Source organism: Achromobacter sp. FW305-C-13 (assembly GCF_058783475.1).
In genome coordinates, this window is the sequence record NZ_JBYSYN010000001.1 from 1,203,910 (window position 1) to 1,429,629 (window position 225,720).

Genomic DNA, 225,720 nt, shown 5'->3' on the forward strand with positions numbered 1-225,720 from the left:
AACGATGCCAGGGGGTGATGCGCCGCGACGCAGAATCCAAACTGCGTGGCGCCGATCGCCTGCGACCGGTAGGGCCCCGTCGGCTCGGCATTTGCGCCGGCGCCGATCACCAGGTCGGCACGTCCGCTCGTCAATGCATCCCAGTTGCCGCTCAGCACTTCGCTGGAAAAGCGCAGCGTGGTCGCGCTTTCCAGCGTCTGGAATTCGTCGATCAGGTCGTACAAGGGCCGCCACGGCAGTACGGCGCTGACGGCGATGCGCAGCTCCACTTCCCAGCCGGTGGCGATGCGCTTCACGCGGCAGGCCAGATCGTCCAGCGATTGCAGCACGTGGCGCCCATCCTTCAGCAGGGCTTCGCCCGCGGGCGTCAGCAGCGCCCGGTGTCCTGAGCGGTCGAACAGCAGCACGTCCAGGCCGTCTTCCAGCTTGCGGATCGAATAGGTCACGGCGGACGGCACTTTGCCCAGTTCGCGCGCGGCCTTGGCAAAGCTGCCATGGCGGGCGATGGCGTCAACCAGGATCAACAATTCAGGCGTAATGGGCTGCATGGTGGGGCTCGATCAGATGCATTCAAATAATTTGAACGAAGTCATCAAAATATAACGCCAAAGCGACCCTGCTGCACGCGCAGAATATCACTCATGCCAGGGGTTAAGCGGAAAAGGCGAAGCGAAATGCCGGCACCGCACCCTACAGACCATTCATATTATTGAAACAGGAGTCCACAATGCTTACGATTCGCCGCGCTGCCGAACGGGGTCACGCCAACCATGGGTGGCTCGATTCGTTTCACACCTTTTCCTTCGCCAATTACTACGACCCGGCTCACATGGGCTTCGGCGCACTGCGCGTGATCAATGACGACCGTATTGCTGCCGGCCGCGGCTTCGGCACGCACGGCCATCGGGACATGGAGATCATCACCTATGTGCTGGACGGCGCCATTGCGCACAAGGACAGCATGGGCAGCGGTTCGACCATCCAGCCCGGTAACGTGCAGCGGATGAGCGCTGGCCGCGGTGTGATGCACTCCGAGTTCAACCCGCTGCCGGACACCGAAACGCACATGCTGCAGATCTGGATCGAGCCCGACGTGACCGGCATTGCCCCGGAGTACGAAGAGCGCGCTTTCAGCGACGCGCAAAAGCGTGGCCGGCTGCAAGCCCTGGTGTCGCCGGATGGTGAAGACGGCTCGATGAAGATCCATCAGGACGCACGCTTGTATGGCGGCCTGTTCGACGGGGCCGAGTCCGCCACCCTGGCACTGGCCGCCGGCCGCCGCGCCTGGGTGCACGTGGCGCGGGGCAACGTGACGGTCAACGGCGCCGAGCTCTCGGCGGGTGACGCGGTCGCTATTACTGACGACACCCGTGTCGAGCTGTCGGCCGGCAAGAACGCCGAAGTGCTGGTGTTTGACCTGGCGTAATGCCCGAGGCCGGGCGGAAGGGTTTCCGCCCGGTCTTGTTTTTGAACGGGCCGTTGGGCCTTAACATGGCCATTGGCCTATAGAAGCGGAGCGCTACACCATGTCTACGTTGTCCGATGCAGGCGAAAACCAGATTGAAACCGTCGTGGTGCCGCGCACCAGCGACCTGGGCGGCTTTTCCGTCCGCCGTGCGATCCCGTCGGCGCAGCGCCGAACCGTCGGGCCGTTCGTGTTCCTTGACCACATGGGTCCGGTGGAATTCGATGCCGGCTCGGGCATCGACGTGCGCCCGCACCCGCACATCGGCCTGTCCACCGTCACCTACCTGTATGAAGGGTCGATGGTGCACCGTGACGGCGCGGGCAACACCCAGACGATTCTGCCTGGCGAAGTGAACTGGATGACGGCCGGCCGCGGCATCGTCCATTCGGAACGTTCGTCGCCGGAAAGCCGCCAGGCGCCGCAGCGCCTCTGTGGCCTGCAGATCTGGGTGGGCCTGCCCAAGCAGCACGAGGAAACGGCCCCGGGCTTTACACACTATGGCCTGGATGCGCAGCCGGTAGTCGAAGGCGAAGGCGTGCGCGCCCAGGTTGTGGCGGGTTCACTGTTCGGCAAGACCTCGTCGGTCAAGACGCTGTCGCCCCTGTTCTACGGCGACCTGCAACTGAAGGCGGGCGCCACGACGGTGCTGCCGGCGGAGTATGAAGAGCGCGCCGCCTATCTGGCCGAAGGCTCGGTCGAGGTGGATGGGCAAGTGTTCGAAAGCGGCCGGCTGGTGGTGTTCGCCCCGGGCCGGCCGGTGCAGATCCGCGCTGTCACCGCCGCGCGGTTTGCGGTGCTGGGTGGCGAACCCCTGGACGGTCCGCGCTTTGTCTGGTGGAACTTCGTCTCCAGCAGCAAGGATCGCATCGAGCAGGCCAAGCAGGACTGGCAGCGCACGCGCTTCGACCAGATCGTGCCTGGCGACGAGACCGAATACATCCCGCTGCCCGAACCACGCGCCTGATTGCGGCCGACGCGTTTTCCCCTGCCGCGCGAGGCTTGCGCGGCAGTATGATGCGCCTCCAAACCTTCATAACAACAGGATGGAGACTCATGCATCGCTACACCCTCAACCTTGCGCGCGGCCTGGCCGCGTTGGCGCTGGTCAACGGCGCGTCCGCGGCGTTCGCTGCCGGCTATCCGGCCAAGCCCATCACCTTCATCGTTCCCTACACGGCGGGCGGCACCACCGATCTGGTGGCCCGCACCGCGGGACAAAAGGTGGCCGAAAAACTCGGCCAGCCGGTCATTGTTGAAAACCGGCCCGGTGCCGGCGGCAACATCGGTATGGATGCCGTGGCCAAGGCCGCACCGGACGGCTACACGATCGGTTTCGGCGCCATCTCCACGAACGCGCTGAATCCCTTCGTCTACCCGTCGATGCCGTTCGATCCCACCAAGGATTTCACCGGCGTCAGCATGCTGGGCGCATCCACCGTGGTGCTTGAAGTCGGCCCCGCGTTGAAGGTGGCGAGCGTCAAGGATCTGGTCGCGTACGCCAAGCAGCACCCGGGCACCGCCTTCGGTACGCCGGGCACCGGGACGTCCATGCATCTGGCCGGCGTGATGTTCGACCAATTGACGGGCGTCGGCATGCAGCACATTCCGTACAAGGGCAGCGCGCAAGGGCTGAACGATTTGCTGGGCGGACACCTGCCCGTGATGTTCGACAACCTGCCTGCCTCGCTGCCGCACATCAAGGCAGGCAAGGTGCATGCGCTGGCCGTCACGGGCAGCAAGCGGGCGCCCGCGCTGCCGGACGTGCCGACGCTGGCCGAACTGGGTTATGCGGGGGCGGTGGTTGACCCGTGGTTCGCGGTGTACGGCCCGGCCAAGATGTCGCCGGAAGTCACCCAGGCGCTGAGCGAGGCGTTCCAGTGGGCGTTGGCCCTGCCGGAAGTGAAGGACAAGCTGGAGCAAGCCGGTTTCATGCCGTACGGATCGACCCCGCAAGAGGTCGAGCGCCTGACCCAAAGCCAGCACGAGGCCTTCAAGGCCCTGTCGCAAAAGGTCAAGCTGTCGGCGGATTGATGGCCGGCTCAGCGCCCGCGGGCGAAAGCCTGCTCGCGCTGCGCCTCCAGCGCTTCGCGCCGGATGAAGTCCCGCACGAAATCGTTGCGCGGATGGTGATGCAGGTTATAGGGCGTATCCCACTGCGCGATGGATCCCTTGCTCATCACGCCGATGCGGTCGGCGATGGCGAAGGCTTCGGCCTGGTTGTGCGTGACCAGGATGGCCGTGTGGCCCGTGGTCTTGAGAATGTCCCGCACTTCGAACGCCAGGCGTTCGCGCGTGTCCACATCCAGGTTCGAAAACGGTTCGTCCAACAACAGCAGATCGGGTGAGGGCGCAAGGGCCCGGGCCAGCGCCACGCGCTGTTGCTGGCCACCCGAGATCTCGTGCGGGTAGCTGTTGGCGGCATGCGCCAAACCCACCAGTTCCAGCATTTCTTCAACGCGGCGAGCGCGATCCGCGCGCGCCAGCTTGCGCAGGCCGAACGCTACATTCAAGGCCACGGTCAGGTGTGGGAACAGGGCGTAGTCCTGGAACATCATGCCGACGCGGCGCAGTTCCGGCGCCACTTGCTCGGTGGCCGAGGAAATGACGGTGCCGTCCAGCAGGATGCGGCCATCACGCACCGGTTCGAAGCCGGCGATGGCGCGCAGCACCGTGGTCTTGCCGCAGCCGGACTCACCCAACAGGCAGCCAATGTGTCCGGTCGGCAGACCCAGGGTCAGGTCTTGCACCACCGGCTTCAATCCGGCGGGCGTGTCGTAAGCGAGCGAAAGATGATCGATTTCTAACAGATCGGGCACGATGATCAATGTCCCATTTTCAGATTGGTGCGCGCCAGCAGAATGACGGGCAAAAGGCCGGCCAGGACGATCGCCAGCGCCGCGACGGCGCCTTCCTCGTACGTGCCGCGCGCGGCTTCGGCGTAGAGCCAGGTGGCGAGCGTATCGAAATTCATCGGCCGCAGCAGCAAGGTCGCCGGCAGTTCCTTCATGGCGTCCACGAAGACCAGCAGGGCGCTTGCGGCCAGCGCGGGGCGCAGCAGCGGCAGATGGACCCGGCGCAAGGTGCCCGCCGAGCTTTCGCCCAGCAGGCGCGATGCCTGTTCCAGCGAAGGCGGGATGCGGGCCAGGCCGGCTTCCAGCGCGCCCGTGGAAATCGCCAGGAAGCGGATCACGTAGGCGATGACCAGCGCGCCCATCGAGCCCATCAGGAACAGGCCCGAGCCGCCGAATACCGTGGCGACCGCATGGTCGATCCAGACGAAAGGCGTCAACAGGCCGATGGCCAGCACCGTGCCCGGCACCGCGTAGCCCAGGCTGGCGATGCGCGCGCAGGCGCGGCCCGGATTGAAATTGGCGCTTTCGCGCATGGTGCGGCCGGCCCAGGCCACGATCAGTCCGCACAGCAGGGTCACAATGGTGGCGCTGAACGCGACGATCAGCGTGTTGCCCAAGCCGTTGATCAACTGGTTCGATACGCCACCCACCAAATGCAGGCGCTTGTAGGTTTCATAAATCAGATAGGCGGCCGGCGCAATGAACCCCATCACGACGGGGATCCAGCCCAGCAGGGCGGCGACGGCGGCGGGCAGACCGCGCAGGCGGCGCGGTTGCATCGGGCGCATACGCTGCGTATTGGCGTAGCGCTGGCGCTTGCGGCCGTGGCGCTCCAGCATGATCAACCCGATCACGATGGCCAGCATCGTCAGCGCGATCTGCGCAGCGCCGGCCAGGTCAGACCTCGTTACCCAGGTCGTATAGACCGACACCGTCAGCGTCTGCACGCCCAGGAACTCGGAGGCGCCGATATCGTTCAGCGTTTCCAGCAGTGCCAGGCTGACGCCCACGACGATGGCCGGCCGCGCCAGGGGCAGGGCGACGCGAAAGAACACTGCAACGCGTCCGGCGCCCAGTGTGCGCGCGGCTTCCAGCAGGCTGGCCGCCTGCGTCATGAACATCACGCGGGTGCTCAGATAGACATATGGGTATAGGACGAAGCCCAACACGAATATTGCGCCGTAGATGGAGCGCAGGTCGGGCAGGCGGAATTGCCGCGGACTGTCATAGCCCAGCAGCGCGCGGATCGCCGTCTGGACCGGCCCGATCGGGTGCAGCAAGTCCAGGTAAGAGAACGCGATGATGTAGGTGGGTACGGCCAGCGGCAGCAGCAGCGCCCAGGTCAGGATGCGGCGCGTGGGGAAGTCGTAGGCGGTCACCAGCCAGGCGGCGCCCGTGCCCAGCAGCGTCACCATCACGCCCACGCCCGCCAGCAGCATGGCCGTGTTGGCCAGGGCTTGCGGCAGCACATAGCTTGCCAGGTGCTGCCAGTGTGAAAGTTCGCCGCCCAACGCCCACCACAGCAGCGTCAGCACGGGCGCAAGCACGGCCAGGGCGATCAGGCCCGCGCCCGCAAGCCAGCCGGCGCCGCGTTCAGTCCAGCGCAAACGCAACGGCCGGGGCAAAGATTCTGTGTGCATGCTTCAAAGTCGATTGCATCAAAGGCAAGGCCTGTTCCCTCCGGAAAGAAGGGAACAGGCCCAATACTGCCGCAGGGCTGCGCCACGCCGGGGGCGTGGCGACCTGGGGCTTATCAGTTGTCGAAGCCGACCTTGTCCACCAGTTCGCTGGCTTGCTTGCGGTGCTTGGCGATTTCGGTCAGGGGCAGCGGATCCACCTTCAGTTCGCCAAAGCTGGCGATCACGGGATCCAGCTTCACGCCCTTGCGGACGGGGTATTCATAGTTGGCCTGGGCATACAGCGCCTGGGCCGGTTCGGATACCAGGAAGTCCAGCAGCTTGATCGCGTTGGTCTTGTTCGGCGCGTGGGCGGCAACGGCGGCGCCGCTGACGTTCACGTGCGTGCCGCCGCTCTTCTCGTTGGCGAACGTCGGGCGGATGACCTTGATGGCGTCGCCCCACTTGCGGCCGTCGGTGCCGGGTTCGGAATTCTTCATGTGGCCGACGTAGTACGCATTGGCCAGGCCGATGTCGCAGATGCCGCCCAGGATGTCGCGCGCCACGTCACGGTCGCCGCCGGCCGCCTTGCGGGCCAGGTTGGCCTTGACGCCGCGCAGCCACTTCTCGGTGGCTTCCGCGCCGTCATGCGCAATCATCGAAGCGACCATGGCGGTGTTATAGGGGTGCTGGCCCGAACGGATGCAGACCTTACCCTTCCACTTCGGGTCGGCCAGGTCTTCGTAGCGGAAGGATTCCAGCTTCAGGTCCTTTTCCACGTACAGCACGCGGTCGCGCAGCGACAGGGCGTACCACTTGCCGTCGGCGCCGCGCAGGTTGGCGGGAATCACCGATTCCAGGGTCTGGGACTTGATCGATTGCGTTACGCCGCCGTCCACCAGATCCAGCAGGTTGCCGATGTCCACGGTCATCAGCACGTCGGCGGGCGACTTCGCGCCTTCCGCCTTGACGCGTTCCAGCAGGCCGTCCTTGACGAAGACGGTGTTGACCTTGATGCCGCTTTCCTTGGTGAAGGCATCCAGCAGCGGTTGGATCAGCTTGGGTTCCCGGGTGGTGTACAGGCTGACTTCTTCCGCGGCGTTGGCCGAGACGGTGAAGGCGGCGGCGCCGGCCAGCGCGAGGGCGCGAAGCAGCGAATTCAATTGGGGACGCTTGGTCATGTCGGGAACTCCGGCTAGGGCAGCAACGAGGAAGCCGTGAAGGGCTTTCCGTTGCTTAAAACGGTCTGCTAACGAAAACGATTATCAACTGAGACCCGGACGATAACAGGAAGCGAAACAGCATTCAACTATTCGTAAGGCATGGGTTCCAACCCTTGATCCCCATCAATACGGCATAAGGGTATTACGGAATAATGAGAGCAATTCCTATCAAGACCCTGTAGAATAGGGTCAACCCTAATATTACCTACTACGACATGGCTGCTTTCAACACTGAGCGCGTACTGAGCGTGCACCACTGGAACGACACCCTGTTTTCCTTTACCACGACGCGTGATGCGGCCTTGCGGTTCCACAACGGCCACTTCGTCATGATCGGGTTGGAAGTTGAAGGCAAGCCGCTACTGCGGGCCTACAGCATCGCCAGTGCGAACTACGAAGAAAACCTCGAATTCCTCAGCATCAAGGTGCAGAACGGTCCGCTTACGTCGCGACTGCAGCATCTGAAAGAAGGCGACACCATCCTGGTCAGCCGTAAGCCCGTGGGCACGCTGGTCGTCGACGACCTGAAGCCGGGCAAGCACCTGTTCCTGTTCGGCACCGGCACGGGCCTGGCGCCTTTCATGAGCATCATCAAAGACCCGGACATCTACGAACGCTTCGACAAGGTCATCCTGGTTCATGGCGTGCGCTGGGTCAGCGAACTGGCTTATGCTGACTTCATCGAAAAGGAACTGCCGAACAACGAGTTCTTCGGCGACGTCGTCCGCGACAAGCTCGTCTACTACCCGACCGTGACGCGTGAGCCGTTCCGCAACCAGGGCCGCATCACTGAACTGATGGAAAACGGCAAGCTCTGCGAAGACATCGGCATTCCCCAGATCAACCCCGAAACTGATCGCGCCATGATCTGCGGCAGCCCGCATATGCTGGCCGACATCAGCGCCATGCTGGACAAGCGCGGTTTCGTCGTGTCGCCGGGCGTGGGCCAGCCGGGCGATTACGTGGTGGAACGCGCTTTCGTCGACAAATAAGCCTCCGCGCTTTGTGCCGATAAAAAAACCCATCGCCCAGGCGATGGGTTTTTTGCATTCCAAGGCAGGCCCAGCTTACTCCGGCTGGATTCCGGCCTTCTTGATGATGTCGCCCCACTTCCTGGATTCGGCCTGCTGGAACGCGGCCAATTCGTCGGGCGTGGAGGTGGCCGGGTCAGTGCCGGTCTGCCCATAGAACTGCTGGGCGGGCTTGGTCTTGGTAGCGTTCACCAGCAGCCCATTCAAGCGCTTGATTACGTCGGGCGGCGTGCCGGCAGGCGCATAGGCCGCGAACCAATAACCCATCTCGTAATTCGGCACGCCGGCTTCGGCGATCGTCGGCACGTCAGGCGCCAGCGGCGAACGCGCCAGCCCGGTCACTCCCAACGCACGCAGCTTGCCGGACTTGACCTGGGGCAGGCCGGTCGCCGTGTCGGTGATCATCATGTCGATCTGGCCGCCCAGCAGGTCGGTCACGGCCAGCGGATTGCTCTTGTAGGGCACGTGCAGCAGCTGCACGCCCGCCATCTGTTGCAGCAATTCGCCCGCGATGCGGCTGCTGGAGCTGCCGCTGCCAAAACTCAGCTTGCCCGGCGACTGCTTGGCCTGGGCCAGGAAGTCGCCCACGGTCTTGGCGGACGAATTCGGATTGACCACCATGATCTGGCCGCCTTTGCCCAACAGCGAGATCGGCGCGAAGTCTTTGACGGGCTGGTACGTCAGCGACTTGTACAGGTGTTCGTTGGCGGCGTGCGTGGTGTTGGTGGTGATCAGGACCGTGTAGCCATCGGGCGCGGCGCGCGCGCCGGCGGCGGCGCCGATCATGGCGCTGGCGCCGGGCTTGTTCTCGATCACGACGGCCTGGCCGGTCTGTTCCGTGACGCCCTGGCCGATGGCGCGGCCGATCTGGTCCGTGGCGCTACCGGCTGCGAAGGGCACGATGAACGTGATGGGTTTGGCCGGAAAGCTTTGGGCCAGCGCGGTCAGGGGGAGGGCGGCCGCCAGCAGCAGGGCCAGCCGGCCCTTGGATGAAATGCGCATGTGTGTGTCTCCTGTGGTGTTTTTTTATAGGGTGGTGATGGCAGTGATCAGGCGGCCGCGGGACGGTCGCCGGGTATGTCTGGCAGCCGGCGGGCCAGGTCGGGGCTGACCTCCACCGTCAAGTCCAGCAATCGGAAAGACAGGCTCTTGCCGTGCGTGTCCAGGTTCAGCGCGTCGTTCACGCCGCCGTCCAGCACGCCTTCCAGCACGAAGTTCATGGCATGCAGGGTGGGCAGCAGATAGCGGGTGACACGGGCAGGGTGCCGGTACGCAAACCACGCGGCAACACGTGCCTCGGTGACTTGCGCCGCCAGTACCGCATAGCATTCCGGGTCCCAGGCAATCAGGCTCAGGTTGGAGATATCGCCTTTGTCGCCGGAGCGGCTGTGGCCCAGCCGGTACAACGGCACGACTTGCGTGTCGGGGTTGCGGGTCATGGGGCGATGTCCTCCAGGAAACTCCAGCCGCTGGGCACGGCTTCGCGGGAAATGGTGCAGGACACCATGTTCAGGCGCGGGCGCAACGCGGTGCGGACGCCGCCGCCGCCGGCCGGCCCGCAGGTATAAAGCGCAGTCACTTCGCGCAGGATGCGTTCAGCCTGGGCGCGGTCGGCATGTTCACCGGCAAGTCGCAGGCGCACGTCGCGCGCCTGGCCATCGGGCCGCGCGCGGCGCATTTCACCGGCGTCATCGCCCAGGATGCTGATCGCGCCGATGAGATCGGCGCGCAGCCTGAAGGCAGCGCCCAGCCGTTTCTGGACGATGTCCGCAGCAAGGCGCGCGCGGGCTTCGGCCTGCACGCCCGCGTACGAGATCTCGGCTTCGGCGAGCCAGCCGCCGCGATAGCATACGTTGACCTTGAGTTCGGACGGACGGGCGTGGCCGGTGATGCCGTGCACGGCGACGCGGTCGCCGCCCAATTCGACGACCCGGGCCTGGCTCAGGTCGGCCACGACGTCGGGCGTCAGATAGCGGGCGGGGTCATGCACTTCGTACAGCAATTGCTCTTTGACGGTGCGGGCGTCCACCGCGCCGCCGGTGCCGGCGGCCTTGCCGATAATGAATTCGCCGTCCGCATGGATTTCGGCGATGGGGAATCCCGCCGCGTGCACGTCGGGCACCTCTTTCAGGCCAGGCACGCAGAAATAGCCGCCCGTGACCTGCAATCCGCATTCCAGCATGTGGCCCGCCATGGTGGCGCGGCCCAGGCGGGGCCAGTCAGCCGCATCCCAGCCAAAGTGCGCCATTGCCGGTCCCAGTGTCAGGGAGGGGTCCGCCACGCGGCCTGCCACGACGATCTGCGCGCCGGCGGCCAGGGCCTGCGCGATTTCCGTCGCACCCAGATAGGCCGTGGCGCTAACCACCTCTTGTCCTTCCAGCGCCGCGCCCAGGCGTTCCTGCAGCAAGGCGCGTTGCGCCGCCGTATTCAATGCGTCGCCATGCACCACCGCGATCTTCGGCACGGGCAGCCCCTGCTCGCGCGCGATTGCGGCAATGCGCCGGGCTGCCGCGGCCGGGTTTGCGGCGCCGAAATTGCTGACGATGTTGATGCCATGGCGTAGGCAATCTGCCAGCACCGGCGATACCAGTTCGTCCAGCAGCGGCTCGTAGCCGCGGCTGGGATCGTCATTGCGGGCCAATTGGGCCAACGCCAGCGTGCGCTCGGCCAGGGTTTCGAAAATCAGCGTGCCGCCGCCCTGGGCGGCCAGCGTGCGCACCACCGCGGCGGCGCCGTCGCTGCGGTCGCCGGAGAAGCCGGAGGCGCAGCCGATAAGCAGGGGAGATTGAGGCATAAAGGGTCCAGTCGGCCTTGAGGGCTGTCCGGGCCACTATAGGCATACGAGGTTCATCAGTAAAATAGAAAGATCGGATGAATTGATAGAAGAAACCCATGAATCTATCTGCCCGGCAATTGCGCGCCTTCGTGGCCCTGGCCGACGAGCGGCACTTCACCCGCGCCGCCCAGCGCTGCCACCTGACGCAGCCGGCTTTCAGCGCATTGATCCGTTCACTGGAAGACGCAGCCGGCCTGCGGCTCTTCGACCGCAACACGCGGCACGTGGAGTTGACGGCTGAGGGCAGGGTGCTGGATGCCTCGGCGCGCCGCCTGCTGGCGGACATGGATCTGGTCATGGACGACCTGCGCGACCACGCCGCGCGCCGCCGCGGCCACGTGGCGCTGGCAGCGCTGCCCTCATTGGCCGCCGGCTGGCTGCCAGGCTTGCTGGCGCGCTTCAGCCAGGCGCACCCGGGCATCGTGCTGGACTTGCGCGATGCGCTGCTGGACCCCTGCCTGGACATGGTGCAAAGCGGTCAGGTCGACTTTGCCGTGGCGTCCCGCCGGCCGGACATGACGGACCTGGACAGCGAATTCCTGCACGCCGACCGCTATTTCCTGGTGTGCCGGGCAGATCATCCTTTGGCAGCGCAAAGCCCAGTCCGCCTGCGCGACATCGTGCGTTATCCCGTCATTCAACTTGCGCGGGGCAGCAGTGTGCGCAAACATCTGGACGAGGCGCTTGGCGCCGACGCGCCGCTGCCCGTGTTCGAAGTTGAGCACCTGGCCACCGTGACCGGGCTGGTCCGGGCCGGCTTGGGCGTGTCGGTCGTGCCCGCCATGACGCTTTTTCATTTCCGCAGCGATGACCTGCGTGTGGTGCCGCTTGCCGGACGCGCCCTGACGCGGCCGCTCTACCTGGTGCAACGCAAAGGCCGCAGCCTCTCGGTAGCGGCCCAGGCGCTATACGAACTGCTGATCGCGCATCGGGGCGATATCGGCGGCGCAGGGCATCAGGCAGACTCGTAGCACCCGGGAAGTGACATCCCTGCGTCATCCGGGCACTTTCGCAAAAGTCTATTGCTGTTTAAACTCCGATAGTTGTAGCTTCTATCCGTCACCTGAAGGATTCCGCCCATGAGCAAGCAAATCATCCATACCGACGCCGCGCCCGCCGCCGTTGGCCCTTACTCGCAAGCGGTTGCCGTTAGCGGCACCAAGACTGTCTACCTCTCGGGCCAGATCGGCCTGGAGCCGGGCACCGGCGATCTGGTCTCCGAAAACTTCGACGCCCAGGTGCGCCAGGCGTTCGCCAACATGCAAGCCGTGATCACCGCCGCCGGCGGCACGCTGGACAACGTCGTCAAACTCACCCTGTTCCTGACCGACCTGGGCAAGTTCACCGCCGCCAACTCCATCATGGCCGAACTCATTCCGCAGCCGTTCCCGGCGCGTTCGACCATCGGCGTGGCCAGCCTGCCCAAGGGCGCGCAGTTCGAAGTCGAAGCCATCCTCGTCCTGTAAGGCATACCCGGACTTTTTGACACCAGGGGTTCGTTCCTTCATGCCGGCCGCGGCCGTGGCTTCCAAGCGACCCGGCGCCGATAACAAAGGCGCCGGGAAACCGTTGACGGATACAGAGCGCAAGCTCCGTAACCTGGGTTTGGTGCTGCCCGAGGACTTCGTGCTGCACCTGCCGTTGCGCTACGAGGACGAAACCCGCGTCATTCCAATCAGTTCCTTGCGCCCCGGCTTTTCCGGCCAGGTCGAAGGCGAGATCACCAAATCCGAGGTGCTGTACCGGCCTCGGCGCCAACTCACCGCCACGCTGGTGGATGAAACCGGCGAACTCCAATTGCGTTGGCTGAATTTCTATCCCAGCCAGCAGAAGCAGATCACCGTGGGCAAGCGCTTGCGCGCCCGCGGCGAAGTCCGTACCAACATGTTCGGCCGCCAGATGGTGCACCCCCGCATGACCAATGCGGATGCCCCATTGCCCACGGCGCTGACCCCTGTCTATCCAACGACAGAGGGGCTGCCCCAGCTGACCCTGCGTCGCGCCATCGCGCAAGCGCTGGACCGCGCCGACCTGTCCGATACCTTGCCGGACGAAGCGCGCCAGCGCTATGACCTGCCGCCCTTCGAACCCGCCATTCGCGCATTGCACACGCCCGCCCAGGGCGAGTCCGAGCAGGCGCTGCTGGACCGCGTGCATCCAGCCTGGCGTCGGATCAAGTTCGATGAGTTGCTGGCCCAGCAGTTGTCACTGGCGGCCGCCCGTGCGGCGCGCCGTGTGAAAGAAGCTGAATCGCTGCCTGCGCGTAACGAGCCGGGTGGCCTGGTGGCCAAGCTCTACGCCAAGCTGCCATTCAAACTGACCGCCGCGCAGGAACGCGTGGTGCAGGAAATCTCGGCGGATCTGGCCAAGCCCTATCCCATGCACCGCCTGCTGCAAGGGGATGTGGGCAGCGGCAAGACCGTCGTCGCGGCTATCGCGGCAGCGCAAGCGATCGCCAGTGGCGCGCAGGTGGCGTTGATGGCGCCCACTGAAATCCTGGCGGAACAGCACTTCCAGAAGCTGGTGTCTTGGTTACAGCCGCTAGGCGTGAACGTCGCTTGGTTAAGCGGCAGCCTCACCGCCAAAGCCCGCCGCGAGGCCGCCGCGGCCGCCGCCGACGGCAGCGTGCAACTGGTCGTCGGTACGCAGGCGCTGATCCAGGATCACGTCGAGTTCCATCGCCTGGGCCTGTCGATCGTTGACGAGCAACACCGTTTCGGCGTCGGCCAACGCCTGGCGCTGACCAAAAAGGGCGAAACCGTCCGCGGCAGCATCGTGCCGCATCAGCTGAACATGAGCGCCACGCCCATTCCGCGCACGCTTGCCATGACATTCTTCGCCGACCTGGACGTGTCCGTCATCGACGAACTGCCGCCTGGCCGCACGCCGGTGCTGACCAAGCTGGTTTCCGACGCGCGGCGCGAAGAAGTCATCGCCCACGTGGCCCAGGCCGCGCGGGGTGGTCAGCAGGTTTATTGGGTCTGTCCGCTGGTCGAAGAAAGCGAAGCGCTGGAGTTGCAGACGGCGGTGGACACCTACGAAGCCATGCGGGTTGATCTGCCCGACTTGCGAATCGGCATGGTTCATGGCCGCTTGCCGCAAGCCGAAAAAGCCGCCGTCATGCAGGCATTCCGCGAAGGCGAGGTAGACCTGCTGGTGGCCACCACCGTCATCGAAGTCGGCGTTGACGTGCCCAACGCATCGTTGATGGTCATCGAACACGCCGAACGCTTCGGTCTGGCTCAGCTGCATCAGTTGCGCGGCCGGGTAGGGCGCGGCACCGCCGAATCGGTCTGCGTGCTGCTCTATCAAACGCCCCTGTCCCAGATCGCGCGCGAACGCCTGCGCGCCATGTTCGAGACGTCGGACGGCTTTGAAATTGCCCGTCGCGACCTGGAACAACGCGGCCCGGGCGAATTCCTGGGCACGCGCCAGTCGGGCATGGCGCTGCTGCGCTTTGCCGACCTGGAAACCGATGCCGCCATCGCCGAAGATGCGCGCGATGCCGCGGTATGGCTGCGCGCCGAGCATCCCGATGCCGTCGAAGCGCACCTGGCGCGCTGGATGCGCGGCCGCGAAGACTTCCTGCGGACGTGACGCCATGCGGCCCGTTCCTAACCTGAATCTTTCAAGCGCCGGCCGCAAGGCCCGCGCGCAACCCCCGGGGGCGTAGTCCACCATGACTCTCACCGAACTCAAGTACATCGTCGCCGTCGCGCGCGAACGGCATTTCGGCCGGGCGGCCGAGGCCTGTTTCGTCAGCCAGCCGACGCTGTCCGTCGCGATACGCAAGCTGGAAGACGAACTGGGCGTGACGCTGTTCGAACGCGGCGGCGCCGAGGTCGGCGTGACGCCGATCGGCCAGCGCATCGTCGCGCAGGCGCAGAAAGTGCTTGAAGAAAGCGCCAGCATCAAGGAAATCGCACGGCAGGGGCACGACCCGCTGGCCGGCCCCTTGCGCGTGGGTGTGATCCACACCATTGGCCCCTATCTGCTGCCCAAGCTGGTGCCGGTGCAGATCGGCCGCACGCCGCAGATGCCGCTGCTGCTGCAGGAAAACTTCACGGTGCGCCTCGTGGAGCTGCTGCGCCAGGGCGAGATAGATTGCGCCATCATGGCGTTGCCGCTGCCCGAAGCCGGCCTCGTCATGCAGCCCCTCTATGACGAGCCCTTCATCGTCGCAGTGCCCAACGACCACGAACTGGCCCAGCGCAAATCCATCGATGCCCAGGACCTGAAGCAGCAGACCATGCTGCTCTTGGGCAGCGGACACTGTTTCCGCGATCAGGTACTGGAAGTCTGCCCCGAACTTTCCCGGTTCTCGGCCGCCAGCGACGGCATCCAGCGCACCTTCGAAGGTTCATCGCTGGAAACCATCCGCCATATGGTCGCAGCCGGCATCGGCGTCACCGTACTGCCGATCACGGCCGTGCCCGAACATCCGCCCAGCAACAGCCTGCTGCGCTACCTGCCATTCGACGGCCACGTGCCCGAGCGCCGCGTGGTGCTGGCCTGGCGCCGCAGCTTCCCCCGCCTGGCCGCGATCGAAGCCTTGGCGCAGGCCGTCTATGAATGCGAGCTGCCTGGCGTGAAGATGCTGACCGACGAGGCAGCCGCGATCCAGGACTGATATTGCAAGGGCTGGCGCGACGCGACGGAAAGGTCTTTTGAGCCGCGTCAAACCGGCGTCGCGCAACCCCTTGCTTCGTGCTTGTCTTGAGTCAATCCGTAGTGTTTGCAGTGGTATCCTTAATTCGTACTTATCCCATAGGAGCTAGCAATGGCCAAGTCCACCAAGAAGACCCCGAGCGTTCCGCGCATCAACATCGGCATTTCGGACAAGGACCGCGCCGCCGTCGCCGGTGAATTGTCCAAGCTGCTGGCCGACTCGTACACGCTGTACCTGATGACGCACAACTTCCACTGGAACGTCACGGGGCCGATGTTCAATACGCTGCACCTGATGTTCATGACGCAGTACACGGAAGAGTGGAACGCGCTGGACAGCATCGCCGAACGCATCCGCGCGCTGGGCCATTACGCGCCGGGCACTTACCGCGAATACTCCAAGCTGTCGTCGATTGCCGAGCCCGAGTCGGTGCCGGAAGCGCTGGAAATGGTCCGACTTTTGGTCAGCGCCAACGAATCCGTCGCCAAGACCGCCCGCGCCGCCTTCGAAAAGGCCGACGCCGCCAACGACCAGCCCACGGCCGACCTGCTGACGCAGCGCCTGGACGTGCATGAGAAGAACGCCTGGATGCTGCGCAGCTTGCTGCAGTAACGACTGATCTATCCAGCGCCGTCGCGGCGTTGGCTTACAATGCCCGGTCGTCCCCATCCGGGGGGCGCAATCGGATCATTGTGAAATCGGACAATGGCCGCCTCAGGGCGGCCTTGTCCGTTATGCACCGTGCCAAAAACCACGCCACAGACAAAACCTTCTGCGACCCTCTCTACATACGCCGCCCGAGTGCTGCGTTGGCTGTGCGCGCCGATCTGGTTGCTGGCGCTTGCGACCGAGGCCAAATCGTTCAAGGACAATCCCATCATCGGCAGTGCATTCCTCAATAAGAGGGGGCTGCATGTTGTCCGCGTGAGGCTGGCCCACCGCCTGGCGGCGTTCCGCCGTCGGCGTCTGGCGTGCGGAATAAGCCATCAAGATCGCGCAGATTTTGATCGCGACGGGTATATCCTCAAGCAGGATTTTTTAGCTCCATCTGTATTCGAAGCTGTTGCGCAGGAGATCTTCAACCTGAATGGCGACAGCAGGGAGATGATGCAGGGCGACTCGATCACCCGCCGCGTCTCTCTGGACGCGGATACGCTTAGGCACATGCCGGCGACCCGAGCGGTCCTTGGGGGCGAACAGTGGCTGGGGTTGCTCAGCTATGCCAGTTCGTTCCGCTGCCATCCCATGAACTACTTGCAGACGATCATGACTCGAGTCCGCAAGGCGTCGGACGATCCGCAGATGCAGCTGCATTCCGACACGTTTCATCCCACCGTGAAGGCCTGGTTGTTTCTGACCGATGTGGAGCAGGGCGACGGCCCGTTCGTCTATGTGCCGGGGTCGCATCGTGTCAATCGCCGCCGTCTGGCCTGGTTGCGCCGTCAGTCCATGCACGCGCAGTCGCTGGACCGCCTGAGCGCCCGCGGGTCGCTGCGGGTTTCGCAAGATGCGCTACGGCGGATGGGCTACGCGGAGCCGCGCACCTTTTCAGTCAAGCGGAACACACTGGTGGTCGCCGACACGTCAGGCTTTCACTCCCGAGGCCCAAGCAATCATCCCGCTACGCGAATCGAAATCTGGGGCTATGGCCGTCGCAATCCCTTTTTGCCTTGGACCGGCTGGGATATCCAGGGATTGCCGGGCTTGAAGGGTAGATTCGTGCCCTTGTATTGGCGCGTTCGGGATTTGGGAGAGGCTCTTGGTTTACGGCGAAACCCGTGGCGGCGTGTCCCGAAAAATAAGGTAGAACCATGAACAGCACTAAAAGCATGCAGCCCGGTTTGCCCCGCTGCGTGCTCATTACCGGCGCAACGGGTGGCATCGGCGGAGCGCTGGCGCTGGAGTATGCGGCTGCAGGAACAAAGACTTTGATTCTGCAAGGCCGAAAATCGACGCGTTTGCAGGAGTTGGACGAGGCATGCACAGCGCTCGGAGCGCGCGTCGTTACGCAAGAACTTGATGTCCGCGAGCATGACGCGCTGGTCGGCTGGCTGACTTCCGTAAGTGATCTGGAAATGCCCGAGCTCGTGATCGCCAATGCAGGCGTCAACATCAACACCGGCCCCCAGCATCAGGGCGAAGACTGGCAAGACGTGCAACGGCTGCTGGACGTCAACATCAAGGCTGTCTTCGCGACAGTGGAAGGCGTATTGCCAGGGATGCGCAAGCGCGGGTATGGGCAGATCGCGTTGATCAGTTCGTTAGCGGCGTGGCGTGGCCTACCGGAGACCCCAAGCTACAGCGCCAGCAAGGCGGCCGTGAAGGTGTACGGCGAGGCCATGCGGGATGCCATGGCCGACCAGGGAATCAAGTTCAACGTAGTGATGCCGGGCTATGTCGAGTCGCAAATGTGTGCGGCTATGCCTGGCCCCAAACCTTTTCTGTGGAAGTCCGAAAAAGCCGCGCGTGTTATCCGCCGTGGCCTGGCGGCCAATCGGGCGCGCATCAGCTTCCCGTTTCCGCTGAATCTTGGATGCTTCCTGTTGTCTGTGATTCATCCTGCAGTGTCGGGGTGGATCCTGAAGAGGCTTGGCTACGGTGATTGAGGCGTTTTGGATTCCTCTGCTGCCGCCGTATTTGATCGGCTTGGCGTTGTCATTTGTGGTCGAAGCCTTGCTCACGCCGCGGCCAGTGGCGCCTTGGCGGCGGCCGGTTGCTGCGGTGACGGTGCATCTGGGGGTTTGGACGCTTGCATTTGCGCTGGAGCTGGCGCTGTTCAGGCGGCCGTATTTTGGCATCGTAAATGTGTTGGCCGTTCAATTGTTGCTCGTGTTGGTGAATAACGCGAAATACCACGCGTTGCGGGAACCTTTTGTCTATCCGGATTTTGAGTACTTTTTGGATGCGCTCCGGCATCCCCGCTTGTACCTGCCATTCTTTGGGATTGGCCGCGCGTTTGCCGCTGGAGGCGGGTACGGCGTCGCGCTGGCAGCAGGTCTGATGCTGGAAGATTCCGTGACGGCAGGAGCCGGGGTGTGGCTTGTGTCGTTCGCGGAACTACCGCAGGAGCACATGTTTGATCCGACTGCGCCGGCGGCACTGTTCTTTGCGCACACCTTCGGATTGGCACTGGCGGGATTGGCGATCGCAGTCTTGGCGGGCCGGGGTGTTCGTATCACCTTCCAAACGGTCCCAGAACTGCGCTCGTTGGGAATAATCGCTTTTCTATGGGCCTACGGTCGCAGCGAAAAGCAGGCTTGTGCATTCCAGCGCGACTTCGCTCCATTTAGCAGGGTCGAACCTCCCAATGTCCTGCCCGCGACACTGCCTAATCTGGTCGCCATTCAAAGCGAGTCGTTCTTCGACGCAAGGCGCATTTACCCAGGGCTAGTGAAACAGGACGTTCTTGCGAACTTTGATGTGCTGAAGGCGGAGGCGCTTGAGCACGGCCAGCTAAAAGTGCCAGCTTGGGGGGCCAATACGGTACGGACGGAATTCGCATTCCTTTCGGGTATGAATGCCGACACCTTAGGTGTGCATCAGTACAACCCCTACCGCAAGTTGGCTATGGAAGGCTTCGCTACGATTGCCTCCTATCTGAGATCGCTTGGATACCGCACAATTTGCGTCCATCCCTATCATCGGACTTTCTATCAGCGCGATAAGGTCTTACCGCAATTGGGATTCGACGAATTCGTTGGCATCGAGGATTTCGAAGGTGCACCGCGCAGTGGCCCCTATGTTGGAGACATCGCACTGGGTGAGAAGGTGATCCAGCTCCTGCGGCAAGCTTCCTCTACGGGGCCCTTATACGTGCACGTGATCACGATGGAAAATCACGGGCCCTTGCATTGGGAATCAGTTGTCAGTACGGATGCCTTAGGCGTCTTGAAGGGTGCATTGCCTGAAGGTTGCGAAGACTTGGTGGCGTATGCCAGACATCTACGCAATGCAGATGCAATGTTTGGGGCTTTGCGGCAGGAACTGAAAGGCGCAGAGCGTCCTGCTTCGCTATGCGTCTTCGGGGACCATGTGCCGATCATGCCGAGTGTGTACCAGCGGCTTGGAGAGTCGGATGGGGCCACAGACTATGTGATATGGAGATCTGATAGCCCTTGCCGCAGCGTGCCGAAGAACAAGGACGTCGAATCACTCGCTGAGGCCTTCCTCAAGGGAGCCGGACTAGTGCCATGACACTATTAGCGGATGTGTGACAGATTCCGCTTAGATTGCGCAATGATAGATACATAAAGACATAAAATGAATGATTTTATGCATTCCTAGGCTGGCTGTGCAACAGACGCTTGTCTATTTGCAAGTACAATCTTGGCGCTCAGCAGAAAGGACCACCGAAGCGGGCAAGTCGCTACAAAATTAGTGCAGTTTATGCATTTATTTGTATGGTTTAAAAATATTAGATGACAAATTTACAAAAAATGAAGTCGAAGCGCTTGATGGTTTGGCTTGTTGGCGTTCCGATGATTTTGGCCCTGGTCTATTACAGCCTATTAGCGTTGGACAGATACGTCAGTACTGCTCAAGTCGCCGTGCGGCAGGTGGGCAATAACGAGACGCCGCAAATGCCCGGGTTGGCCGTCATGTTGAGCGGACTTAACCCGACTTCCCGCGAGGAGACTTTGTATCTTCGCGAGTTTTTAACTTCTCAGGACATGCTGAATGTTTTGCAGCAGAAGCTGGATTGGTCCACGCATTACGCGGGCAGGTGGCAGGATCCCTTCTACTGGCTGTCCAACAATGCCCAGCGGGAAGATCTGCTTGAGTACTACAGACGCATCGTCTCCGCGCATTTCGACGAACAGACAGGCCTCTTGAGCGTGAGCGTTCAAGCGTTCGATCCCCGGTTCGCCGAAGAAGTGCTGAAAATCATGCTGGGCGAGAGCGAGCGCTTCGTTAACGAGTTGTCGCACCGCATGGCGCGCGAGCAGATGGCATTTGCGCAAAGCGAGCTTGCCAAAGCGCGGACCGTTTACGAGGATCGCCGCGAAGACATGCTGAAATTCCAAAGCACGAATAACCTACTTGATGCCGAAGCGACCGCGAAAGCCCGTGCTGAAATCATTGCTGAACTCGAGGCCAATTTGACCAAAGAGCGGACCACGCTTAAGGGCCTGTCCGGTACATTGAACGCCGATACCCCGCAAATCCGCCAACAGCGTAATCGCATTAGTGCGCTTGAGCAGCAATTGGCTTCTGAGATTCAAAGGCTCGTATCCCAAAAGGGAGGAGACAAGCTGAATGTCGTCGCTTCTCGATACCGGAATTTGACGATTGACGCCGCCATTGCGGAAGAGGCATATAAGTTCGCCGTTAGTTCGGTAGAGTCGGCTCGCATCGAAGCGAGCAAGAAGCTCCGGAGTCTTGTAACGGTTGTCTCGCCTAATCTTCCTGATCGGGCTACATATCCAGATCGCATATACAACTTGGTCACACTGCTCATTGCATTGATGCTGTTCTATGGCATCGCTCGGTTTGTGATTGCCACGATCGAAGATCATCGAGACTAATTGGGCGCCGTATCATTATGAAAGTCGTGTCTTACAGATTTTTCTTGCGCACATCTGCGCTTTGTCTGCCGCTGTTGTTGGCCGGGTGTGGGAGTTTGCTTTCATCGGCCGGTCCGTCGCGCTTCGCTGTGATGAATAACCAAGATTCGCAGAACTATATGCTGATCGACCTTAGCGCCCAGACGATCGCGCCATATATGCGTCCGCCTGAAGTTGAGCCGGACGTGTCTGTGGCGCTGCCTACTGTGCCTGAGGTGCGGTTGGTGCCTGGTGACGTTATACGAGTGATGATTTCGGACAGCGCCGCTGAAGGGGCGATGTTCGCGTCTTTGGCGGTAGGTGGAACTACTTTCGACAACATCCGGATCGATAGTCAAGGCACGATCTCGCTTCCCTATGTTGGAAGAGAGCGTGTGGCGGGCAAGAGCCCAGCAGAAGTCGAAACCTTGATTCGAAAAAAGCTCAAGGGCATCACTAGCGACCCCCAGGTACAGGTATCTTTGACCGGCGATCTGTCGGGATCAGTGCTCGTTGCGGGGGCTGTAAAGGCACCGGGGCGTTTCTCCGCCTTGCAAGGACCATTAACATTGCTTGATGCGATCAATAGAGCAGGAGGACCGCTGCTTGAACCACATCTGATTCGCGTCGTAGTGCGTACTGGCGACAAGTCATACCAATTCAACTATCAGGATTTGTTGTCTGGTAAGAATCAAGTCGTACCACCCGGTGCGGAAGTGGTGCTTGAGCGTGCACGCAAGCGGTTTGTAGCCATGGGGGCCGTCGGCGACCCGGGCCTACACGACCTTCCCTCAAATAGTCCCAGTTTGCTGGAAGTGCTGGGAAGCGTAAAAGGCTTGAGCGAGGCGAAAGCCGATGCCGCGGGAGTTTTTGTCTTTCGACTGATTGACGATAAAGATCCTGACACAGGAGAAGTCAAGCCTAAAGCGCAGGTTTTCCGCTTGAATCTAAAGGAGCCGGCGTCGATGTTTTTGGCTCGTCAATTCCTGGTGCAACCCGAAGATGCTATCTATGTGACGAATGCTGCGGTGTATGAATGGCAAAAAATTATTTCGCCAATCGTACAGGTCCTAGTGCTGGGTCGCACCATAGAAAATCTTTGAGTTCTTAGTATGCAAGCCAAGAGATCTGCCCTGGTCATCGTCAGAGCTGTACTGTTTGCGCTGATGCTCCGCGAAATTCGCGGAAAATTTGGTGCCAACCGACTCGGAGCGTTTTGGTTTCTTTTTGAGCCGTTAGGGCAACTTGTACTGATGTTGGCTATTTTCAGTCTCATCAGGGCGCCGATTATACACGGAGTACCGCTTTTACTCTTTCTTGTGAATGGCATAGTGCCGTTTGTCTTATTTAAAAATATCTCGCTTACTGGGATGCAAGCCGTCAACGCAAATCGCGGGCTGTTCGCGTACCGCCAGATCCAAGCGATCGACATGATTTCTGCTAGGGCACTGGTTGAATTCACTTTAATCGCCGTGGTGTACTGCTTGATTATTTTTTCGTTAAGCATGTGGACAGATCTTTCGGTGGGATTTTCCCATCCTTTGCGTTGGGTATTGGCCCTGCTGATCGGAATATCGCTGTCTTATTCTCTGGCTATTTTGTTTTGCATATTTATCGCCTATTTTCCTGAGTTGGCAAATCTCATCAGGATGGCCTATTTGCCGCTGTATTTGATTTCTGGGATCATATTTCCCGTAGCTGCATTGCCCGACCGGTTTATTTCCCATTTGCTATGGAATCCCTATTTGCATTTAATTGAAATAATGCGCGGAACAAGCATCCCGTATTACGAGGTCCTGCGGCAGGTGAGTTTGGCTTACCCCGCGGCAGTTGCGCTTGTCGCGTTGTTTCTTGCCTTGGCCGCATATCGCGTGTCGAAGGAACGATTGGTGGCCGTATGATTATCGTGGATAGGCTCACTAAATCTTTCCGAACGACAAAGGATCGACTCTACGCCTTTCGCAACCTTAGCTTTGCGATTCCCTCCGGAAGAAATGTCGCCATTTTGGGGAAGAACGGAGCGGGAAAGTCGACTCTTTTACGGTTACTTGCAGGTCAAGATACTCCGGATAGTGGGAAGATCATGACAAGTAAACGGATATCGTTTCCGGTTGGATTGTCAGGAGGTTTTCAGGGTTCACTGACGGGCAGGGAAAATGCGAAGTTTGTTGCAAGAGTAATGGGTGCCGAAGGAGAGCATTTTCAGAATGTGGTTAAGTACGTTGAGGATTTTGCCGAAATTGGTATCTATTTTGACCGGCCAGTCAATACCTATTCCTCCGGCATGCGAGGGCGGCTTGCATTTGGAATGAGTTTCGCATTCGATTTTGACTATTATTTGGTAGATGAGGCGCTATCGGTTGGTGATAGCAGTTTCAAGAGAAAAGCGGAAGAAGAATTCAAAAGAAAAATCGGCGCTGCTTCCATGATCATGGTCACGCATAGTGCAAGTCAGGCACGTAGCTTTTGTGATATGGCCATTGTTCTAAAAGATGGTGTGGCTCATAGTTTTGATGATATGCAAGAAGGCTTGGACTTTTATCAGAAGTTGTAAGTCCAAATTATTTAATTGGCAGGCAAGTTTTAAAATTTAATAGGACCAGAAATGGCTAACGATATTATTCCGGTCGTTTTATGTGGCGGGGCGGGGACAAGGCTCTGGCCGCTTTCTCGTACCGGTTTTCCGAAGCAGTTCCTGGTTTTTGACGGTACGACAAGCTTGTTTCAGAATGCCGTTCAACGTATAAATGATGCGTTGGGTGATAAGGAAAATATTGCTCGAACGCTTGTCGTTACGAACGAAGAGCACCGCTTCCTGATGCTCGATCAACTTAGAGAACTGCCGCTCCGACGTGTGGATGTGATCCTCGAGCCGGTCGGAAAAAATACTGCGCCGGCCATGACGCTCGCCGCACTTGAAGCCGTTTGTGGGGGAGGGGATCCCGTCCTGGTAGTAACTCCTGCAGATCAGTCGATTACTGATGAGGCCGCCTATGGAGAGGCCCTGCGTATGGCAGTGGCCACGGCCGAAAAGGGGGGCTTCGTCGTCTTGGGTATTGAGCCTACACATGCAGAAACTGGCTATGGCTACATCAGGCATGACACTTCCATCAATGAAGATGGCGTAAGCAAGGTGCTCGCGTTTGCCGAGAAGCCCGATTCTTGCACTGCAACGGAGTATTTGAAGTCAGGCGACTATCTCTGGAATGCAGGAATGTTTGTCGTACGCGCCAGTGTATGGTTGGAGGCGCTGAAGACTTTCAGAAACGACATTTTTATGACGACTGCTGCGGCGTGGGAAAAAAAGCAATGCGAAGGTAGTTTTCTTCGCCCTCATCGCGAGCTTTTCACGAGTGTGCCAGCGGAGTCCATTGACTATGCTGTCGTCGAAAATTGTGCCGGATCAGAATTCGAGATCTCGGTCGTGAAGTTGAGCGCAGGTTGGAGCGATCTAGGTGCTTGGGACGCGGTATGGGATGTCGCTGCAAAGGATGATAATGAGAATGTTATTAAAGGCAATGCAATTGTCTTGGCTTCGAGAAATAGTTATGTGCATGCCAGCTCGCGTTTGATTGCGCTTTTAGGGGTCGACGACGTAGTCGTTGTCGATACGCCTGATGCATTGCTCGTCGCGAGTCGTGACCGGGCTCAGGAAGTAAAGGAAATCGTCGCGCAGTTGAAAGCCAAGGGCAGTGCCGCACACGAAGTTCATAGAAAAGTGCATAGGCCCTGGGGTTGGTACGATGAAATTGAACAGGGCGATCGATTTAAGGTGAAGCGAATCATGGTCAAGTCCGGCGCAAGTTTAAGTTTGCAAATGCACCATCATCGAGCTGAGCATTGGGTCATCGTCAAAGGTACTGCCGAGATTACATGTGGCGAGCGCATTTTTCTTCTTACCGAGAACCAGTCCACCTTCATCCCTCTCGGCGAAAAGCATCGATTGCACAATCCGGGAGCAATTCCTCTGGAAATGATTGAAGTTCAATCTGGCACTTATCTGGGTGAGGACGACATCGTTCGCTATTCAGATAATTACGGCCGTGGATGAATGCTAAAGTATTTGCTAGATATCCGCCAGTTTTATACATAGTCTTGCGAATTTATTAATAGATAAAATGAAGAATTTTAGACTTGAAGTCTTGGCTATCGGTGACAGATTTTCGGCAGCCTTTACCAGCCTTGAGCATGCTTTGAACGAACTCGGCGACGTTACGTATTTGCACGAGAAAACTTTCGAGAAGGCAGAGGATTCCGTCGAACATGTCAGAAATAGTAGTTTCGACGTTGCAGTCATGCCGAATCCGTACGGAAACGAGAAACGCCTTTGGGTCTATCGCCATTTGGTTAAAGCGGGATTCCCTGTCGTCGTATTTGATAGGGGTGCTCTCCCTGATAGCTGGTTTTTTGACGTGGGCTTTAACGCCGACAGCCCAACTTACAAAATATCGACATGGGATAAGCCACTTCAGCCTGAGCAGGCGATTAAAGTCAATGACTATGTAGCCAAGTTCTTGGATACGAAACCTCTGGAAAATCAGGGGGAGTACAACGACCCTCTCGCCTTGAAGACGGCATTAGGGATTCAAGGGAAGCGCGTGCTCTTCGTGGCGTACCAGCGACCTGCAGACACCACGATAAAGAATTTTGCAGGCAGAATCCAGACCTATGCCAACTTCTGCAGACTTGTTGATGAAGTAAACGCGGAACTGTCTCGCCAAAAAAGCGACTGGGTAATAATAGCTAAAAAGCACCCGCTGGAGACGGCCAGGCCCGGATCGTCGGTCCGTTTTGCACCCGACAATACAAACATAAATTCCCTGATTCAAATGGCGGATATGGTGTTTGTAGTAAATTCTGGCGTGGGCGTGATAGCTAGCCTATTCGACAAACCAGTGTTGATTGCGGGTGATGCCTTCTATGCCCACAATGGAATGAATAGATCCGTAGGGACTGTCCACGAGATTTTGTATTACCTGGAGAAAGGGTTTGAATTTGATCCAGAGACCCGGGATCGCTTTATCTATCATCTGATCGATAGGGTTTATTCGTTCGCTTCTTTTGAAACCGAGAAAGTTAAACAGAAAGACGGCAGCTTTCGGAACATTACTCGGAAGATTAATTTTCGAAATATCGTCTGGCCCCCAGTTGTTAAAAAAAAAAGTTGCTTATTCGTAAGCTCAGTACTGCCGATTCCGGTAAATCGAGGTAATGCCCAGCGAACTGATCAGTTCATCTCCGCTTTTTTGGAGCTTGGGTATCGCGTTCGCCTAGTGCTTCTGAATCAGAGTGAAGCATCTGCTCGCTCGACGGATATTGCTCGACGGACGCTCGCACACTACAACTCCGCATTTCTTTCAGTACAGGTGCGTAAGCATCCGATGTTCGCCTTGAACGCACGTAGGAAATCGAAAGGGTTAGAGAAGGTCATAGCCGCCGCGGAGCACTACGTGAGGAGTAAGATCTCCACCATTACCGGAGATTATGCAAAAATTAACTCTAGTGAGAGTTTTCCCCGAAGATTCCGCCAATTAGTTGCGCTTGAATCGCAGAAAAAGCACGATGTTTCCTGGGTTAATTACGCAAAGCTCTATGACGCTAGTTGTTATTCTGGACGAGTGATCGTCGACTTGCACGACGTGCAGGTGAACCGCATCAAGGCGGACGTACTGCCTAAGATTCCCGAGGCGCAGAGAGATCGATATCTCAAAATTGCATCGGAGTCTGAACGTGGGATAATGGCATCGGCAGGTATGTGTGTTTCCATATCACCGGTTGAGACTGAACACATCAAGTTGGATTATTGTCCTACGGCAAATGTAAAGACGATCAAGGCCACGGATTTTGGTCATAAGCTGACGACATTGGGTTCGAAGTTTGATCTGCTATTTATTGGTTCCAATTCCGATCCAAATGTCGCAGGTCTTCTTTGGTTCCTGGAGGAAGTTTGGCCAATTCTGAATTTGGAAGCGGGTGTTAATCTGAAAATTCAAGGGAACATTACTCGCAACCCAAAAATACAGCGTGCAATTACAGCGGCTGTACGATCTTCTGCAATACATGCAGGTGGGTTTGTAAAAGATCTCGGTGATGTATATAAGTCTGCCAGCGTGGTGATTTGTCCGATAAGATATGGTACAGGCATGAAGATTAAAGTAGTCGAGGCAATGTCATACGGAATGCCTATTGTCGCGACTACTGCTGCTCTTGAAGGAATATCGGATGCTTACGGAATCAATGCAGTCGATTCGCCAGAAGAATTTGCTGCGGAGATTCAAGCAATGCTGGGATCGGATATAAACAGAATGCGCGCGAGCGAACGGTCGTGGGCCACTTTCGAAGCAGACCATTCGCGAGAGTATCTGCTTGTTGAGCTTGATAGTTTGCTTGCGGAGGCAAATGCGTAGGCGGATGTTTTTCTTATTGCCGCCGAATGGCTTGATTTATGATAAATAGTTTATTTATTGGCTTACGCTATGGGGACTCTTAACGTGCGGCGAATCGCTGTGTGCCTTTCCGGGCAATTGCGCCAACTTGAAGGCGATAATAGTGTCTTGGCCCTCATACGAAGGCTGAACGCAGATGTTTTTGTCAGCACTTGGGAGGACTTGGGAGCAACCTCCGCCTACGATAGGTTCTTTCCATGTCAATCTATAGCGAATATGCTGATAGATAGAAGTGCCGATGGAAAGTACATCTATGATCGCAATGGTTTCATGCGGTCTTATCCGAATATCCACAATCTTTTCTATCAATCAGTTTTGGTGGATGAGGACTACATCCGGGAAAACATTCCAAACGTCAAGGCCGTGCGGGTCGAGAAATTTCCCGCCGACTTTGGGATAACTCGATCCTTGAATGGAATCCAGTATCCCCAAGAACTGTTAACGTTGATGCCAGAGCGATATATGTTCTCGCTTCCAATGTTCTATAAGATACACGACTGCTATGAATTGGCTATGGCGTGGGCTCATACCAACCGCGTCGACTATGACATCGTAGTTCGGGTTCGATGCGACTTGGAATTTAATGACTTGGACAAGTTGGAACAACTGATCCAAGGCGAGTTGAGTGAGGATGTTGTTTATACAAGCATGCCTCCGCCTGGCACGGTGTATCGCGACATTTTTGTCAATGACACGTTCGCGTTTGGTAGCCCAGAGATTATGGGTAAGTACGCATCATTATATAAATGTTTATCCAGTTATTGGAATCTCGACTCTTTTCCTGATTTTCCCCGCGCTCTTCGTGCCGCCGAATGTTTGCTTGGCTACCATCTGTTAAAAAACGAGGGAGTCCGTCACAAGGCCGTCGATGTTTTTTCTCCGGTGAAAGTGAAATTGGGAAGGAAGAATTACACTGAGGTTCTAGAAGCTTTTCGTCGAGATTTGAAGCTGGCGGGGCATTTGACAGTCAATGAGAGCCGCGCAATGTGCGTTCTACTGGCCAGCGCTTTTGTGGAAAGCGGCGGGCTAAAGGATAGAGAAAGCACATTAGAGAAATTTGCTGCCGACCTCATTGCTTTTCCGGACGACACCGTCAATATTTACTCGCAATCGTGGCTGTTGGGCGCCATATACAAACGCTTGAATCGATGGGATCTGTCATTAAAATACTATTCCGTCGCCGCCGAGTTCTTGAAAGATTTTGATTCACGGCCTGCATTGGAGTTTGCGACCGTCCTTCTGTGGCAAGAGAGGTATGCTGAGTCGCTCGGCGTGCTGACACCGTTGTTGGTTAAAGCTCCACGCGATTATTTTGTGATGCGAGAGTTGGGTCGGGTGCACTTAAAGTTGTTTGAAATTTCGCGAAACCCGGTAGCGAGCATGCATCTTGAGATGAGTCGTGCGTTGCTGAAGGGTTCGCTGGCGCTTGCGAAAAGTAATCGAATTACCAAAGAGCTTTTTGACAGAGCAATGTCTGCTTCTTCCGGCAACTAGGCATAGTTGTTGATGTGATTTTAGAATGATATTGTTTAGTTAATTTGACGCAGTGGGGGAGTAAATGCTCAATATTGTTATACCAATGGCTGGTGCGGGAAGCCGATTTTCGAAAGCTGGATATGCCGATCCGAAACCACTGATTCGGATTTCTGGCGTTGAGATGATAAAGGTCGTCATAGGCAATCTGCGTCCAAAATGTGCACATCGCTTTATTTTTATTTGCCAAAATGTACATTTGGTAGAGTACGAGCTGGTAGAGAAGTTGAACCTGTGGGCGCCTGGTTGTGAAATCATCAGCCTCGATGGTTTAACGGAAGGGGCTGCGTGCACAGTATTGATGGCAAAAAAGTTCATTGATAATGATGATCCATTGATGATTGCAAATAGCGATCAGTACATTGATGCTGACATTAATAGTTATCTCAATGAAATTGCTTTGCGAAAGCTTGACGGGCTGATCATGACGATGAAGGCATCAGATCCTAAATGGAGTTTTGTAGGGTTGGATGCAGATGGCTTGGTGAATACAGTAGTCGAGAAAAAAGTGATCTCGGACGAAGCCACAGTGGGAATTTATAATTTTGCCCGTGGGCGGGATTTTGTCGCGGCAGCGGAATCGATGATCGCGCTGGAAGAGCGCGTCAATGGCGAATATTATGTTGCTCCCGCATATAACCATCTCACGACGGCGGGTAAGGCAGTGGGGATTTTCAATGTCGGTAGCGAAGCTGAGGGCATGTACGGCCTGGGTACCCCGGCTGATCTAGAACTGTTTCTGACTTTGCCGGTCCACGTCCAAGCGACGGAGGGCCTGTGAAGATAATTTCTCATCGAGGTTATTGGAAGACCGCGGAGGAAAAGAACTCCGCGTTAGCGTTCAAACGGTCTTTTGAACTAGGCTTTGGAACGGAGACGGATGTCAGAGATGCGGTCGGGAAGCTAGTTATTTCTCACGACATGCCTAATGGAAAAGAGATGGCAGTCGCTGACTTTCTTGCGTTGGCAAGCTCCGAGGCACGTGGGCAGCGCTTGCTAGTGGCGTTAAATATCAAGGCGGATGGCCTAGCCCATCATTTGAACGAAGAAGTCAAGAACTATCCAGACCTTGACTGCTTTGTCTTTGATATGTCCGTTCCCGACATGCGAGGTTTCTTTTCTACCGACATTCCTGTTTTCACTCGCATGAGCGAAGTGGAACGGGAGCCTGCCTGGTTGGAGCGGGCGGCCGGCGTATGGTTGGATTCATTTGACGGCGAGTGGTATCAACGTGAGGACATCCAGCGGCTACTGGACACGGGGCTGCGGGTGTGTGTTGTATCTTCGGAGCTTCATGGACGAAGCAATGACGCTTTATGGAATATGTTGCTTTCGTTAAAGAATGAGGAAAGTTTGGTCCTTTGCACGGATTTTCCAGAAAAGGCCGCGATTTTTTTCAGTGTTGAGAGGGACGAGACATGAAGATCGATACTATTCTCTTCGACATGGATGGAGTGCTTATCGAAGCGAAAGAATGGCACTACGAAGCGTTAAATAGGGCTCTCGACCTTTTTGGAATGCCGATCTCCCGTTTCGACCACCTCACGACATTTGATGGTTTGCCGACTCGAAAAAAGCTTGAAATGCTGAGCCTGGAGCGGGGGCTACCCTCCGAGTTGCATGAGTTCATCAATGAGATGAAACAACAGTACACGATGGAGTTGGTTCAAACGCAGTGCAAGCCCCGCTTTGTGCATGAATACGCCCTTTCTTCCTTGAAGGCGCGCGGATATCGCATGGCTGTATGTTCTAACTCTGTTCGTCAGACAGTCACGACGATGATGGAAAAGGCGAATCTAAGCCCATACTTAAGTTTCATGATTTCGAACGAGGATGTTCGCGTAGGGAAGCCTAACCCAGAAATGTACCTGACCGCGATGCAACGCTTCGGAGTTGATCCGAAGCAATGCTTGATTGTCGAGGATAACGAAAATGGAATTAAGGCTGCGAGAGCCTCGGGTGCCCATGTCATGATCGTGCGGGACGTCGGCGACACGAACTTGGACAATATTGTTCGTGCTATTGCGGGTAGCGATATGGCTAACGCTGAGGGAGTCCGGGCGTGAGTACAAACATTTTAATTCTCGCGGCGGGGCAGGTTCCTGCGCACGGCATAGATGCCGGTTATCCTACATGTTTGACCGAATTCGAAGGGGTATCGATTCTTGAAAGAATAGTCGCGAATACTCGGAATATTCAGGATGCGACCTACGCATTCGCGTTGCTCAATCGTGATGCGGAGCGCTTCCATCTGGACAAGGTGGCAGACTTGCTTGTACCTGGAGCAAGTGTGACCCGTATTCCGGAGCGGACAAGGGGGTCTGCGTGCACCTCATTGCTCGCCGCTTGTCATTTGCCACAAGATTCTTCATTGTTGATAATTAGCGCCAATGAGCTGGTTGATTTGGATTTAGCGCCTGTAATCTCGGAGTTCGAGCTCCGAGAACTGGATGGAGGTACCTTGACGTTCAGGTCTATTCATCCTAGGTATTCCTACGTCAAACTGAATGAGCAAGGGTTCGTGACCGAAGCCGCGCAGCAGAACCCTATTAGCAATCATGCAACCACAGGAATATTCTGGTTCAAGAAAACTGGCGATTTTGTGGAGGCGGTAAAAGCGAGCATCCGGAAGAATGCCGTAGTGGGCGATAGTTTTTTTGTTGCTCCGACCTTTAATGAATTGATCTTGATGCAGAAGAAGGTTGGCGTTTTCGAGCTGGATGTATCGAAGTACCGGCCATTGAAAACAGATCGGCAAGTCCAGCAATTTGAATCGGGATCGTCCCTATGAATACCGAAAAGCTCGAAAACATGGTCAAGGGCTGGTTTGTGGGAAATTTCTCTCCGACCGCTCATCAAACGGACGCTTGTGAGGTGGCAGTAAAATCTTATAAAGCAGGTGACTATGAAGGGCGGCACTTTCACAAAGTGGCTACCGAAATAACGCTGATCCTTAGCGGGAGAGTGCGTATGATGGGGCGAGAATGGGGGCCTGGTGATATTGTTGTTCTGGCTCCTGGAGAGATTACAGATTTTGAGGCCTTGGAAGATGCGACAAATGTCGTGGTCAAAGTCCCGGGTGCCAGCAACGACAAGTACGTTGTAGAAACGTAGGATCTATCCGCTGAGACAAGCTTATGCAATGCCTGGATTCGTTCTTTTGATAAGCTGCTTTCAGTTAATCAATAGAACGATACTTCGTCTTTGCGTAGGCGGATCTCCGAGTGATTCTGGCGAGGGGGTAGCAGTAGCTTGGGCAGGCTATTTTGGACGGCTAGCGCAATACCTCTGCGGGAATAAAATCCACCATTAACTTGGCTGTGAGCAATGACCACGTTGCGGAATTTTCGATAAAAATTTGAATCGGGTTTTTGACCTTGCGTCCAAAAGCGATCCAGGCCATTTTGGAAAGTCAATCCCGGCATATTGTATAGGGCAGTGCCCAGTGCGATGGTTGGGCGACTGTGTATGAGAGATGAGCCGCCGACCGTGCTGTTGACAGTTACGACACCGGCGGTCGCCGTCAACAGCGCTGGTAAATTTCCGCTTTCCAGGTAGAGGGTACGATCCGCGATGCCAAGCTCGCTTGACTTCTTTTTTAGGAGGGAGCGATAGTTGACCAGACCCGGGTCCAGCGGATGAATCTTGACAGCAAAACGGGTATTCCCGGGCGCGGACTTGGCAAATGACTCGAGCGCCATATGCATTGCCTCAGCCATGTTTTCAAAAGGCGAATGATGGACGATTTGTGCGTCATTCGCCAGTTGCAATGGCATAAGGAAGAACGGGTTAGTTTGCGCGTCGGCGATTAATTTTGCCTCCACGCGTCTAGATTCGCCTTGATAGCATTTGACGCGGATTCCACGACGCAAGTATCCCAGGTACTCGGTCAAAGGCGAGTAGGGCACATGACTCTGGACTCCTTTATGCAGGAGTGGATTCATGCCTGCCCAAAAATTGTATCCCACATCATAAGCTGCACGTTTCCAAAATGGGGCATCAAACGATTCTCCATTGCCAAACTGCGGGGTGGTTCTGGCTTGCGCCTTGTACCATTCTGGATTGCGGGGCAATCTGGAGTGGCCGTTTACTCCACCCTGTTCAAGCGTAATCCAAAAGGGCCGAAAATACCCTTCTTCGTAAACGTGCACGCGCAGGTTGCACACGCGCGCAATTTCAATGGCCGCGCGATGGACCGGCCGACAATCCCCGAATAGGACTATATCGGTAGTACCGTGGCGGTGAAACTGTTGAGCATAGAACTCCGGAAGTCCTTCCATCGGGCCGCGGTAAGATGCCGCTTCGCCGCGTCGCCAATAGACTCGGTCGCCCACCGTGAAGTTGATCTTGCGCACTCCGTGCCCAAGTTCGCGCAGTGCATCTGCCAGTCGGGAAAAAAAGGGCGAGCACACTCCTTGCAAAAACATAAAACGTTGTTGCAGGAGCGAGGATGGGAGGGTTGAGTGCATGCCTGTCACTGGGGGAATTTTTGACGTTGATGTTCGAGTTGCAAAGTCATCGAGTGACCAAAAAGCCGGCTCTCGCCCAAAGGCGCAATTTGTGGAGTTGCCGTTGCAGGTAGGTTTTTCGCACGGAGCCCAAGCGGCCTTCGGTAATCAGTCGTTCGCGCATGGAGATGATCTGTCGGATTGCTCCTTCAGCTGTCGTGAAACCATTCAGCGTCCAATCCCAATAGACCGGATAATGCAGCACCGCGCCGGCCACGAGTTCGTCTAATGTGAGCGGGCGATCCCGTCTCGCGACGGTTTGTCGGTCTTCGGTCAAACCCCATCCGGCATAGAAAGGGCTTCCGTAGACCACGACATGCTTGCCGCGCAACAACGCGTCGAAGCCGCTTAACGATGTCATGGTGTGGACTTCGTCCGCCGCGTCGATGCAGCTCACGATCGATACGTCCGTTTCGATGGCGTCTGCGTATTGCATCGCGTCCGTTCTGTGAACGCTTCCTGCCCGATTGCGAACCATGACATCCGGATGGGGCTTGTAGACGACGAACGCGTCAGGGCTGGCTTGCCGAGCTGCCTTGAGCAACGAGAGGTTGTCGCGGATGCCGGTGCAGCCGTACTTGATCGACGCGTCGTCTTCGACTTGACCAGGTACCAGCACGACGCGGCGCCCGGACCTGCGCCATGCAGGTTGTGCCGTGGGCTCGATGTTGTACTTTGTCAGCGAGTTGCTCACGATCAATTCGCGAACGACGCTAGCGCGTTGACGATCATCATCCGTGAATGCACGGGTGTTCAGTGTCTGCTCGAGGTCGCTTGGTTGCCTGGCATCGAAGTACAGGCCAAGCTTGTCGACAACCAGGGAGTGGGGCGGCACGAAGTCGGAACCCAGCCCCACAGATCGGATGAATCCATCTTCCATGCGCAGGAGGGGGGCGCCGGATTTTTGCGCCAGGGACGTTACGGCATCAGCGGGCGTTGCACCCCAAAAGACCAGGCGGTCGTTCGGCACTGGATTCAACTTTGCCGCCGCTTCCGCGTGCGGGACGAAAAGCACAGGCCGATTGGGATGCCCCAAAAAGGGCTTTACGTTTTCGGCCTTCCATCGGCGGTAGCCGATTGCGATCGTTCTGCCTGCGCAGCGTTGATGCACTCGGCGCTGATGGCTGAGCCAATTGATCACATCGAAAATCGTGCCGCGTTCGTATGTTTCCGGATTCAGGTATCGCGTGTAGTGCAAGTACGCGGCCGCAAAAAGCTCGTCGACAGAACGGGCGCGCGTGCGCCGTGGACATTTCACGCGGTCGTCGGTGCATCCCCACCCGGCATACCAAGGCATCCCAAAACAGGTGACCGGAACCCCGTGGAGCAGGGCCTCGAAACCCATGTGCGATGTCACGACATACACCCGGTCCATGTGGCGCAGGACGCTTGCCGGGCTTGCAGGATCGCGGAGCATGACTGTCCGCTCATCGCCGATGACGCTGGACAGATAGCCGCGCTTTGCGCCGCGGCTAACCTCAGGATGGGTCTTTATGTAGAGTGTCGCAGCGGGGTTCTCCTGGCGGGCAGTTGCCAACATGGCAGCAAAGGAGTCGGCGCTAGCCATGCCATACTCCACGCTGGCATCTCCGACGGTTTGGTCGACGATCAATACGCGCGGACCTTCCCTTAAGAACGAGGCAGGCTCCAGATCGGGAGCCAGGTTGTACTTGCTCAGGCCTTCCGAAACGATGCGTTGGCGTGCTTGCGCATACGGGGCACCGACGCCCGCGAGTACGTTCTTGTCAGAGGCTAGAAGCGTCTCAAGCGCGGACGGTTGGCCGGCGGCGTAGTAAATACCTTCCGAGTCGACCACGATAGAAAGGGAGGGATGATCCCGCCCGGTTCCGTACGAGCGCAGGAAGCCGTCCTCCAGGCCGATGAACGGCAGGCCGTGCTTTGCGGCCAGCGCGCGCGGCCCGCGCGTAGAGGGCCGGAAGCCCCAACCTGCGAGCGTCAGCACTGACCTTTTGGCGACCTGATGGGCTGAACGTACGGGCAGGACCGGTTCGCCCATCAAGGCTGTTATCCCGGGCAGTTCAGAAATGGGGCGGGAGAAAGTTCCGATCGACACAGTGGCTGTTGACGCTGATTACTGATCGGATTCGGCCTGGTCTACGTCGAAAATCTGGAGGACGCCGGTCACTTGCTGATTGTCATTCACAACGATCAACTCCTTGATCTTCTCTTCATGCATCAATTCTTCCGCGACAACCAGACGTTCCGACTGATTGATCGTCTTGGGCGTCTTCGTCATGATCACCGAAGCCGTTAACGAAGAACTGGCGCTTTCCTTTTCGAAGGCGCGGCGGATATCGCCGTCCGTGATGACGCCGCATAATTTCCCGTTCTCCATGACGATGGCAAGCCCGAGCCGTCCACGCGTAATGGTTTGAATGACTTCACGGAAACTGGCGTCGTGCGCGCAAAACGGCAGCGCTCGAGAATGCATTACGTCGGATATTCGCGTCAGCAACTTGCGTCCCAGACTGCCTCCGGGGTGAAAGCGAGCAAAGTCCTCAGGCTGAAAGCCCCGCGCCGTGGAGAGCACAACAGCAAGGGCGTCACCCATCGCGATCGTCGCGGTGGTGGAACTGGTGGGCGCGAGGTTGTTGTTGCACGCTTCATGAGGCACCGAAATATCGAGGGTGACGTCAGCATTTCGCGCTAGCGTTGACTCCGAATTCCCGGTCATCGCGATCACGAGATTCTTTTGATACTGCATGAACGGCAGCAGGCGAATAAGTTCTTCGGTTTCGCCGCTGTTGGAGATCATCAGCGCTACGTCGATTGGCCGGATCATTCCAAGGTCACCGTGAAAGGCCTCTCCAGGGTGTACAGAAAATGACGGCGTGCCTGTTGATGCCAACGTGGCAGCGATCTTTTTTCCAACAATGCCCGACTTCCCCATCCCGACTACCACCACGCGGCCCTGCATAGTGAGGATGCTGTCGATTGCCTTCTTGAAATCGCCATTAAGCCGATTGCTCATCTGTTGGAGCGCTTCAATCTCGGTGGCGATCACGCCTCGTGCGGTATCAAGATAATCCATGGTCCATTCATTCCATTCAGTATTCGGTATGTCGGAGATTGCGCAGCCTACTGGCGCATTTTTGCCATGACGGCTTGGTATCCCGCGGTTTCGCGAAACACCGAACCGTTGCCTTGAGCGTCCAGAATGCGGTCCGCAAGTTCACGAAAGGCGCCATGGCCACCTGCCGTTTTCAGGGTTTCACTAGCACGTGCCTTGATGTATTCCGGCGCGTCTGCAACGGCAAACGACAAGCCGCAAGCGGCAAAGGCTGGCAGATCGATGCTGTCGTCCCCGATGCACACGGTCTGCGCTGCAGTCGTGCCGGCCTGTTCCATTAACTGGAGGCAGGCGGCATGCTTGTCCTTGACCCCAAAGGCGCTGAGCGCAATTCCAAGGTCTTGCACCCGCTTCGTCAGGGCGCCGGAGCTTCTGCCAGAGAGGACAGCGACGCGTACGCCAGACTCTTCCAGCAAACGCATGCCCAGGCCGTCACGCACATGGAAAGTCTTAAGCGCCTCACCCTGGGCGTCGTAATGCAATTGACCGGTAGTAAGCACGCCATCCACGTCGGTGATGACCAGGCGAACGTCAGCCAGCGACGGTGGTGCGTCGACAGGCTTGCCGCTGATCAGGGCGCGAACTCGCTCCAGACATTCCGGGGTGTCTACGCCAGGCCCAGTCGGCTCGACGCGAAACGCGCGTATTCGCATGCCTGCGGCTAGCAGTCGCAGTTGTTCAAGTTTCTCGGCGCGCTCCATCATCGGCTGAGGCAGGGCGCCATACTGCGACACCACTTCGCGGCGGTAAGCGTAGACCCCTACATGTTTGAGGTAATACGCACTTTCGTCTTCATCGCGCGGGTAGGGGATGGGCGCGCGGCTGAAATACAGCGCGTCGCCGTTGTCGGCCAAGACAGCCTTGACCGTATTGGGGTCTAGGGCCTCGCGGGTGTCGATGTCGTGGCAAAGCGTTCCAACATGGACCGAAGGGTCTGCGAGCATGCCCTGAATGAGCAGATCAATGTCAGCTGGGCGAACGAGCGGTTCGTCACCTTGCAGGTTTACATAGATGTCCGCATGCACCGACTGCATGACTTCGCCAAGCCGATCCGTTCCGGATGGGTGGCTGGGGGAAGTCATAATGACTGTGCCGCCGAAAGCGCGTACGGCGTTGGCCACGCGTTCGTCGTCCGTGGCCACTACGACGAAATGTGCAGAGGCAACTTCGCTGGCGCGTTCATGGACGTGCTGGACCATGGGCTTGCCAGCGATGTCGGCCAACGGTTTGCCCGGCAATCGGCTGGACGCGTAGCGTGATGGGATGACAATCGCGACGCGAGTGCCTTGAGTCGACATAACCATGCCGATCACGCAATGACAAGCGCAGGGAACGACTTCACCAAATCATCCACCGCCTTGACCTGAGTCAGGTAAGCCTCGAGGTGTTCTAAAGGCAGTGCGCTCGGACCATCACATTTTGCCTGGTCGGGGTTCGGATGGGCTTCGAGAAACAACCCGGCCAGATTCAGTGCCATCGCCGAGCGGGCGAGTTCCGCACTCTGGGCTCGACGGCCGCCCGAAGCCGCACCGCCAGGATCCCGCTGCTGCAGTGCGTGGGTTACGTCAAAAATGATGGGGAGATTGCCACTGGTCTGCTTCATGACGCCGAAGCCCAGCATGTCCACGACAAGGTTGTCATAGCCGAAGCAGGAACCGCGGTCGCAAAGAATGAGCTTGTCATTGCCGGCTTCGCGGAACTTCTCCACGATATGGCTCATCTGCGACGGGCTCAGGAATTGGGGCTTCTTGATGTTGATGATCTTGCCGGTCTTGGCCAAGGCTACGACAAGGTCCGTCTGCCGTGCGAGGAACGCAGGCAGCTGCAGTACATCAGCAACTTCTGCGACCGCGGTCGCTTGCCAGGGCTCGTGTACGTCCGTGATCACGGGTACGTCAAACTCAGCTTTCACCGCCTCGAAGATCCGCATGCCTTCTTCCAGGCCTGGTCCGCGATACGAGTGAATCGACGAACGGTTGGCCTTGTCGAAGCTGGCTTTGAAGACGTACGGAATTTTCAGCTTTTGCGTAACGCGCACATACTCAGCGCAGGCCCGCAGAGCGAGGTCCTTGGATTCCAGGACGTTGATGCCGCCGAAGAGCACAAAGGGCGAATCGTTGCTGACCTGGATGTTGTCGCGAATAGTGATGACGTGCGCACTCATTGGATACTCCGTAGTTATTCTGTCGATGCGGGCCGCCTTGAAATTTATTTCGATGTGGCATCAGCCCGCGTGGGCAGGTGCTAAGCCGATTCGCCCAGGATTTTCACCGTGGCTCGGATCTGCTCTTCTGTATGCATGCAAGAAATAAAGAACCGCAACCTGGCCGACTTCTCCGGCACTGCCGGATAAAGAATCGGCTGCACGTTGATCCCTTGTTTGAACAACGCTGCCGATAGGCGCGTCGCCTTCAACGAACTTCCGGTAATTGCCGGCACGACTGCAAATCCAGTGCTCGTCCCGGTATCAATCCCCGCCGCCTTCGCCTGCTCCAGGAAGTATTTCCCGCGCGCCTGCAAGGTCGCCACGCGATCCGGCAGATCCTTCATTCGTCGCAGCGCCGCCAGCGACGCGGCGGCGACACTCGGCGGCATGCCGACGCTGTAAAGAAAGCCCGGCGCGAGGAACTTCAAATGTTCCACCAGCGCGGTTTCTCCCGCGATATACCCCCCGCAGCCCGCCAGCGTCTTGCTCAGCGTTCCCATCCAGATGTCGACGTCTTTGCCATCCAAGCCAAAGTGTTCGCGGATGCCATACCCGCGCGCGCCCATGACGCCGAGGGAATGCGCTTCGTCGACCATCAGAAACGCGCGATGGCGTTGCTTTATTTCAATGAAGCGCGGCAGGTCGGGATAGTCGCCGTCCATGCTGTAGATGCCTTCCAGCACGATCAGCACGCGTTCGAACTGGTGGCGTTGTTCGTTCAGGATGGTGTCTAGCGCTTCCCAGTCATTGTGGGGGAAGGGCAGGCGGCGGGCGCCTGACAATTGGATGCCTTGCAGGACGCTGTTGTGGATCAGTTCGTCATGCAGGACCAGGTCGCGCGGGCCGAACAGATAGCCGATGGTCGATACATTGGTGGCATGGCCACTGACGAACGTAATGGCGTCATCCACGCCGTACAGCGCGGCGATTTCATCTTCTAGTTCGCGGTGCACGGGACGTTCGCCCGAGACCAGGCGGCTGGCGGATACCGACGTGCCGTAGCGGTCGATAGCGGCTTTCGCCGCGGCGGTGACCGTCGGGTCGCCCGACATGTTCAGGTAGTTGTAGCTGGCGTAGTTGATGAACTCGCGTCCGCCGATGTGCGTGTCTGCGCCGGCAGTGCCTTCGTGCAGCTTGAAGAAGGGGTTTTTGACACCCAGGCGTTGTGCGCCATCGTTGATGATGCGCAGTTGCTGATAGCCGGGATGCAGGTGGAACCGGTAGTGTTCCTCGGGGATCTCGGCTTTTTTCTCTGCGGGGCGTGCAGGCGCGTGGCCGCCGGGTGAGGCGGCTTGGCGCAGTTTGCGTTCCAAGGCCTGTTGGATCAGCTTGTCTTTGATGCCGGCCGCAAGGCCCGGCAGCTTCTTCATGGTGCTCAATTAATTCTGACCTACTGGATCATGCGTTGCATGGGAAGGCTGCCGTTCATCTTGATTTCGTCGACGAAATCGGACACGGAGCTGGAGCCGACTTCCGCTGCGTGGCTGGCGACCACCTGTTGAACGCTGGCGGTCACGGCATCGGTCTGCTCGTCGTGTTCGTCACGCAACAGCAGCACGAGCCTTTCGGCCAGCTTGGCCGGGGTGGGGCTTTCGTTGAGCGCCATCACCGGCAGGCGGATGCCGAAGCGGTTCTCCAGCGCCACCACCAGTTCCACCCCCATCAGCGAGTCCAGTCCCATGTCGTAGACCGAGCGGGTCGCTTCAATCTTGTCGGGAGACACGCGCAGGATTTCGCCGATCTCGGCCTTGAGCATCTCGGTGAAGCGTTCGTGCAGGGCGGCATCGTCCAGCGTGGCGATCAGGTGCGCGATGTCGTTGGCGCCGCTGTCGTCGTCGCCGGTGTCACCGGCCTGGCGGGCGATCTCCGAGAACTTGGGCAGATTCGCGGACGGCAGGAAGCGGCTGAGCGCGCGCCAATCCAGTTCCAGGACACCCAGTCCTGAAACGTCGGCAACCAGCATGTCTTCCAGGGCGTCCAGGGCGACTTGCGAAGCCAGCGCGCCGCCGCCCATGCGGCCTTGCAGCGCGTCCTTGATTTTCTGGTTGCGGGCCAGAAACCCGACGTCGTCAATCGCGCCCCAGCGCACGCACGTGGCGGGCAGGCCTTCAGCGCGGCGCTGCGCGGCCAGGCGCTCCAGCCAGGCATTGGCGGCCACGTAGTTGCTTTGGCCGGGGTTGCCGAACAAGGTCGTAGCCGATGAATAGAAGATGAACAGGTCGAGCGGCTGGGTGCGGGTCAACTCGTGCAGATGCTGGGCGCCCAATACCTTGGCTGCGAGCGTCCGTTCGATCTGCCCCGGGGTCGCGCTACGCGCCAGGCCGTCGTCGATGACGACGGCTGCATGGACGACGCCCTTGAGGGGCGGCATGGTGCGCGCGGTTTCATCCAGCAGACGGGCCAACGCCGCGCGGTCCGTGACGTCGCAGGCAGCAGCGTGCACGCGCACGCCTTGCGCTTCGAATGCCGCGAGCGCCGCCTGCGCGGCGTCGCTGGAGGGGCCGCTTCGGCTGATCAGGATCAGGTTGCGGGCGCCCTTGTCGGCCAGCCACTGGGCCGTGCGCAGACCGAAGCCGCCTAATCCGCCGGTGACGAGATAGGTCGCGTCGGCGGGCAGCGTCAGGCCGGGTGCCATGTGAGCAGCCGGCGTCTGCACGCCGCTGATGCCGTTGCGGTACGTGACGACGATCTTGCCGATCTGGCGGGCCTGCTGCATGTAGCGGAAGGCGTCGACGATGTCGTTCGCGTCGAAGACGGAATAGGGCAGCGGATGAAGCGCACCTTGGCGGAACAGCGCCATCATCTGGCCGAACAGCCGCTGGGTCAGGTCTGGGCGCTCGTTCATCAACTGATCGGCGTCGATGCCGAAGTAGCTGATGTTGTTGCGGAACGGGCGCAGGCCAATGCGGGTGTTTTCGTAGAAGTCGCGCTTGCCCAATTCCAGGAAGCGGCCGAACGGTTTCAACACGCGCAGGTTGCGGTTGATGGCTTCGCCGGCCAGCGAGTTCAGCACGACGTCGACACCCCGGCCGCCCGTGTCTGCCAGGATTTCGTCGGCGTATGACAGCGAGCGCGAATCATAGATATGGCGCACGCCTAGCAGGCGCAGCAGGTCGCGCTTTTCGTCGGAACCTGCGGTCGCGTAGATTTCAGCGCCCAGCCATTGCGCAAACTGGATGGCGGCGATGCCGACGCCGCCAGCGGCGCCGTGGATCAGGATTTTTTCGCCTTCTTCCAGGCGTGCCAGATGGTGCAGCGCGTAGTAGACCGTGAAGAAGGTGCTGGGAATGGTTGCGGCGGCTTCGAACGAGAAGCCTTCGGGGATGTGCGAGATGGCGCTGGGCTTGGTCAGCACGCGGTCGCCGAAGCTTGCTGGTCCGAAGCCCACGACGGCATCGCCCACGGCGTAGCCATCCACGTCCGACCCGACTCGGGTCACCGTGCCCGAGAATTCCAGGCCGAGCGTCGGGCCGGCAAATCCGTTCTCAATGGCCTCGTCGGACAGCAGGCCCAATGCGTACATGACGTCGCGGAAGTTCAGGCCGGTGGCTTCGATGCGGACTTCCAGTTCGTCGTCGGCCGGTGTCGGCGCCGGGCACGACTCCCAACGCAGGTTGCGCAGCTGGCCGGGGAACTCAAAGCCCAGGCGCACGGCTTGCGACGTGTTGGCGTCAGCGGCAGTCGGCGCAGGGCGCGGAGCGTGGCGCAGGCGCGGCGCATAGCGTGCGCCGCTTTCGTCGAGAATGATTTCGTCTTCGTTGTCCGCGCAGCTCAATTCGCGGATCAGCGCGTCGGCCAGATTGCTGGCGTGAGCCAGCGGCAGGTCGACCATACGGATGCGGAAATTGGATGCTTCGTTGGCCAGCGTACGACCGTAGCCCCACAGCGCAGCGTCGTTCAACGCGTGCATGGCGGCGGGGGCTTGGGGCCCCAGGCGCAGATACTGTACGGCGTCGGCGGTGACCAGCCAGACGGTGGCGCCAGTCTGCGTGCGTTCGCAAGCCTGGATGACTGCTGCGGCGGTGGCGCAGCGGCGGGTTTGCAGGGCGAGCAGTTCTTCAGGCGTCTGGTGCGCATCAGCCCACGCCAGGCCGTCCAGATGGATGACGTGGTTGACCGGGCCGGTGGCGCCATTGCGCAGCAAGCCGTCCAGCGCTTCCGGATCCGCCTGGACTGCCAGGCGAACGGGGTGGCCGGCGGCTTTCAGCTTGGCTTCCAACGCTTGTGCCAAGCCGGCGCCGTGCTCAGGGTTGCGGTCCGTCAGAATCAGCCAGTTTGTAGGTGCATTGGAGGCATCCGGGCTGGGCAGAGCTGCCAAGGCTTGCACACCGTCCAGCCGGGCGGTGAGCAGATAGGCGCCGCTGGCAAACGATGCGGAAAATTCAAGCGGGCTGTCGCACAGGAATCCAAGCGATTGGAGCTCTTCCTGCCAGAAACCGACGGGTTGTTGCGTGGAGAGCTGTTCGCCGCCCTCGCTGGTTTGCCACCAGTTCTGCCGGCCTCCAAAGACGAAGTCGCCCCAGGCAGCGGGGTGGGCACCGCAGACCAGCAATACGCCGTCCGCCCTCAGGCTGGCACGCGCATGGCGCAAGGCCGCGCGTGCGCTTTCCAGCGTGTCGAACTCGCAGTGGAAGATTGCCAGGTCGCATAGGGCGGTAGGCGCGACCCCCCCTTCGCCGATGAGTTCGGTGTGGGCGTTCGGAGAACGTTCGGCCTGTTGATGAATGACGTGATCCAGCACATCAGGGTCGTTGGATGCGTAGCAGTAGTCGGCCACGTTGAAGTCCAACGCGTCGCAGCAGCTGAATGCGAACAGCGGCGCAGCTTGGCCGACTTCGATGATCGCCAGGCGTTGGCCGGGAAGGCGATTGGCTTGTGCTTGCGCCAGCACCGCCCGCAAGGCGGTGCCCAGGCGCTGGCCGCTGGCGGCGCCCAGGGCGCTGCGGCCGATCGCGGCTGGCGTGCTGGCACGCGGGCAGACGGCGTCCAGCGTGGCTTCGCCGCGCAGCAAAGCGGGCAGGTGCAGGCCTACGCGGCCTACCGCATGGACGATCTGGGCGTAGTCCGGATACTCGCGCAGCAGCGTGTTCCAGATGTCTGTCGTGCCGCTTTCGTTGCCGTCCGGGGCGGGTAAATGGACGCCCGCGGCGCCGGTTTCAACGAAACCGGCCGCCGTCAGGCGCGAGATGGTGTGTTGAAGCAGCAACGCGGATTCCGGTGCGTAGCGGCAGAGTTCGGTCACCAGCGCCTGCGGCACCACTTGTCCGTCGGGTGCGATCTGGCGCAGTGCGTCCAGCGAAAAACCGTCACACAGGCTTTCCAGCAGCGGGTCGACCTCTTCTGCATAGCGCGCGTGTGCGCCATCTTCGATGCATTCCGCGATGGCTTCAGCCAGGGCAGCACGCAACGTGGCGAGGTCGAGGGGGGAGGGGCCAAACGGCGCGTGCGGACGCGGCGTTGCGGCGACATCCAGGAAATTGAGGTGGTCGGCGGCCGGTTTGCGCAGCCGGATGCTGCGGAACCGCGCATGTTCGACGGCGGCGATCTGCTCGCCGGCGGCGTTATAGAGTTCGAAACTGGCGGTCAGCGAATGCGGGGCGCGGCGTTCCAGGCGCACACGCGCGGCGGCGGGCTGGCCCGCATGGGCCCGCAGGCTCAAGCGCCCGATCTTGGCAGGCACGAAAGCGATACCCTGGCCCATGGCCGGGTCATTGCGCAGCAGTTGGATGATCAGCTGGAAGGCGCAATCCAGCAGGGCGGGATGCAGGTGAGTGGCGCCAAGTTCGCTTTCAATGACGGGGTCGGCTTGCAGGACGGCAAGGACGCTGGTGTCCGATTCCATCCAGCCGTGCGACACAGCGCGGAAGGCGGTGCCGTAATCCAGGCCGACGGCGCGCGTCAGGGCCTCATGGGTGTCGCCGGTAAAGTCGGGCGCGCGGGTCGGCAGGAGCAGCTTGGCCTGCGTGAGGCGCGCCGAGCTGGCTTCGCGCAGCAGGCGGCCGCTGGCGTGCTTGACCCACGGTTCCGTGCTGTTGCTGTCCTTGGCGTTGATGCGGAACCGGCCGTCGGCGTCGTCCAGCAGGAAACGCGTCAATTTGCTGGGCGAGGCGTTCAGCAGCAACGGGGCGTGGATTTCCAGTTCTTCCAGCTCGGCATAGTCGCCATCCTGCCATTGCAGCGCGGCCGCCAGGGCGATCTCGGCGAAGCCGGTGCCAGGAAAGACCACCGCGTCACCGACGACGTGGTCAGCCAGCGTCGGATGGGACTGGGTGTCCAGCTGGTTTTGCCAGGTGTTCTCATGCTGCTGCAAGGCATAGCCCAGCAACGGATGCACGTGACGGCGCGACAGCAGGCCAAGCGATTCCGGCGTGGTGGGATGCCAATGGCGCTCGCGCTGCCAGGGATACGTCGGCAGGTCGACCGCCGTTCCTTCCCACGGGAAGAGCGATTGCAGATCGATTTGCCCGCCGCTGGCAATGACCTGTCCGGCCGCGGTCCAGATCTTTTCGGGATCATCGCCGCCGCGCGTCGCGGTACTGAGCACGCGGCCCTGCATGTCCGCGGTCTTGAGCGTGTCGTTCAAGTACGAGCGCAGCAGCGGGTGCGGGCCCACTTCGACAAAAATATTGTTGCCCGCGGCCGCCAATCGGTTGGCGGCTTGCTCGAAGCGCACCGGCTCGCGCACGTTGTGCCACCAGTAATCGGCGGTCAGGGCGGTGCCGTCCAGCGGAGTACCGGTGACGGTGGAGTAGAAAGGGACGTCGGTCGCGCGTGGCTGAATGTCGGCAAGCGCTTCACGGATACCTGCTTCGATGGAATCCATCGCAGGGCTGTGGAAGGCGTAGTCCAGGTCCAGGCGCCGGAAGAACAGCGCTTGCTCGGCCAGTGCCGCCTCCAGCACGCTCAAGGCGTCCGGTGAGCCGGCCACGGTGGCGCCGCGGCTGCTGTTGAAGCCGGCCACGCAAACACGGTCGCCCAGATTGTGTTGGGCGATCAGCGCCAGCGCTTCTTCGCCGTTGATGCCGACGGCCGTCATCCGCCCTTGGCCCTTGGTTTCGCCTTGCAGGCGGCTGCGCTGGAAGATGACGCAGACCGCGTCCGGCAGGCTCAGGGCGCCGCAGGCCCAGGCGGCCGCCACTTCCCCGACGCTATGCCCGATCACCGCCGACGGCACGACGCCGCGTTGCGCCAGCATGCGGGTGATGCCGACTTGCAGCGCGAATAGCGCGGGCTGACCAACTTCGGTGCGTTCGTAGCGGTCGTCGCCGTTTTCACCCGCCAATTCTTTGTGCAGCGAGAAATCGGCGTACTGCGAAAACAGGGCGTCGACTTCGTCGATGGCGGTGGCGAACACCGGATCCGCCAACAGGCGGCGGCCCATATTGGCCCATTGCGAACCGTTGCCCGAATAGACCATGACGGGGCCGCGTGCGTGGTTCAGCGCCGTGCCTACGGTCACTTCCGGGCGGGATTCGGCCTCGTCAGCAAACTGCTGAAGCTGGTCGGCAATGGTATTGCAATGGGTGCCGAAGACGACGGCGCGTTCCGTGTGCCAGTCGCGCCGCATCGCGGCATGATAGGCCGCGTTGTACAGAAACTTGGCAGGCTGATCACGCAGGGCCGCCGCCATCTGGCGTGCTGCGGCTTTCAGGGCCTGGGGGGTCTTGCCCGATACCACAACCGGAATCGGTGCGGTCTTGGCCATCTTGCCTTCAGCGGCCGGGCCGCGGGGCGGGGCGCTTTCCAGGATCACGTGGGCATTGGCGCCGCCGAAACCGAACGAGTTCACGCCGACGACAAGCTTGCCCGTCTGGCGCAGTTTGCGGTTCTGGGTGACGACGTCCAGGTTCCAGTTCTGGAATTCGATCTTGGGATTGAGCGTCTTGATGCCGATGGTGGCGGGCACCACACGATGGCGCAGTACGTACATCGCCTTGACCAGGCCAGCAACGCCGGATGCGGCTTCCAGGTGGCCCAGGTTGCTCTTGACCGATCCGATCGGCAGCGGCGCGTCTTTGCTACGCTGCTGCGCCAGAGCGGCTCCGATGGCGCGCGTCTCGATGGGGTCGCCGACCGCGGTGCCGGTGCCGTGCGCTTCCAGGTAATCGATGTCCGCGGGCGAAATGCCTGCCTGTTCATAGGCTTGGCGCATCAGCGTGGCCTGCGCGTCGGCGCTGGGCACGGTCAGGCCGGATTTGCGGCCATCGGTATTGACGGCCGATCCGGCCACCACGGCCAGGATGTTGTCGCCGTCCGCGACGGCCTGGTCATAATCCTTCAGCAGGAAGATGCCACCGCCTTCCGAGCGGACGTAGCCGTCACCCGCTGCGTCAAAGACATTGCATCGGCCGCGGGGCGACAGCATCGATGCCTTCGAAAATGTAATGAAACCGTAAGGGTGCAGGTGCAGACTCACGCCTCCTGCGAGGGCTTGGCTGCACTCGCCGGAGATGATGCTGCGGCAGGCCTGGTGGAATGCGACCAGCGATGACGAGCACGCAGTATCCATGGCGATGCTCGGCCCACGCAGGTCGAAGAAGTACGACAAACGGTTCGCGGCAATGCTGGCGGTATTGCCCGTCGCCATCGATGCATCGACGGCGTTCAGGTCTTCGGCCAGGCGATAGGCGTAGTCGGAGCTGGCGATACCTATATAGACGCCGCAATTGGTGCCGCGCAGGGCAGAGGGGCGCACGCCCGCCTGCTCCATGGCTTCCCAGCTCATTTCCAGCAGTAGGCGTTGCTGCGGGTCCATGAGGGCGGCTTCGCGCGGGGAAATGCCGAAGAAGCCCGCGTCGAAACCGGCAATGTCGCCGATGGATCCAGCGGCGAAGGTATACGCAGTGCCGGGGTGGTCCTTGGCCGGATGCAGGTAGGTATCGGCGGACCAGCGGTCTTCGGCGACGCGGGAGACAAGATCGCGGCCTTCCAGCAGCGCTGGCCAGTAGCTGTCTACAGTGGTGCTGGGGAATCGGAACGATAGTCCGATGACGGCAACGCGCTTAGCCATGCAGTGTCCTTCTAGCCCCGTCGAGTCGCGACGCGGTGTATGAGAATGCGGTCAAACCGCAGGGGGAATGGGGCCTGTAACGGCCTTGTGCCGGTAAGTCCGGACGCCTTGAGACCCGATCAGGGCGAACTGCGCCTGACGATCAAGTGCGGCCGATACGGCCCGATGTGGCGGTTCTCCCTGTTGCTGCCATCGCTGGGATGGCCCCCTTGACCTGTACTCTGCATTGGCGCTGCTGCCGGCGCGCCGTGTAAATTTTTGTTATGCCCATTACTTGATTGTTCTGTTCTCTGGTGCACCGACGCGTTCTCGGCTTCATCCGCGGATAAAGGGGCGTCTTTGGGTGCGTTTGCAGAAACAAATTGATTTAAAACTTGCCGATTTTACCGTAACCGTACTGTCAGCCAGATTGACCCCAAAAGCACACACCCCGCGAAACACCGGAAACCATGCTTTCAAAATGCTGTCTTAAGCTTCTGGGGCCGTAGGATATCAACCATTTGTAACTAGTATTGGGCAAGATTAATCAAAACGATTCAGGAGTGACGAAAATCTCGATCTTTCGTGTTGTGACCTGCAAAACTTGCAAGAATCGAACAACAAAAAGACCAAAGCTGGCTGATCCTGGGTCAACTGCCTGCAGATTTGTGGCAAAAAAAACGCACCGGGAAGGTGCGCTTGGGCGGGTGACGCAATGAGCGGATGGATTACGACAGACCGCACACCGGAACCGGCGGTATCCGCTTGGCGGGAGTGGGAATGCGCCACGAGGCACGACGGCGCAATGCGCCGAATATCTTCAGCCCCTGTGGCCAGTCGGCCAAGCCGCTTTCGGCGTTGATGTGTCCGGCGCCGGGCAGCACGACGACCCGGCTGCCCCAGTCCTGCGCGAAGGCTCGCGCACGTTCGAGGCGGCAGTAGGGATCGTTGTCGCTGGCGATGACCACACTTTGGAACGGCAAGGGTTGGCGCGGAATGGGCGCAAACCCTCGCAAGCAATCGGGCGCGTCGGGGCGTTCGACATCGGCGGGCGCGACCAACAATGCCCCCGCGACCTTGGCCCGTAGCGGGACGGGCAGGGCGGCGCTGATCAGGCAGCCCAGGCTGTGGGCGATCAGCAGCACCGGGCTGCGGGCCTGGTCGACTTCGGTGGCCAGCGTGGAAATCCATTCAGGCGCGGCCGGGTTCTCCCAGTCGCGCTGCTGGATGCGCACGGCGTGGGGCAGCAGGGTCGCCCAGCGTGATTGCCAGTGGTCCGGTCCGGAGTTTTTCCATCCGGGGACGATGATCGGTTGGAGTCTCATGGCGGCCATGATGCCGCGACCCCCTAGTAACTCAAACGAATAAATCGTCCTTTGCATAGATGGTGCCGGGTATAAGACGGCGCCTGCCCGCGATGCGGCACCCAGGTGCGTCAAGGGCACCGGAAGTCGGGCCGGATGGGCTCCAAAAGCGGGGTTTTTTCAGTGTATGCTTGCCGTGCACATGCACAGTAACGGGGCGTGACCACATCGGTTTGAAGCGTCCGCCCGGTTCAAAAACCAACGATTACAAGCGATTAGAGGAGTCCACTCATGAAGCCAGTATTTCGTCTGACCCCGGTCATCGCGGCGCTGGGAGTCGCCGCTGGCCTGACGTTTGCGGCGGGAGCGCAAGCGCAAACCATCAAGATTGGCGTTGTCGGCCCCACTACCGGCGCCGTCACCCAGTATGGCGACATGGTCCGTGAAGGCGTCGACACGGCTGTCGAACGCATCAACGCCGCTGGCGGCGTGAACGGCAAGAAGCTCGAAACCGTGGTCATCGACGACGGCTGCGAACCCAAGCAGGGTCCGGTGGCCGCCAACCGCGTCGTCAACAGCAAGATCGGATTCGTCGTGGGCCACGTGTGCTCGGGCGCCACCATCGCCGCTGCGGACATCTATAACAATGAAGGCGTCGTCATGGTGACGCCGTCGGCCACGGCCCCGGCGCTGACGGATGGCAAGAACTACGAGTTCATCTTCCGCACGATCGGCCGCGACGACCAGCAAGGCCCCGCCGCTGCCAAGTTCGTGCTCGAGAAGATCAAGCCGAAGAAGGCTGCCGTGCTGCACGACAAGCAGTCGTATGGCCAGGGCATCGCCACGGCCGTCAAGAACGACCTGGAAAAGGGCGGCGTGCCGGTCGCGGTGTTCGAGGGCATCAATGCCGGTGACAGCGACTACTCGGCTGTGATCACCAAGCTGAAGAGCCAAGGCGTCGATTTCGTCTACTACGGCGGCTACCACCCTGAAATGGGCTTGCTGCTGCGCCAGGCGGCCGAGCAAGGCGTGAAGGCCAAGTGGATGGGTCCGGAAGGCGCGGGCAACCCGGACATCAACGCCATCGCCGGCGACGCCGTCGAAGGCATGTTGCTGACGCTGCCGGCCGACTTCACCCAGAACGCCGCCAACGCCGATATCGTCAAGGCTTTCGAAGCCAAGAAGCGCAATGCCGGCGGTGCCTTCCAGATGACGGCCTACACGGCCACCCAGGTCATCGCGGACGGCATCAAGGGCGCGGGTTCGGACGACCCGACCAAGGTCGCCAAGTATCTGCACGCCAATTCCTTCGATACGCCGATCGGCAAGGTGTCGTGGAACAAGCAGGGCGACCTGACGAACTTCTCGTTCGACGTGTTCACCTGGCACAAGGATGGTTCCAAGACCGTCTATAAGTGATACAACAGCGGGCCTAGGCCCGCGGCATCGGATGCGGACCCGCAAGCGTCCGCATGACCACCGGGCCGGAAGCCATAGACTTCCGGCCCGGTTTTTGCATTTGAGCGCCACCTGCCGGGAACCGCATCGCCACTGCGATGTCGAACGGCCGGACCACCGCCCGCGAAAGCGCAGCGGCCCCTAGACCTACTCTTGTCCGCACATTATGACCAAGGCCCTACTAGTTGAAGACGATCCCAAGCTCTCGCGCCTGATCGCGCAGTTCCTGGAGCAACACGGGTTCAACGTCGCCCAGGCCTACCGCGGCGACCACGCCGTGGAAGCGTTCCGCCGCCACGAGCCGGCGATCACCATCCTGGATCTGATGCTGCCGGGACGGGATGGCCTGCAGGTGTGCCGCGATCTGCGCGCGTTCTCGTCCGCGCCCATCCTGATGCTGACCGCGCGCGAGGACGACCTGGACCAGATCCTGGGGCTGGAGTCCGGCGCCGACGATTACGTCATCAAACCCGTGGAGCCGCGCGTGCTGCTGGCCCGGATACGCGCGCTGATGCGCCGGCACAATCAGCTGGACGAGCCGCCGGAGCATCTGGAGTTCGGGCCGCTGACCATCGACCGGCGCACGCGCGCCGTCGTGCATGCCGGCGTGGAAGTCGATCTGACGACGATGGAATTCGAAATGCTCTGGGCGCTGGCCAGCCAGGCCGGCCAGGTATTGACCCGCGACGACTTGCTTAATGCCGTGCGGGGCATTGAATTCAATGGGCTGGATCGCAGCGTGGATGTCTGCGTGAGCAAGCTGCGGCGCAAGCTGGACGACGACCCGCGCGATCCGGCGCGCATCAAGACCGTGTGGGGCAAGGGCTATCTGTTCTCGCCCAAGGCGCACGAGGGCAGCGATGCTTAAGTTTGTCCTGCGGCTCTTCGTGGTGATGGCGATCGGTTTCGTCATTTCCAACGAAGTGGTGGATCGGACCGCGAATTACTTTTTCGAGCCGGTCAATGCGGCGTATGCGCGCGAAGCTGTTCGGGGGCAACTCCACAGCCTGACCCAGGAAGTGGGGCGGGTCGCACCAGAAGCGCGCGCGAGTTATGTGCGCGATGCGCTGGCTCCGCATTACGGCCTGGGGCTGAAAGTGCTGGATCCCGCGGACTACGAGGCCGCAAGCTATCAACTGACAGAAGAAGAACGCAAGACGATCGCCGACGGCGGCTTTTTCCTGCGTGACAAGCTGATGACGTTCGTCACCGCCATTCCAGGGCCGGGGGCGCAGTGGATCGAAGTGAAGCTGCCTCCGGAGCCGCCGATCGGCCCGTGGGTGATCGCCGGCATCTATTCCGCGCTGGGGTTGCTGTTGTGCGCGTTCATGCTGGTGTGGGCACTGCCCATCTGGCGTGACCTGGAAGCGCTGAAGACCGCGGCCCAGCGGATGGGGCAGGGCGATTTGCAGGCGCGGGCGCGGCTGTCGCGCCATTCCAGCATCCGTAACCTGGGCGATACCTTTAACCAGATGTCCGACCGCATTGGGGCGCTGATCAGCAATCAGCGCGACCTCACCAACGCCGTGTCGCACGAACTGCGCACTCCGATCGCCCGCCTGTCTTTTGAACTGGACATGATCGATCGCGAAGCCGACCCCGAAGCGCGCAAGCGGTTGGTCGAGGAAATGAAGAGCGACGTGGCGGAACTGGACAGCATGGCGTCCGAGTTGCTGATGTACGCCCGCCTGGAACATAAGAGCGACGACGTTGCGCTGCGGGCGCAGGACGCGCGCGGGTGGCTGGATTCCGTCGTCCAGCACGCGGCTTACGAGGCCGGCGTCTCGGGCGTGCATTGCGCCGTGTCGCAGTGCGACGTGGCCGAAGTGCGGCTGCACCAGCGCTACATGACGCGCGCGCTGCTGAATCTGCTGCAGAACGCCATCCGCCATGCCGGCGGCCGGGTGCAGGTCAGCCTGACCAGCCCGGCGCCGCAGGAATACGTACTGACGGTGGATGACGACGGGCCGGGCGTGCCGCCCGCTGACCGCGAACGCATCTTCGAGCCCTTCATCCGCCTGGACGAAAGCCGCGACCGCGGCACGGGCGGCACGGGTTTGGGGCTGGCCATCGTGAGCCGGGTCGCGCGGTGGCATAACGGCATGGCGCTGGCCACCGACAGCCCCTTGGGCGGCGCGCGTTTCGTGGTCAGTTGGAAGGCGGGCTGACGCCCGCTGCGCGCAGGCGTAAAGAAACTTCACAAAACACGCTCCGAATCTTCACAAACTCCATACAAAGCGGGAAAGATCCGGCTCGGGCGCGTGGATAGCATGACGGCATTCTTCTTGAAGAGGGTTTGCCGCCAACCATGTTTTCCCTTAGCCGCCTCGTCGCCATCGGGTCGTTGCTGGTCGCCGCCGGCGGCTGTCAGCATCTGCCGCCGGCGGCGCCGCCCACCGTCGCAAAAGGCGACTACGCAGCGGTTCTGGGATATCTGGAAGCACGCATTCCTTATGACATGGGCAAGCACAAGGTGCCTGGCCTGTCGATCGCCATCGTCGACGACCAGCGCGTGGTCTGGAGCACGGGTTTTGGCTACGCGGACCCTGTCCGACATCGCACCGCGACCAGCGACACCCTGTACCGGGTAGGCGCCATCAGCAAGATCGTCACGGCGGCAGGCGTCCTGCGCGCCGCGGATGACGGCAGCCTGCCGCTGGATGCGCCGGCCGGACAGTCTCTGCCCGATTGGCATGTCGAACCGCGCCGCAACGCCCTGCAGTGGATGGGGGCAGATCCCTACACCGCGCGCAACCTGCTGACCCTGCATCCGTCCACGCTGGAAGATACGATGGGCCGCGCCCGCGCCGACATGGCCTACGCCTTGTTGGGCGACATGGTGGCGCATGTGGCCCGCGAACCGCTTGACGACTATGTGCGGCGCACGATCTTGCAGCCGTTGAACATGCCGCGCGCGGGCTATCGGGCAGACGCCCGCATGCTTGAGTTGCGCGCGGCGGGCTATCGCCGTGGCGTTCCCTGGACCGAAGGCCCGCAGCCCAACGAGGCGGCCGACGGCCTGTGGATGAGCACCTCCGAAATGGCGCGGTTTTCCAGCATGTTGTTCGCCGGCGGCGTGTACCGGGGCGCGCGCGTGTTGAAGGATGAATCCGCCACCGCCGTCCTGAACCTGGAAACGGTATCCGGCGCCAGTCTGGACCTGAGTTGCCGCCTGGCGCTCTCCTGGCTGGCCGCCCCCTGCGGCGAGGACATCGTGGGCAGTGCGCCGCTGCATGAGCACAGCGGCGCTACCGAAGCCTTTCACGCCAGATACCTGTTGGCCCCGCAAGACAAGCTTGCCGTGCTGGTCATGAGCAATGCCGATACGGGCGAGCCCCTGGTGGCGTCTGTATCCACGCTGGCCATGCATCTGATGCGGCAGGCCAAGCAAGGCGCTGGCGTCGACTAGCCGCCCAGGCCGACAGCAAATATTTCGCGCCCCGCAGGCGCGCTGAGCCTGCACCGTTCATCAACCTCGTTTCCCGGATGCATTTATGAAGCGATTTTCCCCTTTGTCGTTCGTCCCACGTCGCGCCGCCGCGGCAGCATTGCTGGCTGCTGTTCCAGGCCTGTCCGCCGTCGCCGCCGATCTGTCGGTCACGGACGCCAGTTCAGTCTATGGACAGCGGGGCGCGAGCTCTCGGGGTTTGACGGTGGCGACCGGGGACGAGCGCCCGGAAGGCCAATGGACCTTTTACGGCACGGCCGGCGTGGGCTATGCGCCGCGGTATAGCGGCAGCGACGAGAGTTCCGTCGTGCCGATCGTAGGCTTGGGTGTGCGCAGCCCCAACGGGTTTTTCCTGGGCACCGATCACGGCCTGGGCTGGGAGACGCAGGCGCTGGACAGCACGTTCCGCTTCTATGTATCGCCCAGCGCCTCGCGCAAGGACCACAAGAAAGGCTTCCAGGGATCGGACAAGCTGCGCGGCATGGGCGACATCAAAAGCCGCGCCCAGATCGGCATGGATGCCGAAACGGCGCTGGGGCCTGTCGTACTGTCGGCGACCGTGGCGCACGCGTTCAAGAAGGGCGATGACAGCGACGTGGGGAGCGCCTATACGATGTTCAACCTGGGCGCCAGCACGACGGTGTATGAAGGTTCGGCGGGCTCGGTGTCCCTGGCGCTGAGCGGCACGTTGGGCGACGGCAATTACATGCGCACCTGGTACGGCGTCAGCGACCGGCAATCGGCCAAATCGGGCTATCGCCGCTACAACCCCAAGGGCGGCCTGGAGAGCATGGGCTTGGGCGCGACCTGGACGCTGCCGGTCAGCCAGTCCTGGTCCTGGACGGTCGCGGCCGAGGCACGGCGGCTGTTCGGCGATGCGGCAGACAGCCCGATCGTGAAAGACCGGAACCAGTACACCATCGGAACGATGGTGACCTACACGTATTGAGGCGGGAAGGGGACTCGCCGCCGGCCGGCGGCGAGTTTGGGAAAGGAACCGGGCTAGCGCTTGGCCGCCGGTTCTTTCGAGGATGCGCAGAAAGGTTTACAGGCCTTGGACGCGGCGGCCCGTGTCGGCTTCGAACCAGTGCAGGGGATGGCGGCCGTCCGGGCCCACGTTGACGCGGTCCGTCACCTTGGCGGACGACTCGGACAACTGGCGGGTGGTGCAGCGCACGACCAGCGTGGTCTTGCCGCAGCGGCAGTGGACCAGCTGTTCCGAACCCAGGGTTTCCACCATTTCGACTTCCGCCGGCACGCCTTGCGTGTTCAGCAGCATGTGTTCCGGACGCATGCCCATGATGACCTTGCGGCCACGAACCTGCGCCGGCACCTGCAGCGGCGAGATCTCCAGCGCCATGCCGTCGGTGGTCTGTACCGTGCCGTCGCCGGACACTTGCACTTCCATCAGGTTCATCGGGGGCGAGCCGATAAAGCCGGCGACAAACGTCGACGCAGGCTTTTCGAACACTTCCATCGGGGTGCCGATCTGCTCGGGCACGCCCTGATACATGACGATCATGCGGTGGGCCAGGGTCATGGCTTCGACCTGATCGTGCGTCACGTACAGGCTGGTGGTGCCCAGGCGACGATGCAGCTTCATGATTTCCAGACGCATCGCCACGCGCAGCTTGGCGTCCAGGTTGGACAGCGGCTCGTCGAACAGGAAGACCTTGGGTTCGCGCACGATGGCGCGGCCCATGGCGACGCGCTGGCGCTGGCCGCCGGACAGCGCGCGGGGGCGGCGGTCCAGCAGGTGGCTCAGTTCCAGGATCTGCGCGGCAACGTCGACACGCTTCTTGATCTCTTCCTTGGAGAACTTGCGGATCTTCAAGCCGTAGGCCATGTTCTCGAACACGGTCATGTGCGGGTAGAGCGCGTAGTTCTGGAACACCATTGCGATATCGCGTTCGGCGGGTTCCAGCGTGTTGACGACCTTGTCGTCGATCACGATGTCGCCGCTGGTGACGGATTCCAGGCCGGCGACCATGCGCATCAGCGTGGATTTGCCGCAGCCCGACGGGCCGACGATGACGATGAATTCACCGTCTTTGACATCCATGTCGATGCCATGGATGACCGGCACGTTGCCGGCGTAGGTTTTCTTGACGTTACGGAAGCTGAGAGTAGCCATGTTTATTCGTGTTCGGAGTCGTGTTCGGGTGGGTGCGGATGGGCAAGCGTCACTTTTCAGTGTCGACCAGACCCTTGACGAACCATTTCTGCATCAGGATGACGACGAGCGCCGGCGGAATCATGGCCAGCATGGCGGTGGCCATGGTGATGTTCCATTCGGTGACGCTGTCGCCGCCGCTGATCATCCGCTTGATGCCGATGACGACGGGGTACATGTCTTCCTGGGTGGTGACGAGCAGCGGCCACAGGTATTGGTTCCAGCCATAGATGAACTGGATCACGAACAGGGCGGCGATGCTGGTCTTGGACAGGGGCAGCAGCACGTCGAAGAAGAAACGTACCGGGCCTGCGCCGTCGATGCGCGCGGCTTCGATCAGCTCGTCCGGCACCGTCAGGAAGAACTGGCGGAACAGGAAGGTGGCCGTGGCCGACGCAATCAGCGGAAGCGTCAGGCCGGCATAGCTGTTGAGCAGGCCCAGGTCAGCCACCACCTTGTAGGTGGGCGCGATCCGGACTTCGACGGGCAGCATCAGGGTGACGAAGATCATCCAGAAGAAGAACATGCGGCCGGGAAAGCGGAAGTACACGACCGCGAAAGCCGACAGCAGCGAGATCGCGATCTTGCCGATGGAAATCGACAGGGCCATGATCAGGCTGACATACATCATGCGGCCCACGGGCGCGCCCGACGAACCGCCGGACGAGCCGCCGAACAGCGCCTGCATGTAGTTATCGACAAAGTGCGGACCGGGAATCAGCGACATCGGCGCTTGTGCCACTTCCTGAGCGGTCTGGGTAGACGCGACGAAAGTGATGTAAAGCGGAAATGCCACCATCGCCACCCCGCAGAGCAGAATGACGTGGGCCAGAATATCCAGCCAGGGACGGCGTTCAACCATTGTTATTAGCCTCGAACAAAATCAATACTGCACTTTGCGGTCGACGTACCGGAACTGTACGACCGTCAAGGCAACCACAATGAACATCAGCACAACCGACTGGGCTGCGGACGAACCCAGGTCCAGGCCGCGGAAGCCGTCGCTATACACCTTGTAGACCAGGATCGAGGTCGACGTGCCGGGACCGCCTTGCGTGGTGGTATCCACGACCGCGAAGGTGTCGAAGAAGGCATAGATGATGTTGACCACGAGCAGGAAGAACGTGGTGGGCGACAGCAGCGGGAACACGATGCTCCAGAAGCGGCGAGCCGGGCTTGCGCCGTCGATCGCGGCGGCTTCGATGAGCGAACGCGGGATCGATTGCAGGCCTGCCAGGAAGAACAGGAAGTTGTACGAGATCTGCTTCCACACGGCAGCCACCAGCACCAGCATCATTGCCTGGTTGCCGTCCAGCCGGGGGTTCCAGTCCACGCCGGACTTGCGCAACGCGACCGCCAGGATGCCGACGGAAGGGGAGAACATGAACAGCCACAGCACGCCGACGACGGCGGGCGCCACGGCGTAGGGCCAGATCAGCAGCGTCTTGTAGAGTCCTGCGCCGCGGATCACGCGGTCGGCCATGACGGCCAGCAGCAAGGACACGCCAAGACCCACCACCGCCACCAGCACCGAAAACACGGCGGTGACGCGGAAGGAATCGAGGTAGGCCTGTTGCGAGAACAGTTCCATGAAGTTGTCGAGCCCGACGAACTCGGACGACAGACCGAAGGCATCTTCCAGCCGCATGGACTGCCACATGGCTTGTCCGGCGGGCAGGAAAAAGAAGACCACGGTAATGATCAGCTGCGGCAGAAGCAGCAGATAGGGCAAGGTCTTGTGCCCGAATACAACGCGTTTTTCCATAGGGGGAACCCAAGGTACAGAAAAGCGGCGGTTGGATTAACCGCCGCTTGAAACCGCTTTCATAAAAATACGATAGGCTTAAAGCCCTAAAAAAACCAGGGCTTTAAGCCTTGCGCTTGCATCCGGTCTGGCCGCTAAGTGCTTGTCATTGCATGGAAAATGCTAGTTGACAAACACCGGGCGGCGTCCCGGAAAGGGCGTTACTTTACACTCTTCTCGAACTTCTCCAGCAACTCGTTGCCGCGCTTGACGATGTTCTCGGCGCCGTCCTTGGCCGCAACCTTGCCGGACACGATGCGTTCGATTTCAGCGTCTTCGATTTCACGGATCTGCGGCAGGAAGCCCAGGCGCAGGCCACGCGACTGCGCGGTCGTTTCCACGTTCAGCTGCTTCACGCCGACTTCGGTGCCCGGGTTCTTGTCGTAGAAACCGTCTTTCTTCGTCAGTTCGTAGGCAGCCTTGGTGACCGGAACATAGCCCGTCTGCTGGTGCCAGCGAGCGGCGATTTCCGGGCTGGCCAGGAACTTGAAGAACGCGGTCACGCCCTTGTAGGTTTCCGGCTTCTTGTTGGCGAAGACCCACAGCGAAGCGCCGCCGATGATGGTGTTCTGCGGGGCGCCTTGCACGTCGGCGTAGTAGGGCACGGTCGAGGTGCCGAATTCGAACTTGGCGTTCTTGGCGATGTTGGCGCGCAGGCCGGACGAACCGGTGATCATGGCGCACTTGCCGCTGATGAACAGCGAGTTCGGCTCGTCGCCGCGGCCGCCGTACATGAAGATGCCTTCCTTGCCCAGCTTGGCCAGGTTTTCCAGATGGCGCACGTGCAGCGGAGTGTTGATGGCGATGCGAGCGTCCAGGCCGCCGAAACCGTTGTCCTTGGTGGCGTACGGCACGTTATGCCAGGCCGAGAACGTTTCCAGCTGGACCCACGACGGCCAGGAGGTCGTGTAGCCGCATTCCTGGCCGGCTGCCTTCAGCTTCTGGCCGGCGGCTGCCAGCTCTTCCCAGGTCTTGGGGGGATTGTCGGCGTCCAGGCCAGCCTTCTTGAAGGCGTCCTTGTTGTAGTAGAACACCACGGTCGAGCTGTTGAAGGGCATCGACACCAGCTTGCCGTCGGCCGACGAGTAGTAGCCCGCGACCGCGCCGATGAATTCTTTCGGGTCGATCGGGTTGCCGACTTCTTCGGACATCTGCTGCACCGGCTTGATGGCGCCCTTGGCGTACATCATGGTGGCGGTGCCGACTTCGAACACCTGGAGGATGTCCGGGGCATTGCCGGCGCGGAACGCGGCGATGCCGGCGTTCATGGACTCACCGTAGTTGCCCTTGTAGATTGCCTTGACCTGGTAGTCAGGGTTCTTCTTGTTGAATTCGTCCACCAGACCGTTCACGCGGTCGCCCAGGGCGCCTTCCATCGAGTGCCAGAACTGGATCTCGGTGGCGGCATGCGCGGAGGCGCCTGCGAAAGCCGTCATGATGGCGGCGAAGGTTAAAGCAATACGATGGGATCGCATGGTGAGGTTTCCTCCAGTTGGGCGTGTTGCGACCGGGTTGTCCGGGCACAGAAAACACGACACCTTATGAATTGTTTGTGACAAAACCGTGACTTTCACATCACTCTAAACGCCTGTCAAATTGCGCGTTTTAGGCGCGAACGAACATTTTCTTTTTTTTCCCCAACGAAGCTGACCGTTTACAATGCTTGGCTATGAAAAACGAACTTTCGATTGCGTTCATTGGCGGCGGCAATATGGCGGCCGCTTTGGCCTCCGGACTGGCTGGCAAAGTATGCCCCGCCGGGAACATCCATGTCATTGACATAAACCAGGATGGGCATGCCGCTTGGCAGGCCCGCGGCATGACCACCGCGACGGCCCCCGACGAGGCCCTGGCGCGGTGCCGCGTATGGGTGTTCGCAGTCAAACCACAGAACATGAAAGATGTTGTGGCTTCCACACGTCAGTGGTTGCAGGACGACACCTTGGTGGTAAGCGTTGCGGCCGGAATCCGGGCCGACACCCTGGCCGGCTGGCTGGGTTCGCCTGACGCGCCGTTCAAGCGCCTGGTGCGCTGCATGCCGAACACGCCCGCGCTGGTGGGCGCGGGCATCACGGGTCTTGCCGCGCTGGACGGCGTGAGCGAAGCCGACCGCGAATTGGCCGCCACCTTGCTGGCAAGCGTCGGGCAAGTGGTCTGGGTGGCCGACGATGCCGCGCTGGATGGCGTGACGGCGTTGTCGGGCAGTGGTCCGGCGTATGTGTTCCTGTTCCTCGAAGCGCTGGTGGCGGGCGGCCTGAAGGTCGGGCTGACCGAAGCCCAGGCCAAGCAGTTGGCGCTGGGCACGCTGGCGGGCGCGACCAAGCTGGCCTCCGAGTCTACCGAGCCCCTGGCGGTGCTGCGCGAACGCGTCACCTCCAAGGGCGGCACCACGGCTGCTGCCTTGGCGGCGTTCGGCGATGCCGGCTTCACGGGCATCGTGGAAGACGCGATGGCCGCCGCGGCCCGTCGCTCGCGCGAGCTGGCCGAGGAGTTCGGGAAATGAGCGTGGCAAGCCGGGGCTTTCCGCCCATGAGCCGCTTGCAGTTCGGTGTTGCCGTGCTGTGCATGCTGCTGGTGGTGGTGGGCTCGAACATCTTGGTCCAGGTGCCGCTGAATGACTGGCTGACCTGGGGCGGGCTGTCTTATCCGGTGGCCTTCCTGGTGACCGACGTATTGAACCGCCGCTTTGGCCCGGGCGCCGCGCGCCGCGTGGTCTGGTTCGGCTTTGCCGCTGCGCTGGTGGTGTCGTTCTGGGTAGCGTCGCCGCGCATCGCGCTGGCTTCGGGCCTGGCCTACATCTGCGCCCAACTGGTCGACATCCAGGTCTTTGACCGCTTGCGCGACCAGCGCTGGTGGCGCGCGCCGCTGGTATCGGGCGTGCTGGGCGCGATCCTGGACACGGCGGTGTTCTTCAGCGTGGCGTTTGCCGCCACCGGCGCGCCCTGGACGACGTGGATGATGGGCGACCTGGCGATCAAGCTGGTGGTCAATATCAGCATGCTGGCGCCGTTCCGTGCGCTGATGTGGAACCTGGCCAAACCCGCCAACGCCTGATCGCAATCATCGGGTAGGCAAGGCGCCCAAAGAAAAGCGTGCATCGCGGCGGCTCAAGGCCCGCCGGATGTGCGCTTTTTTATTAACGCGATAATCATTATTCGTAAGTCCCGCGTAAGTACTGTATTTAAATGCATTTTCGAACGGCGTATTAATGATTTTTCATATATTGCGCCAAGCACAAAATCTTGTTGTTTGCCAATCCATTAATAAGGCAAATTTGCGATTTATCCAGTGAATTCATGGGCTTGTCTCGCTGATCCGTCACGATTAAAGGTTGGGCTGCAAATATTGGGGATTACACGCAGTGACAGTATGGCGGCTTGCTTCCAGAATACCGGCCACACCGTGTTTTTGCCCAAGAAGCCGGCGACGCGCGATACGGATTGCGGGGTACCCACCCGATAACCCGTTTCGATCAGAGCCGCTCAAAACCTCGCTGGAGAACTCCGCATGAAGTTTCTGAATCGCCTTACCCCGGTAGCCATGGCGCTTGGGGCACTTGCCTTGGCTGGCGCCGCGCACGCCGCCGACACGATCAAGATCGGCATTCCCCAGCCCATGACCGGCCCCAACACCCAATATGGCGACCAGATCCAGGCCGGCGCCTTGACCGCCATCGAGACCATCAACGCCAAGGGCGGCGTGAAGGGCAAGAAGCTCGAACCGATCCTGATCGACGACGGCTGCGAACCCAAGCAGGCCGTGCCGGCCGCCAACCGCGTGGTCAACTCCGGCGCCAAGTTCGCCGTCGCCCATGCATGCTCGGGCGTGACGGTCGCCGCCGTGAAGGTCTACGAGGAAGAGGGCATTGTCGGTATCACCCCGGGCGCCACGTCGCCGCTGGTGACGGACACCATCAAGCCGCATTACTTCTTCCGCACGATCGGCCGCGATGACCAGCAAGGCCCGTACGCCGCCAGCTACATCGCCAAGACGCTGAAGCCGCAGAAGGTCGCTGTGCTGCACGACAAGCAGACCTACGGCTCGGGCGTGGCCACCCAGGTCAAGGATTCGCTGGGCAAGGAAGGCGTGAACGTCGCCATGTTCGAAGGCATCAACGTCGGCGACAGCGATTACTCGGCCATCATCACCAAGCTGAAGTCCGCGGGCGTGGACCTGGTCTATTTCGGTGGTTACCACCCCGAACTCGGCCTGCTGCTGCGCCAGGCGCGCGAACAGGGCTTGAAGGTCCAGTTCATGGGTCCGGAAGGCACGGCCAACCAGGATCTGGTGGCCATCGCCGGCCCGGCCATCGACGGCCTGCTCGTCACGCTGCCGGCCGACTTCACCAAGCTGCCCGGCAACGAAAGCATCGTGAAGGCCTTCAAGGACGCCAAGCGCGATCCGGACGGCGCCTTCCAGATGCCGGCGTACGCCGCCGTGCAGATCCTGGCCGACAGCATCAACGCCGTGGGCGAAGATCCCGCCAAGGTCGCGGACTACATGCACAAGACTACCTTCAACACCGGCATCGGCAAGGTCGAATACGATGCCAAGGGTGATTTGAAGAACTTCGAGTTTGCTGTTTACAAATGGGACAAGAACGGAAAGAAGACCCAGCTGTAAACTCGCGATCCCGCCGGCACGGTGCCGGCGTGTAGGGCCTGTCGTCCTCGTTGTGCCGTAATCCGCGTAGCGATGCGCCAAAAGCGCTGTGCGGCCGGCATCAGTTGACGGCAGGCCCTTATAAAATACGCCCAGGTTTCCGGCTCCGGGTCTCTCTACCGGGGCCGGAACCATTTGGAGCAAGAGAAATAATGTCTGACCTCATACCCCAACTTACCCAGCAATTCTTCAATGGATTGTCTCTGGGCGCGATCTATGCGTTGATTGCCATCGGCTACACAATGGTCTACGGCATCATCGGTATGATCAACTTCGCCCACGGCGAAATCTATATGATCGGCGCCTATGTCGGCCTGGTCACCTTGACGTCCATCGGCACCAACAGCGGCTTGCCGGTGCCATTCATCATCGCCGCCATGCTGCTTGTCGCGATCACCGTGACCGGTATCTACGGCTTTTCCGTCGAACGCGTGGCCTACCGGCCCGTACGAGGCAGCCCCCGACTGGTGGCGCTGATCTCGGCGATCGGCATGTCGATCTTCCTGCAGAACTGGGTGGCTCTTGGCCAAGGCGCGCGCGACATGGCCGTGCCTTCGCTGGTGTCGGGCGCCGTGCAGTTCCACATGGGATCGGACTTTGACGTGACGGTGCCGTATTCGCGCATCATGATCATTGTCGTGACGGTCGTGCTGATGGTCGGGCTGACGCTCTTCATCAAGTATTCCCGCATGGGCCGCGCCTCGCGCGCCTGCTCGCAGGACATGCACATGGCCAACCTGCTGGGCATCGACACCAACCGCGTGATTTCCTTCACGTTCGTGATGGGCGCGATCCTGGCGGCGGTGGGCGGCGTGCTGATCGCCATCACCATCGGCAAACTGAATCCCTTCATCGGCTTTTTGGCCGGCATCAAGGCCTTCACGGCAGCGGTGCTGGGCGGTATCGGCAGTATCCCCGGCGCCATGCTGGGCGGCGTGCTGCTGGGCCTGGCCGAAACGTTCGCGGCTGCGTATATCTCGTCACAGTACAAGGACATCGTGGCGTTCTCGCTGCTGGTCTTGATTCTGCTGTTCCGTCCCACCGGGCTGCTGGGCAAACCTGAGGTGGAAAAAGTCTGATGTCGAAAAATAATCTTAAAAACGCCACGATGGCGGCCGTGCTGACGGCGGTCATCGTTACGCCAGTATTCGGCCTGCAACTGATCCGTCAGGGGGCTCGCACCTCGATGGAATCCCACTGGGGCCTGGTGGCGCTTGCCGCGGCCGTGGTGTTTGTGTTCCAGATGCTGCGCCCCTGGATCGCCATCCCGTTCAAGAAGCTGAAGACGTCGCTTCCGACGTTGCCGTCGGCGCCCGCCAAGAGCCACAAGGGGCTTGCGCTATTGCTGCTGGCGATTGCCGTTGTCTGGCCGTTCTTCGCGGGACGCAGCTCGGTCGACATCGCCACGCTGGTGCTGATCTACGTGATGCTGGGCCTGGGCCTGAACATCGTGGTGGGGTTTGCCGGCCTGCTTGATCTGGGCTTTGTCGGCTTCTATGCCGTGGGCGCCTACACCTATGCCTTGCTGTATCACTGGGGCGGCTGGAGCTTCTGGGAAGCGCTGCCGTTCTCGGGCGCGATGGCGGCCCTGTTCGGCTTCGTGCTGGGTTTCCCAGTGCTGCGCCTGCGGGGCGACTACCTGGCCATCGTGACGCTGGGGTTCGGTGAAATGATCCGCCTGCTGCTGATCAACCTGAATACGCTGACCGGTGGCCCGGACGGCATTTCGGGGATTCCGAAGCCCACCGTCTTCGGCCTGGAGATGACGCGCCGCGCCAGCACGGAAGGGGGCACGACGTTCCACGAGTTCTTCGGCCTGACGTTCCAGAACCAGGACATGGTGATCTATCTGTACATGATGGCGCTGTTGCTGGCGCTGGTCACGCTGTTCGTGTCGACGCGCCTGATCCGCATGCCGGTCGGCCGTGCCTGGGAAGCGTTGCGCGAAGACGAGATTGCTTGCCGTTCACTGGGCTTGAACCCCACGCGCATCAAGCTGTCCGCGTTCACGCTGGGCGCCACGTTTGCCGGCTTCGGCGGCGCGTTCTTCGCGGCGCGCCAAGGCATGGTGAACCCGGAATCCTTCACCTTCATCGAATCTGCGCTGATCCTGGCCATTGTGGTGCTGGGCGGCATGGGCTCGCAGGTGGGCGTGATCCTGGCGGCCGTGCTGCTGACGGTCCTGCCTGAACTGGCGCGCGAATTCGCCGAGTACCGGATGCTGATGTTCGGTCTGGTGATGGTGTTGATGATGATGTGGCGTCCGCAGGGGTTGTTGCCCATGAAGCGTCCCCACGTGGAGCTGTCTAAATGAGCGAGGCATTGCTTAAAGTATCCGGACTGACCATGCGGTTCGGCGGCCTGCTGGCCGTCGACAGCGTGGCGTTCGAAGTCAAATCCGACGAGGTTTTCGCCATCATCGGCCCCAACGGGGCCGGCAAGACCACCGTGTTCAACTGCGTGGGCGGCTTCTATGCGCCGACGGCGGGCGACATCATCATGGACGGCAAGCCGATCACCGGCCTGCCCAGCCATAAGGTCGCGCGCCACGGGCTGGTGCGCACGTTCCAGAACGTGCGCCTGTTCAAACAACTGACCGTGCTGGAAAACCTGCTGGTCGCCCAGCACACGCAGGTGGAATCGCGGCTGTTGCCGGGCCTGTTGAAGCTCAAGGGCTATCGCCAGTCCGAAACCGACGCGCTGTCGCGCGCGGCGCAATGGCTGGACTTCATGGGCTTGCGCGAGTTCGCCAACCGCGAAGCGGGCAACCTGGCGTACGGCCATCAGCGCCGGCTGGAGATCGCGCGCTGCATGATCACCAAGCCGCGCCTCTTGATGCTGGACGAACCGGCGGCTGGCCTGAACCCTCAGGAAAAGCGGGATCTGCAATCGCTGATCGACCAACTGCGGCGCGAGTTCGGCGTCGCGGTGCTGCTGATCGAGCACGACATGAGCCTGATCATGGGCATTTCCGACCGTATCCTCGTCATGGAGCACGGCAAGCCCATCACTACCGGCACCCCCGAGCAGGTGCGCAACGACGAGCGCGTCATCAAAGCGTACCTGGGGGAGGAATGATGCTTAAGCTGGAAAACATACACACCTATTACGGCGCCATCCAGGCGTTGAACGGCGTGTCCGTGGACGTCAACAAAGGCGAAATCGTGACCTTGATCGGGGCCAACGGCGCCGGCAAGACGACGCTGCTGATGACGGTCTGCGGCAACCCCCGGGCGCGTGAAGGCAAGATCACGTTCGAAGGCGAGGACATCACCAACAAGGACACGCACCACATCATGCGCAATGGCATCGCCATTTCGCCGGAAGGTCGCCGGGTCTTCAAGGACCTGACCGTTGCCGAAAACCTGATGATGGGCGGCTTCTTTTCGAAGCGGTCGGAAATCGAGGCGGGCATCGAGCACGTCTACGGTTTGTTCCCGCGCTTGAAAGAGCGTTCCAGCCAGCGTGCCGGCCTGATGTCGGGCGGCGAACAGCAGATGCTGGCCATCGGCCGCGCATTGATGACGCGTCCGCGCCTGCTGTTGCTGGACGAACCTACGTTGGGCCTGGCCCCGCTGGTGATCGCGCAGATCTTCGACATCATCCGCGAGATCCGCGAACAAGGCGTGACGGTGTTCCTGGTGGAGCAGAACGCGAACAAGGCGCTGGGCGTGGCCGACCGCGGTTATGTGCTGGAGAACGGCCGTGTCGTGCTGCAGGACACGGGCGCCAATCTGCTGGTCAACGATCAGGTCCGCAAGGCTTACCTGGGCGGCTGACGTTTCGCGCGTTATTCCCCGCGAAGGGAAATTGGGGCGCATCGAAAGATGCGCTTTTTTTTCGGGTGGCGCGCAAGGCGGGGCAGCCAAAGGGCTTGACCGTCAGCGCGCGTCACCCTTCACGCCGCTATCAGTTGCTTGGCCTGGTCGGCTTCATAGTGCGCGATGGCGGCGCGGGCCAGCGCGTCGATCGAATCCGTCAGCGTCACGCCCAGGCTCGGGCGCAGCGCGTGCGGTACGGCCAGCGGCAGTTCGGTGCAGCCCAGCACCACGGCGTCGGCGCCGCGTGCTTTCAGGCGAGCGATGCACTCGGCGGCCGGCGCGAAGGCGGCTTCCAGCTGGTTGCCTTTGACGGCGCGGATCGAACCCATGCAATAGCGCTCGACTTCGTCGTCGTCGGGCACGATGCATTCGTAGCCCTGGGCCTCAAGATGCTTCTGATACAGGCCCAGCTTCAAGGTGGCCGCGGTGCCCATCAGGCCGATGCGGCCGCGCGGCAGGCCCAGCCGGCGCAGGTCGTCGATGACGGCCTGGATGATGTGCAGCACGGGCAGGCCGGTGGACGCGGCGATCTCGTCGTACCAGAGGTGGGCCGTGTTGCACGGGATGGCGATCAATTGCGCGCCGGCCTGCTCCAGGAAGCGCACGCCGTCGACCATATGGGGAAGGGGGCTTTCGCCGCCCGCCATATAGGCGCTGGATCGGTCGGGGATTCGGGGGTCGTTGCGCAGCAGCGTGGGGATGTGTTGCTGGTCGATCGCGGCGGGCGTCAGCGCCGCCAGGCGAAGGGCGAAAGCCGCACCGGCCATGGGGCCCATGCCGCCCAATACACCCAGGTAGCAGCCCTGGGAAAACGTCTTCACTTTATAAACTCCGAGGTAATGCGTCGCCGGGCGTCAGGACCTGGCCCGGGCGTTCAGCGCTGGTCCGTTCCCCGTCCCACACCGGTTTGCCGTTGACCCACACCGCGTGGATGCCCTGGCTTGCCTGAATGGGAGCTGAAAAAGTGGCCACATCTGTCACCGTGGCGGGATCGAACAGCACCAGGTCAGCATGATACCCCTCGCGCAGTAACCCGCGCTCGGCGACGCCATACTGTCCAGCCGCCAAGCCCGTCATTTTGTGGATGGCGGCCTCCAGCGACAGCAGCTGCTGTTCACGCACCATCGTGCGCAGCACATTGGTGAACGTACCCCATTGGCGGGGGTGCGGATGCGGGTCGAAGGGCAGGCCGTCTGACCCGACCATGGTCAGCGGATGCGCGAAGATCCGGTTGACGTCCGCCGGGTCCATCAGGAAGTAGATCGCGCCGGCCGGGGCCAGCCGCGCGACCGCGGCTTCATCGTCCAGGCCAAGTTCCTGCATGACCTCACTGAAGTCGCGGCCTGTGGCCTCGGGGTAGCCCTTGGACCAGGTGATCATCGTGCGGCTGGCCAGCCGCGCGCGGTCCAGGCGCAGCATGGTGGAGGTGGCGGGGTAGGGGTGGCAGTCCAGGCAGACCTGCTGGCTGGCGGCCGCGCGGCTGATCAGGTCCAGGGTTTCGCGCGTGCGGCCATGGTTGCGTTCGCCCGCCAGCTTGTGGTGCGAGAACACCACGCGGCAGTCCAGCTCGCGGCCGATCAGCAGCGCTTCTTCCATGGCCGGCACGATGTGGTCGGCTTCGTCGCGCAGGTGGGTGGCGTACAGCCCGTGCCGGCCCGAATCCCGCAAGTGCTTGAGCGGGCGGCAGACGTCGATGATTTCATCGGTGGGCGCGGCGCTGGCCGGCGGGTAGAACGTGCCGGTGGAAACGCCGAACGCGCCGGCGTCCAGCGCTTCCTGCATCAGATTGCGCATGGCGGCGCGTTCGCCCTCGTCGGCGGCGCGTGACGTGTCGTCCATGACGGCGACGCGCAGCGTCGTATGGCCCACCAGCGGGATGACGTTCACGGCGGCGGGCGTGGCGCGCAGCGCATCCATCCAGGCGCGGAAGGTGCCGAAGCGGAACAGCTCCGGCGGACCCAGCAGGTCCAGCGGCTGCGGGATGGCGTCGCGTTGAAGCGGAGCAAGGCTGATCCCGCAATTGCCGGTGACGACCGTGGTGATGCCTTGCGACACCTTGGGCAGCATGTCCGGATGCGCCAGCAGGTAGCCGTCATCGTGGGTGTGCGAATCGATGAAGCCGGGGGCCAGGACCTGGCCGCGGCCGTCGATCACAGGCACGCCCTCGGGGTGGGCGAAGCTGCCCACGGCCACGATGCGTTCGCCCAGCACGGCCAGGTCGCCCTGACGGGCGGGCCCGCCCGAGCCGTCGATAAGCGTGGCGCCCGCCACGATGAAGTCTGCCTGCAAGATGCGGTCCGTCATGGGGTACTTAGTCCAGTTTTTCGATGCCAGCGGTTTCGATGATCTTCTGCCATTTGGCGGTTTCACGATCGATCAGCTGCTTGAACTCCTCGGGCGAGCCCGTGGCGGGCTCGGCGCCCAGCGTGGCCAGGCCGGTACGCACTTCGGGCGCCTGCAGAGCCTTCTGGATGGCAGCGTTCAGCGTGGCCACTACGTCGGCGGGCGTACCCTTGGGGGCGACCACGCCGCCCCAGGCGACCGTTTCATAGCCCTTCAAGCCGGATTCGTCCAGCGTGGGCACATCGGGCATCAGCGACAGGCGTTTCAGGCTGCTGACGCCGATGGCGCGCACTTTGCCGCTCTTGACCAGCGGCGTAGCTTCGGAGGTGTTGACGAACAGGTAGTCCAGTCGGCCGCCCAGCAGGTCCTGGATGGCGGCAGGGCCGCCGTTGTAGGGGATGAACATCACATCGAGCTTGGCCATGCTCTTGAAGAGTTCGCCGCCCATGTGGCCCGTGGTGCCGACGCCCGAGGCGCCGTAAGACAGGCGGCCGGGCTGTTTGCGGGCCAGGTCGATCAGATCCTGCACGCTCTTGACGGGGGAGTCGGCCGGCACGATCAGCGCGTTGTACAGGTCGAACATGTGGGCCACAGGCGTCAGGTCCTGGTCCACGTCGTAAGGCAGGCGCTTGAACAGCGAACGGTTCACGGCTAGCGTGTTGATGTTGCCGTAGCCCACGGTGTAGCCGTCGGCGGCGGCGCGCTTGACCAGCGCGATGCCGATGTTGCCGGCAGCGCCCGGACGGTTTTCGACGACCATCGTCGCGCCCGTGTCGCGGGCCAGCTGCGTCGTGATCAGGCGCGACAGCACGTCGGGCGATCCACCGGCGGCCGACGGCACGACGAAGGTGATGGGCTTGTCGGGATAAGGGCCGGCGACGGCGGTGCCGATCAATGCGGCGCTGATGGCCAGCGCGGACAAACTGCGGAAAAAGTTGCGGTGCATGGTGGTATTCCCCTTGTTTTGTTGTGTTGAGGGGCGCAGATTACACCCGCATTGCGGCGCTGCATCATCGAAAAATGTGGCACTCCTATAATCCGCCGTTATCGATCAAGGGGAACAAATTGGATGCGGATGCCTATGCCGACGAGGTCGGGCCCAGTGCCGGACGGCCGTTGAACCTGCGCCAGATCGAGGTATTCCGGGCGATCATGATGTCCGGCTCGATCAGCGGGGCGGGGCGCATGCTGCACGTGTCGCAGCCTGCCGTCAGCCGGGTGCTGGCGTTGACGGAAAGCCGCTTGGGGTATCGTCTGTTCGAACGCGTCAAGAGCCGGCTGTCGCCCACGGCCGAGGCGCGCCGGCTTTATGCCGAGGTAGAGCAGGTCTACGGCGGCATCCAGCGGGTGAACGATCTGGCGGCCAGCCTGGGGCAGTCCGGTGCGGGCATGCTGAAGATCGTGGCTAGCGCCAGTTTCGGCCAGCGCCTGATTCCCATGGCATTGGAGCGCTTTCGCGGGCGCAACGCGGATGCCCGGGTCGACTACCGCAGTGTCACGTTTGATGAACTGGCGGCGTACTTTCTGTCGGGGCAAGCGGACATCGGCATTTCCATGCAGCCGCCTGACCATCCGAATCTGACCTCGATCCGGCTAGCCCAGGTGCCGGTGGTCTGCGTGATGCCCAAGTCCCATCCCCTGGCCACCCATGAGGTGGTGCGTCCCGAAGACTTCGCGTCGGCGGCATGGATCGGTTATCCGCGGGACACGCCGCTGGGCCGGGCGTTGCAGCCGTTCTTCGGCGATGGGCCCCGATGCGCTGCGGCGGTCGAGGTGCATTCGCCCGTCACGGCCTGTTCGTTCGTGCAGCAGGGCCTGGGGCCGGCGCTGGTGGACGCGTGGTGCGTCACGCCAGACCAGGCGGCGCACATGGTGCTGCGGCCGATCGAGCCCCAGGCCTGTGTGGAGATCTGGGCCACGCACTCGAACCTGAGCGCCCCGCCCTTGCTGGCACGGCGTTTTTTGGCGGCGGTGAAGAAAACGCTGGAAGGGGTGGCGCAACCCGCGCTGGCCGGTGCGCCGGATGAGGACTGAGTCGGTCAAGCCGCCCGGCGAGCGCGGGCGGTAGCGGCTGGCTGCCGCCGCCCGCTGCGAGCTTACAGTCCTTCGGTCTTACAGTCCTTCGGCCTTCAGTGCGGCCTGGACGCCCTTGTCGGCTTCCATCCGCTTGAAGAAAGCCGCCAGATTGTCCTGGCCGGACAGGTCGACTTCCTTGGCATGCGCCCAGCGCAGCACGACGTACAGGTAGGCGTCGGCGATGGAGGGCGCGTCGCCCGTCAGGTACGCCTTGCCGGCCAGTTGCGCATCCAGTTGCGAGAACAGCTTCGTCAACAGCTTGGAGGCCGAGCCCGCCAATTCCTTCTGCGCCCCTTCGTCGCCCAGGAAGCGGGACGCGCCGAAGATCATCGAGAAGGTCTTGTGGATGTCGGAATTGATGAAGCCGAGCCAGCGGCGCACGTCCGCGCGCGAGCGGGCGCTGCCGTCGCCCAGCAGCTTGCTCTGCGGAGCCTGTTCGGCGATGTATTCCAGGATCGATGCGTTCTGCGTCACGGCCCAATCGCCGTCGACGAGCGCGGGCACGGCGCCCAGCGGATTCACTTTCAGAAAGTCGGGGCCCTTGAGCTCTTCGCGGCTGAGCTTGTGCGTCTCGTAAGGCTTGCCGACCCACTCCAGGACAATGTGGGAAGCGAGCGAGCACGCGCCGGGCATGTAGTACAGTTTCATCTGATGGAGTCTCCTGAGAGGAAGGACGGGAGACACCCGTCCCTGGGCGCTATGGTACGCCACACGCGGTGCAGTCCGCGCCATCTTGTCATGCCATCCGTGCCCGCATTCAACCCAGTTGCCGCCGGAGATGTCCATGCAGTCACGCACCGCCGCGAGCACGCGCGCGATTCCCCTGTTTGTTTCCTCGTTGCTGGTGGTCGCGGGCGCCCTGTACGCGGCTACGCCTGCGCGCGCCGCCCAGGAACCGCCATCGGTCGCCGCTCGCGTCACGCCTGTCGTGGGCGGATTGGACCACCCCTGGGCGATGGCCTTTCTGCCTGACGGCGGAGTGCTGATCACCGAACGGCCCGGTAACCTGCGCTTGCTGCGCACGCCGGGTGGCCTGTCCAAGCCGCTGGCAGGCGTGCCCAAGGTGGCCGCGTCCGGCCAGGGCGGCTTGCTGGACGTGGCGCTGTCGCCGGACTTCACGACCGACCGTTACGTGTATTTGTCTTATGCGGAATCCGATGGGGACAAGAGCGGCACGGCTGTCGGCCGGGGACGCCTGTCGGACGACGCGACGAGCTTGCAGGATTTCAAAGTGCTGTTTCGCCAGGCGCCCAAGCTGTCTTCCGGCCTGCACTTCGGGTCGCGCTTGGTGTTTGACGGCAAGGGGTATCTGTTCATCTCGCTGGGCGAGAACAACCAGCGCCCGACCGCGCAGGACCTGGACAAGCTGCAGGGCAAGGTCGTGCGATTGAAGGTCGACGGCAGCGTGCCTCCCGACAATCCCTTTGTCGGCAAGGCCGGCGCGCGGCCCGAGATCTGGTCGTACGGGCATCGCAACCCGCAAGGCATGGCGCTGAACCCGTGGTCGGGCGACTTGTGGGAAAACGAGCACGGGCCGCGCGGGGGCGACGAGATCAACCTGGTGCAGCCGGGCAAGAACTATGGCTGGCCGCTGGCGACCTACGGCATCAACTATTCGGGCCAACCCATTCCCGAGGCCAAGGGCGAAACCGCGCCGGGCACCGAACAGCCGCTTTTCTGGTGGGCCAAGTCCCCCGCGATCAGCGGCATGGCGTTCTACAACGCAGACCGGTTTCCGGCATGGCAGAAATCCGTGTTCATCGGCGCGCTGGCCAATCAGAACCTGATTCGGCTGACGCTCGACGGCAATCGGGTGGTGGGGCAGGAGTGGTTGCTGGTTGACCGCAAGAGCCGGATACGCGACGTGCGGCAAGGGCCGGACGGGTATGTGTATGTGCTGACCGACGCATCGCCCGGCCAATTGCTCCGGATCGCGCCGGCCGAATCGGGAGGGTGAGCGATGAAAACCTATGAACTGATCGGTTCCGCGGGCTGCGGTTCGGCCGTTGTGGAGATGGCGCTAGTGCTGGCCAACGTGCCGCACACGTTGACCGATGTGCCGTATCTGAAACCCGGCCCCGAGCGCGACCGGCTGCTGCATCTGAACCCGTTGGGGCAGGTGCCGACGCTGGTCACGCCGGACGGCGAGGTCATGACGGAAAGCGCGGCGATGATCCTGCACCTGCACGACGTGGCGCCGCAAGCGGGCCTGGCGCCGGGGCCCGACAAGCCCGAGCGTGCGCGTTTCCTGAATCTGCTGCTGCGGCTGGTCGCGGCCATCTACCCGACGTTCACCTACGGCGACAATCCGCCCCAATGGACCAGCGAAGGCGCGGCCGCGGACCTGTTGCGCGAGCGCGTGCATACGCGGCGGGCGGAATTGTGGCAGGAACTGGAGCGTCAGGCGGGGGCGCCCCACATGCTGGGCCGCCGGTTTTCCGCGCTGGATCTGTATGTGACGGTCATGACGCATTGGCGGCCAGGGCAAGCCTGGTTCGCCTCGGTCTGCCCGGCGTTGACGGCCGTGGCGCGCGAAGCCGCGCTGGAGCCGAACGTGGCGCGGGTGCTGCGACGGAATTTCCCGCCGCCGACCGAATAGGCGCGGCGGCGGGTTCGGTGGCGCGGCGCTATGCCTTACCGCGCCGCTTGCCCTTGGCGCGCGCTTCGCGCACGGCGATGTACACGCCGCTGCCCGCGATGAACAGCGCGCCCAGATACGCAAAGGCATCCGGCGCTTCGCGCCAGAAGATCCAGCCCAGGATCGTGGCCCAGATCAGGCCGGTGTAGTCGAAGGGAGCGACGACGGACGCCGGGCCAATCCGAAAACCCTGCGTGATCAACGCCAAGCCCAAGGTGCTAAAGAGCGCAATGCCGAAGAAGTAGGGCAGATGCTCCGTGGCGGGCCTCTGCCAGATCCACGGCAGGGCGACCGCGCTGCACACCAATTGGCCCAGCACGATGTAGAACGTCGTCGTCAGCATGCCTTCGCCGCGGTTGATGCCGCGCGCGGTGATCATCATCACGGCATACAGCAGGGCGGTCGTCAGCGGGTACAGCGTTGCCGCCTGGAACGTGGCCGAGCCGGGGCGCACCACGATGAGCACGCCCGCAAAGCCGGCCAATACCGCCAGCCAGCGCTTGCCGTCCACGCGTTCCTTCAGGATCAGCACCGACAGCGCGGTGACGAACAGCGGCGCGGCGAACGCGATGGCGGTCGCCTCAGCCAGCGGCAGCGCGCGCAAGCCCAGATAGAAGCAACAGGCGGACACCACGTTGATCGCGCCGCGGGTCAGGTGCAGGCCCGGATGGGTGGTGCGCAGCACGCGGCGGCCGCCCAGCCACAAGGCCAGCGCGGTCACGAAGGGCAGCGCGATCAAGGCGCGCAGGAACAGGATCTGCAGCGGGTTGTAGTGGGCGCCCAGCCATTTTGCGTTGGCGTCGCTGAGCGTCAGGAAAAAGATGCCGCCCACCACGCAGGCGATGCCTGCAGCGGCGGAATGGTCCCGGGCGGCGGGTAATACGGTTGAGGAAGACATCTGAAACCTGCAAGGGCGGCGGTTCCTGCCGCCATGGGGAAAAGGGGACGTGCGGGCGGGTATCAGCCCTGGGCGCGGTAGGCGGCCAGCGCCACCATGGCCCAGGCCGCCAGGAAGGCGGCGCCGCCGATAGGCGTGACGGCGCCAAGCCAATGGGTGCCTGTCAGGGACAGGATGTACAGGCTGCCCGAAAACAGCACGATGCCCGCGAACATAACGAGGCCGGCCGCCGACAGCAGCGGCGAGCCGAACCGGGCGCCCAGCAGCGCAATGATGAACAGGCCCAGGGCGTGGATCAGGTGGTACATCACGCCCGTCTGCCAGACGGACAGCAGCTCCGGGGTCAGCATGCGCTTGAGTCCATGCGCGCCGAAGGCGCCGGCACCTACCGCTACCATGAGGTTCAACGCCGCGAGTATCGTGAGCTGCCGGTCCGTCATTGCCTGTCCTTGTCTGTGATCGTGTGTAACGCCGCCTATGATATGCCCAAATCCGGTGCATATCGGAGGAGCGCGCATCGACCGGAAGTCGCCTTGAAATCGATGTTCCAAATGGGATATTATAAATTCTGTTTGGAACCATCTGGGGGCATCATGACTATCGCCATCGTTGGAAAGGCGGCCGACAAGCGCGGCGCTTCTGCCAAGCGTCCTCCGCGGCACGCGGCGGCCCGGGCCAAGCAGTTGTTCCTTGAACTGGTGGACAGCCCGCTGAGCGACATTGCGCGCGACGTGCGCCGGGGCCTGCCCGCGCAGATGGTGGACGACGCCGCCGACTTCCTGCAAGTGCCCAAATCGGAAATCATGGCCATCACCGAGGTCAAGGCGGCGTCGTTGTCGCGCTGGACTCGCGAAGGCCAGACGCTGCCGCTGGGTGAATCGGACCGTCTGGCCCGGGTGGCCCGTGTGGCACGTGTAGCCCGCCAGGTGCTGGGCAGCGACGAAGAGGCGGTGCTGTGGTTGAACACGCCGGTGCCGGCCCTGGGCAACGTCAAGCCCTTGTCGCTGCTGACGTCTGACGCCAGCAGCCGGATTGTGGAAGACACCCTGGCGCGCGCCGCGGCCGGCGTCTACGCATGACGGAGTTCGTCTCGCTGTGGCGCATCGGCACGACGGCCGGCAAGTACCGCGCCGACGATTTGAGCGGAGCCGGCGCGGCCGCTGTGGGCGGTCGCTACAACAGCCCGGGCACGGCGGTGGTTTATGCCTCGTCCAGCGTGGCGTTGGCCGTGCTGGAAACGGTGGTGCATTTCGCGGCCCGCGCGTCCGAACAGGCCAACCGGTATCTGATCGAACTGGCGGTGCCGCGCGCCATTCATGAGGCCCGGCAGGTCCTGACGTTAGGCCAACTGCAAGAGGACTATCCCTTCTGGGAGGCGGTGCCGTTCGCGGAGGCCTCGCAGGCCGTGGGCGACAACTGGGTGGCCTCCGGCGTATCAGCGCTGCTGGAACTGCCCAGCGCCATCGTGCCGTACCGCGGCGTGCCCGACTGCAATCTGTTGATCAACCCCGCGCATCCGGATGCGGAACACATCGTGGTGGTGCGGCGCGAACGGTTCATCTACGACCCGCGCTTGCGGCCCGGCTGATCCAGCCCGGCCGCCCAGCGCGGTTTGTCTGCGGCCTTGGCGCGTCAATCCACCGTCAGCACGGCGCGGCCCACCACCTTGCCGGCCCGCAGCGCGGACAGCACGCTGTCGGCTTCGGCCAGCGCGTGGCGGTGCACCGGCATCGGCGGCACCTTGCCGGCGCGCACCAGTTCCATCAGTTCTTGCAGTTCGGTCAGGTTGCCCACGTAGCTGCCGATGATGGACATGGCCTTCATGGGGATCAGCGCGATCGGCCACGACGAGGCGCCGCCGAACAGCCCCACGATGATCAGCTTGCCGCCCTTGGTCAGGAAGTCGAATGCCAGGGAGGTGGTGGCGGGCGCACCGACCAGGTCTATCGCCGCCTGGACGGGCTTGCCGCCAGCCGCCTTGATGATCTGCTGTGCGGCGTCGGGCGCGGCGCCGTCGATGGCAGCCAGTGCGCCCGCGTCCAGCGCGGCCTGACGCTTGGCGGGATCGATGTCGACCACGATGGCGCCCGCGCCGCCCAGCGCCTTGATCAGGGTCAGGCTCATCAGGCCCAAGCCGCCAGCGCCGAAGATCACGACCGGATGTTCGCGGTAGATGTTGGCGCCGATCTTCTTGAGCGCCGAATAGGTGGTCAGGCCCGAGCACGCGTAAGGCGCGATTTGCGCCGGGTCCAGGTCGCCGATATCGATCAGGTACTTGGGATGCGGCACCACGATGTGGTCAGCGTAGCCGCCGGCGCGGTGCACGCCCAGGCAGGCCGGCGCGGAGCAGTGGTTTTCCATGCCCGATACGCAGGACGGGCACTTGCCGCAGCCGATCCACGGATAGACGAGGTAATTGCGGTCGCCGGACAGGCCCGAGGCGTCGGGGCCTGCTGCAACGACGGCGCCCACGGTTTCATGGCCCATCGTCAGCGGCAGCGACACGCCGCGGTCTTTCAAGGACAGCGTGCGGCCCTGGCCCAGGTCATAACCGCCTTCCCACAAGTGGATATCGCTGTGGCACACCCCCGCCGCACGGACCTTCAGCAGCACCTGCGTCCCTTGCGGGGTGGGCGTGGGCTGATTCATTTCCTGCAAGGGTTCGCGGAAGTTGACGACGCAATAGCACTTCATGGGATGTCTCCTTTAGTGATTCTTATGGCCGGGGCACTGCGAGGGGGCGCTACTTCTTTACCAGGGGGCATTCGCTGTCGGCCAGCGACACGAACACTTTTTCGCCAGGCACGGTAGACAGGATACGGTAGAAGTCGCCGGGATATTTGGACTCGGCGGGCTTCTTCACTTCGACCAGATACAGGTCCATGATGACGCGGCCGTCTTCCGGACGGATCCGGGCATTCTTGATCAGTTTGGTTGTGATGGGCAACTCGCGCATCTTCTGATTGACCGCGGCGCCCTCGAACGTGCCGGCGGCCTGGGCCGCTTGCAGGTAGTGCGTAGTGGCGACGTAGCTGAGTGCCTGCACGATGGAAGGCGGGCGCGTGACGCCCATCTTCTTCTGCCAGCGTTGCGTCCACGCGCGGGTGTCTTCGTCGGCGTCCCAGTAGAAGCCGGTGGGGAAGGTCAGCCCTTGGGCGACGGGCAGGCCCATCGCCTGCACGTCGTTGATGAAGGTCAGGAAGGTCAGCATGCGTTGCTTGCCGCCGGTCAGACCGAATTCCTGCGCCTGCTTGATCAGGTTGACCAGGTCGCCGCCTGCGCTGGCCAGACCCACCACGTCGGCCTTGGAGGACTGCGCCTGCACCAGGAAGGAGGCGAAGTCCATGGCGCCCAAGGGGTGGCGCGTGCTGCTCACCACCTTGCCGCCCGCGTTCTGCACGAAACGCGTGGCATTGCTTTCCAGCGATTTGCCGAAGACGTAGTCGGTGGTGATGAAGTACCAGGACTTGCCGCCGCTTTCCACCACGCTCTTGACGACCGCGTTGGCCAGCGCATAGGTGTCGGGCGCCCATTGCGTGCTGAGGTTGCTGCATTGCTTGCCGCTGAAGTCGCCGGCAAAGCCGCCGCTGATCAGCGCGGTGCCGCCTTTTTCCTTGGCGACGCCTTGGGCGGCGAGGCCGGCGGAGCTGGCGCCGCCGTCAACCACGGCGACCAGGCCTTGCATATCGAACCAGCGGCGGACCAGCGCCGAGGCCACGTCCGCCTTGTTTTGGTTATCGGCCCCGATCACTTCCACGGTCTTGCCGGCCACTTTGCCGCCGAAATCCTCGACCGCCATGCGCACTGACATTTCGGAGCCCAGGCCGCCCAGGTCGGAATAGATGCCTGAACGGTCATTGGACACGCCCAGGCGCACAACATCCGATTGGGCTTGGGCCGCGGACGCGGCCATCACGGCGGCAAGGGCCGCCAGCAGGGGTTTGATACGCATCTGTCTGTCTCCCCGGCCCGGGTCGGGGCCGATTATTGGAATTGTGGTGATGACGCGGTACCGCTATCCGAGGCGCCAGTTCTCCAGCCGGCTGAAATTCATTTCTTATTGGTGAATATAAATTCCTGTGCAAGAATTTAGGTTCGGCTATATGAAAAGTCAACTTAGTGGATGACCTAGCAGATTTACGAATTTTCTAAAAGGCAAATCCGAACAGGGGTCGACCCATGGAAGTGAAACTAGTCGTGCGGACGCTGGAACTGATCGAGCTGTTCGCACAGACGCGGCGACCGATGCCGCTGACGGAATTGGCGCAGGGTCTGGGCGCCCCGATGTCGAGTTGCCTGGCGCTGGTGCGCACGATGGTCGCGCGCGGCTATCTGTACGAAGTGCGCCGCCGCGGCGGGTATTACCCGACCGCCAAGCTGCATGCCTTGAGCGGGCAGATCCAGGCAGGCGATCCCTGGCTGGAGGCCGTGCGGCCGCATCTGGTTGCCTTGCGCGACGCGGCCAATGAAACCGTGATGCTGGGCAAGATCCAGGATGGCGCCGTGGTGTTCCTGGACGTGGTGGAATCGACCCACCCGGTGCATTACGCGGCGCGCCCGGGCGAACGCCGTCCGATGCACACCAGTTCGGTCGCCAAAGCCATCCTGGCGCGGCTGGCACCCGCTGATCGGGATGGCCTGCTGGCGGCGCCGGACTACACGCGCTACACCGAACGCACGCTGGTTACCCGCGACGGCTTGCGGGCCGAGGTGGAACAGGTTCAGGCGCAAGGGTGGGCGGCCAACGTGGGCGAAAGCGTGGCCGACCTGACCGGACTGGCGGTCGCGTTGGATCTGGGCGGGGAATGGTACGCGCTGTGCATGGCCGGACCCACGCCGCGGGTGTGGGAGCAGCGCGACCAGAACCTGCTTCATCTGCACGCGGCGGCGGAAGCGATCCGCCGGGCGCGCGCAGTTTAGCCCCGGAGGGCCATCCAGCCCAGATTCAAGGGCCGCGACGCATCAGCGTCGATTTGCCGAACAGGCTTTCGATCAGATCCACCGCCAGTTCCGCCGTCTTGTTGCGGACGTCGAAGGCGGGGTTCAGTTCCACCACGTCCAACGAGCGCATCAGGCCGGTGTCGGCGATCATTTCCATGCACAACTGCGCTTCGCGGTAGGTCGGGCCGCCGGGCACCGTCGTGCCCACGCCGGGGGCGATCTCGGGGTCCAGGAAATCCACATCGAAGCTCACGTGCAGGTGGGTGTCGGCGTCCAGCCCGGCCAAGGCGGCTTCCATCGTGGCGCGCATGCCCATTTCATCCAGATAGCGCATGTCGAACACTTCCAGCCCGGCTTCATGCACCAACCGCTTTTCGCCCTGGTCCACGCTGCGGATGCCGATCTGGCGGACCCAGCCCGGTTCGATGTCTGGCGTCTGGCCGGACATGCCCGTGATCTGCTCGGGACCGTAGCCGCACAGGCAGGCCACGGGCATGCCGTGGACATTGCCGGTGGGGGTCAACGCGTTGGTATTGAAATCGGCATGGGCGTCGAGCCACAGCACTCGCAGCTTCTTGCCCGCTTCGCGGCAGTGGCGCGCCACGGCGCTGATCGAGCCGATGCCCAGGCAGTGGTCGCCGCCCAGCAGCACGGGCAGACGGCCTTCGGCCAGCTCGGCGTACACGGCATCGTGCACCGCCCGGTTCCATGCCGCGACTTCTTCCAGATGGCGGTAGCCGTCCACAGGCGGCAGCCAGGGGTTGGCGGGGCCGTACAGGTTGCCGCGGTCGGTCACCTGGAAACCTTGGGCCTCGATCGTGGGACCCAGGTCGGCCACGCGCAAGGCTTCCGGGCCCATGGATGCGCCGCGCGCACCGGCGCCGATGTCCGTCGGTGCGCCGATGAGGGTGATTTGGGTGGGCAAGGTGGCGGTGTTCTGCACGTGGGCGGGCTCCGGTGGGTTCTTCAAGAGGCGGATAGTACCGCGGCCAATTGGTCGCATGCCCAGTCGACCTGTTCCCGCGTGACGATGAGCGGTGGCGACAGGCGCAGCGTGTGGCCGTGGGTATCCTTGACCAGCATGCCGCGTGCCTGCAAGCGTTCGCTGAAGCGGCGCGCGCCGCCCGCATCGGGCTCGAGCTCCACTGCCAGCATCAGGCCGCGTCCACGGACCTCGCGCACGGGGCCGGGCAGGGTGCGCAGCCGTTCCAGAAAATAGGCGCCGACTGCCGCCGCGTTCTCGATCATGCCTTCGTCGGTCAGCACTTGCAGCGCGGCGCGGGCCACGGCGCAGGCCAGCGGATTGCCGCCGAAGGTGCTGCCATGCTGGCCCGGCTGGAACACGCCCAGCACGTCGGCGTTGGACAGCACGGCGGACACCGGATAGAAGCCGCCCGACAGCGCCTTGCCGATCAGCGTGACATCGGCTTCGATGCCTTCGTGCTCTTCGGCCAGCAGTTTGCCCGTGCGGCCCAGCCCGGTCTGGATCTCGTCAAGGATCAGCGTGATGCCACGCTCGGTGCAGCGCTGGCGTACCCGCGTGAAGTAGCCGGCGGGGGGCATCACCACGCCGGCCTCGCCTTGTATGGGCTCGACCAGGAGGGCGACGGTGTTGGGAGTGATGGCGGCATCGAAGGCGTCGAAGTCGCCAAAGGGCACGACCTTGAAGCCGGGCGCGAAGGGGCCGTAGCTCCCGTAGGCGTCGGGGTCGGTCGAAAAGCCCACGATGCCCAATGTGCGGCCATGGAAGTTGTTGGCGCAGACGATGATCTCGGCCTGGTCCTGCGGCACCCCACGCACCTCATAACCCCATTTGCGTACCGCCTTGATGGCGGTTTCGACAGCTTCCGCGCCGCTGTTCATGGGCAGGATCTTGTGCGCGCCGGTAAGCCGGGCCAGATCTTCGTAGAACGGCGCCATCTGGTCGTGGCGGAAGGCGCGGGAGGTCAGCGTAAGGGTTTGCGCCTGTTCGACCATGGCGGCCAGAATGCGGGGATGGCAGTGCCCCTGGTTGACGGCGGAATACGCCGACAGGCAATCCAGGTACTTGCGGCCATCCACGTCATAGACCCAGACGCCACTGCCGCGGGCGATGACGACATCCAGGGGATGGTAGTTGTGGGCGCCCAGCTGGTCTTCGATCTGGTCGCGGCGGCGGGCGGCGGCTCGGGCGCCGGGCAGGGTGGTCAGCACGGAATTCATGAGGCCTCCCGGAAGGGACGGATTGCGACCATCTTAGCGCTAGTCCCGGCGTCCAGACATTGCCATTGCGTGACAAAGGCCTTTCGGGGATCGGCGCGCTAGCTGCTGCACAATATCGCCAGCGCCGGCGCGGGGCCGGCTTTCCAAGACTTCTGGACACTCTTCATGCTTCTCAAGCACCTGCTTTTCAAACTGACGCGCGGCGCAGCCGTTGCGGCCCTGGGCCTGGCGGCGTCCGCCACCGCGATTGCGCAGGACAAGCCCTTGCGCATTGGCGTGATTCCCAGTGTGGCGAACGAAGCGACCGAGTTGGCCATTGCGCAGGCAAAGAAAGAAGGCCTGGACGTCAAACTGGTGGAATTCAACGACTGGGTGCTGCCCAACATCGCCGTGGCGGACGGTTCGGTCGACGCGAATTTCTTCCAGCACGAACCCTTTCTGCAATTGTTCAACCAGCGGCGCGGCGCGAACCTGACGCCTATCGCCTACGGTTACTCCACTACGATCGGCTTGTTTTCCAAGAAGCTGAAAAAGGGCGACACGGTGCCGGACGGGGCCACGATCGCCGTGCCCAACGATCCCGTGAACACCGGGCGCGCCTTGCTGTTGCTGGAGTCGATCGGCTTGATCAAGCTGAAGCCAGGCGTGGCGCATGAGGCCGCGCTGGAAGACGTGGTGTCCAATCCCAAGAAGTTGAAGTTCGTGCAGATTGAAGGCTCGCAGTCCGCGCGTACGTTCGACGATGTGACGGCTTCGGTGACCTATACGACGTTCGCCAAGCAGGCCGGCCTGAATGAAAAGGACGGACTGGCCTTCGACAACACCGACCCCGTCAGCATCCGGCGCTACGCGATCCGGTGGGTCACGACACCGGCCAAGGCGCAGGATCCCCGGCTGCTGAAATTCATTGCGATCTACCAGAACTCGCCGGAAGTCAAAAGCACCCTGAAGCGCTTGTACGGCGACTTGATCAGCTTCCCCTGGTAAGGCGGCGCGCCGGTCAGGCGGCGGCTTCGCCGCGCGCGGCCCGGCGCCCGTTCAACCGCCAATGCAGGCCGATGGCGGCCATGCCAACGGCCGCCGAGGCGCATAGCCCCAAGGTTTCGAACCCCGCGTGCGTATACAGCGTGCCGGCGATCGCCGTGCCGACGCTTGCGCCCAGATAGGTGGTGCAGGTGTTCAGGCCCAGCACTGCGCCCCGCTCATCGGGGCGTGCGCGCGAGAGCAGCAGCACCAGCAGGTTCAGGCTCAGTTGCGACGCGGCGCCCCAGAACGCCGCGAGGGCCAGTACGGCGGCCAGGGCATGGGCGGCGGGCAACAGCGCCAGATAGACCAGCGCGATCGCACCCAGGGCCAGCGGCAAGGCGCGGCGCGGTCCCAGCCGTTCGATCAACGGCGCGCCTGCAATGCCGGCCAGCAGAAAGCCGGCGCCGTAGGCAAAGGCGATGAAGCCGACCTGCCCGGCAGACAGCGCCAGCAATGTGCGGACGTGGTCCGCCAGGAAGGCATATACGCCGTAGAACGCCGACGAAAACGCCAGGCAAGCCAGCAGCAGCACCGGCACGTCGCGATAGGACAAGGGCGCCAGCAGCCGCGACAGGCGCAACGGCGCGGGGCTTTCGGCGCGGCGCTCAGGCAGCTTGCGCAGCCCCAGCAGGGCAATCGCGGCGCACAGGGCAAGAACGCCATAGGTGGCGCGCCAGCCCACGGCGTCCGAGATCAGGGCCGACAGCGGCACACCGGCCACCAACGACACCGACCAGCCGGCAATGACGCGGCCGAGCGTGCGGGCCTCCTGGCCGGGTGGCGCGACCAGCGATGCCGAACCGTAGGCCGCGGGCAGGATGACGCCAGCGGCGCCGCCGGCCAGGGCTTGCGCCAGGGTCAGCACGATCCAGTGCGGCGCGGCGGCCGACAGGATCAGGGCGGCAATCAGCGCCACCATCGCGCCCAGCAAGGCCCGGCGGATGCCGATGCGGTCGATGCGCGCTGCCAGGAAGAAGGCGCTGGCCGCCGTGGCGGCGCCATAGGCGGAAATGGCGGTGCTGATGGTCAGCGCGGACGTCGAGAACGAACGCGCCACATCGCTCAAGATGGGGCTGAGCGCCAGCCCGTTGGAGCCCACGACACTGACGGCGAACATCAATGCGGGGACGGAAGAGGGTGTGCGGGTATTGCGATTGCTACGATTCTGCATGCCGCGAATTTTATTGGAATAAAATAAGGGTTAACGCTGATATTTCCTTATTCCATAAAAGTTCGAATGCCGTAAGGCAGAACCTGATTCCGATGCCAGACCTGGACGACCGCGACCGAAAACTATTAACGCTGCTGGCGGACGACGCCACGCCAAGCTACGCCGAATTGGGCAAAATGCTGAACCTTTCGGCGCCCGCGGTGCACGAACGGGTCAAGCGTCTGAAGCGCGACGGCTTGATCAAGGGCATCGCCGCCAAGCTGGACGGCGCGCGCATTGGCCGCCCCTTGCTGGCTTTTGTGCACGTGGACACCAACAACTGGAGCATCACGCAACAGGTGCTGGGTCTGGCGGAATTGACCGAAGTGGAAGAGATCCACACCATCACCGGCAAAAGCGCCATGCTGCTGAAGGTGCGGGTGCGCGATACCCAGGCGCTGGAACTGCTGCTGGCGCGCATTCACAAGATCGACGGCATCACCAACACCACCAGCGATATCGCGCTGACCAGCTACCTGGAACGCGGGCCGCTGCCGGACACGACGCCGGACGCGGGGGCCTGAGGGCGCTAGCTGCGCAGAGGCGCCGTGCGCAGACGCAAGCGCGTGATTTCCGACGGGGCGCCCAGGCGCTTTGGCGGGCCCCAATAGCCGGTGCCGCGGCTGGTGTACACCCACATCTTGCCAAGGCGGTGCAGGCCCGCCGTAAATGGCTGCTGGAAGCGCACGAAAAAGCCCCACGGAAAGAACTGCCCGCCATGGGTGTGGCCGGACAGCTGCAGGTGGTAGCCCAGCGGTTCGGCCGCGGCGGCGCTGCGAGGCTGGTGGGCCAGCAGGATTTTGGCGCAGGCGTCCGCGGGCGCACCCGCCAGTGCGGCCTTCGGATTGCTGCGTTGCTGCGGGTCGAACGCGCCGGCGCTGTAATCCGTCACGCCCGCCACCACCACGGGCAGGCCCGAAGGATGGATCACGGCGTGTTCGTTCATCAGCACGCGCAGCCCCATGCGGCGGAACTCCGCCACCCAGGGCGCGGCGCCTGAATAATATTCGTGGTTACCGGTGACCAGATACACGCCGAATGGTGCGCGCAGCGTGCCCAGCGGGCTGGCCTGCGCGGCCAGATGTTCGACGCTGCCGTCGACCACGTCGCCCGTGACGGCGATCACGTCGGGCAGCAGTCCGTTCACGGCGTCGACAATCGCCTGCACGTAGTGCTTCTTGATGGTCGGGCCGACATGGATATCACTGATCTGCACGATGGTGAAGCCGTCCAGGTCCTGCGGCAAGCCAGGAATCGGTACGTCCACGTCGATGACGCGCGCCCGGCGGCGCGCGTTGTAGAAGCCGATCAACGTGCCGACGGCCGCCAGCCCCGCCACGGTCCACGCGCTGATGCTGCGCAGCCGGATCCAGGGCAGGTCGGCACCCGCCGCCAGGCTGATGAGCCAGGTCACCAGCAGCACGGCATCGCGGATCACGGTCAGCACGAACAGCGACGAGAACAGCCCCATCGCGATCAGGCCGACCCATGCGATACGGTCGCCCCAAGGGGGATGCACGGACGAACGTCCCAGCATCCCCAGCGGGATCAGGATGCATGACAGGATCAGGGCAATGGTAGCGGCGGCGGCGCCCGCGTTGCTGAGCAGCGCATCTGGAATCAGCCGTGCGCCCACGTAGACGTGGGCTAGCGCGCCGAGGGTCAGGAAGCGCAGGAAAAACGAGGATTGGCGTAGGGACACGGCGGGCACAGGGCGCGCCGGTTTCGGGGCCGGCGCACGGGTAGCAAGGGAAACGCCATTCTATGCCGGGTGCACGCGGCGCTTCGTGCCCGTTTGCGTCAAGGGCCGACCGGGCCGTCCCGCCATAGCAGGCTGGCGTCCATCTCACGGACGTTGTTGATGCCCAGCATCGCCATGTTGCGGTCGACCTCGGCGCGCAGCAGGTCGATCGCATGACTGACGCCTGCTTGGCCGCCCACGGCCGCCGCGTAGTTGAACGGCCGCCCGACGAAGACGAAGCGTGCGCCCAGGGCCAGCGCCTTGAGCACGTCGCCACCCCGGCGCACGCCGCTGTCCATCATGACCGTCATGCCGCCGGCGGCCGCGACCACGCCGGGCAGTGCGCGCAGCGGCGAGATCGCGCCGTCCAATTGGCGGCCGCCGTGGTTGGACACGATGACGCCGTCGGCGCCGTGTTGGCGGGCCAGCGCTGCGTCCCGCGGATGCAGGATGCCCTTGATGATCAGGGTGCCGGGCCATTGCTTACGGATGCGCGCCACGTGTTCCCAGCTGAGGTGGTCGCGGGCGGTGAAGTCGCGCAGCACCGACGCCGACACGATGGGGGCGCCGCGCGTTGCAAATGAGTTCTCGAAGTGCGGCATGCCATGCGCCATGAGCGTGCGCAGGAAGGTGCCGGCCAGCCAGCGCGGCCGCGTCAGGCCATCCCAGGCCAGGCGCAGGCTGGGCTTGAGCGGGGTGGAGAACCCCGTGCGCACGTTGTTCTCGCGATTGGCCGAAACCGGTATGTCCACGGTCAGCACCAGGGTTTCGTAACCCGCGCGGCGGGCGCGCTCGACCAGTGCATCGATCTTCGCGGGGTCGCCGGGCAGGTAGGCCTGGAACCAGGTGCCGGGCGCTTCGCGGATGACGTCTTCCAGGGCAATGAGCGAGGTGCCGCTGAGGATGGCGGGGATGTTCTGCTCGCGCGCGGCGCGCGCCAGCACGACGTCGCCGCGGTATGCGGACAAGGCGCTGATGCCCATCGGGGCAATGCCGAAGGGCGATGCGTATTGGCGTCCGAACAATTCAGTCTGCTGCGTGCGCCGGGACACGTCGACCAGCACGCGCGGCATGAACGCGTACTGTGCGAATGCGTGGCGGTTGTCTTGCAAGGATTGATTGTCTTCGGCGGCGCCGGCGACATAGCCGAAGATGGGCCGGGGCAGGCGCCGCTGCGCCGCCGCTTCGAAGTCGTCCAGGGACAGCATGCGGGCAAGCGCGGGCGGCAGAGGCTGGCGGGCGGCGGCGCCATTGGGCGCGGCGGGCAGGGCGGTGGATGTCATGGCGGGCCGGTAAAAGCCCGTAATCTAACAACGCCAATTCATCGCTGAAAGCGAATAAATAAGGAAAGCGCTATTCGCTTAAAGCGAAATTGCTGGTGCGGCGGCCGAGCAGGCTCGCCGCACTGGGATCCGCGTTCAGCCCTGAGCCGGCAATGCCAGCAGTTCACCCATGCGCACGGGGCCCAGTACCGACGGCGTGTCGGCCCAGCGGACCTTGTTCGGTCCGAACAGCACGATCGCCGTCGAGCCAAGCTTGAAGCGGCCCATTTCGGCGCCTTTGGCCAGATGGATCGGCGCGCGCGCCAGGTCGTCGTAGCGCACGGATTTGACGCGGCGCTTGTAGGGGGTGACAAGACCTGCCCACACGGTTTCGATGGACGCGACGATCATCGCGCCAACCAGGATGAGGGCCATCGGGCCGTGCTCGGTGTCGAACAGACAGACGACGCGTTCGTTGCGGGCGAACAGGCGCGGCACGTTGCGGGCCGTCAGCGGGTTGACCGAGAACAGGCGGCCCGGCACGTGCACCATTTCGCGCAGCGTGCCGGCAACCGGCATGTGCACGCGGTGGTAGTCCTTGGGCGACAAATACACGGTGGCGAATTGGCCACCCTGGAAGGGCGCGGCGCGCTCGGTGTCGCCGCCCAGCAGATCGACCAGCCCGTAGCTATGGCCCTTCGCCTGGAAGATGCGGCCTTGTTCGATCGCGCCCATCTGGCTGATCGCGCCGTCGGCGGGGCACAGCACCGAGCCGGGCTCGTCGTCCAGGGGACGCGCATCGTCTTTGAGCGCGCGGGTGAAGAAGTCGTTGAAGCACTCGTAGGCCAGCGGATCTTCTTGCACGGCTTCGCGCATGTCCACGCCGTACTTGCGGACAAAGCGCGAGATCATCCAATTCTTGACCGCGGGTTCCCGGCAGTCTGAGGCGTATCCGAAAAAGCGCGACACCAGGTGGTGGGGCGCAAGATACTGGCTGGCGAGGAATACTTGGTCTTTGATCGTCATCTACGAGCGCTGAAAAAACGCGTCCCGCGAACAGCGGGACGTGGTTGAAGGTTGCCCGTACCAGTTCGATTGAAGACCGGTGCGGGCAATTCGCGGGATTGTAACGCGATCAGGCGGCTTTGGCGGCCAATTTGGTCTTGTACAGCCAGTCTTTGTAGTCGTCCAGGTCACCGTCGAAGGGGCTGACGGCGCCATCGGCCACGATGATGAACTCATCGGTGGTCGCGCGCAGCAGGTGGCGATCGTGCGAGACGAGCATCAGCGTGCCTTCGAATTGCGCCAGCGCGGTAGTCAGCGCTTCGCGCGTTTCCAGGTCCAGGTGGTTGGTGGGCTCATCCAGCAGCAGCAGGTTGGGGCGTTGCCAGACGATCAGCGCCAGCGCCAGCCGGGCCTTTTCGCCTCCGGAGAACGGGGCGATGGAACTGGTGGCCATGTTGCCGTTGAAGTTGAAGCTGCCCAGGAAGTTGCGCAGTTCCTGTTCGCGCACGGTGGGCGCGATCTTCATCATGTGCCACAGCGGGGATTCGTCGTGGCGCAGCATTTCGACCTGGTGCTGGGCAAAGTAGCCGATGGACAGGCCCTTGTTGAACTGCGTGTCGCCCGCCAGTGATTCGAGGTCGCCGGCGATGGTCTTGATGAAGGTGGACTTGCCCGCGCCGTTGATGCCCAGCAGCCCGATGCGCTGGCCTGCCTGCAATGAGAAATTGATGCCCGACACGATGATCTTGTCGGACACGGCTTGCGTGTCTTCGTCTTCGACACGATAGCCCGCGCTGACCTTGTCCATCGTCAAGAGCGGGTTCGGCGCGCGCAGGGGTTCGCGGAATTCGAACGAGAATTCCGCGGCCGCGCGCAGCGGCGCCACTTCTTCCATGCGGGCCAGCGCCTTGATGCGGCTCTGCGCTTGGCGGGCCTTGCTGGCCTGGGCCTTGAAGCGGTCGATGAAGGACTGCAGGTGCGAGCGTTGGCGCATCTGTTTTTCCATCATGCCCTGGGCCAATTCCAGCTGGGCGGCACGTTGGCGCTCGAACGACGAGTAGTTGCCCGAGTAGCGCTTGAGCTTGCGTTCGTCGATGTGCACGATGACGTTCACCACGCCATCCAGGAAATCGCGATCGTGCGAAATGACGATGAGCGTGCCCGGATAGCGCTTGAGCCAGTCTTCCAGCCAGATGATCGCGTCCAGGTCCAAGTGGTTGGTGGGCTCGTCCAGCAGCAGCAGGTCGGACGGGCACATCAGCGCTTGCGCCAGGTTCAGGCGCATGCGCCAGCCGCCCGAGAAGCTCGTCAACGGCAGATGCATCTGCGCTTGCGTGAAGCCCAGGCCGGTCAGGAGCTGTTCGGCGCGCGAGTGCACCGTGTAGGCGTCCGCGTCGGCCAGCGCGGCGTAGATGTCGCCCATGCGCAGGCCGTTCTCGGCGCTTTCCGGTTCGGCTTCCAGCGCCGCCAGTTCCGCTTCCAGTTTGCGCAGCGTGACGTCGCCGTCGATCGCATATTCGATGGCGGGGCGGTCCAGCGCGGGGGTTTCCTGGGCCACGTAGGCCATGCGCCAACTGGACGGGTAGTCCAGGTCGCCCTGGTCGGCGTGCAGCGTGCCGCGCAGCAGGCCGAACAGGCTCGACTTGCCGGCGCCGTTGGCGCCGATCAGGCCGATCTTATCGCCGGGGTTCAGCAGCAGGTCGACCTTGTCTAGCAAGGGCTTGACGCCGCGCATGAGTGAAACTTGTTGGAAGCGGATCATGAATCGTGTGGCTGGGGATGGCGCGTCAGGCGCGCGGCAAGGCTCCCGCCACAAGGCGCGGCGCAAAAAAGGGAACCGGGGCGGGATCGCGCGCGAGGCTGGCGAACTGATGGGTGCAGTCGGGCGCGAAAGGCGAAATAGAAGGGCGGCCAATCAAAGCCGCCGTCCAGTCGTGGGCGCTATTGTACCGTGATGGCGGCGGCCAGCGCCAACAGGCGTTCGGCTTCCTGCGCGTGCAGGTTTTCCACCAGCGCGCCATCGACCACGGCAACGCCCTGGCCTGCGGCTTGTGCGGCGCGCCAGGCATCCAGGCGCTTGCGGGCGGTGGCCAGCTCCGCTTCGGTGGGCGCGAACGCGTCATTCGCGGCGGCAATCTGTTTGGGGTGAATCAGCGTCTTGCCGTCAAAGCCCTGATCGCGTCCTTGGCGGCAGGCGGCGGCAAGGCCCGCGTCGTCCTGCAAATCGAGATGCACGCCGTCCAGCACCGCCAGGCCGTGCGCACGGGCAGCCATCACGGCCATTGAACGCGCCAGCAGCGTTTCTTCGCGCGCCGGCGTGTGGCGCGCGTGCAGGTCCTTGACCAGGTCGGAGGTGCCGACCACGATGGCGGCCAGCCGCGGATGCCCGCCCGCGATCGCATCCAGGCGCAGGAAGCCCAGCGGGGTTTCCGCCATGGCCCACAAGGGCAGATCGGGTGGCGCGCCGGCGGCGTCCAACGCCTGCGCCAGCGCGGCAAGTTGGCCGGCGGATTGCACCTTGGGCAGCAACACGGCGTGGGCGCCGGCTTGCGCGATGGCGTCGACGTCGTCCTGGCCCCATGGTGTGTCCAGCGCATTGATGCGCACGATGCATTCGCGACGGCCGTAGCCGCCTTCGCGCAACGCGCGCGCGACTTGTTCGCGGGCCGCAGCCTTGGCGTCGGGCGCCACCGCGTCCTCCAGGTCCAGGATCAGCGCATCGGCGTCCAGGCTGCGCGCTTTATCCAGCGCGCGCGCATTGGCGCCGGGCATGTAGAGGACGGAGCGGCGAGGGCGGATAGGTAGCGTCATAAGAGGCGTGTCAGGGCTTGAGGTTGCCGACGATCTGTACGGGCGTGGTGCAGACGTAGCCTACGCCATACACGGTGCGAATGCCCATGTCGCCGCCAGCTTGCGCGCGCAGCTTGCGGCGCAGTCGGTGCATGTGCGCATCCAGGCGGTGGGTGTCGTAAGCGTCGGCGCTGGCGCCGAGCGCTTCAACCAGCCGGCCGCGCGACAGGGGCAGTGGCGCGGCCTGGATCAGCGCGCCGATCAGCCGGCTTTCGGTATCGGTAATGTCGACGCAGACCTGGTTGGGGGACATCAGCGTCCGGCGCGAAGGATCGAAACGCCAGGCATCGGACTGCGCGTCGTTGGCATCGGCGGGCCGCACGACGCGCAGTCGGCGCGACAGCGACACCAGGGTAGCGCCCAACTCGGCCAGGTTGACGGGCTTGGTCAGATAGTGGTCGGCGCCCAGGCTCAAGCCCGACACCTTGTCTTCGCTGAGCAGCCGGCCGGTCAGCATGATGATGCCCATTGACGGATAGGTCGTGCGCAGATGCGACACCCGGGTCAGCGCGTCGCCGTCGGGAAGCATGGCGTCCAGCACCAGGATGCCGGGCGTGACGGTCAGCAATAGCTGATCCAGCTCTGCCAGCGAGCCCGCGGTGAGGATGGCTTTGTCCAGGCCCAGGTCCTGGATGTATTCGGCGATGGTGTCGCGCCAGTCTCCATGGTCGTCGACGATGATGATCGTCACGGCGTGGAAGGCCCCCGCGCTTGCACGCGAGGCGCTCCAACGGCAAGCACGCTTTTTGCTGTTGTCATGCTACGGCTTCTTGTTTGGGGGAGTCCGCTGCGGGCGGGTGCGCCGGCCAAGGGGCGCGATACGTTTTGTATCGTCGGCGCTTGCGGAGAATATCACTTCCTCGTTTGTGGCGGTGCGGCACGTGTGCGGGATGTCATCCGCTCGCAAAGAACTTTGGATTGATCAAAAAATGCGCAGCCCCGTGCGCGGTCGCTTGAACGGCCGGTCATCATGCAGACGGGCGTGTCTTATCCACAGAAATTGTGGATAAGACACGCCCGTCTGGCGCCATCCTATTTATGTAGGCAGGTATTCCACAGGAACGCCCTGTGGCACCTTGCGCATGCGGTCTCGCTCGATGCGCACGGCAGAGAAGCGCGTCTTGCGGGCGGCGGCATTTTGCAGCAATACCGACAGCACGGCCCCTTTGTCCTGGATCCACTGAGTTTTGCCGCGCAGCAGCTTCATGGCATTTTCGACGGTGCCCAGGCGGTACGACATCGCATTGATCTGCACCGAGGTCTTGCCGTTGAACGAGGCAGGGTCTTGCTCGGTGATGGCGGCGGCATCCAGGTTGCTGCTTTCGTGGTCGACGCGATAGATGAACTTCAGGCCGCTGTGCGGGTCCTGCACCACTACCAGCTTGTCGGAGCCCGATACATCGGACAGCATGCCGATGACCGGCGACTCGACCAACTGGTTGCCCCGCTGTTCTTCCGTGTAGAGGAATATGGTGTGGCGCGCCTGGGAGCCTGCGGCCGGGAGGAGGGGAGAAGAGTCCATACCTGACTTGAAAATGGCGGCGCGGGCATTGGGCGCCCGCGACTCACCGGTCCTGCGATAACGGCCCCGGTTCTAATGAACGCGGAAACCGGCTGCGAAAAGAGCGTAATGCGCGCGGCGCTATTGTGGCCGGTGCAAGCGCGCCTTCAGGCGTGCCTTCACCGATGGCCAATCCTCGTCGAGGATGGCGTAATAGACCATGTCGCGGGTGCGTCCCGACTGCGCGATCAGGTGTTTGCGGAACACGCCCTCTTCGACGCCGCCGATCCGGAGAATGGCTTGACGCGACTGCGCGTTGCTTAGCTCCGTCTTGAAGACGACGCGTATGATACCAATTGTTTCAAAGGCGTGCTGCAACAATAGGAATTTGGCTTCGGTATTGGCGCCAGAGCGCTGGACGGCCGGCGTGAGCCACGTTGCCCCGATTTCCAGCCGTTTGTGCGCCAGCGCGAGGTCCATGTAGCGCGTGGTGCCGATGATCTGCCCGGAGCTTTGCTGCACGATGACAAAAGGCAGACAGGCGCCGTCGCGTTGCCCGGCCAGCGCGCGCTCGACGTAACGCCGCATGTCGTCGGCGCTGGAGATGGGTTCGGGCTGCAAGCGCCAAAGTTCGGGATGCAGGCCGACTTCGGCCAGGGCGTCGGCGTGTTCGATCGCCAGCGGTTCCAGGCGGACGACGTCGCCTTCAAGCGTGACGGGTTGCAGCAAGGGAAGGGGCATGTCGAAGTCCGGAAGCGAGCGTGTGCAGCGTTGGATTCTACGCTTGCCGCAGGCTTGCCGAACCCGGGCGCCTGGCGCAGAATCCGGCGCATGAAAACAGACGTCGTGGTTCTTGGGGCGGGCATCATCGGGGTCAGCACCGCGCTGCATCTGGTGGCGCGCGGGCGATCCGTGGTGCTCTTGGACCGGCGCGGTCCGGGCGAGGAAACCAGTTATGGCAATGCCGGACTGATCGAACGCGCCAGCGTCATACCCTATGCGTTTCCGCGCGATTGGCGCAGCCTGTGGCGCTATGCGCGGAACAACACGCCGGACGTCAGCTATCACCCGCGCTTCTTGCCGCGCGTGGCGCCTTGGCTGTTGCGCTACTGGTGGCATTCGTCGCCGGCGCGGCTAGCCCGCGCGGCCGACATGATGTTGCCGTTGATCGAGCGCAGCGTGGCCGAGCATGATGCCTTGAAAGACGACGCGCAGATCTCGCACCTGTTCCGCCGCAACGGCTGGATCGACGGTGTGCGCACCGAAGCCGGCTTGGCGCGTGCCATCGCCGAGGCCGACGCCCTGGCTCCCTATGGTTTGAATTACCGAGTATTGGACCGGCAGGCGCTGGCGGCGCTGGAGCCCTCGCTGTCTGCGCGGATGGTGGGCGCGGTCCATTGGCTGGACCCCGTCAACGTGTCGGATCCCGGCGCCGTGACTCGGGGCTACGCCGCCTTGTTCCAGCAGCGTGGGGGGCAGCTTGCCAGGGGCGACGCGCGCAGCCTGAAGCCGGCCCCGGGCAAGGGCTGGCAGGTGCAGGGCGAGGAAGGGGTGATCGAAGCGCGCGACGTGGTCGTGGCGCTGGGGCCATGGTCGCCCGATGTCTTGCGGCCATTGGGCTATCGCATTCCAATGGCGGTCAAACGGGGCTACCACCAGCACTTCGCGCTGGAAGACGGGGCGACCTTATCGCACCCGGTGGCGGATATCGATTGCGGATTCGTCGTGACGCCGATGACGCTGGGCGTGCGGCTGACGACGGGGGCGGAGTTCGCGGCGCGCGACGCGCCGCCGTCGCCCATCCAGGTCCAGCGGACGCGGGTGTTGGCCGGGCAGTTGCTGCCCTTGGGCGCGGCGGTCGAGCACGAACCGTGGATGGGTTGCCGCCCCTGCATGCCAGACATGCGTCCGGTGATCGGGCCCGCGCTCCGGCACCCCGGGCTGTGGATGGCATTCGGCCATGCGCATCACGGCTTTACGCTTGGCCCGGTGACCGGCAAGCTGCTGGCCAGCCTGATCACGGGGCAGGCGCCGGATATGGATCCGGCGCCTTACGGCTTGCGCCGCTGACGCAGGATCAGGCCGAGGCCTTTTCGCGGCGTTTGCGCACGGCGAGCGCCAGGGTGTCCAGCACCGGTTCGGTCTGGGACCAGCCCAGGCAGGCATCGGTGATCGATACGCCGCGGCGCAGCGGCTGGCCAGGCTTCAAGTCCTGGCGACCCTCTTCAAGGTGGCTTTCGATCATGACGCCGGTGATGCGGGCATCGCCTTGGGCAAGCTGCGCGGCGATGTCGTTGGCCACGTCGATCTGGCGCAGGTGCGACTTGTTCGAGTTGGCGTGCGAGCAGTCGATCATGACCTGTTCGCGCTGGCCGGCGGCGCGCAGGGCGGCGCAACAGGCGTCCACGCTGGCGGCGTCGTAATTGGGTCCTTGCTTGCCGCCGCGCAGAATCACATGGGTGTCCTGGTTGCCGCGGGTTTCGAAGATGGCGGCCATGCCCATTTTGGTCATGCCCATGAAGGCGTGCTTGGCGCTGGCGGCCACCATGGCGTCCGCAGCGATCTGCACGCCGCCGTCGGTGCCGTTCTTGAAGCCCAGCGGGCAGCTCAGGCCCGAGCTCAACTGGCGATGGCTGGGGCTTTCAGTGGTGCGCGCGCCGATGGCGCCCCAGGCGATCAGATCAGCGATGTATTGCGGGCTGAGCAGGTCCAGGAATTCGGTGGCGATCGGCAGGCCCAGGCCGCTGATGTCCAGCAGCAGTTCGCGGGCGCGGCGCAGGCCTTCATTGATGCGGAAGCTGCCGTCCAGGCGCGGGTCGTTGATATAGCCCTTCCAGCCGACGGTGGTACGGGGCTTTTCAAAATAGACGCGCATGACGATCAGCAGGTCTTTCTTGTGCTGGTCCACGGCGGCGCGCAACTGGCGGGCGTATTCCATCGCCTGCCCATGGTCGTGGATCGAGCAGGGGCCGACCACGATCAGAAGGCGGTCATCGCGGCCATGCAGCACGTCGGCGATCTGCGTGCGGCTGTCTTCGACCAGCGTCTGGATGGCGGGGGAAACGGGCAGTTCGTCCTGGAGCAGCGCGGGCGAAATCAGCGGACGCACTGCACTGATGCGCGTGTCGTCGGTGCGCGTGTTGTCCTGGGTCGAGTCGGCCGTACCGACCTCGCGGTCGTGCTGGGGGTCGTCAATGCGGGTCAAGGGATGCTCCGTGCCGTAGATGCGTAAAGACTGCCATTATCGCACCGGCGCCGCCGCGGTGCGCCGGGCGGTGGGGGCCGTCTGGCCGAGTCCGGGCGTGGCGGGCGTCCGAACGGAGGCGGGCCTATCGGCGGAAGATGCTCCAAAACCTAAGCCTATCGGCATGGAAATGGCACTAAACCGTTCTCGATAACGACAGATCGGTTGCAGATGCCGTAGGATGGAGTCCACGGATTTCAAGCGGTCGCCTGCAAAGGCCCGCCCTATAAGCTAGGACGGAACGTAATGCCTAAAACCGACGCCGGAGCGGCTCGACGGATTCTTCTGGTTGAAGACCACCCGGTCGAGCGCGCTTACCTGCAGAACATGCTGTTAGCGTTGGGATATCGCCGGGTCGCCGGCGTGGGAAGCAGCACCGAAGCCGTCGGCGCGCTGGGCCGACAGTTCTACGACCTGGTCATCAGCGACATCGTCATGGGCGATGGCGACGGCACGCATCTGCCCAACGAACTGCGCCGGCTTGTCGACGTCGGGCGGCTCAAAGCCATGCCTCCCATCATCTGGATCAGCAGCCTGAGCGACGAGCTGCTGCAGTCCCATGTGCGGCTGGCGCTGCAAGCGGGCTGTCCGTCGGCGCAGGCCCTGTCCAAGCCCGTATCGCGCACGTCCATGCAGCAGGCGATCAAGACGGCGCTGCTGTCCGCCGATGACGTAATATCGCCACGCCAGCCCTCCGTGCGGCGCGACGTGATCGAGGCGGAACTCGGGCGCGCCCTGATCACCGGCCAGGGTATGAGCGTGGTGCTGCAACCGCAGATGAGCCTGGTGACGGGCCAAGTACTGGCGGCCGAAGCGCTCTCGCGTTGGGATCACCCCGAACTGGGCCCGATTTCCGCGGCCGACTTCGTGCCGGCCGCGCATCGCCTGGGTATGGACCGGATGCTGTTCCTGCGGGTTGTAGACCGGGTTATCGAGGTATTGCAGCGCATGCATGCCGAGGACATCGCCGTGCCAATCGCCATCAATGCGTCGTCGTCCACGCTGTGCTCCCGCGACTTGCCCACGCTGCTGGAAAAGCGCGTGGCGCAGGCGGGGCTGCCGGCCCGGCTGGTGAAGATCGAACTGACCGAGGACGAACCCGTCAATGACTGGTTGGCACTGTCGTCGGTGCTGAACCTGTTGCGGGTGCGGGGCTTTGAACTGGCGATGGATGATTTCGGCGCAGGCATCGCGTCGATGCGGCTGTTTTCCGCCATGCCGTTCACCGAATTGAAGATCGACCGCGACTTCATCGTGCACATGCATCGCGAAGCGGCCTCGCGGGCGGTAGTGGCCGCGGCCATCGAAATGGGCCGCGTGCTGGGGCGGCGCGTGGTGGCAGAAGGCGTTGAGCAAGACCGCGACGTGCAGTTGTTGCGGGAGCTGGGCTGCGACGTCGCGCAGGGCTACGGGCTGTCCGTGCCGCTGGATGCCGAGGCGTTCATCGATTTTTGCCGCCGGCACTGAGGCCGGGCGGCAGCGGCCGCCGCCCGTCAGCATGGATAGCTGGCCGTATTGACCGGGATCAAAGTGGGCGGGTCGCGCAGGGGCTAGGTGGTCCGCGAGCTACTACCATGGAAGCTGTTTGAGGGTTTCCCTGGAGTGGTGAATCGATGCGACGCATACTTGCCGCCGTCCTGCTGTTGTCCCTGCTGGCCTGGACCGGCACGGTCTGGACGAATCCACCGGCTGAATTCAATATCTGGACCCTGCGCGACCAGCTCATCCTGTTGACGGGCCTGGGCGCCTACGCCCTGATGGCCCTGATCATGCTACTGGCGGTGCGGCCGCAGTGGATCGAATCCAGGCTGGGTGGCCTGGACAAAATGTACCGCTTGCATAAGTGGAGCGGCATCCTGGCGACGGCCCTTGCCGCCGCACACTACCTGGTCAAGATAGGCAAACCGCTGCTGCTTGCGCTGTTCGAGCCCGTGCCCAAGACGCCACGCGCGACGGCTTGGTTGGACATGTTCCGCGGGTCCGCCAAGGACATCGGGGAATGGGCGGTCTGGATTTTGGTGGCATTGGTCGTGCTGACGCTTTGGCGGCGGTTTCCCTATCATCTGTGGCGGCAGGTGCACCGCATCGCGGCTGTCGTGTTCCTGGTGGTCGCGTTTCATGGGGTAGTGCTGACGCCCGCTGCCTGGTGGTGGCAACCTGCGGGATGGCTGGTGGCGGCAGCGACTGCCGTGGGCAGTGTCTGTGCCGTCATGGCGTTGACCGGCTTGATCGGGAGAGCCAGGCGGCATAAGGGGTTGGTGCTATCGGTCGACCCGCTGTCCGACGACATTCTGTCGCTGACCTGCAGGGTCGAGGGGGATTGGCACCACCGCGCCGGCCAGTTCGCCTTCCTGACGGCCGATCGCCGCGAAGGCGCGCATCCCTTCACGGTATCGGGTGCAGATGACGGCACGGGGCGTGTGCAGTTCTCCATCAAGGCGCTGGGAGACTACACTCGGCGGCTCCAGACCAGTCTGAAGCCGGGACAGGCGGTGATGGTGGAGGGGCCGTATGGCTGCTTCGACTTGCAGCAAGATGACGGCCGTCCGCAAATATGGGTGGCCGCGGGCATCGGTGTGACGCCATTCATATCTTGGCTGGAGTCGTTGCAGGCCGAGCCGGAACGTGCTCCGCAGGCGGCGCTGTACTACTGTGCGCGCAACGAGGCCGAGGCGCCGTTCGCACGGAAGCTGGAGACACTTTGTGCACAGGTCCCCCGGGTGGCGCTGCGTGTGTGGTACAGCGAGGGGCAACGGCCGTTGACGGCCGCCGATCTACTGAAGGGCCATATCGCCGGGGCGCCTTGGCCGAGTGTGTGGTTTTGCGGGCCCAACGGCTTCGCCGATGCGCTGAAAGATGGGCTGCACCGGCGGGGAATGCCGGTGCGCCGCTTGTTTCACCAGGAAGCGTTCCAGATGCGCTAAGACCCGTCCTAGGAATTCAGATACCGGATACGTCGACGTCGCCCGGGTAATCCACCGAGAACTTCAGCACGGTCTCGCGCGATTTGCCGGGTTCCAGTTCCCATTCCCAAGCGAGCTTGCCGTCTTCTTCACGCTTGACGTCGCGGTCGGCGGGCGACAGCAGCTTGACCACGATCTTCTCGTTGCGCGAGACCGGCAGGCGGTCCTTGAACACGAGCTGTTCCTTCGTAGCCTTGTTGTTCTTGACCGTGATCTTGTACTCATAGGTCACGCGTTTTCCGCTGCCAGAAAACCCCGTGCTTTCGGTAAAGCGGTTCACCAACTGGCGTTTGATGGAAATGCCATCGTCCGCGCCCATGGCCAGTTCGACCTTTTCGCCGGGCATGACCGCCTTGATGCGGCTTGATGCCACGAAAGCGTCATCCAGGAAGGTATTGAGCGGGCCGGCCAGGAACGGGAAGTCCGTATTGTTGCTGGCTTGCGCGGTCAGGAAGACGGCCTCGCGCAGTGCGGGCGTGGACTGGTATTGCAGCGTGGCCGGCAGCTTGGCGGTTGCGATGGCGACACGTTGCGAGGAGTTGTCCGAGGGCAGGGTGGCCGGATTCTTGATCTGGAACGAGGCACTGGTCGCCTCGTTCTGCATCTGGGCGGTGGACACCTCCACGGCTTCGGGCGCCGGTTCGGGCATGGCGGCGTCGGCATAGGCTTCGGCGGCTGAGCTCGGGCGCGAGCGCTTCATCGACATCTCGCTCGTGACGGGAGCGGGCGCGGCGACGGGGCGGGGCGGCCGAGGCGGCGGAGGCGGGGGCGCCACATCGATGATCCACGGTTGCAGGGGCGGCGCGCCGCCGCCCAGCGAGGGCCGAGCGGTGGACAAGGTCAGCTTGACGTTCTTCCAGTCTTCGCCGGTGTTCTGGCTGATGACGCCGAAGTAGCCCAGGTCCACGCTGCGGTCCGCCGGGCGCAACCGGGCGTCGTAGGCGGGCGTCCAGCGGGCGCCGCCCACGGCATACGACACCGCCAGGTCCACCTTGCCCGCACGCGCCAGGTTCACACGCAGCGTGACCGTCTTGGTGCGGCGGCTTAACTGCCCTTGCAGGACGTTCAATTGGTCGTGCAGCGCTTCTATTTCGCGTTCCAGCACGGTCTTGCGTTCGGCGACCTGACGCAGGCTGGCCAGCGTCTTGCCCAGGCTGTCGGCGCTAAGCGTCTGGAGCGCCTTCAATTCGTCCAGGGTCAGGCGGGCGCCTTCCTTGGCGGGTTCAGTCGCGCCGCGCTGCATCATCAAGACCAGTTCGCGCTGGTTGTCCAGCACGGCGGCTTCGTCGTCCAGTTCGGCTTGCTGGGCCTCGAGCTTGCGCAATTGCTCCTGCAGCGTGCGGACTCGTTCATTGGCGGTGTCGGCCTGGTAGGCGTCACGCACCTTGACGTCCAGCAGCGAGGCTTGGCCGGTGCTCTTGGCCGACACTTGCAGCGAACTCTCCTGCAACGTGACCGGCAGGTTCTCCAGCACCAGTTCGTGTTCGCCGGCGGCAAGCTCGCTGCTGGCCGACCGGGTCACCACCGCGCGGTCTTGATAGACCGTCACTGCGCCGATCGAGGAAGCCAGCCCGGCGGCTGCGCCCAAGCCGGGAATCGTTGCGATGGCCAAGGCCAGAAGGGTACGTCGCACTAAGTCACCTGTAGGAAGGTTGAGGTCGGCAAGGCTGCGGCCCGGTTCAGGGACGGATCGCCGATAGCGCGACAATTTACTCCGCGTCTTTCCGGCTGGCTTTACAGAAGATGACAAAAGCGACAGGGCGATACCGCCCCATTTTTGCGCCGTCGCTCAAGCCCGTTCGGGATGGGCCAGGCGACGCAACATGTCGACGGCGTTGACGGCCGCGATCGAACGGTCGTGCCGCCGGTAGGCCATGTCCAGCAAGGCGTGCGGGGCGTCGCCGGCGATGGGCCGGTACTCGATGCCTTCGGCGCCCATGTGGCGCATCGCCGCGGGCACGACCGAGATCCCGACGCCGGCGGCGACCAGGCTGACGATGGATGCCATCTGCGGCGCCTCCTGGATCACACGCGGGGCGAATCCCGCCCGCTGGCAGGCGGATTGGATGGCGTCGTACAGCCCTGCGCCGATGGGGCGCGGATACAGCACGAAATCCTGGTCGGCCAGCGCTGCGATGGGCACGCTGGTCAGGCGGCTCAAGGGATGGTCGGGCGGCAGGGCGACCAGCATCGGCTCGTCCAGCACCCGCTCGGATTCGAATTCGGCGTCCAACAGGTAGGGCGGACGCACGAAGGCGACGTCCACCTCGCCCAGCCGCAGACCACGCAGCAGCGAAATGGTGTTGCTTTCCGTGAGCGTGACGCGCACATCGGGATAGCGGTCGCGGAAGGCGCGGATGGCGCGCGGCAGGTAAGGGTGGAACACGGCCGATGCGGTGAACCCCACGGTGAGGGCGCCGCGTTCGCCGCGGCCAAGCCGGCGGGCGGTGTCGATGGCACGGTCGGCGCTTGCCAGGATGGCGCGGGCGTCTTCCAGGAACTGGACGCCGGCCTCGGTCATTTCCACCCCTCGCGGCAGACGCAGGAACAGCGGCGTGCCGATTTCGCGTTCCAGTTGTTGGATCTGCTGGCTGAGCGGCGGTTGCCCGATGCCCAGACGGGCGGCCGCGCGGGTGAAGTGCAGTTCTTCAGCGACGGCGGTGAAGTAACGCAAGTGGCGGAGTTCCATCGGTTTAAAGTATGGGCTCTGTGAGTTTCATATATTGGACATATGCAGGGGAAAAGTCTACTTTGATGGGGCGGGCTCTACGCCCGATGCCTTTCGAGAATCCTGATGTCTACCCCCTCCGCCAACTCTTCCTCCCCGGCCCCCACCGACTATCTTGCCCGGGGCACGCCCGGGTTGCGCCGTGCGCAATGGGCGCTGTTCGCTGCCGGCTTTTCCACCTTTTCCCTGCTGTATTGCGTACAGCCGCTGATGCCGCTGTTCACGCAGGCGTTCGGCGTGTCACCCGCGCAAAGCAGCTTGGTCCTGTCGCTGTGCACGGGGCTCCTGGCTGTGGCGATTTTCTTTGTGGGGCTGTTCTCGCAATCGCTGCCGCGCAAGCGGGTGATGGCGTTGTCCTTGGTTGCGTCGGCCGTGCTGGGCACGATCGCGGCGGTGGCACCGGATTGGCACAGCCTGTTGGCGCTGCGCGCCTTGCAAGGCGTGGCGATGGGCGGCGTGCCCGCGGTGGCGATGGCCTATCTGGCCGAAGAGGTCGAACCGGACACGCTGGGCTTCGTCATGGGCCTGTACATCAGCGGCAGCGCCTTTGGCGGCCTGTCAGGCCGCGTCATCACGGGCTTGGTGTCCGACCACTTCGGCTGGCGGGCGGCGATGGGCACGCTGGGCTTGCTGGGCATTGTGGCTGCCGTGTTGTTCGTCTGGCTGCTGCCGCCTTCGCGCCGCTTTGCGCCGCAACGCGGCCGGGGCTGGGCGGGCGTGGCGGGCGACGTGCGCGCCGGCGTCAGCGCCCATCTGAAGAACGGCCCGCTGTGCGCGTTGTTCGCGATGGGCGGCTTGCTGATGGGCGCATTCGTCACGCTCTATAACTATGTGGGCTTCCGCCTGCTGCTGCCGCCGTTCTCGCTGAGCCAGACCTTCATTGGCTTCATCTTCGTCGTGTATCTGGTGGGAATTTTCGCGTCGACGTTCTTCGGCCGGCTTGCCGACCGCCATGGCCGGGGCGCGATGCTGTCCGCGGCCACGGGCCTGGCGCTGGCCGGCCTGCTGCTGACGCTGTCTGATTCATTGCCCGTGCTGATCGCCGGCATCGTCCTCTTTACGTTCGGGTTTTTCGCGGCGCATGCGGTGGCCAGCGGGTGGGTCGGGCAGATGGCGCGCGGCTACAAGGCGCTGGCCGCGTCGCTGTACCTGCTGGTGTACTACGTGGGGTCCAGCGTGCTGGGCGCCTGGGGCGGGCATTTCTGGGCCTCCAGCCAATGGCCGGGCGTGGCGGCGATGGCCGGCGGCCTGCTCACGCTGGCGCTCGTGATCAGCGCCGGGCTGGCCTGGCGCACGGGCGGCAGCGCCAAGCGCGCCACGGCCATCGTCGGCGAGTCTTCCTGAGGGTGCTAGGGTAGTCGAGCTGCCTGCGGTTCTAGGGGCGCCGCGGCGACCGTTCGCGCTGCAAGGGTGGCGTCGATGCCCTGGCTTAGCGCCGACAGCAGCAGGTGCGGCGCCAAGTCCAGCTGTGCCAGCAGCACGCTGCATCGCGACATCTTGGCCAGATCGTCATGGGACAGGGCGGCCAACCATTGGCAGGCATGCGCCGATATCTGCAGGCCGGCCATCGCCGGCGCGTTGCCGGTGCGGGCCAGCCGCTGCAACAGCAGCAGATACATCAGGTTGGTTTCGTGGATATCGCGCAGAAGTTCGGTGGATTTCGGCATCGGGCATCCCTGACTTCGAAATTTCCGCCGGTCGGCCGCGGCCGGAGCGGAAGGGCGCGTGGCGTCCTCGTGGGAACGCCTATTCCAAGCCCGGGGCGGGCTTGCGAGCCGGTAGAGTCTGTCGATCATATTTAAGCGATTCGGGCGCGTCAGTTATGGATTTCCCTGTGCGCGCTTCGGACATAAGGCCATTTTATAAAAACGACGCATTCTCATTTATAATTGCCCGCATGCCAAGTGGCGCGTTGCGGGGTTCTCCTGCACGCAGCGCCCTGGTGGCTGTTTCAACCGAGGCCTGCGATGACTTCCTCCTCCCTAGACCGCCAGACGCTGCAGCGTGAACATGCGGCGCTGCTTGCCGCTTACGGCCAGGCGCAATCGCATTGCAGCCAGTTACTTAGTGCGCAGGCGGCGCGAATCCTGCACCTGGAAGGCGAAGCGATGCGCCTGCGCGCCGCAGTGATTCAGCGGGATACCGCGCTGGCCTGGGCGCGCGAAGACCATCGCGCGTTGGAAGGATCCATACCGGGCCTGCCCAAGCGGGTGGCGCTGGCGCGGCGGGTCACGCAACTGATGGAACGCATCCAGTGCCTCATGCGCGAGCGGCTGGCCTGGCAGGACCGCGCCAGCCAGGCGCGGGCGCGACCCGTCGAACGGTTGGCAGAAGCCGTGGCGTCGCCACCGGCCGTGACGGCGGTGGCCCTGCGCCAGAAATCCGTGCTCTGCGTGGGCGAAGACGCCATGGCCTTGATGTTGACGCGCAAGGTCGTTGAACTTGCCGGCGGTCGTTACCTGGGCCACAGTGGCGAAGGCGACGCGGACGGCGCCACGCTGGAGGCCAGCCTGGTCGCCGCCGACCTGGTTATCTGCCAGACGGGGTGCGTCAGCCACGGCGCCTATTGGCGCGTCAAGGACCACTGCACCCGCACCGGCAAGCAGTGCGTGCTGGTCGACAAGCCCGAAGCGCTGAATGCCTTGCGCCTGGACGGGGAACCTGCGTTCGAGCAGGAACGGTAGCGTCGCGTTACCGAGCGTTTCCGCACGGTGACGCCGCCCCGCAATACAGTAGGCGTTGGCAAAGGGGCAAACATGCTGAAAAAACAAGATCGCGTAGCCCTCCCTTGGACGGATACGCTTGCCCGTCTGGAAGACGAACGCATCATGCTGCAGCGGATTGCCGCGGGCATGCCGCTGGCGCACGTGCTGGAACACGTGCTGCACGCTATCGAGGCGCAATCCAGCGTCGAATTACGCGCGGCGATCGCCTTGATCGACGATACCGGGACCTTCCTGTTGCATGCGGCGGCGCCCAGCTTGCCGGCGGCATTCAATGTGGCCGTGCAACGCACGCCGATCGGGCCCCACATGGCCTCCTGGGGCTCTGCGGCGTATGCCGGCAGCGCGGTCTATGTGGAGGACATCGCCTCGCATCCCGATTGGGAGCGCTGGCGTGACCTGGCCTTGGCCCACGGATTGCGGGCGTGCTGGTCCACGCCAATCAAGGCGCCGGACGGACGCTTGCTTGGGGTGTTCTCGAACTACTACAGCGCCGTGCGTTCCCCGTCGGCCGACGATATCGACGCCATTGCGCTGGTGACGCGCAGCGCCGCGCTGGCCATCGAGCGCCACCTGACCGATACCGCGCTGCGCGCGAGCGGCCAGCGCTGGCGCGCCATGTTTGACGGCATGCAGGAAGCTTTCTTCCTGAGCGAGGCGCTGCGCGACGACAGCGGGCGCATCGTGGACTTTCGCTTCCTGGAGGTGAACCCGGCCTTCGAGCGCCAAAGCGGCATGCGTGAAGGCGACACGCTGGGCCACACGCTGCGCGAAATGATCCCGGGAGTGCCCGGCCAGATCATGGACGCGTTCGCCCAGGTGGTGGAAACGGGTGAGCCCACCCAGTTCGAGTTCGCCGTGCCGGCGCCCAAGGAGGCCTGGTACGAGGCCCGCGCACGCAAGGACGGCGATGACCGCATGATGGCGTTGTTCCTGGACGTTACCGCACGCAAGGCGGCCGAGACGGAACTGTGGGAGGGGCAGCACCGGAAGAATTTCCTGCTGTCGTTGGGCGACCGCATGCGTGAACTGCATCACCAGTCGGAAATCGAACGGGCCGCCTGCGAAGGTTTGGGTCAGCATCTGTCGTTGGGCCTGGTGGCCGTGGTGGACTGGCCCGGCGACGATGCGGCGGCGGTGTCGCCGTCCACGTGCTGGCGGTCCGAGGGGGACCGGGCCACGCAGCCGGCGCTTGGGCCCGGGCAGTTCGGGCAAGAGTTCAAGGTGGCGCTGCGTAAGGGACGCACCGCCTATGTGGAACCGCTGTTGGCCGATCCAGGCGGCGAAGTCCGGCCCTCTGCGATCGTGGTGCCCATGCGCCGCTGGGGGCGGCAGGGGGCCGCGCTGGTAGTGCGTCCGCAGTCCACGAGTCGGCTCAAAGCCGGCGATCTTACCTTTATTGAAGAAGTGACGGAACGCATGTGCGACGCCGTCGAGCGGTCTCAATACGCCCGGACGCTGGAGCAACGGGTCGAGCATGCCATTGCCGAGCGCGACCGCATCTGGCGCCTGTCACCGGAGTTGCTTGCGGTGGTCGACGCGCAAGAACGTTTCGTCAGCGTCAATCCGGCCGTGCGCCCCATCCTGGGCTGGAGTCCGGAGCAGTTCATCTCCATGGGGCTGGCCGAGCTGGTGCATCCGGACGACCAGGCGGCCACGCGCGCCGCCATTGCGCAGGCCGCGCATGCGGACCCCGCGCAAGCGGTGCGGCATATGGAAAACCGATTGCTGACTCGCGGCGGCGCCTATCGCTGGATCACCTGGAGCATGTCTTGGTCGCAAGACAGCCTGTACATGACGGGCCGGGACGATACGGATCTGAAGGCGCAGGCGGAAATGCTGCGGGATACTGAGCAGGCGTTGCGGCAGTCGCAGAAGATGGAAGCGGTAGGGCGCCTGACCGGAGGGATTGCGCACGACTTCAACAACATGCTCCAGGGCATCACCGGCGCCTTATATCTGATCAAGCGCAAGCTGGACGCCGACACGCCCGAGCAGGCCGGGCGCTTCATCAACGTGGCGATGGACTCCGCGAACCGGGCCGCGCACTTGACGCAGCGGTTGCTGACCTTTTCGCGGCGACAGCCCATCGATCCGAAACCGTTCAGCGTGGCATCGACACTGCAGTCGATGGCGGACCTGTTCCATCGCTACACGGGCGAGCGTGTGCGCTTGCTCTTCGACCTGGATCCGGCACTGTGGACGGTGCGGTGCGACAAGAACCAGTTCGAGAACGCCTTGCTGAACCTGGTGATCAACGCCTGTGATGCCATGCCCAATGGCGGCGCACTGACCATCGCCGGGTCGAACCAGTCCATGGATGCGATGCGCTTGCGCCAGTTTCCGGGCTTGAAAGCCGGCGACTTCGTGGAAGTCTCGGTGTCGGACGTTGGCTGCGGCATGCCGCCAGACGTGTTGGCCCATGCCTTTGATCCGTTCTTCACCACCAAGCCGTTGGGGGAAGGCACGGGCTTGGGACTATCGATGATCTATGGTTTTGCCAAACAGGCCGGCGGCATGGCCACGCTGGAAAGCGCAGTCAGCCAGGGGACGACGGTCAGGCTGTTTCTGCCTCGGTATGACGGCGCGCCGGATGCCGCGGCGCGGCAGGAACCTTCGGCCCAGCAGGTGCCGGGCGTCGGACAGCCTTCCGTGGTGGTCCTGGTGGAAGACGACGACAACGTGCGCGACATGGTGCATGAATGCCTGGCCGAATTGGGTATGCGCGTGCTGACCGCAGCCGATGGTGAAGCTGGGCTGGAGCTGGTGCTGGGCACCTCAGGCATCGATCTGCTGGTGACGGACGTGGGGCTTCCGGCGCTGAACGGGCGGCAATTGGCGGATGCCGCGCGGGCGGCGCACCCCGGGCTGAAGGTGCTGTTGATGACTGGGTACGCGGAAAGCGCGGCGCATGACCGGGGATTCCTGGAACAGGGGATGGAACTGATCGTGAAGCCGTTCTCGCTGGATGCGTTGGGCCAAAGGGTGCAACACATGTTGGCCGAGTCCCGCGACGCGGTGCCGGGCGGCGCAGGCCAGGGGTAGCGCGGGCGGTGGGATGCCAGGGTTGCAAAGGCAGGTAAAAAATACCCGTCCGGACGCGCCGGACGGGGTGTTTCACAGGCAGGTGGGCAGCGGGAGGGCCATCCAAGGACGGGAACGGGGCTTGCGAATAAGTCCACGCATTCCAACCAAGGAGTCTGACTATGAAAACCCGTGCCATGACTTGCGCTTTTGTACTGCTGACGGGCCTGACGTCCGCCGGCGCCGCGCTGGCCCAGTCGGCCAGCCCGACTACGCCGTCTTCCACGCCGAACGACGCCACCGGCGCCCAGCCGAACCGCCCCTTGCCGGCGGGGCAGATGGCGCCCGCGCCCAATGCGACGCCCTCTACGGGGACCACCGCGCCCGCGATGCAACATAGCGGCACCATGTCTTCGGGCAAGAAGCACTCCGATGAAACGCCCAAGCGTCCGCGCGAAGCCAACGACAACGTGCCGCGCACGCCAGCCGCTGGCGCCGCACCCCCTCCGGGGTACCCGAACACGGGCGGTTCGAAGTAAGAGCGCCCAAAGCTTGGCTGCCCGTAAGGGGCAGCCATAAAAAGAAGGCTTCCGCAGGGAAGCCTTCTTTGCGTGCGGGTCCGCTCAGTAACTGCTAGTGCTGGCGGCGCAGCTCCGCCGGCGGCACCCGCAGTTGCCCGCGATATTTGGAGACGGTGCGGCGTGCCAGCAGGATGCCGCTGGCCGCCAGTTGCTGGGTCAGGGCCACATCGGACAAGGGCATGGTGGGGTCTTCGGCGTCTACCATTTCCTTGATCAGCGCCCGTACCGCGGCGGCCGAGCACGAGCCGCCCGATTCGGTGGCCAGTTCTCGGGAAAAGAAGTGGCGGAACTCAAATACGCCGCGAGGCGTCACCATGTACTTGCCGACGGTTGCTCGCGATACCGTGGACTCGTGCATGTCGAGATCGTCGGCCACTTCCCGGAGCATCAGCGGGCGCAACGCCACCTCGCCATATTCGAAAAACGTCTGCTGCCGCTTGACGATGGCCTCCGCGACACGCTGGATGGTGGTGTAGCGCTGTTCCACATTGCGCACCAGCCAGCGCGCCTCCTGCAACTCTTGAGCCATCGGGCTGCGGTCGTCCAGGCGGGCGCGGCGGAACAGGTCGGCATAGGTGCGGTGCAGGCGCGCTTGCGGCATCGCATTGCGGTTGGGCAGCACGCGCCAGCGGGCATGCCATTTATCCACGAATACATCCGGCACGACGTACACCGGCGCTTCGGCGCTGTAGCGGGCGCCCGGTTTGGGATCCAGGCTTCGGATCAGCGCGCACGCCTCGCGCAGCGCCTCGTCGGAACATTCCAGCAGGCGGCGCAGTCCGACGCAGTCGTTCTTGCCCAAGCGGTCCAGGTGCTCGCGCACGATCCGCAGCGCCAGATCGCGGGTTGCCCCGTCGACAGCCCGCGCTGCCAGGAGTTGCAGGGTCAGGCATTCCGTGAGGTCTCGTGCGCCCAGCCCGGGCGCATCCAGTTGCTGCACCAGGCGCAGCGCGGCGGTCCATTCCCCCTCATCGGGCGGCGGACTGAATTCGGGCCGGTCCGCACTGCAAAGGCTGCCCAGGGGAACGCGCAGATAGCCGTCGTCATCCAGGGCATCGATGATGAATTCCGCCAACAACCGATCACGGGGCTCCAGGTGATAGTTGCCGAGATCCTGCGACAGGCGCTCCCGCATCGATAGGGATGCGCTGGCCCATTGGCCCAGGTCCTTGCCTTCGCCGGTGCCGGACGACGGCATGGGGTAGTCGCCGGAATAGGCCGGGGCGTCGGGGGGCGCTTCTTCGTTTTCAGCGCTTGGGGTGGTCGTGTGCTCCGCCGGCGCATCAGCGTGCTCGCCGTGGCCGACGGGCCGGGTGTCCGGCCCGTTGTCGGCGGTCTCGCTATCCTGCTCGTCGCCATCTTCAAGAAAGGGATTGGTGGCCAGCGCATGCTCCACCGCGGTCGTGAATTCAAGCGCCGACATTTGCAGCAGCTTGACGGACTGCTGAAGCCGGGGCGCCAGCGTCATCTGCTGTCGCAGGCGCAATTCTTGCGTAGGGTGGCCCAATCGAGTCTCCTTGCCGGGAGCCGCCGGAAGGCGGCGCATCCCTGATACTCAAGCAAACTCCATGCCAGGTGGGTTTGCGGGTGAGCATCGGGGGGATGGCGGCTGCGGGCGGAGACGCTATTACAAGCCGGCGGTAAGAACTGCTCAGCGGTCTGCCAAGCCTTCCTTGTCGTAGACGTCCAGCCGGTTGTAGAGGGTCTTCAGGCTGACGCCCAACGTGTCAGCGGCCAGGCGCTTATCGCCGTCATGATGCGCGAGGGTTGCCAGGATGAATTCACGCTGGGCCCGGCCCAGGGGCATGCCGACGGGAAAACTGAGGGCGCCATCGCGAACCTCCGTTCGCTGACGGGCAGGGGCGCGCGCCAGCAGATCGGTGTCCAGTTGGGTATCAGACAGGATGAAAGCGCGCTGCACGACGTTGCGCAGTTCGCGGACGTTGCCGGGCCAGTCGTGCTGCTGGATCGCATCGAGCATCTGCTTGGAAAACGTCTTCTGCGTGCGGTGCTGCGCATTCAGAGTTTCCAAGAACCGGTGCGCCAGAATCACCGCGTCGTCGCCGCGTTCGCGCAGCGGCGGCACGCGCAGGGGAATGACCAGTAAGCGATGGAGGAAGTCCTGTCGCAGCCGGCCTTCAGCGACCGATGCCGCTGGGTCGCGGTTACTGGCGCAGATAATGCGCACATTGGCCCGGAGCAGGTCGGACCCGCCCACGCGCTGATACGTCCCGGCCTCCAGCACGCGCAGGAAATGCACTTGCATGTCGGGAGGCATCTCGGTGACCTCGTCCAGAAACAGGGTGCCGCCGCTGGCATATTCAAAGTAGCCCGCATTCTGGGCCAACGCCCCGGTAAAACTTCCCTTCTCGTGCCCGAACAGTTCAGCGTGGGCAAGCGTGCCACTGATGGCGCCGCAGTTCACGGCGACAAAAGGCTGGCTGCGCCGTTCGCTGGCGTCATGGATCGCGCGCGCAACAATCTCTTTGCCAGCGCCGCTCTCTCCCACGATGAAGACGCTGGCATCGGTGGACGCCGCCAGTTGCAACTGGGTGCCCAGTTTTTGCATGACCGGGGACAGGCCGGTTACGTCCATTGGAGAGGCCGGGGACACGACCGCGTCCTCGCGACCAGTGGTGATGCGATTTGCCATGCTTATACCTCGGCCCGCCCGGAGCCTATCGCGATTTGATAATCGTAGTGGCGGGGTGGGCGCAGGAATGCGACCAGTTGCAAGTATTCGAAAACTTTAGTGGACAGTATCGAATATTTACGCCTGTCGCCGCCAGAGTGACTATTCTCATTGAAACAAGAATGCGCGGCGCGGACATCGCGTCGCCTATCGCCCTATGGAGAAGTAGATGCCTCACTTGCTGGTCGTGGACGATGACGACGCGATTCGAGAGACCTTGGCCGAGCTGGGCCGCGACAGCGGTTTCTCGGTTGCCGTGGCGGCCAGCGTCAAGGACGCGTTCATACAGCTGGAGCGGCAGGCGCCAGATCTGGTGCTGACCGACGTGCGGCTGCCGGGCGGCAATGGCATGGACATTTTCAAGAGTGTTGCCGCGGCCAGCGCAGAAGTCGTTGTGATGACGGGGCATGGCACGGTGGACTATGCCGTCCAGGCCTTGCGCCTGGGAGCTACCGACTTTTTGGTCAAGCCAATCTGCATGGAACGGTTGAACGCCATCCTGACACGCGTCGTCGCCAATGCCGGCGGCGACCTGCCTGGAATGCCGTTCGAGGAAGCCGGACGCTTCGGCAAGCTGTATGGCGCGTCGGACTGCATGACCGCGCTGTATCGCCAGATCGGGCGCGTCGCGCCCACCAACGTTACCACCTTGCTGATCGGCGAAAGCGGCACCGGCAAAGAGTTGGCGGCTCATGCGATCCACGAACTGAGTTCGCGCCGCCAGCGTCCGTTCATTGCCGTTAACTGCGGCGCGATTTCCCCGAACCTGATCGAAAGCGAAATGTTCGGACACGAGCGCGGCAGCTTTACGGGGGCCGACCGCCAGCACAAGGGCTATTTCGAGCGCGCCGACGGCGGCACCCTGTTCCTTGACGAAGTCACGGAGATGCCGCTGGACCTGCAGGTCAAGTTATTGCGGGTGCTGGAAACCGGGCAGTTCATGCGGGTTGGGACAAACCGAGAGATTGCTTGCGACATCCGGATCATCGCGGCCACGAACCGAAATCCCGAACAGGCTGTGCAGGACGGCAAGTTGCGTGAGGACTTGTACTACCGGCTGAGTGTCTTTCCCATTGAGTTGCCTCCGCTGCGTGAGCGTGGCGACGACATTTTGTTTTTGGCACAACGATTTCTCCAGGCCCAGAACCAGGAAACCGGAAAGAACAAGGCGTTCGCTCCGGAAGCTGCTCAAGCGCTGGCGCAATACGATTGGCCCGGCAATGTGCGCGAACTGAAGAACTTTGTACGGCGAGCGTTCATCATGGCGGAGGGCGACGTCCTGAATGCGGATATGTTGGCACCTCACGTCTCGCCAAGCGGGGATGCCGCGGTTGGGCAGGTCAGCGTGCCGGTGGGCGAAACGTTGGCGGAAGCCGACCGTCGCCTGATTTTGGCAACGCTTGCACGCTGCAATGGCGTGAAGAAGCAGACTGCCGCAATGCTGGGCATCAGTCCGAAAACGCTTTACAACCGGCTGGAAGAATATGCGGCTGCCGGCTACGTCTTGCCAGGAGAGGGCGGCTCGGACGAGGCGCGCAGCTAAAGCTAGATTTTGCCGCGCTCTGCTGCCGCCCCGCCAGAGCGGGGCGGCCATCGCGCCGGCCGGTCTTACTTGCCGTAGCGCGTCTTCAGGTCAGCCATGCAGGCGTCCTTGGCGTTGCCGGACATCGCATCGCACTTTTCTTTGCCTACTTTGTAATCGGCATCGTTGCGCGTTTTCGCGGCGTCATGATTGGCTTCGGCCTTTTCCTTGCCGGCCTTGGCATCGGCCTTCGCTTTGTCGCGGTTAGCTTCTGCCTGCTGCTGGCAGACGTCCTTCTGGTTGCCCTTCATACCGTCGCATTGCTTTTTATCCATCTTGTACTGATTGTCGATCTGGTCGCTGCTGCGTACCGGCGTGGTTTGCGCGGAGGCCTGGAACGCCAGGGCGGACAGGCACAGGGCGATAGCGGGGCAAACGGTTTTGGACAGATTCATGACTGACTCCTTTGGGTAAGGGCCCGGTGTGAGGCGGGCCTGCACACCACTAAGCAAGCGGCGTTCCCGGGCCCCCGGGCACGCCGCTTGCGCCGTCCGCCCGTGCATCATTGGCAACATGGAGAGCAAGATGACACAGCCCACTGCACAGAAGCCGGCCAAGCCCGAGGCGAACACACCGAACGACAAGACGGACGCCGCCCATCGCAGCGGCCAGTTCGGTGCGGACGAGCCCGAGGTCGCCGAAAATCCGCCGGCCAAGCGGCCGGCAGACAAGACGCCCAACACCAAGGGGCCGCAATTCGAAGAGGGAGGGGAGTATCCCGGCAAGCGCCCGGGCGGAAAGTAGGGCGGCAGGCCCCGATCAATCCGGGGCTTCCGCCAGGCGGAAGAGCAGCACCACGCAATGCAGGGCGGCCAGGCCGATCAGGCCCTGCACAGCGCGGGTCGCCACCGTGTACGGCAGGATTTTCGCAAACACGTCGAGGTTCACGGCGGCGATCAGGCCGCAGTTCAACCCGCCCGCGACGACCGCCATCAGCGCCAGCCAATCCAGTCGCGACAGTTCACGCCCGCGAGGATCACCGCTTGCGGCAGTTTCTGCTTCAGGGTTGGAAAAAACTTCACTGTCCCCAGGAATGTCCACGGTTTCCTCACGAGTCGTGCCGGCCGTGCCGGCCGTGCCGGCCGTGCCGGCCGTGCCGGCGTTGAATGCGAGGGGCGACGGCGACGGTGCGGACTCAGCGGACAGGGAATCAGCCGCCATTGCGCACCGGATTAGGCGCCGAACGGGAAATGCCGGCCTCGTCAGCGTCGGTGACGCGGTCCGGCGCGATATCGCTGCCATCGTCGTCGCGCACATCCGGCTCAACGCTTTCGCGTTCACCGGTTGCCTGCGAATCGCTGTCGGAATGCGCCAGGCCGGGCGGCAGGTCACTGGCCGAATCGGACGAATCGCTGGGGCCCAGATCGGGGTGGCCATTGTCGTTCGGGTTCGGCAAGCCATCTGGAAAATCGGGAGCGGGGGTACGGGGCATGGCGGTCTCCGGGTAGGGGTGAAGCGCAGCACCCGGGCAGGTGTGCGCACGCCTGACAGCAAGCGCCGTGCCTTCGCGTGACGGGCATGCGAGTTGCTGCGACCGATGACACATGCAACCGGGAGAACGTCATGTCCTTGATTGTCGCCGCACGTTTCCAGACTTTCGACCAAGCCACCGTGGCCGCGCAGAAGCTTTTTGCCGAAGGTTTCACCGAGGACGACGTGCATACGTTCTATATCAATTCCGCGGGTGAGCACGGTCGGTATCCGTTGGGCGGCGACCGGGTCGCAGATCCGGACGCCAAAGGCGGCCACCTCGGTGCCGTGGCGGGCGCAGCGGCGCTGGGATTGCTGTTTGCGCTGCTGGGCGGCCTGATCGCGGCACAGATGGCGGCATCGATCTTCATCGTCATCGCTGCAGCGGGCGTAGGCGCCTACCTGGGGGCGTTGGCGGGCGCGCTATGGATCGTCGGACGGGACAAGCGCAAGGGTAAGTCCACCCTCCACCCGCAAGCAATGCATCCTGCGATTCGCCCGGCGGGCGTGATGCTGGCGCTGCATGTGCCGGTGGGCAAAGAGGCGCTTGCGCGGCAGGTATTGCGCGAATCCGGTGGCCGCGATATCGAACGTGCACAGGGGCGCTGGTTGAACGGCAAGTGGGAGGATTTCGATCCTTTGACGCCGCCCCAGCACGTCGAGGCCCCCAGCTCCGTCACCTGACGGGTCAGTCGCCGGCGCTGCCCGTAATGGGCAGCACGATGCCGGTGATGTAGCTGGCGCACACGGGAGATGCCAGGAACACATAGGCGGGAGAAATCTCTTCGGGTTGCGCCGGCCGGCCCAGGTCGGTGTGCTTGCCGAATTCCTTGATGGCCTTAGGGCTTTGGTCCGCCGGGTTCAGGGGCGTCCAGACCGGGCCGGGCGCCACGGCGTTCACGCGGATCCCCTGGTCGGCCAGGTTCGCCGCCAGCGAACGGGTGAAGGCATGGATGGCGCCTTTCGTGGACGAATAGTCCAGCAGCTTGGCGCTACCGCGAAGTCCGGTCACCGAGCCCGTATTGATGATGGATGCGCCCGCCTTCAGATGGGGTAGCGCCGCCCGGGCCATGTAGAAATAAGCGGTGATGTTGGTGCGCAGCGTCTTGTCCCATTTGTCGTCGTCGATCTCTGTCAGCGTATCGGTATGCTGCTGGTAAGCCGCGTTGTTCACCAGGACATCCAGTTTGCCGAAGGCGCTCACCACTTGTGCCACGGCGTCCTTGCAGAAGGCCGCATCCTGCACGTCGCCCGGAATCAGCAGGCAGCGCCGGCCTTCGGCCTCGACCGCACGCCGGGTGTCCTCGGCATCTTCGTGTTCATTCAGATAAATGACCGCGACGTCCGCGCCTTCACGCGCGAACAGCACACTGACCGCGCGGCCGATACCCGAATCCCCGCCGGTGACAAGGGTGGCCATGTCCTGCAGTTTGGCGCTGCCCGAATAGCCGGGGGCCTGATATTGCGGCTTGAGCGCCATGTCGGCTTCGCTGCCGGGCTTCGCAAGATGCTGGTCCGGCATGGGCGGTGTGGGGTGGGGACGGTCGCCGGTACCGGCGCTGCGGGTTTTGCTCATGCGAGGCTCCTTGAAGCTGGCGCGCGACGCGCGCGTTACGGATCAAGGTCGCAATTGCTGTTCCTGGCCGATGCCATTTATCAACGGCGCGTGGCTTTGGGCACGCGGCTTGCGAGGCCTGCCGTGGGCGTCGTCCCAGGCGCCGTTATTCCAACCACGCGATGAAAAGTGAGAGAGCCATGAACAAGGACCAGGTGAAGGGCAAAGTCAACGAAGCCGTCGGCAAGGCGAAGGAAGTTGCCGGCAAGGCGACCGGCAGCACGTCCACCGAACTGAAGGGGACGGCGCAGAAGGTGGCTGGCAAGACGCAGGCCGCTTACGGCGATGCCAAAGAAAAGGCGCAAAAGCCGGGCTGACGCCCGGCGTGGTCCGGCTGGCGCAGCTATTGGCGTCCGACGATGACGCCGAACAGAAACGCTGCGCCGGCCACCAGCCCGACCGCTTGCCACGGCCGGGCATGAATGTATTCCTCGGTGCAGTCGATCGTTTCCCGCATCAGGTCACCCGCATTCTCCGAGGCGTCACGCAGGCTGCGCCGCGTGGCGTTCAACTGGTCCGACAGCCGGGCCTTCAGCGCGTCCAGATCCGTCGGGTCGGCGTCGCGTAACGTCGCCTCGATTTCATCGATCCAACTTTCCGGATGACGCGCGCGCCTGCGCGACCCACGATTGTCCGGGCCGTTCTCGGGAAAGTCGGAAGGCAGAGGGGTATTCGTAGAGGCCATCAGAAAGCTCCTGGCAATCGGGCGGGAATTCCACCAGCGCGAACCGGCCCGTGCGGCCGCGTGGCGTGTCGGGGCGCTAGGCCTCGAGCATGTCTTGGCAGGCCAGGGTGCAGGCCAGGCAAGCCCCGGCGCAGATCTGGCAATGCTCCATGTCCTGATGCGGCGTGCATGCCCGCGCGCAGGCATCGCAAACCAAGGCGCACAAAGTACATAACGCGGTAGAAAACTCCCCATTGCGCGCCAGCATCGCGGCACACAGGCGGCACACGCTGGCGCAGTCCGTGGCCAGACTGATGCAGCGCTTCATGCGCGTGGCATTGATTTCCAGGCTGGTCGCGGCGCACTGGTCGCAAGCCACCGCGCATTCATAGCAGGCTTGCACACATTGCTCGAAGTTTGGGTCTCGCATTGCATCTCCTTGTGAGTTCCCATGGCTGTCGGCAAAGGTATGCCCGGCCGGCACGGGCACATCCGCTTGCAATTTGAAGGTACTGCGAGTGTTTTATCGAGGCCGCTGGCCGTAGGATGGAAAATCGAAACCAGGCAGGAGATACCAATGAAAAACCGCTCCCCGTCGACGCCCGCCGCCTCTGTTCGTGCGGACCGGTCCGCGCAGGCCGGCGCGCAAGACAACGCTAAGATACTGCCGCCGAGCGGCCCCGTCGATGTGCCGAAACAACCAGTCAAACCAGACGCCTCCACCCCGGATGAGGCGGCGCGCGACAAACGCGCGGTGGTCGACAATCAAACCGAATCGAACTGGGCAGACGGCGCCGCGCCGCAGCCGCGCGCGAAGAACGCCCGCTCATCCCTTTTTTGATTCGCCGGCCGGGCCGGTGCCGTCTACGCCGCCTGGCAGGCCGCGTAGGAATGCCAGCAGACGCCGTTCGTCAGCGTCCAGGCCGCGCGGGGCCTCCGGCGCCCGCGACTTCGGCGGCAGCGTGCCCGCCAGATAGGCCTCGAGCAGGGCGGGGTGCACATAGCAGGCGCGGCATACGGCGGGCGTGTTGGCCAAGCGCTGCGACACCTGCTTGATAACCTCTACCACGGTCTGTTTGGCCTGCGCTTCGTTTTCGAAGGGGCGAGCCTGCAACGCAGCATATGCCAGCACGGAACCCGCCCAAGTGCGGTAATGCTTGGCCGTGAAGTCGCCCGAACCGGCGGCGCGCAGATAGGCATTGACTGCCCCGGAATCCACGGGATGCTTGCCGCCGTCTTCATCCAGGTATTGGAAGAGCTGCTGGCCCGGGATTTCCAGGCAGCGGCGGATGATGCGGGCCACGCGCCGATCCTTCACCGTTACATCGTGCGGCACGCCGCTCTTGCCCTGGAAGCGGAACCGGAAGCTGCTGCCCGCAACGGTCGTATGCCGACGCTTGAGCGTCGTCAGGCCGTACGACTTGTTGGCCCGGGCATACTCGCGCGCGCCGATCCGGATCAGCGTGGTCTCCAGTAATTTCACCAGCGTCGCGATTACCTTTTCTTGCGCCAACCCGGCTGCGCGCATGTGGCGGTCCACTTGGCGCCGAATGCGCGGCAGGGCCTGCCCGAAAGCCAGCAGGTTCTGATACTTGTCCGCATCGCGCAATGCCGCCCAGCCCGGGTGGTACCGGTATTGCTTGCGGCCCCGCGCGTCGCGGCCGGTGGCCTGGAGGTGCCCATGGGGCAGGGGACAGATCCAGACGTCTTCATAGGCGGGAGGAATCACCAGCGCGTGGATGCGGGCGATCTCCGTGTCATCTTTGATGCGTTTTCCCTGCGCGTCCACGTAATGGAATTTGCTGCCGTTCACGCGCACCCGGCGATAGCCCGGTTGCGTGTCGTCAACGTAGACCAGCGCTACGGGCTCGGGGGGCGATATGCGGGCGTCCATGCTGATCTCCAACGGCGTCGGCGCGCCTGCAGCAAGCAACGTGCCCGACGGCGACGTTACGCGGGAATCAGCAGGGTCAGGCACGGCGCTTGCTGAGGCAATCGGCAGCAACAACATCAGCGAACCGATCGTTGCGGGCCGGGGCCAACCTCCCGTCCCGGCAAGGATCCCTACAGGAGAGTGCCATGCAACCCACCTTACAGCTACACGTGCCGCCCAAGCCCGATCCGATCCCGCCTGGATCGCCGCCTGGGGATCTGCCGGTAGAACCCGATACGGACGAACCGGAAGTCGATCTGCCGCCGCTTTCGCCGCCGATCAGGGAAATCGACCCTCCCAAACGCTGATGCCCGCATGCCGCTGAACAATTCGAATCAATAACGACGAGGAGTCATCATGTCGACCATTCTGCTGATCATTCTGATCCTGCTGCTTATCGGTGCCGTGCCCGCGTGGCCGCACAGTAAGGGCTGGGGCTATTACCCCAGCGGCTTGCTGGGCATTGTCGTGATCGTGCTGATCGTGATGTTGCTGATGGGACGGATATAACGCCGAGGGCCGGCTGAGCGCCCCGCGGCGCCGGCCGGCCCTCGGTTTTTCCGGGAATGGCCGTCCCTTGGACGGCTGGTAGCGCGGGTACGTGGCAAGGCGTAAGATTTCCCCGCCTTTTCGCAGCCATCCGCCTATCCGGCAACGCTTCCATGACCATTCCCTTATTGATTTTGATCGACAGCGTGCAGGGTTTCCTGCCCGCGATTGAAGGCCACGGCTTTCAAGCCATCTATGCGCCGACGGCGCAAGCCCGCGCGCAAGCCATCCAGGACCATGCCCAGGACATCCGCATCGTGCTGACGCGCGGCGCGACCGGGTTGCGGGCCGATGAAATGGCGGCCTTGCCGAAACTTGAACTGGTCTGTTCGCTGGGAGTGGGCTTCGAGAACATTGATCTGGCCGCCGCTGCGTCGCGCGGCATCATCGTCACCAACGGCCCGGGCGCCAACGCGGTGTCCGTGGCCGACCACGCGATGGCGCTATTGTTGGGCGTCGCGCGCCATCTGCCTCAAGCGGACGCCTGGGTGCGGCAAGGGCACTGGAGCGGCTTCATGGGCCCGCAAGTGTCGGGCAAGCGCCTGGGCATTCTTGGCCTGGGTACCATCGGGCTTGAAATCGCCAAGCGTGGCGCCAACGGATTCGGCATGAGCGTCGGTTACTACAATCGTCGCGCGCGGCCCGAAACCGGGTATACCTATTTCGACACACCGCGCGCCCTGGCCGCGGCTTCCGACTTCCTGGTGGTGGCCACTCCTGGGGGAGCGGGCACCCGCCATCTGGTGAACGCCGAGGTACTCGACGCATTGGGCCCCGACGGCTATCTGGTGAACATTGCGCGCGGCAGCGTGGTGGATACCGCTGCGCTTATCGCCGCGCTGGCTGAAAAGCGCATCGCAGGCGCCGGGCTGGATGTGGTGGATGGTGAACCGCTAGTGCCGGATGCCTTGAAGCAACTGGGCAATGTGGTGCTGACGCCGCATAGCGCAGGCCGTTCACCCGAGGCGGTGGCGGCGACCGTGGCGCTGTTCCTACGGAACGCCACGGCGCATTTCAGCGGCAAGCCCGTGTTGACGCCGGTGGTGGAGGCGCAAGCCGAAGCGGCCTAGCCGCGTACCTAGTGCGAGAACATGATCGGGACGGTCATGCTTTTCAGGATGGACGCGGTGGCGCCGCCCATCGCCCATTGGCGCAGCTTGCTGTGGCCATAGGCGCCCATCACGATCATGTCCGCGCTATGGTCGGCGGCGGCATTCAGGATGGTGCTGCCCACGCCAACGCCCTTGATGTCGCGGCACACGTGGTCCGGGGCGGGCATGCCATGGGCGACGCAATACGTGGCCAGGTCTTCAAACGGCGTGGCTTCGTCTTTCTGCGAGGATCCGCCTTCGTCCATGGTCAGCGCGATCAGGTGCGACGACAGGCGCAGCGCCGGCGTCGCGTCGCCCAGGGCGCGCGCGGCTTCGCGGCTACCGTCCCAGCAGAAGAGCACGCGGTCGCCCACGGTGGGGAAATCGCCGCTGGAGGGCAGCACCAGTACAGGGCGACCGGCCGTCAGCAACATCTGCTCGACGAATTCGGATTCATGCGCGGCTTCGACATCGTCGCGGTTGAACTGGCTGACGATGACGAGATCACTGGTGCGGGCATGCAGCGCCACGCAGACGCTGGGCGCGGTGTCTCCGGCGCGCACGACCGCCGGAACATCGGCGGCGGCGGCCGATTCCAGGAATGCGTTCTGCACCGCGGCGCGGTTCTGCGCCTGCAGTTCCTTCATGACATTCAGCGTACGGGACATCAACACGGATTCGCCGTAGTAATACTGGGGCGGCGCCGCGCTGGCGTAGATGCCGACCAGTTCGGCCTTGTGGCGTTTGGCTAGCGACAGCGCCAGCCGGGTGCGGCGTTCGCAGTCGAATCCGTGGTCCAGGTGTACGGCAATGCGGCGATACATGCGGGTCTCCTCAGTAAGCGTCCCATAGCGACATGGTTACGCTTTCCGAGGGGCCGGCCCTTGATGCGCATCAAGCGGCGTTCAGATACCCGGATTCGGCGCAAAGACGGCCCGTGGACCGGTTGCGGCGGCCTATTGGGGTGGATCTTTTTCAATGCGGTCGCGCAATTGGCGTACTTGGCGTGCCTGCTGGGCGATGCGGTCCAGCGGCTCGGCCAAGGCCGGGTCGGCGGCGACGACGGCGGCCGGCACGGCCCATTGGCGGGGAGGCAGGTCCGCCCCGTGATCCTGCGGATGCAGCGCGTGGGCCAGCACCAGGCCGTAGTCGCGCAGGGCAGCCGCCGCAGGCGTTTCGGCAGGCAGGGCGGGCTGGATCTCCAGCACCGTGCCGGCTGCCGTGATACGCCGCATGGCGTTCAGCAGGTTCACCGCGGTGTCGACGTTGCGCTCGCGGTGCACGGGATTCTGTTGCAGGCGCTGCAGTGAGGCCTCGGCATTATCGGCCGACAGGCAGGCTTGGCGGCGCAAGGCGACGATGCTGCTTTCGCCCGGCAGCGAGGCCTCGCCGCTTTTTTGCCGTGTCAGCGCCAGTGCATACGCGGCGTGCCGGTCCAGTGCCCGTGTTAGGGCGCCGGCCAATTGCCGCGGCTCTTTTTCCGGCCACACCAGAAAGCCCACCAGCAGCGCCAGGATGCCGCCCAGCAAGCTGTTGAAGGCCCGCAAAGCTGCCAGCGTGGGCTCATAGATTTCCGGTTGCTGGATATGGCTGACCAGCACGAACTGCGACGTCAGGAAAAAGGTGAACAGCGCGTAATGAATGGTGCGCGCGGCGAAGGTGCCCAGCGCAATGGGCAGCACGGCGAGCGCCACCGACAGCGGCGTACTCAACAGCAGGCCCAGCAGCGATGCGCCGATGGCGCCGGCGACGCTGCCGGTGACGCGTTCGAGGGTACGTTGCCACGTGGTGGCGAAATAGGGCTGCAGGATGAAGACCAGCGTCAGCGACATCCAATAACCATGGTTGACGGCGAATGTCTTGGACAAGGCCACGGCGATGGTGGCGCCGACGCCCACGCGCAAGGCGTGGCGGAAGGCATCGGATTCCACCCCCAGGTTCTGGCGCAGTGTGCGCCACGCCTGCCGTGCGCGAGACGTGCCCCGGCCTTGTTGGGCGGGCGCGGCAGGCGCACCGCCCTGGTCGAACAGCGCTTGCGTGACGGCTTGTGCGGTGTGCAGCAGGCGGTCCAGCACGGGCACCATCGTGGCCAGATCGGGCGCATAGGCCATGGCGCCGCCGCGCAGGTCATGCAGGCCGGCGCCATAGTGGGCCAGACGCTCGCGCAGGCATTGCGCCTGTTTGGGGTCGCTGACGTCCGAGGTGCTGGCAATCGCGTTGCACACGCTGGCGTAGCGGTGCAGCGCGTGCGACAGGTGCGCGCCGGCGCTGCGGCCAAGCCATTGCGGCGCGTGGGATTCCAGCAGGTCGGCGCAGGCGACCAGCGCAATGAAACTGTCTTCGGCGCTGTCCAGCAAGTAGGTCAGCTGATTGGCGCGCGCGCGGCGCGAAGGGCGCGAGTCCTGCACTTCGCGGATACGGATGCGGGCGGCTTCCAAGGCGGCGCGCTGGGCGCTGCGCTGCGGCTTGGTGACGGCAGTCCAGGCTTGGGGGCCGGCTGCCGGGGTCAGGCCCGAATACATGCGTGCCAGCGCATCGGCAAAGTCCGCCAGCCCGCGGTAGCAATGCGCGACCGCGTGCGTGGCGTCCTTCCAGGGCCGGCGGCGCCATACCAGCGCGGTCATCAGAATGGCCCAGACGGCACCCGCCAGGAAGAAAAGGGTGTACGACAGGCTTTCGGTCAGCGTGGGCGCCGGCAATTCGGCGGCGACGACGAAGCCGGCAGACAGCAAGGTGCCGACGATGGCCGCCGCCGGCCCCAGCACGCGCAGCAAGCCGCCGAACGTGCAGCAGATAAACGTCAGCGGCAGCAGCAGCCACAGATGGCTGGCGCTAGCGCTGGCAAGGAAACAGAAGAGGCCGCCGATTACGCCCAGCGCCAGCATGGAGCCGGCACGTTGTCGCAAGGGGCCGCCAGGATCGCCGAAGCAGGCCCAGAATGCAGCGATCGCGGTCCAGCCCAGGCGGGGTTCGTGCACGAGCACGGCCAGGATCACGGGTGCCGCGCTGATGGCGGCGGCTTGCAGCGCATCCAGCCACAAGACATTGCGCAAGGAAGCACGCCAGCGGGTAAGCAAATTCGTCTCGCTATTCATCAAGCTGCAGTAGGACCCGAAGGCCGAAAGACGCAAACCCTACCATGTCGACAAGGCGGTTTTATCGGCCTCGCCATCGTCGTCCACGGGATGTCAGGTGCATGAATCCGGATGGGTCCACACAAATGGTTTCATTTGTGCGACTTTACTGCCTCTTGAACGCAAATTTGCCTGGAACAATTGCTCGAAATCGCATAAAAAAACATTTGGCAGTTCAATGCGCCGGAAATTACGGCCGGCGCATCGCGGTAAGCCGATAGTGAATACTCATGTCCCAATGTGCCTCTTTCTGCGCCCGGACAGCGCAGGCCTTACCCAGTGGCACGCGAGGAGCGTAGACATGACGCCCAATCACGAGGCTTCCACAAGCTCGGTGGTCAGCGACGAAGAAATCGCGGCCATGGTGGCAGGAAAGGATGGCCTGCGGGTGCTGTTGCAGCCGCAGGTGGACCTGATGACAGGCAGGATCGTATCCGCCGAAGCACTGGCGCGATGGCAGCATCCTCGCCTGGGTGTCGTCATGCCTGCCGAATTCATTCCTGCGATCAACCGCATGGGGTTGGACAAGCTGCTGTTCGAGCGAGTCTGCCTGCGCGTGATCGATATATTGCTGACGATGCGGCGCGCGGGCATTGCGGTGCCGGTCGCCATCAACGCGCCCGCGTCGACGCTATCCGACGAAAGCGCCGTGGATTTCCTGCTGGATCTCATCTACGCCGCCGAGCTGCCGGCTTCGCTGGTCCGGGTGGAGCTGACCGAAGACCAGCCCATCCGCGAGCTGGATGTCTTGCGCGCGTCGTTGATGAAACTGGAGGACGCGGGGTGCGAGGTCAGCCTGGACGATTTCGGCACGGGCCATGCCTCGCTGAAGTTGCTATCGGCCATTCCCTTGTCCGAAGTGAAGATCGACCAGTATTTCGTGACGCGCATGCGGCGCAGTGCTGTGGCGTTTGAAGTGTTGCGCACTGCCGCGGAACTGGCCACGCGATTGGGCTGGCGCGTCGTGGCCGAAGGGGTGGAAAACGTGGCCGACATCCCCGCCTTGCGGGCGGCCGGCTGCCGCTATGGGCAAGGTTTCGCCCTTGGGCGTCCGATGCCCTTGGACGCCTTGATGGTACGGCTGCGCACCCAGCGTGACGGGGGCGAACCCCTGGCCGCGCCTGCCAATTACGCATCGTCCTGGATCGAGGCCTTCGATGGCGGCGCCAAAGAGACCGAACCGGCTTTCCCGGCCCGCGTCATCACGCAGTAGCGCTCGCAGGCGCGTTGCCGCTTGCGCAATTTCTTCCAGCAGGGCCAGGACTTACCGGTCAAAAAAATGGGGACTACGATCTGCTTTCCCCCGAATCTTGTCGCTACGACCGTTGGGCACGCCAGTTGCTACTACTGATGTAGCGGAGCCTTTTCCGCCTATCAGGAGACTTGTAATGTCCAATCAGAATCAGCCCGACCAGCAAAAGCAGCCGCAAAAGCAACAGGCCCAGGAAAACCCCAAGGACCGCAATCAGTCGCCCGGCCAGCAGCCTGGCCAATCTGGCCAGAATGCCGATCGAGGCCAGGGCCAGCAGGGCGGCCAGCAACCCGGGCAGCCCGGCAAGCCGCAGCGCTGACCCCCTGATCGCGCATTGAGTCCGCAAGCCGGCAGCGCGAATTCCAACGGCCCCGTCCGCGCTTTCAATGGCGTGGACGGGGCCGTTTGCGCGAAGGGGACATAAGCTGCATCATCCATTTCGTCCATTGAATAATGGCGCCGGATCGCTGACCATCCCGGGTGAGGCCCGCAGTCTGGCGCTGCGCAACGCGCAGTCTGCGTCTACCCCGGCATTACGAAACAGGAACCGCAATGAGCTTGAACGCCGCCGCGCCGCGCCGGAGATCGGCCCTTGGCACCACTCTTGCCGTGCTGCTTGTCCTTGCCGCATTGGCCGGGGTGCTGGCGTTTGCCGCCACCCGTATCGCCGAACAACGGATATCAAGCATGCTGGGGCCCCGGGGCCAGGTGGGCAACGTGCAGGTCGGTTGGCGGCAGGTCGTGCTGACCGACGTGAAGGTGTCCGGCGCCCCGGGCCAAGCGGGTGCAAGCGCCAAACGCGTTGTGCTGGAACCGCAATGGTCGGCCTTTTTGCGCCATGAGGCCGTATTCGACGCCGTCGTGGTCGAAGGCTTCGATTTTGCGGTCGTGCGCAGCGCCGATGGCGAAATGCACATTGCCCCCGCCTTGCAGGCGGCGCTGCACGCAGGCGCCGGCGGCGATGGCAAACCGCGGGCAGATCGCACGATCCGCGTCGCGGAGTTGACCCTGCGTGACGGCCGGCTGGATTTTGAGGACGCCGCCGTGTCCAAGCCACCGCATCGCATTCCATTCAAGAACGTGCAGGCTCGGTTGAGCCCGTTGTCGGTCCCGGGGGATGGCACGCACAGCGATATGGAGTTCAGCGGCACGTTGGAAGAGAACCGCAATGGGGAGTCGACCGTGCGCGCGCAGGGCTGGTTGCAAGTGGGCGGAACGGACGCCGACATGAAGGTGGCCGTGCGCAATATGGACATCCGGCATGCCGCGCCTTACCTCTCGGAAAAAGATGCGGGATCGCTGACCGGCGGCGCGATGGACCTGGATATGAACACCACCATCGCCAAGCGCGAATTGCAGGCCTCGGGCACCGTCGCGCTGCGCGACCTGAAGTTCAGCGGCGACGGCACCCTGTTTTCGTTGCCGCGCAAGGCGGTGCTGGCCGCCATGAAAGACAAGACCGGCGCCTTGCGCTTCCAGTTCAAACTTCAGGGCAGCCTGGACAATCCCAAGTTCTCGGTCCGACGGGGCTTTGCCGCACAGGTGGCGCAAGGCTTTGGCCGCGCCGTCGGCGTGGGGGCGGAAGGCGCGGCCGAAGGCGTGACCGGCGCCGTCAAGGAGTTGGGCAACGCCTTGTCGGACTTGCTCAGCCCTTAGTGCGCCCCTGCATCAGAACCGGTAGTTGGCGCTGAGCTCCACGCGCCGGCCTTCGCCTACCAGCCACTGCGTCTGGTTGTAGTAGGCGGTTTCGGCGTACTGTCGGTCGAACACGTTGAAGGCGCGAAGCGCCAGGCTCAGGTCGCGCCGCGGTTCCCATTGCAGCGCAAGGTTGGTCGTGGTGTAGCCCGCCATTTCCAGCCGGTTGGCGGCGTCTGCATAGCGCTTGCCCACGTAGCGCACGCCGGCGCTGGCCGTCCATTGCGGGGCGAACTTCCAGCTGACCCACGCGTTGGCCACGCGTTCCGGCACGTCGGTCGGCACATTGCCGTTACGCGACACTGCCACGCCGCCGACCGATTCATTGAAGTCGTCGTAGCGCGCGCGCAGCGCCACGGCGTTCAGGTCCACTCGCCATGCGGGAGACAGTTCCACGCCCAGCGTGGCCTCCAGGCCGCGCGACGATTGCTCGCCCACCTGGATGCGCAGCGCGGGGTCGTTGGGGTCGCGCGTGACCAGGTTGTTCTTGGTGATGTGATATGCGGCCAGCGTCCATTGGCCCTTGTTGTCCCAGAACGTCTGTTTCACGCCGATCTCGATCTGCTTGCCCTGCGACAGCTCGTAGTCCTTATTGGCGGGCGACAGCAACAGCAGGCTGCCGATCGGGTCGGCGGCCTGCGCGTACTGGCCATAGACCGACAAGGTGGGCAGCACGTCGTAGACCGTGCCCACGCGCCATCCGACGTTGGTGTAGGTGCTGCGGAAGGCCGTCTCATCAGCGACCAGATCACGCCGTTTCAGGTCGATATGGTCGTAGCGCAAGCCCCCCAGCACCGACCAGCGAGATGTCAACATCAGCCGGTCTTCGGCGAACAGCGCGTACTGGCTGGCCGTATTGCGATAGCGCGGCGTCGTGCCGGCCACATTGATGAAGCGTCCGTGATCGACGTCGTACGGATCCACCAGCGACGTGCCGGAATAGGGCGAATTGTTGGTGTGCTTGAGCGAGGCGCGGTTCAGCTCGACCCCCACCGCCACTTTGTTCGCCAGTCCGAACAGATGGCCGTCGAACGAGGCGTCGGTGACCATGCCGGTCTGCTCCTGGTCATGGCCAATTTCGGTATAGCCGCTGCGCAGGATCTGGCCGGCCGGCGTCCACGCGTAGTTTTCGGCATCGCGATAGTCGCGGTTGCTGCCGATGTAGTACAGCCGGCTGCGCACGGTGGTGGCGGCGTTGGGCGACCACTCGGCCTTCAATTCCGTGCGGCTGTCGCGGTAGATGATCTTGCTGTCGGCCACGTTGTAGTTCTGCTTGGCCAGCCCATAGTCCATCCTGCCGTCGACGAGCGGCGTGCCGAAGTAGCGGGTGGGTTCCTGCCAGGCGTAGGATTGGGTCAGCGTGAAGTTCAGTTCCGGCGACACGTCCAGCCGCAGGGCAGCGGTGACAGCAGCATCGCGTGAATCGCCCAGGCTGATCCCGGAATTCGTGTGGTTGCCGCTGACGTCCAGCCGGTACGACCACTTATCATCCAGCGCGCCGCCGCTGCCGAAACCAAAGCGCTGGGTGTCGTGCGTGCCCAGCGTCGTCATCAGTTCGTTTTCGATGGGGCCGCGCGTGGGCTTCTTGGGGATGACGTTGACGACGCCGCCAATGGCGCCTTCCCCGTACAGCACCGAGGCGGGGCCGCGCAGCACTTCGATGCGATCCACCGCCCAGGGGTCGTAGATGAAGGTCTGTCCCACGCCGCCGTATTGGCGCACACCGTCATACAGTTGCGCGACGGAGTTTGAATCAGTGAATCCGCGGGAAGACAGGGATGAGCCGCCGTTGCCCGGATGACGCATGGCGCTGATGCCTGCCGCCTGGGTGATGGCGTCGGTAACCGTGGTGGCGCCGCGTGCTCGCAGCTGTTCGTTGCTGATGATGTCGATGCTGGCAGGCGTTTCGAACGGGGTCAGGCCCAGCAAGGTGCCGGTCGCGGCATGTTCGAGCAAGGTCGGCGCGACCGTGTCGCCGGATACGGAAATGGCCGGCAGCGTGGCGACCGGGGCGGTTTGCGCGTGCAGCGCGGGCGTGAAGGCGAGCGCGGTCCAAATGGCCACGCGCCGCTTCAGGACGCGATGCGTCCTGGCGGAAGAAAAAGGCATGAGTGCTCTCGGTAAGCTAAAAATTGCCGCGCAGGGGCGGCGCAGGATCAGCGGGATACCGAGGCAGTGGGTGGGGCGCGGGCGCCTAGCGGCGCGCCGGTGACGGAGGCGAGAACCGGGCCGGGCGGGGCGCGCGCGGCCAGCGGATGGGCCATGACGGCCAACTTCGCCGGCAGCACGACGGGCGACGACGGCAGGGCCACCGCGGCAAGCGCCATGCCCATGGGGCAGGTGGCGGCTTGCGCCGCGTGCCGTTCGTCAGGCGCGTTGTCCTGTTTGGACGGCCCGGCCACCCAGATGGGGCCCGCGGCCGAGCACAGCTGGATCAGCGTGCCGGTTTGGTGCGTGGCCGGCATGAAACCCTGCGGCACCATCGCCTTCAGCACGAACAGCATCAGCACCAGCCAAAGGCCGGCGTTGCCGCGGTGGAAAGTAGGCAGAGGGGTACGCATGGTCGGCGCCCATTCTAGAGCGTTTCGCCGCAGCCGTCCCCAGGTTCACACTGTGCGTGCAGCCCAGAACGCCGTGCGCACGGCGGGCGATGCGGCGATGCTCGCGGTCACCCGGTCCAGATCCAGCTCGTCGACCGACGCCTCGCTGAGCGCGGCTTCGATCTCGACCTCGTTCTCGCCGAACTGGTCGATCTTCAGTTCCGACAGCGGCAGCTGTTCGGCCTCCAGCACATCCTCCAGCACGGTCATCGCGGCCTGGCGATGTTCCACGTTCGCGATGACGTGGATCACGTTTGTGACTTCGGAAGTCTGCGAGTCGAGCGGTTGGCGGTTCACGTAGCTGACGACGGGGCGCAGCAAGGTGTTGGCCGCCAGCACGAAGGCCGTGGCCGCCACCGCCTCCAGCATCAGCGACGCGCCCGCGCAGGCGCCGATGGCGGCCGAGCCCCACAAGGTGGCTGCGGTGTTCAGGCCGCGGATACTGCCGCCTTCGCGCATGATCGCGCCGGCGCCCAGGAATCCCACGCCCGACACCACGTAGGAGATCACACGCGCGCCGCCGTCCGCGCCGCCCACGCGGAACGCCATGTCGACGAAGATGGCGGCCCCCACCGCCACCAGCACGTTCGTGCGCAGGCCGGCCGTGCGTTGCCGGAACTGGCGTTCGAACCCGACGATCGAGCCCAGCACGAAGGCAGTCAGCAGGCTGACCAGCGTGTTGGCCAGGGTAAGGAATTGGATGTTTTCGAAGTTCTTCATAGTCTTGCCCCTTTTTCAGCTTATGGGTGTTCGACGGGGCCGGGCGGGCCCCCTGGCGCGCTCAGGGCAGGCGCCAGACCGAGGCCAGCACGAGGCCCGCGCCGACCAGCCAGATCAGCACCAGGGCCAGCACGCGGGCCAGCAACAGGACTTTGTACGGGTCTTTCATGACAATCTCCTTGCCAGGAAAGCCGGGTTTCAGGCCGGCAGCACGGCGATGGACGCGCCGGTTTCGTTTTCCCAGTGCACGCGGCGCACATCCGGGCTTTGTCCCAGCCGCAGCGCCACGGCGCTGAGCAGGCTGCGCAGGTGCGGCGGGCAATGCAGCGTGACGACCGTGGACGCCAACTGGTCGGATTCGCCGCGCGAAATGCGCACGGCGATCACCCGCAGGTCCAGGGCTTGCAGCTCGTAGTACAGCTGCTTTCTCAGGGTGTTGAGGGTGGCGCTCAGGCTGACGATGGTGAATTGATAGACCGGCGTGACGGGCGCGTGCGCCGGCAGGGCGCCGAACGACACCGGGCCTTCGGCGCGGGCGTCATGGGCCCGGTCCAGGAAGGGGAAGAATTTCTTGATGCGCATGGTCGTCTCCTTGACAGGGGAGTACGGTGGAAGGTCCACAGGCATGCGCCGCCTGACCGGCAAGGCACGCGCGCAACTAGGCCCGCGTATCGCGTCGGTAAGCTTTAGGGGGAGAGGGGCTGAAAGCCCAAGTCCTGGCTGATCGCAGGACTCACGCGGAAGGGAGATTCCGCGGATCCTGCGTCAAGCGGCGCGAGCAGTCGGTTTTCGACTACATCCGTCGTTGTCCACAGTGATCTCTAGGTGGTTGAAAGTGCCGAGAGTATAGCGCCGGGCTAGGGTAAACACCAGTAAAAATTGCCCGCCCTGCGGATTGCGCAAGGCGGGTGGGGCTTCACTTCGGTTTGGGCGGGGGACCGGCGTAGTACAAGGCCAGCGCCTCGATCTCGCTGTCTGTCAGACGTTGCGAGAAGGCGCGCATGACGCCCACGTCGTCGTTCTGGCGCGAGCCATTGCGAAAGGCGGTCATCTGGTCGGTGAAGTACTCCTTGGATTGCCCGGCCAGCCTGGGCAGCAAGGGGCCTTCGCCCATGCCGCGCAGCCCGTGACAGTTCGCGCAGGCGGGCAATGCACGCGCGCCATCGCCTTGCAGGTCCAGCTTGCGCGCTGCTTCGCCGCCGAATTCGCCCACATGCAGCGGCGGGCCGGCCAAGGTGCCGTAATAGGCCGCCACCTGGCCGATTTCCTGCTCGGTCAGTGCGCGCGCGATGGTGTTCATCAGCGGCTGCACCCGTGTCCCGCTGCGGAAGTCGGCCAGTTGCTTGGCCAGATACTCCTGGCTCAGGCCCGCCAGGTTGGGAAATATGCCGCCGGTGGGCGTGATGCCGGCTGGCCCGTGGCAGGCGATACAGGCCTGGACGCCGGCTCCGGGCTTGCCGTTTGCCGCCAATTGCTTGCCGGCCTCGGGATCGGCCCCGCGCAGGAATCCCTCCCAGTCAGGACGCGAGGCGCTGAAGTCCAATGCGCTTCGGCCTGGCACCGGAGCGGCCGGGGCTGGCGATGGCGCTGGAGCGGCCGCAGAAGGAGCGGCAGGCGCCGCGGGTGTGGCAGGGGTGGCGGACGCAGCAGGTGCCGGCGCCGGTGCCGCCGGTTTGGCGGCCGGCGGCGGGGCGGGCGGGGCGGTGACGGCGCTTGCGCGGATCAGGCCGTCACCGCCCGTGCCGATCATCTGGTGCGCGGTGGCGATCAGCGTGACGAGCGGCGGCGCCATGATCAGCAGGACCGCGATGGTGATGCCTTTGCGATGTTCGATCATGATCACACCAGCCGCCCTGGCGAACGCAGATAGTCCGCCTTGATTTTCTCGACGATCCAATAGGCGGTGGCGCCTACGGTGCCTGTCGGGTTGTAGCCCGAGTTCTGCGGAAACAGCGATGCGCCCGTCACGAACACGTTGGGCACGTCCCAGCTTTGCCCATAGCGGTTGACGACACTGGTTTCCGGGTTGTCGCCCATGGCCGCGCCGCCCGTCAAATGGGTGGACTGGTAGGCGGTGGACGAAAACGGCCGCTTGCGGGGCCCGGGTTCGGTACGCGCAATGCCTTTCATCGCGCGTGCGATCTCGTCGCCTTTGTCGGTCAGGAAGGCCGACATGCGGATGTCGTTGTCAGGAAAATCGTAGGTCACGCGCAGCAGCGGCAGGCCCCAGGCGTCCTTGTAGGTGGGGTCCAGGCTCAGATATCCGCCGCGCCAGGGCTGGGCGGACCCCGTGATGGTGATGGACGCGGAATGGTTGTAGTAGCGCTTGACCGCCTTCTTCCATTCAGCGCCCCAGGTCGGCGTGCCCTTGGGCGTGGGGTGGTAGCCGATCGGCGCGCCGCTGACGACCTGGATCTGCAGGTAGCCGCCGCCCACGAACCCGAGCGGCCCGTGGTCGAAGTTGTCGGCGCTGAAATCGTCCATAGTCACCGCGACGGCGCCCGCGCCCATGAAGGGGTTGATGTTGACGGATTCGTCGAAGAACAGGTTTACGCCCGACGTCGTTTGGTGCGTGTAGTTGCGTCCCACGACGCCGGTGTCGGTGACCGGGTCGTAGGGCTTGCCGATGCCCGAGAGCAGCAGCAACCGCACGTTGTTGATGCTGAAGGCGCACAGCACCACGATCTCGGCGGGCTGGAAGACCTCTTCGCCGGCGGCGTCCACGTAGGTCACGCCGCGTGCCCGCTTTTTGTCGGGCGTCAGCTCCACGCGCAGTACGTTGGCGCCGGTGCGGATTTCGAAGTTCTCCATCTTCATCGCCACCGGCAGGATACAGACCTGCGGCGAGGCCTTGGCGAAGTGCTCGCAGCCGAAGTTGGAACAGAATCCGCAGTACACGCACGCGCTCATGTGCAGGCCTTCGGAATTCACGTAGGGCCGCGTACAGAGCGCCGACGGCTGCACATAGGGGTGGTAGCCCAGCTTCTTGGCGGCCTCGCCGAACAAGGCCGGCGCATAGGGCACCTTCATGGGCGGATTCGGATACGGCCGCGACCGCCAGGGTTCGAACGGGTTGCCGCCTTCCTGCTTTTGCCCCTTGATGTTGCCCGCTTGCCCGGACGCACCGATCAGGTAGTCGTAGCGGTCGAAGTAAGGCTCGAGTTCGTCGTACGTCAGGGGCCAGTCCTGACAGGTCAACTCCTTGTCAAAAATGCCCGCGCCGTAGCGTTCGGTGTAGTGGCTGCGGATGCGGAAATCCGTGGGGTCGAAGCGGTAGTACGCGCCCGACCAGTGGTTGCCCGCGCCGCCCAGATGCGTGCCGGGATAAGCGAATTGCCAGCGGCGCATGGGCAGCGCCTTCTGGTCGGTGTTGTTGCGAAACGTGTAGGTTTCGGTCGCGGCGTCCTGGTGCAGTTCGTGCCGGCGGGTGTATTTCAATTCGTCGTGGACGTTCGGCCCTTGGAAGTCGGGAGAGGGCCAGCGCGCCTGGCCCCGTTCCAGCACCACTACGCGCTGCTTGGCGGCCGCCAGTTCCTTGCCGATGATGGACCCGGTCCACCCGCCGCCGATGATCGCCACGTCTACTGCGGGTAAGGTCTTAGCCATGCTTGTCTCCCGGTTTCATCGCATGTCCCGTGGCGTTGGCGATGGATACCGGCTTGCCGGCCCAGATGACGCCGTGCCGTTCGATATCGTTGGAGAACGACGCGAACGCGCCCGGGAACCCCACCAGCTTCCAGCCCACCATGTCGGCGTTGCCGCCGTACAGCGGATCGGAGAAGAAGCCTTCGATGGTGGCGTCCAGCAGGGTCTGGAAGAACACGTCGGATGGCAAGGGCGAAAAATCCGGTTTGCCGGCCTGCAAGTCATGAAGCCAGGCGTCCTGCCTGGCTTCGTCCAATTCGGCGAACGGTTTGCCGTCCTGCTTGCGGGTTGCGGCATCCAGCGCAGCCAGGCCGCGCCGGATCATCTCGGCAGGCGTGAATGACAGCTGGTAGCCCTGTTCTGGCGTGCCTTTTTCGAACGGGCCTTGGCGGTAGAACTGGCTGCCCGCGCCCCAAGCGCCGGCCAATTGCCCATCCAGGAAGCGGGTGACGCCCGCTTCCTTGGCGCCGGGCCCAAGGTCGTCGGCCGGAATCAGGCGCGCGGCGATGGCGTCCATTGCTGCCGCTTCCTGCGCATTGAAAAAGGTGAGGGTGCGATTGGGGGAGGGGGCGGGAGCGTGGGGCGTCTGCCCTGGGGCCGCGGCGGGCGCAGCGTCGGCGGGCGCGCTGCGGGCGGTTACCGCCCAGGCGGCGCCGGGGACCCCGACCGCCAGTGCCTTGAGCAATCCGCGCCGTCCGGGGGCAGGCGGATCGTCCGGGCGTGGAAGACCAGGGGAAAGATTGTCCGAGGGTTGATCGTCCATGCATCACTCCAGCTTCGGGGGCAGGCACGCTACTTGCCCCTGGGTGAAAGAGATCCCGCACCAGCTCGTTATCTGTCGGCGCCTAGTTTGTCACTGTTTTCCATTTGGAGACAACCATGAAAAGCCACAAACTGCTACTGCTGTCCGCCCTGGCATTGCTTCCCTGGCACGCAGCCGGGGCGCAATCCGCCCACACTACGCTGGTCGCCCAGGCCGCGGCGCCGCAGCAGCCCATGCCGACCGCCGACGAGAAGACGGCACCCGCGAACGCCATCGGCAAGCCCGTCCCCGGCGCCCGCACCACCGATGAGAAGAAAATGCCATCGACTGAAGAAACGGACTCCCGCTCCAAGGCGGGCTCCACGCCGCGCCAGAAGGATCCCGGGGCGGATACCCGCAACGGGCAGGGCACGCCTGGCGGCAAGACGGGCGCGCCCGACAATGCCGGCATGCCGGGCTCGGGCGCGTCCTCCGGTTCCGGCGGTGGCGCGGATCCCCGTTAGCGGCAGGGCGCCGCCGGGGCTCGCATCCTGACAGGATTCAGGTAATATTCAGGTTCCTGTAAGAACGAGAGCACGGCGGTTTTCACGCGCTATCACTGCCTCAGGCAGTGCGCGAATGCCGCCAACTATGACCGAAGACCCCCCTCCTAGCAGGGCGCTGCGGCGCCCGACATCCCATCCTGCTTGTCCCTCGGCCTCCGGCATGCCCGGCTGCGCCGATCTGGTCCGCGCTATCGCCGCGACGCCTCGATTGGGCGGCCGCGCGCCGCCGACGCCTGGCCGCATCCCCTCGCTTGATCACGCTTTTCCTTTTCAGCAAGGCGACGCCTTCGCGCGCGCTCGCCCGTTTTCCGTGGACCAACGATGATTTTCGACTGGATGAACGACCCCACCGCCTGGCTTGGCCTGGCGACGCTGGTCATTCTTGAAATTGTGCTGGGCATCGACAACTTGGTATTCATTGCCATTCTTGCCGACAAGCTGCCGCCCGAGCAGCGCAACCGCGCACGCCTGATCGGCCTGACGCTGGCGCTGGTGATGCGCCTGGGCCTGTTGGCGAGCATCGCGTGGGTCGTCACCTTGACGGCGCCGCTGTTCACCGTCTGGGGGGCCGAGATATCCGGCCGCGACCTGATCCTGATCCTGGGCGGCTTGTTCCTGCTGTTCAAGGGCACGATGGAGCTGCATGAGCGCGTGGAAGGCAGCGCGTCGCATGACGCCGGGCAGAAGCCGCAACACGCCGTGTTCTGGCAGGTGATCCTGCAGATCGTGGTGCTGGATGCTGTGTTTTCACTGGACTCCGTGATTACCGCGGTGGGCATGGTGCAGGACCTGAGCATCATGATGATAGCCGTGGTCCTCGCGATGGCCGTCATGATGCTGGCCAGCCGCCCGCTGATGGCGTTCGTCGGCCGTCACCCCACGGTGGTGATCCTGTGCCTGGGCTTGCTGCTGATGATCGGCTTCAGTCTGGTGGCCGAAGGCCTGGGCTTCCATGTGCCCAAGGGCTACCTGTACGCCGCCATCGGTTTCTCGATCCTGATCGAGTTGTGCAACCAGTTGGCGCGCCGCAACCGCGCCCGCGGCACGCACGCGCTGGGACGCCGCCAACGCACGGCCCAGGCGGTCTTGCGGCTGCTGCGCGCGGGCCGTGCCGGCCAACCCGGCCATCAGGCCGACGAGGTCGTGGCGCTGGTGGACAGCGCAGGCGACGAACCTGCCTTCGCGCCGGAAGAAAGCTCGATGATCGAGCGCGTGCTGTCGGTGGGTGCGCACGACGTGCGTTCCATCATGGTGCCGCGCGGCGACATGACGTGGCTGGATGTGTCTGACACGCCCGACATCGTCGTCCGCAAATTCGCGAGTGGCCACTCGCGCCTGCCGCTGTGCGCGGGCGAGGCCTCCAACGTGCTGGGCGTATTGCATTTCAAGGACGTGCTGCCGCTGCTGCAGAATCCAGGTCCGATCGACCTGGTGGAACTGGCGCGCGAGCCGCGCTACGTCATGGAAACGACCCCGGTGCTGAAGGTGCTGGAGGAACTGCGCGCCTCGCGCGACCACATGCTGATCGTGGTGGACGAGCACGGCGTCTGCGAAGGGCTGGTGACGCCGATGGACGTGCTGACCGCGGTGGCCGGCGAATTGCCCGAGCACAGCGACGACCAGCCTGAAGCCTTGCAGTTGTCCGATGGCACGTGGTTGCTGGAAGGGCGCCTGTCCGTAGGCGAGGCGGCCCGCCTGTTGAACGCGCCGGCGCTTGCCGACGAATACCCCGACGCGACGCTGGCGGGGTGTCTCTTGCGGGCGGTCGGCAGGATTCCGGACGCCGGGGATACCATCCAGCTGCATGACTGGGGCTTCGAGGTGACGCGCCGCGAAGGCTTGCGGGTGGATCAGGTGCACGCACGGCCCTCGACGTTTGAGGACACTAGGGCTTCTTAAAAAGTCGTCAACTCGTTAATTGCGGCGGATACTCCGACAAGGGGTATCCGCTGTTTTTTTGCAACAGGAGATGCAAAGGTGAACCGTCCCCCCATAGGGAAATGCGCGGGATTATCCCGCCTTGACGGCCGCTTGGGAAAAGCAAGACTCTGTGAGAATATTGCAGCAGATTTCACCCTTCTTATTCTTATTATCTCCATTAACAAATAAGAGAAGGTTCTCGGTACGACGGTGTGTCTTTGCATTTTGTTGTTCTTAATGGAGCGCGAAGCATGGGCAGTACGAGGTCTACGGCACGGGGCAAGGTAAGCAGGGAAATCGCAGCAAGATTGCTGATCAGCGCGCCGCTGGGGTTTTGCGCCGGCGCTTATGCGCAATCCGCCGACGACGCGAATAAAAGCAATAATCCATTGAACCTCGCGGCGTCTTTGAATTTTCAGAATTACTACACGCCAAAATTATTCGGCACCAACGCGCACACGAATGATTTTCTGGTCCGGCCGACGATCCCCATCGCACCGGGCGACTGGGTGGGCGTGCCGCAGATACTTCGTTTCACCGCGCCCATCAGCACCCGGCCGCAAGCCGACGGCAGCTACAAGACGGGGTTGGGCGACGTCAATGTTTTCGACATTTTCCTGTTGAGCCAAGGCGAGCTTGACGTCGGCATCGGCCCGATGCTGACCATGCCTACCGCGACCAGTACCGAAACGGGGTCCGGCAAATGGTCCGGCGGCTTGGCCGGCACGGTCGTCAGCAGCAGCAAGGAAGGCCTGATGGGCGCGCTGGTCGAATGGCAACATTCGTTTGCCGGGCAGAACAACCGCGATACCGTGCATTCGGCCACATTCCAACCTTTCTTGATCCGCAATTTGCCCCAAGGCTGGTATGTGCGGTCGACGGCGACGTGGACGTTCGACTTGCAGAAGAACAACTACTACATCCCCATCGGACTGGGCGCCGGCAAGGCCTGGCGCATGGGTAAGAACATCGTGAACGTTTTCGCCGAACCGCAATGGACGGTGGCGCACAAGGGCGAAGGCCTGCCTCAGTTCACCGTATTCGCCGGGGTGAACATTACGTTCGGGCATTGATGGCGGCACGGGTTTCTTTGAATTCCAGGAGCACGGAATGCAAAAGGTGAGGGCCTTTATTCGTAGCGCGCTGGCGATCGCCGGCCTGGCGGCCTTGGCGGGATGCGCCACTCAGCGCGCGCCCATCCAGGACGAGGCGCTGCGCAGCACGGCCAAAGAGGCGTACCTGTACGCCTACCCGATGCTCTACAACTACAAGACGATGTACGGCCAGGCAATCCACCCCGGCGGCAAAGAGTACGTGGGCGGCTTCGGCAAGTTCCGCCACTACTCGCAACCGTACACGCCGGAAAACCGTGAAATCGTCACGCCGAACAACGACACTCCGTACTCGTGGGCCTGGCTGGACTTGCGCACGGAACCGTGGGTGCTGAGCCTGCCCGCCACCCCGAAAGATCGCTACAACGTCTTCCAGATGGTGGACCTGTATACCTACAACTTCGCCTACGCGGGCGTACGCGCCACCGGGTTTGGCGCGGGCAACTACCTGATCGCCGGGCCGCGCTGGGATGGGGGCAAACCCAAAGGTATCACCAAGGTGATGCAGTCCGAGACGGACTTCATCGGCATCCTGGGCCGCACCAGCCTGAACGGCCCGTCGGATGTGAAGAATGTGCAGGCCTTGCAGGCCAAGTATCGATTGCGGCCGCTAAGCGAATTCCTGCGGCATCCGCCGCCCGCCGCCGCCCCTGCTGATGTGGACTGGTTGCCTTGGGACGAGCAGCGCGCCACTTCGGTGGAATTCATCGCCTATCTGAACCAGCTGCTGGCGTTCACGCAACCGCAGCCGGCGGCCGAGCAGGACATGATGCGGCGTTTCGCGCTGATCGGTATCGGGCCGGGCAAGCCCTTCGATGCCGCCAAGCTGGATTCGACGACGCGCACCGCGATCGAGCAGGGCGTGGCTGACGGCAAGGCGGCGCTGCTGCAAGCCGAGAAGCAGACGCGCTCGTCCATCGGCTTGTTCGGATCACGGGCAGCGCTGGGCAACGACTATACGAAGCGGGCCGTGGCCGCCGCCATGGGCATCTACGGCAATTCGTCCGAAGAGGCGGTGTACCTGGGATACGAGGAAGACTCGCAAGGGCAGCCGATGGAGGGAAGCAAATCCTATGTGATCCGGTTCGAGCCGGGGCAATTGCCGCCCGTCGAATTTTTCTGGTCGATGACTATGTACGACCTGCCGGGCCGTCACCTGGTCGACAACCCGATCAAGCGTTATGCGATCGGCGATCGCACCCGTGGACTCAAGCGCGGCCAGGACGGTTCGCTGACGCTGTACGTGCAGCATGCCAACCCGGGCAAGGACAAGGAATCGAATTGGCTGCCGGCCCCGGAAGGACGGTTCAACATCGTGGCGCGGTTCTATGGCCCGAAACCCGCCATTCTGGACGGTACGTGGAAGCTGCCCAAGGCCGAGCTGGCGCCTTGAGGCTTAAGGGGAAGGGGAAGCAATGATGTCGAAATGCCCGCGCCGGACTGCCTGGCGCAATGCAATTACGCCATGGATCACGTTGGCCGCGCTGGCCGCGCCGGCGGTGTCCATGGCAACCGAAGGCGCTTTGGGGCGCCAAGTCACGGGCACCAACGTGCTGCCGAATGCGGGTATCGTTTCGCCCGAACCAATCTGGGCAGTGAATTTCGCCCAAATCTATCTGGACGGCAAGATCGGTGGAAGCCGTGAGGTGCCGGTAGGGGGGCGTACCTCGCTGGGTCTGGACGGCAAGGTGGCGTTTACGCTGGCCACCGTCCTGAAAACCTGGGACACGGGGCCCGGGCGCTGGAACTTTGCGTCGAGTTTCACCTTGCCCTATGTCTGGACCAAGGTGGATTCGAAGCTGACGGGGCCGGGCGGCCGGACGGTGGGACAAAGCGATACGGCGTCGAACCTGTTCGACCTGTATTTCTCGCCCATCATTGCCGGCTACCACTTCTCTGAAACCTCGCACATGGCGCTCAGCCTGAACATCTGGGCGCCCACGGGCAAGTACAACGCCAGTGACATGGCCAACCCCAGCCTGAACAACTGGACCTTCATTCCGCAGGTGGCCTACACCAAGATCTTTCCGGAGTCGGGCTTCCAGCTGGATACGGTGGCCGGGGTGCAGTTCTATACCCGCAACAGCGCCACGGACTACCGCAACGCACCCGTCTTCAGTCTGGACGTGATGGGGCGCAAGACGTTCAGCAATGGCGTCAGCGCGGGCCTGATCCTGGGCACCCAGCAGCAACTGGGAAGCGACAAAGGCCCGACGGCCGACCGGCTCAACGGCTTCAAGGGGCGCGACTGGGCGCTGGGTCCGATCGTGACCTATGACACGAAACTGGCGGACAAGCGCTCACTGTCGCTGAGCCTGCGCTGGGTACCCACGATCAGCAGCACCAACCGGCTTGACAGCACCAGCACGGTCATGGGGACCGCCACGCTGGTGTTCTGAGGCGGGAAATCTGCCGCGCGCCAACAGCGGACGGTCTGCGGGTCAACTGCAAACGCGCCGCCACGGCGCCACGCCGCGCGGCGGGCAATAGCCCGCGCATGGGGTGGCGATCGACACGCCGCTCTGGCACCGCAGTTCCGGCGCCTTGTCACCATACGGCACGGTGCCCTGGCAATCGCAACTGGCCAATCCCGCCCCCGACGGCAACTTCTTGATGAGGGGCGCGGGCGCCGCGGCAGACGCCGTGGCATCTTCGTTGCCATCGTCGCTGTCGACGACCGCCCGCACTTTTGCCGTCGGCATGTTGCACGCCTTGGCGATGGCTTTCACCGATTTTCCTTCGTCCGACATCGCCAGTATTTTCTTGTCGCTGCACGCGGCATGGGCGGGGGAGGGCAACGCGCTGAACAATGTGATCAGCATGATGGCGGGAATCACTGCCCGATACAGGGTCATTGCGTCTCCAGCGTCTTGATGCGATGGTGGGGAATACGCCGTTCGCCTGATGGCGCGGGCTTTTGCGGCCTAGCGTAGTGCGCCGATTTCCGCAGTGTCAATGCGACACGCTTAAATAATCCGGCCGACGGTGGATTAGTTTTCACCGTAACGCCGGATGTGCCCCAACGGCCCGGTAAGCCTGCACGGAGCAGGAATTACCAGGCGCTGCCGCTTATCCCGCCAAGAACGGATGCGCGGCAATGGCGGCTTCGGCGCGGGCTCTTGCGGCTTGCAGTGCAGCCTCGCCGCGCGCGGTGCCTTCCACTGAAAAGAACGACACGCTGTGCAGGCCGATGGTACCCAACACGTGCTTCAGATAGGGCGTCAGGAAATCGGGCTGGCGGGCCGCGCCGCCTGAGAATTCGCCGCCGGAGGAAATGGCCACATACACCGGCCGGTCGGGCAGGTTGCCGATCTTGCCCTCGGCCGTGATGCGGAAGGTGCTGCGCACGCGCACCACATGGTCGATCCAGACCTTCAACGACGACGGCACGGTGAAATTGTGCATCGGCGTGGCGATGACGATATGCGTGGCGGCCTGCAGAGCCTGGATCAATTGCGTCGACTGCCGCAGCGCGCCGCGTCCCAGCACGTCGTCTGCCGGGTCCGCAGGCGCACTTAGCGCCGCGGCATAGTCCTGGTCCACAGGGGGCAGGGCGGTGGCGTCAATTTCCACGACTGCGGGCGCTTCGGGTCCGGCGGCGGCGATCAGGCGGTCGATGATGCGTTGCGACAGGCGGTGGCTTTCGGCGCTACGGCCGCGCGGGCTGCAGGTGATGTGAAGAATGCTCATGCGGCAGGGGTGTCCAGTAGCTTGCTGAAACGGATGGCGCTGGTCAACAGGCCTTGGCGGAAGTAGAAGCGCTGGGCCAGCGCGTTGGACAGGCCCGTATCCAGCACGAACTTGGCGCAACCCGCGTCGCGGGCCATGCCGTCCAGCGCCTGCAGCAAGCGGGCGCCCCAGCGGCCGCCGCGCCGCGTGCTGTCCACGACCAGGTCATCTACGTACATGAAGCGGCCGTAGATCAGGTTCTCTTGATAGCGGTAACCCGCCAACGCCACGACCTGGCCGCCATCCACCGCCGCCAGCAGCCGGTAGCTGTCGCCGCGCATGCGGGTGATGCGAGCAACGAAGTCGTCGGCATCGGAAAGATGGGGCCGCAGTTCGCGCATCAGGGGCAGGCAGGCGCGCAGTGCTTTGTCGGTATCGATGTGTTGTAGAGCAGAGTCTGTCATGGGGATTTCACGCGGGGTTCAGGGAGGACAAGGCATCATCGTAGAAAGACCATGACATAATTTGAAGGGCCATAAATTGAACTTTGGACTATGCCATGATTGACCGACGCCCCAAGGACGGATTGCCGCCGCTGGTTCCCAACAGCGCGGATCCGCTCTACCGCCAGGTGTACGAACGGTTCCGCAGCGCGATCACGCAAGGCACGCTTGCGCCCGGCGACCGCATCCCGTCGGCCCGTGCCCTGGCCAAGGAAATGGGCGTGGCGCGCGGCACGATCGAAGTGGCGTATTCGTTGCTGGTGGCCGAAGGCTACATCCAGACTCGGGGGCAGGCCGGCACGATCGTCACCCCGGATCTTCAGCCCCAGGCACCGCCCGCCGCTGTGGCGCCTCTGCCCGAAACCCCCGACGACGAACATGGCTGGCATCGTCCGTCCGCCATCCTGCCGTTCCAGATGGGCGTGCCGGCGCTGGACGAGTTTCCCCGCAAGCTGTGGGCCCGGCTGGGCGCCCGGCAATTGCGTAGCCTGCAAGCGCCCGAGCTGTCCTACCCGCCGTCCAACGGGCTGATGGGACTGCGAACTGCCGTGGCCGCCTATCTGCAAGTGGCGCGCGGCATCCATTGCCAGCCGTCCCAGGTGTTCATCACCTCGGGCTACAACCATACGATGCAGCTGGTCATGCAGGCGCTGCTGGCGCCGGGCGACCGCGTGTGGGTGGAAGACCCTGGGTATCCGCCTACCCGCGCGTTGCTGGCGCAGGCGCGCCTGCAGGCGGTGCCCATTCCGGTGGATCAGGACGGATTGATGGTTGGCGAGGGCGTTGCGCGGTACCTGGACGCGAAGGCGGCCGTGGTCACGCCGGCGCATCAAAGCCCGCTGTCGATGTCGCTGTCGCTGCCGCGCCGGCAAGCCCTGCTGGAATGGGCCGAACGGCAACAGGCCTGGATCGTGGAAGATGACTACGACGGCGAATACCGCTATGTCAGCCGGCCCTTGCCCGCATTGAAGAGTCTGGATGCACAGGGCCGCGTGCTGTATGCCGGGTCATTCAGCAAAGTGCTGTTTCCAGGGATGCGCCTAGCGTATCTGGTCGTGCCGCCCGCGCAGGTGGGGGCTTTCGACCGCATCTGCCGGCTGCTGTCGGGCACCGCGCCGGGGTTGACGCAATCCATCCTGACCGCGTTCATTGCCGAAGGGCATTTCGGCCGGCACATCCAGCGCATGCGGCGGCTGTACAGCGAACGGCGCAACGCCACGGCGGCGGGATTGACCGCCGCGCTGGGGGACCGCATGCATATCGAACCGCAACCGGGCGGCATGCATCTGGTCGCGCGCATGCAAGGGCAGTTGACGGATGTGCCCTTGGCCGCGCGGATGCTGGAGCAGGGCATGTATGCGCATCCGTTGTCGCGCTGGTCGACCCTGCCGGACCCGCAATCGGGCCTGTTGCTGAGCTTCACGAACATCGCGTCCGAGGCGCAAGCCCTTGAATTGGGCCTGCGGATCAAGGCGTTGATGTAGGCCTTAGTTCAGTCCGGCTTTGTCCAGGCCGAACGCGGCATCGGCGGAACCCGGTACGGTCCGGAAGGCCACGTTCAGGCGGTTCCAGCCATTGATGGCTACGACGCGGAACGTCAGGTCCGAGATTTCGGCTTCCGAGAAGTGCTCGCGCGCCTGTTCGTACACGTCGTTCGGCACGCCGTGCGCGGGCAGAGTGGTCAGCGCTTCGGTCCAGGCCAGCGCGGCGCGTTCGCGCGCCGAGAAAAGGGTGGATTCGCGCCAGATGGCGACGTGGTGCAGGCGCAATTCGCGTTCGCCACGCAGCTTGGCCTGCTTGACGTGCATGTCCAGGCAGAAGCCGCAGCCATTGATCTGCGAGGCCCGGATGTCGATCAGGTCGCCGAATTCCTCAACCACCGGCACCTTTTTCATCGCCGCGCTGAAGTCCATGTACTTCTTGGACAGTTCCGCCGACACCTGGAAGTAATTCAATCGTTGGCTCATTTGCCTACCTTTCTGAAGCGCTGTTTTCGAATGGGGGATCACGAAAACACATCATGCGTCAGCCTGGACCAGGCAAAAAGTGCCATAAATGGTGTTTTGTTATAGGCCATCCAGGCACGTTCTGGATTCCGCGCGAGGCCAGCGCAGCACGAAGCGGGCGCCGCCCAGCGGGCTGTCCTGGATCTCGATCGTGCCGCCGTGGTTCGCCGCCACGCGTTTGACGATGGCCAGCCCCAGCCCGGCGCCGCCGGTGCCGCGGTCCCGGCTTTCGTCAAGCCGGATGAAGGGTTCGAATACGCGTTCCCGGTCCGCCTCGGCGATGCCGCCGCCGTCGTCGTCCACCAGCAGTTCGTAGCCGGCCGCCGTTGCTTTCAGTTCGATCTCGACGCGCTGGCTCGCGTAGCGCACGGCGTTCTGCACCAGGTTCAGCAAGGCGCGGCTCATATAGCGCGGATGCAGTTCGACGTGCGCCGGATAGCCGGGGCGCACGTGGCACTGGATGCCCCGGGCATCGGCCTGATGGGCGACCAGCGCCAGCGCTTCGCCCAGCCAATCGCACACGTCCACGGTCTCCAACCGGACTGCGTCGTCGGCGGGGCGTTCCAGCCGGGCGTAGACAAGCAGCTCGGCCACCATCGCTTCCAGCTCCGAGATGTCGGTGCGCATGTCTTGCAGGATCTGCCCGCGGCGGGGCAGGTATTGGTCATGGCCCAGCATGTCCACTTCGAACGACAGCCGGGCAAGCGGCGTGCGCAGTTCATGCGAGACGGCGTTGGTCAGGCTGCGCTGGTTGTCGATCAGCGCGGCGATGCGCTCGGCCATATGGTTGAAGCTTTCGCCCACGTGGCGGATGCCCGAGATGCGGGACAGCCGCACCCGCACGCTCATATCACCTTGGCCCATCCGCAACGTCGCCTTGCGCAGCGCGTCCAGGTCGCGCCAGATGGGCAGGGCCCACCCCAGCAGCAGGATCACGGCCAGCACCAGGCTCAGCGCCGCCCAGGCGGACCAGGTGATCCACCGCTCCATCGCGGGTTCCAGCGGCAGACGTACATCCAGCCACTGCACGGGTTCACCGGGCAAGCGGGTCAGGTAGGTGTTGTAGTCGTCCCGCATGATGAGACCGGTACGGTCCAGCTGTTGTTGCTCATCCGGCGTGAGGGTGACGCGGCTGTCGGGCAGCAGCGTCAGGGTCAGCCCATAGTGCGGCAGCAGCTCGTCCAGGATATAGGCCGCGCGGGCTTCCGGGGCGACAGGGTCCAGCTCCTTGTGCAGCGCGTAGATCTGGCCGCGCACGGCACGGTAGGACAGATCGGCGCTGACTGAGTCCAGCAGATACCCGAAGCTCAGGTTCACCAGTTGGGTCGCCACGCCGTAGCCGATCGTGGCAATGATGACGATGCGCAGCGCGAACTTAAGCATCAGTGGCCTTTCCTGGAGTGCCGCAGGCAAGTGCGTGGCGCGAAGCGGGCGTGGGGAAGGAAGGCGGGAATCATGCGGCGACAGCGGGATAATCGCGCATGCTAGCGGTGCGCAGAAATCGAATTCGTCGAGATTTGTGTGTCAATTGTGAAGATTCGTGCAGTGATTTGATTCGGGCCTATGGTTGCGGCAGCCGGTATCCGGCCGTCAGACCCGATTGAAACTGGCGCGCTCCCCGGCTATAAGCATGAAGAAGGGGCGGAGATCCAGCGCCCCGCCCGTCATCGATCGCCCCTGCACCATGCCGCACCCGCCCCCCCACGACGAGCACGTCGCCAGCAGGCCCGCCACGCACGAGCGCGTGGACCCCGGGCGAAGCTCCTGTCTGGAAGTGTTCCTGGTTTTCCTGCGCCTGGGACTGACCTCGTTTGGCGGCCCGGTCGCGCATCTGGCTTATTTCCGCACCGAATTCGTCGACAAGCGCCGCTGGCTGGACGATTACGCCTATTCGGATCTGGTGGCGCTGTGCCAGTTCCTGCCCGGGCCGGCAAGCAGCCAGGTCGGCATGGCGATCGGCCTGCGGCGCGCGGGCTGGCCCGGCATGGCTGCCGCCTGGCTGGCATTCACGCTGCCGACCGCGCTGGCGCTGATCGGATTCGCCCTGGGGCTGGCGCATTTCGGCTGGCTGTCGCAGTCGGGCGCGATACACGGCTTGAAGGTGGCGGCCGTGGCGATCATCGCGCAGGCTGTGTGGGGCATGGGCCGCACGCTTTGCCCGGACCGCCCGCGGGCCGGATTGGCCGTGACGGCCGCCCTGATCACGGCCGCGCTGCCCACCGCGTGGGGGCAGGTGGGCGCGGTCCTGCTGGGCGTCGTCGTGGGTGGCGCCATGCTGCAAGTGCCGCCCCGGCCCATCCTGGCCAATCGCACCCAAGGCGCGTCGCGCCGCGCAGGCTATATCGCACTGGCGCTGTTTGTCGTGTTGCTGGCGGGGTTACCCGCGTGGGCGGCGGTGTCCGATTCCCCCTTGGCTGCCCAAGTAGCCGGCTTCTACCGGGCGGGTGCGCTGGTGTTCGGCGGCGGCCACGTCGTGCTGCCGTTGCTGGAGGCCACCTCGGTATCCAGCGGCATGGTGTCCAATGCCGACTTCCTGGCGGGCTATGGGGCCGCGCAAGCCATGCCCGGCCCGGTGTTCGCATTCGCCGCCTTCCTGGGGGCGATGTCGTCGGGCCCCTTATCGGGATGGCTGGGTGGGCTGGCATTCCTGGGCGTCATCTTCCTGCCAGGTGCGTTGCTGGTAGCCGGCGCCTTGCCGTTTTGGGAAAGCCTGCGCCGGCGGCCCGGCGTGCGCAATATGGCCGCAGGCGTGAATGCCGCCGTGGTGGGCATTCTGCTGGCCGCTCTTTATGACCCGGTCTGGACCAGCGCGATCCTGAACAAGGCGGATTTTGCCCTGGCGCTATTGCTGTTCGCGCTGCTGGTCTATGCGCGCAGGTCGCCAGTCTGGGTGGTGCTGGCCGCCGCCGCGGGCGGCTGGGCCTTGGCCTGGCTAGGCTAGGCTAGGACCGCCAGCGGGGCGGCCGCTTCTGCAGGAAAGCGTCGATGCCTTCGCACGCATCGGCCTCCATCATGTTGCGCGCCATCACGTCGCCGGCATAGTCGTACGCGTCGGCCAGCGCCATCTGTCTTTGCTTGTAGAACATGCGTTTGCCATAGCGGATGGCGGTCGGGCTTTTCGCCAGGATGTCGCCCGCCAGGGCGCGCACCCGCGCATCCAATTCGGCCTCGGGCACGGCGTCGTTGATCAAGCCCCAGTCCACGGCCTGCGCCGCATCAATGAAGCGGGCGGTCACCAGCATTTCGAAGGCGCGCTTGGCCGACACATTGCGGCTGAGCGCCACGGCGGGCGTTGCGCAGAACAGGCCGACGTTGATGCCCGACACGGCGAACCGCGCATTGTCGGCGGCTACCGCCAGATCGCAACTGGCGACCAGTTGGCAGCCCGCGGCGGTGGCGATGCCCTGGACCTTGGCGATGACGGGCACGGGCAAGGCCTGCAGACCTTGCATGACGCTGCCGCATTTGCGGAACAGCGCCCGGTAATAGTCCAACGACGGTTGGCTGCGCATTTCGCGCAGGTCGTGGCCGGCGCAGAACGCGCGGCCCGCAGATTCCAGCACCACGCAACGCACGTCGGCATCGCGCTCCAGCGCATCGATCTCCTGCTGCAGCGCGCCCAACAGTCCTTCGGACAAGGCGTTGAACTGCGAGGGCCGGTTCATGCGCAGCGTCACCACGCCGTTTTCCGCGGTGCGTTCAAGCAGGGGCTGTTCTGCCGAGGTATCCAGTGCCATGTTGTCTCCAGGTCTCGAGGTGGAATACGGAAGACAGGATACCGCCAAGCGCACCGCTTGGCGGATTCACGCCGCCAGGCGGCGGGCCATGCCTGGCGACAGACACAGCAGCGGCACGACGATCACGGCGCCGATCAAGGCCATGGCGGCCTGCGGCGCCATGCCGCTGTCCAGCAGCAAGGTCGCGATGACGGCCGAGCCGCTCATCTGGAACAGGCCGTACACCGCCGCGGCCGTGCCGGCGCGTTCGGCGAAGGGCTCAAGCGCCAGGCTCAGGCCCGATCCCAGCGCCAGCGAAAAGCCCACCGTCAGGACGGCGACGGGCAGCATGAAGATCCACGCGGACAACGGCACCCAGGCCCAGGCCGCGGCATGCATGGCCGAGGCCAGCAGCAGCGCCGCCATGCCGACCCGCACCATGGTGTGGCGGCCATAGCGCGCGATGAAAGTCGGGGCCAGGAAGAAGGCCGCGATGTTGATCGCGGCGTTGCCGCCGAACCAGGCGGAAAAGCCCAGCTCGGTATATCCCAGCTGCTGCACCAGCACCACCGGCGCCGCCGAGACGAACACGAGGATCATCGCCATGCCCGCCATTCCGAACATCGCGAAGTACAGGAACCGGCCGCTGGCCACGATAGGCAGGTAGCGGCGCAGGCTGTAGAGCGCGCCGCGGGGCTGCGTGGGCGCCGCGCGGGTTTCCTCGAAACGCTTGGCCAGCAGCACTGCCAGCGCCAGCGCGAACGCCACCATGAACACGAAAGTGCTGCGCCAGCCGGCATGCACGGCCAGAACGCCGCCCAGCATGGGCGCCAGCGCAGGCACGGAGCACAGCGCCCCGTTCAGGTAGCTATAGACGCGTGCGCCCACAGCTGGGCTGAAGCGGTCACGCACGGCGGCAAACGCCACCAGCGACGCCGAGCACGCACCCAGGCCCTGGATGATGCGGGCCGCATAGAACACCTCAAGCGACGTGGCCGCCGCGCCCAACGCAGAACCGGCCAGATAGGCCAGCGCGCCACCCAGGGCCACTGGCCGGCGGCCATAGCGATCGGCCAAGGGGCCGATCAGCATCTGGCCCACCCCGACGGCAAAGATGAACAGGGTGATGCTGGCTTGCAGCGCGCTGACCGGCTGGCCGAAACCATCGGCCATGGCGGGCAGGGAAGGCAGGTAGATGTCGATGCCCATCGGCGTGAGCGTGACCAGTCCCATCAGGAGACCGATCAGCCAGCGTTGGCTTCGGGAAGATGCAGCAGACTTCATGGCAGGCTCTGGGCGCATTGCACGCCCGGGAAAACCCGACATTATCCATGAATGCGCGGCCCGGCCGAAGCCGGGACCCCGCAAGGCGGGCACAGTAGAATAATTGCCATGAACACCCCCGCCTTTCGTCCCCGTATCGTCATCCTGTACTGCACGCAGTGCCAGTGGCTGCTGCGCGCCGGTTGGATGGCGCAAGAACTCCTGTCCACGTTTTCGACCGACCTGGGTGAAGTGGTCCTGCAGCCCGGCACCGGCGGCATCTTCCAGATCACCTACAACGGCGATCTGATCTGGGACCGCAAGAGCGATGGCGGATTCCCCGAAGCCAAGGTGCTCAAGCAGCGCGTGCGCGACCGCCTGGATCCGGGGCGCCCGCTAGGCCATATCGACGGTCATACCGCCGGCCCGCTGGCAGCGCCTCCGGACGCCTGACGGCTACGCGGCGGATTTCGATTCCTGCAGCGCCGCGCGTCCCTTGTTGCGTTGGCGCACCGCCGACACGATCAGCAACGCGATCAGCGCGACGCAAGCCAGGATGAAGCCCAGGCTGATCGGGCGCGTCACGAAGATCGACAGTTCACCGCGAGACAGCAGCAGGGCGCGGCGGAAGTTCTCTTCCACCATCGGCCCCAGCACGAAGCCCAGCAGCAAGGGCGCGGGTTCAAACCGCAAGCGGATCAACGCATAACCCGCTGCGCCGAACACCGTCACCATGCCTACGTCGAACAGGTTGTTGTTCGTGCTGTAGACCCCCACGCACACAAAGAACAGCGCGGCAGGGAACAGGTAGCGGAACGGCACGGTCAGCAGACGCACCCACATGCCGATCAGCGGCAGGTTCAGCAGCAACAGCAACACGTTGCCGACCCAGAAGCTGGCGATCAGCCCCCAGAACATGTCGGCGTGTTCGATCATCATCTGCGGACCCGGCTGGATGCCATGGATGATCAGCGCGCCCAGCATCAGGGCCATCACCGGATCGCCGGGGATGCCCAGGCTCATCGTCGGGATGAAGCTCGTCTGCGTCGACGCGCTGGTAGCCGCCTCCGGACCCGCGATCCCTTCAATGGCGCCGCGTCCGAAGCGGCGCGGCTCGCGTGCGACCTTCTTTTCCACCGCGTAAGAGATGAACGATGCGATGGTCGGACCCGTGCCCGGCAGGATGCCGAACGCCGCGCCGATGGCCGTGCCGCGCACCAGTGCGCCCCGCGACTGCTTGATGTCGCCGGCTTCGGGCCGCATCGACTTCATGCTGATCTTGCCGGTGGTGATCTTGCTGTCGCCGCCGATGCGGTTGATGTTCTTCAGGAAGTCCGCCACGCCGAACAGGCCCATGGCCAGCGCCACGATCTGCAAACCGTCGGAGAGCTCGAGGATGCCGAAGTGAAAGCGCATCGTGCCGGTGTTGACGTCGGTGCCGACCACGCCCAGCAGCAGCCCCACGACCACCATTGCCACGCCTTTGATCGCCGATCCCTTCGCCAACGTGGCGCCGGCCAGCAGGCCCAGCATCATCATGGAGAAATACTCGGCCGGGCCGAACTTGAAGGCCACGTCCACCAGCATCGGCGAGAACAGGATCATCGCCAGGATGCCGACCGACGCGCCGCAGAACGACGAGAACATCAGCATGAACAGCGCGGACCCGGCCTTGCCGTTGCGCGCCAGCGGATTGCCGTCCAGGCAGGCTACGGCGTGCGACGCGGTACCCGGCAGGTTCAGCATGATGGAGGTGATGCCGCCGCCATACTGCGAGCCGTAGTAGATGCCGGACAGCATGACCAGCGCCGCGGTCGGCGTCATGGTGTACGTCAACGGCAGCAGGATGGAAATGGCGGCCAGCACGCCCATGCCCGGCAGTACGCCGATCAGGTTGCCCATGAACACGCCAAACACGGCCCACATCAGGTTGTCCAGCGCGAACGCGACCGAAAACCCGTGCATCAGATTATTGAAGATTTCCATCGATCAGCCCCAGCGGAACAACGGAAACTGCAACTGCAGCGCCCACGAGAACACGGCCACGCCCAGGATCGTCACGCCCACGGCAAGCAGGGCGGCGCTGCGCCACGTGTGCTGACGGTCGCCCATCGCAGAAATGAACACCAGGACGAAGGTGGCAGGCACCAGGCCGCCGAACTTGCCGACCAGGATGAAGGCCAGCAAGCCGCCAATGATGCAGCCCCAGCCGCGCCATTCGGGCGGCGGAACCTCTTCGGCGTCTTCTTCGGCCGTGGCAGGGGATGCGGCCATCTTGGCGATGATCAATCCCAGCATCACCAGCAAGGCGCCCAGAATCGCCGGGAACATGCCCGGCCCCATGCGCGCAAGGCTGCCTAGCGTATATGTGGATGCCTGAGCGATAGCGCCCAGGCCCAGCACGATCATCGTGCCGGCGGCCCACGCCTCGCGCCGGACGGCGCTGCGTTTCGATTGCATTTGGTCTAGTCCTCCCGTTGTTGTGCTTTTGTCTGACTGACGTCTGAAAAAAAGCTGACATTGCAATGAATGCGGGAGTCTAAAAATCCAAACTTCCGTTCACCTTTCAGGCAAGCGGAGAATCGGGCCGAGGGCGATATTTATGCGGAAAATCGCGGGAAATCCCTAAGGTGCGCGCGCCGCGGATGGCGGACGGAAGCGAATCGCCATGCCGAAGAGCACGAGGCAGATCAACGTCATGAGGATCCACGCAGGCGTCAGGTCGGCCAGGTGTTGGCGGATGAGGCCGGCGGCGAATGGAAAGAGCGCAGCGATCAAGTAGCCCACACCTTGCACGAACGAGGCCAGCCGGCCTGCTTCCGCGGGCGTTGTCGCATGATCCATGGCGACGATCAACGACAAGGGAAAGAGCGCGCCGATGCCCAGCCCCGCCAACACGGCCGCAGGCCAAGCCAGGGCGGCGGGCGCCGCGATCAGGCCGATCAAACCCAGGAACAGCGCGCCGATCGCCACGAACAGCGCCGGCCGGCGGTCAGGCAAGCGGCCGATGCATAGCGACACCAAGAGGCCTGCAGCGATTTCCGCCGCGGTCACGGCGCCCAGCAACTGGCCCGCCGACACCGGAGTCCAGCCCAGCGCGGTGTAGTAGGGCGGCAGCCACGCCAGCACCAGCGTGTAGGCGCCCGTGCCCAGACCGAAGAACACCGCCAGCAACCAGGCGCGCGGGCGCGGCGTGCGGATGGGACTGGCCGCGCCCTGGGCGGCCGACGGGTTCGGCGATGCCCGGTTCACCAGCAACCAGGCGGCCAGCGCGATGGCGGCGGGCACGGCCCAGACCGCCAACGCCTGCAGCCAGCCGGCGCGTTGCGCGAGCACCGGCGAGGCCACGCTGGCCACGGCGGCGCCGCCCATGATCGCCGTTGAATAGATGCCCATGATCGCGCTGCTGCCCGCCGCGAATCGGGTCTTGATGTAGATGGGCAGCAAGGCTTGCGTGACGGCAATGCCCAGGCCGGCAACGACGCCGCTGGCCAGCATCAGGCTGGTATGCCCGGCCCACCAGCGGCCCGCGGTCGCGGCGGTGACGAGCACCAGGCCCAGGCCGACGCCCAGTTGTTCCCCGACCAGGCGGCGCAGCGGCGCCACGCTCAAGGCGCCCAGGCCCATCACGAACACGGGCAGGGCGGTCAGCAGGCCGGCGACGGTGTCGGACATGCGGGTGGCGGCTTGCATCCAGTCCAGCAATGGGGGAACGGAAGCCAGGACGGGACGCAGGTTCAAGCCGACGAGGATGATGGCGGCGATGCGCCAGGCGTTGAGACGGGGGAAAGACACGGTTGCTCCAAACCCGGAACAGGCAGCCGCATGCGGCATGTTCCGGTAAACTATCTTGGCATCAAGATATTTGTATTTTATCTTCACGTCAAGATAAATGGAGGGAGTGACCGTGGACAGAGCAAGCCGGGCGGTAGAGCAATGGAACCGCGAACGTCCCGAGCTGGATGTGTCGACCATGCGCGTGCTGGGCCGCTTGGGCGAATGCGCGCTGGTGATCACGCGCGACCGGATCAATCCGCTATTCGCGCAGTTCGGCCTGCAGCCGGGGGAGTTCGATGTGCTGGCGACACTGCGCCGCAGCGGCAAGCCTTATGCCTTGACGCCTACGGCGCTCTACGAAGACGCCATGATTTCGTCCGGCAGCATGACCAACCGCATCGACCGGCTGGAGAAGGCCGGTCTGGTGGTGCGGACGCCCAACCCGGACGACGGGCGGGCGACCTTGGTGATGTTGACGCAACCGGGGCTGAAGCTGATCGACGAAGCCGTGGTGGCGCATCTGCGCAACCAGGCGGAAGTGTTGTCGCCGCTAAGCGCCTCCGAGCAGGAGCAGTTGAGCCGCCTGCTCGGCAAGTTGTTGAAGGCTTACGAATAGGCGGTGGCGCACGTCAGGATCGCAAGCGGATTACAAGCCGAGTTCGGACAATCCGGGATGATCGTCCGGGCGGCGGCCCAGCGGCCACCGGAACTTGCGGTCGGCTTCCTTGATGGGCAGGTCGTTGATGCAGGCGTAGCGGTTCACCATCAGGCCGTCTTCGCCGAATTCCCAGTTCTCGTTGCCGTAAGACCGAAACCAATTGCCTGAATCGTCGTGCCATTCATAGGCATAGCGGACCGCGATGCGATTGTCCGTATAGGCCCACAATTCCTTGATCAATCGGTAGTCCAGCTCTTTGGCCCACTTGCGCGCCAGGAAGGCGCGGGCTTCATCGCGGCTCTTCACAAATTCGGCGCGGTTGCGCCAATGCGTGTCCAGACTGTAGGCCAGCGCCACCTTGTCGGGGTCGCGGCTGTTCCAGCCGTCTTCGGCCAGCCGGACCTTCTGGATGGCGCTTTGGTGCGTGAAGGGGGGAAGCGGCGGGCGGACTTCAGGGGTCGATGTCATGGGATGGGCCTCTTGCGTGGGGGGGAAGGGTTCAGGCGCTTGCGGGCAGCAGCGCCGCGGCAGCGCGTTCGGCGCTGTCGGTAATCGACAGGTCGCCCGTCACCAGTGCGACGGCGATGGCGCCATCGATCAGCACCAACAGCTGGCGCGCCGTTTCGTTGGGGTCGGGCAGCGCTGCGGCTTGCGCCAGCATCAGCACATGGGCCAGCAGCCGCGCCTTGTGCAGGCGGGATACCTCGCGGATGGGATTCGCAGGGTCGCCGATTTCACCGGCGGCGTTGATGAACGCGCAGCCGCGAAACCCTTCCGACGCAAACCATTCGCGCAAGGCATCGAAGATGGACAGCAGACGCGCGCGGGGCGTGGCCGCTTGCGTCGTGGCCGTAATGAACCACTGCATCCAGCGTTCATCGCGCGCTTGCAAGGCCGCCGCCACCAGCGCGTCCTTGGTGGGGTAGTGCTTATACAGGCTTTTGCGCGCCACCCCGGATGTCTTCACGATCAGATCCATCCCGGTGGCATGGATGCCGCCTTGATAGATAAGGCTTTCGGTGGCGCGCAGCAATCGTTCCTGCGTGTGGCCTAGCGTATCGGGGAGGGTGCCGGTTGTCGTCGATGTCATGAAAGCGCTTTGGGAGAATGATCGTTCTACACTACGGTGCACGAATGGTAGAACGATCATTCTCCGGCGTCAATCGAATTATTCGCATACACCATAACCAGGCTTCGTGGCATGATCTGCTTGCTTTTTCTGTCAAAATTATGCTAATATCTTTTAATTCGCACAAACAATAACAACACTGCTGTGGCTGCAACGACAAAAGCAGCACATTCACACCTACACCCACACCGAAGCAGTACAGAACCACAGCAAAGAAGCGAACCCCGGCGCTGCCTACTTCCGAATGCCTCCCCCGCGTCCCGACACGGCATTCCTGGCACGCTTGAATTTGGCAGGTACTTGCTCACGCGGGGGAAGCCTGGCGCCTTGCACAGGAGAACGTTCATGTCGCATCAACTCGTTGGTAAAAAGTGGCGCTTCGAGGTTCCGCCCTTGAACTGGAAGGCCCCTGACGCGCATACGGAATCGGAAATCGACGCGGCTCCCGCAGACACCGATGCCTCGGAAGACTCCGATAAACCCCGTCTGTCCGCCTGATCTTCTCCCTGACTCTCGTCATTCGGCCCGCATTCGCGGGCTGATTCAATCCTGATCGACCGGCTCCGAACGGCGCGCCTTGTGTGTGCTTTTTGTGCACTTTTGTGCGCCGTTTGAGCTTGTCCGTTTGCCCGACGACTTATCCCGTATTTGCCGCGCGCGCCGCTTGCACTTTGCGTGCAGGCGGCGCGTTGCCTGCGCGCAGATTGCTGGCGCGCGATGCGCGGTCAAGCGCGGCGTGTGCGGCGGGCTGTCACGTCCTGCAGATAGCGAGTATTTGGAATGCCTGAAAACACTTCGAACCCTCAACCGGTTAGGCCCTTCATCTATGCCACGGCGACCACGCGGTCGCTGATGTTCTCGCATGCTGAAGTGCAAAGCCGCATGTGGACAAAGGATCCGTCAGCGCTCAACCTGGAATACACGCGCATCATGATGGGATTCCTGCTGTTCGAGCCGGCGCCGCGGCGTATCGCCATGATCGGCCTGGGAGGAGGGTCGCTGGCCAAGTTCTGCTACCGGCATCTGCCGTCCACCCGCATCGACGTGTTCGAGATCAATCCGCACGTCATCGCGTTGCGGGATTCCTTCCAGGTGCCGCAGGACGACTATCGGTTTGCCGTCCGGCAGGGCGATGGCGCCAAATTGATTGGCGAATATCAGGACGAATATGACGCGGTACTGGTCGACGGCTACGACGTCAACGGCCTGCCGGCCCAATTGACGACGGATGGGTTCTACGCGGCTTGTTTGAACGCATTGGCGCCTGGTGGAATGATGGTGTGCAACTTCCACGCCTCGCATCCCCATTACGGCACCTATGTCGGCCGCATCAAACAACGCTTTGCCGGGTCGGTGATCGAGGTCAGCGACGGGGCCTGCGCGAACAGCATCGTGTTCGCGTGCCGGGGAGACACGCTCAAGCGCTGTACCGGCTTGCCCAAGCGCAGACCGGACGCGATGAGCACCGAGATGTGGTTGCGGCTGGCGCCAACATACTGGCCCATGCTTGCGTAGCGCGGATCACGCCAGCATGCGGTGCAGCACCTGGTTGCGGCCATTCAGCTTGGCTTGATAAAGCAGTTCGTCGGCCACGTGGAACAGCTTGCCGGCGTCCGCGGCGTGCTCCCACAGCGCGCACGCGACGCCGAAACTGGCCGTCAGCGTGAACACGGCGCCGTCTTCGGCCGTGACGGGCTCGGCGGACATGGCGCGCCGCATGCGTTCGGCCAGTTCGACGGCCTCGGCGGCAGTGCCGGTATGGCAGAGCACCGCGAACTCTTCCCCCCCCACGCGCGCCACCGTATCTGACTGCCGCCATATCTTGCGGCATAGCGCGGCCACCGACTTCAGCGCAATATCTCCGCTGGCGTGTCCGTAGGTGTCGTTGATATTCTTGAAATTGTCGATGTCGAACAGGATGAATGCCAGCACCGGGCCTTCTTTCTGCCATTGGGCGCGGGTGATCTCAAAGCGCGTCTCGAAGGCGCGCCGGTTCAACAGGCCGGTCAGGTAGTCGGTTTCAGCCAGATTGGCCAGGTCGATGATCAGCCTGTCGCGCTCGGCCTCTAGCCGCTTTTTGATGGCGGAGTTCTCTTTCAATACCCGCAAGGCGCTGAAAACCTCATCGACCTCGCCCTGGTATGCGCCGACGGGGATCGGTGCCGGCGGCGTGCCATTGGCGATGGCGCTGATAATGCGCGTGGCCAGGCCGAAGGGGCGGATCACTCGCCGCCGGAACTGCACCAGCGCCAGGGCCAGCGCCGCCACCAGCAAGGCCGTGGCGGCCAGCGTCACCAGCAGCAGCCGCGAGGCGTCTGTCCGATGCGTTTCGATGCTTTGTTCGATGGTGTCGAGCAGGGCGTCGCGGAACTGCACGATGGAACCCATCAACGGCACGTAGGTTGCGGCGAGATCCCCGGTAGAGACCTGGAGTCCTTGGGACGGGGCGGTGGCATTCTGCCGCACCTGTTCCAGGTACTGGAGGCCTTCACCGAAGTAGCGCTGCTGCAATTGTGCGTAGATCGGCGAGGCCGTCAGCTCGGGCCGCGTCGCGATGCGCGAGTTGATCAGGGTCCAGAGCTCATCAATGCGGCCTCGCACGCGCTCGATGCGGAATTGCTCCGCCTCGGTCAAGGTCCGATGCCTGGCCAGCGCGGGCGTGAAGATCGACCCCAGCAAACCCGCCTGTTCCCGCAGTTCGCTAGCCAGCAACGCCAGGGAAAGCACGCTGGGCGCGTCCACCTCGTTGCGCATGGCGACACCGACCTTTCGGCCCATGCTGGCCTGCCATTGTGGAATTAGCTGGACCATGCCGCTGACGACCGCCCAGACGGCGTCGCCGGTCAACTGGTCGCGCGGCGTGGTGATCACGAGGTCGGCCTGGATCCGAGCCAGCGACAGCGCGTGGCGGATGCGCTGGATCTCGGCGCGCGCGCCGATTTTTTCAGGATCGAGCGGCGCAGCGTACAGCGCCAGCAGCTGGTCAATCTGGGCGTCCGTCTTGCCGCGGGCCGCGCGCAATGCGGCCAGAGTGGATTCGGGTACGGGAAGGTCGGCGCCCAGCGCCGCGTTCATCGGGCCGCGTTCGGCCGAGGCAAGTTCCATGACCTTCACGGTGGCACGGATCACGCCGAATGCGTCCCGGGCTTCGGACGAAGACGAATAGGTCTTCCAGTTCTGCAATAGCACGGTGCCGGTCAGGAGAGAGACCAGCAACAACACGCCCACAGCCAGTAGCAAAAAATACCGTTCCAGGGACTTCGGAGCGAACGCGCGGCGCAGCATGCTGATGGACCAGGGAAACATAAAGCCGTAGCAGCGCAGAATACTGTAATTACCCCTGCGCGAGGGTGGGCTTTGGTTCGGGCACGCGTAAATCGATCAAGCGAAGAAATAGTATTTCACGCAAATACAAAGCATTGCACGACTATCGCAAAATTGTGCCGTTTTCCGCAGGGCACCGTCACGTCGCGTGGACCACAACGCGGTTGCGGCCTTGCTGCTTGGCGGCATACAGCGCTTCGTCCGCAGCCTGGAACACCTTCCCCACATCCGGCCCGCAAGTCGGCCACTGCGCGACGCCGGCCGAAACCGTAATGCCGTTCACGCCGTGCAATTGGCGCTCGGCAAGGTGCGTGCGCAACCGTTCGGCAACGTGGCCGGCCTCCTTGATGCCGACGTTGGGCAGCAGGATCAGGAATTCCTCGCCGCCGTTGCGGCACAGGATGTCAGATGGCCGCGAACAGTCGCGCATCAGCTGGGCCATGCCGCGAATTACCTCATCGCCCGCCGTGTGGCCGTAGGTGTCGTTCACGCGCTTGAAGTGGTCGATGTCCAGCGCCACCACCGCGAACGGCGTACCCGAGGCCTGCAAGTGCTCGACCGCATCCTGCGTGCCGCGCCGGTTGCGCAAGCCCGTCAACGGGTCGGTGATGCTGGCCAGGTTCAGCTTGCCGATCTTCTCCTGCAAGGCGGTAAAGCTCCAGATCACCGCGCGTTTTAGTCGTTCGGCTTCGAAGTACCAGGCCTTGATCGACTGCACGCGCTGCATCGCCACCGCCACGTCCTGATGTTCGACGTTGGTGGCCAGTTCCGACAAGGGCCGCGAAATCAGCCGGGCGCACCACCAGATGGCCAGCAGGAACGCCACCGCCAAGGGCGCGGCATAGCCGATCAGCGCCCAGATCAGGCCGTGTATGGGCTGCAGCGTAACCTCGGCGGGCCGCTGCGCGATGACACCCCAGCCGCTGATCGGTTCGGCCGCATAACCGGCCAGCATATCCACGCCCTTGGTGTTGACGACGCGCTGCGCGCCCGCGTGGCCTTGGGTGACGGCTGCCACCACCGGGTTGCGCATGACGTTTTCGCCCACGCGGGCGGCGTCGACGTGATAGATTAATTGGCCGTCACTATCCACCACGAACAGATACGAGCCATCCTCATAGTGGTGCTTGCCCAGCAACTGCTGCAGCGCGCTTTCGTTGCGCAGATAAATCGTGCCGGCGATATAGCCCTGGTAGCGGCCATCGTTGGAATAGATGGGATGCGACAGGTTGATGAGCATGTTGCCGGCCATCGACACATAGGGCTTGCTGATGACCGGCTGGCGGGCTTGCAGGGCGGCGCGGCTGCCCGGGCTGTCGACGCGGGTGCCCAGGAAATTCCGGAAATTCTGCGTGGTGGCCAGGATGACGCCGTCTTGGCTGACGATGCCCACGGAGTTGAAGCTGTCGGTCTGCTCCTGCACGCGCGTGACTTCCGCCGCAAGAATGTCTGGCGCATCGACCTGCGCCGCCAGGTGGCGGGCGCTGTACGCCAGCTGCTGTTGCGCCGCCTTCAGGAAGTTGCCGGCGCTTTCGGCCAGTTTGGCCGCGTAGACGCGGTTCGATTCCAACGTATTGATGATGAGCTGGTCGCGTTGCACGCGATAGCTGGCGTAGAGGGCGTTGGCCGTGGCGGCAAGGGCGCTGAATACGGTGAGGGCAAGGACTAGCCCGCGTAAGTTGATTCGCATTGGGATCTGGGCGGACTAGGGGCCAGGGCAGGCGCGGCGCCGGGCCGCTGGTGTAAGGGTGGGGCGCATGCCGGCAGGCGGTGCCACGGGCAAGCACCGCTGATTGTAAACATGACAAGGATCATGCGGCGTCGCCACGCCAAGTATTACGGCAGCCGAGGCAGCGATCTATAGGTCGCCGGCGTCCGGCTCGTCCAGCAAACGTGCGGCGGGCGACCGCGCCGCGGCGCCCGCGCGGAAATAGCCCATGACGGTGGCCACGCTGGCGTGGCCGGTCATGGCCATCGTGTCGCCCAGCGGCACGTTGCGTCGGCCGGCCTCGGTGACAAAGCCCGAGCGCAGGCTGTGCGCCGAGAAGTCGCCTTCCAGGCCCGCCAGCTTGCAGCGTTCCTGCACGATGTCCCGCACGGCGGCGGCGGCCAGGGGCTCGCCGATGACATCGCCTCGGCGCACGCGGCGAAAGATCGGGCCCTGGCGGATGCCGCTGGCGGCAAGCCATGCGTCCAACGCCTGCGCGGGGGAACCCACAATGGGCTTCTGGTCGTCCGCACGCTGTGCGCCCGATTGATTGGTCTTGGAATGCGCCAGGGTATAGAGGAAGCCTTCGCTGGTACGCACCGTGTTCTCGGCGGTTGCGCGCACCACTTCCGAACGGCGGCGGCCGCCGCTTGCCCACGCGAACAGCAGCAGGGCCCGGTCGCGCACCCCGCGCAGCGTGTCGTCGCACGTGGCCAGCATGGCCTGCAAGGGTTCGCGGGTCAGCGCCTCTTTTTTGGCCGGCGTCATGCCGCGCCGGGCGTAGGCGCGGCGGGTCTTGGCCAGCAATTCCCGGACCGGGGCCGCACGGCAAGGGTTGGGGTGGCCGAGCAGCTCGTGCGCCTTGGACAGCACGGACAAGCGTTGCAGCAAAGTATTCAGGCTGGGCGCACCCAATTTTCCTTTTGCCTTCAGGCGCACCAGCTCCTGGTCCAGCGCCAGCGGCAACTCCCATTTCAATCCGTGGTCGGTCGAGCGTTGGGCGTGGTCCACCACGAACTGGATGACGGCCGCCTCGGGCAAGGGCAGGGTGAAGCGTTGGCCGTAACGCAGCTCGAACCAGGCGGTCCAGTACCGGATGGCGGCGCGATAGCTGGCCGCGGTGTTGGCCGAGCTGCCCTCCCGCATCAGGCCGCGGACCGCGGCATCGGCCTGGGTGTCCAGCGCATGCGGGTCCAGCAAAGGCAGCGAGGCAAGCAGGGTCAGCTGCATCGGGGGAGGGGCGTGGGTCGTGTCATCGGCGCGTTCATTTTAGGGCAAAGGACCAGGGCTTGAGCGTTGCTGACGGCCAGCCTGCATCAATGCCTCCAGGATCGGGCAGGAAGGTTGTTGCTGGTCTGGATACGTCTGGACCAGGCGGTGGAGGATGTGGGCCGGCGCCGGTGTCTGGCCGCCTCGCCACAACGACAGCAACTGGGCGGTCTCGTTCATGCCGAAGCCCAGTACGTGCGTGCGCCTGACGAAACGCAGCACCGAAATGTCGTCGTGCGTGTAGCGGCGCCGGGATGCGCCCGCGCGTGCCGCGCCGGCAAGCAGGCCTCGCGCCTCGCAATGGCGCACCAGGCGTTCAGAGACGTCGGCGCGCGCGGTAACGTCTTCGATTTCCCATCGGGGCTCGGTCACCGGAGCCGTGGCCCGGGGCGGGGTCGCATATGCATGCGGGGTGTGGGTGCGGTCGTTCATGTGGGCTCCTGTCCGTAGAGATGAACCCGCAGCTTCCTGCCTTCCATCGGGTCAAGGTCAAGCGCCCGTGGTTCTGATGACGCGTTAGGCGTCGATGTCTTGGTTTCTAGGGCTTTTGTGCGCAGCTTTTCTTATGTATTACATAAACTATATGTATGCTGTATGATATCTTACATATAAATCAAATAGATCACGATAAGGTTCCATTATCGTGAGTAATTAAGCCTCTTCTCAGCGGCAAATCACGGAGTATGCGGAACATGGCCACAGGAATCACCGAAACCGACGTCTGGACCGCCGCCGACGCGTTGTTGCTGGAAGGGGCGCGGCCTACCATCGAGCGGGTGCGTCAGAAGATCGGCCGCGGGTCGCCCAACACCGTCAGCCCGCACCTGGAAACCTGGTTTCGGGCCTTGGGCGCGCGTATCAAGGACCCGGGCGCCTTTGCCGCCGCGCCGGCCATCCCGGACCCGATCGCCCAGGCGGCCGCGCACTTCTGGGAAACCGCGCTGGCCGAAGCCCGCGCCGAGCAGGCTGAGACCTACCGACGGCGGTGGGCGGAACTGGCGGAAGAAGGGGAGCGGCTGGCCGCGGATGCCGAACAATTGCAGCAACGCGAGATCCAGCTGGTCAATCGCGAACTGGATCTGCAGGAAGGCTTGAAGGTGGCCACGGCGCAGTTGGCGGCGACGGAGGACCGCTTGCGGGCGGCGGAGCAGCAGCTGCGCCAACGCGACGATCAGCTCAAGCAGAGCCGGCAGCAACTGGAAGACGCCCGCAGCGCGGTGCAAACGCTGCTGACCGAGGCCGAGACGATGCGCAGCCTGCACGCGCAGGCGCTGGAGGCGACCGAAACGCGCCACGCCGCGCACGAGCGGCGTTGGCTGAACGAACTGGACGGCGAACGCAGCGCGGTCAAGAAACTTCAAGTACGACTGGACGAGGCCTTGATCGCCAGCCAGCGGCAAGCTGCCCAATTGCAGACGGCATTGACCGAGGCGCAAGAGGGCAAGCGTGCGGCCGAGCAGGGCGCTCAGGCGTTGCGCGGCGAGATCGCAGTCGTGCAGCAACGGCTGCTTGCCGCGGACCGTGCGGGAAGCGATGCGCTGGCGGCGGCGCGTCAGCGCGAGGCGGCGTTGGCGTCGCGCCTGGATGCCGCGGATGCGCAATCGGCGTCACTGCTGACGCAACTGAGTCAGAAGGACGGGCAACTGGCTGAATTGACCCGCCACCTGATGAGGCTGGCCAGCGAGAAAGCGGGTGCGGTGGCATCTGAGGGGCCTGCCGCGGCGGATGCTCCGGCGGATGCGCGGGCAGAGTAGGCGAAAGGGTTGCCGGCCGGCGACGCGCCGGCAACGTGGGGCCACTGCGCACTACGGTTCAACGCCCGGGGTAGACGCCCTGGAAAGGCGTGTTGTCCGGTTCCCCGAAGTTGTCCGCGTGGTAGTTGGCCTGGTCCTTCGTGGCGGTGCTTGCCCGCGGCGAGCTGGAGCTATATGAACTGGGCGCGGTGCAGCCGGCTAGCGCAAGGGCCAGCAAGACGCCCGCTGTGGTCAAGAGCTTCATGGCATACCTCCTTAAGAGATAGACGCCGTCCGAAAGGTGGCAACCGGAGAGCCCGGCGCCATCGCCATCCGAATCCGGCGGCATCGGCCAGCGGAGCAAGCGTCGTGCCCAGCAGGCATCACAGCAAGATACAAGTGCGCGCGGATTTCGGATAAATTCCACAGAATCGCATCTACGCGCATCCTCGGGCAGCCGCCCATGGGCCGCGATGCGTCATCGCGCAAGGCGTCCGGCCTTGCCAGGAGCAGCGGGTGAATACACGTCCTACAGTCGATATTGCCCGAGTCCTGCTTGTTATCGTGATCCTGTCAGCCTTGATGGTGGGCAGCCTTTACATCCTGCGGCCGTTCCTGCCCGGGCTGATCTGGGCCACCACGATCGTGGTGGCGACGTGGCCGGTGCTGCTGGCACTGCAACAACGTTTCGGCGGCCGCCGCTGGGCGGCAACGGCGATGATGCTGCTGATCCTGCTGTTCGTGATCGTGCTGCCGCTCTACCAGGTGATTTCCACCTTGGCCGAACATGGCGGGGCGATCACAGCGGCCGTAAAAAGCCTGCCCGAGTACGCACTGCTGGCGCCGCCGGGATGGGTACGCGCCATTCCGCTGGCGGGCCCGCGCATCGCACAGGAATGGCAGACGCTGTCGGACGCCGGCGCGGGCGGGCTGCTGGCCCGGCTTGAACCCTATCTGACCATCGCGGCGCACTGGCTGCTTAGCCACGCGGCGATCGTCGGCGTGTTCGTCATGCACATGCTGATCACTATCGTCATCGCGGGGATCCTGTATAGCCAGGGCGAGATGGCGTCGGACTTCGTCAAGCGCTTTGCGAACCGGTTGGCCGGCCCGCGCGGCGTGGCGGCCGTGCGTCTGGCGGGCGCCGCCGTCCGCGCGGTGGCGCTGGGCATCGTGGTGACGGCCGTGGTGCAGTCCGTGCTGGGTGGCGTCGGGTTGTGGATCGCGGGCGTGCCGGCCGCCGGCATCCTGACCGCCTTGATGGTGATGCTGTGCCTGGCGCAGCTGGGGCCGTTCTTGCCGATGCTGGGCGGCGTGATCTGGCTGTTCCAGAACGATATGAAAGTGGCTGCCATCCTGTTGCTGGTCTGGGCGGTGCTGGTGGCCATGCTGGACAACCTGTTGCGGCCGATGCTGATCAAGCGCGGCGTGAACCTGTCTTTGCTGCTGATCCTGTCCGGCGTGCTGGGCGGCATGTTCGCCTTCGGCATCGTCGGCCTGTTCATTGGGCCGGTAATCCTGGCCGTGACCTCGACGCTGGTGAATGCCTGGATCGAAGAGGTGCCGCCGCCCGTCGAGCCCCTGGAGATTCCGGAAGTAACGGGCGCCGCGCTGCCCGGAGCGCCTGCCGAAAAGGCGTAACATCTGCCTGACGCTGCGGGCGCTTCGCCCGCTTTTTTTTGCAACACCCCGGCAATACTTAATGACGATGCACCCGTTTGTGCTGGCTGACAGCACGCCCGAATCCCTTTCCACCCCGGCCCCGTCCGCATGCAAGGCGGTAGCGCGATGAGCGAAAGCGTAAGACTGGCCAAACGCTTGGCCACGGAACAGTCCTGCTCCCGCGGCGATGCCGAACGCTACATAGAAGGCGGTTGGGTTGCGGTGGACGGCAAGACGGTGGAAGAACCCGGATTCCGCGTCGCCCCCGGCCAGACGGTCAGCCTTTTGCCTGGCGCGAAGCTGGAAGACATGCGGCCCGTGACCGTGCTGGTGCACAAGCCTGAGGGCATGTACGCCGACAACGAAGCGGGTTCGGCGCTGGACCTGATCGTGCCCAAGAACCTGATGCCGGGCGACCGTTCCGGCCAGCGCTATCTGAAGCGCATGTTCAACGGGCTGAAGCTCGTCACGCCGCTGGAACGCGCGGCCAGCGGCTTGGTCGTCTACACGCAGGAATACGCGATATCGCGCAAGCTGGTGGAAGAGGGCAAGCTCGTCGAGCAGGAATACGTAGCGCAGGTCAGGGGCCAGCTCAGCGAGGGCGACCTGGCCCGGCTGCAACGTGGCCTGGCGTACGAAGGGCGGGCGGCCACCCCCATGAAGGTCAGCTGGCAGAACGAAACCCATCTGCGCTTTGCGTTGAAGACGCCGTTGCCGGGTTTCATCGAATTCGTTTGCGATACCGCGGGCTTGCAGTTACAGGCCTTGCGCCGCATCCGGATCGGCCGCTTGCCGATGGCGGGATTGGCCGTAGGCCAATGGCGCTACCGGCTGGACTATGAACGGTTTTGACGACGCATTGATGCCCCCGACGAAGACCATGAACCTGCGTGGAGAGCCCCCGCAGCATCAGCATCCGGGCCGCCGCGGCTTCCTGAAGCAGACCGGCGCGCTGTGCCTGACGGCACTGGCGCTGAGCGGCTGCGCGAGCCGTGCGCCTGCGGGCAGGGCATCGGGCCCCGGTCAGGCTACAGCGGCCAGCACGCCCCCGGCCGCGCACGGCAAGGGCGCCGCCCCGGTTCCCGCCTTGCGTCCCGGCGCACGGGTCGCCATCGTGGCGCCGGCCTCCGCGGCGCCTGGCGCCAGCGACGAGGCGGCAGAATGGCTGGAGGCTCGCGGCTTCATCGCCCAAGTCATGCCAGCCAGCCGCACCCGGCTGGACACGCCTTATGACTATCTGGCCGGCAGCGATGCCGACCGGCTGGCCGACTTGCACAACGCGTTTGCCGCCCCCGACGTGGGCGCGGTGTGGTGCCTGCAAGGCGGGTTCGGATCATGGCGCTTGCTGGACCAGCTGGATTACACGCTGCTGCGCAAGCACGCCAAGCCTTTCATCGGCTACAGCGACATCACCGCGCTGCATCTGGCCTTGCAGCGTCATGCCGGTTTTGTGACGTTCCACGGGCCGATGCTGGGCCAGGACTTGCTGGCCGGCAAACGCGAACCTACGGAATCCAGCCTGCTGGCGATGGTCACCGGCCAGATGGGCAACGGCGCATGGATCGCGCCCCCGCAGGACGCCTTGGCCACCGAACTGGTGCCGGGCGTGGCCAGCGGGCGGCTGATCGGCGGCAACCTGGCGCTGATAGCCGCGCTGACCGGTACGCGCAACGAGATCGACACGCGCGACGCCATCCTGTTCATCGAAGACGTCAACGAAGCCGTGCCGCGCGTCGACCGCTTGCTGGGCCAGTTGGCGGCCGCCGGCAAGTTCGACGGCGTGAAGGGCCTGTTGGTGGGCAATTTCACCCGCCTGGGCGTGCAAATGGATGACGCGCAGGCGCAGGGCCTGCTGTATCCCCTGATCCTGGACCAGTTCCGGTCGCGTGGGATTCCGGTGCTGGCCGGTTGGCCCAGCGGGCACGGCGACCCGAACCTGACGCTGCCCTTGGGCGCACGCGTCACGCTGGACACGGGCCGCGGCGCTTTGCGCCTGGATCAGGCCGTGGTGGTGTGAGGAATTCCTCGGAATTTGAGCTATTAATGAGTCAAAATGTGTATTTATGACTCATTAATGGGGCATAAATGAAACACCCTGTGCCTCATTAATCATGCAATAGGGCGGTTTCCGCACTATTATCAAAGCATGAAAAAGAAGATCGAACCTAGCTTCGATGCGGCCGATGCCCTCGCGCGGCTAGGCGCAAACCTGCGCACGGCGCGCCTGCGTCGCGCCGAATCGGAAAGCGCGCTGGCCAGCCGCCTGGGCGTGTCCCGGGCCACGATCGCGCGGCTGGAACGCGGCGACGGTGGAGTATCTCTGGCGCTGGCAGTGGAAGCGCTGCTGCAATACGGGTTTGGCGACCAGCTGTTCACGCTGGCCGATCCCGATCAGGACGGGGTGGGCAAGCGGTTGGACGCGTTGCGGCGGCCCAGCCGGGGTGGCGCGGCAACGCCCGCGCACCGCATCGACCCCACCAAACTCTAGGGTCAAGGCTCGGCATGGCGCGCGCCCGCAAACACAAATCCGTTGAAAGCCAGCTGTTTGTCTACGTGGACATCCGCGGCGAAGCGGTCCTGGCCGGCGTGCTGACGCTGGACGACTCGGACGAGAATCACTTTTTTGCCGAGTTCACCTATGTGCAGTCGTATGTGAACGACCCGCGCGCCTTCGCGCTGGACCCTTTGAATCTGCCCCTGATCGACGCCAAGACGACCTTCCGGACGGAAAGCCGCTACGAAACGCTCGGGGCGATCTTCGACGCCGCGCCGGATGCCTGGGGCCGCAACGTGATGCGCGTGGACAAGGCGGGCGCCCGGGTGACCGAAGACGAAGTCCTGCTGCGCGGGCGCGGCATGGGCGTGGGGGCGCTGTTCTTCAGCGCGCGCCAGCTCACGCCCAATATGCGCAAGACCTATCGCTTGCCCGAGATCAGCCAGTTGGAATCGTTGGCGGATTTGCTGACGGACATCGACCAGGGCGTGAAGCCGAAAGGCCTGTACCGCGACATCCTGGGCAGTTCGTGGGATATCGGCGGGGCGCGCCCCAAGACCATCGTGCGCGACGAGCAAGGCGAGATGTGGATCGCCAAGTTTCCGCGCCAAGGCGATTCCTATGACCGGCAACGCGTAGAGTTTGCCAATCTGGAGATGGCCCGGGCGATCGGGCTGACCGTGCCCGAGATCCATCTGACGCAAACCCATCTGGGCGCCGTGCTGCTGACCCGCCGCTTCGACCGGGAGCGGCTTGCGGCCGAGCGCGGCGGGGAACCCGTGGTGGCCCGCCGCCATTTCCTGAGCGGCGCGTCGCTGATCAGCCCGTCGGCGCAGATCGGCAAGCGCGAACTGGACGGCGCGCGCGGCAAGGCCACGTATTCGTACGCGCGCCTGGCGGACGTGGTGCGCCGCGTCTCGTCGAACCCGGTGCAAGACCTGAAAGAACTGTATGCCCGCATGATCCTGAACGTCGCCGTGCACAACACCGACGACCATCTGAAGAACGTGGGCTTCGTGAAGGACGAGGGCGCTGGCACGTATCGGCTGTCGCCCTTGTTCGATGTGGTCACGCAGGAAGGGTCGGCCAAGCATTACCTGCACATCGGCGCGGCGGGGCGCGACAGCACGTTCGAGAATTGCCTGACCGAATACCGGCGCTTCGGCTTGCGCTCCGAAGCCGTGGCGCAGTCGATCCTGGACCGCGTGCGGGAGGTGGTGGCCGAACGTGCCGGCTTCTATGACCGCGCCGGGATGAGCCGCGCGGAAATCACACAGGTGGAAGCGACGTTGACGGCATGGCGGCACGGTATATTGCCGGTATGAAAAAGCTGGATATTCCTGCCCTGGAAATCTTCGTCGCGGCCGTCGAAGAAAAGAGCCTGTCGAAAGCGGCCGAACGGGAAAACCTGGTGACGTCCGCCGCCAGTAAACGGGTGGCCGAGTTAGAGCGCCACCTTGACCGCACGCTATTGCATCGCCATGGCCGCGGGGTCGAGCCCACGCCTGCCGGCGCCTTGCTGTATCAGCGCGCGAAAGCCATCCTGCGCAGCGTGCAACTGACTGAGCAGGCCATCAACGGCTACTCCGTCAATGGGCAGGCCAAGATCCGGTTGGCCAGCAACCCGTCGACCATCCTGCAATTCCTGCCCGGCGTGATGGGGAGGTTCCTGGCGGGCCGCAGCGACGTCAGCGTGGACCTGCTGGAAGGCCACAGCTACGACATTCCGCGTCTGGTCGCCGAGGCGTCGGTGGATATCGGCATCTACCACGCCGATCATCCCGTGCCCGGCGTCGCGTCGTTCCCGTTCCGCCGGGATCGCGTGGGGCTGGTCGTGCCGGTCGGGCATCCGCTGGCGGACCGGACGGAACTGTTCCTGGAAGACGCGCTGGACTATGACCTGCTGGGCTACTTTCCCCGGCATTCGCTGGACCAGTTCCTGGCGTACGCGGGGCAGACGCTGTCGCGGCCGCCCAACGTCAAGCTGCAGGTGTCCAACTTTGAGACGCGGTGCCGGATGATCCGCGAAGGCCTGGGCATCGGCGTAGTGCCGGAAGGCATCGCGCGCCACTATCTGGCGTCGATGGGCCTGGTGCTGCTGCGGCTGCGGGATGACTGGGCGGAACGCCAGTTCTATGTCTGCGTGCGCGACACGGCGCAACTGGCGCGCCCGGTGGAAGAATTGCTGAAGGCGCTGACGACACCCGACACGCCGGCGCAGTAACGGCGCCGGCGTGTCGCGATGGCTAACCGGTCAGGCGCGCTTCGGCCGCCTGGGCCAGCACCGGCCGCAGATAGGCAAGGAAGCGGTCGGGATCTTCGCTCATGGGAAAGTGGCCCATGCCTTCCATGATCTGCCAATGCGATCCGGCGATTCGTCCAGCCAGGAACTCGGTGTCTTGCGGCGTGCACGAATAGTCGTATTCGCCGGTCAGCAGCCACAAGGGGCAACGACGCGTATCGATCTGGGCCACGCGGTCCCGGATGTCACCATCGGCCGTATAGAAATGCAGATCGCCCTTGAACACGCCTGGGCCGCTCTGCATGTAGTGCCACAGCGTTTCCCATCGATGATTGTCGGGGCTGCCCGGGCCCACCAGGCCGGACACGATGCCGGCGCAGACTTCGCCGCCGTGCACGTCGGGCCGGTTCAGCCATTCCAGGTCATAGTAGGGATCCACGTGGGCGCCCGACTGCAGCCCGATGGCGCCGCCGAAGCGGTGCGCGTGTTCCAGCGCAAGATGCAGCACGATGCGTCCGCCGATGGAGCATCCCATCACCAGCGGCCGGTCGAGCGCCAGCGCGTCGGCAACCGCGATGATCGCTTGCGCGTAATCCTCGGAGGTGAGTCGGTAGGTTTCCTGCTGCCAGCCTTCGGGCGGTGACGATTTGCCGTGCCAGGGCAGGTCGAACGCGATCACCCGGAAGGACGCCAGGATCCGCGGGTCGTTCATCACGGCCCGGTACTGCCGGGTATCGGCGCCCGCGGTGTGCAGGCACAGCAGCGGGATGCCGGTGCCGGCTTCCTCGACATAGACGCGGTGCGTACGGCCGCCTAGCGTCAAATGCAGGTAGCGCCCGATGATGGGTTCGAAGACGGCGGTTTGCGAATTCACGAGGACGCTCCTTCGGCGCGCGGGCAGGCCAGCACGTCCTTGAAATACAGCAGGTTGGACATCAGGGGATACAGGTCGCCTTCGGCACGCAGGCGCCGGAACTTCACCAGCGCCATCAGATCGTGGAAGCCTGGCGGGGGCAGGGGACGCCAGAATTGCGCCCAGTCTTCGGCCGAGGCGCGCAGGGCGAACTGCCAGCGCGGCATCACGAAGGGGCCTTTCCGTACGGACTGGATCCGGCCCGCCGACACCGTAATCAGGTAGGCATCCCCGCCGCGTTCCAGCAGGAACACCGTGTTCAGATGGCGGCCCCGCCATACCAGTCGCTCTTGACGGTTCACGGCGTCGGCCAGCCGGTTCAGGATGAAGTCGTCTTCTTGCATCGGGTTTTCCTTGTCACAAAGGGGGCGTATCCAGCCGGTAGATGCCTGCTTCGCCATCGGCGGGTGGGTATTGCCGAGCGACGGCGGGATCGTGGCCCGGAACGATATGCGCGTCGGATTGCACCAGCGCGCGAATACGCCGATAGCCTTCCAGCATGTCGCCCAGGTGAAAGATAGCGGGAAACGGGTTGTCGTCGGTGAAGTTGCGGGCATAGTGCAGGGCGTCGGAAGCCAGCACGATCCAGCCGCGCGCGGTGTGCACCCGCACCACCTGCAATCCCTGGGTATGGCCGCCGATGTGATGCAGTTCCAGCCCGGGCGCAAGCTCGGCGTCACCATCGTGGAAGCGGACGTGCCCCGCATAGACCTGGCGCACGACCGACTGCACGTCGTCCACCGAAAAGAAATGCCGCATGGCCGCAAAGCACATGTAGCGGCCAGTGGCGTACTGCATTTCGGTGTCTTGCAGATGGACCTGCGCTCGGGGATAGGCCTCGACGTTGCCGGCGTGGTCATAGTGCAGGTGCGTCAGGATCACGTGGTCGATGTCGGCCGGCGCCAGGCCCAACCGGGCCAGCGCGGCCTCGGGATGCAGCGTGAAGGCCCGGTCGCGGGCGCGCGCCGAGCATGCGCTGAAACCGGTGTCTACCAGCACATTGCCGGCCGGGCCGCGCAGCAGCCAGCAATAGAAATCCAGCGGCATGGGCCCGTCGTGCACGTCGGCGCGAGACAGGAAGTTGTCGACCGCGCGCCGGGTCACGCTGGCGTAGCGGATGGCATACGCCTCGTAGACCGGCAGTGCGGCGCCGTCTGCGGGCGCCGTGGTCATTGCTTGACCAGCTTGCATTGGCTTTCGGCCATGGGCATGAAAGCCTGGTCGCCCGGCACCGTCTTGACGATCTTGTAATAGTCCCACGCAGCCTGGGACTCCTTGGGCGCCTTCACCTCGACCACATAGGTGTCGTGGATCAGCTTGCCGTCTTCGCGCAGCCGGGCGTTGCGCGCAAACGCGTCATGGATCGGCATGCTGCGCAGCGTCTTCATCACGGTGTCCACATTGTCCGTACCTGATTTCTCCACGGCTCGCAGGTAGTTCAGCACGGCGGAATACTGGCCGGCCTGCAAGGCAGTGGGCATCTTGTTGGCGGCTTTGAAGAAGCGCTGCGCGAAGGCGCGCGTTTCGTCGTCCATGTTCCAGTAGAAGGTTTCGGCGAACGTCATGCCCTGGGCGGCTTCCAGGCCCACGCCGTGCACGTCCGTGATGCTCATCAGCATGGCGACCAGCTTCTGGCGGTCGGCCAGGCCAAATTCGCGGGCCTGCTTGATCTCGTTCTGCAAGTCGGCGCCCGCGCTGGCGAAGCCCACCGCATCCGCCTTGCTGGCTTGGGCCGACAGCAGGAAGGACGCGAAGTCCGTCCCCGGGAAGGGATAGCGGACCGAGCCGGCCACCGTGCCGCCGCCTTCCTTCACAAAACGCATACCGTCGCTTTCCAGCGAATGGCCGAATGCGTAGTCGGCCGTGACGAAATACCATTTCTTGGCGCCGGCTTCGACCAGCGGCAGCGTGCCCACCTTGGCCAGCGCATAGGTGTCATAGACCCACTGGACGTTGTTGGGCGAGCAGTCTTCGCCCGTGATGCGGGTGGCGCCCGCACCGGTGACCATCGTCATGCGGCCTTTTTCGCGGGCGATGTTCATCACGGCCAGCGCGACCGCGCTGTTGCCCAGTTCGGTCACCACGTCGACCTTTTCGCGGTCCATCCATTCCCGGGCTCGGCCGGCGGCCACGTCGGTCTTGTTCAGGTGATCGGCCGACAGCATCTCGATCGGCTTGCCCAGCACCTGGCCGCCGAAGTCTTCGATGGCGAGTTTGGTGGCCAGCACCGAACCCGGCCCGACGTTGCCAGAATAGGCGCCCGACATGTCCGTCAGCACGCCGATGCGCACGACGCCGTCCGAAATGCCTGCCGGCACCTGGGCGTGCGCGGGCGCTTGCGCCAGCCCGGCGCCCGCGGCCAGGACGAGCAGGGTGGTGATCTTCTTATTCATGGTCTTCTCCTTTGGGTGGGGCGGCTACAGTTGGCTGACGTACTTGATCTGCATGAACTCCTGCAGGCCTTCGACGCCGCCTTCCTTGCCCAGCCCGCTGTCCTTGAAGCCGCCGAAGGGGGTCTCGGGCAGGGATGCCTGGCAGTGGTTGATGCAGACGACGCCGCTTTCGATGCGTTCGGATGCCAGCCGCGCCGTCGCGGCGTCGCGCGTGAACACATATGAGGCCAGGCCGAACGGCAGGCGGTTGGCCAGCGCCAGCGCTTCGTCCGTCTCGCGAAAGGGCTGGACCAGCGCCAATGGGCCGAAGGGTTCGGTGTTGGCGGCCAGGCAGTCGGTGCCGACGTCGCGCAGCACGGTCGGCGCCCAGAACCAGCCGGGCAGGTCCAGGCGCGTGCCGCCGGCGGCAAGCTGCGCGCCGTGCCTGACCGCGTCGGCCACCATGGTTTCCATGGCGGCCAGGCGCCGGGGGTTCGCCAACGGCCCCATTTGCACGCCGGCTTCCAGCCCGTTGCCGACGCGCCAGCCCCGGGCACGCTCGGCCAGACGCTGCACAAACCGTTCATAGACGCCTTGCTGCACGAACATGCGGGTGGGCGACGTGCAGATCTGGCCGGCATTGCGCAACTTGGCGGCCAGCAGGGCATCGGCGGCGGCTTCCGGGTCGGCATCGTCGAACACCAGCACCGGCGCGTGTCCGCCCAGCTCCAGCGTGGCGCGCTTCAGGCCGGCGGCGGCCATCACCGCCAGTTCGCGACCGATGGACGTGGACCCGGTGAAGGTCACCATGCGGATCACGGGCGAGGCGATCAGGCGTTTGGAGATCTCGCCGGGGTCGCCGAACAGCATGTTCAACACGCCGGCGGGTAGGCCGGCATCGGCCAGCGCGCGGCCGATTTCCAGCGCGATCGCAGGGGTTTCCTCGGACGGCTTGATCACGATGGAGCAGCCGGCCGCCAACGCGCCCGCGATCTTGCGCGACGGCGTGATGGCCGGCGCATTCCAGCCCGAGAAGGCGGCGACCGGGCCAACCGGCTCCGGGACGGCCATCTGGCGGATGCCGCCAACACGCCCTGGGATCAGGCGGCCATAGGTGCGCCGGGCCTCTTCAGCCGCCCATTCGAACATTTCAGCCGCGGTCGCCACTTCCTTCTCGGATTCGGCCAGCGGCTTGCCCAGTTCCCGGGTGATCAGCCACGCCAACAGCGGCGTGCGTTCGCGCATCAGGCTGGCGGCGCGGCGCAGGATGGCCGCCCGTTCCAGCGCCGGCGTATCGCGCCAGCCGGGAAAGCTGCGGCGGGCGGCTTCCAGCGCCTCGTCGATGTCGTCCGGCGTCGCAACCGGCACGCGTCCCAGCACGGCCAAAGTGGCGGGGTCGATCACTTCCAGGCCCGGGCGGTTGGCGGCGGGCACGGCGCGGCCGCCGATCAGCAGGTTCAGTTCGGGATAGTGCATTTAGTCCGCCTTTGCGATGTGGCTGGTCTGCATGACTTGCGCCCAGCGGTCGGTTTGTGTGCTGATGTGCCGCGCGAAGTCTTCGGGGCTGCCGGTCATGGGGTATTGGCCCAGTTTCAACAGCGCGTCGCGCGCGGCTTCGGTGCCCATCACCTTGTTGATCGCGGCGTTCAGGCGCTGCGTCACGGCGGGCGGCACCCCGGCGGGCGCCAGCACGCCGTTCCACGGCTCGGCGGTGAACCCGGGGATGCCGGCCGATTCCGCCACCGTCGGCACGCCCGGCGCCACGGACGAGGGCTGGGCGGCTGCGATCCCCAGCGCCCGCATCTTGCCGGCCTGCACCTGCGGCATGGCGGCGATCGCGCTCAGGAACGCCATGTCCACCCGGCCGGCCACCAGGTCTGCGATGGCCGCCGAGTCGCCCTTGTAGGGAATGTGGGTGATGTCCACCTTGGAGGCGCTCTTGAACCATTCGCCGGCCAGGTGGTTGACGGCGCCGCTGCCGGCGGACGCGAAGGTCAATGCGCCGGGCTTGACCCGCGCGCCGGCGATCAGCTCCTGCACGGTCTTGAACGGCGAATCGGCCGGCACGACGAGCAGGTACGGGTAGCTGGCCACCAGCCCGACGGGCTGGAAGTCCTTCTGCACCTGATAGTCGACCTTCTGTTTGTAGACGGGTTCGATGGACAGCGTGCCGCTGCTGCCGAGCATCAGCGTGTAGCCGTCGGCGGCGGCGCGCTTGACGGCTTGCACCGCCACGACGCCGTTGGCGCCCGGGCGGTTTTCCACCACGATGGTCTGGCCCAGTTCGGTTTCGAGCCCGCGGGCCAGATAGCGTCCGACGGCGTCGGTCGGGCCGCCGGCGGTGAATCCGATCACCAGTGTGATCGGTTTGACGGGGTAATCCGCGGCGGCTGCATTAAAGCCGAACGCGGCGGCGAGCACGGGCAGCGCCCACCTGGAGAGCATGGAGGTCATGGTTGTCTCGAATAGGGAAAGGTGCGGCGCATCAGGCGCCGCCGGCAGGAAGACAGGGTTCAGGCGTAGCCGCGTTCGATCAGCTTGACCATCACCGGGTAGTACTCCTTGACGTAGCCCGCGGCGCGCGTGCGCTCCAGCAGGTCGTGCGTCAACTTGGCGGCGCGGGCGTCGACATCGCCCTGGTTCGCCAGTTCAAGCGCCAGCAGGATGTCCTTGATCGCGTACTCCGTGGGAAAGGTCTTTTCCGGGAACGATTCCGCGGCAAGCGCCTTCTGGCCCGGATTGCGCAGTACGAAGCTGTCGGCCGAGCCCTTGCTGAGAGCATCCAGCAGCAGCGTGCCGTCAACGCCCGCGCTGCGGCCGATCGTGATGGCTTCCGCCAGCGCATGCACCGTCATGAACACGACCATGTTGTTCATGATCTTCACGACCTGCCCATTGCCGACGCCGCCGCACAGCAGCACGTCCGTGCCCATGCACGACAGGTAGGGCAGGACCGTCTCGTAGTCCTCGCGGGTGGCGCCTACCGTGATCATCAGCGTGCCCAGCCGGGCGGCTTCGCGCATGCGCGCCACCGGCGCGTCGATCAGCAGGATGCCGTGGCCGCGCAACACCTCGGCCAGGCGGCGGGTGCGGCCGACGTCGCTGGTGCTCATGTCGACCACGATGCGGACGCGCCCGGCGGCCTCCACCAGACCGCCTGGTCCGGTGCACACCTGTTCCACCTGCACGATGCTGGGTAGCGACAGGAACACGATTTCGGCGGTCTGCGCCACTTCGATAATCGACGCGCAAGCGTGGCCGCCCAATGCGCCGATGCGGGCCACCGGCTCGGGACTGATATCGGCCACATAAACCGGGTGCCCGGATTTGCGGACGAGATTGGCGCACATGGGTTCGCCCATCACGCCCAGGCCGATGAAACCCAGCGGGGTCTTTGTCTCACTCATTACTTCCTCCTTGGTATGGCGACTGTTTTTCTTGCTATTGCCATGCAGCTTACGGAAGGCCCCCGCCGGGCGGTATGAAAAATTGGCAAAGCAACTATCTCAAAATCCGTCCCCCCTGGAACAAGAACGCTCGTTTTCCTTTTTATCAATCCTGGCCTGGAGCAGGCCGCCTAGAGTGGACGGCAGATATCAGCGACGCGGTTGCCGCGCTGCAATAACAAGAGGAGAGACAAGCATGCTGCTGGACACGATCGCCGCGTATGGCGCACAGGACACGCTGGCCAGGTTGCCGGAGGAGGTCAACCACCACGCCAAGCGCGCATTCCTGGATTGGCTGTCGGCGCTGTATCCCGGCACGCGCACGGCGCCTTGCCTGCAACTGCTGGGCGCGCACGGCGCCGAACTGGGTTCTGGCGCTTCCAGCTTGCCGGGCTGCGCCACCACCGCCTTTGCGGCCACGGCGGCGTGGATCAACGGCAGCGTGTCGCACGCCGTGGAATTCGACGACATCTTCCGCGACGCGATCTATCACCCCGGCTGCCCAACCATCGCCGCCGCCCTGGCGCTGGCCGAAGAGGGCGACGCCAGCGGCCAGGCCTTGCTGAACGCCATCGTGGTGGGTTACGAGATATCGACCCGCATCGGCGCTGCCGTGCAACCGTCGCATTACCGCTACTTCCATACCACCGGCACCGTAGGCTGCTTCGGCAGCGCCGCCGCCGCGGCGGCCTTGTGTGCCCCGGGCGACGCGCAGGCGATGCTGCATGCGCTGGCCACCGCCGGCACGTTGGCCAGCGGCCTGCAGCAGGCCTTCCGGTCCGACGCGATGAGCAAGGCGCTGCACGCCGGCCATGCCGCCGAAGTCGGCGTGCGGGCCGGGCAGGGCGCGGCGCACGGCATTACCGGTGTACCGGACATCCTGGAAGGCAAGGTCGGCTTCGGGGCGGCCTTGGCAGAAGATCCCGATTGGGCCGTGGCCGTCGACGGCCTGGGCCAACGCTACAACATCCTGTCGATCACGCAGAAGAACCACGGCTGCTGCGGCCATACCTTCGCCGCCATCGACGCCGCGCTGGCGTTGCGCCAGCAGGGGCTGCGTGCGGACGACGTCGCGGCGCTACGGGTAGACGCCTATCAGACGTCCCTGGACGTCACGGGCAATTTTTCGCCCAACACCGCCTTCGAGGCCAAGTTCAGCCTGCCGTACGTGGTGGCGCACGCGCTTGTCCATGGTTCGGTACGGCTGGACGCTTTCAGCCCCGACCGCCTGCGCGACCCGCAGGTACGCCAGCTGATGCAACGGCTGGAGTTACGGGCAGACGCTGCGTTCACAGGGGGCTTTCCCCGCATGCGCGCCGCGCGGCTGACGGTCACGACCACCGCCGGGCAGGTGCTTGAACACCATTCCCCGTTTCGCAAGGGTGACCCCGAGTCGCCGTTGTCGGATGCGGACCTTGCCGACAAATTCGACGAACTGGCCGGTCCCGTCCTGGGCCGGGCGCGCGCCCGCGCCTTGCGCGAGGACATCTGGCGCCTGGAGACGATGCCGGTGCGCGCACTGCGCCTGGCCGCCGACATGCCCCGACTTTGATTCCCGATCCCTTTGGAACCCATGACATCCACCGCATCCATGTCCTCTTTTTCTTCCTCTTCCTCCTTCGCCGACGCATTGCTGTCCCCCCGCGCGGTCGCCCTGGTGGGCGCCTCGGGCGACGCGCGCAAGAACACCGCGCGCCCTTTGCGGTTCATGCGCAAGCATGGCTATAGCGGGGCCATCTACCCCATCAACGCCGCCCGGGCCGAGATCCTGGGCGAACGGGCGTATCCGTCGCTGGCGGGCCTGCCCGGGCCGGTCGACCACGTTTTCGTGATGATTCCCGGCATTGAAGTGGCGGCGCTGCTGCCGGCTTGTGCCGAAGCCGGCGCGCGGGTCGTGACGGTCTATTCTGACGGGTTCGGTGAAACCGGGCCGGACGGCCAGGCGCGCCAGGCCGCACTGGTGGCGCAGGCACGCGGGCTGGGCCTGCGCCTGTTGGGACCGAACAGCATCGGCCTGGCCGACCTGCATACCGGCGGGATCCTGTCCGTGAACGCCGCGTTCGAGGCCGACACTCTGTTGCCCGGCGACATCAGCATGGTGTCCCAAAGCGGATCAATGATGGGGTCCTTGCTGTCGCGCGCCGCGGCCCGCGGCTTCGGGTTCGCCAAGTCGGTGTCGGTGGGCAACGAAAGCGATATCTCCGTCGGCGAGGTAGTCGATGCGCTGGTCGACGACCCGCACACCAAAGTCATCCTGCTGTTCCTGGAAACCTTGCGCGACGCGCCGACGCTGGCCCGGGCGCTGACGCGTGCCCGGGTCCAGGGCAAGCCGGTGGTCGCCTACAAACTGGGCCGGTCCGAACAAGGCGACGCGCTGGCGCAGTCGCATACGGGGGCCATGGCCGGCAACGACGCGGCAGTCGACGCCTTCTTGATCGCGCATGGGGTCATGCGGGTGCGGCATCTGGAGACCTTGTTCGAGATCGCGCCGCTGGCGTCGCGTTATCGCCGGCCGCACCGTGCCGCCGCTGCCGTGGCCGAGGGCGCCGCAGCCCGAGTCGCGGTGATCACCACCACGGGCGGCGGCGCTGCCACCGTGGTCGACAACCTGGGGCTGCACGGCCTGGCCGCCGTGGCGCCACCCGCGGATTTCGTGCGGATGATCGCCCAATCCGGCCTGAACATTCGGGAAACGCCCGTCATCGACCTGACACTGGCAGCCAGCAGCGCGCAATACAAGATGCTGCTTGAACACCTGCTGCGCGCCGAGTGGTGCGATGCCGTCTTGAGCGTGGTGGGGTCCTCGGCGCAGTTCCATCCCGGCCTGGCGGTCAAGCCGCTGTTGGAGGCGGACAAGCCGGACGGCAAACCCCTTGCGGTCTTCCTGGCGCCCGAGGCCCCGGAATCGCTGGCCTTGCTGCGTGCGGGCGGGATCGCCGCCTTTCGCACGCCTGAGGCCTGCGCCGACGCGCTTTCCATGTTCTTCGCCGATGCCGGCCAGCCGCCGGTGGCAGGCTCGCCCGTGGCGTGGCCGGAGGGCCTGCCGCAACGGGGCATGCTCAGTGAACACGAGTCGGGCGCACTGTTCCGCAGCCTGGGTGTGCCGGTGGCGGCCGGCCAACTGCTGGCGCCGGACGCGCTGCAGCACAGCGTGCCGTATCCGCTGGTGGCCAAGGTCTGCTCGCCGGACCTGGCCCACAAGACCGAATTGGGCGCTGTCCGTGTCGGCATCGCGGATGGGCAGGCGCTGGCGCTTGCGGCGGGCCAGATGCTGGATGCCGTTCGCCGCCAGGCGCCCCAGGCACGTATCGACGGCATCCTGGTCCAGCCCATGGAAAGCCGGTTGATCGAATTGATCCTGGGCTATCGCCACGATCCGCTGGTGGGCCCCACCGTGCTGCTGGGTGCAGGCGGCATCGCCGCCGAGCTGTCGCCGGACTTTGCGCTGCGCCTGGCGCCGGTGTCCGTGGACGAAGCCCGCCGCATGATCGTGGAAGTCCGCCAGACCCGGCTCGTCCGGGGCTTTCGCGGCTTGCCCGAAGGCGATTGCGAAAGCTTGGCCCGCACCATCGCGGCGTTTTCCAGGCTGGCTTGCCTGGCCGGCGTGCAGGTGGAGGAAGCCGAAATCAACCCCTTGTTCGTCCGCGCCGATGGCGTGGTCGCCGTCGACGGCCTGGTTCGCGTGGCCTGACCCTTACTCATTTTTCACTCTTGCATCAGGAACTACCTAGATGGACTTCAAGCTGACTCCGGAACAACAGGATTTCCAGACCGCGGTGCGCCGCTACGCCGAACGCGAATTGCGCGACGGCGCCGTCGAACGCGCCCACTCCGACGACTATCCCTGGGATGTGGCCCGCAACATGGCCGGGCAGGGCTTGCTGGGCATCACCGTGGCGGAACAGGACGGCGGCGTCGGCGGTTCGCTGATGGACGCCGTCATCGCCATCGAAACCGTGGCGTCCGTGTGCCCGCGCAGCGCCGACGTGGTGCAGGCGGGCAACTTCGGCGCTATCCGGGTGCTGGCCGAATACGGCAGCGCACTGCAAAAGCAGAAGTACCTGACCGCGCTGCTGGCCGGCGAAGGCCTGATTTCGGTCGGCATGACCGAACCCGATGCGGGCTCGGCCGTCACCGAACTGAAGACCAGCGCCACCCGTGCCGATGGCGGTTGGCGCATCAACGGCACCAAGATCTTCACCACCCACGGCCCGCACGCCAGCGTGATCCTGACCTATGTGCGCTTCGGCCCGGGAACGGGCGGCATCGGGTCCGTCCTGATCGACACCAAGGCCGAGGGCGTGAAACTGGGCAAGCGGTCCGCGTTCATGTCTGGCGAGGAATGGGTCGAGATCTTCTTCGACAATGTGTTCGTGGCCGACGACATGGTCGTCCTGGGCGAGGGCGGCTTCAAGAAACAGATCGCCGGCTTCAACGTGGAACGCATCGGCAACACGGCGCGGTCGCTGGCGCTGGGCCGCTATGCCTACGAAGAAGCGCGCAACTGGGCGATGCAGCGCAAGCAGTTCGGCCGCCTGTTGTGTGAATTTCAGGGGCTGCAATGGAAATTCGCCGATATGCGGATCAAGCTGGATACCGCCCAATTGCTGCTGTACCGGGCGGCCATCGGTGCGGACACCGGGTTCCCGTCGGCCACCGACACGGCCATTGCCAAGGCCTACTGCAACCAGGTGGGCTTCGACGTGGCCAATGACGCCTTGCAGGTGCTGGGCGGATTGGGCTACAGCCGGGAGTCACTGGTCGAGTACTGCGTGCGCCGGTGCCGCGGATGGATGATCGCCGGGGGATCCATCGAGATCCTGAAGAACCGCATCGCCGAAGGCATCTTCGAACGCAGCTTTTCGCAGCGTCCTCCGCGCTGAAGGTCACTCGGCGTGGGCCGTCGCCAGGTCAAAGCCCCGGCCGTGGCGCACCATGCCGGTGTGGAAGTCCTTGCTGAGCGCGGCCAGGGTGACGGCGCCGAACCGCTCCATCAGCAAGGCTTCGGCGTCTTCGAAGGCGCCGGTCAGCGCCTTGTTCACGGCCGCTTCGACCAGGCAGCCGGGCGCATCGCTACGGTTGCCCATGGCGAAGATCTCGGGCGACCCCAGCGCTTCATAGATGTCGCGCAGCGTCACGTGATTGAAATCGCACGAGATCGTCCAGCCGCCGCCATGGCCTTTTTCGGAACGCACCAGCCCCTGGTCGCGCAGCCCGGCCATGATGCGGCGGATGACGACGGGGTTGGTCTGCATGACGCGGCCCAGGTCTTCCGAGGTCATGGGACCGGGCGCCTCGGCCATATGCAGCAAGACATGGAGCACGCCGGATAGTTTGCTGTCTCTTCTCATGCAACGCATGCTATTGCATGAGAAGCGGCCCGGTCAAACGGCGCCGCCCTGTGCCCGGTCAACTGCGCTTGGCGGACCAGTTGCCCTTGCCGGCCGCCGTGCCGCTCATGGTCTTGCCGTTGACTTCACCGGTGTAGCGCACGCCGTTGGCGCTGAATGAAATCGCATTGCCGTTCAGCCGGGCGTCCGAAATGTCGGCCGATCCGAGCTTGCCCGACAGCATCTGGTAATGCTGGGTCAGCTGCAGCGTCTGGCCGTCCACCACCCATTTGCCCTCGACCTTGGCCGGCACGATCCAGAGCAGCGCAGTGCAATAAGTCGAGCAATCCTGGGTGACGGTTTCAGCCGCGTCGGGTTCCCAATCGCCCATGCGGAACGTGTTGGACACCACGCGGGTGCCCGGCGGCAGTTGCAGCAGCGTGGGCCGCAGCTTCTCGTTGATGGTCGACAGCAGGAACATGGTGATCACGTCTGCTTTGGACAAGTCGGTCTGGAACAGGTCGGCCGCTACAAAGGTGGCGCGGTCCGCGACGCCGGCCCGTTGCGCGTTACGGCGCGACAGCTCCACGAGGTCGGGGTTGTATTCAATGCCTTGGGCGGTCAGGCCGCGCTGCGCGGCGGTGATCACGGTGCGGCCGTCGCCGGAACCCAGATCCATCAGCCGGTCCTTCGGCGTGACTTTGGCCATGTCCAGCATCTTGTCTACCAGCGTCTGCGGCGTGGGTACCCAGATCACGTCCTTGCCGTCCTGGCCGACGTCCGGCACGTATTCCTCTTGGGTGCCGGCCGCGGCGGCAGGCTTTGCCGCAGGTTGGGCGGTGGCGATGGCCGCATAGGCCAGGGACAGCGCCATGGCGGTGGCCACTACGATGGCCCGGCGCCTGGGCAAGCGCGAAAGGCGGCCGGCGACTAGGGGTTGAGTCGAGGGTTGCATGGTGGGCTCTCCTTGTAGGTCAACAACTGGGAACGAACCGCGGGCGGGGCAGCGCCCGCCAGGAAAAGCATGCGTCAGCCCGACATCCCGGCAGGCTTGAGTAAACGCAGCATGGGGATGCCGGCCGCCAGGACGGCCAGACCGATCAAGGCGCCGGCGCCCGCATAGACCGCGCTGGAATAGACCAGGCCGGCGCAGGTCAGGCCCAGCAGCAGCGGGGGCAGGGGATAGAGCGGCACGCGGAACGGCCGCGGCCGCTCGGGATCCAGCTGCCGCAGGCGCCACACCGACGCTGCCACCAGCAGCATGAAGATCCAGAACACGGGCGCGGTGTACGCCACCAGCGTCTGCACGCTGTTCTGGCTGAACGCGCCCAGGGCCACCAGCACCAGCGTGATCGCGCCTTGGGCCAGCAGCGCGGCGACCGGCGTTTCCTTGCGGGCGCTCCAGCCCGCCAGCGCGTGCAGACGCGGCACGTCGCGGCCCAAGGCGTAATAGACGCGGGCGCCGGTGATGATGGTGCCGTTGATGGTACTGAGCGCGGTGGCACAAATGGTCAGGCTGAGCAGCGCGGCGGCATAGGGGCCGGCCGCCAGCTGCATGACGTCGGCGCCCAACGCGGGGGTGTCGCGCAGGCCTTGCAGGCCGAAGATCTCCAGCAGCGCAAGGTTCGTCAGCACATAGGCGCCCGTCACAATGACCGTACCGACCAGCAGCACCCGGCTCATGTTGCGGCCGGGATTGCGCAGTTCGCCGCTGAGGTAAGCGGCTTCGTTCCATCCGCCGTAGGTCAGCAGCACGAACACCATGCCCATGCCCATCAGGCCGGCCGGGCTGCCGACAAGCGGGGTGGGCGTGGTGGCGGCGGCTGCGTCGCCCGACGCGGTCAGGCTGGCGACCAGGACTGCCGCCAGCGCCCCGAGGGTCAACACGGTGAACACCCATTGCAGCCGTTTGGAATAGCGCGTGCCCACGATATTGAGCGCGGTCAGGGCGGCGACCGAGATCGCGGCATGCGCCGCCGGGCCGTAGGTACCCAGCGGCATCAGCCGCTGCGCATAGTCTCCGTAGATATAGGCGACCACGGCGATCGCGCCAGTCTGGATCACCGTACAGCGGGCCCAGGCAAACATCAGGCCGACGCGCGGGCCCCATGCCCGGGTCAGGTACAGGTATTCGCCGCCCGCACCGGGATAGGCCGAGCCCAGTTCCGCATAGCACAGGGCGCCGACCAGCATCACCAGGCCGCCCGCGCACCACAGCGCGATATACATGGCTTCGGAACCCGCGTGTTGCGCGACCAGCGGCGGAAACCCGAAGATGCCGATGCCGATCACGACCCCGACCAATACGACGATGGCGTCCATCACCGATAACCCCGGTTGCGCCTCGTCAAGCATACGGGTCGGTATCGCGGCGGTGCGCGGACGGATCAGTGTCATGGGAGCTCTCGGAGGGGCGGCGGGAGACAGGTGCGGCGCGTGCCGGAGAAGGCGCCTGACGATAACCTGAACAATTAGCGACCGTTACGAAAGCAAGAAAGTTTCTTCGGGTTTTCCCCGAAAAGACGATGAATTCGTGCAAAGGCGCCGAATATCATCGTCTATCTAACTTTAAAATAAGCAGTTAATTTATTGATTTATCTATATAAACATCTCAACTTAAAGTAAATTAGTTAAAGTGATTTATTAGGATGAAGGTCGCGATTTTTTTATCGCTGACCGTCATGAACCGAGACGGCGTCCTTGGTCAGCCCCCCTAAACGCGAATGCACGCGGCCCCCCGTGCCCATCACCAGCGCGAACAGGATTTCGCCCGCACGCGGCGCATCCTGAATGCCGATCTCGATGCTGTTGAAGTGGCTGCGTACGTAGGAGGCGTGGATGTAATGCACCGGCACCATGAGGCGATAGCCGGCCACCGCAACGGCCTTCACCGCGGGCACCATCGCCTTGGGTTCGCCCAGCACCGTGCGCATCGCCCAGCCACCGGCTTCATGCCAGACGGCGCCATGCTCCATCTCGCCATCCAGGCCGACGATGACGGCCTTGCTGTAGACCTCGATGTTGTCCTTGCCCAGCGTGTCCACCAGCTCGGTGGCCAGCAACGTGCCCAACGAGCGCAACTCGGCCATGAACGGCATCAGGTCCGGTTCGTAGCGCCCTGCGTAGGGGTTCTTGATGACGGCGCACGAGGCGGCCAGCTTCAGCGGCTGGGCCGGCGCGGGGCCGTTTTCGTGGAAAGTAGTTTCAACAATCAGGCAACGCTTGCGGATTTCAATCAACGACATGGAAGTCTCGTTACGTAGAGGGAATGAAGGGGGTCATTGCGGGGGAATGCCGGTTTCCTTGACGATCGCGGCCCATTTGTCGATCTCGGCCACGACGAAGGCGCCGAACTCGGCCGGGCTTTGCGTCTTCACGGTCAGCCCCTGGCGCGCGTAGGTTTCCTGCAGTTCTGTGTTGGCCAGGGCAATATCCAGGGAACGGGCCAAGCGGTCGGCCACGGGCTGGGGCAAGCCTGCCGGCCCCATCAGCCCGAACCAGACGGTCAGGTTGAAACCGGGGGCGCCGGATTCGTTCAAGGTGGGAATGTCGGGCGCTAGCGGGAAGCGGTCGGGCGTACTGACGCCGTACGTCTTGACCTTGCCGGCGCGGGCTTGCTGCAAGCCGTTGGCCAGGTCCGTGAACGTCAGGTCGACGGTGCCGCCGATGACGTCGGTCAGCGCTTGGGGGCCGCCGCGGTATGGGACGGCGGTGACGGTGATGTCGCCCATGGCGGCGAGCTTGGCGCCGAATACCTGGGCGCTGCCCGATCCGTAGGCGTAGGTGAGCTTGCCGGGATGTTGGCGGCCATAGGTGAACAGCTCGCCCACGTTGGCGCCTGCCGTCTTGGGCGAGCCCACCAGCAGATACGGCGTTTCCGCGACCGCGCCGATGGGCGCAAGGTCTTTCGCCGGGTTGTAGGGCAGGTCCTTGAACAGACTGACGCCGCTGGCGGCGGTAGAGACGCCCACCACCACCAGCGTATAGCCGTCGGGTTTCGCCCGCGCCACGTCGTGGGTGCCGATGATGCCGTTGGCCCCCGGCTTGTTCTCGACGACCACGGGCTGGCCCAGGTCGGTGGCCATATGCTTGCCCAGGCTGCGCGCCACCACGTCGGTGATGCTGCCGGGCGGGAAGGGGACGACCATCCGGATCGGGTGGTCGGGAAAAGAAGGGGCCGCCAGCGCTGAGGCGGCGGCGGTCAGCCCCAGCGCCAGGGCGATGGAGGTGGCGGTTCTGTGCATGGTGTTTGTCTCCCTTATGGCGGATGTGCCTTTGTTATAGGGGTGTTGCTGCGCGTTCAACCGACGTCGTGCCGCGTTTCCAGATAGCGGTAGATCTCCGTGTTGTCCGCGGCGGCGGGCAGGGCTTGCAGCGCCTGCTGCCAGAGGCCGGTGCACAGCGACAGTTGCGGCGCCAGCACGCCCGACAGTTGCTGCAGGCTGTCCGCGGTGCGCAGGTCTTTGGCCATCAGCGCCAGGGCAAAACCGCCATTGAAGGTGCGCGGCACGATGAACTGGGCCAGCTTTGTTTCGGTGGCCACGTTGCGGCCGCTAGACGCGTTCAGCACTTGGGTGAAGATGGCGGGGTCCAAATCCATCCCCTGGGCGATCAGCATTGCTTCGCTGGCCGCCAGCAGGCCGGCCGCGTAGACATAGTTGTTCAGCGCCTTCATGGCGTGGGCCGAGCCCACCGCACCCGTATGGATCAGCGTGGCCCCCATGCGGGACAGGATCGGCCGCACGCGTTCCAGGTCGTCGGCCAGACCGCCCGCCATGATCGCCAGCGTGCCGTTGGCGGCTTTGGCGACCGCGCCGGATACCGGGGCGTCGATCAGCGTGATGCCCGCGACATGCAGCAGCGGCGCCAGCCGCAGCGTGTCGGCGGGGTTGGACGAGCCCATGTCGATCAGGGTGGCCCCGCGCGGCAGCAGGGCCGCCAGGCCGGGCGAATCCTGCTCGCCCTCAATGACGGCGTTGGTGATCGCGCTATTGGGCAACATCGTGATGACCACCTCGCAGTCGGCCAGGTCGGCCAGGCCGGTGGCCGGCAGCAGCGTGCGTCCCCAGGCGGGATGCGCCTTCAGGCGATCAAACCGCTGCGGATCGCGGTCGTAGGCGTGGACGCGGAAGGTTTCCAAGCCCGCCAGGTTCTCAAGCATCGGCAGGCCTATCATGCCCAGGCCGATGAATCCCAGTTTCAACGTCATGCAATCCCTTTATCGAAACGACCGGAACGGCGCCCGGCGACGACTCTGGATGCTACCGATGCGGCGGGATTTCCTCTTATGCTAAGTTGGCCTGGGGATATAACAATTGATTATCGGAACAGGGCAATGCGGTTCAAACTGAGGCAGATGGAGGTGTTTCGGGCGGTGATGCTGACCGGATCGATGAACGGGGCGGCCAAGCTGCTGTTCGTGTCGCAGCCGGCGGTCAGCCGGCTGATTGCGCATACCGAGCAAAGCCTGGGCCTGCAATTGTTCGCCCGAGACAAAGGCAAGCTCACGCCCACGCCCGAGGCGCACCGGCTGTTCGAGGAAGTGGGGCCGCTATTTGAAGAGGCGCTGCGCATCGATGAATTTGCGCGGGACCTGGCGGCGCGCCCGGAAGGGGCGCTGACCTTGTGCTCCAGCCCCAGCCTGGGGCTGAACTTCCTGCCGCCCGTCATGGCGCGATACCTGGAGCGCTATCCGAACGTCCGGCTGAAGTACCACACGACGCTGCTGGCGGACATGGGGCACGAGCTCTTGGGGCGCAAGGCCGAACTGGCCGTGTCGGTACTGCCCATCGACCATCCAAATCTGATCGTCGAACCGTTCGCCACCGGGCAAATGGTCTGCATCCTGCCCACGGGCCATCCGCTGGCAGCCCAAGCGGAGGTTGGACTGGCCGAACTGGCCGCGTATCGGCTGGTGCTATACAGCCGCAACATCCCGTTCGGCCAATTGGTGGCGGCGGCGTTTCAGCGAGCCGGCGTGGCCTGGACCGCGTCGGTTGACATCGTCCGAGCCGAGCTGGCTTGCGCGCTGGTGCGGGCGGGCGCCGGGGTGGCGATCGTGGACCAGTTCTCGGTCGGGCAAGACGGTTGGCCCGGGCTGGTCGTGCGGCCGCTGCGCGAATCGATTCCGCTGGCGTTGAGCCTGGTGCGGTCACGATTCGATGCGCCCAGCCGCCACGCGCAGCGTTTCGTGCGGGTGTTGAAGGAATACGCGGGAACCTAGGCTGGGTCGCGCGGCCGGGATTGCCTAGCTGGCCAGCTGCCGGCAGAGTTCGGCTGCGTACTCCTGGCCGTTGCGCATCCGCAGGTATTCCGCATAGCGCTGCCGGTACACCGGGTTAAACGTGTCCAGCCGCTGACGTCCGCGGAACAGTTCTTCCATGCCGGCGCGTTTCCAGATCATCGTGTCCGCGCGGACCTCAGCACGGGTCTTCATGCCTTTTTCCTGCATGCTGAGGTAGCTCGCCAGACGTTCGGGTGATGCGTCGCAGGTGGCCAATACGGCAGCAGGCGCTGCGTGCGTCGCGGGCGCCAGGGGTTGGCCTTGAGCGGTTGCGCCGAAAGCGGCAAGCGCCAGCGCCAGAATCAGGGGGCGAGAGATCGTCGTCATGGCATTCACCGGTTGTCGTTGGCAAGGCCGCGCTCAAGCTCAAGCGCCTGTTGGTATTCGGGACCCGTGCGCATCCGCACGTACTCGGCATACCGCGTGCGGTAGTCCAGCCCGAACACATCGGGTTCCAATTCGCCGCGATGCAGCTCGGCCAGGCCGGCCTGGGTCCAGAGCCGGAGGTCGGCGCGAACTTCTGCGCGGGTCTTGGATGACGGTTGGTAGACCTGGGCCGGGTAATCCTGTTCGCCGTAAGTGACGAGGCCTGCGGCTTTGGCCTGTTGCAGCTCGGCGGCGACCTGTTCGCGGGTCTTCGGCTCGGCCTGCACGGCGGGGGCCGCGGCAGCGAAAGACACGGCAAGGACCAGCAGCATCGAAAGGCGTTGAGTCGGACGGTTCATTGTTTCTCCATGGAACGAGTTGGGTGTAGCAACAAGTCTATGGAGGGGCGCCCGACAGGAATCGGACCGGCAGATTAGTTTTCTGTAATGTCGTGCGCGGCGTCACTTGCCGGCGGCGTCGACACGCTGAAGCCGATAACGGTCGTCCGTCCTTCGGACCGCACGAAGCTGCTTCCGCCGTGCATGCGGGCGATGGCGGCCACGATGGCCAGGCCCAGCCCGTGATGGTCGCCGTCGAACCCCCGGGCCTCGTCCGTGCGGTAGAAGCGGTGGAACAGGCGCGGCAGATGCTCCGGCGGTATGGGTTCGCCGGCATTGCGCACGGCGATCTGCACTTCGCGCGCACCGCGTTGGGAGACGCTGATGTCGATCACGCTGCCCTGGTCGGCATAGCGGACTGCATTGGACACCAGGTTCGACACGGCCCGCTGGAACAGCCTGCGGTCGATGGCGGCGGTGGCCCCGCCAAGGACGCGAATCTGCAGCCCGGCCTCCAGGGCTTCCGCCTCGTGGTATTGACCGACTTCCTCGACCACGCCGGCCAAATCGCCCTCCCAGGTGGCGCGAGCCTGCGCGCCCCGGTCGGCTTGCGACAGGAACAGCATGTCGTTGACGATGCTGGACAGCCGGTGCAGTTCCTCCAGGTTGGACCCCAGGATCTCGCGCAGGGCGTCCTGAGACGGGCGGGTCTTGAGCGCCAGTTCCGTTTCGCCGATCAGGGTAGCCAGCGGCGTGCGCATCTCGTGCGCCACGTCGGCATTGAAGCCTTCCATCTGGACGTAGGCGCGCTCAAGCCGTTGCAGCACCGCATTGAACTGGCGCACCAGCGGGCGGACTTCGTCGGCCTGGCCGCTTTCGTCCAGCCGTTCGCCGATGCGGTCGGGTGACAACTGGGCGGCTTGGGTGGCCAGGGCATCCAAGGGCGCCAGCCCCCGACGTACCAGCATCGTGGCGACCTTGGCGGCCACGATGGCGCCGACCAGCGCGCAGCCGAACAGGGTCCAGGCCAGGGCACGCCGCAACCGGATGTCGGGCGTGATGTCCAGCACCAGTTCCGCGCTCATGGAATCGCCCGGGGTGCTGGGGTGGGGCAGCGAAAAGGTGATGCGGCGGTCGTGGTCGACATCGTTGTCGCGGCTGATCGGGCTGCCGTAGGCGACTTTCTCGCCGTCAATCTCCAGTTCCAGCGAGAAGTCCGGGCGGCCGTAAAAGAAGTCGTCAAGCTTGTGGCGCAATCGGGTCGAGTCGCCGTTGCCGCGGTTCTCGTCGACCAGGTGGCGGATGACTTCGACCTTCTGCTGAAGCAGGGCGTCCTGGCGATAGCTCAGGTTGAGGTTGGTGGCGTAATAGACCGCGATGCACACCAGGCCCAAACAAAGGAAAGTCTGGATGGCGAGCCAGCGCGACAGCCAGCGGCGCAGCGAGCGGGGGCGGCGAACGGCGGGCATCAGTCTTCGCGGACCTCAAGCACATAACCCATGCCGCGCACGGTGTGCACCAGCTTTCTCTCGAACGGGTCGTCGATCTTGCCGCGCAGCCGTCGCACCGCGACTTCGACCACATTGGTGTTGCTGTTGAAATTGATGTCCCACACCTGTTCTGCCAGTTCCAGGCGCGACAGGACTTCGCCCTGTTTGCGCATCAGCAGCGCCAACAAGGTGAATTCCTTGGCGGTCAGGTCCAGGCGCACGCCATCGCGGCTGGCGCGGCGGCGCAGCAGGTCCAGCTCCAGCCCGTCGACCCGCAACAGGTTCTGGCTCCGGGTCTCCGTATGCTGATGCCCGCTGCGCCGGCCCAGCGCCAGTACGCGGGCCAGCAATTCAGACAGAGCAAAGGGTTTGACCAGATAGTCGTCGGCGCCGTCGCGCAGCCCCTTGACCCGGTCTTCGATCTTGTCGCGCGCGGTCAGCATCAGGACAGGCGTGCGGGAGAAGGCCCGGATGTCGCGCAGGACGGAAAACCCGTCCATGCCGGGCAGCATCACATCCAGCAGAATCAGGTCATATAGGCCTTCGCGGGCCAGATGCAGGCCGTTGACGCCGTCGTGCGCCACATCGACCACGTAGTTGTGTTCGGTCAGTGCCCGCCGCAAATATTCGGCCAGCTTTTTCTCGTCTTCGATTACCAGGACTTTCATAGAGGCCAGGAAGAGGGGGGCATGGGCGGCAGCGCGATGCCGCCGTGGCCCGGTGGCCGGGGCCGGCGGGCGATCGGCGCGCATGGGGCGTCCGTGCCGATTTTACGGCGCATTCGGGTGGGACGAGCGGGCGCGCCGAAGGGACGGCGTTTCAGGCCTGGCGGGAATCAGCCCGGCGTATAGATGTCCGCCAGGCGGGCGCGCTCGGCGGGCGTGACGGCTTCGACCTCGGCCAGCGCGTCGGCGCGGGTGCGCGAGGTGGCCTGCTTGGCCCAGGCGGGCTTGGGCAGGTTGCGATAGGTCAGGAACCATTGGCGCTTATCGGCTTTCGCCTCGGCCAGCTCGGCCTCGACCTGATCACGGGATTTGCCGTTGGCCGCGTGTTCGGGGGCGATGGCGTAGCCGATCTCGGTGTCCGTCTGGTGCCAGACGTTGTTGGCGCTGGCCAGGGCGGGCACGCTGATCAGGGCGGTCAAAGCGAGGGTGGCGGCGATACGGGTCTTCATCAGGAATCTCCTCGATGCGTGTGTCGGACTGGCGGCGGTTGCCTGGCCAGCGCCTACACGCTGTTTGTGAAACGGTGGAGACACTTTACGAATTCAAGTTCGTCAATTCGCAAACACCCTGATTACGAATTCGTAATGCCGCGAACCTTACAGAAATGTCATGTAGCGGTCGAGATTTTGACGAGGGCGCCTGGATACAGTGCCGGCACACCCATCCTCTTGATCCCCGCCTGGCATCGCCGCAGGCCGTCTCCGTTGGTTGACCCATGCGTTTATCCGTCTTACCGCTTGCCGTCGCGGCCTTGGCCGCGGCGTTCGCCTTGCCTGCCCGCACCGAGGCACAGCCATTGACCCTGGAACGCGCCATGTCCGCCGCGTTCGACAACAACCCGGGCTTTGCCGCCGCACGCAACGAGGCCGCGGCCAGCGAGGGGCAACTGACGCAGGCCGGCGTGCTGCCCAACCCGTCGCTGGAGGTCAGCGTGGACGACACCCAGAAGGCCACGCGCACCACGACCACGATGCTGAGCATGCCGATCGAAACCGGCGGCAAGCGCGGCGCGCGCATCAAGGCGGCTGGCCTGTCGCGGGATATCGCGCAGCGCGACCTGGCGGCCGCGCGCGCCGGCTTGCGGTCCGCGGTGATTGCCGCATTCTTCGAAGCGGCCGTGGCGCAGGAGGCCGTGCGCGTCGCCCGCGGCAACATGGATATTGCCAATAGCGCATTGCGCCTGGCCGAGCGGCGCGTGGCGGCGGGCAAGGCGCCGCCCCTGGAAAGCAGCAAGGCCCAGGTGGAGCTGGCCAATGCGCGCATCGAGGCCCGCACGGCAGACGCGGCGTTGGAAGCCGCCCGACGCAAGCTGGGCTTGCTATGGGGCAATGCCCAGCCCGACTTCGACAGCGTCGACGGCAAGTTGGACGCCTTGCCTCAGCGCGGTTCGCTCGACGAACTGAGCGCGGCCCTGGGCGATGCGCCGTTGATGCAAGGCGGGCGGCTGGCCGTGGACCTGGGCCGGGCGCAGCTGGAAGTCGAGAAGAGCAAGCGCTATCCGGACATCACGTTGAGCGCGGGCGTGGCGCGCGACAACGAGGCCGGCCGCAACAAGGCCCAGCTGGGCGTATCGATTCCGCTGCCGCTGTTCGACCGGAACCAGGGCAACGTCTATGCGGCCACGATGAAGGCCTACAAAGCGCAAGACACCTATCGCGAACTGGCGGCGCGCCTGATGGGCGACTTGCTGCAGGCCGTATCGCAGTTCGACCTGGCGGTGGGATCGGCCCGCGAGTACCGAGGCGCCGTGCTGCCCGGCGCGGCCCAGGCCTATGACGCCGCACGCAAAGGATTCGAAGCCGGCAAGTTCGGCTTCCTGGAGGTGCTGGACGCCCAGCGCACGCTGTCCCAGGGAAACATCGCCTACCTGACGGCGCTGGCTTCGGCCTACCAGGCCTCCGCGGAAATCGACCGCATTCTTGGACGTTGAAAAGAACCCTACACATGGCAAAGCATCGAATTGAATCCGTCCGCGCGCGCAACGCGCTGGCTGTCGCCGTCTTGTCCGGCCTGCTGCTGGGCCCGGCGGGCGCCGCGTGGGCGGATGCGCCGGCCAAACCCGGCCCATCCGCGCAATCCGCCAAAGATGCGGACCACGGACACGCCGAGGGAGAGGCCGACCACGACGAAACGGGAAAGGAAGAAGAGGGGAAGGTGACGCTATCGGCCGAACAGATCGCGGTGGCGGGCATCAAGGTGGCCGTTGCCGCGCCAGCCACGCTAGCCCGGTCCGCGGCGTTCCCGGGCGAAATCAAGTTCAACGCCGACCGCACCGCCCACGTCGTGCCGCGAATGGCTGGCGTGGTCGAAAGCGTGTCGGCCGACCTGGGCCAGCAGGTCAGGAAGGGCGATCTGCTGGCCACGATTTCCAGCGCGGGCTTGTCCGAACTCCGTAGCGAATGGCTGGCGGCCGTGAAGCGGCGCGAGCTGGCGGCGCAGAACCATCAGCGCGAGCGCCGGCTCTGGCAAGAAAAGGTGTCCGCCGAGCAGGACTATCAACAGGCCCGTACCGCGCTGGAAGAAGCGCGCATCGCCGTCCAGAACGCCGAGCAGAAATTGCGCACGGCGGGCGCATCGCCCCAGTCCAAAGACCTGGGCATTCTGGAGATCCGCGCGCCGTTCGACGGCGTCATCGTGGAAAAACATATTGCGCTGGGCGAAGCGCTGGCCGACACCGCCAGCATCTTCACGCTATCGGACATGCGCACGGTCTGGGCGGAATTCGTGATCGCGCCCAAGGACCTGCAGGACGTACGGGTGGGCGAACGGGCCCGTGTCGCCTCGGCGGCATTCACCGAAACCGCGGACGGCAAGGTGTCATACATCGGTTCGCTGCTGGGGCAGCAGACACGCACCGCGACCGCCCGCGTCACGCTGGACAACCCCGACATGGCCTGGCGTCCGGGCCTGTTCGTGTCGGTCAACGTCGTGGTCCAGACCTCTGACGCGGCAGTGGCCGTTGCCGCCGAGGCTGTGCAGACGATCGAAGACCGGCCGGCGGTGTTTGTCGAAGTGCCCGGCGGTTTCCAGGCGCAGCCCGTCACGCTGGGCAAGCAGTCGGACGATCAGGTTGAAGTGCTGGCGGGCCTGGAAGCCGGCACGCGGTATGTCACCCGCAACGCCTTCGTTCTGAAATCCGAGCTGGGCAAAGCCAGCGCCGACCACGCGCACTGAGCCGGAGCCAAGCATGTTTGAACGCCTTATCCGTTTCGCCATCGAACAACGCTGGCTGGTGCTGTTCGTCACCCTGGGCATGGCCGCCATCGGCGTCTACAACTATTCCAAGCTGGCCATCGACGCCGTGCCCGACATCACGAACGTCCAGGTGCAGGTCAACGTGGGAGCGCCGGGCTATTCGCCGCTTGAGACCGAGCAGCGCATCACCTATCCGATCGAAACAGTCATGGCGGGCCTGCCCGGGCTGCAGCAGACCCGCTCGACGTCGCGCTACGGCTTGTCGCAAGTCACCGTCATTTTCAAGGACGGCACCGACATCTATTTCGCCCGGCAACTGGTCAACCAGCGGCTGCAGGAAGCCCGGGAAAGCCTGCCGGAAGGCGTGACGCCAACCATGGGCCCGATTTCGTCCGGACTGGGCGAGATCTATCTTTGGACGGTGGAAGCCGACCCGGGCGCGCGCAAGGAGGACGGCACGCCCTATACGCCGACCGACCTGCGTGAAATCCAGGACTGGGTCATCAAGCCGCAATTGCGCAATCTGGCCGGCGTGACCGAAATCAATTCCATCGGCGGCTACGCCAAGGAGTACCAGGTGGCGCCCAGCACCGAGCGGCTGGCGTCCTACGGCCTGACGCTGGCGGACGTGATGACGGCGCTGGACCGCAACAACGCCAACGTGGGCGCAGGCTACATCGAGCGCAATGGCGAGCAATACCTGATCCGCGCGCCGGGCCAGGTCCGTTCGATCGACGACATCAAGGACATCGTCCTGACTTCCGTGCAGGGCCAGGCCATCCGGATCCGCGACATCGCGGACGTCGGGATTGGGCGCGAACTGCGCACGGGCGCGGCCACCGACAACGGCGAAGAAGTCGTGCTGGGCACGGTGTTCATGCTGATCGGAGAGAACAGCCGCAGCGTCTCGCAAGCCGTGTCCGCGCGGCTGGACACCATCAACAAGTCGCTGCCGCAGGGCGTGAAGGCGGTGACCGTCTACGACCGCACCAACCTGATCGACAAGGCCATCGCCACCGTCAAGAAGAACCTGCTGGAGGGCGCGGCGCTGGTCATCGTCATCCTGTTCGTCTTTCTGGGCAATATCCGGGCGGCGCTGATCACGGCCATGATCATTCCCTTGTCGATGCTGTTCACCTTCACCGGCATGGTCGCCTACAAGGTCAGCGCCAACCTGATGAGCCTGGGCGCGCTGGACTTCGGCATCATCGTGGACGGGGCGGTCGTGATCGTGGAGAACTGCGTGCGGCGCCTCGCCCACGCCCAGGAACACCACCGGCGGCCGCTGACGCGCGCCGAACGGTTCCACGAGGTGTTCGCGGCGGCGCGCGAGGCTCGCCGGCCCCTGTTGTTCGGTCAACTGATCATCATGGTGGTCTACCTGCCGATCTTCGCGCTGAGCGGTGTGGAAGGGCGGATGTTCCACCCGATGGCGCTGACCGTGGTGCTGGCCTTGCTGGGCGCGATGATCTTGTCGGTAACCTTCGTGCCGGCGGCGGTGGCCCTGTTCATGGGCAACAAGGTGTCCGAAAAGGAAAACCGGCTGATGCTCTGGGCCAAGCGCCGGTACGAGCCGCTGCTGGAAGGGGCGTTGCGCCGCACTCCGCTGGTGCTGGCCGGCGCGACGCTGTTCGTGGTGCTGTGCGGCGTGCTCGCCTCGCGCCTGGGCAGCGAATTCATCCCGAACCTGAACGAAGGCGACATGGCGATCCAGGCGCTGCGCATTCCGGGCACCAGCCTGACGCAGTCGGTCGAGATGCAAAAGCAGATCGAAAAGCGCCTGAAGGACAAGTTCCCCGAGATCGAGCGCGTGTTCGCCCGCACCGGCACGGCGGAAATCGCTTCCGACGCCATGCCGCCCAGCATCTCGGACGGCTACATCATGCTCAAGCCCGTGGACCAATGGCCCACGCCGCGCAAGACGCACGCCGAGCTGCTGGCGGGCATCCAGGCCGAAGCCGCCCAGGTACCCGGCAACAACTATGAGTTCTCCCAACCCATCCAGCTGCGCTTTAACGAACTGATTTCGGGCGTACGCAGCGACGTGGCGGTGAAGGTATTCGGCGACGACAACGACGTGCTGAACAAGACGGCGGCGGAAATCGCGGCAGTCCTGCAGAAGGTGCCTGGGGCCTCGGAGGTGAAGGTCGAGCAGACCACGGGCCTGCCCATGCTGACCGTCAACATCGACCGGGCGCGCGCGGCCCGCTACGGACTCAGCCTGGGCGACGTGCAGGACACCATCGCCATCGCGGTCGGCGGACGCGAGGCGGGTACCTTCTTCCAGGGAGATAGGCGCTTTGACATCGTGGTGCGCCTGCCGGAATCCGTGCGCGAGAACCTGGAAGCACTGCGCAAGCTGCCGGTGGCCTTGCCCAAGGCCGAAGGGCAGGCACAAACCGCGTACATCCCGCTCAGCGAGGTGGCGTCGTTTGACCTGGCGCCGGGCCCCAACCAGATCTCGCGCGAAGACGGCAAGCGCCGCATCGTGGTCAGCGCCAACGTGCGCGGCCGGGATCTGGGCTCCTTCGTGGCGGACGCGTCCACCGCCATCGGCGAACAGGTGAAGGTGCCTTCGGGGTACTGGACATCGTGGGGCGGCACGTTCGAACAGCTGCAGTCGGCGGCCAAGCGGCTGCAGATCGTGGTGCCGGCGGCGCTGCTGCTGGTGTTTGCGCTGCTGTTTGCCATGTTCGGCAACGTCAAGGACGGGCTGGTGGTCTTCACCGGCATTCCGTTCGCCTTGACGGGCGGCGTGATCGCGCTATGGATGCGGGGCATTCCGCTGTCCATCACGGCGGCCGTCGGCTTCATCGCGCTGTGCGGCGTGGCCGTGCTGAACGGGCTGGTGATGCTGTCCTTCATCAGTTCGCTGCGCGACGAAGGCAAGAGCATCGATCAGGCCGTGCGCATCGGCGCGTTGACCCGGCTGCGTCCGGTGCTGATGACCGCGCTGGTCGCCTCGCTGGGCTTCGTGCCCATGGCGATCGCGACGGGGACGGGGGCCGAGGTCCAGCGGCCGCTGGCGACCGTCGTGATCGGCGGCATCATTTCGTCCACCATTCTTACGCTGCTGGTGTTGCCTGCGCTTTACCGCCTGGTGCACCGGCGGGACCCCGAGGAAGAGGAGCTCGCCCATGCGAAAACTTGATCCCGCGGCGCGCTTGCCGTCGCTATCGGTCGTCATTCCCTTTCTGAACGAACGCGAGGTGTTGCCCCTGTGCCTGGCGCGCGTGCGCCGGGTGCTGGACGGCTTGGGCCTGCCATACCAGATCGTCTTTGTCGACGACGGCAGCCGCGATGGCAGCGCTGACTATCTGCTGGGCATGCTGGCGACCGAACCGTCATTGAAACTGGTCCGGCTGAGCCGCAATTTCGGCAAGGAAGCGGCCATGACGGCCGGCATCGTCCATGCCGAAGGCGACGCGGTGATCCTGCTGGACGCCGACCTCCAGGACCCGCCGGAACTGATTCCCGAAATGGTGCGGGCCTGGCAGGAGGGTGCGGACGTCGTCTGCATGCGCCGACGCAGCCGGGCAGGGGAGAGCTGGCTGAAACGCGCCTCTGCTTACGCGTTCTACCGCCTGCTGAACCGCCTTAGCCGGGCCGCCATCCCCGCCGACACGGGCGATTTCCGGCTGATGAGCCGGCGGGCAGTGCGGGCACTGTTGAAACTGCCCGAACGCTGCCGCTATATGAAAGGCCTGTACGCGTGGGTGGGCATGCCGACCCGCATCATCGACTACGACCGCGCCCCGCGCGCGGCCGGCACGACCAAATGGAATTACTTCGCCTTGTTCCGCCTGGCGATGGAAGGCATCACGTCGTTTTCAACGGCGCCCTTGCGCTGGGCGACCGGCGCGGGAGCGATCGCGGCGATCCTGGGCGGGCTGCTTGGCGTGGCCGTCATCTTCAAGACCTTGATGTATGGCGATGACGTCGCGGGTTATCCGTCGCTGATGGCGACGATCACGTTCATGAGCGGGGTGCAGCTGCTGACCATCGGGCTATTGGGCGAATACGTGGGTAAGACCTATCTGGAAGCCAAGCAACGGCCGGTGTACCTGGTGCGCGACGTGCGCAGCAGCCGCGCGACGCCGGTCACCGAGCTGCAGTCCAGTTCCCCGCTTGACGTGCGTCACCATGCGTTTGACCGCTAAAGCCGTTCTTGCCGGCCTGGGCGTCATTCTTGGCATCCGATTGGTGGCCATGGCGGTGATGCCCTTCGCAGATACGTCGGAACCCCGCTACGCCGAGATCGCCCGGATCATGGCGGCATCCGGAGACTGGATCACACCCTGGTTCGCGCCGGGCGAACCCTTCTGGGGCAAGCCGCCTTTGGCCTTCTGGGCCCAGGCCGCCTCCGGCGTCTGGTTCGGAATGAGCGAGATGAGCCTGCGCCTGCCGTCGTGGCTGGCGATGCTGGGCATGTTGGCCATCTTGCATGAACTGGGCCGGCGCCTGTTTTCGCTTGAAGCTGCCAGATGGGCGGTGCTGGTGTTCAGCACCATGCTGCTGCCGTTGGTCGCGGCGGGTGCGGTGCTGACCGACCCGTTCCTGGCGCTGGGCATCACGCTGGGCATGGCGTCGTTCCTCCTGGCGCCCGAAGCTTCGTCATGGTTCTGGCGCTATGGACTGTTCATCGGGCTGGCCATCGGATTGCTGTCCAAAGGACCGTTGGCGCTTGTCTTGACGATGGGCGCGATCCTGCCGTGGCTGCTCTGGCACGGCAATGCGCGCCGGTATCTGCGCGCCTTGCCGTGGGCCAGCGGAACCGCCTTGACGCTAACGTTGACGCTGCCGTGGTATCTGCTTGCGGAGTGGAAGACGCCTGGGTTCCTGGAATATTTCATCGTGGGCGAACACGTGTTGCGTTTCATTGACCCGGGCTGGACGGGCGACCGTTACGGCTCCGCGCACAGCCGGCCATATGGTGCGATCTGGCTGGATTGGGTGTTGGCGACGCTGCCGTGGAGCCCGCTGGGCTTGTGGCTGCTGCTACGCGAGCGGCGCGGCGAGTTCGTCGCGCGGATCCGGATGTTCGGCCGTTCGCCCACGGCGTCCTATCTGTTCGCATGGGCAGTTGCCACGCCCGCGTTCTTCACCTTGTCGGGCAACATTCTCTGGACTTATGTGCTGCCCGCGCTGCCGCCGGTGGCGCTGGGCATTGGCGTGAGCCTTAGCCGGCTGAACTCGGTTCTGCCGCGCCGGGTCGCCGTGGGATGCCTGATGCTGGTGCCCACGGCGGCGGTGGTGTTGGGCACCTTGTCCGTCGTCCAACCCAAGCGCTTCAAGACGGAAAAACAGTTGATCGCCCGCGCGCAGGCCGAGATGCAGGCGGGGGAACGGCTTTATTTTGTCGACAGCCGGCCGTTTTCGGCCGGCTTCTATTCGCAAGGCAACGCCGGCATCGTGCCGCGGGAAAGCGTGCGCGACGTGTTGCCGCAGCAAGGCGGCCGGGTATTGCTGGCGGTCGAGAAGGGCGATCTGGCGGACATTCGCGACCGCATTCCGGGCCTGATTGCTCCGCTTTACAGCAGCCGACGGTACGTCCTGCTGAGCATTTCCGACGGGGAAAAACGTTAACATAACAACGACTTGCGTTAACTTGGCAACCATTTTGGCGCCTATTTACTTGCAAATGGATCCTATTTATACTCCCGCCCGGAGTCGGCCCCCGATGGTCCGGCTTTCGCGTCATTGACTCTTGCTGCTCCTAGGTCGCACTGAGGATGACCGCCAATCATGGTGACGCCTCAAACGGCGCTTGGAGAAGAGCAAGATGGCTAAGGCCAGAAATCAGAACGCGCGGGAAGGGTTCCCGCTGAACCGCCGTGCCGCGGCGATTGCCGCCGCGCTGGCCGGCCTGTCCAGCATGGCGCACGCCCAGACGGCGCCCCCCGCGCCTGCGGCCGCGACCGGACAAGCCGGGGAACTGGCTGCCGTGACCGTGACCGGCGACTGGCTGGGCACCCCCACCGAAGAAAAAGTGTTGTCCCACCCAGGCGCCCGCACCGTGGTCGAACAGCAGCAGATCCAGGAAAGCGGGTCCAGCAGCGTGCGCGACGTGCTGCGCCAGATTCCCGGCGTGCAGGTGCAGGACAGCAACGGCACGGGCGGCAGCGACGTGTCGCTCAACGTGGGCGTGCGCGGCCTGACCTCGCGCCTGTCGCCCCGGTCCACCATCCTGATGGACGGTGTGCCGATGGCCTACGCCCCCTATGGCCAGCCGCAGTTGTCGCTGGCGCCCGTGTCGCTGGGCAACCTGGAATCGGTCGATGTGGTGCGCGGCGCCGGTTCGGTCCGGTATGGCCCGCAGAACGTGGGCGGCATCATCAACTTCGTGACGCGCGCCATCCCGCAGGACTTCACGACCAGCCTGAACGTCGGCAGCGAAATCTACAGCCATGGCGGCAACGTCAAGACCACGCCCAGCCTGTTCGTGGGCGGCACCACTGACAAGGGCCTGGGCGGCGCGCTGCTGTATTCGGGCACGCATGGCGACGGCTACCGTTCCAGCAACGATTCCACCGACATCGACGACGTGATCTTGAAGGGCGCCTACCGCTTTTCGGCGACCGACGACGTGGCCGTGTCGCTGCACCACTTCGAAGGCAAGGGCCGGATGCCCGGCGGCCTGACCACCGCGCAATACTCGGAAGACCCGTTCCAGTCGACCCGCCAATACGACCAGTTCACGGGCCGTCGCACCGACGGTTCGCTGAAGTACACGCACAATGACGGCGTCAACAACTTCGAAGTGCTGACGTACTACGTGGATTCCTACCGCGGCAGCTACATCGAGCAAGGCGGCACCGGCGCCACGGCGAACCAGTTCCGCCTGACCACCGCGCCGCGCAGCTATCACTATTTCGGCTTCGAACCGCGTTATTCGCGCCTGTTCGATTCGGGCTCGTTCGTGCAGGAAGTCACCGTCGGCTACCGCTACCTGAAGGAAAGCAGCTCGGAAGTGGCCGGGCGTACCGCCTACTACAACCCGGCCGCCGGCGGCGATGCGTTCGACTTGAACATGCCCACCTACCAGACGAGCGACGGCGGCACCACCGCCCACGCCTTCTACATCGACGACCGCATCGACATCGGCAAGTGGACGATCACGCCCGGCGTGCGCTTCGAAAGCATCAGCACCTACAACAACGTCACCAACTTCAACACCGCGACCGGCGCCGTCACCAGCGCCTTGTCGCCGTCGATCGATTCGCGCGTGACCCTGCCGACCCTGTCGGTGCTCTACCGCGTGGACGATAAGTGGTCGCTGTTCGCCAACGCCGGCAAGTCATTCGGCCCGCAGCAGTACAGCCAACTGGCGTCCACCACCGAAGGCTTGCACCCCGAAACCGCCAAGACCTATGAAATCGGCACGCACTTCGCGGGCCAGGCCTGGAGCGGCGAACTCACGCTGTTCAACATCGACTTCGACAAGGAATTGCAGCTGACGCGCTCGATCGTGGGCGAGGGCATGTGGACCGACCTGGGCGCCACCCGCCATCGCGGCGTGGAATCCGCCTTGCGCTACGACATGGGCGACCTCAGCGACGCCTTGCGCGGCCTGTCCGTCTACGCCACCTATACGTACACGCAAGCCATTGCCAAAGCCGGCGCCTTCGAAGGCCGCGACCTGCCGCTGTACTCGCGCCAGGTGGCGTCCGTTGGCGCCCGGTACGCGGTGCAGCGCTGGACCTTCAATGCCGACGTCTTCGCGCAGTCCAAGCAGCGGTCGCCGGGTTCGCCAGATGCCGGCGCGGGCTACGTCACCGAGGAAGACGCCAGCGGACGCCTGGGCGACATCCCGGGCTTCGCCACGGTGGCGTTGCGGGCAGGCTATGATTTCGGCCGCGACATGAATAACCTGAAACTCGCCGTTGGCGTGAAAAACCTGTTCGACCGCCGCTACTACACGCGCTCCACCGACAACAACGGCGGCAAGTTCGTGGGGCAGCCGCGCACGATCTACATGCAGGCCTCGATGGCCTTCTAAGCACCGTGAGCATTGCATTGACCGGATCGTTCTTGTGAAAGGCCTGCGCGGCGTATGGCTGCGGGTGCATCGCTGGCTGGCGCTTAGCGCCGGCTGGATCCTGATCTTTTCAGGCTTGTCCGGCGCGGCGCTCGTCGTCACGCCGGCGCTGGACCGCTGGGCGAATCCGCAGCTGTTCCAGGCCCGTTCGGACTTGGCTCCCGGCCAGGCGGGCGTCACGCTCGAATCCGTGCTGCGGTCGGCCAGGCAGGAATTCGGCGACGGCGCGAACCTGGTGTTCCGGCCTGCCCGCGCCCCGGGCGAAACGCTGGAAGTGCGGGTGCGCGGCGGCTGGCGCGGCACGCTCTACCTGGACCCGGCCACCGGTGCCGAGCAAGGCCGGCGCGGTGAAACCGAAGGCGCGGCCAATGTGCTGTTCAAGCTGCACAGCGCGCTGTACCTGGACAGCACCGGCAAGGCCATTCTGGCCTGGGTGGCGCTGGCCTACCTGTTCCTGCTCATCACGGGGCTGATCCTGTGGTGGCCGCGGCACTGGGCCAAGGGCTGGAACATCGCACTGGACCGCGGGCTGTTGCGATCGCTGTTCGACCTGCACCGGGTGGGCGGGGCCACGCTGGGCCTGCTGATCGCGGTATCGGTCGCCACCGGCGCCTACATGGCGTGGCGTCCGCTGGGCGCGGCCGTAACGTGGCTAAGCGGCGCGGCCCCGGTCAAAGCGCCGAAATTGCCCGCCGTGGCCGCCAGCGCCGTTGCCGGGCAGCCGCTGACGCTGGATCAACTGGCCGAAAAAGCCGTGTCGCAATTCCAGGAACCGGCGCCTATCGGCTATATCGTGGTGCCCCCGCACGCCGGCGCGCCGACCCGTTTCCGCATGATGCTGGGCGATGACCCCCATCCCAACGGCATGACTTCCGTCTGGATCGACCCGCGCACGGCCGACGTGCTGGCAGTGCAGCGCTGGAACACGCTGGATCCGGGCGCACGGGCGACGGCCGTGGTCTACCCGCTGCACACGGGCGAACTGGGCGGCGTGGCGCTGGAAACTGCGGTCGCCGTGGGCGGCCTGACGCTGGGCGGCCTGGGCATCAGCGGCGTATGGCTCTGGTGGCGCCGCCGCGCCGTCAAACTGGCAACGGCCAAGGCGCGCAGCCGCTGACGTGGCGCCCGGCGGGGCGCGGGAATACTATTTGCTGATCACTTCCCGGTTTAGAGGAGTCGATCATGGCAACAAGAACCATCTGGAAAGGGGCCATTTCCTTCGGCCTCGTACACATCCCCGTCGGCTTGCACACCGCCACCACGGAGTCCGGCGTGGACTTCGACTGGCTGGACAAGCGCTCCATGGATCCGGTCGGATACAAGCGCATCAACAAGCGCACCGGCAAGGAAATCGACAAGGACAATATCGTCAAGGGCGTGGAGTATGAAGACGGCCAGTACGTCATCATTTCCCCGGAAGAGATCGCCGACGCCTATCCGCGCACGACGCAAACCATTGAAATACAAGAGTTCGTCGACGCGTCGGACGTGCCCTTCGTCTATCTGGAGCGGCCTTACTACGTTGCGCCGATCAACAAGGGCCAGAAGGTGTATGCCTTGTTGCGCGACACCTTGGCCAAGACCGGCAAGATCGGGATCGCCAAGGTAGTTATCCAGACCAAGCAGCATCTGGCCGCGCTGATCCCGTCCGGGGATGCGCTGGTGTTGAACCTGATGCGCTGGGGCGACGACGTCAAGCCGCAAGACGAGCTGGACCTGCCCAAGTCCGGCGCCCGCGGGATGACGCCGAGTGCCAGCGAACTGAAAATGGCCAAGATGCTGGTCGAAGACATGTCTGGCAAGTGGGACCCCGAGCAATACAAGGACGAATTCAAGGCGGCGGTCATGGGCCTGGTGGCCAAGAAGGTCAAGGCCGGCAAGACCGAGACCGTTTTTGAGCCGCAAGAGGAAACGCCAGCCTATGCGGACAACGTGATCGATCTGACCGAATTGCTGCAACGCAGCCTGAAGGGCGGAAAGAAAACGGCGCCCGCCGCGGCGAAGAAGACCGCGGCCCGCAAGACGCCTGCCAAGAAGGCGCCCGCGAAAGCGGCCAAGGCGGCCAAGGCCACCAAGGCGGCGCGGCCCCGCAAGGCGGCGTGACATGGCCGACAGCCTGAAGACCTATCGCAAGAAGCGCGACTTCAAGGTCACTCCGGAACCCGCCGAGGGCGGCGAGGCAAACGAAGCGGCCCGCGCCTTCGTCATCCAGAAGCACTGGGCCAGCCGGCTGCATTATGACTTCCGGCTGGAGCTGGACGGCGCGATGAAGAGCTGGGCGGTGCCCAAGGGCCCCAGCTACGATCCCGCCGTCAAGCGTATGGCCGTGCAGGTGGAAGACCATCCCATCGCGTACAACCAGTTCGAAGGCCAGATCCCCGAGGGCCAGTACGGCGCCGGCAAGGTCATCATCTGGGACGAGGGCCGCTGGATGCCGGTCGGCGATGCGCGCAAGGGCTACCGCGACGGGCACCTGAAATTCGACCTGCAGGGCACGAAAATGCAGGGCCGCTGGGCGCTGGTCCGCATGAAGGGCAAGGAATCCGACAAGCAGCCGGCATGGCTGCTGATCAAAGACCGCGACGACTTTGCGCGCCGCGAACGCGAATTCAGCGTGGTCGACGAAATGCCCGACAGCGTGGTGCCCTTGCGCAAGAAGACGCCGGCGAAAGCGCGTCCGCAAGCGGGGCCCAAGGAGGACAGGGCGATATCCAAAGGGGACGAGGCGGCATTGCCCGGCCAGGCAGCCGAGCTGCCGGTGTCGTTGAAGCCGCAACTGGCCACCTTGGCGGACGGTATACCGCCGGGCTCGGAAGACTGGCTTTATGAATTGAAGTTCGACGGCTATCGGCTGTTGGCGCGCCTGGACGGCGACACCGTCACCCTCCATACGCGAAATGGACACGATTGGAGCGCCAAGTTGCCGCATCTGGTGGACGCCTTCGGACGGCTGCCAGCGAAATGCGCCTGGGTGGACGGCGAGGCCGTGGTGCTGGACAAGCAGGGCGTGCCCAATTTCCAGGCGCTGCAGAACGCCTTCGACGGCGAAGCCACCGGGGGCATCGTGTTCTACGCCTTCGACCTGCCGTTCATCGGCGGACGGGACCTGCGCCAGGAACCGCTGCGCGTGCGCCGGGCGTTGCTGGCGCAGTTGATGGCCGCAAGCGACGACGACCATCTGCGGTTCAGTGAAGCGTTCGACCAGACACCTGCCGATCTGGTGGCGTCCGCGTGCAAGATGGGGCTGGAAGGCATCATCGCCAAGCGCCAATCCGCCGCCTACGTGTCGCGTCGCAGCGATAACTGGCTGAAGATCAAGTGCGGCCGCCGCCAGGAGTTCGTCATCGTCGGCTACACCGCGCCGCAGGGCACGCGCGAGGGCCTGGGCGCGCTGTTGCTGGCCGTGCACGAGGACGACGGCGCATTGCGCTACGCCGGCAAGGTCGGCACCGGCTTCGACCGCCAAGGCTTGCTATCGCTTCAGCAAAAGCTTGCCCGCATCGAAACCCGCGACAAGCCGGTGACGGGAGGCGAGGGCAGGGGCGTGCAATGGGTGAAGCCGGAATTGATTGCCGAAGTGGCGTTCGGCGACTGGACGAGCGGCGGGCATATCCGCCACGCCGTGTTCCAAGGCTTGCGTACGGACAAACCGGCGCGCGAGATCACCCGTGAAAGGGCGGCCGCAGTCACGCGAGCACCCACCGCGAAGGCGCAGGCCAAGCCCGCCGGCAAGATCGGCAAGCTGACCCATCCCGAACGGGTCATCGACCCGTCTACCGGGCTGACCAAGCTGGACCTGGCGCGCTACTACGGCCTGGTCGCGCCCCTGCTGCTGGAACACCTGAAATCCCGCCCCGTCTCGTTCCTGCGTGCGCCGGGCGGCATCCAGGGGGAGCTGTTCTTCCAGAAGCACCTGGAAGCCGCCATGCCGGGCGTCAAATCGTTGCCGCCCAAGCTGGACCCCGGCCATCCGCCGCTGCTGGAGGTGCCGACCGCCGAAGCGGTGCTGTCTGCCGTGCAGATGAACGTGGTGGAATTCCACACCTGGAACGCCGTGAAGACCGCGATCGGCAAGCCCGACCGCATGCTGTTCGACCTGGACCCGGGCGAAGGCGTGGGCTGGCCTGCCGTGCAGCAGGCGGCCCAGCTGGTGCGCACCCTGCTTGACGAAATCGGCCTGACGCCCTGGTTGAAGACCAGTGGAGGCAAGGGCTTGCACGTGGTGGTGCCGCTGCGCCGGCAGTACGACTGGGACACCATCAAGGCGTTTTCGCAAGCGATCGTCACGCATCTGGCGAGAACGCTGCCGAAGCAGTTCGTGGCAAAGAGCGGGCCGAAGAACCGGGTCGGCAAGATCTTCGTCGACTATCTGCGCAACGGCTTCGGCGCCACCACGGTGGCGGCCTGGTCGGCCCGGGCGCGGCCGGGGCTGGGCGTGTCGGTGCCGGTAGCGTGGGAAGAGTTGGCGAAGCTGCACAGCGGCGCACATTGGACGATCGCAAACATTCATTCAAGGCTGGACGCAGGCAACACTCCCTGGGAGGGGTATTCGCCTCAGGCCGTTGGCAAAGCCATGGCGGCGATAGACTTCAAGCCCGCAAAGTGAAGGCTTTCGGGAATGTGGACCCGATTTGCGCGATTCTGTATGCTGCATTGCAGGCCGATCGGGAGCGAGATCCTCAACGATGAAAAGAAAAGTCAGCTTGTTCACGGTACTCATCGCCTTCGCGGTGTTAAGCGTGGCGATCGGCTTTTTCAATGCGCTCTACGCGGGATATCAGGTGCAACGGGCTCAAGTCGTGAAGAATTCGCTTGCCTCCAATCTTGCCTACGCCGAAAAACTGGCTGAATTCATCAATCTTTATATCGATGCGGTGCATCAGCAATTGAAGACCAGCGCGCGCCGATTGTCGGACGCAGGGGCCACCACGCGGGCGCTTTCAGCCGAGTTGACACGGGTCGCCGCTCAGGCGCAGGGCGTTTCGGCCGTGCTGCTTGCTGATGCCGGCGGCACCATCGTCGCCCGTTCTGACCAGATTCCCGCGCAGCTGTCCGCTGTCAATACGCTTGCCGAACTGGTCGTCAAAGAACAACGCTCGGCCGATTGGGTCGTTCCGTGTTGCCAGCATGAGGGGCAACTTGCCGTGCTGCTGCTGGTGGAGCCCGTGCCTGGCATGAACGGCGCCGCAACCGGCTTCCTGGCGGCCGCCGTCATGCTGGAGCGCGGCAGCCGCATTGACAAAGTGATCGGCGATCATCCGTACGGCGACGGGGCGTCCGTCTACCTGATCAACGTCGATGGAAGTGTCCTGTATCGCCACGGACCAGACGGGCCGGATGCAAGTGTGCTCAGCGTCATCAAGGCTGACGTGTCGCCCGCCTCGGGGCCGGGTTCTGCACAGGTACGAGACGCCGTGGGCGATGTCGTGCTGGCCGGCTACGCCCCTGTCACGAAAGGAAAATGGGCTGTTGTCGTCCAACGTCCTCTGGACCAGGCGTTGTCTCCCTTGAAAACGTTATTGGCCGAGTCCATGCGCTTCGCCATCCCCGCTGTCGTGATCACGCTCGTCCTGGTGTGCGCGTTGGCCTATGCTATCGCGCGGCCATTGGCCCGCTTGACCCGTGCCATGGGCAGCCCCGAAGCCGTCGACAGGCAAGGGCCGCGGGCCAGCCTGCTGAAGACGTGGTACTTCGAAGCAGACAAGCTACGTGAGGCCCTGATCGCCACATTGGCGCAGCATCGGCACGAAGTCGGGCGCCTGAACACGCAAACCATGACTGATCCAATGACTGGTCTTATGAACCGGCGCGCCCTTGAACTGCGTTTCCAGGAACTGGAGGCAGCCGGGCTCCCCTTTGCGGTCATCGCTTTGGACCTGGATCATTTCAAGCGGGTCAACGATGTGTTTGGTCATCCTGTTGGCGACAAGGTATTGATTTTGCTGGCAAAGACGTTGAGCGATAGCGTGCGGCGGCAGGACAAGCCGTTTCGGGTAGGCGGCGAGGAGTTCATTGTGGTGGTGCCGGCGCCGACGCGGGATGCGGCACTGCAAACAGCCGAACGCATCCGAACCGACGTGGCCGCCCAGACGATGCCGGATGGCGTGGGGCATATGACGGTATCGGTCGGTGTGGGGTTATGGCCACAGCATGGAAAATCTGCCCAAGCTGTTGTCAAATGCGCGGACCAGGCGTTGTATGCCTCTAAAGCCGCCGGGCGCAATCGCGTAACGCTTTGGACCCAAGGCCGGCCGTCCTGAGGGGAGTCTTGGCTTCGTCTCGAATGTTTGTTCCGCTTTTCCAACGTGACCGATCAACAAGATAACGCGTAGGGTGGCAACGTGAACTATTCATTTGTACTGGCAGGTTCCGCCGCCATCGAAGCCTCAGTCTTCGCCTTACTGGGTCTTTTGATCGCATTCACGTTTTCGGGTGCTGCGCAGCGGATGGCGGACCGCAGGAATCTGCTGGTGACCGAGGTCAATGCCATCGGCACGGCCTGGCTGCGTATCGACATGTTGAATACGTCAGACCAACACCAATTGCGCGAACAGTTCCGCCGTTATGTGGACGAGCGCGTGAACTATTACAAGCATGTCGCTGACCTGGCGCAGCGCGATGCCATCGCGACGAGGGTGGGCGCTGTCCAGAATGAAATCTGGAAAACCTCTATCGCGGCCAGCAAGAATGCGGCGCCGCCCTTCGCGGTGTCCTACATCGCGTCAGTCAACGATATGTTCGACGTGGCCACCGCGCAAACAGTCGCACAGAAAGTCCACCCGCCCATCGTCACTTACGCATTCCTGGGATTTCTGGCGTTGACCTGCGCGTGTCTGATCGGCTTGAACCTTGCCAGCGCCCCACGCAATACCCTGTTCCACGAGATTATCTATGCGCTGGTCATGACGGTGGCGCTATACATCATTGTCGACTTCGAATTTCCCCGGATCGGCGCGATACGCATCGATCAAAGTGACACACTGCTGATGTCCCAGCGTCAGGCCATGGGGAGCCCCGCGGCCGACGCCGTGAAATAGCGAAGCGGAGAACGGCATGGCCGACCGGAAAATACGGGGTGCGGGCAGCGCAGCCAGACGGATAGCGCCGTGGCTGATCGCAATGCAGGCTTGTTCGGCCACGGGCACGGCGAGCGCGCAAGAGACCATCCGGCTGACGCAGGACGACTTGCAGAAGCGCGCTAACGGGGTCCTGGCCCTCATGTCGTTCTCGATCGTTCCCGACATCACGACCAGCGCGTTGTCGATTGGCGGCGGTGGGGGCACAACGGGCTCGACCGAGTTCTACATGACCCAGCTGGGCGGCGGCGATACGATATCAAAATCGGTACCCCTCTATCTGGAAGGCGTCCTCGCAGGCAGCCGGTACGATCCGACCTTCGTTGCCTCGCAGGGCCTGGAGACCCGCAAGATTCCAGCGAAGTGGAACAGTGTTTCTGCCACGGGCGGGGTCGGCTGGGACTTCAAGCTGACCGATGAATTGAAGCTCCGGCCCATTTTCAACGTGGCCCTGGGCAACGTAACCAGCGACCTCAGGGCGGCCAGTTGGTACGTGGGCCGTCAGACAGGCCGGGACGTGACATTTTTGGACAAAGGCTCGTTGAACGCCTACGGCCTGGGCGGATCTCTGATGCTGGATTATGAGCACTATCGCCCCGGGTACGAGGTGGATGTGGAATTGCGGTATTCCGATATTCGCTTGAAGAGTTTTGCCAGTTCGAGCGCGGTCCAGGGAAACGCGATCGCGCAGTCCGCCAATCTTTGGGCTCGGTACCGGGCCCCCACGGGGTTGACGATGCTGCAGCGCCCGCTGCGCTATGTCCTGGAGCTGACCCATTCCGAGTTTCTGGGCGATCAGCGCGGCGTTCTGGGCTTTGACCGCCTGACTTCGGTGGGCGCTGGCCTGGAACTGGATTCCAGCGCCTACAACGTCTTCATCACCAGAACCCGGCTTGTTGGCCGCTATGTCTTCGGCACGAACGTGTCGGGTTTTTCAGTGGGCCTGGCCGTCAGTTTCTAGCGCTTTCCGGCTTCGACGTGTCGCCCAGCAGCTGGCTGATGGCCCGCGCCTCCTGGCGCACCGCCAGCCCGACGCGGCCATCCGCGGACGGATCGAAGCCGCCGGTGGCGCCCAGTGCGGTCAGCACGGCGCAGGGCCGGCCGGCATAGTTGTAGATCGGGGCCGATACGGCGCTGATGCCGCGCAAGTTCGTGTCGCGCACCACGGCGCAGCCCGCCGCCTGCACGGACCGCTGCAGCGCGCCAATCGGGTCATCGGCATGCAGCATCGCCCGCTGTTCTGCCGTGGCGGCCTCCAGCTCGGCTTCGGCCAGCGCCCGCACGGCGGTCTCGTCCAGCGTCGCCAGCAAGACCTGGCCGGTGGCTGACCACAACATCGACAACACCGACCCCACGCGCACGTTCACGGTGACCGGCAGCCCTGGCTCTTCAAAACGCACGATGGTGGGCCCCTTGTTGCCCATCACCGCTACGAAGCACGTGACTTCCAGCGCTTCCCGCAGCCGGATAAGCGACGCTTCGGCCAGGCGGATGGGATCGGCCTGCCGCATGGCCGCCAGGCCCAGCAGCAAGGTCTCCATTCCCAGGAAGTACTGCTGGGTGGCGGCGTCCTGACCGACCAGCCCGCCTTCCATCAGGCTGACGAGATAACGGTGCACCTTGGCGGGACTTTCCTCGATCCGGGCGGCAATCACGCTCAATCCCGCGCGGCCGCCAAGCTCGCCCAGTGCTTTCAGGACGGCCATGCTGGTCTCGGCCGCCTGCACGCGCTGGCGGCGTTCACGGGGACGCGGAAGATCGGAGGTGGCAGTCATGGCGAGAAGTCGGAAGGGGACAGAGGCGAAGGGTAAACCGGGTTTATTGAATTACGCAATGCGTATATGATTTACGCATAAAACAGATGACTACCCGGAGTAGAGACATGTCCCAACCCGCCCAACCCGCGACCGGCTGTCCGATGCATGCGGCTGCCGCCGCCAGCGGCTGTCCCGTACACGTCAGCGAGCGCGCCGCCGAATTCGACCCTTTCGGCGACGGCTACCAGCAGGATCCCCCCGAGTACGTGCGATGGGCGCGCGAACAGGAACCCGTCTTCTACAGTCCGAAACTGGGCTACTGGGTGGTGACCCGTTACGACGACATCAAGGCGATCTTCCGGGACAACATCACGTTCAGCCCGTCCATCGCGCTTGAGAAAATCACCCCGACAGGCCCGGAAGCCAACGCCGTGCTGGCGTCGTACGGCTATGCGATGAACCGCACGCTGGTCAACGAAGACGAGCCGGCCCACATGCCGCGGCGGCGCGTGCTGATGGAACCGTTCACGCCCGAAGCGCTGAAACACCATGAACCGATGGTGCGCCGCCTGACGCGCGAGTATGTCGACCGTTTCATCAACGACGGCCGCGCCGACCTGGTCGACCAGTTGCTTTGGGAAGTCCCGCTGACGGTGGCGCTGCATTTCCTGGGTGTCCCGGAAGAAGACATGGATCTGCTGCGCCGCTATTCCATTGCGCACACGGTCAATACCTGGGGCCGTCCCAAGCCCGAGGAACAGGTGGCCGTGGCGCACGCGGTCGGCAATTTCTGGCAGCTGGCCGGCAAGATCCTGGACAAGATGCGCCAAGACCCTGACCAGCCCGGCTGGATGCAATATGGCCTGCGCAAGCAGCGCGACTACCCGGACGTCGTCACTGATTCCTACCTGCATTCGATGATGATGGCGGGCATTGTCGCGGCGCACGAAACGACGGCCAACGCCTCGGCGAACGCGCTGAAGCTGCTGCTGCAGCACCCCGACGCGTGGCGCGACCTGTGCGAAGACCCGTCTTTGATTCCCAACGCGGTCGAAGAATGCCTGCGGCACAACGGGTCGGTCGCGGCCTGGCGCCGGCTGGCCACCTGCGACACCACCATTGCCGGCATGCCGATTCCGGCCGGCTCCAAGCTGCTGATCGTCAGTTCGTCCGCCAACCATGACGAGCGCCAGTTCGCCGATGCCGATCTGTTCGACATCCGGCGCGACAACGCCAGCGACCAGCTCACCTTCGGGTACGGTTCGCATCAATGCATGGGCAAGAACCTGGCGCGCATGGAGATGCAGATTTTCCTGGAGGAGCTGACGCGCCGCCTGCCGCACCTGCGCCTGGCAGCTCAGCAGTTCACCTACGTGCCCAACACCTCGTTCCGGGGCCCCGAACACCTGTGGGTCGAGTGGGACCCGGCGCAGAACCCCGAACGCAACCAGCCTGAGCTGCTGGCGCAACGCCAACCGGTGCGCATCGGCGAGCCCTCGGCCCACGCCAGCGCACGCACGCTGGTCGTCGAACGCGTGGAGCCGGCCGCACACGGCATCGTCATGCTGACGCTGGCCTCGCCCGACGGCAAGGCGCTGCCGCGCTGGGCGCCGGGCGCGCATATCGACATCGAATGCGGCGACACCGGCCTGTCCCGGCAATACTCGCTTTGCGGCGACCCGGCGGACGTCTGCCGCCTGCGCATCGCCGTTCTGCGGGAAACCGACGGGCGCGGCGGTTCGGCCTGGATCCACGACAACGTGAAACCCGGCCAGCGCCTGCGGGTCCGCGGTCCGCGCAACCATTTCCGCCTGGACGAAAGCGCGGCCAAGGTGATCCTCGTTGCGGGGGGCATCGGCATTACGCCGATCAGCGCCATGGCGCGGCGCGCACAAGCGCTGGGCATCGATTACGCGCTGCATTACAGCGGCCGCACGCGCGCCGGCATGGCCATGCTGGCGGAATTGACCGCTCTGCATGGCGACAGGCTGCACGTCCATATCAGCGAAGAGGGCAGTCGCAACGACTTCGGCGCGCTTCTGGCGCAGCCCGACGCAGACACCCAGATCTACGCCTGCGGGCCCGAGCGCCTGCTGGACGCGCTGCAACAAGCCTGTGCGCACTGGCCGCAGGACGCATTGCGAGTCGAACATTTCCATTCGACGCTGGGCACGCTGGACCCCGAGCGCGAGCATACGTTCGAGGCCGAGCTGAAAGACTCGGGGCTGGTGGTGACCGTGCGCGCCGACCAGACCCTGCTGGCTGCGTTGCGCGCCGCCAATATCGACGTGCAAAGCGATTGTGAAGAAGGCCTGTGCGGGTCTTGCGAGGTCAGCGTGCTGGCAGGAGACATCGACCATCGCGATGTGGTGCTGACCCGCGCCGAGCGCGAGGCCAACCGCAAGATGATGAGCTGCTGTTCGCGCGCCTGCGGCCAGCGCATCGTGCTGGAACTCTGAACGGCCGGGCAGGCGCGGCGTCGGTGCCGCTAGCGGGCGTCCGCCAGGGCGCGCTGCACGGCCGGTCGCGCGGCGACACGGGCCAGGTAGGCCGTCAGCTTCGGAAATTGCGCCAGGTCGACCCCGTCGCCTTCGAGCCAGCTGCCGATGGTGAACAAGTAACCGTCGGCCACGCTGTATTCCTCGCCCGCGACCCACGGGCCGACAATCTGGCCTTCCAGATACGCGGCGCAGGCCGTCATCGTCTGCGGGACCTTGGCGCGCATGGCCTCGTGCGCGGCGGCGTCGTCGGCCCAGCGCGCACCGCGCCGCTTGTGCGCGTGCGCCACGTGAGCCGTCGCGGCCAGATAGCTCGTCAGCTCCTGCATCCGCGCGTAGGCAAAGGGATCGTCCAGCGGCGCCAGCCTGGCTTGCGGAAAGCGCTGCGCCACAAAGGCGAGGAGGGCGGGGGTCTCGGTCAGCACGCCCTGCTCGGTGGCCAGCGCCGGCACGCGGCCTTTGGGATTCACGCGCAGGTACTCGGGGCTTTGCTGCTGTCCCGCGGCAAAATCCAGCTTGACCAGGTCAAAATCGGCGCCTGCTTCGTGCAGCGCAATGTGGGTCGCCAGCGCGCACGTGCCAGGGGCGGAGTAAAAGGTCCAACGGGCCATCGTCATCCTCTATCGGTATGGGGCAAGAAGTCGCCGGGTCGTGTTGCGTTGGGACCCGAACCCCGATCACGATAGCAAACTCTTGTTCGGTCGGCGCGTCGCTGGGCGCGGCGGCGGCTTCCTGCGCGCGAGGCTCGTGGTCGATGGATGGCCGGAGCGCCGCGTCAGGGCGCCCCGACCATCCGGCATCATGCCGTTGCCGCCTCGGTGACGCCGCACCATTGGGCAATGAACAGGGCGATTGCCTTGGTGATGAGGCGCAGCGACTCGATGTGGACACGTTCGTCGAAACCGTGGATGTCGAGCGATTTCGGTCCGTAAACCAACGTCGGCATGTTGCCGTAGATCACGAACACCCGCGCATCCAGGTAGCCGGGCGTGGTGAAGCTTTCCAGGTCGCTCTTGAAGGCCTGCTTGTGGCATTCGCGCAGGGTGTTCTCGGCGTCGCTGCCTTCCTCCAGCACATAGCCTTCGGCATAGAAGCCGGTGTAGGTCACTTCGGGCGGCGTGCCGCCGAACCTTGGGTCGGTGGCAGCGTCGCGCAGGCAGGCGTCGATCTGCTCGCGGGCCTCATCGGCGGTGGTGCCCGGGTAGATCGCCGCGCGCACGTCGAACTCGCACCAGGGCGGCACCGTAGACGGCCAGTCTCCGCCCTCGATCTTGCCGATGTTGAAGTTGATGGGATGGTCCAGGTGTTCGAAGTGGCGGTGGCAGTGGTGCTGGCCGTTCCATTTGGCCTCCAGGCCGCGCAACGCCTGGATCGCGGCATAGGCGGCGTCGATGGCGTTAAAGCCGTTGGCCATTTCGCGGGTGTGCGTGGGATGCCCCTGCACACGGACCTTGAACCACAGCACGCCGACGTTGGCGCGCACCAGCATGTTCTCTTCGGGCTCGGGAATGATGACGGCGTCGGCCTGGTAGCCGCGCAGCAGCGCCGCCAGCGCGCCGTTGCCGGTGCATTCCTCTTCGACGACCGATTGGAAGTAGATGGGCGCGGCGGGCGCGTAACCGGCGGCGCGCACCGCGTCGTAGGCATACAGGTTGGCGGCCAGGCCGGCTTTCATGTCGGCGGCGCCGCGGCCATACATCCAGCCGTCGATGATCGCCGGATCCCACGGTGAGCGGCTCCACATGTCGACCGGGCCGGTCGGCACCACGTCGATGTGTCCATTGAGGATGAGCGATCGGCCGGCTTGCTGTTCCGGGCGATAGGTGCCGACGACGTTGAAGGCGTTTTCGTAGGAAACGGTGACGGGCCCGAAGCCGGGATGCGATTCGATGTCCTTGACGTCGATGCGCCAGCGGTCCATCGCGAAACCGCGCTGGCGCATGGCTTCATACAGGAAATCCTGGGCGGTATGTTCCTGCTCGCGCAGCGACGGGAACCGGACCAGGTCCTGGGTGAACGCCAGCTGCGCGTCGAATTGCGCGTCGACCGCCTGGAGGATGCGCCGGGTCTGCGCTTCGGTGAGCGGCTGGGGAGAGGGGGATTGCGTCATGCGGATTCCTTCAAAGAGGGTGGGATTGGGTCATGCGGCCGACACGGAGGCGCGCGGCGCGTTCAGGGCCAGGCGGCGCTTGTGGCCGGCCAGCGCCCAGAGCGAGAAGAGCGTGATGGCCGACAAGGTCGAATAGAAGATCGCCAGCGGCAGCCATTGGCCGGGATAGTGGTAAGTCAGCCAGGTGCCGACCAGCGGCGTCATGCCGCCGGCCACTGCGCCGCACAACTGGTACGACAGCGAGATGCCGGAGTAGCGCACGTGCGTGGCAAACGCCGAGCTGATGTACCCGGCCATTGCCGAATAGATCGCGGCCATGAAGACCAGCACGATGGAGATGCCGGCGATGATGCTGAATGCGGTGCCTTGGCTGACCAGCATGAACATCGGGTAAGGAGCCAGCACCGAACACGCCGCTGCGGTGATCAGGACGCGGCTGGGGCCGAGGACGTCCGCCAGCCACGCTGCCAGCGGTTGGACCAGGAACTGGATGATGGCGACGACGAACAGGCAGTCCAGGATCAGCGTACGCGGCAGGCCCATCGTCTGCGTGGTGTACGACAGCATGAACGTGTTGGTGAAGTAGATGCCGCCGATCGCCACCGTGCAGACACCCATGCAGAGCAAGACGGTGCGCCAGGCAGTGCGCAGCACTTCCTTGGCGGGAATCTCCGCGCGCTCCTGGCGTTCGAGGACCTGCGCGAAGTCGGGCGATTCATTGACGCCCACGCGGATGAAATAGCCCACCACCAGCAGGACGGCGCTGATCAGGAACGGGACGCGCCAACCCCAACTGACGAAGTCGGCTTCGTCCAGCGTCGTCAGCAGGCGGAAGGCCAGCAACGACAGGATCAATCCCGCCGGGCTGCCCAACTGCGCAAACGACGCGGCGAACGTGCGCCGGGCCTGCGAGGCGTGTTCGCCCGCCATCAACACGGCGCCGCCCCATTCGCCACCGACCGCCAGGCCCTGCGCCAGGCGCAGCAGCAAGAGGAGGGCGGGGGCCCACAGGCCGGCGGTGGCATAGCTGGGCAGCAGGCCGATGCCGACCGTGGCCACGCCCATGATGACCAGGGTGGCCATCAGGGCGTTCTTGCGGCCGACCCGGTCGCCGAGGTGGCCGAAGATGACGCCGCCCAGCGGCCGCGCCAGAAAGCCGGCGGCGAACGTGCCGAATGACGCCATGGTGCTGATGAAGGGGTCGGCGGTAGGAAAGAACACCTTGCCGAATACCAGCGCGGCGGCCGTGGCGTAGATGTAGAAGTCATACCATTCGATCGTGGTTCCGACGAATGCGGCGGTTGCGGCCCGAACGGGCTGACGCGCCGTAGAAGGAGTGGCGGGAGCGGCCATGTTTTCCTCTTGGCTGAATATCGTTGTTCGAAGGCGCGTTTATCGCTCCGAGCTCGACATAACGTCAATTTATGCTTTCTAATAATAGACTTAAGCCAATTTGATGTCCGGCGAAAACACGGGGCCTCCCGCCTGTTTTCGCGGGGCAAGGCCAAACATCGATTAACGGCGCGCGACCCTCATGACACCTGCCACGCTTCTCGACACCCGCACCGGCGATCGGCTGGACTGGAACCTGCTCCGTACATTTCTGGTCATTGTTCAGGAACGCAGCATCAGCGGCGCCGCCACCAAATTGCACCTGACCCAATCGGCGGTCAGCCAGGCGTTAAAGCGCCTGGAAGATCAGCTGGGGCGGCGGCTGATCGAGCGGCACAACACCGCATTCACGATCACGAACGCCGGCGAGGAAGCCTGCCGGGCGGCCGAGGCCATCTACGGCAGCGTGTCCCAGTTGCTGACGGATGTCTCGCAAACGAAGGTGGAAGCCATGGGGCGGATCCATCTGCTTGTGGCCAGCCGGATCCACTCGACCGTGTACGACAACTTCTGGGCGGATTTCCATCGTGCATTTCCGCGGATTGAAGTGCAGATGGACGTGATGCCTAGCAGCGAAATCGTCACGCTGATGCAGCAGCGGGCCGCCACGGCGGGTATCGCATTAAGCCGCCGGATGCCCAAACGGCTGGAGAGCAAAGTGTTCCTGCAGCAGCGGTATGCGCTGTTCTGCGGGCGCAACCATGCCTTGTTCGGCAAGCCCGACATCCGCATCGAGGATTTGCTGGGCGAGAATTTCGTGTCGTTTGCGAGCGATGCCCTGGGCGACAGCCTGTCCCCGTTGACCATCTTCCGCGACCAGCGTGGCTTTTCGGGCCGCATCGTGGCGTCATCGACGCAGCATGACGAGGTCAAGCGCCTGCTGATCGCGGGGTTCGGCATCGGCTGCCTGCCGGAGCACAGCGTCCAGGCGGACCTGGAACAAGGGCGGCTGTGGCGCCTGCCGCCCGGGGAAGGGGTCTGCTCGGTCGAGCTGCATCTGCTGTGGCACCGCGACGCGCAGCTGACGCCCGCCGAGACGGCGTTCCTGAAGCATTTCCGCGACTACATCGACGGCTATTCCATGGCGGAACGCCTGGCTTCCCATGAACTGGCCGTGCAATAGGCCAGAGCGCCTGGCTGGAACTACAGGCGCTGCCCGCCGGTTGCGTCGATGCTTTGGCCGGTGATCCAGCGGCCCTCGTGCGATGCCAGGAACGCGACGATGTCCGCGATGTCTTCCGGCTGCCCCACGCGGCCCAGCGCAATCGTCTTGGCAATGACTTGGCTGATCTCGGGGTCGCGCGCGCGCTGGTTGAGGTCGGTGCTGGTGGCGCCCGGCAGGACCGCGTTGACCGTGATGCCGCGTGCGCCCAGTTCGGCGGCCAGCAGCAGGCTAAGCGCTTCCAGCCCCGCTTTCGCAGGCGCATAGACGCTCATCTCGGGATAGGCGGCCCGGGTGCCCATCGACGAAATGTTGATGATGCGGCCGTTGTCGCGCAGGAACGGCAGGCAGTGCTGGATAAGGAAGAACGGCGACTTCAGGTTGACTTGCAGCACACGGTCGAAGTCTTGGGGGGTGACGTCCGCCAGCAGCGCCCGCAGGCCGACGCCGGCATTGTTCACAAGAATGTCCAGGCCGCCGTCGCCGTTGCGTTCAAGCAGGGTCTGGCGCAGGTCGCGCGCCAGGTCGGACGCCGCCTCGGGCGCGGACAGGTCGGCCCGCAGCGTCCAGGCCTGACCGCCGGCTGCGCGGATGAGGTCGGCGACCTCGTCGGCGGCGTCGCTGGCGGCGTTGTAGTGGACGGCGACGTGCGCGCCACGCCGCCCCAAAGTCAGGGCGATGGCGCGGCCAATGCCGCGGCTGGCGCCGGTGACCAATGCGGTCTTGCCGGTCAAGCTGTCAGATGCGTGGCTCATGCGGCCTCCGTTTCAGGGGTTGTCCAGGTCTGGCGGGCTTCCAGTGCGCGCGCCTGCAAGAGCAGGGCGTTGCGGTCGACCTTGTTGGTGCCGGCCCACGGCAGTTCGTCGACGAAGCGGATGCGCCGCGGGTGCTGGTACGCGGGGCCGTGGGCCAGCGCATGGCGCTTCAGGCTGTCCGCGTCCAGGGCGCTGCCGTCGCGGCGCACCACGAAGGCGACGGGAATCTGGCCGCGCTCTTCGTCGGCCAGGGGCACAACGCAGCTTTGGCGTACATCCGGATGCAGCTCCAGCAGCTTTTCCACTTCGACGGGATAGATGTTCTCGCCGCCGCAGACAAACATGTCGTCCGCGCGGCCCACGAAATAGTAGAAGCCCTGGGCGTCGCGGCGCATGACGTCGCCGCTGTAATACCAGCCGTCCCGCAGCACTTGCACGCTCTTTTCGGGCAGGTTGTGATAGCCGGACAAGACGGCCGGATTCTTCATCAGCAGCACGCCTTCATCGGGATTGGGGCCGTCGGCCAGGCGGACGTGGGACGGATCGATCGGATGGCCCACCGCCAGCGGCGGCGTGGGCAAGCCGTCGGGATGCGGGCCGAACACGGCGGGCCCGGCTTCGGTGGTGCCGTAGCCGTGGGTGATGCGCACCTGCGGCAGGGCCTGCTGGATGCGTTGGTACAGCGCCACGGTCATCGGTGCAGAGCCCAGCATGACGCGGCCCAGCGCAGACAGGTCACGGCCCTGCAGCAAGGCAGGCTCCTTGACCAGCCGGGCGAACATGGTGGGCACGGCCGTCAGCACGGTGATGCGGTAGCGTTCCAGCGCATCGGCATAGGCGGCTACGTCGAACGCCGGCTGGATCACCAGCAGGCTGTTGCTGGCGAATGCGCGCTTGGCCATGAAGAGGCCGTTCATATGGAAGAGGGGCTGGGCCAGCAGGTAGTGTTCCTGTCGATCGGGTACGGCCGCCGGGCCGGACGTGGCGCCGAGCGCCCACAACTGGCCCGCGTGCGTCAGCGGCACGCCCTTGGGCTTGCCGGTGGAACCTGACGTGTACAGCATCTGCGCCACGTCGTCGTGCGCGGGCGTAACGGTGTCGAAGGCCGTCGGCACGATCTGCGCGGCAAAGCCCTGCGGTCCGGCTTCATCGAAATCCAGCACCGGCACCGTGGCCTCGAAGGCGGCGCGGCGCGCACTGTCTACGAAGGCCAGGGCAATTCCGGCGTCGCGGATCACGTAGTCGATGTTCTCTTGCGTCTGCTTGATGTTGATCGGCACGGCCACGAAGCCGGCGCGCATGATGCCGAAATAGGTAATCAGGTATTCGGCGCGGTTCAAGGCGGCGATGGCGATGCGCGAGCCGGCCGGCAACGCGCGGGCCGTCAGCCATGCGGCGACGCCACCGGCCAGTTGATGGATGTCGCCGTGCGTGTAGCGGACAGGCGCGTCGGCGACCCGCAGGTCGACGATGGCGGGCAGGGCGGCGGGGCGGCTGGGGTCAGACAGGTCGCCCAGGTTCTTCAGAGGATGCGTCATGGGGAAATTCCGGGAGTTTTGGCGCTTAACGCTTTTGCAGCTTGGGGTTGAGCGCGTCATTCAGGCCGTCTCCGACCAGATTCAGAGACAGCACGGCAAGCATGATCGCGACGCCGGGGACGGCGCAGATGTACCAGGAGGACCGGATCAGGCTGCGGCCTTCGCCGACCAGGCGGCCCCAGCTGGCGATGTTGGGGTCGCCCAGGCCCAGGAAGGACACGACCGATTCGTACAGGATGGCGCCCGCCACCACCAGCGACGACATCACGATGACGGGCGGCAGCGCGTTGGGCAGGATCTCGGCGGCGACGATGCGCAAGGGGCTCATGCCCACGGCGCGGCTGGCCTGCACGAATTCCCGTTCCTTGAAGGACAGGAATTCGGCGCGGGTCAGCCGGGCGATGGGCGGCCACGACACCAGCCCGACGGCCAGCGTGATGGCTTCGATGTGCGGGCCCAGCACCGACACGATGGTCAATACGAACACGACGTTCGGAATGATCTGGAACAGTTCGGTGACGCGCATCAGCACTTCGTCGATCCAGCCACCGGACCAGGCGGCGGCCGCGCCGATGCTTACCCCGATCACGGTTGCGGCCGCGGCGGCGACCAGGCCGATCAGCAGGGTGGCGCGGGCGCCATGCGCGATCAACGCGGCGATGTCGCGGCCCATGGAGTCCGTGCCCAGCGGATAACGCCAGGATTCGAAGGGCCAGATCTCGGGCGCGCCGACGATGCGCAGCGGATTGGTGGGATACAGCCAGCCGGCGCTGGCGGCCAGCAGGGCGATCAGCAGCAGCACGACCGCGCCCGCCACCGCACCGCGGTTGCGGACGAATCGGGCGGTGAACGACGCGGGGCGAGGGGTTGCCCGGGCGACGGGCAGGGTGGCAAGCGTAGGGGATGCGGACATATCAAACTGCCTTGATGCGCGGGTCCATCCGCGTGTAGAGAAGATCGACGACGATGTTGGCCAGGACCACCACGAAGGAGCTCAGCACCAGGATGCCCAGCACGACGGGGTAGTTGCGGCTCATGACGCTGTCGAACAGCACGCCGCCGATGCCCGGCCAACTGAACACGGCCTCCACCACGATGCTGCCGCCCAACACCGAGCCCAGTTGCAGGCCCAGCAGCGTGACGATGGGCAGCACCGCGTTGCGCAGAATGTGCCGCAGCACCACGGCGGTGCGCGTCAGGCCCTTGGCGTAGGCGGTGCGCACGTAGTCCATGCGGCTGACTTCCAGCATCGACGCCCGCATGACGCGGGCATAGGCCGCGGAATAGAACAGGCCCAGGGCAATGGCGGGCAGCGCCAGGTGATGCAGCACGTCCAGCGCCTGCCGCCACAAGCCGCCGTCCAGGCCGATGGTGACCATGCCGCCCACGGGAAACCAGCCCAGCTTCACCGAAAACAGGATGATCAGCATGATGCCCAGCCAGAAACTGGGCGCGGCAAAGCACAGCACGGCAAACGCCGAGACCGCGCTATCCCACCAGGTGTTGACCTTGATGGCGGACACGATGCCCGCCGCCATGCCGACCAGCACGGCGATGGCGATGCTGGCCAGCATCAGTACCAGCGTGGCCGGCAGGTGGGCCAGGATTACGTCCAGCACCGGCAGGTTGTGCCGGTACGAATAACCGAAATCCAGGCTCGCGACCGAACCGATGTACTTCAGCAGTTGGACGGTCGGCGGCTGGTCCAGCCCATACGTCACGCGCAGGCGTTCGATCAGCGCCGGGTCGGTGACCTGCTGCTCGGCCGTCATGACGTCCAGGAACGTGCCGGGCACGGATTGGATCAGGGCGAAGTTGAGCACCACTACGCCCAGCAACAGCGGAACGGCCTGGAGCAGGCGGCGCAAGATCAAACGCAACGGCATGGCGGATCTCTTACGCTTGCAGCCAGACGTCGGCCAGGGTTTCGCCCTGGACGTTGGCGCCGGTAGTGAAGTTGCGCACGTTCTTGCCTGCCAGCGTGAACGACTGGATTTCCACCAGCGGCACGATCGGGACGTCGGTCGAGGCCAGGCGCGCGAACTGCGCGGCCAGCGCCTTGCGGGCGTCGGGCGCCGTTTCGATCGCCAGCTTGCCGACCAGCGCGTCCATCTCGGGGCTGGAGTAGCCGGTGGCGTTGCGGAAGGCGGCCCCCTTCACGATGCCATCGGTGGTGAAGAACTGGGTCACGGTCGGCACCAGTTCCAGCGGCGACGTGAAATTGGACACCGCAATGTCGTAGTCGTAGTCGCCGTAGATGCGCTTGAGCGCCGTCGCGCGGTCCACCGAATCCAGCTTGACGGCGATGCCCACGTCTTCCAGCGCCTGCTTCAGGTATTGGCCCAGCTTGGCGTTCTCTTCGAACCACGCGGCGGCCACCAGGTTGACGGTGAAGCGCTTGCCGTCCTTGACGGGCAGCCCGGCGGCGTCCAGCAGCGACGCGGCTTTCTTCGGGTCGAAGGGATAACGCGGCACGTCTTCGGTGAAGAACAGCGGGTTGCTGCTGAAGATGGGGGCAATGGCGGGTTTGCCGCGGCCGTAATAGATGGTGTCGACGATGAACTGGCGGTCGATGGCGTGCAGGATGGCCTGGCGCACCTCGCGGCGGTTGACGATGTCGCGGCGCTGATTGAATTCGGCCGTCACCGTCCAGGCCGTGTTCTGGTAGCCACGCGTGTCCACGACGACCTTGCCGGTCTTGACCAGGCGGTCGATGTCGCGGGCGGGAACCGGATTGGAATAGGCCAGGCCGAGCTCGCCCGTTTCCAGCGCGGCGCCGCGCGAGGCGGGGTCGGACCACCAGCGGATGACCAGCTTGTCCAGGTTGGGTTCGCCCGGGTTCCAGTACTTGTCGTTGCGCTGGTATTCCACGTGGCTGCCGCGCACCCACTTGCCGTATTTCCACGGGCCCGTGCCCACCGGCGTGTTGTTCAGCGGGTTGGTGATCAGGTCTTTGCCGTCATACAGGTGCTTGGGCACCAACAGCTGATACTGGCCGGACAGCGTGGATTTCAGGAAGAATTCCGGCACGGGCGCGTTGAAGGTCAACACGACCGTCTGCGCGTCCGGCGCGGTGGCGTCCGTTAACGATTTCAGCGCGATACCCGCTGAAATCGGCTTCCAATGCTGCAGTACGTTGTAGACGACGTCGGCTGACGTGAAGGGTGCGCCGTCGTGCCAGGTGACGCCTTCGCGCAGCTTGATGGTGTAGCTGCGGAAGTCCGCCGCCGGGGTGACGCTAAGCGCCAGCGCGGGCTGGAACTTCAGGTCAGCATCCAGTTTTAACAGCCGTTCCAGGATCTTGGTGGACGTCTGGAACGGGCTGGATCCGCCGCCGCCGGGCACGAACAGCGCTTGCGGCTCCAGGCCGCCCCAGGTGGCGACGAGCGTGCCGCCCTTGCGGGCGGGGCCGGCATCCGCGCCCGGTTGGGCGGTGGCGGCGTACAGCGCCTGCGGCAATGCGCCCAGGCCGGTGGCGGCCAGGGAGCCTGCGGCGGTGCGAGTAAGGAAGGCGCGCCGTCCGAGGCGCGGAGCTTGGGTCATGATGGCATCCTTGTTGGGTAACGCGGCTCAGCCTTGGCTGAGCGTGGCGTAGGTGGCGCGGCCGATGGCGACAAGCGCGCCCTGGTCGTTGTAGAGGTCCACGTCGGCCACGCCGACGCTGCGCCCATTGCGGCGCACGCGCGCCACCGCGGTCAGGCCGGTGTTGACGGCGGGCCGCAGGTAATCGACGCGGAAGTTGATGGTGGGCAGGCCGCGGCCCAGCAGCATGCCGACGGCGAAGTCGCCCACGGTGTCGATCACAGCAGCCAACGGGCCGCCATGCCATTGGCCGCTGGCGGCGCCGCGTTCGAATTCGGCCCGCATCGGCGCCAGCACGGTCAGTTCGCCGCGCTCGTGGTCCACGGCGCTGACCGACAGGCCCAGCCATGCGATGAAGGGCGAATCGTCGAACTTGGCCTGGATCTGGGCGGCGTTCAGCACATTGCTCATGACGTCACCAGCACTTTGCCGACGATCTTGCGATCTTCCAGCGATGCCAATGCCTCGGCCCCTTGTTCCAGCGGCCAGCTACGGTCCACTTCCACGTGCAGGCGACCGCTGCGCACCAGTTCCAGCAGTTCATGCAGGTCTTCGCGGTCCCAGCCGTTGGAGCCGCGGATCTGCAGCTCGAACGTCCAGATGTAGCGCAGGTCTTCCTTGGGGTCGAAGCCGGCGGTGGCGCCGCAGGTCAAGAGCCGGCCGCCCAGGCGCAGGCAACGCAGCGACTTCACCCAGGTGTCGCCACCCGTGAAGTTCACCACCACGTCCACGCCGCCAGACTTGGCGCCACGGCGGCGGGCAGGGCGGCCAAAGCGTTCCTGCACGGCCTTCAGGAAGTCTTCCTCGGTGTACAGGATGATGTGGTCGGCGCCCAACGCGCGCAGCGCTTCGCCTTTCTCCGGCGTACCTGCGCAAGCGATGACTTCGGCGCCGGCCAGCTTGGCCAATTGCACCGCGCACACGCCCACGCCGCCGCTGGCGCCCAGGATCAGCACCTTTTCGCCGGCCTGGATCTGGCCGATGCGATTCATCATCCGCAGCGCGGTGCCGTAGGCCACCGGCAGCGCCGCGGCCTGTTCAAAGCTGACCTCATCGGGCAGGCGCAGCAACTGGTGCGCCGGCACGCGGCACAGCTCGGCCAGGCCGCCGTGGATGGTTTCGCCCACCAGACCGCCGTCAACGCGGTCGATCGGGTCGACCAGCACGCGGTCGCCGGCCTTCCAGTCCCGCACGTTGGCGCCGGTCTGCACGATCTCGCCGGCCACGTCCAGGCCGATGATCACGGGGAAGGGCAGTTTGATGCCGGGCATGCCGCGGCGCGTGAATACGTCGTGGTAGTTCAACGAGGACGCGCGCACGCGAATGACGACGTCGTCCGGCCCGGCGACGGGATCGGGAAATTCGGTTTCCAGACGGAGCTTGTCGTTGCCGCCGTGTTCACGCAAAACAATTGCTTTCATGACTGCCAATAGTAGGAAGAGGAAATAGGGAAAAGGCTTACCAAGCGGCCACGCCGGCGATCGCTTGGCGCGTGATGGCCAGGCCGTGGGCCAGCGCACTGCGCCGCCACACGCTGGATACGGGCACGAAGGCATCGACCAGGTCGGCGCGCAACTGGGCGTCGCGGGCGGCATCGGGCGCGTGCGGGGCCTTGAAGCGCAGCCACTGGTCCAGCCTTAGCGCGGGCCGCATCTGCAGGCCGCGCGTGCCGAATTCGACGACGGCGCCGGCCAGCGCGCGGTCACCCAGCGCCTGTTGCACGCCACGGAACACCAGGCCCTGGTAGTCGGGGCGGGCCAGGCCATGCGGGCGCTGGTCGCGGACGCGGTCGGCGCCCCACCAGTGGGCGGCCTGCGCCTGTTCGGCGCTGCCTTCGTCGTTAAAGCACAAGAAAAAGGGTTCGCCGTATTCGCCGATGCCGGTGTGCCAGTCGATAAAGGCCACGCGTTCGCTGGCGGCCAGATGTTCGTCGACGATGCGGCGCAGGGTGCGGTTGGACCACTCGGGGCCGCTGCCGCCGTAGACCAGGCCATCCGGATGCGTGTACTGGCCGCTGGCGGTGGTGTTGAACAGCGCGTCGGCGCCGTGGGTCTCGCGGAACGCCTCGACGGCGCGCGCGCCGGCTTCCAGGCTGGCTTCGGTCCAGGCGTCTGGAATCAGATGCGGATGCAGCGTGGCGTAATGCGGGTTGGCCGGCGTTGGACGCGTGTGGTCAATGAAGTTGCGGTTCAGGTCGACGTTGTTTTCGGTCGTGCGGGTGTCGTACGCGTAGCCGTAAGGATTCAGCGCGTGCACCAGCACCACGTTCACGTCGTCGGGCAAGGGATTGCCGCCATCGGCGCGCAACCAGCCGATCTGCACGGCAGAGCCCGCCGCGCCTTCCAGGCCGTGCGTGCCGCTGATTGCCAGATGCGTGCGCGGGGCGTCGGCACGGCCCAGCACGGCAACATCCACGCTCAGCGCCTGGCCGTGCGGATCTTTCAGCGTGGGATGCTCATGGCGCGACAGGGCCGCGCCGCGTTGCGTCGCGGCTGCGACGAACGCCTGGCGCGCCGCCGCGTAATCGACCGAAAAGCAGTCCCAGTAATCGGGCAGGGTATCGCTCATGTCAGGCCGCCTCTTGGACGAACACCTGCAGCGCGCCGGCCCCGTCTTCGGGCGGCACCACCAGTTCTCCATGCGCGTTGGCGCGGTAGTTCACCTGATTGGCGTCGAACAGGGCGCGCGTCTTCGCCAGATCGCGCACGCCGATCACCGATCCCGCGAACCAGCCGCCGTGGGCCGATGCCGGCAAGCCGGCCGGGATACGGACGCGCGGATAGCGCTGTTCGAACGCGGCGGGGCTCAGGAAGTCGATGCGCAGGCTGCCGCGCCGCACTTGCAGGCCGCCGTCGGGCAGTTCGCTGATGGCGATCGGCCCGAACACGCGCTCATAGCCGGCGCGCAGCGACGCAGGGTCAGGGTGGACGGCGATCAGCGATTCGATGCGTCGCGCGCCGTTGGCGTGTTCCTGCCATTCCGGCCGGAAGACGAGGTGGCGCGTCAGGTGGCCGCAGGTGAAGAAGTCGGGCACGCCCAGCAGGCCGGCCGGAAAGTTCGTGTTGTTCCAGGCGGCGTCTTCGCTGCCTGCAGGCAGATGCACGGGGCGGCCGCCGCTTTGCGGCGGCTCGGCGGTGATGCCCAGGCGCGCCAGTTCCGCGTGCACCGCGCTGCTGTCGGTGGTTTGCAGGGCAGTGGCGACCGAGCCTTCGTAGGCGTCGTCATAGCCGCTGAAGCGCGATTCCGCTTTCAGTTCTTCCGGAAAATAGAGCAGTTCCAGGTAGTTGGCATCAAGAATGAGGGTCTGGTTGCGCGTGCCGCGATGGTGCCTGCCTTGCGGCGCGAGGCTGAATCCCAGCTTCACGTAGCGGTCGGTCGCCGCCTGCAGATCGTTGACCCGGATGATGTAGTGATCTAGGCCGGTGACTGACGGGAGAGACATCAAAGCTCCTGAATTCGCGTTGGAAAGAGGTGCAGTCTGGCGCAGGCGGGGGCAGGCTAGAACGATTGAATTCGCATGTGGATATCTGATTTTCATTCCAGGGACCACCGCGTGCGGTGCGTAAGGCCGGCTGCGCGCAG

206 protein-coding genes (1 of these 206 only partly in view) are annotated in these 225,720 nt (G+C 64.1%); 98 read left to right on the forward strand and 108 right to left on the reverse strand.

Annotation, left to right across the window (positions count from 1 at the left end):
* On the reverse strand, positions 1–548 hold the 5' portion of the coding sequence (locus tag AC3WMU_RS05410; RefSeq protein WP_006222218.1) for a LysR family transcriptional regulator. 367 nt of this gene lie to the left of the window's left edge; only the first 548 of its 915 coding nucleotides appear in the window; it begins with the start codon at positions 546–548; its stop codon lies off the left edge, out of view.
* 179 nt (positions 549–727) lie between these two features.
* Between AC3WMU_RS05410 and AC3WMU_RS05415 the strand changes: the two genes are divergently transcribed.
* The 3 genes from AC3WMU_RS05415 (at position 728) to AC3WMU_RS05425 (ending at position 3,499) form a co-directional block, all read left to right on the forward strand.
* On the forward strand, positions 728–1,426 hold the full coding sequence (locus tag AC3WMU_RS05415; RefSeq protein ID WP_492281952.1) for a pirin family protein: 699 nt from the start codon (positions 728–730) through the stop codon (positions 1,424–1,426).
* A 100-nt stretch (positions 1,427–1,526) separates the two neighbouring features.
* Positions 1,527–2,432: a pirin family protein gene (locus AC3WMU_RS05420; protein ID WP_492281953.1), complete on the forward strand. Its 906-nt coding sequence runs from the start codon at positions 1,527–1,529 to the stop codon at positions 2,430–2,432.
* Between the two features lie 89 nt (positions 2,433–2,521).
* Complete coding sequence (locus AC3WMU_RS05425) at positions 2,522–3,499, forward strand: Bug family tripartite tricarboxylate transporter substrate binding protein (protein WP_280026137.1); 978 nt, start codon at positions 2,522–2,524, stop codon at positions 3,497–3,499.
* Positions 3,500–3,507: 8 nt separating this feature from the next.
* Here the strand turns inward: AC3WMU_RS05425 and AC3WMU_RS05430 are convergent, their stop codons facing one another.
* The 3 genes from AC3WMU_RS05430 to AC3WMU_RS05440 all read right to left on the reverse strand — a co-directional run bounded on the left by AC3WMU_RS05430 (position 3,508) and on the right by AC3WMU_RS05440 (position 7,117).
* Positions 3,508–4,284, reverse strand: a complete 777-nt coding sequence (locus AC3WMU_RS05430; protein WP_088587592.1) for an ABC transporter ATP-binding protein — start codon at positions 4,282–4,284, stop codon at positions 3,508–3,510.
* A 5-nt stretch (positions 4,285–4,289) separates the two neighbouring features.
* A complete protein-coding gene (locus AC3WMU_RS05435) occupies positions 4,290–5,960 on the reverse strand; it encodes an ABC transporter permease (RefSeq protein ID WP_280026138.1) in 1,671 nt (556 codons plus the stop codon).
* A 113-nt stretch (positions 5,961–6,073) separates the two neighbouring features.
* On the reverse strand, positions 6,074–7,117 hold the full coding sequence (locus tag AC3WMU_RS05440) for a Fe(3+) ABC transporter substrate-binding protein (protein ID WP_006222212.1): 1,044 nt from the start codon (positions 7,115–7,117) through the stop codon (positions 6,074–6,076).
* Positions 7,118–7,374: 257 nt separating this feature from the next.
* On the opposite strand from AC3WMU_RS05440, the gene AC3WMU_RS05445 reads away from it, so the two are divergent.
* Positions 7,375–8,151, forward strand: a complete 777-nt coding sequence (locus tag AC3WMU_RS05445; RefSeq protein ID WP_006222211.1) for a ferredoxin--NADP reductase — start codon at positions 7,375–7,377, stop codon at positions 8,149–8,151.
* Positions 8,152–8,226: 75 nt separating this feature from the next.
* Here AC3WMU_RS05445 and AC3WMU_RS05450 read toward each other — a convergent pair whose 3' ends face one another.
* Genes AC3WMU_RS05450 through AC3WMU_RS05460 form a run of 3 tightly spaced genes read right to left on the reverse strand, consistent with a single transcriptional unit; the run spans position 8,227 to position 10,984 of the window.
* Complete coding sequence (locus AC3WMU_RS05450; protein WP_424625337.1) at positions 8,227–9,192, reverse strand: Bug family tripartite tricarboxylate transporter substrate binding protein; 966 nt, start codon at positions 9,190–9,192, stop codon at positions 8,227–8,229.
* A gap of 47 nt (positions 9,193–9,239) precedes the next feature.
* Complete coding sequence (locus tag AC3WMU_RS05455; RefSeq protein WP_492281954.1) at positions 9,240–9,629, reverse strand: AtuA-related protein; 390 nt, start codon at positions 9,627–9,629, stop codon at positions 9,240–9,242.
* On the reverse strand, positions 9,626–10,984 hold the full coding sequence (locus AC3WMU_RS05460) for an acyclic terpene utilization AtuA family protein (protein ID WP_424625336.1): 1,359 nt from the start codon (positions 10,982–10,984) through the stop codon (positions 9,626–9,628). Before AC3WMU_RS05460 ends, AC3WMU_RS05455 begins: the two co-directional genes overlap by 4 nt.
* A gap of 98 nt (positions 10,985–11,082) precedes the next feature.
* On the opposite strand from AC3WMU_RS05460, the gene AC3WMU_RS05465 reads away from it, so the two are divergent.
* The 20 genes from AC3WMU_RS05465 to AC3WMU_RS05560 all read left to right on the forward strand — a co-directional run bounded on the left by AC3WMU_RS05465 (position 11,083) and on the right by AC3WMU_RS05560 (position 32,331).
* Positions 11,083–11,997: a LysR family transcriptional regulator gene (locus tag AC3WMU_RS05465; protein WP_424625335.1), complete on the forward strand. Its 915-nt coding sequence runs from the start codon at positions 11,083–11,085 to the stop codon at positions 11,995–11,997.
* 108 nt (positions 11,998–12,105) lie between these two features.
* Positions 12,106–12,492 (forward strand): Rid family detoxifying hydrolase, encoded by a 387-nt coding sequence (locus AC3WMU_RS05470; protein ID WP_006222206.1) that lies wholly within the window; start codon positions 12,106–12,108, stop codon positions 12,490–12,492.
* A gap of 40 nt (positions 12,493–12,532) precedes the next feature.
* Positions 12,533–14,623, forward strand: coding sequence for an ATP-dependent DNA helicase RecG (gene recG / locus AC3WMU_RS05475; protein WP_006222205.1), 2,091 nt, complete (start codon positions 12,533–12,535; stop codon positions 14,621–14,623).
* A gap of 82 nt (positions 14,624–14,705) precedes the next feature.
* Positions 14,706–15,656 (forward strand): LysR substrate-binding domain-containing protein, encoded by a 951-nt coding sequence (locus AC3WMU_RS05480; RefSeq protein ID WP_088587325.1) that lies wholly within the window; start codon positions 14,706–14,708, stop codon positions 15,654–15,656.
* A 150-nt stretch (positions 15,657–15,806) separates the two neighbouring features.
* Positions 15,807–16,307: a Dps family protein gene (locus AC3WMU_RS05485; RefSeq protein WP_006222203.1), complete on the forward strand. Its 501-nt coding sequence runs from the start codon at positions 15,807–15,809 to the stop codon at positions 16,305–16,307.
* Between the two features lie 189 nt (positions 16,308–16,496).
* On the forward strand, positions 16,497–17,510 hold the full coding sequence (locus AC3WMU_RS05490; RefSeq protein ID WP_492281955.1) for a phytanoyl-CoA dioxygenase family protein: 1,014 nt from the start codon (positions 16,497–16,499) through the stop codon (positions 17,508–17,510).
* The gene (locus AC3WMU_RS05495; protein ID WP_492281956.1) at positions 17,507–18,301 is read left to right on the forward strand and encodes an SDR family NAD(P)-dependent oxidoreductase; all 795 of its coding nucleotides are present in this window, start codon (positions 17,507–17,509) and stop codon (positions 18,299–18,301) included. Before AC3WMU_RS05490 ends, AC3WMU_RS05495 begins: the two co-directional genes overlap by 4 nt.
* Positions 18,294–19,889, forward strand: a complete 1,596-nt coding sequence (locus tag AC3WMU_RS05500) for an LTA synthase family protein (RefSeq protein ID WP_035212206.1) — start codon at positions 18,294–18,296, stop codon at positions 19,887–19,889. The genes AC3WMU_RS05495 and AC3WMU_RS05500 overlap by 8 nt, the downstream gene beginning before the upstream one ends.
* 224 nt (positions 19,890–20,113) lie before the next feature.
* Entirely contained in the window at positions 20,114–21,220 is a 1,107-nt protein-coding gene (locus AC3WMU_RS05505; RefSeq protein ID WP_006222199.1) for a KpsE/RkpR family capsule polysaccharide export protein, read from the forward strand.
* 158 nt (positions 21,221–21,378) lie between these two features.
* Entirely contained in the window at positions 21,379–22,341 is a 963-nt protein-coding gene (locus AC3WMU_RS05510) for a polysaccharide biosynthesis/export family protein (protein ID WP_006222198.1), read from the forward strand.
* 9 nt (positions 22,342–22,350) lie between these two features.
* Entirely contained in the window at positions 22,351–23,139 is a 789-nt protein-coding gene (locus tag AC3WMU_RS05515; protein ID WP_006222197.1) for an ABC transporter permease, read from the forward strand.
* Complete coding sequence (locus AC3WMU_RS05520; protein WP_035212122.1) at positions 23,136–23,792, forward strand: ABC transporter ATP-binding protein; 657 nt, start codon at positions 23,136–23,138, stop codon at positions 23,790–23,792. The genes AC3WMU_RS05515 and AC3WMU_RS05520 overlap by 4 nt, the downstream gene beginning before the upstream one ends.
* A gap of 51 nt (positions 23,793–23,843) precedes the next feature.
* A complete protein-coding gene (locus tag AC3WMU_RS05525; protein ID WP_006222195.1) occupies positions 23,844–25,289 on the forward strand; it encodes a mannose-1-phosphate guanylyltransferase/mannose-6-phosphate isomerase in 1,446 nt (481 codons plus the stop codon).
* Between the two features lie 67 nt (positions 25,290–25,356).
* Positions 25,357–27,645, forward strand: coding sequence for a glycosyltransferase (locus tag AC3WMU_RS05530; RefSeq protein WP_081533937.1), 2,289 nt, complete (start codon positions 25,357–25,359; stop codon positions 27,643–27,645).
* A 69-nt stretch (positions 27,646–27,714) separates the two neighbouring features.
* Entirely contained in the window at positions 27,715–29,178 is a 1,464-nt protein-coding gene (locus AC3WMU_RS05535) for a tetratricopeptide repeat protein (RefSeq protein ID WP_131224877.1), read from the forward strand.
* 64 nt (positions 29,179–29,242) lie between these two features.
* The gene (locus AC3WMU_RS05540) at positions 29,243–29,998 is read left to right on the forward strand and encodes a glycosyltransferase family 2 protein (RefSeq protein WP_035212118.1); all 756 of its coding nucleotides are present in this window, start codon (positions 29,243–29,245) and stop codon (positions 29,996–29,998) included.
* 158 nt (positions 29,999–30,156) lie between these two features.
* On the forward strand, positions 30,157–30,639 hold the full coding sequence (locus AC3WMU_RS05545; protein WP_006222191.1) for a PI-PLC domain-containing protein: 483 nt from the start codon (positions 30,157–30,159) through the stop codon (positions 30,637–30,639).
* Complete coding sequence (locus AC3WMU_RS05550; protein WP_006222190.1) at positions 30,636–31,283, forward strand: HAD family hydrolase; 648 nt, start codon at positions 30,636–30,638, stop codon at positions 31,281–31,283. Before AC3WMU_RS05545 ends, AC3WMU_RS05550 begins: the two co-directional genes overlap by 4 nt.
* Positions 31,280–32,008, forward strand: coding sequence for a glycosyltransferase family 2 protein (locus tag AC3WMU_RS05555; protein WP_035212115.1), 729 nt, complete (start codon positions 31,280–31,282; stop codon positions 32,006–32,008). The genes AC3WMU_RS05550 and AC3WMU_RS05555 overlap by 4 nt, the downstream gene beginning before the upstream one ends.
* A complete protein-coding gene (locus AC3WMU_RS05560) occupies positions 32,005–32,331 on the forward strand; it encodes a cupin domain-containing protein (protein ID WP_006222188.1) in 327 nt (108 codons plus the stop codon). The genes AC3WMU_RS05555 and AC3WMU_RS05560 overlap by 4 nt, the downstream gene beginning before the upstream one ends.
* Before the next feature lie 68 nt (positions 32,332–32,399).
* Here the strand turns inward: AC3WMU_RS05560 and AC3WMU_RS05565 are convergent, their stop codons facing one another.
* The 8 genes from AC3WMU_RS05565 to AC3WMU_RS05600 all read right to left on the reverse strand — a co-directional run bounded on the left by AC3WMU_RS05565 (position 32,400) and on the right by AC3WMU_RS05600 (position 49,336).
* A complete protein-coding gene (locus tag AC3WMU_RS05565; protein WP_006222187.1) occupies positions 32,400–33,686 on the reverse strand; it encodes a capsule polysaccharide biogenesis protein in 1,287 nt (428 codons plus the stop codon).
* A gap of 46 nt (positions 33,687–33,732) precedes the next feature.
* Positions 33,733–35,742 carry a capsule polysaccharide biogenesis protein gene (locus AC3WMU_RS05570; protein ID WP_492281957.1) on the reverse strand — a complete coding sequence of 670 codons (2,010 nt, stop codon included), beginning with the start codon at positions 35,740–35,742 and terminating at the stop codon, positions 33,733–33,735.
* Between the two features lie 75 nt (positions 35,743–35,817).
* Positions 35,818–36,777, reverse strand: coding sequence for a KpsF/GutQ family sugar-phosphate isomerase (locus AC3WMU_RS05575; RefSeq protein ID WP_006222185.1), 960 nt, complete (start codon positions 36,775–36,777; stop codon positions 35,818–35,820).
* Positions 36,778–36,824: 47 nt separating this feature from the next.
* Positions 36,825–38,114, reverse strand: a complete 1,290-nt coding sequence (kdsB, locus tag AC3WMU_RS05580; protein ID WP_492281958.1) for a 3-deoxy-manno-octulosonate cytidylyltransferase — start codon at positions 38,112–38,114, stop codon at positions 36,825–36,827.
* Positions 38,115–38,125: 11 nt separating this feature from the next.
* Positions 38,126–38,980, reverse strand: a complete 855-nt coding sequence (gene kdsA / locus AC3WMU_RS05585; RefSeq protein ID WP_006222183.1) for a 3-deoxy-8-phosphooctulonate synthase — start codon at positions 38,978–38,980, stop codon at positions 38,126–38,128.
* Between the two features lie 80 nt (positions 38,981–39,060).
* Complete coding sequence (locus AC3WMU_RS05590) at positions 39,061–40,392, reverse strand: aminotransferase class I/II-fold pyridoxal phosphate-dependent enzyme (RefSeq protein WP_424625325.1); 1,332 nt, start codon at positions 40,390–40,392, stop codon at positions 39,061–39,063.
* A 20-nt stretch (positions 40,393–40,412) separates the two neighbouring features.
* Positions 40,413–48,032 carry an SDR family NAD(P)-dependent oxidoreductase gene (locus tag AC3WMU_RS05595; RefSeq protein WP_492281959.1) on the reverse strand — a complete coding sequence of 2,540 codons (7,620 nt, stop codon included), beginning with the start codon at positions 48,030–48,032 and terminating at the stop codon, positions 40,413–40,415.
* Between the two features lie 707 nt (positions 48,033–48,739).
* On the reverse strand, positions 48,740–49,336 hold the full coding sequence (locus AC3WMU_RS05600) for an RBBP9/YdeN family alpha/beta hydrolase (RefSeq protein ID WP_035212199.1): 597 nt from the start codon (positions 49,334–49,336) through the stop codon (positions 48,740–48,742).
* Between the two features lie 270 nt (positions 49,337–49,606).
* Between AC3WMU_RS05600 and AC3WMU_RS05605 the strand changes: the two genes are divergently transcribed.
* The 5 genes from AC3WMU_RS05605 (at position 49,607) to AC3WMU_RS05625 (ending at position 55,170) form a co-directional block, all read left to right on the forward strand.
* Entirely contained in the window at positions 49,607–50,734 is a 1,128-nt protein-coding gene (locus AC3WMU_RS05605) for a branched-chain amino acid ABC transporter substrate-binding protein (protein WP_006222179.1), read from the forward strand.
* A 205-nt stretch (positions 50,735–50,939) separates the two neighbouring features.
* Positions 50,940–51,641 (forward strand): response regulator, encoded by a 702-nt coding sequence (locus tag AC3WMU_RS05610; protein ID WP_006222178.1) that lies wholly within the window; start codon positions 50,940–50,942, stop codon positions 51,639–51,641.
* Complete coding sequence (locus tag AC3WMU_RS05615; RefSeq protein ID WP_006222177.1) at positions 51,634–52,941, forward strand: ATP-binding protein; 1,308 nt, start codon at positions 51,634–51,636, stop codon at positions 52,939–52,941. The genes AC3WMU_RS05610 and AC3WMU_RS05615 overlap by 8 nt, the downstream gene beginning before the upstream one ends.
* Positions 52,942–53,081: 140 nt before the next feature.
* On the forward strand, positions 53,082–54,182 hold the full coding sequence (locus AC3WMU_RS05620) for a serine hydrolase domain-containing protein (protein WP_006222176.1): 1,101 nt from the start codon (positions 53,082–53,084) through the stop codon (positions 54,180–54,182).
* Between the two features lie 85 nt (positions 54,183–54,267).
* Complete coding sequence (locus tag AC3WMU_RS05625) at positions 54,268–55,170, forward strand: MipA/OmpV family protein (RefSeq protein WP_052017789.1); 903 nt, start codon at positions 54,268–54,270, stop codon at positions 55,168–55,170.
* Between the two features lie 96 nt (positions 55,171–55,266).
* Here the strand turns inward: AC3WMU_RS05625 and AC3WMU_RS05630 are convergent, their stop codons facing one another.
* The 4 genes from AC3WMU_RS05630 to ugpB all read right to left on the reverse strand — a co-directional run bounded on the left by AC3WMU_RS05630 (position 55,267) and on the right by ugpB (position 59,673).
* Positions 55,267–56,355: a sn-glycerol-3-phosphate import ATP-binding protein UgpC gene (locus tag AC3WMU_RS05630; RefSeq protein WP_006222174.1), complete on the reverse strand. Its 1,089-nt coding sequence runs from the start codon at positions 56,353–56,355 to the stop codon at positions 55,267–55,269.
* Between the two features lie 49 nt (positions 56,356–56,404).
* Positions 56,405–57,256, reverse strand: coding sequence for a sn-glycerol-3-phosphate ABC transporter permease UgpE (gene ugpE, locus AC3WMU_RS05635; RefSeq protein WP_006222173.1), 852 nt, complete (start codon positions 57,254–57,256; stop codon positions 56,405–56,407).
* A gap of 21 nt (positions 57,257–57,277) precedes the next feature.
* Positions 57,278–58,159, reverse strand: a complete 882-nt coding sequence (gene ugpA / locus AC3WMU_RS05640) for a sn-glycerol-3-phosphate ABC transporter permease UgpA (RefSeq protein WP_006219636.1) — start codon at positions 58,157–58,159, stop codon at positions 57,278–57,280.
* Between the two features lie 200 nt (positions 58,160–58,359).
* Positions 58,360–59,673 carry a sn-glycerol-3-phosphate ABC transporter substrate-binding protein UgpB gene (gene ugpB / locus AC3WMU_RS05645; RefSeq protein ID WP_006222172.1) on the reverse strand — a complete coding sequence of 438 codons (1,314 nt, stop codon included), beginning with the start codon at positions 59,671–59,673 and terminating at the stop codon, positions 58,360–58,362.
* Positions 59,674–59,867: 194 nt separating this feature from the next.
* Here ugpB and proC point away from each other — a divergent pair, with 194 nt between their 5' ends.
* The 7 genes from proC to AC3WMU_RS05680 all read left to right on the forward strand — a co-directional run bounded on the left by proC (position 59,868) and on the right by AC3WMU_RS05680 (position 66,639).
* Complete coding sequence (proC, locus tag AC3WMU_RS05650) at positions 59,868–60,701, forward strand: pyrroline-5-carboxylate reductase (RefSeq protein WP_006222171.1); 834 nt, start codon at positions 59,868–59,870, stop codon at positions 60,699–60,701.
* Positions 60,698–61,252 (forward strand): queuosine precursor transporter, encoded by a 555-nt coding sequence (locus AC3WMU_RS05655; RefSeq protein ID WP_006222170.1) that lies wholly within the window; start codon positions 60,698–60,700, stop codon positions 61,250–61,252. Before proC ends, AC3WMU_RS05655 begins: the two co-directional genes overlap by 4 nt.
* Positions 61,253–61,705: 453 nt before the next feature.
* Positions 61,706–62,821 (forward strand): high-affinity branched-chain amino acid ABC transporter substrate-binding protein, encoded by a 1,116-nt coding sequence (locus tag AC3WMU_RS05660; protein ID WP_006222169.1) that lies wholly within the window; start codon positions 61,706–61,708, stop codon positions 62,819–62,821.
* 191 nt (positions 62,822–63,012) lie between these two features.
* The gene (gene livH / locus AC3WMU_RS05665) at positions 63,013–63,939 is read left to right on the forward strand and encodes a high-affinity branched-chain amino acid ABC transporter permease LivH (protein WP_006222168.1); all 927 of its coding nucleotides are present in this window, start codon (positions 63,013–63,015) and stop codon (positions 63,937–63,939) included.
* On the forward strand, positions 63,939–65,174 hold the full coding sequence (locus tag AC3WMU_RS05670) for a high-affinity branched-chain amino acid ABC transporter permease LivM (protein WP_006222167.1): 1,236 nt from the start codon (positions 63,939–63,941) through the stop codon (positions 65,172–65,174). Before livH ends, AC3WMU_RS05670 begins: the two co-directional genes overlap by 1 nt.
* Complete coding sequence (gene livG, locus AC3WMU_RS05675; RefSeq protein WP_006222166.1) at positions 65,171–65,938, forward strand: high-affinity branched-chain amino acid ABC transporter ATP-binding protein LivG; 768 nt, start codon at positions 65,171–65,173, stop codon at positions 65,936–65,938. Before AC3WMU_RS05670 ends, livG begins: the two co-directional genes overlap by 4 nt.
* Complete coding sequence (locus tag AC3WMU_RS05680) at positions 65,938–66,639, forward strand: ABC transporter ATP-binding protein (protein WP_006222165.1); 702 nt, start codon at positions 65,938–65,940, stop codon at positions 66,637–66,639. Before livG ends, AC3WMU_RS05680 begins: the two co-directional genes overlap by 1 nt.
* Positions 66,640–66,758: 119 nt before the next feature.
* Here the strand turns inward: AC3WMU_RS05680 and cuyB are convergent, their stop codons facing one another.
* From cuyB to AC3WMU_RS05695, 3 genes are read right to left on the reverse strand one after another with little or no spacing between them, the layout of a single operon-like run.
* Positions 66,759–67,502: a cysteate racemase gene (gene cuyB / locus AC3WMU_RS05685; protein WP_006222164.1), complete on the reverse strand. Its 744-nt coding sequence runs from the start codon at positions 67,500–67,502 to the stop codon at positions 66,759–66,761.
* Between the two features lies 1 nt (position 67,503).
* Positions 67,504–68,985, reverse strand: a complete 1,482-nt coding sequence (locus AC3WMU_RS05690; RefSeq protein ID WP_492281960.1) for an N-acyl-D-amino-acid deacylase family protein — start codon at positions 68,983–68,985, stop codon at positions 67,504–67,506.
* 7 nt (positions 68,986–68,992) lie between these two features.
* A complete protein-coding gene (locus tag AC3WMU_RS05695) occupies positions 68,993–69,970 on the reverse strand; it encodes a Bug family tripartite tricarboxylate transporter substrate binding protein (protein WP_280026163.1) in 978 nt (325 codons plus the stop codon).
* A 119-nt stretch (positions 69,971–70,089) separates the two neighbouring features.
* Here AC3WMU_RS05695 and AC3WMU_RS05700 point away from each other — a divergent pair, with 119 nt between their 5' ends.
* Entirely contained in the window at positions 70,090–71,058 is a 969-nt protein-coding gene (locus AC3WMU_RS05700) for a LysR family transcriptional regulator (RefSeq protein ID WP_427961909.1), read from the forward strand.
* A 78-nt stretch (positions 71,059–71,136) separates the two neighbouring features.
* Here AC3WMU_RS05700 and AC3WMU_RS05705 read toward each other — a convergent pair whose 3' ends face one another.
* Complete coding sequence (locus tag AC3WMU_RS05705; protein ID WP_006222160.1) at positions 71,137–71,748, reverse strand: glutathione S-transferase family protein; 612 nt, start codon at positions 71,746–71,748, stop codon at positions 71,137–71,139.
* A gap of 136 nt (positions 71,749–71,884) precedes the next feature.
* On the opposite strand from AC3WMU_RS05705, the gene AC3WMU_RS05710 reads away from it, so the two are divergent.
* Entirely contained in the window at positions 71,885–73,057 is a 1,173-nt protein-coding gene (locus tag AC3WMU_RS05710) for a PQQ-dependent sugar dehydrogenase (RefSeq protein WP_492281961.1), read from the forward strand.
* Positions 73,058–73,060: 3 nt separating this feature from the next.
* Entirely contained in the window at positions 73,061–73,699 is a 639-nt protein-coding gene (locus AC3WMU_RS05715; RefSeq protein ID WP_006222158.1) for a glutathione S-transferase family protein, read from the forward strand.
* Positions 73,700–73,727: 28 nt separating this feature from the next.
* On the opposite strand, the gene AC3WMU_RS05720 is transcribed toward AC3WMU_RS05715, so the two are convergent.
* Positions 73,728–74,636, reverse strand: a complete 909-nt coding sequence (locus AC3WMU_RS05720) for a DMT family transporter (protein ID WP_492281962.1) — start codon at positions 74,634–74,636, stop codon at positions 73,728–73,730.
* 62 nt (positions 74,637–74,698) lie between these two features.
* The gene (locus AC3WMU_RS05725) at positions 74,699–75,076 is read right to left on the reverse strand and encodes a DUF423 domain-containing protein (protein ID WP_088587352.1); all 378 of its coding nucleotides are present in this window, start codon (positions 75,074–75,076) and stop codon (positions 74,699–74,701) included.
* Positions 75,077–75,229: 153 nt separating this feature from the next.
* Between AC3WMU_RS05725 and parS the strand changes: the two genes are divergently transcribed.
* On the forward strand, positions 75,230–75,715 hold the full coding sequence (gene parS / locus AC3WMU_RS05730; protein ID WP_492281963.1) for a type II RES/Xre toxin-antitoxin system antitoxin: 486 nt from the start codon (positions 75,230–75,232) through the stop codon (positions 75,713–75,715).
* Positions 75,712–76,224, forward strand: coding sequence for an RES family NAD+ phosphorylase (locus AC3WMU_RS05735; protein WP_006222154.1), 513 nt, complete (start codon positions 75,712–75,714; stop codon positions 76,222–76,224). The genes parS and AC3WMU_RS05735 overlap by 4 nt, the downstream gene beginning before the upstream one ends.
* A gap of 44 nt (positions 76,225–76,268) precedes the next feature.
* Here the strand turns inward: AC3WMU_RS05735 and AC3WMU_RS05740 are convergent, their stop codons facing one another.
* Together AC3WMU_RS05740 and AC3WMU_RS05745 are read right to left on the reverse strand one after the other, a co-directional pair.
* Positions 76,269–77,330, reverse strand: coding sequence for an alcohol dehydrogenase (locus tag AC3WMU_RS05740; protein ID WP_006222153.1), 1,062 nt, complete (start codon positions 77,328–77,330; stop codon positions 76,269–76,271).
* Positions 77,331–77,379: 49 nt separating this feature from the next.
* Positions 77,380–78,588 (reverse strand): ABC transporter substrate-binding protein, encoded by a 1,209-nt coding sequence (locus AC3WMU_RS05745; protein ID WP_492281964.1) that lies wholly within the window; start codon positions 78,586–78,588, stop codon positions 77,380–77,382.
* 227 nt (positions 78,589–78,815) lie between these two features.
* On the opposite strand from AC3WMU_RS05745, the gene AC3WMU_RS05750 reads away from it, so the two are divergent.
* A complete protein-coding gene (locus AC3WMU_RS05750) occupies positions 78,816–79,556 on the forward strand; it encodes an IclR family transcriptional regulator (RefSeq protein WP_280026168.1) in 741 nt (246 codons plus the stop codon).
* Positions 79,557–79,581: 25 nt separating this feature from the next.
* Here AC3WMU_RS05750 and rocF read toward each other — a convergent pair whose 3' ends face one another.
* Together rocF and rocD are read right to left on the reverse strand one after the other, a co-directional pair.
* Positions 79,582–80,520: an arginase gene (gene rocF / locus AC3WMU_RS05755; protein ID WP_035212108.1), complete on the reverse strand. Its 939-nt coding sequence runs from the start codon at positions 80,518–80,520 to the stop codon at positions 79,582–79,584.
* A 23-nt stretch (positions 80,521–80,543) separates the two neighbouring features.
* A complete protein-coding gene (gene rocD, locus AC3WMU_RS05760; RefSeq protein WP_006222149.1) occupies positions 80,544–81,779 on the reverse strand; it encodes an ornithine--oxo-acid transaminase in 1,236 nt (411 codons plus the stop codon).
* A 165-nt stretch (positions 81,780–81,944) separates the two neighbouring features.
* Between rocD and AC3WMU_RS05765 the strand changes: the two genes are divergently transcribed.
* Positions 81,945–82,766 carry a MetQ/NlpA family ABC transporter substrate-binding protein gene (locus tag AC3WMU_RS05765; protein WP_424625317.1) on the forward strand — a complete coding sequence of 274 codons (822 nt, stop codon included), beginning with the start codon at positions 81,945–81,947 and terminating at the stop codon, positions 82,764–82,766.
* Between the two features lie 13 nt (positions 82,767–82,779).
* On the opposite strand, the gene AC3WMU_RS05770 is transcribed toward AC3WMU_RS05765, so the two are convergent.
* Positions 82,780–83,976: an MFS transporter gene (locus AC3WMU_RS05770; RefSeq protein WP_492281965.1), complete on the reverse strand. Its 1,197-nt coding sequence runs from the start codon at positions 83,974–83,976 to the stop codon at positions 82,780–82,782.
* Positions 83,977–84,068: 92 nt separating this feature from the next.
* On the opposite strand from AC3WMU_RS05770, the gene AC3WMU_RS05775 reads away from it, so the two are divergent.
* Positions 84,069–84,539 carry an Lrp/AsnC family transcriptional regulator gene (locus tag AC3WMU_RS05775; RefSeq protein ID WP_006222146.1) on the forward strand — a complete coding sequence of 157 codons (471 nt, stop codon included), beginning with the start codon at positions 84,069–84,071 and terminating at the stop codon, positions 84,537–84,539.
* Between the two features lie 5 nt (positions 84,540–84,544).
* Here the strand turns inward: AC3WMU_RS05775 and AC3WMU_RS05780 are convergent, their stop codons facing one another.
* The 8 genes from AC3WMU_RS05780 to AC3WMU_RS05815 form a co-directional block, all read right to left on the reverse strand.
* Complete coding sequence (locus tag AC3WMU_RS05780) at positions 84,545–85,717, reverse strand: metallophosphoesterase (protein WP_035212190.1); 1,173 nt, start codon at positions 85,715–85,717, stop codon at positions 84,545–84,547.
* A 98-nt stretch (positions 85,718–85,815) separates the two neighbouring features.
* Positions 85,816–87,039 carry an alpha-hydroxy acid oxidase gene (locus AC3WMU_RS05785; protein ID WP_492281966.1) on the reverse strand — a complete coding sequence of 408 codons (1,224 nt, stop codon included), beginning with the start codon at positions 87,037–87,039 and terminating at the stop codon, positions 85,816–85,818.
* Between the two features lie 135 nt (positions 87,040–87,174).
* Complete coding sequence (asd, locus tag AC3WMU_RS05790) at positions 87,175–88,044, reverse strand: archaetidylserine decarboxylase (protein ID WP_006222143.1); 870 nt, start codon at positions 88,042–88,044, stop codon at positions 87,175–87,177.
* A gap of 109 nt (positions 88,045–88,153) precedes the next feature.
* Positions 88,154–89,785 carry an ATP-binding cassette domain-containing protein gene (locus tag AC3WMU_RS05795; RefSeq protein WP_081533934.1) on the reverse strand — a complete coding sequence of 544 codons (1,632 nt, stop codon included), beginning with the start codon at positions 89,783–89,785 and terminating at the stop codon, positions 88,154–88,156.
* A 179-nt stretch (positions 89,786–89,964) separates the two neighbouring features.
* Positions 89,965–90,834 carry an HpcH/HpaI aldolase/citrate lyase family protein gene (locus AC3WMU_RS05800; RefSeq protein ID WP_492281967.1) on the reverse strand — a complete coding sequence of 290 codons (870 nt, stop codon included), beginning with the start codon at positions 90,832–90,834 and terminating at the stop codon, positions 89,965–89,967.
* 10 nt (positions 90,835–90,844) lie between these two features.
* Entirely contained in the window at positions 90,845–91,564 is a 720-nt protein-coding gene (locus AC3WMU_RS05805; protein ID WP_088587362.1) for a response regulator transcription factor, read from the reverse strand.
* A gap of 345 nt (positions 91,565–91,909) precedes the next feature.
* Positions 91,910–92,395, reverse strand: coding sequence for a hypothetical protein (locus AC3WMU_RS05810; protein WP_052017788.1), 486 nt, complete (start codon positions 92,393–92,395; stop codon positions 91,910–91,912).
* A gap of 120 nt (positions 92,396–92,515) precedes the next feature.
* Positions 92,516–93,115, reverse strand: a complete 600-nt coding sequence (locus AC3WMU_RS05815; protein ID WP_492281968.1) for a GNAT family N-acetyltransferase — start codon at positions 93,113–93,115, stop codon at positions 92,516–92,518.
* 90 nt (positions 93,116–93,205) lie between these two features.
* Here AC3WMU_RS05815 and AC3WMU_RS05820 point away from each other — a divergent pair, with 90 nt between their 5' ends.
* Positions 93,206–94,444 carry an NAD(P)/FAD-dependent oxidoreductase gene (locus tag AC3WMU_RS05820; RefSeq protein WP_492281969.1) on the forward strand — a complete coding sequence of 413 codons (1,239 nt, stop codon included), beginning with the start codon at positions 93,206–93,208 and terminating at the stop codon, positions 94,442–94,444.
* Positions 94,445–94,451: 7 nt separating this feature from the next.
* On the opposite strand, the gene AC3WMU_RS05825 is transcribed toward AC3WMU_RS05820, so the two are convergent.
* The gene (locus AC3WMU_RS05825; RefSeq protein WP_006222136.1) at positions 94,452–95,579 is read right to left on the reverse strand and encodes a 3-deoxy-7-phosphoheptulonate synthase; all 1,128 of its coding nucleotides are present in this window, start codon (positions 95,577–95,579) and stop codon (positions 94,452–94,454) included.
* Between the two features lie 285 nt (positions 95,580–95,864).
* On the opposite strand from AC3WMU_RS05825, the gene AC3WMU_RS05830 reads away from it, so the two are divergent.
* Positions 95,865–97,085, forward strand: a complete 1,221-nt coding sequence (locus AC3WMU_RS05830; RefSeq protein ID WP_088587365.1) for an EAL domain-containing response regulator — start codon at positions 95,865–95,867, stop codon at positions 97,083–97,085.
* Between the two features lie 146 nt (positions 97,086–97,231).
* The gene (locus AC3WMU_RS05835) at positions 97,232–98,542 is read left to right on the forward strand and encodes a ferredoxin reductase family protein (protein WP_492281970.1); all 1,311 of its coding nucleotides are present in this window, start codon (positions 97,232–97,234) and stop codon (positions 98,540–98,542) included.
* Between the two features lie 16 nt (positions 98,543–98,558).
* Here AC3WMU_RS05835 and AC3WMU_RS05840 read toward each other — a convergent pair whose 3' ends face one another.
* Together AC3WMU_RS05840 and AC3WMU_RS05845 are read right to left on the reverse strand one after the other, a co-directional pair.
* Positions 98,559–100,214 (reverse strand): mucoidy inhibitor MuiA family protein, encoded by a 1,656-nt coding sequence (locus AC3WMU_RS05840; protein WP_492281971.1) that lies wholly within the window; start codon positions 100,212–100,214, stop codon positions 98,559–98,561.
* 156 nt (positions 100,215–100,370) lie between these two features.
* The gene (locus AC3WMU_RS05845) at positions 100,371–101,270 is read right to left on the reverse strand and encodes a LysR family transcriptional regulator (protein WP_454677020.1); all 900 of its coding nucleotides are present in this window, start codon (positions 101,268–101,270) and stop codon (positions 100,371–100,373) included.
* Between the two features lie 105 nt (positions 101,271–101,375).
* On the opposite strand from AC3WMU_RS05845, the gene AC3WMU_RS05850 reads away from it, so the two are divergent.
* Complete coding sequence (locus AC3WMU_RS05850; protein WP_280026178.1) at positions 101,376–102,653, forward strand: MFS transporter; 1,278 nt, start codon at positions 101,376–101,378, stop codon at positions 102,651–102,653.
* Between the two features lie 5 nt (positions 102,654–102,658).
* Here the strand turns inward: AC3WMU_RS05850 and AC3WMU_RS05855 are convergent, their stop codons facing one another.
* The gene (locus tag AC3WMU_RS05855) at positions 102,659–102,976 is read right to left on the reverse strand and encodes a flagellar transcriptional regulator FlhD (RefSeq protein WP_006222130.1); all 318 of its coding nucleotides are present in this window, start codon (positions 102,974–102,976) and stop codon (positions 102,659–102,661) included.
* Between the two features lie 300 nt (positions 102,977–103,276).
* Here AC3WMU_RS05855 and AC3WMU_RS05860 point away from each other — a divergent pair, with 300 nt between their 5' ends.
* The 3 genes from AC3WMU_RS05860 to AC3WMU_RS05870 all read left to right on the forward strand — a co-directional run bounded on the left by AC3WMU_RS05860 (position 103,277) and on the right by AC3WMU_RS05870 (position 107,595).
* The gene (locus tag AC3WMU_RS05860) at positions 103,277–103,993 is read left to right on the forward strand and encodes a DUF2325 domain-containing protein (protein WP_006222129.1); all 717 of its coding nucleotides are present in this window, start codon (positions 103,277–103,279) and stop codon (positions 103,991–103,993) included.
* 72 nt (positions 103,994–104,065) lie between these two features.
* Complete coding sequence (locus AC3WMU_RS05865; protein ID WP_424625309.1) at positions 104,066–107,077, forward strand: PAS domain-containing protein; 3,012 nt, start codon at positions 104,066–104,068, stop codon at positions 107,075–107,077.
* A 161-nt stretch (positions 107,078–107,238) separates the two neighbouring features.
* A complete protein-coding gene (locus AC3WMU_RS05870; protein ID WP_006222127.1) occupies positions 107,239–107,595 on the forward strand; it encodes a superantigen-like protein SSL4 in 357 nt (118 codons plus the stop codon).
* A gap of 94 nt (positions 107,596–107,689) precedes the next feature.
* On the opposite strand, the gene AC3WMU_RS05875 is transcribed toward AC3WMU_RS05870, so the two are convergent.
* Both AC3WMU_RS05875 and AC3WMU_RS05880 read right to left on the reverse strand, forming a co-directional pair.
* Positions 107,690–109,144, reverse strand: a complete 1,455-nt coding sequence (locus AC3WMU_RS05875; RefSeq protein ID WP_006222126.1) for an RNA polymerase factor sigma-54 — start codon at positions 109,142–109,144, stop codon at positions 107,690–107,692.
* A gap of 144 nt (positions 109,145–109,288) precedes the next feature.
* On the reverse strand, positions 109,289–110,233 hold the full coding sequence (locus AC3WMU_RS05880; protein WP_006222125.1) for a sigma-54 interaction domain-containing protein: 945 nt from the start codon (positions 110,231–110,233) through the stop codon (positions 109,289–109,291).
* Between the two features lie 265 nt (positions 110,234–110,498).
* Here AC3WMU_RS05880 and AC3WMU_RS05885 point away from each other — a divergent pair, with 265 nt between their 5' ends.
* Positions 110,499–111,872, forward strand: a complete 1,374-nt coding sequence (locus tag AC3WMU_RS05885) for a sigma-54-dependent transcriptional regulator (protein WP_280026181.1) — start codon at positions 110,499–110,501, stop codon at positions 111,870–111,872.
* A 65-nt stretch (positions 111,873–111,937) separates the two neighbouring features.
* Here the strand turns inward: AC3WMU_RS05885 and AC3WMU_RS05890 are convergent, their stop codons facing one another.
* Complete coding sequence (locus AC3WMU_RS05890; RefSeq protein ID WP_006222123.1) at positions 111,938–112,306, reverse strand: hypothetical protein; 369 nt, start codon at positions 112,304–112,306, stop codon at positions 111,938–111,940.
* A 130-nt stretch (positions 112,307–112,436) separates the two neighbouring features.
* Between AC3WMU_RS05890 and AC3WMU_RS05895 the strand changes: the two genes are divergently transcribed.
* Entirely contained in the window at positions 112,437–112,655 is a 219-nt protein-coding gene (locus AC3WMU_RS05895; RefSeq protein ID WP_006222122.1) for a hypothetical protein, read from the forward strand.
* 15 nt (positions 112,656–112,670) lie between these two features.
* On the opposite strand, the gene AC3WMU_RS05900 is transcribed toward AC3WMU_RS05895, so the two are convergent.
* Together AC3WMU_RS05900 and AC3WMU_RS05905 are read right to left on the reverse strand one after the other, a co-directional pair.
* Positions 112,671–113,072 (reverse strand): DUF378 domain-containing protein, encoded by a 402-nt coding sequence (locus tag AC3WMU_RS05900; protein WP_492281972.1) that lies wholly within the window; start codon positions 113,070–113,072, stop codon positions 112,671–112,673.
* Positions 113,062–113,343 (reverse strand): hypothetical protein, encoded by a 282-nt coding sequence (locus tag AC3WMU_RS05905; protein ID WP_492281973.1) that lies wholly within the window; start codon positions 113,341–113,343, stop codon positions 113,062–113,064. The genes AC3WMU_RS05900 and AC3WMU_RS05905 overlap by 11 nt, the downstream gene beginning before the upstream one ends.
* A gap of 131 nt (positions 113,344–113,474) precedes the next feature.
* Between AC3WMU_RS05905 and AC3WMU_RS05910 the strand changes: the two genes are divergently transcribed.
* Entirely contained in the window at positions 113,475–114,065 is a 591-nt protein-coding gene (locus tag AC3WMU_RS05910; RefSeq protein WP_492281974.1) for a hypothetical protein, read from the forward strand.
* A gap of 4 nt (positions 114,066–114,069) precedes the next feature.
* Here AC3WMU_RS05910 and AC3WMU_RS05915 read toward each other — a convergent pair whose 3' ends face one another.
* A complete protein-coding gene (locus tag AC3WMU_RS05915; RefSeq protein ID WP_280026185.1) occupies positions 114,070–114,957 on the reverse strand; it encodes an SDR family oxidoreductase in 888 nt (295 codons plus the stop codon).
* Between the two features lie 179 nt (positions 114,958–115,136).
* On the opposite strand from AC3WMU_RS05915, the gene AC3WMU_RS05920 reads away from it, so the two are divergent.
* A complete protein-coding gene (locus AC3WMU_RS05920; protein ID WP_006222117.1) occupies positions 115,137–115,313 on the forward strand; it encodes a CsbD family protein in 177 nt (58 codons plus the stop codon).
* A 26-nt stretch (positions 115,314–115,339) separates the two neighbouring features.
* On the opposite strand, the gene AC3WMU_RS05925 is transcribed toward AC3WMU_RS05920, so the two are convergent.
* Complete coding sequence (locus AC3WMU_RS05925; RefSeq protein WP_006222116.1) at positions 115,340–115,681, reverse strand: ElaB/YgaM/YqjD family protein; 342 nt, start codon at positions 115,679–115,681, stop codon at positions 115,340–115,342.
* A 76-nt stretch (positions 115,682–115,757) separates the two neighbouring features.
* Entirely contained in the window at positions 115,758–116,090 is a 333-nt protein-coding gene (locus tag AC3WMU_RS05930) for a four-helix bundle copper-binding protein (protein ID WP_006222115.1), read from the reverse strand.
* Positions 116,091–116,237: 147 nt separating this feature from the next.
* Between AC3WMU_RS05930 and AC3WMU_RS05935 the strand changes: the two genes are divergently transcribed.
* Complete coding sequence (locus AC3WMU_RS05935) at positions 116,238–116,501, forward strand: hypothetical protein (protein ID WP_081533928.1); 264 nt, start codon at positions 116,238–116,240, stop codon at positions 116,499–116,501.
* Here the strand turns inward: AC3WMU_RS05935 and AC3WMU_RS05940 are convergent.
* The gene (locus AC3WMU_RS05940) at positions 116,487–117,554 is read right to left on the reverse strand and encodes a DNA topoisomerase IB (protein ID WP_492281975.1); all 1,068 of its coding nucleotides are present in this window, start codon (positions 117,552–117,554) and stop codon (positions 116,487–116,489) included. The two genes, AC3WMU_RS05935 and AC3WMU_RS05940, sit on opposite strands and share 15 nt — an antisense overlap.
* A gap of 185 nt (positions 117,555–117,739) precedes the next feature.
* Here AC3WMU_RS05940 and AC3WMU_RS05945 point away from each other — a divergent pair, with 185 nt between their 5' ends.
* The 3 genes from AC3WMU_RS05945 to AC3WMU_RS05955 all read left to right on the forward strand — a co-directional run bounded on the left by AC3WMU_RS05945 (position 117,740) and on the right by AC3WMU_RS05955 (position 119,212).
* Positions 117,740–117,901 (forward strand): hypothetical protein, encoded by a 162-nt coding sequence (locus AC3WMU_RS05945; RefSeq protein ID WP_167389996.1) that lies wholly within the window; start codon positions 117,740–117,742, stop codon positions 117,899–117,901.
* A 49-nt stretch (positions 117,902–117,950) separates the two neighbouring features.
* On the forward strand, positions 117,951–118,103 hold the full coding sequence (locus tag AC3WMU_RS05950; protein WP_006222114.1) for a DUF3309 domain-containing protein: 153 nt from the start codon (positions 117,951–117,953) through the stop codon (positions 118,101–118,103).
* A gap of 152 nt (positions 118,104–118,255) precedes the next feature.
* The gene (locus tag AC3WMU_RS05955) at positions 118,256–119,212 is read left to right on the forward strand and encodes a 2-hydroxyacid dehydrogenase (protein WP_006222113.1); all 957 of its coding nucleotides are present in this window, start codon (positions 118,256–118,258) and stop codon (positions 119,210–119,212) included.
* 8 nt (positions 119,213–119,220) lie between these two features.
* Here AC3WMU_RS05955 and AC3WMU_RS05960 read toward each other — a convergent pair whose 3' ends face one another.
* Together AC3WMU_RS05960 and AC3WMU_RS05965 are read right to left on the reverse strand one after the other, a co-directional pair.
* On the reverse strand, positions 119,221–120,057 hold the full coding sequence (locus AC3WMU_RS05960) for a universal stress protein (RefSeq protein WP_492281976.1): 837 nt from the start codon (positions 120,055–120,057) through the stop codon (positions 119,221–119,223).
* A gap of 132 nt (positions 120,058–120,189) precedes the next feature.
* A complete protein-coding gene (locus AC3WMU_RS05965) occupies positions 120,190–122,286 on the reverse strand; it encodes an FUSC family protein (RefSeq protein ID WP_492281977.1) in 2,097 nt (698 codons plus the stop codon).
* A gap of 382 nt (positions 122,287–122,668) precedes the next feature.
* Between AC3WMU_RS05965 and AC3WMU_RS05970 the strand changes: the two genes are divergently transcribed.
* From AC3WMU_RS05970 to AC3WMU_RS05980, 3 genes are all read left to right on the forward strand, one after another.
* Positions 122,669–123,580: an EAL domain-containing protein gene (locus tag AC3WMU_RS05970; RefSeq protein WP_280026190.1), complete on the forward strand. Its 912-nt coding sequence runs from the start codon at positions 122,669–122,671 to the stop codon at positions 123,578–123,580.
* Between the two features lie 175 nt (positions 123,581–123,755).
* Entirely contained in the window at positions 123,756–123,938 is a 183-nt protein-coding gene (locus AC3WMU_RS05975; RefSeq protein WP_088587384.1) for a hypothetical protein, read from the forward strand.
* A 233-nt stretch (positions 123,939–124,171) separates the two neighbouring features.
* Positions 124,172–125,275, forward strand: a complete 1,104-nt coding sequence (locus tag AC3WMU_RS05980; protein ID WP_280026191.1) for a DUF748 domain-containing protein — start codon at positions 124,172–124,174, stop codon at positions 125,273–125,275.
* Positions 125,276–125,287: 12 nt separating this feature from the next.
* Here AC3WMU_RS05980 and AC3WMU_RS05985 read toward each other — a convergent pair whose 3' ends face one another.
* The 7 genes from AC3WMU_RS05985 to AC3WMU_RS06015 all read right to left on the reverse strand — a co-directional run bounded on the left by AC3WMU_RS05985 (position 125,288) and on the right by AC3WMU_RS06015 (position 133,042).
* Entirely contained in the window at positions 125,288–127,423 is a 2,136-nt protein-coding gene (locus tag AC3WMU_RS05985; protein WP_006222106.1) for a TonB-dependent receptor, read from the reverse strand.
* Between the two features lie 47 nt (positions 127,424–127,470).
* The gene (locus tag AC3WMU_RS05990; RefSeq protein WP_006222105.1) at positions 127,471–127,875 is read right to left on the reverse strand and encodes a DUF2946 family protein; all 405 of its coding nucleotides are present in this window, start codon (positions 127,873–127,875) and stop codon (positions 127,471–127,473) included.
* A gap of 45 nt (positions 127,876–127,920) precedes the next feature.
* Positions 127,921–128,634 carry an MgtC/SapB family protein gene (locus AC3WMU_RS05995; protein ID WP_280026192.1) on the reverse strand — a complete coding sequence of 238 codons (714 nt, stop codon included), beginning with the start codon at positions 128,632–128,634 and terminating at the stop codon, positions 127,921–127,923.
* Positions 128,635–128,832: 198 nt separating this feature from the next.
* Positions 128,833–129,216, reverse strand: a complete 384-nt coding sequence (locus tag AC3WMU_RS06000) for a hypothetical protein (protein ID WP_280026193.1) — start codon at positions 129,214–129,216, stop codon at positions 128,833–128,835.
* Positions 129,217–129,550: 334 nt separating this feature from the next.
* On the reverse strand, positions 129,551–130,471 hold the full coding sequence (locus AC3WMU_RS06005) for a c-type cytochrome (RefSeq protein WP_280026194.1): 921 nt from the start codon (positions 130,469–130,471) through the stop codon (positions 129,551–129,553).
* Positions 130,472–130,473: 2 nt separating this feature from the next.
* Positions 130,474–132,240: a GMC family oxidoreductase gene (locus tag AC3WMU_RS06010; RefSeq protein WP_492281978.1), complete on the reverse strand. Its 1,767-nt coding sequence runs from the start codon at positions 132,238–132,240 to the stop codon at positions 130,474–130,476.
* Complete coding sequence (locus tag AC3WMU_RS06015) at positions 132,233–133,042, reverse strand: gluconate 2-dehydrogenase subunit 3 family protein (protein WP_052017786.1); 810 nt, start codon at positions 133,040–133,042, stop codon at positions 132,233–132,235. Before AC3WMU_RS06015 ends, AC3WMU_RS06010 begins: the two co-directional genes overlap by 8 nt.
* 116 nt (positions 133,043–133,158) lie before the next feature.
* Here AC3WMU_RS06015 and AC3WMU_RS06020 point away from each other — a divergent pair, with 116 nt between their 5' ends.
* The 5 genes from AC3WMU_RS06020 (at position 133,159) to AC3WMU_RS06040 (ending at position 139,018) form a co-directional block, all read left to right on the forward strand.
* Positions 133,159–133,545 (forward strand): hypothetical protein, encoded by a 387-nt coding sequence (locus AC3WMU_RS06020; protein WP_088587391.1) that lies wholly within the window; start codon positions 133,159–133,161, stop codon positions 133,543–133,545.
* Positions 133,546–133,908: 363 nt separating this feature from the next.
* Positions 133,909–135,486 carry a TerC family protein gene (locus AC3WMU_RS06025; protein ID WP_280026196.1) on the forward strand — a complete coding sequence of 526 codons (1,578 nt, stop codon included), beginning with the start codon at positions 133,909–133,911 and terminating at the stop codon, positions 135,484–135,486.
* A gap of 428 nt (positions 135,487–135,914) precedes the next feature.
* Entirely contained in the window at positions 135,915–136,580 is a 666-nt protein-coding gene (locus AC3WMU_RS06030) for a hypothetical protein (RefSeq protein ID WP_234704725.1), read from the forward strand.
* A gap of 37 nt (positions 136,581–136,617) precedes the next feature.
* A complete protein-coding gene (locus AC3WMU_RS06035) occupies positions 136,618–138,012 on the forward strand; it encodes a DUF1254 domain-containing protein (RefSeq protein WP_492281979.1) in 1,395 nt (464 codons plus the stop codon).
* 25 nt (positions 138,013–138,037) lie between these two features.
* Entirely contained in the window at positions 138,038–139,018 is a 981-nt protein-coding gene (locus AC3WMU_RS06040; RefSeq protein ID WP_052017795.1) for a SphA family protein, read from the forward strand.
* A 42-nt stretch (positions 139,019–139,060) separates the two neighbouring features.
* On the opposite strand, the gene AC3WMU_RS06045 is transcribed toward AC3WMU_RS06040, so the two are convergent.
* The 3 genes from AC3WMU_RS06045 to AC3WMU_RS06055 all read right to left on the reverse strand — a co-directional run bounded on the left by AC3WMU_RS06045 (position 139,061) and on the right by AC3WMU_RS06055 (position 140,752).
* On the reverse strand, positions 139,061–139,474 hold the full coding sequence (locus AC3WMU_RS06045) for a hypothetical protein (protein WP_280026198.1): 414 nt from the start codon (positions 139,472–139,474) through the stop codon (positions 139,061–139,063).
* Between the two features lie 214 nt (positions 139,475–139,688).
* Positions 139,689–140,309: an FMN-dependent NADH-azoreductase gene (locus AC3WMU_RS06050; RefSeq protein ID WP_280026199.1), complete on the reverse strand. Its 621-nt coding sequence runs from the start codon at positions 140,307–140,309 to the stop codon at positions 139,689–139,691.
* Positions 140,306–140,752 carry a GNAT family N-acetyltransferase gene (locus AC3WMU_RS06055; RefSeq protein ID WP_280026200.1) on the reverse strand — a complete coding sequence of 149 codons (447 nt, stop codon included), beginning with the start codon at positions 140,750–140,752 and terminating at the stop codon, positions 140,306–140,308. The genes AC3WMU_RS06050 and AC3WMU_RS06055 overlap by 4 nt, the downstream gene beginning before the upstream one ends.
* A 95-nt stretch (positions 140,753–140,847) precedes the next feature.
* Here AC3WMU_RS06055 and pdxR point away from each other — a divergent pair, with 95 nt between their 5' ends.
* The gene (gene pdxR / locus AC3WMU_RS06060; RefSeq protein ID WP_280026201.1) at positions 140,848–142,275 is read left to right on the forward strand and encodes a MocR-like pyridoxine biosynthesis transcription factor PdxR; all 1,428 of its coding nucleotides are present in this window, start codon (positions 140,848–140,850) and stop codon (positions 142,273–142,275) included.
* A gap of 3 nt (positions 142,276–142,278) precedes the next feature.
* On the opposite strand, the gene AC3WMU_RS06065 is transcribed toward pdxR, so the two are convergent.
* Positions 142,279–142,758, reverse strand: a complete 480-nt coding sequence (locus AC3WMU_RS06065; RefSeq protein WP_006222089.1) for a carboxymuconolactone decarboxylase family protein — start codon at positions 142,756–142,758, stop codon at positions 142,279–142,281.
* A gap of 99 nt (positions 142,759–142,857) precedes the next feature.
* Positions 142,858–144,180: an ATP-binding protein gene (locus AC3WMU_RS06070; protein WP_006222088.1), complete on the reverse strand. Its 1,323-nt coding sequence runs from the start codon at positions 144,178–144,180 to the stop codon at positions 142,858–142,860.
* Between the two features lie 301 nt (positions 144,181–144,481).
* Here AC3WMU_RS06070 and chrA point away from each other — a divergent pair, with 301 nt between their 5' ends.
* Positions 144,482–145,738: a chromate efflux transporter gene (gene chrA / locus AC3WMU_RS06075; RefSeq protein ID WP_492281980.1), complete on the forward strand. Its 1,257-nt coding sequence runs from the start codon at positions 144,482–144,484 to the stop codon at positions 145,736–145,738.
* A gap of 1 nt (position 145,739) precedes the next feature.
* Here the strand turns inward: chrA and AC3WMU_RS06080 are convergent, their stop codons facing one another.
* Positions 145,740–146,528, reverse strand: coding sequence for an enoyl-CoA hydratase (locus AC3WMU_RS06080; RefSeq protein ID WP_411431415.1), 789 nt, complete (start codon positions 146,526–146,528; stop codon positions 145,740–145,742).
* Between the two features lie 72 nt (positions 146,529–146,600).
* The gene (locus AC3WMU_RS06085) at positions 146,601–147,797 is read right to left on the reverse strand and encodes a multidrug effflux MFS transporter (protein ID WP_280026205.1); all 1,197 of its coding nucleotides are present in this window, start codon (positions 147,795–147,797) and stop codon (positions 146,601–146,603) included.
* Positions 147,798–147,905: 108 nt separating this feature from the next.
* Here AC3WMU_RS06085 and AC3WMU_RS06090 point away from each other — a divergent pair, with 108 nt between their 5' ends.
* Positions 147,906–148,229 carry an Rdx family protein gene (locus AC3WMU_RS06090; RefSeq protein ID WP_006222084.1) on the forward strand — a complete coding sequence of 108 codons (324 nt, stop codon included), beginning with the start codon at positions 147,906–147,908 and terminating at the stop codon, positions 148,227–148,229.
* A gap of 3 nt (positions 148,230–148,232) precedes the next feature.
* On the opposite strand, the gene AC3WMU_RS06095 is transcribed toward AC3WMU_RS06090, so the two are convergent.
* The 3 genes from AC3WMU_RS06095 to AC3WMU_RS06105 all read right to left on the reverse strand — a co-directional run bounded on the left by AC3WMU_RS06095 (position 148,233) and on the right by AC3WMU_RS06105 (position 151,610).
* Positions 148,233–149,762 (reverse strand): tripartite tricarboxylate transporter permease, encoded by a 1,530-nt coding sequence (locus tag AC3WMU_RS06095; protein WP_006222083.1) that lies wholly within the window; start codon positions 149,760–149,762, stop codon positions 148,233–148,235.
* Between the two features lie 3 nt (positions 149,763–149,765).
* The gene (locus AC3WMU_RS06100) at positions 149,766–150,236 is read right to left on the reverse strand and encodes a tripartite tricarboxylate transporter TctB family protein (RefSeq protein ID WP_006222082.1); all 471 of its coding nucleotides are present in this window, start codon (positions 150,234–150,236) and stop codon (positions 149,766–149,768) included.
* A gap of 165 nt (positions 150,237–150,401) precedes the next feature.
* Positions 150,402–151,610: an MFS transporter gene (locus tag AC3WMU_RS06105; protein WP_052017784.1), complete on the reverse strand. Its 1,209-nt coding sequence runs from the start codon at positions 151,608–151,610 to the stop codon at positions 150,402–150,404.
* Between the two features lie 73 nt (positions 151,611–151,683).
* On the opposite strand from AC3WMU_RS06105, the gene AC3WMU_RS06110 reads away from it, so the two are divergent.
* Positions 151,684–152,169 carry a MarR family winged helix-turn-helix transcriptional regulator gene (locus tag AC3WMU_RS06110; RefSeq protein WP_035212172.1) on the forward strand — a complete coding sequence of 162 codons (486 nt, stop codon included), beginning with the start codon at positions 151,684–151,686 and terminating at the stop codon, positions 152,167–152,169.
* A gap of 30 nt (positions 152,170–152,199) precedes the next feature.
* Here the strand turns inward: AC3WMU_RS06110 and AC3WMU_RS06115 are convergent, their stop codons facing one another.
* Together AC3WMU_RS06115 and AC3WMU_RS06120 are read right to left on the reverse strand one after the other, a co-directional pair.
* Positions 152,200–152,679, reverse strand: a complete 480-nt coding sequence (locus tag AC3WMU_RS06115; protein WP_006222079.1) for a nuclear transport factor 2 family protein — start codon at positions 152,677–152,679, stop codon at positions 152,200–152,202.
* A 31-nt stretch (positions 152,680–152,710) separates the two neighbouring features.
* Positions 152,711–153,301: a TetR/AcrR family transcriptional regulator gene (locus AC3WMU_RS06120; protein WP_492281981.1), complete on the reverse strand. Its 591-nt coding sequence runs from the start codon at positions 153,299–153,301 to the stop codon at positions 152,711–152,713.
* 384 nt (positions 153,302–153,685) lie between these two features.
* Between AC3WMU_RS06120 and AC3WMU_RS06125 the strand changes: the two genes are divergently transcribed.
* Both AC3WMU_RS06125 and AC3WMU_RS06130 read left to right on the forward strand, forming a co-directional pair.
* On the forward strand, positions 153,686–153,838 hold the full coding sequence (locus AC3WMU_RS06125) for a hypothetical protein (RefSeq protein ID WP_006222077.1): 153 nt from the start codon (positions 153,686–153,688) through the stop codon (positions 153,836–153,838).
* A gap of 282 nt (positions 153,839–154,120) precedes the next feature.
* Entirely contained in the window at positions 154,121–154,855 is a 735-nt protein-coding gene (locus tag AC3WMU_RS06130) for a spermine/spermidine synthase domain-containing protein (RefSeq protein ID WP_006222076.1), read from the forward strand.
* A 6-nt stretch (positions 154,856–154,861) separates the two neighbouring features.
* On the opposite strand, the gene AC3WMU_RS06135 is transcribed toward AC3WMU_RS06130, so the two are convergent.
* The 4 genes from AC3WMU_RS06135 to AC3WMU_RS06150 form a co-directional block, all read right to left on the reverse strand.
* On the reverse strand, positions 154,862–156,646 hold the full coding sequence (locus AC3WMU_RS06135) for a GGDEF domain-containing protein (RefSeq protein ID WP_424626558.1): 1,785 nt from the start codon (positions 156,644–156,646) through the stop codon (positions 154,862–154,864).
* A 157-nt stretch (positions 156,647–156,803) separates the two neighbouring features.
* Positions 156,804–158,354: a sensor domain-containing diguanylate cyclase gene (locus AC3WMU_RS06140; protein WP_006222074.1), complete on the reverse strand. Its 1,551-nt coding sequence runs from the start codon at positions 158,352–158,354 to the stop codon at positions 156,804–156,806.
* Between the two features lie 168 nt (positions 158,355–158,522).
* Positions 158,523–159,602 (reverse strand): tyrosine-type recombinase/integrase, encoded by a 1,080-nt coding sequence (locus AC3WMU_RS06145; protein WP_492281982.1) that lies wholly within the window; start codon positions 159,600–159,602, stop codon positions 158,523–158,525.
* A gap of 39 nt (positions 159,603–159,641) precedes the next feature.
* Positions 159,642–160,073, reverse strand: coding sequence for a MerR family transcriptional regulator (locus AC3WMU_RS06150; protein WP_492281983.1), 432 nt, complete (start codon positions 160,071–160,073; stop codon positions 159,642–159,644).
* 260 nt (positions 160,074–160,333) lie between these two features.
* On the opposite strand from AC3WMU_RS06150, the gene AC3WMU_RS06155 reads away from it, so the two are divergent.
* Positions 160,334–161,395, forward strand: a complete 1,062-nt coding sequence (locus AC3WMU_RS06155) for a DNA-binding protein (protein WP_492281984.1) — start codon at positions 160,334–160,336, stop codon at positions 161,393–161,395.
* Positions 161,396–161,453: 58 nt separating this feature from the next.
* Here the strand turns inward: AC3WMU_RS06155 and AC3WMU_RS06160 are convergent, their stop codons facing one another.
* Positions 161,454–161,639 (reverse strand): hypothetical protein, encoded by a 186-nt coding sequence (locus AC3WMU_RS06160; protein ID WP_006222070.1) that lies wholly within the window; start codon positions 161,637–161,639, stop codon positions 161,454–161,456.
* Positions 161,640–161,890: 251 nt separating this feature from the next.
* Between AC3WMU_RS06160 and ydiK the strand changes: the two genes are divergently transcribed.
* From ydiK to AC3WMU_RS06190, 6 genes are all read left to right on the forward strand, one after another.
* Complete coding sequence (ydiK, locus tag AC3WMU_RS06165; protein WP_492281985.1) at positions 161,891–163,015, forward strand: AI-2E family transporter YdiK; 1,125 nt, start codon at positions 161,891–161,893, stop codon at positions 163,013–163,015.
* Positions 163,016–163,162: 147 nt separating this feature from the next.
* Complete coding sequence (locus AC3WMU_RS06170; protein ID WP_424626559.1) at positions 163,163–163,888, forward strand: RNA pseudouridine synthase; 726 nt, start codon at positions 163,163–163,165, stop codon at positions 163,886–163,888.
* 28 nt (positions 163,889–163,916) lie between these two features.
* On the forward strand, positions 163,917–165,053 hold the full coding sequence (locus tag AC3WMU_RS06175) for a S66 peptidase family protein (protein WP_424626572.1): 1,137 nt from the start codon (positions 163,917–163,919) through the stop codon (positions 165,051–165,053).
* 129 nt (positions 165,054–165,182) lie between these two features.
* Positions 165,183–165,524 carry a helix-turn-helix transcriptional regulator gene (locus tag AC3WMU_RS06180; RefSeq protein ID WP_088587424.1) on the forward strand — a complete coding sequence of 114 codons (342 nt, stop codon included), beginning with the start codon at positions 165,183–165,185 and terminating at the stop codon, positions 165,522–165,524.
* Positions 165,525–165,538: 14 nt separating this feature from the next.
* Positions 165,539–166,855, forward strand: a complete 1,317-nt coding sequence (locus AC3WMU_RS06185; RefSeq protein ID WP_315129960.1) for a type II toxin-antitoxin system HipA family toxin — start codon at positions 165,539–165,541, stop codon at positions 166,853–166,855.
* Positions 166,852–167,754, forward strand: a complete 903-nt coding sequence (locus AC3WMU_RS06190; protein ID WP_427957726.1) for a LysR family transcriptional regulator — start codon at positions 166,852–166,854, stop codon at positions 167,752–167,754. The genes AC3WMU_RS06185 and AC3WMU_RS06190 overlap by 4 nt, the downstream gene beginning before the upstream one ends.
* A 22-nt stretch (positions 167,755–167,776) precedes the next feature.
* On the opposite strand, the gene AC3WMU_RS06195 is transcribed toward AC3WMU_RS06190, so the two are convergent.
* The 7 genes from AC3WMU_RS06195 to AC3WMU_RS06225 are packed head-to-tail and all read right to left on the reverse strand — an operon-like array spanning position 167,777 to position 174,464.
* Positions 167,777–168,646: an alpha/beta fold hydrolase gene (locus tag AC3WMU_RS06195; protein ID WP_315129961.1), complete on the reverse strand. Its 870-nt coding sequence runs from the start codon at positions 168,644–168,646 to the stop codon at positions 167,777–167,779.
* Positions 168,643–169,029: a hypothetical protein gene (locus AC3WMU_RS06200; protein WP_492281986.1), complete on the reverse strand. Its 387-nt coding sequence runs from the start codon at positions 169,027–169,029 to the stop codon at positions 168,643–168,645. The genes AC3WMU_RS06195 and AC3WMU_RS06200 overlap by 4 nt, the downstream gene beginning before the upstream one ends.
* A 13-nt stretch (positions 169,030–169,042) precedes the next feature.
* The gene (locus tag AC3WMU_RS06205; protein WP_088587429.1) at positions 169,043–169,858 is read right to left on the reverse strand and encodes an N-acyl homoserine lactonase family protein; all 816 of its coding nucleotides are present in this window, start codon (positions 169,856–169,858) and stop codon (positions 169,043–169,045) included.
* The gene (locus AC3WMU_RS06210) at positions 169,855–171,078 is read right to left on the reverse strand and encodes an ABC transporter substrate-binding protein (protein WP_492281987.1); all 1,224 of its coding nucleotides are present in this window, start codon (positions 171,076–171,078) and stop codon (positions 169,855–169,857) included. The genes AC3WMU_RS06205 and AC3WMU_RS06210 overlap by 4 nt, the downstream gene beginning before the upstream one ends.
* A 24-nt stretch (positions 171,079–171,102) precedes the next feature.
* Positions 171,103–172,533 carry an NAD-dependent succinate-semialdehyde dehydrogenase gene (locus tag AC3WMU_RS06215; RefSeq protein ID WP_492281988.1) on the reverse strand — a complete coding sequence of 477 codons (1,431 nt, stop codon included), beginning with the start codon at positions 172,531–172,533 and terminating at the stop codon, positions 171,103–171,105.
* Positions 172,534–173,511, reverse strand: coding sequence for a Bug family tripartite tricarboxylate transporter substrate binding protein (locus AC3WMU_RS06220; protein WP_280026222.1), 978 nt, complete (start codon positions 173,509–173,511; stop codon positions 172,534–172,536). It abuts the gene before it with no gap.
* Positions 173,512–173,570: 59 nt separating this feature from the next.
* Complete coding sequence (locus AC3WMU_RS06225; RefSeq protein WP_088587433.1) at positions 173,571–174,464, reverse strand: NAD(P)-dependent oxidoreductase; 894 nt, start codon at positions 174,462–174,464, stop codon at positions 173,571–173,573.
* Positions 174,465–174,699: 235 nt separating this feature from the next.
* Between AC3WMU_RS06225 and AC3WMU_RS06230 the strand changes: the two genes are divergently transcribed.
* From AC3WMU_RS06230 to AC3WMU_RS06240, 3 genes are read left to right on the forward strand one after another with little or no spacing between them, the layout of a single operon-like run.
* Positions 174,700–176,055: an MmgE/PrpD family protein gene (locus tag AC3WMU_RS06230; RefSeq protein WP_492281989.1), complete on the forward strand. Its 1,356-nt coding sequence runs from the start codon at positions 174,700–174,702 to the stop codon at positions 176,053–176,055.
* 21 nt (positions 176,056–176,076) lie between these two features.
* Positions 176,077–178,194 carry an acetate--CoA ligase family protein gene (locus AC3WMU_RS06235; RefSeq protein ID WP_492281990.1) on the forward strand — a complete coding sequence of 706 codons (2,118 nt, stop codon included), beginning with the start codon at positions 176,077–176,079 and terminating at the stop codon, positions 178,192–178,194.
* Between the two features lie 40 nt (positions 178,195–178,234).
* Complete coding sequence (locus AC3WMU_RS06240) at positions 178,235–179,386, forward strand: acyl-CoA dehydrogenase family protein (RefSeq protein ID WP_492281991.1); 1,152 nt, start codon at positions 178,235–178,237, stop codon at positions 179,384–179,386.
* 3 nt (positions 179,387–179,389) lie between these two features.
* On the opposite strand, the gene AC3WMU_RS06245 is transcribed toward AC3WMU_RS06240, so the two are convergent.
* The 6 genes from AC3WMU_RS06245 to AC3WMU_RS06270 form a co-directional block, all read right to left on the reverse strand.
* On the reverse strand, positions 179,390–179,854 hold the full coding sequence (locus AC3WMU_RS06245; RefSeq protein ID WP_492281992.1) for an Rrf2 family transcriptional regulator: 465 nt from the start codon (positions 179,852–179,854) through the stop codon (positions 179,390–179,392).
* A gap of 58 nt (positions 179,855–179,912) precedes the next feature.
* On the reverse strand, positions 179,913–180,788 hold the full coding sequence (locus tag AC3WMU_RS06250) for an SAM-dependent methyltransferase (RefSeq protein WP_492281993.1): 876 nt from the start codon (positions 180,786–180,788) through the stop codon (positions 179,913–179,915).
* Positions 180,789–180,862: 74 nt separating this feature from the next.
* On the reverse strand, positions 180,863–182,155 hold the full coding sequence (locus AC3WMU_RS06255; RefSeq protein WP_006222062.1) for an APC family permease: 1,293 nt from the start codon (positions 182,153–182,155) through the stop codon (positions 180,863–180,865).
* 344 nt (positions 182,156–182,499) lie between these two features.
* Entirely contained in the window at positions 182,500–183,078 is a 579-nt protein-coding gene (locus AC3WMU_RS06260) for an amino acid synthesis family protein (protein WP_006222061.1), read from the reverse strand.
* Positions 183,079–183,111: 33 nt separating this feature from the next.
* Entirely contained in the window at positions 183,112–184,077 is a 966-nt protein-coding gene (locus tag AC3WMU_RS06265; RefSeq protein ID WP_492281994.1) for a Bug family tripartite tricarboxylate transporter substrate binding protein, read from the reverse strand.
* A 56-nt stretch (positions 184,078–184,133) separates the two neighbouring features.
* Positions 184,134–185,042, reverse strand: coding sequence for an NAD(P)-dependent oxidoreductase (locus AC3WMU_RS06270; protein ID WP_492281995.1), 909 nt, complete (start codon positions 185,040–185,042; stop codon positions 184,134–184,136).
* Positions 185,043–185,168: 126 nt separating this feature from the next.
* Here AC3WMU_RS06270 and AC3WMU_RS06275 point away from each other — a divergent pair, with 126 nt between their 5' ends.
* Entirely contained in the window at positions 185,169–186,056 is an 888-nt protein-coding gene (locus tag AC3WMU_RS06275; RefSeq protein WP_006222058.1) for a LysR family transcriptional regulator, read from the forward strand.
* A 24-nt stretch (positions 186,057–186,080) separates the two neighbouring features.
* Here the strand turns inward: AC3WMU_RS06275 and AC3WMU_RS06280 are convergent, their stop codons facing one another.
* The 5 genes from AC3WMU_RS06280 to AC3WMU_RS06300 form a co-directional block, all read right to left on the reverse strand.
* Positions 186,081–186,443: a hypothetical protein gene (locus tag AC3WMU_RS06280; protein WP_280026231.1), complete on the reverse strand. Its 363-nt coding sequence runs from the start codon at positions 186,441–186,443 to the stop codon at positions 186,081–186,083.
* 5 nt (positions 186,444–186,448) lie between these two features.
* Positions 186,449–186,841, reverse strand: coding sequence for a DUF4148 domain-containing protein (locus tag AC3WMU_RS06285; RefSeq protein ID WP_280026232.1), 393 nt, complete (start codon positions 186,839–186,841; stop codon positions 186,449–186,451).
* A 74-nt stretch (positions 186,842–186,915) separates the two neighbouring features.
* A complete protein-coding gene (locus AC3WMU_RS06290; protein ID WP_280026233.1) occupies positions 186,916–188,289 on the reverse strand; it encodes a heavy metal sensor histidine kinase in 1,374 nt (457 codons plus the stop codon).
* Entirely contained in the window at positions 188,289–188,978 is a 690-nt protein-coding gene (locus AC3WMU_RS06295) for a heavy metal response regulator transcription factor (RefSeq protein WP_006222054.1), read from the reverse strand. The genes AC3WMU_RS06290 and AC3WMU_RS06295 overlap by 1 nt, the downstream gene beginning before the upstream one ends.
* A gap of 167 nt (positions 188,979–189,145) precedes the next feature.
* On the reverse strand, positions 189,146–189,484 hold the full coding sequence (locus AC3WMU_RS06300) for a DUF4148 domain-containing protein (RefSeq protein WP_006222053.1): 339 nt from the start codon (positions 189,482–189,484) through the stop codon (positions 189,146–189,148).
* Positions 189,485–189,750: 266 nt separating this feature from the next.
* Between AC3WMU_RS06300 and AC3WMU_RS06305 the strand changes: the two genes are divergently transcribed.
* From AC3WMU_RS06305 to AC3WMU_RS06360, 12 genes are all read left to right on the forward strand, one after another.
* The gene (locus tag AC3WMU_RS06305; RefSeq protein ID WP_006222052.1) at positions 189,751–190,965 is read left to right on the forward strand and encodes a TolC family protein; all 1,215 of its coding nucleotides are present in this window, start codon (positions 189,751–189,753) and stop codon (positions 190,963–190,965) included.
* Positions 190,966–190,979: 14 nt separating this feature from the next.
* Positions 190,980–192,209 (forward strand): efflux RND transporter periplasmic adaptor subunit, encoded by a 1,230-nt coding sequence (locus tag AC3WMU_RS06310; protein ID WP_006222051.1) that lies wholly within the window; start codon positions 190,980–190,982, stop codon positions 192,207–192,209.
* A 13-nt stretch (positions 192,210–192,222) separates the two neighbouring features.
* Entirely contained in the window at positions 192,223–195,381 is a 3,159-nt protein-coding gene (locus tag AC3WMU_RS06315; protein WP_006222050.1) for a CusA/CzcA family heavy metal efflux RND transporter, read from the forward strand.
* Entirely contained in the window at positions 195,368–196,390 is a 1,023-nt protein-coding gene (locus tag AC3WMU_RS06320) for a glycosyltransferase family 2 protein (protein ID WP_006222049.1), read from the forward strand. Before AC3WMU_RS06315 ends, AC3WMU_RS06320 begins: the two co-directional genes overlap by 14 nt.
* A complete protein-coding gene (locus AC3WMU_RS06325; RefSeq protein ID WP_492281996.1) occupies positions 196,374–197,816 on the forward strand; it encodes an ArnT family glycosyltransferase in 1,443 nt (480 codons plus the stop codon). Before AC3WMU_RS06320 ends, AC3WMU_RS06325 begins: the two co-directional genes overlap by 17 nt.
* A gap of 196 nt (positions 197,817–198,012) precedes the next feature.
* Positions 198,013–200,229, forward strand: a complete 2,217-nt coding sequence (locus AC3WMU_RS06330) for a TonB-dependent receptor family protein (RefSeq protein WP_492281997.1) — start codon at positions 198,013–198,015, stop codon at positions 200,227–200,229.
* Positions 200,230–200,263: 34 nt separating this feature from the next.
* Positions 200,264–201,385 (forward strand): PepSY-associated TM helix domain-containing protein, encoded by a 1,122-nt coding sequence (locus AC3WMU_RS06335; protein ID WP_492281998.1) that lies wholly within the window; start codon positions 200,264–200,266, stop codon positions 201,383–201,385.
* 65 nt (positions 201,386–201,450) lie between these two features.
* Positions 201,451–202,371 (forward strand): non-homologous end joining protein Ku, encoded by a 921-nt coding sequence (gene ku / locus AC3WMU_RS06340; protein ID WP_492281999.1) that lies wholly within the window; start codon positions 201,451–201,453, stop codon positions 202,369–202,371.
* A gap of 1 nt (position 202,372) precedes the next feature.
* The gene (ligD, locus tag AC3WMU_RS06345) at positions 202,373–204,874 is read left to right on the forward strand and encodes a DNA ligase D (RefSeq protein ID WP_492282000.1); all 2,502 of its coding nucleotides are present in this window, start codon (positions 202,373–202,375) and stop codon (positions 204,872–204,874) included.
* Positions 204,875–204,971: 97 nt separating this feature from the next.
* Positions 204,972–206,528, forward strand: a complete 1,557-nt coding sequence (locus AC3WMU_RS06350) for a GGDEF domain-containing protein (protein ID WP_492282001.1) — start codon at positions 204,972–204,974, stop codon at positions 206,526–206,528.
* An 81-nt stretch (positions 206,529–206,609) separates the two neighbouring features.
* Positions 206,610–207,305, forward strand: a complete 696-nt coding sequence (locus tag AC3WMU_RS06355; RefSeq protein ID WP_492282002.1) for a bestrophin-like domain — start codon at positions 206,610–206,612, stop codon at positions 207,303–207,305.
* An 82-nt stretch (positions 207,306–207,387) separates the two neighbouring features.
* The gene (locus tag AC3WMU_RS06360) at positions 207,388–208,305 is read left to right on the forward strand and encodes a hypothetical protein (protein WP_492282353.1); all 918 of its coding nucleotides are present in this window, start codon (positions 207,388–207,390) and stop codon (positions 208,303–208,305) included.
* Here the strand turns inward: AC3WMU_RS06360 and AC3WMU_RS06365 are convergent.
* Positions 208,295–209,119 (reverse strand): IclR family transcriptional regulator, encoded by an 825-nt coding sequence (locus AC3WMU_RS06365; protein WP_492282003.1) that lies wholly within the window; start codon positions 209,117–209,119, stop codon positions 208,295–208,297. The genes AC3WMU_RS06360 and AC3WMU_RS06365 overlap by 11 nt on opposite strands.
* Before the next feature lie 107 nt (positions 209,120–209,226).
* Here AC3WMU_RS06365 and AC3WMU_RS06370 point away from each other — a divergent pair, with 107 nt between their 5' ends.
* Positions 209,227–211,560, forward strand: a complete 2,334-nt coding sequence (locus AC3WMU_RS06370; protein WP_492282004.1) for a cytochrome P450/oxidoreductase — start codon at positions 209,227–209,229, stop codon at positions 211,558–211,560.
* 29 nt (positions 211,561–211,589) lie between these two features.
* On the opposite strand, the gene AC3WMU_RS06375 is transcribed toward AC3WMU_RS06370, so the two are convergent.
* From AC3WMU_RS06375 to AC3WMU_RS06385, 3 genes are all read right to left on the reverse strand, one after another.
* Positions 211,590–212,210, reverse strand: a complete 621-nt coding sequence (locus AC3WMU_RS06375) for a glutathione S-transferase family protein (protein ID WP_006222039.1) — start codon at positions 212,208–212,210, stop codon at positions 211,590–211,592.
* Between the two features lie 188 nt (positions 212,211–212,398).
* Positions 212,399–213,709: an ArgE/DapE family deacylase gene (locus tag AC3WMU_RS06380; protein ID WP_492282005.1), complete on the reverse strand. Its 1,311-nt coding sequence runs from the start codon at positions 213,707–213,709 to the stop codon at positions 212,399–212,401.
* 30 nt (positions 213,710–213,739) lie between these two features.
* On the reverse strand, positions 213,740–215,062 hold the full coding sequence (locus tag AC3WMU_RS06385; protein WP_488705057.1) for an MFS transporter: 1,323 nt from the start codon (positions 215,060–215,062) through the stop codon (positions 213,740–213,742).
* Between the two features lie 181 nt (positions 215,063–215,243).
* Between AC3WMU_RS06385 and AC3WMU_RS06390 the strand changes: the two genes are divergently transcribed.
* A complete protein-coding gene (locus AC3WMU_RS06390) occupies positions 215,244–216,224 on the forward strand; it encodes a LysR family transcriptional regulator (RefSeq protein ID WP_454676992.1) in 981 nt (326 codons plus the stop codon).
* A gap of 20 nt (positions 216,225–216,244) precedes the next feature.
* Here the strand turns inward: AC3WMU_RS06390 and AC3WMU_RS06395 are convergent, their stop codons facing one another.
* From AC3WMU_RS06395 to AC3WMU_RS06435, 9 genes are read right to left on the reverse strand one after another with little or no spacing between them, the layout of a single operon-like run.
* Positions 216,245–217,018 carry an SDR family oxidoreductase gene (locus AC3WMU_RS06395; protein WP_492282006.1) on the reverse strand — a complete coding sequence of 258 codons (774 nt, stop codon included), beginning with the start codon at positions 217,016–217,018 and terminating at the stop codon, positions 216,245–216,247.
* On the reverse strand, positions 217,015–218,556 hold the full coding sequence (locus AC3WMU_RS06400) for a class I adenylate-forming enzyme family protein (RefSeq protein ID WP_492282007.1): 1,542 nt from the start codon (positions 218,554–218,556) through the stop codon (positions 217,015–217,017). Before AC3WMU_RS06400 ends, AC3WMU_RS06395 begins: the two co-directional genes overlap by 4 nt.
* Positions 218,557–218,581: 25 nt before the next feature.
* Positions 218,582–219,469 carry an ABC transporter permease gene (locus AC3WMU_RS06405; RefSeq protein WP_492282008.1) on the reverse strand — a complete coding sequence of 296 codons (888 nt, stop codon included), beginning with the start codon at positions 219,467–219,469 and terminating at the stop codon, positions 218,582–218,584.
* 1 nt (position 219,470) lies between these two features.
* Positions 219,471–220,442: an ABC transporter permease gene (locus AC3WMU_RS06410; protein ID WP_006227808.1), complete on the reverse strand. Its 972-nt coding sequence runs from the start codon at positions 220,440–220,442 to the stop codon at positions 219,471–219,473.
* Between the two features lie 10 nt (positions 220,443–220,452).
* Positions 220,453–222,099: an ABC transporter substrate-binding protein gene (locus AC3WMU_RS06415; RefSeq protein WP_492282009.1), complete on the reverse strand. Its 1,647-nt coding sequence runs from the start codon at positions 222,097–222,099 to the stop codon at positions 220,453–220,455.
* A 27-nt stretch (positions 222,100–222,126) separates the two neighbouring features.
* Complete coding sequence (locus tag AC3WMU_RS06420) at positions 222,127–222,549, reverse strand: PaaI family thioesterase (RefSeq protein ID WP_006227806.1); 423 nt, start codon at positions 222,547–222,549, stop codon at positions 222,127–222,129.
* On the reverse strand, positions 222,546–223,559 hold the full coding sequence (locus AC3WMU_RS06425) for a quinone oxidoreductase family protein (RefSeq protein WP_006227805.1): 1,014 nt from the start codon (positions 223,557–223,559) through the stop codon (positions 222,546–222,548). The genes AC3WMU_RS06420 and AC3WMU_RS06425 overlap by 4 nt, the downstream gene beginning before the upstream one ends.
* Positions 223,560–223,596: 37 nt before the next feature.
* Complete coding sequence (locus tag AC3WMU_RS06430) at positions 223,597–224,706, reverse strand: M14 family metallopeptidase (protein WP_454676987.1); 1,110 nt, start codon at positions 224,704–224,706, stop codon at positions 223,597–223,599.
* Position 224,707: 1 nt separating this feature from the next.
* Positions 224,708–225,580 (reverse strand): VOC family protein, encoded by an 873-nt coding sequence (locus tag AC3WMU_RS06435; protein ID WP_492282010.1) that lies wholly within the window; start codon positions 225,578–225,580, stop codon positions 224,708–224,710.
* Positions 225,581–225,720 lie beyond the last annotated feature (140 nt).

Bases quoted from the DNA above. Each gene is read 5' to 3' on its own strand.
- AC3WMU_RS05415 (WP_492281952.1), top strand. From the start codon at position 728: ATGCTTACGATTCGCCGCGCTGCCGAACGGGGTCACGCCAACCATGGG.
- AC3WMU_RS05420 (WP_492281953.1), top strand. From the start codon at position 1,527: ATGTCTACGTTGTCCGATGCAGGCGAAAACCAGATTGAAACCGTCGTG.
- AC3WMU_RS05425 (WP_280026137.1), top strand. From the start codon at position 2,522: ATGCATCGCTACACCCTCAACCTTGCGCGCGGCCTGGCCGCGTTGGCG.
- AC3WMU_RS05435 (WP_280026138.1), bottom strand. From the start codon at position 5,960: ATGCACACAGAATCTTTGCCCCGGCCGTTGCGTTTGCGCTGGACTGAA.
- AC3WMU_RS05440 (WP_006222212.1), bottom strand. From the start codon at position 7,117: ATGACCAAGCGTCCCCAATTGAATTCGCTGCTTCGCGCCCTCGCGCTG.
- AC3WMU_RS05445 (WP_006222211.1), top strand. From the start codon at position 7,375: ATGGCTGCTTTCAACACTGAGCGCGTACTGAGCGTGCACCACTGGAAC.
- AC3WMU_RS05450 (WP_424625337.1), bottom strand. From the start codon at position 9,192: ATGCGCATTTCATCCAAGGGCCGGCTGGCCCTGCTGCTGGCGGCCGCC.
- AC3WMU_RS05455 (WP_492281954.1), bottom strand. From the start codon at position 9,629: ATGACCCGCAACCCCGACACGCAAGTCGTGCCGTTGTACCGGCTGGGC.
- AC3WMU_RS05460 (WP_424625336.1), bottom strand. From the start codon at position 10,984: ATGCCTCAATCTCCCCTGCTTATCGGCTGCGCCTCCGGCTTCTCCGGC.
- AC3WMU_RS05465 (WP_424625335.1), top strand. From the start codon at position 11,083: ATGAATCTATCTGCCCGGCAATTGCGCGCCTTCGTGGCCCTGGCCGAC.
- AC3WMU_RS05470 (WP_006222206.1), top strand. From the start codon at position 12,106: ATGAGCAAGCAAATCATCCATACCGACGCCGCGCCCGCCGCCGTTGGC.
- recG (WP_006222205.1), top strand. From the start codon at position 12,533: ATGCCGGCCGCGGCCGTGGCTTCCAAGCGACCCGGCGCCGATAACAAA.
- AC3WMU_RS05480 (WP_088587325.1), top strand. From the start codon at position 14,706: ATGACTCTCACCGAACTCAAGTACATCGTCGCCGTCGCGCGCGAACGG.
- AC3WMU_RS05485 (WP_006222203.1), top strand. From the start codon at position 15,807: ATGGCCAAGTCCACCAAGAAGACCCCGAGCGTTCCGCGCATCAACATC.
- AC3WMU_RS05495 (WP_492281956.1), top strand. From the start codon at position 17,507: ATGAACAGCACTAAAAGCATGCAGCCCGGTTTGCCCCGCTGCGTGCTC.
- AC3WMU_RS05505 (WP_006222199.1), top strand. From the start codon at position 20,114: ATGACAAATTTACAAAAAATGAAGTCGAAGCGCTTGATGGTTTGGCTT.
- AC3WMU_RS05510 (WP_006222198.1), top strand. From the start codon at position 21,379: ATGCTGATCGACCTTAGCGCCCAGACGATCGCGCCATATATGCGTCCG.
- AC3WMU_RS05515 (WP_006222197.1), top strand. From the start codon at position 22,351: ATGCAAGCCAAGAGATCTGCCCTGGTCATCGTCAGAGCTGTACTGTTT.
- AC3WMU_RS05520 (WP_035212122.1), top strand. From the start codon at position 23,136: ATGATTATCGTGGATAGGCTCACTAAATCTTTCCGAACGACAAAGGAT.
- AC3WMU_RS05525 (WP_006222195.1), top strand. From the start codon at position 23,844: ATGGCTAACGATATTATTCCGGTCGTTTTATGTGGCGGGGCGGGGACA.
- AC3WMU_RS05530 (WP_081533937.1), top strand. From the start codon at position 25,357: ATGAAGAATTTTAGACTTGAAGTCTTGGCTATCGGTGACAGATTTTCG.
- AC3WMU_RS05535 (WP_131224877.1), top strand. From the start codon at position 27,715: ATGGGGACTCTTAACGTGCGGCGAATCGCTGTGTGCCTTTCCGGGCAA.
- AC3WMU_RS05540 (WP_035212118.1), top strand. From the start codon at position 29,243: ATGCTCAATATTGTTATACCAATGGCTGGTGCGGGAAGCCGATTTTCG.
- AC3WMU_RS05545 (WP_006222191.1), top strand. From the start codon at position 30,157: ATGGCAGTCGCTGACTTTCTTGCGTTGGCAAGCTCCGAGGCACGTGGG.
- AC3WMU_RS05550 (WP_006222190.1), top strand. From the start codon at position 30,636: ATGAAGATCGATACTATTCTCTTCGACATGGATGGAGTGCTTATCGAA.
- AC3WMU_RS05560 (WP_006222188.1), top strand. From the start codon at position 32,005: ATGAATACCGAAAAGCTCGAAAACATGGTCAAGGGCTGGTTTGTGGGA.
- AC3WMU_RS05565 (WP_006222187.1), bottom strand. From the start codon at position 33,686: ATGCACTCAACCCTCCCATCCTCGCTCCTGCAACAACGTTTTATGTTT.
- AC3WMU_RS05570 (WP_492281957.1), bottom strand. From the start codon at position 35,742: ATGGGCGAACCGGTCCTGCCCGTACGTTCAGCCCATCAGGTCGCCAAA.
- AC3WMU_RS05575 (WP_006222185.1), bottom strand. From the start codon at position 36,777: ATGGATTATCTTGATACCGCACGAGGCGTGATCGCCACCGAGATTGAA.
- kdsB (WP_492281958.1), bottom strand. From the start codon at position 38,114: ATGTCGACTCAAGGCACTCGCGTCGCGATTGTCATCCCATCACGCTAC.
- kdsA (WP_006222183.1), bottom strand. From the start codon at position 38,980: ATGAGTGCGCACGTCATCACTATTCGCGACAACATCCAGGTCAGCAAC.
- AC3WMU_RS05590 (WP_424625325.1), bottom strand. From the start codon at position 40,392: ATGAAGAAGCTGCCGGGCCTTGCGGCCGGCATCAAAGACAAGCTGATC.
- AC3WMU_RS05595 (WP_492281959.1), bottom strand. From the start codon at position 48,032: ATGGCTAAGCGCGTTGCCGTCATCGGACTATCGTTCCGATTCCCCAGC.
- AC3WMU_RS05600 (WP_035212199.1), bottom strand. From the start codon at position 49,336: ATGAGACTCCAACCGATCATCGTCCCCGGATGGAAAAACTCCGGACCG.
- AC3WMU_RS05605 (WP_006222179.1), top strand. From the start codon at position 49,607: ATGAAGCCAGTATTTCGTCTGACCCCGGTCATCGCGGCGCTGGGAGTC.
- AC3WMU_RS05610 (WP_006222178.1), top strand. From the start codon at position 50,940: ATGACCAAGGCCCTACTAGTTGAAGACGATCCCAAGCTCTCGCGCCTG.
- AC3WMU_RS05615 (WP_006222177.1), top strand. From the start codon at position 51,634: ATGCTTAAGTTTGTCCTGCGGCTCTTCGTGGTGATGGCGATCGGTTTC.
- AC3WMU_RS05620 (WP_006222176.1), top strand. From the start codon at position 53,082: ATGTTTTCCCTTAGCCGCCTCGTCGCCATCGGGTCGTTGCTGGTCGCC.
- AC3WMU_RS05625 (WP_052017789.1), top strand. From the start codon at position 54,268: ATGAAGCGATTTTCCCCTTTGTCGTTCGTCCCACGTCGCGCCGCCGCG.
- AC3WMU_RS05630 (WP_006222174.1), bottom strand. From the start codon at position 56,355: ATGGCTACTCTCAGCTTCCGTAACGTCAAGAAAACCTACGCCGGCAAC.
- ugpE (WP_006222173.1), bottom strand. From the start codon at position 57,256: ATGGTTGAACGCCGTCCCTGGCTGGATATTCTGGCCCACGTCATTCTG.
- ugpA (WP_006219636.1), bottom strand. From the start codon at position 58,159: ATGGAAAAACGCGTTGTATTCGGGCACAAGACCTTGCCCTATCTGCTG.
- ugpB (WP_006222172.1), bottom strand. From the start codon at position 59,673: ATGCGATCCCATCGTATTGCTTTAACCTTCGCCGCCATCATGACGGCT.
- proC (WP_006222171.1), top strand. From the start codon at position 59,868: ATGAAAAACGAACTTTCGATTGCGTTCATTGGCGGCGGCAATATGGCG.
- AC3WMU_RS05655 (WP_006222170.1), top strand. From the start codon at position 60,698: ATGAGCGTGGCAAGCCGGGGCTTTCCGCCCATGAGCCGCTTGCAGTTC.
- AC3WMU_RS05660 (WP_006222169.1), top strand. From the start codon at position 61,706: ATGAAGTTTCTGAATCGCCTTACCCCGGTAGCCATGGCGCTTGGGGCA.
- livH (WP_006222168.1), top strand. From the start codon at position 63,013: ATGTCTGACCTCATACCCCAACTTACCCAGCAATTCTTCAATGGATTG.
- AC3WMU_RS05670 (WP_006222167.1), top strand. From the start codon at position 63,939: ATGTCGAAAAATAATCTTAAAAACGCCACGATGGCGGCCGTGCTGACG.
- livG (WP_006222166.1), top strand. From the start codon at position 65,171: ATGAGCGAGGCATTGCTTAAAGTATCCGGACTGACCATGCGGTTCGGC.
- AC3WMU_RS05680 (WP_006222165.1), top strand. From the start codon at position 65,938: ATGCTTAAGCTGGAAAACATACACACCTATTACGGCGCCATCCAGGCG.
- AC3WMU_RS05690 (WP_492281960.1), bottom strand. From the start codon at position 68,985: ATGACGGACCGCATCTTGCAGGCAGACTTCATCGTGGCGGGCGCCACG.
- AC3WMU_RS05695 (WP_280026163.1), bottom strand. From the start codon at position 69,970: ATGCACCGCAACTTTTTCCGCAGTTTGTCCGCGCTGGCCATCAGCGCC.
- AC3WMU_RS05705 (WP_006222160.1), bottom strand. From the start codon at position 71,748: ATGAAACTGTACTACATGCCCGGCGCGTGCTCGCTCGCTTCCCACATT.
- AC3WMU_RS05710 (WP_492281961.1), top strand. From the start codon at position 71,885: ATGCAGTCACGCACCGCCGCGAGCACGCGCGCGATTCCCCTGTTTGTT.
- AC3WMU_RS05715 (WP_006222158.1), top strand. From the start codon at position 73,061: ATGAAAACCTATGAACTGATCGGTTCCGCGGGCTGCGGTTCGGCCGTT.
- AC3WMU_RS05720 (WP_492281962.1), bottom strand. From the start codon at position 74,636: ATGTCTTCCTCAACCGTATTACCCGCCGCCCGGGACCATTCCGCCGCT.
- AC3WMU_RS05725 (WP_088587352.1), bottom strand. From the start codon at position 75,076: ATGACGGACCGGCAGCTCACGATACTCGCGGCGTTGAACCTCATGGTA.
- parS (WP_492281963.1), top strand. From the start codon at position 75,230: ATGACTATCGCCATCGTTGGAAAGGCGGCCGACAAGCGCGGCGCTTCT.
- AC3WMU_RS05735 (WP_006222154.1), top strand. From the start codon at position 75,712: ATGACGGAGTTCGTCTCGCTGTGGCGCATCGGCACGACGGCCGGCAAG.
- AC3WMU_RS05740 (WP_006222153.1), bottom strand. From the start codon at position 77,330: ATGAAGTGCTATTGCGTCGTCAACTTCCGCGAACCCTTGCAGGAAATG.
- AC3WMU_RS05745 (WP_492281964.1), bottom strand. From the start codon at position 78,588: ATGCGTATCAAACCCCTGCTGGCGGCCCTTGCCGCCGTGATGGCCGCG.
- AC3WMU_RS05750 (WP_280026168.1), top strand. From the start codon at position 78,816: ATGGAAGTGAAACTAGTCGTGCGGACGCTGGAACTGATCGAGCTGTTC.
- rocD (WP_006222149.1), bottom strand. From the start codon at position 81,779: ATGAATTCCGTGCTGACCACCCTGCCCGGCGCCCGAGCCGCCGCCCGC.
- AC3WMU_RS05765 (WP_424625317.1), top strand. From the start codon at position 81,945: ATGCTTCTCAAGCACCTGCTTTTCAAACTGACGCGCGGCGCAGCCGTT.
- AC3WMU_RS05770 (WP_492281965.1), bottom strand. From the start codon at position 83,976: ATGCAGAATCGTAGCAATCGCAATACCCGCACACCCTCTTCCGTCCCC.
- AC3WMU_RS05775 (WP_006222146.1), top strand. From the start codon at position 84,069: ATGCCAGACCTGGACGACCGCGACCGAAAACTATTAACGCTGCTGGCG.
- AC3WMU_RS05785 (WP_492281966.1), bottom strand. From the start codon at position 87,039: ATGACATCCACCGCCCTGCCCGCCGCGCCCAATGGCGCCGCCGCCCGC.
- asd (WP_006222143.1), bottom strand. From the start codon at position 88,044: ATGACGATCAAAGACCAAGTATTCCTCGCCAGCCAGTATCTTGCGCCC.
- AC3WMU_RS05795 (WP_081533934.1), bottom strand. From the start codon at position 89,785: ATGATCCGCTTCCAACAAGTTTCACTCATGCGCGGCGTCAAGCCCTTG.
- AC3WMU_RS05800 (WP_492281967.1), bottom strand. From the start codon at position 90,834: ATGACGCTACCTATCCGCCCTCGCCGCTCCGTCCTCTACATGCCCGGC.
- AC3WMU_RS05810 (WP_052017788.1), bottom strand. From the start codon at position 92,395: ATGGACTCTTCTCCCCTCCTCCCGGCCGCAGGCTCCCAGGCGCGCCAC.
- AC3WMU_RS05815 (WP_492281968.1), bottom strand. From the start codon at position 93,115: ATGCCCCTTCCCTTGCTGCAACCCGTCACGCTTGAAGGCGACGTCGTC.
- AC3WMU_RS05820 (WP_492281969.1), top strand. From the start codon at position 93,206: ATGAAAACAGACGTCGTGGTTCTTGGGGCGGGCATCATCGGGGTCAGC.
- AC3WMU_RS05830 (WP_088587365.1), top strand. From the start codon at position 95,865: ATGCCTAAAACCGACGCCGGAGCGGCTCGACGGATTCTTCTGGTTGAA.
- AC3WMU_RS05835 (WP_492281970.1), top strand. From the start codon at position 97,232: ATGCGACGCATACTTGCCGCCGTCCTGCTGTTGTCCCTGCTGGCCTGG.
- AC3WMU_RS05845 (WP_454677020.1), bottom strand. From the start codon at position 101,270: ATGGAACTCCGCCACTTGCGTTACTTCACCGCCGTCGCTGAAGAACTG.
- AC3WMU_RS05850 (WP_280026178.1), top strand. From the start codon at position 101,376: ATGTCTACCCCCTCCGCCAACTCTTCCTCCCCGGCCCCCACCGACTAT.
- AC3WMU_RS05855 (WP_006222130.1), bottom strand. From the start codon at position 102,976: ATGCCGAAATCCACCGAACTTCTGCGCGATATCCACGAAACCAACCTG.
- AC3WMU_RS05860 (WP_006222129.1), top strand. From the start codon at position 103,277: ATGACTTCCTCCTCCCTAGACCGCCAGACGCTGCAGCGTGAACATGCG.
- AC3WMU_RS05865 (WP_424625309.1), top strand. From the start codon at position 104,066: ATGCTGAAAAAACAAGATCGCGTAGCCCTCCCTTGGACGGATACGCTT.
- AC3WMU_RS05870 (WP_006222127.1), top strand. From the start codon at position 107,239: ATGAAAACCCGTGCCATGACTTGCGCTTTTGTACTGCTGACGGGCCTG.
- AC3WMU_RS05880 (WP_006222125.1), bottom strand. From the start codon at position 110,233: ATGGACGTAACCGGCCTGTCCCCGGTCATGCAAAAACTGGGCACCCAG.
- AC3WMU_RS05885 (WP_280026181.1), top strand. From the start codon at position 110,499: ATGCCTCACTTGCTGGTCGTGGACGATGACGACGCGATTCGAGAGACC.
- AC3WMU_RS05890 (WP_006222123.1), bottom strand. From the start codon at position 112,306: ATGAATCTGTCCAAAACCGTTTGCCCCGCTATCGCCCTGTGCCTGTCC.
- AC3WMU_RS05895 (WP_006222122.1), top strand. From the start codon at position 112,437: ATGACACAGCCCACTGCACAGAAGCCGGCCAAGCCCGAGGCGAACACA.
- AC3WMU_RS05900 (WP_492281972.1), bottom strand. From the start codon at position 113,072: ATGGCGGCTGATTCCCTGTCCGCTGAGTCCGCACCGTCGCCGTCGCCC.
- AC3WMU_RS05905 (WP_492281973.1), bottom strand. From the start codon at position 113,343: ATGCCCCGTACCCCCGCTCCCGATTTTCCAGATGGCTTGCCGAACCCG.
- AC3WMU_RS05910 (WP_492281974.1), top strand. From the start codon at position 113,475: ATGTCCTTGATTGTCGCCGCACGTTTCCAGACTTTCGACCAAGCCACC.
- AC3WMU_RS05915 (WP_280026185.1), bottom strand. From the start codon at position 114,957: ATGAGCAAAACCCGCAGCGCCGGTACCGGCGACCGTCCCCACCCCACA.
- AC3WMU_RS05920 (WP_006222117.1), top strand. From the start codon at position 115,137: ATGAACAAGGACCAGGTGAAGGGCAAAGTCAACGAAGCCGTCGGCAAG.
- AC3WMU_RS05925 (WP_006222116.1), bottom strand. From the start codon at position 115,681: ATGGCCTCTACGAATACCCCTCTGCCTTCCGACTTTCCCGAGAACGGC.
- AC3WMU_RS05930 (WP_006222115.1), bottom strand. From the start codon at position 116,090: ATGCGAGACCCAAACTTCGAGCAATGTGTGCAAGCCTGCTATGAATGC.
- AC3WMU_RS05935 (WP_081533928.1), top strand. From the start codon at position 116,238: ATGAAAAACCGCTCCCCGTCGACGCCCGCCGCCTCTGTTCGTGCGGAC.
- AC3WMU_RS05940 (WP_492281975.1), bottom strand. From the start codon at position 117,554: ATGGACGCCCGCATATCGCCCCCCGAGCCCGTAGCGCTGGTCTACGTT.
- AC3WMU_RS05945 (WP_167389996.1), top strand. From the start codon at position 117,740: ATGCAACCCACCTTACAGCTACACGTGCCGCCCAAGCCCGATCCGATC.
- AC3WMU_RS05950 (WP_006222114.1), top strand. From the start codon at position 117,951: ATGTCGACCATTCTGCTGATCATTCTGATCCTGCTGCTTATCGGTGCC.
- AC3WMU_RS05955 (WP_006222113.1), top strand. From the start codon at position 118,256: ATGACCATTCCCTTATTGATTTTGATCGACAGCGTGCAGGGTTTCCTG.
- AC3WMU_RS05960 (WP_492281976.1), bottom strand. From the start codon at position 120,057: ATGTATCGCCGCATTGCCGTACACCTGGACCACGGATTCGACTGCGAA.
- AC3WMU_RS05970 (WP_280026190.1), top strand. From the start codon at position 122,669: ATGACGCCCAATCACGAGGCTTCCACAAGCTCGGTGGTCAGCGACGAA.
- AC3WMU_RS05975 (WP_088587384.1), top strand. From the start codon at position 123,756: ATGTCCAATCAGAATCAGCCCGACCAGCAAAAGCAGCCGCAAAAGCAA.
- AC3WMU_RS05980 (WP_280026191.1), top strand. From the start codon at position 124,172: ATGAGCTTGAACGCCGCCGCGCCGCGCCGGAGATCGGCCCTTGGCACC.
- AC3WMU_RS05985 (WP_006222106.1), bottom strand. From the start codon at position 127,423: ATGCCTTTTTCTTCCGCCAGGACGCATCGCGTCCTGAAGCGGCGCGTG.
- AC3WMU_RS05990 (WP_006222105.1), bottom strand. From the start codon at position 127,875: ATGCGTACCCCTCTGCCTACTTTCCACCGCGGCAACGCCGGCCTTTGG.
- AC3WMU_RS05995 (WP_280026192.1), bottom strand. From the start codon at position 128,634: ATGAAGAACTTCGAAAACATCCAATTCCTTACCCTGGCCAACACGCTG.
- AC3WMU_RS06000 (WP_280026193.1), bottom strand. From the start codon at position 129,216: ATGCGCATCAAGAAATTCTTCCCCTTCCTGGACCGGGCCCATGACGCC.
- AC3WMU_RS06005 (WP_280026194.1), bottom strand. From the start codon at position 130,471: ATGATCGAACATCGCAAAGGCATCACCATCGCGGTCCTGCTGATCATG.
- AC3WMU_RS06010 (WP_492281978.1), bottom strand. From the start codon at position 132,240: ATGGCTAAGACCTTACCCGCAGTAGACGTGGCGATCATCGGCGGCGGG.
- AC3WMU_RS06015 (WP_052017786.1), bottom strand. From the start codon at position 133,042: ATGGACGATCAACCCTCGGACAATCTTTCCCCTGGTCTTCCACGCCCG.
- AC3WMU_RS06020 (WP_088587391.1), top strand. From the start codon at position 133,159: ATGAAAAGCCACAAACTGCTACTGCTGTCCGCCCTGGCATTGCTTCCC.
- AC3WMU_RS06025 (WP_280026196.1), top strand. From the start codon at position 133,909: ATGATTTTCGACTGGATGAACGACCCCACCGCCTGGCTTGGCCTGGCG.
- AC3WMU_RS06035 (WP_492281979.1), top strand. From the start codon at position 136,618: ATGCAAAAGGTGAGGGCCTTTATTCGTAGCGCGCTGGCGATCGCCGGC.
- AC3WMU_RS06040 (WP_052017795.1), top strand. From the start codon at position 138,038: ATGTCGAAATGCCCGCGCCGGACTGCCTGGCGCAATGCAATTACGCCA.
- AC3WMU_RS06045 (WP_280026198.1), bottom strand. From the start codon at position 139,474: ATGACCCTGTATCGGGCAGTGATTCCCGCCATCATGCTGATCACATTG.
- AC3WMU_RS06050 (WP_280026199.1), bottom strand. From the start codon at position 140,309: ATGAGCATTCTTCACATCACCTGCAGCCCGCGCGGCCGTAGCGCCGAA.
- AC3WMU_RS06055 (WP_280026200.1), bottom strand. From the start codon at position 140,752: ATGACAGACTCTGCTCTACAACACATCGATACCGACAAAGCACTGCGC.
- pdxR (WP_280026201.1), top strand. From the start codon at position 140,848: ATGATTGACCGACGCCCCAAGGACGGATTGCCGCCGCTGGTTCCCAAC.
- AC3WMU_RS06065 (WP_006222089.1), bottom strand. From the start codon at position 142,758: ATGAGCCAACGATTGAATTACTTCCAGGTGTCGGCGGAACTGTCCAAG.
- AC3WMU_RS06070 (WP_006222088.1), bottom strand. From the start codon at position 144,180: ATGCTTAAGTTCGCGCTGCGCATCGTCATCATTGCCACGATCGGCTAC.
- chrA (WP_492281980.1), top strand. From the start codon at position 144,482: ATGCCGCACCCGCCCCCCCACGACGAGCACGTCGCCAGCAGGCCCGCC.
- AC3WMU_RS06085 (WP_280026205.1), bottom strand. From the start codon at position 147,797: ATGAAGTCTGCTGCATCTTCCCGAAGCCAACGCTGGCTGATCGGTCTC.
- AC3WMU_RS06090 (WP_006222084.1), top strand. From the start codon at position 147,906: ATGAACACCCCCGCCTTTCGTCCCCGTATCGTCATCCTGTACTGCACG.
- AC3WMU_RS06095 (WP_006222083.1), bottom strand. From the start codon at position 149,762: ATGGAAATCTTCAATAATCTGATGCACGGGTTTTCGGTCGCGTTCGCG.
- AC3WMU_RS06100 (WP_006222082.1), bottom strand. From the start codon at position 150,236: ATGCAATCGAAACGCAGCGCCGTCCGGCGCGAGGCGTGGGCCGCCGGC.
- AC3WMU_RS06105 (WP_052017784.1), bottom strand. From the start codon at position 151,610: ATGCCGCATGCGGCTGCCTGTTCCGGGTTTGGAGCAACCGTGTCTTTC.
- AC3WMU_RS06115 (WP_006222079.1), bottom strand. From the start codon at position 152,679: ATGACATCGACCCCTGAAGTCCGCCCGCCGCTTCCCCCCTTCACGCAC.
- AC3WMU_RS06120 (WP_492281981.1), bottom strand. From the start codon at position 153,301: ATGACATCGACGACAACCGGCACCCTCCCCGATACGCTAGGCCACACG.
- AC3WMU_RS06125 (WP_006222077.1), top strand. From the start codon at position 153,686: ATGTCGCATCAACTCGTTGGTAAAAAGTGGCGCTTCGAGGTTCCGCCC.
- AC3WMU_RS06130 (WP_006222076.1), top strand. From the start codon at position 154,121: ATGCCTGAAAACACTTCGAACCCTCAACCGGTTAGGCCCTTCATCTAT.
- AC3WMU_RS06135 (WP_424626558.1), bottom strand. From the start codon at position 156,646: ATGTTTCCCTGGTCCATCAGCATGCTGCGCCGCGCGTTCGCTCCGAAG.
- AC3WMU_RS06140 (WP_006222074.1), bottom strand. From the start codon at position 158,354: ATGCGAATCAACTTACGCGGGCTAGTCCTTGCCCTCACCGTATTCAGC.
- AC3WMU_RS06145 (WP_492281982.1), bottom strand. From the start codon at position 159,602: ATGCAGCTGACCCTGCTTGCCTCGCTGCCTTTGCTGGACCCGCATGCG.
- AC3WMU_RS06150 (WP_492281983.1), bottom strand. From the start codon at position 160,073: ATGAACGACCGCACCCACACCCCGCATGCATATGCGACCCCGCCCCGG.
- AC3WMU_RS06155 (WP_492281984.1), top strand. From the start codon at position 160,334: ATGGCCACAGGAATCACCGAAACCGACGTCTGGACCGCCGCCGACGCG.
- AC3WMU_RS06160 (WP_006222070.1), bottom strand. From the start codon at position 161,639: ATGAAGCTCTTGACCACAGCGGGCGTCTTGCTGGCCCTTGCGCTAGCC.
- AC3WMU_RS06170 (WP_424626559.1), top strand. From the start codon at position 163,163: ATGAGCGAAAGCGTAAGACTGGCCAAACGCTTGGCCACGGAACAGTCC.
- AC3WMU_RS06175 (WP_424626572.1), top strand. From the start codon at position 163,917: ATGAACCTGCGTGGAGAGCCCCCGCAGCATCAGCATCCGGGCCGCCGC.
- AC3WMU_RS06180 (WP_088587424.1), top strand. From the start codon at position 165,183: ATGAAAAAGAAGATCGAACCTAGCTTCGATGCGGCCGATGCCCTCGCG.
- AC3WMU_RS06185 (WP_315129960.1), top strand. From the start codon at position 165,539: ATGGCGCGCGCCCGCAAACACAAATCCGTTGAAAGCCAGCTGTTTGTC.
- AC3WMU_RS06190 (WP_427957726.1), top strand. From the start codon at position 166,852: ATGAAAAAGCTGGATATTCCTGCCCTGGAAATCTTCGTCGCGGCCGTC.
- AC3WMU_RS06200 (WP_492281986.1), bottom strand. From the start codon at position 169,029: ATGCAAGAAGACGACTTCATCCTGAACCGGCTGGCCGACGCCGTGAAC.
- AC3WMU_RS06205 (WP_088587429.1), bottom strand. From the start codon at position 169,858: ATGACCACGGCGCCCGCAGACGGCGCCGCACTGCCGGTCTACGAGGCG.
- AC3WMU_RS06210 (WP_492281987.1), bottom strand. From the start codon at position 171,078: ATGAATAAGAAGATCACCACCCTGCTCGTCCTGGCCGCGGGCGCCGGG.
- AC3WMU_RS06215 (WP_492281988.1), bottom strand. From the start codon at position 172,533: ATGCACTATCCCGAACTGAACCTGCTGATCGGCGGCCGCGCCGTGCCC.
- AC3WMU_RS06220 (WP_280026222.1), bottom strand. From the start codon at position 173,511: ATGACCTCCATGCTCTCCAGGTGGGCGCTGCCCGTGCTCGCCGCCGCG.
- AC3WMU_RS06225 (WP_088587433.1), bottom strand. From the start codon at position 174,464: ATGAGTGAGACAAAGACCCCGCTGGGTTTCATCGGCCTGGGCGTGATG.
- AC3WMU_RS06230 (WP_492281989.1), top strand. From the start codon at position 174,700: ATGCTGCTGGACACGATCGCCGCGTATGGCGCACAGGACACGCTGGCC.
- AC3WMU_RS06235 (WP_492281990.1), top strand. From the start codon at position 176,077: ATGACATCCACCGCATCCATGTCCTCTTTTTCTTCCTCTTCCTCCTTC.
- AC3WMU_RS06240 (WP_492281991.1), top strand. From the start codon at position 178,235: ATGGACTTCAAGCTGACTCCGGAACAACAGGATTTCCAGACCGCGGTG.
- AC3WMU_RS06245 (WP_492281992.1), bottom strand. From the start codon at position 179,854: ATGAGAAGAGACAGCAAACTATCCGGCGTGCTCCATGTCTTGCTGCAT.
- AC3WMU_RS06250 (WP_492281993.1), bottom strand. From the start codon at position 180,788: ATGCAACCCTCGACTCAACCCCTAGTCGCCGGCCGCCTTTCGCGCTTG.
- AC3WMU_RS06255 (WP_006222062.1), bottom strand. From the start codon at position 182,155: ATGGACGCCATCGTCGTATTGGTCGGGGTCGTGATCGGCATCGGCATC.
- AC3WMU_RS06260 (WP_006222061.1), bottom strand. From the start codon at position 183,078: ATGTCGTTGATTGAAATCCGCAAGCGTTGCCTGATTGTTGAAACTACT.
- AC3WMU_RS06265 (WP_492281994.1), bottom strand. From the start codon at position 184,077: ATGCACAGAACCGCCACCTCCATCGCCCTGGCGCTGGGGCTGACCGCC.
- AC3WMU_RS06270 (WP_492281995.1), bottom strand. From the start codon at position 185,042: ATGACGTTGAAACTGGGATTCATCGGCCTGGGCATGATAGGCCTGCCG.
- AC3WMU_RS06275 (WP_006222058.1), top strand. From the start codon at position 185,169: ATGCGGTTCAAACTGAGGCAGATGGAGGTGTTTCGGGCGGTGATGCTG.
- AC3WMU_RS06280 (WP_280026231.1), bottom strand. From the start codon at position 186,443: ATGACGACGATCTCTCGCCCCCTGATTCTGGCGCTGGCGCTTGCCGCT.
- AC3WMU_RS06285 (WP_280026232.1), bottom strand. From the start codon at position 186,841: ATGAACCGTCCGACTCAACGCCTTTCGATGCTGCTGGTCCTTGCCGTG.
- AC3WMU_RS06290 (WP_280026233.1), bottom strand. From the start codon at position 188,289: ATGCCCGCCGTTCGCCGCCCCCGCTCGCTGCGCCGCTGGCTGTCGCGC.
- AC3WMU_RS06295 (WP_006222054.1), bottom strand. From the start codon at position 188,978: ATGAAAGTCCTGGTAATCGAAGACGAGAAAAAGCTGGCCGAATATTTG.
- AC3WMU_RS06300 (WP_006222053.1), bottom strand. From the start codon at position 189,484: ATGAAGACCCGTATCGCCGCCACCCTCGCTTTGACCGCCCTGATCAGC.
- AC3WMU_RS06305 (WP_006222052.1), top strand. From the start codon at position 189,751: ATGCGTTTATCCGTCTTACCGCTTGCCGTCGCGGCCTTGGCCGCGGCG.
- AC3WMU_RS06310 (WP_006222051.1), top strand. From the start codon at position 190,980: ATGGCAAAGCATCGAATTGAATCCGTCCGCGCGCGCAACGCGCTGGCT.
- AC3WMU_RS06315 (WP_006222050.1), top strand. From the start codon at position 192,223: ATGTTTGAACGCCTTATCCGTTTCGCCATCGAACAACGCTGGCTGGTG.
- AC3WMU_RS06320 (WP_006222049.1), top strand. From the start codon at position 195,368: ATGCGAAAACTTGATCCCGCGGCGCGCTTGCCGTCGCTATCGGTCGTC.
- AC3WMU_RS06325 (WP_492281996.1), top strand. From the start codon at position 196,374: ATGCGTTTGACCGCTAAAGCCGTTCTTGCCGGCCTGGGCGTCATTCTT.
- AC3WMU_RS06330 (WP_492281997.1), top strand. From the start codon at position 198,013: ATGGCTAAGGCCAGAAATCAGAACGCGCGGGAAGGGTTCCCGCTGAAC.
- ku (WP_492281999.1), top strand. From the start codon at position 201,451: ATGGCAACAAGAACCATCTGGAAAGGGGCCATTTCCTTCGGCCTCGTA.
- ligD (WP_492282000.1), top strand. From the start codon at position 202,373: ATGGCCGACAGCCTGAAGACCTATCGCAAGAAGCGCGACTTCAAGGTC.
- AC3WMU_RS06360 (WP_492282353.1), top strand. From the start codon at position 207,388: ATGCAGGCTTGTTCGGCCACGGGCACGGCGAGCGCGCAAGAGACCATC.
- AC3WMU_RS06365 (WP_492282003.1), bottom strand. From the start codon at position 209,119: ATGACTGCCACCTCCGATCTTCCGCGTCCCCGTGAACGCCGCCAGCGC.
- AC3WMU_RS06370 (WP_492282004.1), top strand. From the start codon at position 209,227: ATGTCCCAACCCGCCCAACCCGCGACCGGCTGTCCGATGCATGCGGCT.
- AC3WMU_RS06375 (WP_006222039.1), bottom strand. From the start codon at position 212,210: ATGGCCCGTTGGACCTTTTACTCCGCCCCTGGCACGTGCGCGCTGGCG.
- AC3WMU_RS06380 (WP_492282005.1), bottom strand. From the start codon at position 213,709: ATGACGCAATCCCCCTCTCCCCAGCCGCTCACCGAAGCGCAGACCCGG.
- AC3WMU_RS06385 (WP_488705057.1), bottom strand. From the start codon at position 215,062: ATGGCCGCTCCCGCCACTCCTTCTACGGCGCGTCAGCCCGTTCGGGCC.
- AC3WMU_RS06390 (WP_454676992.1), top strand. From the start codon at position 215,244: ATGACACCTGCCACGCTTCTCGACACCCGCACCGGCGATCGGCTGGAC.
- AC3WMU_RS06395 (WP_492282006.1), bottom strand. From the start codon at position 217,018: ATGAGCCACGCATCTGACAGCTTGACCGGCAAGACCGCATTGGTCACC.
- AC3WMU_RS06400 (WP_492282007.1), bottom strand. From the start codon at position 218,556: ATGACGCATCCTCTGAAGAACCTGGGCGACCTGTCTGACCCCAGCCGC.
- AC3WMU_RS06405 (WP_492282008.1), bottom strand. From the start codon at position 219,469: ATGTCCGCATCCCCTACGCTTGCCACCCTGCCCGTCGCCCGGGCAACC.
- AC3WMU_RS06410 (WP_006227808.1), bottom strand. From the start codon at position 220,442: ATGCCGTTGCGTTTGATCTTGCGCCGCCTGCTCCAGGCCGTTCCGCTG.
- AC3WMU_RS06415 (WP_492282009.1), bottom strand. From the start codon at position 222,099: ATGACCCAAGCTCCGCGCCTCGGACGGCGCGCCTTCCTTACTCGCACC.
- AC3WMU_RS06420 (WP_006227806.1), bottom strand. From the start codon at position 222,549: ATGAGCAATGTGCTGAACGCCGCCCAGATCCAGGCCAAGTTCGACGAT.
- AC3WMU_RS06425 (WP_006227805.1), bottom strand. From the start codon at position 223,559: ATGAAAGCAATTGTTTTGCGTGAACACGGCGGCAACGACAAGCTCCGT.
- AC3WMU_RS06430 (WP_454676987.1), bottom strand. From the start codon at position 224,706: ATGAGCGATACCCTGCCCGATTACTGGGACTGCTTTTCGGTCGATTAC.
- AC3WMU_RS06435 (WP_492282010.1), bottom strand. From the start codon at position 225,580: ATGTCTCTCCCGTCAGTCACCGGCCTAGATCACTACATCATCCGGGTC.